Annotated in this window: 206 protein-coding genes, 7 tRNA genes and 2 pseudogenes (2 of these 215 cut by a window edge); 116 read left to right on the top strand and 99 right to left on the bottom strand. The window is 70.3% G+C overall.

The window, feature by feature from the left end; all coding sequences use genetic code 11:
• A protein-coding gene (locus AC3CCI_RS07420; protein WP_488628582.1) for a Gfo/Idh/MocA family protein crosses the window boundary here: on the top strand, positions 1–991 show its 3' portion. It extends 185 nt beyond the left edge of the window; 991 of the gene's 1,176 nt are visible here — the last part of the coding sequence; its start codon lies off the left edge, out of view; it ends in the stop codon at positions 989–991.
• Between the two features lie 154 nt (positions 992–1,145).
• Here the strand turns inward: AC3CCI_RS07420 and AC3CCI_RS07415 are convergent, their stop codons facing one another.
• Positions 1,146–1,526, bottom strand: coding sequence for a hypothetical protein (locus tag AC3CCI_RS07415; RefSeq protein WP_354593928.1), 381 nt, complete (start codon positions 1,524–1,526; stop codon positions 1,146–1,148).
• A 167-nt stretch (positions 1,527–1,693) separates the two neighbouring features.
• Positions 1,694–2,095: a RidA family protein gene (locus tag AC3CCI_RS07410; protein WP_354593929.1), complete on the bottom strand. Its 402-nt coding sequence runs from the start codon at positions 2,093–2,095 to the stop codon at positions 1,694–1,696.
• Positions 2,096–2,180: 85 nt separating this feature from the next.
• On the opposite strand from AC3CCI_RS07410, the gene AC3CCI_RS07405 reads away from it, so the two are divergent.
• Positions 2,181–2,546, top strand: coding sequence for a winged helix-turn-helix transcriptional regulator (locus AC3CCI_RS07405; protein WP_488628581.1), 366 nt, complete (start codon positions 2,181–2,183; stop codon positions 2,544–2,546).
• A gap of 200 nt (positions 2,547–2,746) precedes the next feature.
• Positions 2,747–2,956, top strand: a complete 210-nt coding sequence (locus tag AC3CCI_RS07400; protein ID WP_488628580.1) for a hypothetical protein — start codon at positions 2,747–2,749, stop codon at positions 2,954–2,956.
• On the opposite strand, the gene AC3CCI_RS07395 is transcribed toward AC3CCI_RS07400, so the two are convergent.
• On the bottom strand, positions 2,953–3,141 hold the full coding sequence (locus AC3CCI_RS07395; protein WP_488628579.1) for a hypothetical protein: 189 nt from the start codon (positions 3,139–3,141) through the stop codon (positions 2,953–2,955). The two genes, AC3CCI_RS07400 and AC3CCI_RS07395, sit on opposite strands and share 4 nt — an antisense overlap.
• A gap of 350 nt (positions 3,142–3,491) precedes the next feature.
• Here AC3CCI_RS07395 and AC3CCI_RS07390 point away from each other — a divergent pair, with 350 nt between their 5' ends.
• From AC3CCI_RS07390 to aqpZ, 7 genes are all read left to right on the top strand, one after another.
• Positions 3,492–4,415 (top strand): NmrA family NAD(P)-binding protein, encoded by a 924-nt coding sequence (locus tag AC3CCI_RS07390; RefSeq protein WP_488628578.1) that lies wholly within the window; start codon positions 3,492–3,494, stop codon positions 4,413–4,415.
• A gap of 277 nt (positions 4,416–4,692) precedes the next feature.
• Positions 4,693–5,685, top strand: a complete 993-nt coding sequence (locus AC3CCI_RS07385; RefSeq protein WP_488628577.1) for an AraC family transcriptional regulator — start codon at positions 4,693–4,695, stop codon at positions 5,683–5,685.
• A 99-nt stretch (positions 5,686–5,784) separates the two neighbouring features.
• Entirely contained in the window at positions 5,785–6,270 is a 486-nt protein-coding gene (locus AC3CCI_RS07380; protein ID WP_488628576.1) for a tetratricopeptide repeat protein, read from the top strand.
• A gap of 33 nt (positions 6,271–6,303) precedes the next feature.
• Positions 6,304–7,080, top strand: coding sequence for a hypothetical protein (locus AC3CCI_RS07375; protein WP_488628575.1), 777 nt, complete (start codon positions 6,304–6,306; stop codon positions 7,078–7,080).
• Positions 7,080–8,933, top strand: coding sequence for a cation:proton antiporter (locus AC3CCI_RS07370; RefSeq protein ID WP_488628574.1), 1,854 nt, complete (start codon positions 7,080–7,082; stop codon positions 8,931–8,933). The genes AC3CCI_RS07375 and AC3CCI_RS07370 overlap by 1 nt, the downstream gene beginning before the upstream one ends.
• Positions 8,934–9,704: 771 nt before the next feature.
• Positions 9,705–10,103 (top strand): phage holin family protein, encoded by a 399-nt coding sequence (locus AC3CCI_RS07365; RefSeq protein ID WP_488628573.1) that lies wholly within the window; start codon positions 9,705–9,707, stop codon positions 10,101–10,103.
• A 49-nt stretch (positions 10,104–10,152) separates the two neighbouring features.
• Positions 10,153–10,935: an aquaporin Z gene (gene aqpZ / locus AC3CCI_RS07360; RefSeq protein WP_488628572.1), complete on the top strand. Its 783-nt coding sequence runs from the start codon at positions 10,153–10,155 to the stop codon at positions 10,933–10,935.
• Between the two features lie 123 nt (positions 10,936–11,058).
• On the opposite strand, the gene AC3CCI_RS07355 is transcribed toward aqpZ, so the two are convergent.
• A complete protein-coding gene (locus AC3CCI_RS07355) occupies positions 11,059–11,796 on the bottom strand; it encodes a FadR/GntR family transcriptional regulator (RefSeq protein WP_488628571.1) in 738 nt (245 codons plus the stop codon).
• A 184-nt stretch (positions 11,797–11,980) separates the two neighbouring features.
• Between AC3CCI_RS07355 and AC3CCI_RS07350 the strand changes: the two genes are divergently transcribed.
• From AC3CCI_RS07350 to AC3CCI_RS07325, 6 genes are all read left to right on the top strand, one after another.
• Positions 11,981–13,375 (top strand): MFS transporter, encoded by a 1,395-nt coding sequence (locus AC3CCI_RS07350; protein ID WP_488628570.1) that lies wholly within the window; start codon positions 11,981–11,983, stop codon positions 13,373–13,375.
• Positions 13,376–13,488: 113 nt separating this feature from the next.
• Positions 13,489–15,225, top strand: coding sequence for a dihydroxyacetone kinase family protein (locus AC3CCI_RS07345; RefSeq protein WP_488628569.1), 1,737 nt, complete (start codon positions 13,489–13,491; stop codon positions 15,223–15,225).
• Between the two features lie 35 nt (positions 15,226–15,260).
• Complete coding sequence (locus AC3CCI_RS07340; protein WP_056260280.1) at positions 15,261–15,749, top strand: ribose-5-phosphate isomerase; 489 nt, start codon at positions 15,261–15,263, stop codon at positions 15,747–15,749.
• Positions 15,746–16,624, top strand: coding sequence for a triose-phosphate isomerase family protein (locus AC3CCI_RS07335; protein WP_488628568.1), 879 nt, complete (start codon positions 15,746–15,748; stop codon positions 16,622–16,624). Before AC3CCI_RS07340 ends, AC3CCI_RS07335 begins: the two co-directional genes overlap by 4 nt.
• Positions 16,621–17,430, top strand: a complete 810-nt coding sequence (locus tag AC3CCI_RS07330; protein WP_488628567.1) for a sugar phosphate isomerase/epimerase family protein — start codon at positions 16,621–16,623, stop codon at positions 17,428–17,430. The genes AC3CCI_RS07335 and AC3CCI_RS07330 overlap by 4 nt, the downstream gene beginning before the upstream one ends.
• Positions 17,423–18,343 (top strand): phosphogluconate dehydrogenase C-terminal domain-containing protein, encoded by a 921-nt coding sequence (locus AC3CCI_RS07325; RefSeq protein ID WP_488628566.1) that lies wholly within the window; start codon positions 17,423–17,425, stop codon positions 18,341–18,343. The genes AC3CCI_RS07330 and AC3CCI_RS07325 overlap by 8 nt, the downstream gene beginning before the upstream one ends.
• 113 nt (positions 18,344–18,456) lie before the next feature.
• Here AC3CCI_RS07325 and AC3CCI_RS07320 read toward each other — a convergent pair whose 3' ends face one another.
• Positions 18,457–19,398, bottom strand: coding sequence for an SDR family oxidoreductase (locus tag AC3CCI_RS07320; RefSeq protein ID WP_488628565.1), 942 nt, complete (start codon positions 19,396–19,398; stop codon positions 18,457–18,459).
• Positions 19,399–19,527: 129 nt separating this feature from the next.
• Here AC3CCI_RS07320 and AC3CCI_RS07315 point away from each other — a divergent pair, with 129 nt between their 5' ends.
• On the top strand, positions 19,528–20,364 hold the full coding sequence (locus AC3CCI_RS07315; protein ID WP_488628564.1) for a helix-turn-helix transcriptional regulator: 837 nt from the start codon (positions 19,528–19,530) through the stop codon (positions 20,362–20,364).
• Positions 20,365–20,572: 208 nt separating this feature from the next.
• Here the strand turns inward: AC3CCI_RS07315 and AC3CCI_RS07310 are convergent, their stop codons facing one another.
• Complete coding sequence (locus tag AC3CCI_RS07310) at positions 20,573–20,749, bottom strand: hypothetical protein (RefSeq protein ID WP_488628563.1); 177 nt, start codon at positions 20,747–20,749, stop codon at positions 20,573–20,575.
• A 108-nt stretch (positions 20,750–20,857) separates the two neighbouring features.
• Here AC3CCI_RS07310 and AC3CCI_RS07305 point away from each other — a divergent pair, with 108 nt between their 5' ends.
• Together AC3CCI_RS07305 and AC3CCI_RS07300 are read left to right on the top strand one after the other, a co-directional pair.
• A complete protein-coding gene (locus AC3CCI_RS07305) occupies positions 20,858–21,226 on the top strand; it encodes a hypothetical protein (RefSeq protein WP_488628562.1) in 369 nt (122 codons plus the stop codon).
• A 271-nt stretch (positions 21,227–21,497) separates the two neighbouring features.
• A complete protein-coding gene (locus AC3CCI_RS07300) occupies positions 21,498–21,782 on the top strand; it encodes a hypothetical protein (RefSeq protein WP_488628561.1) in 285 nt (94 codons plus the stop codon).
• A 61-nt stretch (positions 21,783–21,843) separates the two neighbouring features.
• Here AC3CCI_RS07300 and AC3CCI_RS07295 read toward each other — a convergent pair whose 3' ends face one another.
• Entirely contained in the window at positions 21,844–22,899 is a 1,056-nt protein-coding gene (locus tag AC3CCI_RS07295; RefSeq protein ID WP_488628560.1) for a zinc-dependent alcohol dehydrogenase, read from the bottom strand.
• A gap of 52 nt (positions 22,900–22,951) precedes the next feature.
• Positions 22,952–23,188: a hypothetical protein gene (locus tag AC3CCI_RS07290; RefSeq protein WP_488628559.1), complete on the bottom strand. Its 237-nt coding sequence runs from the start codon at positions 23,186–23,188 to the stop codon at positions 22,952–22,954.
• 226 nt (positions 23,189–23,414) lie between these two features.
• Between AC3CCI_RS07290 and AC3CCI_RS07285 the strand changes: the two genes are divergently transcribed.
• Positions 23,415–23,879, top strand: coding sequence for a DUF2087 domain-containing protein (locus AC3CCI_RS07285; protein ID WP_488628558.1), 465 nt, complete (start codon positions 23,415–23,417; stop codon positions 23,877–23,879).
• A gap of 85 nt (positions 23,880–23,964) precedes the next feature.
• Here the strand turns inward: AC3CCI_RS07285 and AC3CCI_RS07280 are convergent, their stop codons facing one another.
• Complete coding sequence (locus tag AC3CCI_RS07280) at positions 23,965–24,819, bottom strand: hypothetical protein (RefSeq protein WP_488628557.1); 855 nt, start codon at positions 24,817–24,819, stop codon at positions 23,965–23,967.
• A gap of 218 nt (positions 24,820–25,037) precedes the next feature.
• Here AC3CCI_RS07280 and AC3CCI_RS07275 point away from each other — a divergent pair, with 218 nt between their 5' ends.
• Positions 25,038–26,960: an Ig-like domain-containing protein gene (locus tag AC3CCI_RS07275; RefSeq protein ID WP_488628669.1), complete on the top strand. Its 1,923-nt coding sequence runs from the start codon at positions 25,038–25,040 to the stop codon at positions 26,958–26,960.
• Between the two features lie 947 nt (positions 26,961–27,907).
• Here the strand turns inward: AC3CCI_RS07275 and AC3CCI_RS07270 are convergent.
• Together AC3CCI_RS07270 and AC3CCI_RS07265 are read right to left on the bottom strand one after the other, a co-directional pair.
• Positions 27,908–28,405 carry a hypothetical protein gene (locus AC3CCI_RS07270; RefSeq protein WP_488628556.1) on the bottom strand — a complete coding sequence of 166 codons (498 nt, stop codon included), beginning with the start codon at positions 28,403–28,405 and terminating at the stop codon, positions 27,908–27,910.
• An 847-nt stretch (positions 28,406–29,252) separates the two neighbouring features.
• The gene (locus tag AC3CCI_RS07265) at positions 29,253–30,230 is read right to left on the bottom strand and encodes a DUF4365 domain-containing protein (RefSeq protein WP_488628555.1); all 978 of its coding nucleotides are present in this window, start codon (positions 30,228–30,230) and stop codon (positions 29,253–29,255) included.
• A gap of 1,231 nt (positions 30,231–31,461) precedes the next feature.
• Between AC3CCI_RS07265 and AC3CCI_RS07260 the strand changes: the two genes are divergently transcribed.
• A complete protein-coding gene (locus AC3CCI_RS07260) occupies positions 31,462–31,767 on the top strand; it encodes a hypothetical protein (protein ID WP_488628713.1) in 306 nt (101 codons plus the stop codon).
• 177 nt (positions 31,768–31,944) lie between these two features.
• Here the strand turns inward: AC3CCI_RS07260 and AC3CCI_RS07255 are convergent.
• Positions 31,945–32,391: pseudogene (locus AC3CCI_RS07255) on the bottom strand (TniQ family protein); the annotation flags it as partial.
• Positions 32,392–32,651: 260 nt separating this feature from the next.
• On the opposite strand from AC3CCI_RS07255, the gene AC3CCI_RS07250 reads away from it, so the two are divergent.
• Positions 32,652–32,951, top strand: a complete 300-nt coding sequence (locus AC3CCI_RS07250; protein ID WP_488628554.1) for a GIY-YIG nuclease family protein — start codon at positions 32,652–32,654, stop codon at positions 32,949–32,951.
• Between the two features lie 655 nt (positions 32,952–33,606).
• Here AC3CCI_RS07250 and AC3CCI_RS07245 read toward each other — a convergent pair.
• The 3 genes from AC3CCI_RS07245 to AC3CCI_RS07235 form a co-directional block, all read right to left on the bottom strand.
• Positions 33,607–33,759 carry a hypothetical protein gene (locus tag AC3CCI_RS07245; protein ID WP_488628553.1) on the bottom strand — a complete coding sequence of 51 codons (153 nt, stop codon included), beginning with the start codon at positions 33,757–33,759 and terminating at the stop codon, positions 33,607–33,609.
• Between the two features lie 19 nt (positions 33,760–33,778).
• Positions 33,779–34,090 carry a hypothetical protein gene (locus AC3CCI_RS07240; protein ID WP_488628552.1) on the bottom strand — a complete coding sequence of 104 codons (312 nt, stop codon included), beginning with the start codon at positions 34,088–34,090 and terminating at the stop codon, positions 33,779–33,781.
• Between the two features lie 75 nt (positions 34,091–34,165).
• Positions 34,166–36,502, bottom strand: coding sequence for an AAA family ATPase (locus tag AC3CCI_RS07235; protein ID WP_488628551.1), 2,337 nt, complete (start codon positions 36,500–36,502; stop codon positions 34,166–34,168).
• Between the two features lie 1,234 nt (positions 36,503–37,736).
• On the opposite strand from AC3CCI_RS07235, the gene AC3CCI_RS07230 reads away from it, so the two are divergent.
• Both AC3CCI_RS07230 and AC3CCI_RS07225 read left to right on the top strand, forming a co-directional pair.
• Positions 37,737–41,066 (top strand): helicase-related protein, encoded by a 3,330-nt coding sequence (locus tag AC3CCI_RS07230; RefSeq protein WP_488628550.1) that lies wholly within the window; start codon positions 37,737–37,739, stop codon positions 41,064–41,066.
• Entirely contained in the window at positions 41,063–43,837 is a 2,775-nt protein-coding gene (locus AC3CCI_RS07225) for a class I SAM-dependent DNA methyltransferase (RefSeq protein WP_488628549.1), read from the top strand. Before AC3CCI_RS07230 ends, AC3CCI_RS07225 begins: the two co-directional genes overlap by 4 nt.
• Positions 43,838–44,479: 642 nt before the next feature.
• Here the strand turns inward: AC3CCI_RS07225 and AC3CCI_RS07220 are convergent.
• Positions 44,480–44,842 (bottom strand): annotated as a pseudogene (locus AC3CCI_RS07220) (DnaB-like helicase C-terminal domain-containing protein); the annotation flags it as partial.
• A 308-nt stretch (positions 44,843–45,150) separates the two neighbouring features.
• Here AC3CCI_RS07220 and AC3CCI_RS07215 point away from each other — a divergent pair.
• From AC3CCI_RS07215 to AC3CCI_RS07195, 5 genes are all read left to right on the top strand, one after another.
• Positions 45,151–45,636 (top strand): hypothetical protein, encoded by a 486-nt coding sequence (locus AC3CCI_RS07215; protein ID WP_354593951.1) that lies wholly within the window; start codon positions 45,151–45,153, stop codon positions 45,634–45,636.
• On the top strand, positions 45,633–46,808 hold the full coding sequence (locus AC3CCI_RS07210; RefSeq protein WP_488628548.1) for a zinc-dependent alcohol dehydrogenase: 1,176 nt from the start codon (positions 45,633–45,635) through the stop codon (positions 46,806–46,808). Before AC3CCI_RS07215 ends, AC3CCI_RS07210 begins: the two co-directional genes overlap by 4 nt.
• A gap of 122 nt (positions 46,809–46,930) precedes the next feature.
• Entirely contained in the window at positions 46,931–48,091 is a 1,161-nt protein-coding gene (locus AC3CCI_RS07205; RefSeq protein WP_488628547.1) for a glutathione-independent formaldehyde dehydrogenase, read from the top strand.
• A gap of 72 nt (positions 48,092–48,163) precedes the next feature.
• The gene (locus AC3CCI_RS07200) at positions 48,164–48,802 is read left to right on the top strand and encodes a DUF1345 domain-containing protein (RefSeq protein ID WP_354593954.1); all 639 of its coding nucleotides are present in this window, start codon (positions 48,164–48,166) and stop codon (positions 48,800–48,802) included.
• A gap of 172 nt (positions 48,803–48,974) precedes the next feature.
• The gene (locus AC3CCI_RS07195; RefSeq protein ID WP_488628546.1) at positions 48,975–49,289 is read left to right on the top strand and encodes a DUF7882 family protein; all 315 of its coding nucleotides are present in this window, start codon (positions 48,975–48,977) and stop codon (positions 49,287–49,289) included.
• Here the strand turns inward: AC3CCI_RS07195 and dnaB are convergent.
• The 12 genes from dnaB to AC3CCI_RS07135 form a co-directional block, all read right to left on the bottom strand.
• The gene (dnaB, locus tag AC3CCI_RS07190) at positions 49,286–50,674 is read right to left on the bottom strand and encodes a replicative DNA helicase (RefSeq protein WP_354593956.1); all 1,389 of its coding nucleotides are present in this window, start codon (positions 50,672–50,674) and stop codon (positions 49,286–49,288) included. The genes AC3CCI_RS07195 and dnaB overlap by 4 nt on opposite strands.
• 1,112 nt (positions 50,675–51,786) lie before the next feature.
• Positions 51,787–52,170 (bottom strand): D-ribose pyranase, encoded by a 384-nt coding sequence (gene rbsD / locus AC3CCI_RS07185; RefSeq protein ID WP_173208412.1) that lies wholly within the window; start codon positions 52,168–52,170, stop codon positions 51,787–51,789.
• The gene (locus AC3CCI_RS07180; RefSeq protein WP_488628545.1) at positions 52,167–53,333 is read right to left on the bottom strand and encodes a ribokinase; all 1,167 of its coding nucleotides are present in this window, start codon (positions 53,331–53,333) and stop codon (positions 52,167–52,169) included. The genes rbsD and AC3CCI_RS07180 overlap by 4 nt, the downstream gene beginning before the upstream one ends.
• Before the next feature lie 137 nt (positions 53,334–53,470).
• Positions 53,471–54,421 carry a substrate-binding domain-containing protein gene (locus AC3CCI_RS07175; RefSeq protein WP_488628544.1) on the bottom strand — a complete coding sequence of 317 codons (951 nt, stop codon included), beginning with the start codon at positions 54,419–54,421 and terminating at the stop codon, positions 53,471–53,473.
• Between the two features lie 226 nt (positions 54,422–54,647).
• Positions 54,648–55,619, bottom strand: a complete 972-nt coding sequence (locus AC3CCI_RS07170; RefSeq protein WP_354593960.1) for an ABC transporter permease — start codon at positions 55,617–55,619, stop codon at positions 54,648–54,650.
• A 31-nt stretch (positions 55,620–55,650) separates the two neighbouring features.
• Positions 55,651–57,168: a sugar ABC transporter ATP-binding protein gene (locus AC3CCI_RS07165; RefSeq protein ID WP_488628543.1), complete on the bottom strand. Its 1,518-nt coding sequence runs from the start codon at positions 57,166–57,168 to the stop codon at positions 55,651–55,653.
• 2 nt (positions 57,169–57,170) lie between these two features.
• Positions 57,171–58,316, bottom strand: coding sequence for a LacI family DNA-binding transcriptional regulator (locus tag AC3CCI_RS07160; protein ID WP_488628542.1), 1,146 nt, complete (start codon positions 58,314–58,316; stop codon positions 57,171–57,173).
• Between the two features lie 694 nt (positions 58,317–59,010).
• Positions 59,011–59,463 carry a 50S ribosomal protein L9 gene (rplI, locus tag AC3CCI_RS07155; RefSeq protein WP_354593963.1) on the bottom strand — a complete coding sequence of 151 codons (453 nt, stop codon included), beginning with the start codon at positions 59,461–59,463 and terminating at the stop codon, positions 59,011–59,013.
• Positions 59,464–59,477: 14 nt separating this feature from the next.
• Positions 59,478–59,738 carry a 30S ribosomal protein S18 gene (rpsR, locus tag AC3CCI_RS07150; RefSeq protein WP_043595327.1) on the bottom strand — a complete coding sequence of 87 codons (261 nt, stop codon included), beginning with the start codon at positions 59,736–59,738 and terminating at the stop codon, positions 59,478–59,480.
• A gap of 51 nt (positions 59,739–59,789) precedes the next feature.
• Positions 59,790–60,362, bottom strand: a complete 573-nt coding sequence (locus AC3CCI_RS07145; protein ID WP_488628541.1) for a single-stranded DNA-binding protein — start codon at positions 60,360–60,362, stop codon at positions 59,790–59,792.
• Positions 60,363–60,366: 4 nt separating this feature from the next.
• Entirely contained in the window at positions 60,367–60,765 is a 399-nt protein-coding gene (gene rpsF, locus AC3CCI_RS07140; protein ID WP_056260245.1) for a 30S ribosomal protein S6, read from the bottom strand.
• A gap of 193 nt (positions 60,766–60,958) precedes the next feature.
• Positions 60,959–62,398 (bottom strand): CCA tRNA nucleotidyltransferase, encoded by a 1,440-nt coding sequence (locus AC3CCI_RS07135; protein ID WP_488628540.1) that lies wholly within the window; start codon positions 62,396–62,398, stop codon positions 60,959–60,961.
• Between the two features lie 251 nt (positions 62,399–62,649).
• Between AC3CCI_RS07135 and AC3CCI_RS07130 the strand changes: the two genes are divergently transcribed.
• The 6 genes from AC3CCI_RS07130 to AC3CCI_RS07105 all read left to right on the top strand — a co-directional run bounded on the left by AC3CCI_RS07130 (position 62,650) and on the right by AC3CCI_RS07105 (position 70,508).
• Positions 62,650–64,899, top strand: a complete 2,250-nt coding sequence (locus AC3CCI_RS07130; RefSeq protein ID WP_488628539.1) for a DUF6049 family protein — start codon at positions 62,650–62,652, stop codon at positions 64,897–64,899.
• Complete coding sequence (gene murJ / locus AC3CCI_RS07125; protein ID WP_354593967.1) at positions 64,896–66,560, top strand: murein biosynthesis integral membrane protein MurJ; 1,665 nt, start codon at positions 64,896–64,898, stop codon at positions 66,558–66,560. Before AC3CCI_RS07130 ends, murJ begins: the two co-directional genes overlap by 4 nt.
• Positions 66,561–66,681: 121 nt before the next feature.
• Positions 66,682–67,674 carry a thioredoxin-disulfide reductase gene (gene trxB / locus AC3CCI_RS07120; protein ID WP_354593968.1) on the top strand — a complete coding sequence of 331 codons (993 nt, stop codon included), beginning with the start codon at positions 66,682–66,684 and terminating at the stop codon, positions 67,672–67,674.
• Between the two features lie 48 nt (positions 67,675–67,722).
• On the top strand, positions 67,723–68,049 hold the full coding sequence (trxA, locus tag AC3CCI_RS07115) for a thioredoxin (RefSeq protein WP_043595317.1): 327 nt from the start codon (positions 67,723–67,725) through the stop codon (positions 68,047–68,049).
• Positions 68,050–68,166: 117 nt separating this feature from the next.
• Positions 68,167–69,471, top strand: coding sequence for an aminotransferase-like domain-containing protein (locus tag AC3CCI_RS07110; protein ID WP_488628538.1), 1,305 nt, complete (start codon positions 68,167–68,169; stop codon positions 69,469–69,471).
• A 74-nt stretch (positions 69,472–69,545) separates the two neighbouring features.
• Positions 69,546–70,508 (top strand): D-alanine--D-alanine ligase family protein, encoded by a 963-nt coding sequence (locus AC3CCI_RS07105; RefSeq protein WP_354593970.1) that lies wholly within the window; start codon positions 69,546–69,548, stop codon positions 70,506–70,508.
• An 811-nt stretch (positions 70,509–71,319) separates the two neighbouring features.
• On the opposite strand, the gene AC3CCI_RS07100 is transcribed toward AC3CCI_RS07105, so the two are convergent.
• The 8 genes from AC3CCI_RS07100 to rpmH all read right to left on the bottom strand — a co-directional run bounded on the left by AC3CCI_RS07100 (position 71,320) and on the right by rpmH (position 76,410).
• A complete protein-coding gene (locus AC3CCI_RS07100; protein ID WP_056260233.1) occupies positions 71,320–72,267 on the bottom strand; it encodes a ParB/RepB/Spo0J family partition protein in 948 nt (315 codons plus the stop codon).
• Positions 72,267–73,190: a ParA family protein gene (locus AC3CCI_RS07095; RefSeq protein ID WP_488628537.1), complete on the bottom strand. Its 924-nt coding sequence runs from the start codon at positions 73,188–73,190 to the stop codon at positions 72,267–72,269. The genes AC3CCI_RS07100 and AC3CCI_RS07095 overlap by 1 nt, the downstream gene beginning before the upstream one ends.
• Positions 73,191–73,407: 217 nt before the next feature.
• Positions 73,408–74,043: a 16S rRNA (guanine(527)-N(7))-methyltransferase RsmG gene (gene rsmG, locus AC3CCI_RS07090; RefSeq protein WP_488628536.1), complete on the bottom strand. Its 636-nt coding sequence runs from the start codon at positions 74,041–74,043 to the stop codon at positions 73,408–73,410.
• Positions 74,044–74,051: 8 nt separating this feature from the next.
• Positions 74,052–74,615: a Jag family protein gene (locus AC3CCI_RS07085; RefSeq protein WP_488628535.1), complete on the bottom strand. Its 564-nt coding sequence runs from the start codon at positions 74,613–74,615 to the stop codon at positions 74,052–74,054.
• Complete coding sequence (gene yidC, locus AC3CCI_RS07080; protein WP_354593975.1) at positions 74,612–75,568, bottom strand: membrane protein insertase YidC; 957 nt, start codon at positions 75,566–75,568, stop codon at positions 74,612–74,614. Before yidC ends, AC3CCI_RS07085 begins: the two co-directional genes overlap by 4 nt.
• A gap of 10 nt (positions 75,569–75,578) precedes the next feature.
• Positions 75,579–75,932: a membrane protein insertion efficiency factor YidD gene (gene yidD, locus AC3CCI_RS07075; RefSeq protein ID WP_354593976.1), complete on the bottom strand. Its 354-nt coding sequence runs from the start codon at positions 75,930–75,932 to the stop codon at positions 75,579–75,581.
• Positions 75,929–76,264, bottom strand: coding sequence for a ribonuclease P protein component (rnpA, locus tag AC3CCI_RS07070; protein WP_354593977.1), 336 nt, complete (start codon positions 76,262–76,264; stop codon positions 75,929–75,931). The genes yidD and rnpA overlap by 4 nt, the downstream gene beginning before the upstream one ends.
• A gap of 8 nt (positions 76,265–76,272) precedes the next feature.
• Positions 76,273–76,410 carry a 50S ribosomal protein L34 gene (gene rpmH, locus AC3CCI_RS07065; protein ID WP_043595303.1) on the bottom strand — a complete coding sequence of 46 codons (138 nt, stop codon included), beginning with the start codon at positions 76,408–76,410 and terminating at the stop codon, positions 76,273–76,275.
• A gap of 396 nt (positions 76,411–76,806) precedes the next feature.
• Between rpmH and dnaA the strand changes: the two genes are divergently transcribed.
• From dnaA to AC3CCI_RS07015, 10 genes are all read left to right on the top strand, one after another.
• Positions 76,807–78,222 carry a chromosomal replication initiator protein DnaA gene (gene dnaA / locus AC3CCI_RS07060; protein ID WP_354593978.1) on the top strand — a complete coding sequence of 472 codons (1,416 nt, stop codon included), beginning with the start codon at positions 76,807–76,809 and terminating at the stop codon, positions 78,220–78,222.
• Between the two features lie 498 nt (positions 78,223–78,720).
• The gene (gene dnaN, locus AC3CCI_RS07055) at positions 78,721–79,869 is read left to right on the top strand and encodes a DNA polymerase III subunit beta (RefSeq protein ID WP_488628534.1); all 1,149 of its coding nucleotides are present in this window, start codon (positions 78,721–78,723) and stop codon (positions 79,867–79,869) included.
• A 60-nt stretch (positions 79,870–79,929) separates the two neighbouring features.
• Complete coding sequence (gene gnd, locus AC3CCI_RS07050; protein WP_488628533.1) at positions 79,930–80,817, top strand: phosphogluconate dehydrogenase (NAD(+)-dependent, decarboxylating); 888 nt, start codon at positions 79,930–79,932, stop codon at positions 80,815–80,817.
• Between the two features lie 17 nt (positions 80,818–80,834).
• Entirely contained in the window at positions 80,835–82,061 is a 1,227-nt protein-coding gene (recF, locus tag AC3CCI_RS07045; RefSeq protein WP_488628532.1) for a DNA replication/repair protein RecF, read from the top strand.
• Entirely contained in the window at positions 82,058–82,603 is a 546-nt protein-coding gene (locus tag AC3CCI_RS07040; protein WP_488628531.1) for a DciA family protein, read from the top strand. The genes recF and AC3CCI_RS07040 overlap by 4 nt, the downstream gene beginning before the upstream one ends.
• Before the next feature lie 166 nt (positions 82,604–82,769).
• Positions 82,770–84,743 carry a DNA topoisomerase (ATP-hydrolyzing) subunit B gene (gene gyrB / locus AC3CCI_RS07035; protein ID WP_354593983.1) on the top strand — a complete coding sequence of 658 codons (1,974 nt, stop codon included), beginning with the start codon at positions 82,770–82,772 and terminating at the stop codon, positions 84,741–84,743.
• A 77-nt stretch (positions 84,744–84,820) separates the two neighbouring features.
• The gene (gene gyrA / locus AC3CCI_RS07030; RefSeq protein WP_488628530.1) at positions 84,821–87,508 is read left to right on the top strand and encodes a DNA gyrase subunit A; all 2,688 of its coding nucleotides are present in this window, start codon (positions 84,821–84,823) and stop codon (positions 87,506–87,508) included.
• A complete protein-coding gene (locus AC3CCI_RS07025) occupies positions 87,501–87,908 on the top strand; it encodes a DUF3566 domain-containing protein (RefSeq protein WP_354593985.1) in 408 nt (135 codons plus the stop codon). The genes gyrA and AC3CCI_RS07025 overlap by 8 nt, the downstream gene beginning before the upstream one ends.
• A 74-nt stretch (positions 87,909–87,982) precedes the next feature.
• Positions 87,983–88,056: transfer RNA gene (locus AC3CCI_RS07020), tRNA-Ile, on the top strand.
• A gap of 83 nt (positions 88,057–88,139) precedes the next feature.
• Positions 88,140–88,212, top strand: a tRNA-Ala gene (locus AC3CCI_RS07015).
• A 281-nt stretch (positions 88,213–88,493) separates the two neighbouring features.
• Here AC3CCI_RS07015 and AC3CCI_RS07010 read toward each other — a convergent pair.
• Positions 88,494–89,030 carry a hypothetical protein gene (locus AC3CCI_RS07010; protein ID WP_488628529.1) on the bottom strand — a complete coding sequence of 179 codons (537 nt, stop codon included), beginning with the start codon at positions 89,028–89,030 and terminating at the stop codon, positions 88,494–88,496.
• A 137-nt stretch (positions 89,031–89,167) separates the two neighbouring features.
• Between AC3CCI_RS07010 and AC3CCI_RS07005 the strand changes: the two genes are divergently transcribed.
• A complete protein-coding gene (locus AC3CCI_RS07005) occupies positions 89,168–89,707 on the top strand; it encodes a peptidylprolyl isomerase (RefSeq protein WP_354593987.1) in 540 nt (179 codons plus the stop codon).
• Positions 89,708–90,559: a rhomboid family intramembrane serine protease gene (locus AC3CCI_RS07000; RefSeq protein ID WP_354593988.1), complete on the top strand. Its 852-nt coding sequence runs from the start codon at positions 89,708–89,710 to the stop codon at positions 90,557–90,559.
• A 163-nt stretch (positions 90,560–90,722) separates the two neighbouring features.
• Here AC3CCI_RS07000 and AC3CCI_RS06995 read toward each other — a convergent pair whose 3' ends face one another.
• Positions 90,723–91,037 (bottom strand): cell division protein CrgA, encoded by a 315-nt coding sequence (locus AC3CCI_RS06995; protein ID WP_354593989.1) that lies wholly within the window; start codon positions 91,035–91,037, stop codon positions 90,723–90,725.
• A 69-nt stretch (positions 91,038–91,106) separates the two neighbouring features.
• On the opposite strand from AC3CCI_RS06995, the gene AC3CCI_RS06990 reads away from it, so the two are divergent.
• The 3 genes from AC3CCI_RS06990 to AC3CCI_RS06980 are packed head-to-tail and all read left to right on the top strand — an operon-like array spanning position 91,107 to position 92,682.
• A complete protein-coding gene (locus AC3CCI_RS06990) occupies positions 91,107–91,883 on the top strand; it encodes a class E sortase (RefSeq protein ID WP_354593990.1) in 777 nt (258 codons plus the stop codon).
• 2 nt (positions 91,884–91,885) lie between these two features.
• A complete protein-coding gene (locus AC3CCI_RS06985; RefSeq protein ID WP_488628528.1) occupies positions 91,886–92,047 on the top strand; it encodes a hypothetical protein in 162 nt (53 codons plus the stop codon).
• A complete protein-coding gene (locus tag AC3CCI_RS06980) occupies positions 92,044–92,682 on the top strand; it encodes an anthranilate synthase component II (protein WP_488628527.1) in 639 nt (212 codons plus the stop codon). Before AC3CCI_RS06985 ends, AC3CCI_RS06980 begins: the two co-directional genes overlap by 4 nt.
• An 18-nt stretch (positions 92,683–92,700) precedes the next feature.
• On the opposite strand, the gene pknB is transcribed toward AC3CCI_RS06980, so the two are convergent.
• The 7 genes from pknB to AC3CCI_RS06945 all read right to left on the bottom strand — a co-directional run bounded on the left by pknB (position 92,701) and on the right by AC3CCI_RS06945 (position 101,743).
• On the bottom strand, positions 92,701–94,407 hold the full coding sequence (gene pknB / locus AC3CCI_RS06975; protein ID WP_488628526.1) for a Stk1 family PASTA domain-containing Ser/Thr kinase: 1,707 nt from the start codon (positions 94,405–94,407) through the stop codon (positions 92,701–92,703).
• 156 nt (positions 94,408–94,563) lie between these two features.
• On the bottom strand, positions 94,564–96,345 hold the full coding sequence (locus tag AC3CCI_RS06970; protein ID WP_354593994.1) for a serine/threonine-protein kinase: 1,782 nt from the start codon (positions 96,343–96,345) through the stop codon (positions 94,564–94,566).
• Positions 96,342–97,817 (bottom strand): peptidoglycan D,D-transpeptidase FtsI family protein, encoded by a 1,476-nt coding sequence (locus AC3CCI_RS06965; protein WP_488628525.1) that lies wholly within the window; start codon positions 97,815–97,817, stop codon positions 96,342–96,344. Before AC3CCI_RS06965 ends, AC3CCI_RS06970 begins: the two co-directional genes overlap by 4 nt.
• On the bottom strand, positions 97,817–99,172 hold the full coding sequence (locus AC3CCI_RS06960) for an FtsW/RodA/SpoVE family cell cycle protein (RefSeq protein ID WP_354594097.1): 1,356 nt from the start codon (positions 99,170–99,172) through the stop codon (positions 97,817–97,819). Before AC3CCI_RS06960 ends, AC3CCI_RS06965 begins: the two co-directional genes overlap by 1 nt.
• An 85-nt stretch (positions 99,173–99,257) precedes the next feature.
• Complete coding sequence (locus AC3CCI_RS06955) at positions 99,258–100,505, bottom strand: PP2C family protein-serine/threonine phosphatase (RefSeq protein ID WP_354593996.1); 1,248 nt, start codon at positions 100,503–100,505, stop codon at positions 99,258–99,260.
• Positions 100,506–100,511: 6 nt separating this feature from the next.
• Positions 100,512–101,033 carry an FHA domain-containing protein FhaB/FipA gene (locus AC3CCI_RS06950; RefSeq protein WP_488628524.1) on the bottom strand — a complete coding sequence of 174 codons (522 nt, stop codon included), beginning with the start codon at positions 101,031–101,033 and terminating at the stop codon, positions 100,512–100,514.
• On the bottom strand, positions 101,030–101,743 hold the full coding sequence (locus AC3CCI_RS06945; protein WP_354593998.1) for an FHA domain-containing protein: 714 nt from the start codon (positions 101,741–101,743) through the stop codon (positions 101,030–101,032). The genes AC3CCI_RS06950 and AC3CCI_RS06945 overlap by 4 nt, the downstream gene beginning before the upstream one ends.
• 108 nt (positions 101,744–101,851) lie before the next feature.
• Here AC3CCI_RS06945 and AC3CCI_RS06940 point away from each other — a divergent pair.
• Positions 101,852–101,935: transfer RNA gene (locus AC3CCI_RS06940), tRNA-Leu, on the top strand.
• A 93-nt stretch (positions 101,936–102,028) separates the two neighbouring features.
• Positions 102,029–102,628: a hypothetical protein gene (locus tag AC3CCI_RS06935; protein WP_488628523.1), complete on the top strand. Its 600-nt coding sequence runs from the start codon at positions 102,029–102,031 to the stop codon at positions 102,626–102,628.
• 20 nt (positions 102,629–102,648) lie between these two features.
• Here the strand turns inward: AC3CCI_RS06935 and AC3CCI_RS06930 are convergent, their stop codons facing one another.
• The 9 genes from AC3CCI_RS06930 to AC3CCI_RS06890 all read right to left on the bottom strand — a co-directional run bounded on the left by AC3CCI_RS06930 (position 102,649) and on the right by AC3CCI_RS06890 (position 109,331).
• Positions 102,649–103,137, bottom strand: a complete 489-nt coding sequence (locus AC3CCI_RS06930; RefSeq protein ID WP_488628522.1) for a hypothetical protein — start codon at positions 103,135–103,137, stop codon at positions 102,649–102,651.
• Between the two features lie 358 nt (positions 103,138–103,495).
• Positions 103,496–103,960: a GAD-like domain-containing protein gene (locus AC3CCI_RS06925; RefSeq protein WP_488628521.1), complete on the bottom strand. Its 465-nt coding sequence runs from the start codon at positions 103,958–103,960 to the stop codon at positions 103,496–103,498.
• Positions 103,961–103,999: 39 nt separating this feature from the next.
• Positions 104,000–104,479, bottom strand: coding sequence for a hypothetical protein (locus tag AC3CCI_RS06920; RefSeq protein WP_488628520.1), 480 nt, complete (start codon positions 104,477–104,479; stop codon positions 104,000–104,002).
• Positions 104,469–106,859 (bottom strand): DNA/RNA non-specific endonuclease, encoded by a 2,391-nt coding sequence (locus AC3CCI_RS06915; RefSeq protein WP_488628519.1) that lies wholly within the window; start codon positions 106,857–106,859, stop codon positions 104,469–104,471. Before AC3CCI_RS06915 ends, AC3CCI_RS06920 begins: the two co-directional genes overlap by 11 nt.
• Positions 106,859–107,215 carry a DUF6507 family protein gene (locus tag AC3CCI_RS06910; protein WP_194595972.1) on the bottom strand — a complete coding sequence of 119 codons (357 nt, stop codon included), beginning with the start codon at positions 107,213–107,215 and terminating at the stop codon, positions 106,859–106,861. Before AC3CCI_RS06910 ends, AC3CCI_RS06915 begins: the two co-directional genes overlap by 1 nt.
• Entirely contained in the window at positions 107,212–107,577 is a 366-nt protein-coding gene (locus tag AC3CCI_RS06905) for a hypothetical protein (protein ID WP_488628518.1), read from the bottom strand. Before AC3CCI_RS06905 ends, AC3CCI_RS06910 begins: the two co-directional genes overlap by 4 nt.
• Complete coding sequence (locus AC3CCI_RS06900) at positions 107,567–108,658, bottom strand: DUF6177 family protein (protein WP_488628517.1); 1,092 nt, start codon at positions 108,656–108,658, stop codon at positions 107,567–107,569. Before AC3CCI_RS06900 ends, AC3CCI_RS06905 begins: the two co-directional genes overlap by 11 nt.
• Before the next feature lie 9 nt (positions 108,659–108,667).
• Positions 108,668–108,976, bottom strand: a complete 309-nt coding sequence (locus tag AC3CCI_RS06895; RefSeq protein ID WP_123519868.1) for a pore-forming ESAT-6 family protein — start codon at positions 108,974–108,976, stop codon at positions 108,668–108,670.
• Between the two features lie 13 nt (positions 108,977–108,989).
• A complete protein-coding gene (locus AC3CCI_RS06890) occupies positions 108,990–109,331 on the bottom strand; it encodes a WXG100 family type VII secretion target (RefSeq protein ID WP_354594006.1) in 342 nt (113 codons plus the stop codon).
• A gap of 272 nt (positions 109,332–109,603) precedes the next feature.
• Here AC3CCI_RS06890 and AC3CCI_RS06885 point away from each other — a divergent pair, with 272 nt between their 5' ends.
• From AC3CCI_RS06885 to AC3CCI_RS06860, 6 genes are read left to right on the top strand one after another with little or no spacing between them, the layout of a single operon-like run.
• On the top strand, positions 109,604–110,611 hold the full coding sequence (locus AC3CCI_RS06885) for an RDD family protein (RefSeq protein WP_488628516.1): 1,008 nt from the start codon (positions 109,604–109,606) through the stop codon (positions 110,609–110,611).
• Positions 110,608–110,937 carry a hypothetical protein gene (locus AC3CCI_RS06880; protein ID WP_354594008.1) on the top strand — a complete coding sequence of 110 codons (330 nt, stop codon included), beginning with the start codon at positions 110,608–110,610 and terminating at the stop codon, positions 110,935–110,937. The genes AC3CCI_RS06885 and AC3CCI_RS06880 overlap by 4 nt, the downstream gene beginning before the upstream one ends.
• Entirely contained in the window at positions 110,934–112,256 is a 1,323-nt protein-coding gene (locus AC3CCI_RS06875) for an EsaB/YukD family protein (protein ID WP_488628515.1), read from the top strand. Before AC3CCI_RS06880 ends, AC3CCI_RS06875 begins: the two co-directional genes overlap by 4 nt.
• Positions 112,253–113,233 carry a P-loop NTPase family protein gene (locus tag AC3CCI_RS06870; RefSeq protein ID WP_354594010.1) on the top strand — a complete coding sequence of 327 codons (981 nt, stop codon included), beginning with the start codon at positions 112,253–112,255 and terminating at the stop codon, positions 113,231–113,233. Before AC3CCI_RS06875 ends, AC3CCI_RS06870 begins: the two co-directional genes overlap by 4 nt.
• The gene (eccCa, locus tag AC3CCI_RS06865) at positions 113,230–117,177 is read left to right on the top strand and encodes a type VII secretion protein EccCa (RefSeq protein WP_488628514.1); all 3,948 of its coding nucleotides are present in this window, start codon (positions 113,230–113,232) and stop codon (positions 117,175–117,177) included. The genes AC3CCI_RS06870 and eccCa overlap by 4 nt, the downstream gene beginning before the upstream one ends.
• The gene (locus AC3CCI_RS06860; protein ID WP_488628513.1) at positions 117,174–117,755 is read left to right on the top strand and encodes a hypothetical protein; all 582 of its coding nucleotides are present in this window, start codon (positions 117,174–117,176) and stop codon (positions 117,753–117,755) included. The genes eccCa and AC3CCI_RS06860 overlap by 4 nt, the downstream gene beginning before the upstream one ends.
• Positions 117,756–117,821: 66 nt before the next feature.
• Here AC3CCI_RS06860 and AC3CCI_RS06855 read toward each other — a convergent pair whose 3' ends face one another.
• Positions 117,822–118,505 (bottom strand): SOS response-associated peptidase, encoded by a 684-nt coding sequence (locus tag AC3CCI_RS06855; protein ID WP_488628512.1) that lies wholly within the window; start codon positions 118,503–118,505, stop codon positions 117,822–117,824.
• Positions 118,506–118,599: 94 nt separating this feature from the next.
• On the opposite strand from AC3CCI_RS06855, the gene AC3CCI_RS06850 reads away from it, so the two are divergent.
• The 3 genes from AC3CCI_RS06850 to crcB are packed head-to-tail and all read left to right on the top strand — an operon-like array spanning position 118,600 to position 119,943.
• Positions 118,600–119,118 (top strand): universal stress protein, encoded by a 519-nt coding sequence (locus AC3CCI_RS06850; protein WP_354594014.1) that lies wholly within the window; start codon positions 118,600–118,602, stop codon positions 119,116–119,118.
• A gap of 13 nt (positions 119,119–119,131) precedes the next feature.
• Positions 119,132–119,569 (top strand): fluoride efflux transporter FluC, encoded by a 438-nt coding sequence (locus AC3CCI_RS06845; RefSeq protein ID WP_354594015.1) that lies wholly within the window; start codon positions 119,132–119,134, stop codon positions 119,567–119,569.
• Positions 119,566–119,943 carry a fluoride efflux transporter CrcB gene (crcB, locus tag AC3CCI_RS06840; RefSeq protein WP_488628511.1) on the top strand — a complete coding sequence of 126 codons (378 nt, stop codon included), beginning with the start codon at positions 119,566–119,568 and terminating at the stop codon, positions 119,941–119,943. The genes AC3CCI_RS06845 and crcB overlap by 4 nt, the downstream gene beginning before the upstream one ends.
• A gap of 136 nt (positions 119,944–120,079) precedes the next feature.
• On the opposite strand, the gene AC3CCI_RS06835 is transcribed toward crcB, so the two are convergent.
• Positions 120,080–120,994: a cation diffusion facilitator family transporter gene (locus AC3CCI_RS06835; RefSeq protein WP_488628510.1), complete on the bottom strand. Its 915-nt coding sequence runs from the start codon at positions 120,992–120,994 to the stop codon at positions 120,080–120,082.
• A 290-nt stretch (positions 120,995–121,284) separates the two neighbouring features.
• Here AC3CCI_RS06835 and AC3CCI_RS06830 point away from each other — a divergent pair, with 290 nt between their 5' ends.
• On the top strand, positions 121,285–122,193 hold the full coding sequence (locus AC3CCI_RS06830; protein ID WP_488628509.1) for an SDR family oxidoreductase: 909 nt from the start codon (positions 121,285–121,287) through the stop codon (positions 122,191–122,193).
• Between the two features lie 102 nt (positions 122,194–122,295).
• On the opposite strand, the gene AC3CCI_RS06825 is transcribed toward AC3CCI_RS06830, so the two are convergent.
• From AC3CCI_RS06825 to nucS, 4 genes are all read right to left on the bottom strand, one after another.
• Positions 122,296–123,597: an MFS transporter gene (locus AC3CCI_RS06825; RefSeq protein WP_354594019.1), complete on the bottom strand. Its 1,302-nt coding sequence runs from the start codon at positions 123,595–123,597 to the stop codon at positions 122,296–122,298.
• Positions 123,594–124,271, bottom strand: a complete 678-nt coding sequence (locus tag AC3CCI_RS06820; protein WP_354594020.1) for an HAD hydrolase-like protein — start codon at positions 124,269–124,271, stop codon at positions 123,594–123,596. The genes AC3CCI_RS06825 and AC3CCI_RS06820 overlap by 4 nt, the downstream gene beginning before the upstream one ends.
• 23 nt (positions 124,272–124,294) lie before the next feature.
• The gene (locus tag AC3CCI_RS06815; RefSeq protein ID WP_488628508.1) at positions 124,295–124,561 is read right to left on the bottom strand and encodes a hypothetical protein; all 267 of its coding nucleotides are present in this window, start codon (positions 124,559–124,561) and stop codon (positions 124,295–124,297) included.
• Positions 124,562–124,641: 80 nt separating this feature from the next.
• On the bottom strand, positions 124,642–125,337 hold the full coding sequence (gene nucS / locus AC3CCI_RS06810; RefSeq protein ID WP_354594022.1) for an endonuclease NucS: 696 nt from the start codon (positions 125,335–125,337) through the stop codon (positions 124,642–124,644).
• Positions 125,338–125,470: 133 nt separating this feature from the next.
• Here nucS and AC3CCI_RS06805 point away from each other — a divergent pair, with 133 nt between their 5' ends.
• Together AC3CCI_RS06805 and AC3CCI_RS06800 are read left to right on the top strand one after the other, a co-directional pair.
• The gene (locus AC3CCI_RS06805) at positions 125,471–126,151 is read left to right on the top strand and encodes a hypothetical protein (RefSeq protein ID WP_354594023.1); all 681 of its coding nucleotides are present in this window, start codon (positions 125,471–125,473) and stop codon (positions 126,149–126,151) included.
• A gap of 80 nt (positions 126,152–126,231) precedes the next feature.
• Entirely contained in the window at positions 126,232–127,308 is a 1,077-nt protein-coding gene (locus AC3CCI_RS06800; protein WP_488628507.1) for a LacI family DNA-binding transcriptional regulator, read from the top strand.
• Between the two features lie 29 nt (positions 127,309–127,337).
• Here the strand turns inward: AC3CCI_RS06800 and AC3CCI_RS06795 are convergent, their stop codons facing one another.
• Positions 127,338–128,702 carry an MATE family efflux transporter gene (locus AC3CCI_RS06795; RefSeq protein WP_488628506.1) on the bottom strand — a complete coding sequence of 455 codons (1,365 nt, stop codon included), beginning with the start codon at positions 128,700–128,702 and terminating at the stop codon, positions 127,338–127,340.
• Positions 128,703–128,704: 2 nt separating this feature from the next.
• Positions 128,705–129,970 carry a uracil-xanthine permease family protein gene (locus AC3CCI_RS06790; protein ID WP_488628505.1) on the bottom strand — a complete coding sequence of 422 codons (1,266 nt, stop codon included), beginning with the start codon at positions 129,968–129,970 and terminating at the stop codon, positions 128,705–128,707.
• Positions 129,971–130,011: 41 nt separating this feature from the next.
• Here AC3CCI_RS06790 and AC3CCI_RS06785 point away from each other — a divergent pair, with 41 nt between their 5' ends.
• Both AC3CCI_RS06785 and AC3CCI_RS06780 read left to right on the top strand, forming a co-directional pair.
• The gene (locus tag AC3CCI_RS06785) at positions 130,012–131,976 is read left to right on the top strand and encodes a M13 family metallopeptidase (RefSeq protein ID WP_488628504.1); all 1,965 of its coding nucleotides are present in this window, start codon (positions 130,012–130,014) and stop codon (positions 131,974–131,976) included.
• On the top strand, positions 131,970–132,887 hold the full coding sequence (locus tag AC3CCI_RS06780; protein WP_354594027.1) for a serine hydrolase: 918 nt from the start codon (positions 131,970–131,972) through the stop codon (positions 132,885–132,887). Before AC3CCI_RS06785 ends, AC3CCI_RS06780 begins: the two co-directional genes overlap by 7 nt.
• A gap of 59 nt (positions 132,888–132,946) precedes the next feature.
• Here the strand turns inward: AC3CCI_RS06780 and AC3CCI_RS06775 are convergent, their stop codons facing one another.
• Positions 132,947–133,354 (bottom strand): NUDIX hydrolase, encoded by a 408-nt coding sequence (locus AC3CCI_RS06775; RefSeq protein WP_488628503.1) that lies wholly within the window; start codon positions 133,352–133,354, stop codon positions 132,947–132,949.
• A gap of 57 nt (positions 133,355–133,411) precedes the next feature.
• Positions 133,412–134,698 (bottom strand): glutamyl-tRNA reductase, encoded by a 1,287-nt coding sequence (locus AC3CCI_RS06770; protein ID WP_354594029.1) that lies wholly within the window; start codon positions 134,696–134,698, stop codon positions 133,412–133,414.
• 150 nt (positions 134,699–134,848) lie between these two features.
• Between AC3CCI_RS06770 and AC3CCI_RS06765 the strand changes: the two genes are divergently transcribed.
• From AC3CCI_RS06765 to hemL, 12 genes are all read left to right on the top strand, one after another.
• A complete protein-coding gene (locus AC3CCI_RS06765; protein WP_354594030.1) occupies positions 134,849–135,862 on the top strand; it encodes an NADP-dependent oxidoreductase in 1,014 nt (337 codons plus the stop codon).
• Positions 135,863–135,929: 67 nt separating this feature from the next.
• Complete coding sequence (gene hemE / locus AC3CCI_RS06760) at positions 135,930–136,997, top strand: uroporphyrinogen decarboxylase (RefSeq protein ID WP_488628502.1); 1,068 nt, start codon at positions 135,930–135,932, stop codon at positions 136,995–136,997.
• Positions 136,994–138,358, top strand: a complete 1,365-nt coding sequence (locus AC3CCI_RS06755; RefSeq protein WP_488628501.1) for a protoporphyrinogen/coproporphyrinogen oxidase — start codon at positions 136,994–136,996, stop codon at positions 138,356–138,358. Before hemE ends, AC3CCI_RS06755 begins: the two co-directional genes overlap by 4 nt.
• Before the next feature lie 116 nt (positions 138,359–138,474).
• A complete protein-coding gene (locus tag AC3CCI_RS06750) occupies positions 138,475–138,723 on the top strand; it encodes a hypothetical protein (RefSeq protein ID WP_488628500.1) in 249 nt (82 codons plus the stop codon).
• Positions 138,720–139,169, top strand: coding sequence for a phage holin family protein (locus tag AC3CCI_RS06745; protein ID WP_354594034.1), 450 nt, complete (start codon positions 138,720–138,722; stop codon positions 139,167–139,169). Before AC3CCI_RS06750 ends, AC3CCI_RS06745 begins: the two co-directional genes overlap by 4 nt.
• A gap of 71 nt (positions 139,170–139,240) precedes the next feature.
• Positions 139,241–139,468, top strand: coding sequence for a DUF3618 domain-containing protein (locus tag AC3CCI_RS06740; protein ID WP_354594035.1), 228 nt, complete (start codon positions 139,241–139,243; stop codon positions 139,466–139,468).
• Between the two features lie 99 nt (positions 139,469–139,567).
• On the top strand, positions 139,568–140,341 hold the full coding sequence (gene hemQ, locus AC3CCI_RS06735; protein ID WP_488628499.1) for a hydrogen peroxide-dependent heme synthase: 774 nt from the start codon (positions 139,568–139,570) through the stop codon (positions 140,339–140,341).
• On the top strand, positions 140,338–141,561 hold the full coding sequence (locus tag AC3CCI_RS06730) for a ferrochelatase (RefSeq protein WP_354594037.1): 1,224 nt from the start codon (positions 140,338–140,340) through the stop codon (positions 141,559–141,561). The genes hemQ and AC3CCI_RS06730 overlap by 4 nt, the downstream gene beginning before the upstream one ends.
• Before the next feature lie 4 nt (positions 141,562–141,565).
• The gene (gene hemC, locus AC3CCI_RS06725; protein WP_488628498.1) at positions 141,566–142,552 is read left to right on the top strand and encodes a hydroxymethylbilane synthase; all 987 of its coding nucleotides are present in this window, start codon (positions 141,566–141,568) and stop codon (positions 142,550–142,552) included.
• Positions 142,549–143,340, top strand: a complete 792-nt coding sequence (locus tag AC3CCI_RS06720; protein WP_354594039.1) for a uroporphyrinogen-III synthase — start codon at positions 142,549–142,551, stop codon at positions 143,338–143,340. The genes hemC and AC3CCI_RS06720 overlap by 4 nt, the downstream gene beginning before the upstream one ends.
• On the top strand, positions 143,340–144,329 hold the full coding sequence (hemB, locus tag AC3CCI_RS06715) for a porphobilinogen synthase (RefSeq protein ID WP_354594040.1): 990 nt from the start codon (positions 143,340–143,342) through the stop codon (positions 144,327–144,329). The genes AC3CCI_RS06720 and hemB overlap by 1 nt, the downstream gene beginning before the upstream one ends.
• Positions 144,329–145,681, top strand: coding sequence for a glutamate-1-semialdehyde 2,1-aminomutase (hemL, locus tag AC3CCI_RS06710; protein WP_488628497.1), 1,353 nt, complete (start codon positions 144,329–144,331; stop codon positions 145,679–145,681). The genes hemB and hemL overlap by 1 nt, the downstream gene beginning before the upstream one ends.
• Positions 145,682–145,810: 129 nt before the next feature.
• Here hemL and AC3CCI_RS06705 read toward each other — a convergent pair whose 3' ends face one another.
• The 6 genes from AC3CCI_RS06705 to AC3CCI_RS06680 all read right to left on the bottom strand — a co-directional run bounded on the left by AC3CCI_RS06705 (position 145,811) and on the right by AC3CCI_RS06680 (position 151,540).
• Entirely contained in the window at positions 145,811–146,497 is a 687-nt protein-coding gene (locus tag AC3CCI_RS06705) for a GntR family transcriptional regulator (protein ID WP_488628496.1), read from the bottom strand.
• Between the two features lie 118 nt (positions 146,498–146,615).
• Positions 146,616–147,320 carry a GntR family transcriptional regulator gene (locus tag AC3CCI_RS06700; RefSeq protein WP_488628495.1) on the bottom strand — a complete coding sequence of 235 codons (705 nt, stop codon included), beginning with the start codon at positions 147,318–147,320 and terminating at the stop codon, positions 146,616–146,618.
• Positions 147,321–147,453: 133 nt separating this feature from the next.
• Positions 147,454–148,425: an MDR family oxidoreductase gene (locus AC3CCI_RS06695; RefSeq protein WP_488628494.1), complete on the bottom strand. Its 972-nt coding sequence runs from the start codon at positions 148,423–148,425 to the stop codon at positions 147,454–147,456.
• Positions 148,426–148,434: 9 nt separating this feature from the next.
• A complete protein-coding gene (locus AC3CCI_RS06690) occupies positions 148,435–149,856 on the bottom strand; it encodes an SPFH domain-containing protein (RefSeq protein WP_354594045.1) in 1,422 nt (473 codons plus the stop codon).
• An 11-nt stretch (positions 149,857–149,867) separates the two neighbouring features.
• Entirely contained in the window at positions 149,868–150,377 is a 510-nt protein-coding gene (locus tag AC3CCI_RS06685) for an NfeD family protein (protein WP_488628493.1), read from the bottom strand.
• 137 nt (positions 150,378–150,514) lie between these two features.
• Complete coding sequence (locus AC3CCI_RS06680) at positions 150,515–151,540, bottom strand: 6-phosphofructokinase (protein ID WP_354594047.1); 1,026 nt, start codon at positions 151,538–151,540, stop codon at positions 150,515–150,517.
• Positions 151,541–151,683: 143 nt separating this feature from the next.
• Here AC3CCI_RS06680 and AC3CCI_RS06675 point away from each other — a divergent pair, with 143 nt between their 5' ends.
• Positions 151,684–152,352, top strand: coding sequence for a hypothetical protein (locus tag AC3CCI_RS06675; RefSeq protein ID WP_488628492.1), 669 nt, complete (start codon positions 151,684–151,686; stop codon positions 152,350–152,352).
• A gap of 129 nt (positions 152,353–152,481) precedes the next feature.
• On the opposite strand, the gene AC3CCI_RS06670 is transcribed toward AC3CCI_RS06675, so the two are convergent.
• Positions 152,482–152,967 (bottom strand): pyridoxamine 5'-phosphate oxidase family protein, encoded by a 486-nt coding sequence (locus AC3CCI_RS06670; RefSeq protein WP_354594049.1) that lies wholly within the window; start codon positions 152,965–152,967, stop codon positions 152,482–152,484.
• A 131-nt stretch (positions 152,968–153,098) separates the two neighbouring features.
• Here AC3CCI_RS06670 and AC3CCI_RS06665 point away from each other — a divergent pair, with 131 nt between their 5' ends.
• Complete coding sequence (locus AC3CCI_RS06665) at positions 153,099–154,547, top strand: GntR family transcriptional regulator (RefSeq protein WP_488628491.1); 1,449 nt, start codon at positions 153,099–153,101, stop codon at positions 154,545–154,547.
• 49 nt (positions 154,548–154,596) lie between these two features.
• Positions 154,597–155,559 (top strand): DNA-3-methyladenine glycosylase family protein, encoded by a 963-nt coding sequence (locus AC3CCI_RS06660; RefSeq protein WP_354594050.1) that lies wholly within the window; start codon positions 154,597–154,599, stop codon positions 155,557–155,559.
• Positions 155,560–155,615: 56 nt separating this feature from the next.
• On the opposite strand, the gene AC3CCI_RS06655 is transcribed toward AC3CCI_RS06660, so the two are convergent.
• Entirely contained in the window at positions 155,616–156,134 is a 519-nt protein-coding gene (locus tag AC3CCI_RS06655) for a MarR family winged helix-turn-helix transcriptional regulator (protein WP_354594051.1), read from the bottom strand.
• A gap of 41 nt (positions 156,135–156,175) precedes the next feature.
• Here AC3CCI_RS06655 and AC3CCI_RS06650 point away from each other — a divergent pair, with 41 nt between their 5' ends.
• Complete coding sequence (locus AC3CCI_RS06650; RefSeq protein WP_488628490.1) at positions 156,176–159,766, top strand: proline dehydrogenase family protein; 3,591 nt, start codon at positions 156,176–156,178, stop codon at positions 159,764–159,766.
• 115 nt (positions 159,767–159,881) lie between these two features.
• Here the strand turns inward: AC3CCI_RS06650 and AC3CCI_RS06645 are convergent, their stop codons facing one another.
• On the bottom strand, positions 159,882–160,319 hold the full coding sequence (locus AC3CCI_RS06645) for an Lrp/AsnC family transcriptional regulator (protein WP_043593232.1): 438 nt from the start codon (positions 160,317–160,319) through the stop codon (positions 159,882–159,884).
• Positions 160,320–160,421: 102 nt separating this feature from the next.
• Here AC3CCI_RS06645 and ddaH point away from each other — a divergent pair, with 102 nt between their 5' ends.
• Positions 160,422–161,300, top strand: coding sequence for a dimethylargininase (gene ddaH / locus AC3CCI_RS06640; RefSeq protein WP_488628489.1), 879 nt, complete (start codon positions 160,422–160,424; stop codon positions 161,298–161,300).
• A gap of 132 nt (positions 161,301–161,432) precedes the next feature.
• On the opposite strand, the gene AC3CCI_RS06635 is transcribed toward ddaH, so the two are convergent.
• The 4 genes from AC3CCI_RS06635 to AC3CCI_RS06620 all read right to left on the bottom strand — a co-directional run bounded on the left by AC3CCI_RS06635 (position 161,433) and on the right by AC3CCI_RS06620 (position 163,417).
• Positions 161,433–162,950 (bottom strand): glycosyltransferase family 39 protein, encoded by a 1,518-nt coding sequence (locus AC3CCI_RS06635; RefSeq protein WP_488628488.1) that lies wholly within the window; start codon positions 162,948–162,950, stop codon positions 161,433–161,435.
• 127 nt (positions 162,951–163,077) lie between these two features.
• Positions 163,078–163,150 (bottom strand) — tRNA-Phe (locus AC3CCI_RS06630).
• A 34-nt stretch (positions 163,151–163,184) separates the two neighbouring features.
• A tRNA-Asp gene (locus tag AC3CCI_RS06625) sits at positions 163,185–163,261 on the bottom strand.
• Positions 163,262–163,341: 80 nt separating this feature from the next.
• A tRNA-Glu gene (locus AC3CCI_RS06620) sits at positions 163,342–163,417 on the bottom strand.
• Between the two features lie 335 nt (positions 163,418–163,752).
• Between AC3CCI_RS06620 and AC3CCI_RS06615 the strand changes: the two genes are divergently transcribed.
• Complete coding sequence (locus AC3CCI_RS06615) at positions 163,753–165,039, top strand: peptidoglycan DD-metalloendopeptidase family protein (protein ID WP_488628487.1); 1,287 nt, start codon at positions 163,753–163,755, stop codon at positions 165,037–165,039.
• 111 nt (positions 165,040–165,150) lie between these two features.
• On the opposite strand, the gene ppa is transcribed toward AC3CCI_RS06615, so the two are convergent.
• Positions 165,151–165,642: an inorganic diphosphatase gene (gene ppa, locus AC3CCI_RS06610; protein WP_488628486.1), complete on the bottom strand. Its 492-nt coding sequence runs from the start codon at positions 165,640–165,642 to the stop codon at positions 165,151–165,153.
• A gap of 70 nt (positions 165,643–165,712) precedes the next feature.
• Between ppa and tilS the strand changes: the two genes are divergently transcribed.
• From tilS to AC3CCI_RS06535, 15 genes are all read left to right on the top strand, one after another.
• A complete protein-coding gene (gene tilS, locus AC3CCI_RS06605; RefSeq protein WP_488628485.1) occupies positions 165,713–166,705 on the top strand; it encodes a tRNA lysidine(34) synthetase TilS in 993 nt (330 codons plus the stop codon).
• A 43-nt stretch (positions 166,706–166,748) separates the two neighbouring features.
• Positions 166,749–167,300 (top strand): hypoxanthine phosphoribosyltransferase, encoded by a 552-nt coding sequence (gene hpt / locus AC3CCI_RS06600; protein ID WP_056260114.1) that lies wholly within the window; start codon positions 166,749–166,751, stop codon positions 167,298–167,300.
• A gap of 124 nt (positions 167,301–167,424) precedes the next feature.
• The gene (gene ftsH / locus AC3CCI_RS06595) at positions 167,425–169,416 is read left to right on the top strand and encodes an ATP-dependent zinc metalloprotease FtsH (RefSeq protein ID WP_354594058.1); all 1,992 of its coding nucleotides are present in this window, start codon (positions 167,425–167,427) and stop codon (positions 169,414–169,416) included.
• Between the two features lie 678 nt (positions 169,417–170,094).
• A complete protein-coding gene (gene folP / locus AC3CCI_RS06590) occupies positions 170,095–170,982 on the top strand; it encodes a dihydropteroate synthase (protein WP_488628668.1) in 888 nt (295 codons plus the stop codon).
• On the top strand, positions 170,979–171,443 hold the full coding sequence (folB, locus tag AC3CCI_RS06585) for a dihydroneopterin aldolase (RefSeq protein WP_488628484.1): 465 nt from the start codon (positions 170,979–170,981) through the stop codon (positions 171,441–171,443). The genes folP and folB overlap by 4 nt, the downstream gene beginning before the upstream one ends.
• Positions 171,440–172,177, top strand: a complete 738-nt coding sequence (gene folK, locus AC3CCI_RS06580; protein ID WP_488628483.1) for a 2-amino-4-hydroxy-6-hydroxymethyldihydropteridine diphosphokinase — start codon at positions 171,440–171,442, stop codon at positions 172,175–172,177. Before folB ends, folK begins: the two co-directional genes overlap by 4 nt.
• The gene (locus AC3CCI_RS06575) at positions 172,174–172,650 is read left to right on the top strand and encodes a DUF3180 domain-containing protein (protein ID WP_354594062.1); all 477 of its coding nucleotides are present in this window, start codon (positions 172,174–172,176) and stop codon (positions 172,648–172,650) included. The genes folK and AC3CCI_RS06575 overlap by 4 nt, the downstream gene beginning before the upstream one ends.
• A 162-nt stretch (positions 172,651–172,812) precedes the next feature.
• Positions 172,813–173,292, top strand: a complete 480-nt coding sequence (locus AC3CCI_RS06570) for a PH domain-containing protein (RefSeq protein ID WP_488628482.1) — start codon at positions 172,813–172,815, stop codon at positions 173,290–173,292.
• Complete coding sequence (locus AC3CCI_RS06565) at positions 173,289–175,169, top strand: PH domain-containing protein (RefSeq protein WP_488628481.1); 1,881 nt, start codon at positions 173,289–173,291, stop codon at positions 175,167–175,169. The genes AC3CCI_RS06570 and AC3CCI_RS06565 overlap by 4 nt, the downstream gene beginning before the upstream one ends.
• Positions 175,166–175,996 carry a Rossmann-like and DUF2520 domain-containing protein gene (locus AC3CCI_RS06560; protein WP_488628480.1) on the top strand — a complete coding sequence of 277 codons (831 nt, stop codon included), beginning with the start codon at positions 175,166–175,168 and terminating at the stop codon, positions 175,994–175,996. The genes AC3CCI_RS06565 and AC3CCI_RS06560 overlap by 4 nt, the downstream gene beginning before the upstream one ends.
• Positions 175,997–176,045: 49 nt before the next feature.
• Positions 176,046–177,566 carry a lysine--tRNA ligase gene (lysS, locus tag AC3CCI_RS06555; protein WP_488628479.1) on the top strand — a complete coding sequence of 507 codons (1,521 nt, stop codon included), beginning with the start codon at positions 176,046–176,048 and terminating at the stop codon, positions 177,564–177,566.
• Between the two features lie 134 nt (positions 177,567–177,700).
• Positions 177,701–177,910, top strand: coding sequence for a hypothetical protein (locus tag AC3CCI_RS06550; RefSeq protein ID WP_354594066.1), 210 nt, complete (start codon positions 177,701–177,703; stop codon positions 177,908–177,910).
• A gap of 370 nt (positions 177,911–178,280) precedes the next feature.
• Positions 178,281–179,303: a sigma-70 family RNA polymerase sigma factor gene (locus AC3CCI_RS06545; protein ID WP_488628478.1), complete on the top strand. Its 1,023-nt coding sequence runs from the start codon at positions 178,281–178,283 to the stop codon at positions 179,301–179,303.
• 289 nt (positions 179,304–179,592) lie between these two features.
• On the top strand, positions 179,593–180,654 hold the full coding sequence (locus AC3CCI_RS06540; RefSeq protein ID WP_488628477.1) for a hypothetical protein: 1,062 nt from the start codon (positions 179,593–179,595) through the stop codon (positions 180,652–180,654).
• A gap of 250 nt (positions 180,655–180,904) precedes the next feature.
• A complete protein-coding gene (locus AC3CCI_RS06535) occupies positions 180,905–181,756 on the top strand; it encodes a serine protein kinase RIO (protein WP_488628476.1) in 852 nt (283 codons plus the stop codon).
• 174 nt (positions 181,757–181,930) lie between these two features.
• Here AC3CCI_RS06535 and AC3CCI_RS06530 read toward each other — a convergent pair whose 3' ends face one another.
• Positions 181,931–182,929: an NAD(+)/NADH kinase gene (locus AC3CCI_RS06530; protein WP_488628475.1), complete on the bottom strand. Its 999-nt coding sequence runs from the start codon at positions 182,927–182,929 to the stop codon at positions 181,931–181,933.
• 195 nt (positions 182,930–183,124) lie between these two features.
• Here AC3CCI_RS06530 and AC3CCI_RS06525 point away from each other — a divergent pair, with 195 nt between their 5' ends.
• On the top strand, positions 183,125–185,614 hold the full coding sequence (locus tag AC3CCI_RS06525; RefSeq protein ID WP_488628474.1) for an ATP-dependent Clp protease ATP-binding subunit: 2,490 nt from the start codon (positions 183,125–183,127) through the stop codon (positions 185,612–185,614).
• 185 nt (positions 185,615–185,799) lie between these two features.
• Entirely contained in the window at positions 185,800–186,441 is a 642-nt protein-coding gene (locus AC3CCI_RS06520) for an amino-acid N-acetyltransferase (protein ID WP_488628473.1), read from the top strand.
• 150 nt (positions 186,442–186,591) lie between these two features.
• Here AC3CCI_RS06520 and AC3CCI_RS06515 read toward each other — a convergent pair whose 3' ends face one another.
• The 4 genes from AC3CCI_RS06515 to AC3CCI_RS06500 all read right to left on the bottom strand — a co-directional run bounded on the left by AC3CCI_RS06515 (position 186,592) and on the right by AC3CCI_RS06500 (position 190,426).
• Positions 186,592–187,062 carry an SseB family protein gene (locus AC3CCI_RS06515; RefSeq protein WP_488628472.1) on the bottom strand — a complete coding sequence of 157 codons (471 nt, stop codon included), beginning with the start codon at positions 187,060–187,062 and terminating at the stop codon, positions 186,592–186,594.
• 14 nt (positions 187,063–187,076) lie between these two features.
• On the bottom strand, positions 187,077–187,769 hold the full coding sequence (locus AC3CCI_RS06510) for a hypothetical protein (protein ID WP_488628471.1): 693 nt from the start codon (positions 187,767–187,769) through the stop codon (positions 187,077–187,079).
• A gap of 392 nt (positions 187,770–188,161) precedes the next feature.
• Entirely contained in the window at positions 188,162–189,526 is a 1,365-nt protein-coding gene (gene radA, locus AC3CCI_RS06505) for a DNA repair protein RadA (RefSeq protein ID WP_354594075.1), read from the bottom strand.
• Positions 189,527–189,535: 9 nt separating this feature from the next.
• Positions 189,536–190,426, bottom strand: coding sequence for an SGNH/GDSL hydrolase family protein (locus tag AC3CCI_RS06500; RefSeq protein ID WP_488628470.1), 891 nt, complete (start codon positions 190,424–190,426; stop codon positions 189,536–189,538).
• 137 nt (positions 190,427–190,563) lie between these two features.
• Between AC3CCI_RS06500 and AC3CCI_RS06495 the strand changes: the two genes are divergently transcribed.
• Positions 190,564–190,654: transfer RNA gene (locus AC3CCI_RS06495), tRNA-Ser, on the top strand.
• 240 nt (positions 190,655–190,894) lie between these two features.
• On the opposite strand, the gene AC3CCI_RS06490 is transcribed toward AC3CCI_RS06495, so the two are convergent.
• Both AC3CCI_RS06490 and AC3CCI_RS06485 read right to left on the bottom strand, forming a co-directional pair.
• Entirely contained in the window at positions 190,895–192,811 is a 1,917-nt protein-coding gene (locus AC3CCI_RS06490; RefSeq protein WP_488628469.1) for a hypothetical protein, read from the bottom strand.
• Complete coding sequence (locus tag AC3CCI_RS06485) at positions 192,808–193,698, bottom strand: site-specific integrase (RefSeq protein WP_488628468.1); 891 nt, start codon at positions 193,696–193,698, stop codon at positions 192,808–192,810. Before AC3CCI_RS06485 ends, AC3CCI_RS06490 begins: the two co-directional genes overlap by 4 nt.
• Positions 193,699–193,935: 237 nt before the next feature.
• Between AC3CCI_RS06485 and AC3CCI_RS06480 the strand changes: the two genes are divergently transcribed.
• The gene (locus tag AC3CCI_RS06480; protein WP_488628467.1) at positions 193,936–194,445 is read left to right on the top strand and encodes a hypothetical protein; all 510 of its coding nucleotides are present in this window, start codon (positions 193,936–193,938) and stop codon (positions 194,443–194,445) included.
• A 698-nt stretch (positions 194,446–195,143) separates the two neighbouring features.
• On the opposite strand, the gene AC3CCI_RS06475 is transcribed toward AC3CCI_RS06480, so the two are convergent.
• A complete protein-coding gene (locus tag AC3CCI_RS06475) occupies positions 195,144–195,671 on the bottom strand; it encodes a hypothetical protein (protein WP_488628466.1) in 528 nt (175 codons plus the stop codon).
• A gap of 126 nt (positions 195,672–195,797) precedes the next feature.
• On the opposite strand from AC3CCI_RS06475, the gene AC3CCI_RS06470 reads away from it, so the two are divergent.
• Positions 195,798–196,238: a DUF488 domain-containing protein gene (locus AC3CCI_RS06470; protein ID WP_488628465.1), complete on the top strand. Its 441-nt coding sequence runs from the start codon at positions 195,798–195,800 to the stop codon at positions 196,236–196,238.
• A gap of 3 nt (positions 196,239–196,241) precedes the next feature.
• On the opposite strand, the gene AC3CCI_RS06465 is transcribed toward AC3CCI_RS06470, so the two are convergent.
• Positions 196,242–197,045: a hypothetical protein gene (locus AC3CCI_RS06465; protein ID WP_488628464.1), complete on the bottom strand. Its 804-nt coding sequence runs from the start codon at positions 197,043–197,045 to the stop codon at positions 196,242–196,244.
• A gap of 1,212 nt (positions 197,046–198,257) precedes the next feature.
• On the opposite strand from AC3CCI_RS06465, the gene AC3CCI_RS06460 reads away from it, so the two are divergent.
• The 3 genes from AC3CCI_RS06460 (at position 198,258) to AC3CCI_RS06450 (ending at position 200,794) form a co-directional block, all read left to right on the top strand.
• Positions 198,258–198,533: a helix-turn-helix domain-containing protein gene (locus tag AC3CCI_RS06460; RefSeq protein ID WP_488628463.1), complete on the top strand. Its 276-nt coding sequence runs from the start codon at positions 198,258–198,260 to the stop codon at positions 198,531–198,533.
• A 738-nt stretch (positions 198,534–199,271) separates the two neighbouring features.
• Positions 199,272–200,003, top strand: coding sequence for a hypothetical protein (locus tag AC3CCI_RS06455; protein WP_488628462.1), 732 nt, complete (start codon positions 199,272–199,274; stop codon positions 200,001–200,003).
• A 74-nt stretch (positions 200,004–200,077) separates the two neighbouring features.
• On the top strand, positions 200,078–200,794 hold the full coding sequence (locus tag AC3CCI_RS06450) for a DUF1889 family protein (RefSeq protein WP_488628461.1): 717 nt from the start codon (positions 200,078–200,080) through the stop codon (positions 200,792–200,794).
• A gap of 423 nt (positions 200,795–201,217) precedes the next feature.
• On the opposite strand, the gene AC3CCI_RS06445 is transcribed toward AC3CCI_RS06450, so the two are convergent.
• Complete coding sequence (locus AC3CCI_RS06445; RefSeq protein WP_488628460.1) at positions 201,218–203,578, bottom strand: ATP-dependent nuclease; 2,361 nt, start codon at positions 203,576–203,578, stop codon at positions 201,218–201,220.
• A gap of 677 nt (positions 203,579–204,255) precedes the next feature.
• Here AC3CCI_RS06445 and AC3CCI_RS06440 point away from each other — a divergent pair.
• Positions 204,256–204,483, top strand: a complete 228-nt coding sequence (locus AC3CCI_RS06440; RefSeq protein ID WP_488628459.1) for a DUF3892 domain-containing protein — start codon at positions 204,256–204,258, stop codon at positions 204,481–204,483.
• Positions 204,484–204,656: 173 nt separating this feature from the next.
• On the opposite strand, the gene AC3CCI_RS06435 is transcribed toward AC3CCI_RS06440, so the two are convergent.
• On the bottom strand, positions 204,657–205,490 hold the full coding sequence (locus tag AC3CCI_RS06435; RefSeq protein ID WP_488628458.1) for a GSU2403 family nucleotidyltransferase fold protein: 834 nt from the start codon (positions 205,488–205,490) through the stop codon (positions 204,657–204,659).
• Between the two features lie 1,411 nt (positions 205,491–206,901).
• On the opposite strand from AC3CCI_RS06435, the gene AC3CCI_RS06430 reads away from it, so the two are divergent.
• Complete coding sequence (locus AC3CCI_RS06430) at positions 206,902–207,993, top strand: hypothetical protein (protein WP_488628457.1); 1,092 nt, start codon at positions 206,902–206,904, stop codon at positions 207,991–207,993.
• 91 nt (positions 207,994–208,084) lie between these two features.
• Positions 208,085–208,543, top strand: coding sequence for a hypothetical protein (locus AC3CCI_RS06425; RefSeq protein ID WP_488628456.1), 459 nt, complete (start codon positions 208,085–208,087; stop codon positions 208,541–208,543).
• Positions 208,544–208,852: 309 nt separating this feature from the next.
• Here AC3CCI_RS06425 and AC3CCI_RS06420 read toward each other — a convergent pair whose 3' ends face one another.
• Complete coding sequence (locus AC3CCI_RS06420; RefSeq protein ID WP_488628455.1) at positions 208,853–209,017, bottom strand: twin-arginine translocation signal domain-containing protein; 165 nt, start codon at positions 209,015–209,017, stop codon at positions 208,853–208,855.
• Positions 209,018–209,214: 197 nt separating this feature from the next.
• Between AC3CCI_RS06420 and AC3CCI_RS06415 the strand changes: the two genes are divergently transcribed.
• Positions 209,215–209,619, top strand: coding sequence for a four-helix bundle copper-binding protein (locus AC3CCI_RS06415; protein WP_488628454.1), 405 nt, complete (start codon positions 209,215–209,217; stop codon positions 209,617–209,619).
• 46 nt (positions 209,620–209,665) lie between these two features.
• Here AC3CCI_RS06415 and AC3CCI_RS06410 read toward each other — a convergent pair whose 3' ends face one another.
• The 5 genes from AC3CCI_RS06410 to AC3CCI_RS06390 form a co-directional block, all read right to left on the bottom strand.
• Positions 209,666–210,250 (bottom strand): DUF1349 domain-containing protein, encoded by a 585-nt coding sequence (locus tag AC3CCI_RS06410; RefSeq protein WP_488628453.1) that lies wholly within the window; start codon positions 210,248–210,250, stop codon positions 209,666–209,668.
• Positions 210,251–210,444: 194 nt separating this feature from the next.
• Complete coding sequence (locus tag AC3CCI_RS06405) at positions 210,445–213,573, bottom strand: glycoside hydrolase family 38 N-terminal domain-containing protein (protein WP_488628452.1); 3,129 nt, start codon at positions 213,571–213,573, stop codon at positions 210,445–210,447.
• A 156-nt stretch (positions 213,574–213,729) separates the two neighbouring features.
• Positions 213,730–214,548 (bottom strand): carbohydrate ABC transporter permease, encoded by an 819-nt coding sequence (locus AC3CCI_RS06400; protein ID WP_488628451.1) that lies wholly within the window; start codon positions 214,546–214,548, stop codon positions 213,730–213,732.
• Between the two features lie 9 nt (positions 214,549–214,557).
• The gene (locus tag AC3CCI_RS06395; RefSeq protein WP_488628450.1) at positions 214,558–215,505 is read right to left on the bottom strand and encodes a carbohydrate ABC transporter permease; all 948 of its coding nucleotides are present in this window, start codon (positions 215,503–215,505) and stop codon (positions 214,558–214,560) included.
• Entirely contained in the window at positions 215,502–216,806 is a 1,305-nt protein-coding gene (locus tag AC3CCI_RS06390; protein WP_488628449.1) for an ABC transporter substrate-binding protein, read from the bottom strand. The genes AC3CCI_RS06395 and AC3CCI_RS06390 overlap by 4 nt, the downstream gene beginning before the upstream one ends.
• 97 nt (positions 216,807–216,903) lie before the next feature.
• Between AC3CCI_RS06390 and AC3CCI_RS06385 the strand changes: the two genes are divergently transcribed.
• Complete coding sequence (locus tag AC3CCI_RS06385) at positions 216,904–217,962, top strand: LacI family DNA-binding transcriptional regulator (protein WP_488628448.1); 1,059 nt, start codon at positions 216,904–216,906, stop codon at positions 217,960–217,962.
• A 110-nt stretch (positions 217,963–218,072) separates the two neighbouring features.
• Positions 218,073–219,848 (top strand): class I mannose-6-phosphate isomerase, encoded by a 1,776-nt coding sequence (locus AC3CCI_RS06380; protein WP_488628447.1) that lies wholly within the window; start codon positions 218,073–218,075, stop codon positions 219,846–219,848.
• A gap of 133 nt (positions 219,849–219,981) precedes the next feature.
• Here the strand turns inward: AC3CCI_RS06380 and AC3CCI_RS06375 are convergent, their stop codons facing one another.
• Both AC3CCI_RS06375 and AC3CCI_RS06370 read right to left on the bottom strand, forming a co-directional pair.
• Positions 219,982–220,902, bottom strand: coding sequence for an ROK family protein (locus AC3CCI_RS06375; RefSeq protein ID WP_488628446.1), 921 nt, complete (start codon positions 220,900–220,902; stop codon positions 219,982–219,984).
• The gene (locus tag AC3CCI_RS06370) at positions 220,899–222,122 is read right to left on the bottom strand and encodes a glycoside hydrolase family 76 protein (protein ID WP_488628445.1); all 1,224 of its coding nucleotides are present in this window, start codon (positions 222,120–222,122) and stop codon (positions 220,899–220,901) included. The genes AC3CCI_RS06375 and AC3CCI_RS06370 overlap by 4 nt, the downstream gene beginning before the upstream one ends.
• 203 nt (positions 222,123–222,325) lie before the next feature.
• On the opposite strand from AC3CCI_RS06370, the gene AC3CCI_RS06365 reads away from it, so the two are divergent.
• The gene (locus AC3CCI_RS06365) at positions 222,326–223,156 is read left to right on the top strand and encodes an oxidoreductase (protein ID WP_488628444.1); all 831 of its coding nucleotides are present in this window, start codon (positions 222,326–222,328) and stop codon (positions 223,154–223,156) included.
• A 329-nt stretch (positions 223,157–223,485) separates the two neighbouring features.
• On the opposite strand, the gene AC3CCI_RS06360 is transcribed toward AC3CCI_RS06365, so the two are convergent.
• Both AC3CCI_RS06360 and AC3CCI_RS06355 read right to left on the bottom strand, forming a co-directional pair.
• Positions 223,486–224,610, bottom strand: a complete 1,125-nt coding sequence (locus AC3CCI_RS06360; protein WP_488628443.1) for an AraC family transcriptional regulator — start codon at positions 224,608–224,610, stop codon at positions 223,486–223,488.
• Between the two features lie 274 nt (positions 224,611–224,884).
• Entirely contained in the window at positions 224,885–225,241 is a 357-nt protein-coding gene (locus AC3CCI_RS06355) for a VOC family protein (RefSeq protein ID WP_488628442.1), read from the bottom strand.
• A 327-nt stretch (positions 225,242–225,568) separates the two neighbouring features.
• On the opposite strand from AC3CCI_RS06355, the gene AC3CCI_RS06350 reads away from it, so the two are divergent.
• A protein-coding gene (locus AC3CCI_RS06350; RefSeq protein ID WP_354594450.1) for an NAD(P)-dependent alcohol dehydrogenase crosses the window boundary here: on the top strand, positions 225,569–226,459 show its 5' portion. Its footprint extends 156 nt past the window's final position; the window shows 891 of its 1,047 coding nt (coding positions 1–891); its start codon is at positions 225,569–225,571; the stop codon falls past the right edge of the window.

Here is a 226,459-nt window from a genome sequence, read left to right as displayed (position 1 = left end):
GACCGCCGCCGACTGGCGTGACGTGCTCGACGACCCCGACGTCGACGTGGTCGACATCTGCTCGCCCGGGTCGACGCACGTCGAGATCGCGGTGGCGGCGCTCGAGGCCGGCAAGCACGTGCTCTGCGAGAAGCCGCTCGCCAACACGGTGGCCGAGGCCGAGCGCATGGCCGAGGCTGCGGCGAGCGCCGCCGAGCGCGGCGTCTTCGCGATGGTCGGCTTCTCGTACCGTCGGGTGCCGGCGGTGACGCTCGCGCGCGACGTCGTGCGGTCGGGGCGCCTCGGCGAGGTGCGCCAGGTGAGGGCGCAGTACCTGCAGGACTGGCTGGTCGACGCCGACGACCCGATGACCTGGCGGCTCGACAAGTCGGTCGCGGGGTCGGGTGCGCTGGGCGACATCGGGGCGCACGCGGTCGACGCGGCGCAGTTCGTGACCGGCCTCGTCGTGACCGAGGTGTCGGGCACGCTGCACACGTTCGTGACCGAGCGGCCGCTGGTCGACGAGTCGGTGGCGACTTCGGGCCTCGGCGGCGTCGCGGGCTCGGAGCGCGGCACCGTGACCGTCGACGACGCCGCCTGGTTCACGGCCCGGATGGACGGAGGCGCGATCGCGTCGGTCGAGGCGTCCCGGTTCGCGACCGGCCGGAAGAACGCCTTCCGGCTCGAGGTCTCTGGCTCGCGCGGAGCCGTGGCGTTCGACCTCGAGCGTCCGAACGAACTAGAGCTGCTCGAGGTCGACGGCCCGGACTCGGGCTTCCGCCGCGTGCTGGTGACCGAGCCCGAGCACCCCTACGTCGGGGCGTGGTGGCCGGCGGGTCACGGCCTCGGCTGGGAGCACGCGTTCACCCACCAGCTGAGCGACCTCGTGGCGGCCCTGGCCGAGGGGCGGCAGCCGACGCCGTCGTTCGCCGAGGGGCTGCAGGTGCAGCGGGTGCTGGACGCGGTCGAGCGGTCGTCCGGGGCCGGGTCGGTCTGGACGCCGGTCGGCTGAGCCGGGTGCGGGTGCGGCGGGTGCGGGTGCGGCGGCGGGTGCAGGTGCGGGGCTAGGCCGCACGCCGCCACGATGTAAACACGCCGCCACGTTTGAACGTGGCGGCGTGTTTAGTTCGTGGCGGAGTGACGCGGGCAGGCGTCCCCGCCGCCGCTCACTCGCGGCGGCGGCTCGCCACGAGCGCGACGACGAGCCCCGAGATGACGGCGGCCCCCACGGCGTTCGTGACGCGGGTGCGGTGGCGGTAGCGGCGGTGGGCGTCGTCGGTGGCCTCACGGGCGGCGGTGGCGACGGTCTCGGCGGCGTCGCGCACGGTCCGTTCGGCGCGGTCGGCGAGGTCCTCGGCCCGGTCGACCAGGTCGTGCGCGGACGAGCCGGCGCGGTCGGTCACGTCGCGCACCGCCGTCTCGGCCCGGTCGGCGAGGTCGCGCAGGGCGCCCCGGGCGTCGGGCGGCAGGACGTCGGCGGTGTCGATCAGCTCGCGGGCCCGGCGTGCGGCACGGGTGACGAAGTCGTCGGGGTCGGTGGTGCTCATGGGGTCGTCTCCGATCGCCCGCGCGCGCCGCGGGTCCCCGCCATCGTGCTCCCCTCGGGGCGTGCCCGGGCACACGACGCCACGAAGTGGGCACCACGCCACCCCTTCGCGGGGTGGCGGCGCCGAGGCCGGACGCGAGGAGGCGCTGGTCACCCACCCGCGCCTCCTCAGTCCACGACCGCGGACGCCTCGACCTCGACCAGCACGCCCGGCTCGAAGAGGATCTCGACGCCGATCAGCGACGCCGGGGGCATCGGCTGCGGCAGTCCGAGCTCGGCGGCGACGGCGTCGACCCCGGCCGTGAAGTCGTCCATCCGGTCGACCGTCCAGCCGACGACGAAGAACCGCAGCCGCGTGACGTCCGCGAAGGTCGCGCCGGCCGCCGCCAGTCCGCGTGCCGTGTTGCGCAGGGCCTGCGACACCTGCCCGGCGAGGTCGGTCGGCAGGCCGTCGTCGTGGTGTCCGACCTGTCCCGCCACCTCGACGTGACGCGACCCGGTCGCGACCGAGACGTGGTGGTACGGGACGGGGGCGAGCATGCCCTCGGGGCTGCTGAGCTGGGTGGTCACGGTGTCCTCTCGCGGCCGCCGCCCTGGCGACCTCGACGACCTGTCTACGGGTCGGACGCAGGGCACCTCAACGAGACTAGGTGGCATGCACGACACCTCCTCCGCCGTGATCACGCCCGAGCACCGCGAGCTGTTGGGGCAGGTGCTCGACCGGTGGTCGCTCCAGGTCGTCGACGAGCTCTGCGAGTCCCCGCGCCGTTTCAACGACCTCCGTCGAGCCGTGCCCGAGGTGACGGCGAAGTCCCTGACGACGACGCTGCGTCGGCTCGAACGCAACGGCATGGTCGAGCGGCGGGTGCTCGGCACCCGCCCGGTCGCGGTCGAGTACCACCTGACCCCGCTCGCCCACTCGGTGCAGGCGTTCGTCGACGACCTCTACCGCTGGTCGGCCGCGAGCCTGCCCGAGGTCACCCGTGCCCGCGACGCGTTCGACGCCCTCGACGACGCCTAGCCGGTCGGCCGGTGCCCGTCGGCCGGTCGGCCCGGCGGCGCGTCGGCCCGTCGGCCCGGTCGGCGCGTCGGTCAGTCAGCCTGTGAGCCCGTCGGCCCCTGAACCCGAGAGCCCGTCGGCCCGGGAGGCGCGGGTCGCGTGCCCGACGGACCGGACGCCTCCTCGGCCCGCACCGTCGTGACGTCCGGCACACTGGGCGTGTGCTCAGCAGCGTCGGTGCCCTCTCGGTGGCGTTCCTCGTGTGGTCGATCGTGGTGCTGGTCGGCACCCGGCGGGGCAGCGGGCACGCGGGCGCCACGGCCCCCGACGTCGCGAAGAAGCGGCGGGACGCCTGGATCGTCGTCGTGCTGTCGACCCTCACGCTCGGGGCGACGTTCGTCGTCGGGACGGTCGTCGTGCCGACGCTCTAGGACCAGCTCAAGGTGACGCTCACCACCACGACGGCCGCACCGATGCTGCTGAGGGCGACGACGCCGAGCCAGCGGCCGCTCATGACGGGTGCTCCACCCTGCCGGCGCAGGCGGAGGGCCAGGGCGAACCCGGCCACGAAGAGCACGGCTCCGACGACGAGCAGGACGACACCGGCGGTTCCCATCCCCCGACCCTAGCGAGGCCCGGGCCCGCCGCGCCCCGCCGCCCCGCCCGGCGAGACCGCCGCAGCACTACGAAGTGGACACGGCACCAGCCCTTGCCATGGTGCGGTGTCCACTTCATGGTGTCGTGCGACCCGCACTCGCCGCACCCGCACCCGCTGCACCCGCACCCGCACCCCTAGCGCCCGCACCCGCCAGCCCCGCCGCACCCCGCCGCGCCGCCGCACCCGCACCCGCACCCCCCAGCCCCGACGCGCCGCCGCACCCGCACCCGCATCCCCGCCGCACCCGCACCGCCGCACCGCAGAACGCGCAGACTGGCCTCCGACCCCCGACGGAACGAGCCCCTCCCATGACCACCACCGTCCTCCTCGCCGGCGCGACCGGCGATCTCGGGCAGCGCATCGCCCGCGACCTGCTGTCCCGCCGCGACGCCCCCGACGACGTGCGCCTGCGCGTCCTGACCCGCCCCGGCAGCACCGGCGCCACCACGCTGTTCGCCGACGACGACCGGGTCGAGGTGACCCGCGCCTCCTACGCTGACGTGCCGGCCCTGACCGAGGCCGCGCGCGGGGCCGACGTCGTCGTGTCGGCCGTGAGCGGCGTCCGTCCGGTGATCGTCGACGCGCAGCGGGCGCTGCTGACGGCGGCGGTCGCGGCGGGCGTGCCGCGGTTCGTGCCGTCGGACTACTCGGCCGACTACCGCAGCATCCCGCCGGGCAGCAACCGCAACTTCGAGCTGCGGCGCGAGTTCGCGGCGTTCCTCGACGCGGCACCGATCCGGGCGACGTCGGTGCTGAACGGCATGTTCACCGACCTGCTGACCGGGGACGCGCCGATGGTGCTCTTCGACCGGAAGCGCGTGCTGTTCTGGTCGTCGGCCGACCAGGTGCTCGACTTCACGACCAAGGACGACGTCGCCCACGTCGTCGCCCGGGTCGCCCTCGACCCCGAGGCGCCGCGCGTGGTCGAGGTCGCCGGCGACCGGGTGACGGCCCGCCAGGTCGCCCGCACGATGAGCGAGCTCACCGGCACCCCGTTCAAGCCACAGTGGGCGGGCACGACCGGCACCCTCGCGGCGATGGCGGCCGTCATGCGCCGCACCTCGAAGGACGACGGCACCTTCCCCGCCTGGCAGGGCATGCAGTACTTCGTCAACATGTTCAGCGGTGACGCGCAGCTGCGGCACGTCGACGGCGCCCGCTACGCACCCGCCCGCTGGACGACCGTGCGCGACGTGCTCGCGACGCGCGTCGGCGCCGCGACCCCGGCCTGACCCGGGGACGAGGAGGCGCGGGTCGGCACCCCGGGACGCCGCCCGCGCCCGCTCGCCCGCGCCTGCCCGCCCACGAGAAAACGGTGGCCCCTCCCCCCGACGGGTGGGGCCACCGTTCGTCGCCGAGATGGTGAGCATCGGCGGACCTCCACGGTGGCAGCGCCCGGCGTCCGCCGCCATCCGCCCGGCGCGGCGTCCCGTCCGATCCGCGCGGCGTCCCGTCCGATCCGCACGGCGAGCGTCGAGCGACGGCCCCGGCGCTCGGTAGTGTCGGCCCATGAGCGAGGACGACCCGGAGGTGTTCGCGGCACATCGCGTGGCGACGTGCCGCGGCGTCGACGACGCGCGGCGGGTGCTGGGCGAGGCCTTCCTGCCGGTGGAGTTCCCGACCGCGAGCGCCTCGGGCCGACTCGGCCTCGAGTTGAACGCCGTGAGCACGGGCCGGGTGACCCTGGGCTACATGCGGTTCGACCGGGCCGTCCGCATCCGGACGTCCGAGCCCGACAACTACCACGTCGACATCCCGACGGCCGGTCGGGCCGTCCTGCGCGCCGCCGGCGGGCGCCGGGTCGACGCGACGCGGCGGTCGGCCGCCGTCTTCATGCCGGGTCGACCGGTCGACCTCGACTGCGGGGACGGCTTCGCGCAGATCGCCCTGATGATCCCCCGCGCCGAGGTGCAGCGGGAGATCGAGAGCCTGCTCGAGTCGACCTCGCTGGCTCCCGTCGAGTTCGACCCCGCGCTCGACCTGACGGCGGGCGGGCAGCTCGTGCTGCAGGCGGTGCGGGTCGTGGACGAGGCGTCCCGGCACGTGGACGGGGTGCTGCAGCACCCGCTGGCCGTGCGGCACCTCGAGCGGTCGCTCGTGCAGGCCCTGCTCTTCTCGCAGGGACACAACCACTCCGAGGCGCTGCGGGCCCCCGTGCCGGCGGCGGGCGCCGGGGCGGTCTCGCAAGCCGTCGACCTGTTGCGCGACGACCCCGCCCGCGACTGGAGCGTCGCCGACCTCGCCGCGGCGACCGCCACGAGCGTCCGCAGCCTGCAAGAAGGGTTCCGGCGATCGCTCGACACGACGCCGACGGCCTACCTGCGCCGGTTGCGGCTCGAGCGGGTGCGTGACGACCTCGTGGCGGCGGCACCGGGCGGGGCGAACGTCACCGCCGTCTCGGCCCGGTGGGGCTTCACCCACCACGGCCGTTTCGCCGCGGCCTACGCGGCGCGGTTCGGCGAGCGCCCGTCCGACACGCTGCGCGCCTCGACCGGCCGCTGACGCGGACCCCGGGAGGCGCGGGTCGAGTCGGCCACGCCGCCCACCTCACCCGGCTCCGGAGTGCGCTCCCGGGCACGGTCTCGGCGCTAGCGTGGCCGGATGAGCACCGATGACTGGGAGGGTCGCGTCGCCGCCCTCTGGGCCGACGAGACCGTCGACGACGAGCAGCGCATCGAGCGCATGGCGGCCCTGGCCGCCGCGGCCCCGCACCCCGCGCTGGGCGCCTTCGAGCTCGGTGGCGCGCACGACTCGGGCGGACGCGAGGCCGAGGCCCACGTCCACTACGCCGCCGCGACCGAGGCGGGCCTCGACGCCGTCGACCCCGACCGTGCCGCGCGCATGGTGGTGCAGCACGCCTCGACCCTGCGCAACCTCGGCCGCGTCGACGAGGCGATCACGATGCTCCGCGACGCCCCCCTGCACCCCGCCACCGGAGCCGCGCCGCAGGTGTTCCTCGCGCTCGCCCTGCACAGCGCGGGCCGCCCCGACGAGGCCCTGCGCGTGGCGATCGAGGCCGTCGAGCCGACCCTGCCCCGGTACCACCGGTCGGTCCGTGCGTACGCGGCGGCTCTCACCGACGGCTGAAACCGGGCGGCCGCGCGTCCCTAGAATCGCATCATGCCCTTCGACCAGTGGTACGACGACGCCACCCGCGAGGCCGCGACCGCCAGGGTGCTGCAGCGCAAGATGACCAACCCGACCGACCGCAACGTCCTGACGGTCGTGGCGGAAGAGTTCAACGTCCCCCGCCAGACCCTCAGCGACTGGGTCGACGAGGCGTCGCCCGAGTCCCCGAAGTCGCAGCGGAAGCCCCGCCCCAAGTTCTCGCAGGTCGTCAAGACCACGAAGGAGGCGCGGGTCGCGTCCCCGACGGACGACGGACCCGCCGAGGCACCTGGGTCCGCCGCACCTCCGGAACCCGCAGGCGAACCGGAACCCGCGACCCGCCCGGAACCCGCGACGCAACCGGAACCCGCGACCGAACCGGAACCCGCGAGCGCATCCGAGCACGACCCTTGGGCGACGTCCGATCCTGCCCCCGAGCCCGAGCCCGAGCCCGATCCGGAGCCGGAGCCGGAGCCGGAGCCCGAGCCGGAGCCGGAGCCGGAGCCCGAGCCCGATCCGGAGCCGGAGCCGGAGCCGGAGCGGGCACCCGAGTCCCAGCCAGCGCCCGAGAGCGAACCCGAGCCGCAGCCCGAGCCCGCGTCCCTTCCCGTGCCCGAAGCCGCCCCCGAGCCCGCACCCGCACCCCCGGCGACCACCGGCACCCGCGCGACCGCGGGCACCCACGTGCCTGCCGGCACCCGCGTCGCCGCCCTCGAGGCCGAGGTCGCCGCCCTCCGCGACGGCAACCGGGCCCTGATCCAGGCGATGCGCGTCCTGCTCGACGTCTGATGGAGATCGCCGAGCTGCTCGTCCTGCTCGTCACCGGCTTGGTGGTGATCGCGGCGGCGACGGTCGTCGGCCCGCGGCTCGGCGTGGCCGCTCCCCTGTTGCTCGTCGCCGTCGGGGTCGCCGCGAGCTTCCTGCCGGTGTTCGCGTCGGTCGAGATCGACCCCGAGCTGATCCTCGCCGGTGTGCTACCGCCGCTGCTCTACTCGTCGGCGGTCTCGATGCCGGCGATGAACTTCCGTCGCGAGTTCGGGGCGATCAGCGGCCTGTCCGTGGTGCTGGTCGTGGCGACCGCGCTGCTGCTCGGCGTGTTCTTCCAGCTCGTCCTGCCCGACCTCGGGTTCGCCTGGGGCGTCGCGCTCGGTGCCGTGATCAGCCCGACCGACGCGGTCGCGACCTCGATCGTGAAACAGACGTCGGTGTCGAAGCGGGTCGTCGCCATGCTCGACGGCGAGAGCCTGCTCAACGACGCGACCGCGCTGGTGCTGTTGCGCACGGCGATCGTGGCGACCGCCGCCTCCTTCTCGTTCTGGGGTGCGCTGGGCACGTTCGCCTACTCGGTCGTCGTGGCGCTCGTGATCGGGCTGGTCGTCGGCGCGGCCAACCTGGCCGTCCGGCGCAGGCTGACCGACTCGACGGTCAACACGGTGATCTCGTTCGCCGTGCCGTTCGTCGCGTCGCTCCCGGCGAGCGCCGTCGGGGCGTCCGGGCTCGTGGCGGCGGTGGTCGCGGGTCTCGTCACGGGCATCCGGGCGCCGCGGGTGCTGTCGCCGCAGAATCGCCTGTCGGACTCGCAGAACTGGCGCACGGTCGAGCTGGTGCTCGAGGGCGCGGTCTTCTTGACGATGGGTCTGCAGATCAAGTCGATCGTCACCGACGTGCAAGAAGACCACGCCGGGGTGCTGCCGGCCCTGCTGGTCGCGGTCGGCGCCCTGGTGCTGACGATCGTCGTGCGGGCCGCGTACGTCGCGCCGCTGCTGCGGGTGCTGTCGGCCCGGGCGCGGCACGCCGAGGCGATGCAGCCGCGGGTGCAGAGCATGCAGCTGCGCATCGAGTCCGAGGGCGCCGGCGGCTCGTTCGCCGAGCTGAACCGGCGGGCGCGCACCGACCCGCGGCAGCTCGAGGTCGAGGCCGATGCCGGTGCGGGTGCCGGTGCGGGCTCAGGTTCCGGCGACACCGCAGGAGGCGCGGTGGGCGAGCCCGCGGACGTCCCGGAGGCCGGTCGGTCACCCCGCGCCCGTTCCCCTCGACGCGGTCGACGTCGCCCCGAGGGCAGGACCCGCACCCCCTCTCAGCGCACCCTCGACCAGTTCACGAGGCGCGTCACGCAGGGGCTGGCGGACATCGAGTACTTCCTGCGGCAGCCGCTCGGCTGGCGGGACGGCACGGCCGTCGTCTGGGCCGGCATGCGCGGCGCCGTGACGGTCGCGGCGGCGCAGACGCTGCCCGAGGACACCCCGCAGCGCCCGGTGCTCGTGCTGATCGCGTTCGCGGTGGCGGCGCTGTCGCTGCTGCTGCAGGGCGGCACGATCGGGCCCCTGTTGAGGCGGCTGTCGCCGCCGGTCGACCAGACCGCGGAGCATGCGCAGAACGAGTCCGAGCGAACGAAGATCTTCGAGCTGATGCGCGAGAGCGCCGACGCGGTGCCCGGCCCCGATCCCCGCACGGCGGACCGCTCGAAGGAGGGCTTCGACGCCTCGATGGCCCACACGCTCGCGATGCTGACGGCCCAGCGCGAGGCCCTGCTCGACGCCCGTGACAACGGCCTGTTCGACGCCGACGTCCTCGCGGACGCCCTCGCGAACCTCGACGCCTCCGAGATCGCCATCGAGCTCCGAGGCCGACTGGCCGACTGACCCCGGCCGACGGCCCGGTGCCTCGCGTGTACGCGAGGAAGCAACACATGTGGCCGGCACCTCGTCCTGGACGCTCAGAGGACCGGGCCCAGCGTCGGTCAGCCGCGCGCGCCTCCCGGGGGAGGCGGTAGCCGTCGCGGTAGACGCCGACGACGTCGAGGGCCACGCCCACGAGGGAGCGGACGGCGGTGCGCCGCTCGGGCGAGCCGTACCAGTTGCGGTGGAGGCGCCGCAGTTCGACGGCTCCGCGCCAGAGCAGTCCTCCGCCGAAGAAGACGGCGGCGAGCCATGCGATGCCGGTCGAGCCGAAGGCGACGACGGCAGCAATGCAGACGGCCACCGTCACCACGATGGTGATCATCAGCGTGCGTGGGGTCGGCAGCTGTCGGCCGTGCTCGCCGGTCCAGTACGACGACAGCAGGTAGAGGGCGTCCTCGCGTGAGCGTCCGCCGTGACGCAGCCGGTCGACGGCGGCATCGGTGCGGGCGAACCGGTCGGGCCCGTCCGCCTGGCGCACCGCGGCGCTGGTCGACGCGACGAGGCCGATCACGGGAACCTCGCGTCGCGCCACCAGGCCATCCTGCCTGACGCCTGACGCCTGACGTTGTCCCCCGCCTGGCCGGTTCGCGAGTGCCCGCCGAACCGAGGCTGGAAGCTCGCTGGAGGTCGATGACGGGTGGGGCGCCGCACGCGTCCGAATGGTGTGTCCGCATCGCGGCACGGCGATCCCCGGCCACCGCCCCGAGTGGCCTCAGCGAGAGAAGGACCACCATGAGCACAGCCGACGAGAAGCAGGGCGAGGCCGGATTCGCCGGTCGGTTCCGCGACCAGCTGGGCACCCGGGCCATCGAGCCCTTCGTGAAGGCCGTCCGTGCCGAGCTGAGTTCCGCCCGCGACGAGATCGCCGGACGGGCGCGCGACGCGCGATCCGGAGTCGTGCTGCTCGCCGTCGGGGCCGTCCTCGCGATCGTGACCGTGATCCTCCTGGCGGGCACCGCCGTCGCCATGCTCGCCCTGGCCGTGCCCCTCTGGGCCGCCGCGCTGATCGTCTTCGCCGTCTTCGCCGTCGTCACCGCGGTGCTCGTCGCCGCGGGCCTGCGGGGCGTCAAGCGCGGCATCCCGCCGGTCCCCGTCGACACGGTGAAGAACCTCACCTCGTCCGACGACTAGCCCGTCTCCCCCGACACCCCCGACACCCACCACACACGAGAGAACCGCCATGCCCCGCACCCCCTCCGCCAGCCGGAACACCAAAGAGCAGCGCACGCAGCACGCCGAGACGTACACGCCACTGGCGCGCTACGCCTCCGAGGCGTTCGGAGCGTTCCTGCTCGTGCTCGGAGGCGTCGGCACGGCCGTGTTCGCCTCGTCCTTCCCCGACGACGGCAACGCGCTCGGCGTGGGCTTCCTCGGCGTGGCCTTCGCGTTCGGGCTGAGCGTGATGGCGGGCATCTACGCCGTCGGCCACATCTCGGGCGGCCACTTCAACCCGGCCGTGACGGTCGGCTTCGCCCTGGCCGGTCGCACGCCGTGGTCGAGCGTGCCCGGTTACGTCGTCGCGCAGCTCGTCGGAGCCGCCGCCGGGTCGAGCGTCGTCGCGCTCGTCGCCGCCGACGGCCCCGCCGGCTACTTCGCGGCGGCCCGCGACTCGGGCTTCGCGTCGAACGGCTTCGGCGCGTCGTCGCCCGGCGGCTTCGGTCTCGGAGCCGTGCTCGTCACCGAGGTCGTGCTGACCGCCGTCTTCGTCGGCGTGATCCTGTCAGTAACCGCCAAGGGTGAGTACAAGGCCCTGGCGCCGCTGGCCATCGGCCTCACGCTGACGCTCATCCACCTGATCAGCATCCCGGTGAGCAACACGTCGGTGAACCCGGCCCGCTCGGTCGCCGCCGCCCTCTACGGCGGCCCCGACGCCCTCGCGCAGCTCTGGGTCTTCGTCGTGGCACCCCTCGTCGGTGCCGCCGTCGCCGGCCTCGCGCACCGCACCCTCCGCCGCCGCGGCTGACCCCGCGGGTCGCACCGCCACCACCACCAGACGCAGGAGGCGCGGGTCACGTGACCCGCGCCTCCTGCGTCCTCGCGTGGTGGTGGTACCGCCGAGCCGCCCACGGCGAACCGTCGACCCGGCCTAGGCGACCGTCGCGCTCCGGACCCGGTCGGCGGCGGTGGCCATGTGGTCGCGCATCGCCGCGAGCGCGGCGTCGGGGTCGCGCGCCTCGATCGCCCGGAAGACGGCCCGGTGCTCCCGGTAGGCGGCCTCGGCCTGGTCCTTCTCGGTCAGCCCTCGTTCGACCCACAGGCGCAGCAGCGACCGGGTGCTCTGCAGCAGGTCCTTGAGCACGACGTTGTCGGCGCTGACGGCGATCTGCAGGTGGAACCGGATGTCGGCCTGGAGGAACGCGTCCAGGTCGCCGAGCGAGTCGGCCATCGCCTCGACGAAGCCGCGCAGCTTCTCGACGTCGGCGTCGGTGGCGCGCTCGGCCGCGTAGGCCGCGGCCTGGATCTCGAGGCCACCGCGCACCTCGATGAGCTCTCGCGTGCGCGCCGCGTTCAGCATGAGGCCCCAGCTGAGCGTCGTCGGCAGCAGCTCCGAGGTCTGGTCGCGCAGGTAGGTGCCCGACCCGGGCCGCACCGTGACGATGCCGAGGATCTCGAGGGCGGCCAGGGCCTCGCGCACGGCCGACCGGCCGACGCCCAGGCGCTCGGCGAGCTGCCGCTCGGGCGGGAGGCGCGACCCCGGGGTCAGTTCGCCGGCGGTCAAGAGGGCCACGAGTTGCTTGACGACCTCGCTCACCGCGGTGCCGCGCGGGACCATCTCGAGCTCGAGATCGAGGCTCGTGGGGTCGCTCTCTGGGTATGCCGGCACGGTGCGAGCTTAGTCAGCGGGGCCCGTGGTCCTGCCGTCGCCGACGAGCTCGCAGTCCATTCGCATCGTCCAATTGGTCAACCGGTTGACAGATATGGACGGAAAAGGCACGATGGTCCCTGCGCGCCACCGGCATCGGTCGAAGGCGTCATCCAACAACGTCGTTAGATCCGAAGGAGTCGATGTGGACACCACAACCCGAACGTCCGCGCCACAGAGCGCGGTCGAGAAGTCCGCGATCAAGAAGGTGGCCGTCCGGCTCGTCCCGTTCGTGGCGTTGATGTTCTTCATCAACTACCTCGACCGCACCGCCATCGGCTTCGCCGCCCCGAACGGCATGGAGTCCGACCTCGCCCTGTCGGCCGCCCAGTTCGGCTTCGCCTCGGGCGTGTTCTTCATCGGCTACATCCTGCTCGAGGTGCCGTCGAACCTCGCCCTGCACAAGTTCGGCGCCCGCAAGTGGCTCGCCCGCATCATGGTGACCTGGGGCATCGTGGCGTTGCTCTTCACCTGGGTGCAGAACTTCGAGCAGCTCGTCGCGCTGCGCTTCCTGCTCGGCGTCATGGAGGCCGGGTTCTTCCCCGGCGCGATCCTCTTCCTGAGCCTGTGGGTGCCGGCCGCCCACCGCAGCAAGATCCTCGCCCTCTTCTACCTGGCCCAGCCCCTCACCACCGTCATCGGCGCCCCGCTCGCCGGCTGGCTGATCAGCCACGACGGCGTCTTCTTCGGCCTCGAGGGCTGGCGCTTCATGTTCACGGGCGTCGCGATCCCCGCGATCGTCGTCGGCATCGTCGCCTGGTTCTACCTGAAGGACAAGCCCGCCGACGCCAAGTGGCTCACGAAGGAGGAGCAGGTCTGGCTCACCCAGGCACTGGTCAAGGAGGCCTCGACCAAGACGGGTGCCGTCTCGACCACCGGCAAGCACCCGGGCCTCGGCGTCGTCTTCAGGAACGGCCGCGTGTGGATGCTCTCCTTCATCTACTTCGGCTTCATCTACGGCCTCTACGCGCTCGCCTTCTTCCTGCCCACCATCATCGGCGGCTTCCAGGAGCAGTTCGGCACCGAGTTCACCGTCACCCAGCGCGGCTTCATCACGGCCATCCCCTACGTCCCCGCCGCCCTCGCGCTGTACTTCTGGTCGCGTGACGCCTCGCGTCGCGGTCTCAAGACCTGGCACATCGTGATCCCCGCCGTCGTCGGCGGTGTGAGCATCCCGCTCGCTCTCTACGCCCAGACCCCCGCCCTCACCATCGCGGTGATCGCCGTCACCGCCATGGCGATCTTCGCGGCCCTGCCCAACTTCTGGACCCTGCCCACGCAGTTCCTGACCGGGGTCGCGGCGGCCGCGGGCATCGCGCTCATCAACACCGTCGGCAACCTCGCCGGCTTCAGCGCGCCGTACATCACGGGCCTCGTCACCGACGTCACCGGCGACTACAAGGCGCCGATGTTCATCGTCGGGTTCTTCATGCTGCTGTCCGCCGTGCTGATGATCGCGCTCAGCCGGATGAAGAAGCCCGAGGGCACCCTCAGCCCCCGCGAGCAGGCCGACCTGGCCGCCACCGCCGGGCTCGACTGACCGACGGTCACACCCCTCACCCCCGCGGGGCCCGGACGAGCACCGACCCGGGCCCCGCCTCCCTTCTCCGCCCCGTCGCGCCGTCGACCGGACCACCGCCTCCTGGAGTTCTCATGACACGCCTCTTCAACGATCCGGGCGACTTCGCCGACGAGATGATCGACGGCTTCGTGGCCGCCAACCAGCGCTGGGTGCGACGGGTCCACGGCGGCGTGGTCCGGGCGACCCGCTCGACTCCCGGCAGCGTCGCGCTCGTCGTCGGCGGCGGCTCCGGTCACTACCCGGCCTTCGGCGGGCTCGTCGGCCAGGGCCTCGCCCACGGTGCCGCCCTCGGCAACCTCTTCGCGTCGCCCTCGTGGCAGCAGGTGCGGTCCGTCGCCAAGTCCGCCCAGAACGGCGGGGGCGTCCTGCTCAGCTACGGCAACTACGCCGGCGACGTCCTGAACTTCGACAAGGCCCAGCAGAAGCTGATCGACGAGGGCGTCGAGACGCGCACGGTCGTCGTCACCGACGACATCTCGAGCGCGTCGATCGCCGAGAAGCACAAGCGTCGCGGCATCGCCGGAGACCTGACCGTCTTCAAGTCGGCCGCGGCCGCCGCCGAAGAGGGCGCGGACCTCGCCGACGTCGTCCGCGTCGCCGTCAAGGCGAACGAACGCACCCGCAGCGTCGGCGTGGCGTTCTCGGGCTGCTCGCTGCCCGGAGCCGACGAACCGCTGTTCACCGTGCCCGAGGGCCGCATGGCCGTCGGCATGGGCATCCACGGCGAACCGGGCATCGGCGAGGCCGACGTCCCCACGGCCGACGGCCTGGCCGAGCTGCTCGTCGAGTCGCTGCTCGCGACCGACGAACTGCCCGACGGCGTCGACGAGGCGAGTGGCGGGCGCGTCGCCGTGCTGCTCAACGGGCTCGGCTCGGTGAAGTACGAAGAACTCTTCGTCGTCTACGCCCGGGTCGACGCGCTGCTGCGCGAGGCGGGCGTCGAGGTGGTCGAGCCCGAGGTCGGCGAGCTCGTCACGAGCTTCGACATGGCCGGCGTCTCGCTGACCCTGTTCTGGCTCGACGACGAACTCGAGCGCCTCTGGGCGGCCCCGGTCGACGCACCCGCCTACAAGAAGGGCTCCGTCGACGCCGCGCTGCGGGCGGACGACGCCGAGCAGGAGGCGCGGGTCGCGATCACGATCCCGCCCGCGACCCCCGCGTCGCAGCAGGCCGCCCACCTGGTGCTGGCCGCCCTCGAGGCGGTTCGCGCCACCGTCGAGGAGAACGTCGACGAGCTCGGACGCATCGACGCCGTCGCCGGGGACGGCGACCACGGCATCGGCATGCAGCGCGGGGTCCACGCGGCCGTCGCCGCGGCTCGCGAGGCCGTGCTCGCCGGCGCGGGGGCGGGCACCGTCCTCGACCTCGCCGGCGACGCCTGGTCCGACCGCGCCGGTGGCACCTCCGGGGCCCTCTGGGGTGCCGCCCTCGCGAGCCTCGGCGCGGCCGTGGGCGACGAGGCGGCCCCCGACCGCGCCTCCGTGGCCCGGGGCGTCTCGGGCGCGACCGAGGCGATCCTCGAGTTCGGCGCCACGGTCGGCGACAAGACCATGGTCGACGTGCTCGTCCCGTTCGACGCGGCGCTCACCGCCGCGATCGACGACGGCGTCGACCTCGCCACGGCCTGGGCCGCGGCGGCCGAGGTCGCCGTGACGGCGGCCGAGGCGACGGCCGACCTGCTGCCCAAGATGGGCCGCGCCCGCCCCCACGCCGAGAAGAGCCTCGGCACGCCCGACGCCGGCGCCACCTCGCTCGGGCTCATCACGCGAGCCGTCGGACGCGTCCTCGCGCCGCAACCCGCCGCGTGACCCCCTCCTCCCCACCCTCCACGAAAGGCACCACCATGGCTGACCAGCTGCGCATCGTCGTCGGATCGGACGACGCCGGGTACGACTACAAAGAGGTCCTCAAGAAGGACCTCGAGGCGAACGACGGGGTCGCGAGCGTCGCCGACGTCGGTGTCGCCGCCGACGGTCACACCGCCTACCCGCACGTCGCCGTCGAGGCGGCCCGCATGGTCGCCGACGGCCGCGCCGACCGGGCGATCCTGATCTGCGGCACCGGGCTCGGCGTCGCCATCGCGGCCAACAAGGTGCCCGGCATCCGGGCGGTGACCGCGCACGACACGTTCTCGGTCGAACGCGCCGTGCTGTCGAACGACGCGCAGGTGCTCTGCATGGGCCAGCGCGTCATCGGCGTCGAGCTCATGCGCCGCCTGGCGAAGGAGTTCCTCACCTACCGCTTCGACACCTCGAGCGCCTCGGCCGAGAAGGTCGCGGCCATCTGCGGCTACGACGGCTCGGGCGAGCCCGTCGGCATCGACGCGGCGTGACCGACGTGGCGACCGCACCCGTCCGGCCCCCCTCGGCCCGCTTCACGATCGGGGTGAGCCTCAAGATGTACTTCTCGCACGCGAGGACCCTCGCGTGGAGCACCGAGGTGGCCGAGATCGCGCGGCGCCACCCCGCGGTGCGGCAGGGCGTGGTCGAGCTGTTCGTCGTGCCGACGTTCCCGTCGCTCGTCCCCGTGCAGGAGGCGCTGGCCGGCACCCCGGTCCGCCTCGGTGCCCAGGACCTCGCGACCCACGACGCCGGAGCCTTCACGGGTGAGGTAAGCGGCGCCGAGCTGGCCGAGATCGGCTGCACCCTCGCCGAGATCGGCCACGCCGAACGGCGCACCCTCTTCCACGAGGACGACGCGGTCGTCGCGGCCAAGACGGCGGCGGCGCTGCGCCACGGCATCACCCCGCTGCTCTGCGTGGGCGAGGCCGACGAGACGTCGCCCGCCGTCGCGGCGCTCGAGGTGACGCAGCAGATCGACCTGGCATTGGCCGCGGCCGACGAGGTCGGGCTGACGGGTGCGCTGCTCGTCGCCTACGAGCCCTTGTGGGCGATCGGTGCCCCGGTCCCGGCGTCCACGGGGCACATCACTGCGGTGGTCGCAGCCGTCGAGGAGCACCTCGCCGGCCTGGCCGGTCGCGCGGGCAGCCGGGTCGTCTACGGCGGCAGCGCCGGGCCGGGGCTGCTGACCGGGCTGGGTGGTCGGGTGCGAGGGTTGTTCCTCGGCCGCTTCGCCCACGACGCCTCCGCGGTGGAGCGCATCCTCGACGAGGCGCTGGCGCTCGACGAGACGATGGCCGACGACGACGCCCCAGACGCGACGGCCACCGCCGACACCGCCGCATCCCGAGACCGGGTGACCTCGTGATCGGCCTCAGCACCTACGCCTACTTCTGGCGGGGCAGCGACCTCGTCCCGGGGCAGATGACGCTCGACGACATGCTGCGCGACACGGCCGCGCAGGGCGTCCGGCTGTTCCAGATCTGCGACCACGAGGCCTTGACCGGCTACACCGACGAGCAGCTCGCCGCGCTGCGGGGCCTGGCCGACGAGCTCGGGCTGACGCTCGAACTCGGCACCCGGGGCACCGGGCCGACCGTCCTGCGGACGTGGCTGCGACTCGCGGTCGCGCTGCGCGCCTCCTTGGTCCGCAGCATGTGGACCGCGGGCGACGACCGGCCCGACGCGGCCGAGACCGAGCACCGGCTGCGCCAGGTGCTGCCCGAGTACGAGGAGGCGGGGGTCACCCTCGCCCTCGAGACGTACGAGCAGGTCGGGTCGACCGAGCTCGTGGCCGTCGTCCGTGCGGTCGGCAGCCCGCGGCTCGGCATCGTGCTCGACCCGGCGAACACCGTGGCCAACCTCGAGCACCCGGCCGACGTGACGGCCCGTTGCCTGCCGTTCGTCGCGAACTGGCACGTGAAGGACTTCGCGTTCTCGCGGAAGGACGGCTGGGTGGGGTTCGCCCTGACCAGCACCCCGCTCGGCGAGGGCCGGCTCGACTACGACGGCATCCGGGCGGCGCTCGACGAGCGCGACGGAGGCGCGACGAGCGTCAACCAGGTCGTCGAGCACTGGCTGCCCTGGCAGGGCGACCCCGAGACCACCACGCGGCTCGAAGCCGAGTGGACGACACGAACCATCTCTGAACTAAGGAGCAAGAACAATGACTGACACCCTCGACACGACCGCCCCCGAGAGCACCGTCACGTATGCCGACGGCCAGGGCTCGTCCGACGTCACCGTCGCCGTCATCGGCGCCGGCGGCAAGATGGGCCAGCGCGTCTCGAACAACCTCGCCAAGAGCGCCTACACGACCCTCTACAGCGAGGCGTCGCCCGCCGGCGTCGAGCTGATCGAGTCGCTCGGCCGCACGGTCACCGCGACCGACGTGGCCGTGGCGGACGCCGACGTGGTCATCCTGGCCGTGCCCGACGTGGTGCTCGGCAAGGTCTCCGAGCAGGTCGTCCCGGCGATGAAGAGCGGCGCCGTCATCCTGACCCTCGACCCGGCGGCCGCCTACGCGGGCCTGCTCGCCGTGCGCGAGGACATCCACTACGCGGTGGCGCACCCCTGCCACCCCAGCGTGTTCCTCGAGCGGACCACGAAAGAGGAGTGGGCCGACACCTTCGGTGGCGTGGCCGCCCCGCAGGAGGTCGTCGCGGCGCTCGAGGGCGTGGCCGAGGACTCGCCCGTCCGCGAGCTGATGACGCAGGTCATCTCGACGATCTACGCACCCGTCATCGCCGTGCACTACGTGACGGTGAAGCAGCTGGCCGTGCTCGAGCCGACGCTGGTCGAGACGATGGCCTGCATGATCGGTGCGTTCTTGAAGGAGGCGCTCGAAGAGACCGTCGACGGCGTCGGGGTGCCCTACGAGGCCGCCCGCGCGATGCTCTACGGCCACACCTGGATCGCGCTGACCAACGGCCTGCGCGGCTCGAACCCGTTCAGCGACGCCTGCCACATCGCGATGGACTACGGCCGCGAGTCGATCGTCAAGGACGACTGGAAGAAGATCTTCGACGACAGCCAGCTCGACTCGGTCATCGCGCGCATGCTCAAGATCGACGCCGTCCGCCGCTAGGCCGAGCCGACGAGAACGCAGGAGGCGCGGGTCGCGTGACCCGCGCCTCCTGCGTTCGTGCGTGGTGGCGGCACCGCCTGGCCGCCCACACCGGCCGCGGACGCGGCGGGCGGTCAGGACGTCGCGAACGTCACCTCGGTGAGCCGCTCGGAGAGCTGCCAGCTGCGGTGGGCCGCGTCCGCGTCGGTGAGGTTGCGGTACAGCTTCTGCGGGGCCGGGCCGCCGCCGAGGTGTCCGGGGCCCGAGGGCCCGTAGAACCCGCCCGACTCGGAGTCGGGCGAGACGGCGGCGTAGAGGGCGGGCAGGGCCGCCGAGTCCGGGGTGCCGGTGACGCCGAGGGCCGACAGCACGCGGATCACGCGGACGCTGACCGTGTCGCCGGTCCGGCCGAGCTCGGGGCGCGCGGCGAGCAGGGCGGTCGGGGCGACCCCCGGGTGGCTGAGGTTGCTGGTGATGCCCCAGCCGAGGGCGCGACTGCGCCGGTCGAGCTCGAGGCCGAAGAGGCCCTGGGCGATCTTCGACTGGCTGTAGGCGCGCATGCCGTCGTAGCTCCGCTCCCAGTTCGGGTCGTCCCAGTTGACCGCGTTCGAGTCGGCGGCGACGCTGATCTGCGAGGTCACGCGGGCGTGGCCGGCCCGCAGCAAGGGCAGCAGCCGTGACACGAGCGCGAAGTGCCCGAGGTGGTTCGTGCCCAGTTGCGACTCGAACCCGTCGGCCGTGGTCTGCCGTTCGGGCGGCGTCATGATGCCCGCGTTGGCGACGAGGTGGTGGATCGGCCGCCCGTCGGCGAGCAGCTCGTCGGCGAGGTCGGCGACCGAGGCCAGCGACGAGAGGTCGAGGTGTCGCGTCGACACCCGGGCGGTCGGCGTCTCGCGCCGGATCGTGGCGAGGGCGGCGTCCCCCTTGACGGCGTTGCGCACCGGCAGCACCACGTCGGCGCCGGCGGCCGCCAGCCGTGCCGCGATGCGCAGGCCGATGCCGTCGCTGCCGCCGGTGACGACGGCGCGCCTCCCGCTCAGGTCGGGAAGCGTGAGGGAGGCGGGTCTGCGAGGCATGGTGGGCTCCTTGTCCTGGGGCGGGTGGTGATGCAGACGACTCTGCGGGTGTCGCGGCGAGACATCCAGGACTCGACGAGTCCTGGATGGCGCCTTCGGCTCCGGCCGAGGAGGCGCTACAACTGACCCATGGACAGAGACGCGTTGGGTGCCTTCCTGCTGCGCCGACGTGGTGCCCTGCAGCCCGAGGACGTCGGGCTGCCCCGGGGTCGCCGGCGTCGGACCAGCGGGCTGCGCCGTGAGGAGGTCGCGGCGCTCAGCCACATGTCGCCCGACTACTACGCGCGGCTCGAGCGGGGCACGGGCCCGCAGCCGTCCGAGCAGATGATCGCCTCGATCGCGCAGGGCCTGCACCTCGCCCTCGGCGAGCGCGACCACCTCTTCCGCCTCGCCGGGCACCAGCCGCCGGTCGGCGCACCGTCGGGTGACCACGTCAGCCCGGGGTTGTCGCGCATCCTCGACCGGCTCGGCGACACCCCGGCCGAGGTCACGAGCGAGCTCGGCGAGACGTTGCGGCAGACGCCGTTGGGGGTGGCGTTGACCGGTGACACGGCCGGTCTGACGGGTCTCGAGCGCAGCATCGGGTACCGGTGGTTCACCGACGTCGCCAGTCGCCGTCTGTACGCGGACGAGGACCACGACTTCTTGTCGCGCCTCTGGGTCTCGGGGTTGCGGGACGTCGCGACGCGTCGAGGCCCGGGGTCGCGGGCGAGTCGCATCGTCGACGAGTTGCTCGAGGTGAGCGAGGAGTTCCGTGCCGTCTGGGAGCTGCACGAGATCGGGTTGCGCCCGAAGGCAACGAAGCACTTCGTGCACCCCGAGCTCGGCGACCTGCACCTGACCTGCCAGACCCTGGTCGACCCCGAGCAGTCGCACTTCCTGCTCGTCTACACGGCGGTGCCGGGCACCGAGAGCCACGAGAAGCTGCAGCTGCTGTCGGTCATCGGTTCGCAACCGATGGGCTGACGCCTCGTCCGGGCGTTCCGGGGCCGGCTTCGACTGGATGCTCGTGGTGCGCTTCCGCGACCCCGCGGCGCGGGACGGCTACCTGCCGCACCCCGCGCACCAGCCGGTCGCGAGCTACCTCGCGACGCGTCCGCGCGGGTCGTCGTCTTCGACGTCGAGGCGTGGGCCCGGCGCAGGAGGCGCGGTTCGGCTCGTCCGCCGGCGCACCTCATGCATGAGCGGTCACGACGGAGAGCAGCCAGAAGCCGTAAACGCCGACCGGGCCGGCGAAGAGGATCGTGACGACGCCACCCACGACGCGCCAGGCCGTCCGCCCGCGGATGATCACGATTCCCGCGCACACCAGGGCGAGCGCCGACCCGAGGCACAACACGACCAGGAACATCGATCCCCCTCCCCCACGACGGCCCCACGGTACCGTGCGCGGGCAGGCGGTCGTCGTCGTCGTCGGCATCGTGGAAGCGCGACCGCCGTTGTCGGGCACACTGTCCCGATGAGGAGACGACGCCCGGCGCCCGTGACCGGTCACGAGGTCGAGCCGCGTGTGCCGCCGCTCTCCGCGTGGCCCGCGGACTGGATCGTCGGCACCGTCGGTTCCGGTCCGTCAGCCGGGGCCCCGATCGCCGCCGTCGTCGAACGCGACGCGAACGGGTCGTACGTGGACTACGTCCTCGACCTCCCCGTCGACCACCTGCTCGACGCGGCCGGCGAACTCGTGATCGACGACTGGGTTTCGGACACCCGCGTGCCCGGCCAGGAAGGCGGTCTGATCGACTTCGTGACGCGCGCCGTCGACGTCCGCTGGTCGACGGAGCCGGGCCTCGTCGACGCCAACGTGCGCGCCCGGAAGAAGAGTCCGTAGGCCCGGCCGTTCGTGCGGCCGACGTCCTGCTCGCGGCAGGAGGCGCGGGTCAGGTGACCAGCGCCTCCTGCGGTTCCCCATTCGCCCGCGACCAGGGCCCCCGGCTCGACGGTACGGTCGGCTCATGAAGGTCCTGGCCGGCATCGTCACCGCGCTGCTCGTGGTGTCGGTGCTGCTGGTCATCGCCGTGAAGTCGGAACCCAAGACGGTCATGACCCTGTCCGGGTAGGACGCGCGCATCCCCTACTGCACCACCTACGACCCGGTGATCGTGGCTGACCTGACGACCGAGACCCCGCCGACCTGTGCACCGCACGGGGTCGAGCTGCTCTTCCCCGACGGAGCCGTCTTCGACCTGCCCGACGAGCCCGGCACCGGGGCCATGTCCTCCGGAGGCCACGACTACACGTACGTCGACGTCGGCGCCTTCGGCATGTACGCCTCGCGGGCCGACCACGCGTGCGAGCACATCGAGCAGTGGGGCACGCCCCAGGCCATCCGCCGCGTCACCGAGGCCTTCGGCGACGACGCGGCCTACGTCCCCGAGCTCCACTGACCCGAGGAGGCGCGGGTCGGCCCCCCGAGACCCGGTCGAGTCGACCGCTGCTGGCAGCCCGTCATCCGTTCGGCGCGACGAGTACCTTCGCGTGCTCGGTCTTCCCGCTGTCCAGCTCCTCGAGCAGCGCCGGCAGCTCGTCGAGCCCGACCGTCCCAGTGATCAGCGGCCCGGCCTCGACCGAGCCGTCGGCGAGCGCCCGCATCGCGCCGACGAAGTCGGAATGCGTGTAGGCGAGGCTGCCGACGACCGTGAGCTCGCGGCTCTGCCAGTCGCCGTACGAGACCTCGGAGGTGGTCATCGGGTAGCCGAGCAGGGCGAGCGTGCCGCCGCGGCGGACGAGCTCGGCGCTCGGCTGGAACAGCGAGGAGGCGCCGGTGCACTCGTAGAGGACGTCCGCGCCGAGTCCGTCGGTCAGTTCGAGAACGCGAGCCGTAAAGGCCTCGCCGGGAGCGTGGACGTCGGTGAAGCCGAGGCGGCGGGCGGTCGCGCGCCGCGCCTCCATGGGTTCGACGACGATGACGGCTCCGGCGCCGGCGTGGCGGGCGTGCTGGGCGGTGAGCAGGCCGATGGGGCCGGCGCCCTGGACCACGACGATGGAGCCGAGGCGCTGGCCGGCGCGGCGGACGGCGTGGAAGGTGACGGCGGTGGGTTCGACGAGGCCGAGTTGCTCGTCGGTGAGGCCGTCGAGGGCGCGCTGGACGCGGCGTTCGTGGACGGTGACGTGCTGGGCGAAGGCTCCGTGGGTGGGGGCGTCGGGCGAGATGCCGTTGGCCTCGGCGAAGGCGGTGTCGCAGTGGTCGGGGTGTCCGGCGCTGCACATGGCGCACGAGCCGCAGGGCGGGCCGACGCTGGCGACGACGCGGTGCCCCACGGCGACGGTCGTGACCCGGCTGCCGGCGGCGACGACGGTGCCGGTCCACTCGTGGCCGAACACGGCGGCGGGGATGAGGCCGCCGGACGCCCACCCGTGGGTGTCCGTGGCGCAGACGCCCGTGTAGCGGATGCGGACGACGACCTGCGACCCGCCCGGGGCCTCGAGGTCGGCCTCGGCGAAGGCGACCGAGCGCTCGGCGTCGACGGTGGCGAAACGGGTGCGGGCGGGGAGGTCGGTCATGCGAACCAGGGTAGACGTGGGCGACAGGTGTCGCTCAGCCTGGGTAGAGGTCTTAACCAGTGTTCTCGCGGCCCTCCGCGCTGCTCCCCGACTCCTCATGCGCCTTGGACTGCGCCTTGTTCGATGGACGCTCGGGCCGTGTCGCCTCGACGATCTGCCCGATCATGAGGGCGATGAAACCGAGACCCCAGAAGACCGACCCGTCGACGTCGACGGCGTAGACGCTCGAGAAGCAGGCAATGACGATGCAGTTGAAGACGACCATCCACTGCAGTTCGTAGCGGGACACGGTCCGCCTCACCCGACCCAGAAGAATTCGTTCGCGAACATCGACGTCTTTCCCCTCCCATCAGAGCCCGCCCAGCGTGAGCCACGGCCACCATATGACAACCCGACATTTCAGTGACAGGCTGGGGGCTACTTGACCGGGGGCGTCGAGGCCACCGTGGGTGCGAAGGGCATGCAACGCCCACGGCCCGGGAGCGCCCGAGGCAAAACGACTGAGAGGATTTGGGATGAACGTGCAGGATGCGCTTCGGCGCGCGAGGCAGGTGGTCGCGGCCACCATCAACCCCAAGATGCTGGCGAGCCCGGAGCGGGCAAAGGCGGCCGCCGACCGAGCGGACGACGCGCCTCAAGCCGTCCCGTGCTTCGACTGGATCTTGCCCGACGGCTCGGTCGACGCCACCGTCCTCGGTCAGACGAAGGAGGCTCTCGAACTGCTCATGACCGACCGGGCGATCCTCCACGTGGGCCGCATCACCGATCTGCCTGCCGAGACGGCCAGCCGCCGCGTCGTGTCGAATGCGATCGCGCAGATCGTCTTCGAGCGGCTGAACTCCCGTCGCCCCATCGACGAGGCGACCCTGAACGCCGCGCTGGCCATGTTCGTCGACGACGTGGCCCTCGTCCGCCGCGACGCCGTCGACTCGGGCTTCGTCACCCGATCGGCAGACGGGCGCTCCTACACGCTGGCCTGAGGGGCGCACAACCAGGGCCGCTCTGGCGCGCCGGGCATAGAAGAAGCCCCTGGCTCTCGCCAGGGGCCTCCGAGTGGTTGCGAGGTTACGGCTGGACGAAGACCTCGTCAGCGAGGATGCCGGGCTGGACGCGGATGAGGGCAGTTTCACCGTCGGGGACGACGAACGCCTGCGAACCCGTGGTCGTGGCCCCAGTGAAGAGCTCTTCGCCGCCGATGCTGTCGGACAGCAAGACGATGTTGTCGTAACTGTTGACGACGTTGCCCGCACTGGTCACGATGTCGACGATCACTTCGCCGGCGTAGCCGGACTCGTCGCCGGTGTAGGTCACCGTGTAGTTGATGATCTCGTAGTGCGATCCGGCCGGGGCCGCCTCGTTGAACTGCTCACCGGCGACAGTCGCGTTGCCGTCGGCCGTGTAGCTGTTGACGACGGCAGTCCAGTCCTCACCCGTGATCGTCGATCCGATCGCGGCCGGGTTGTCACGGGTGCCCACGGTTGCGTCGGCAGGAGCTTCTTCCTCGGCTACCTCTTCAGCGGCAGGAGAAGAGCTGTCCGCGGGCGCGCCGATCGACACGTCGGATCCGCCGAGTGACTCGTCGACCGCGTTGGCCACGACGGAGAAGAAGACGACGACGGCCACGACGGTGCCGACGACCGAGAGAATGATGGCCGCAATTCCCAGGCCTTTTCCGCGTCCCTTCATGAACAGCGACACGAGGCCGAGGATGAAGGCGATCGGCAAGAGGACCCAGCCGACGATGAGAGCGCCAGGAATGCACGCGAAGATGAAGCCGACGACGGCAATGATGAAAGCGACGAGGCCGAGCGTGTTGCGGGGCTTCTTCGCGGTCGGGGCGGATGAGGGAGAGGCCTGGTGCTCGGGTGGCAGAGGCGTTGCGGAGGGCGAACCTGCACCCTGCGGCTGATCGAAAGTCATAAGGAATTATCACTTAAATCCAAGCTTTTCTCATTAGCCGGCATGCCGCCTCTTCGGGGGTTCTTCGACGGAATTCCGGCCAGCCGACCGGGCGACCGTAGAACGCGCCAGACCCGCGTAAAAGCCCACCCACACCGGCCGATGTCGGCACGACCGTCGCGTTGCGTCGTGCTGCGGCGTCCCCCTCACCGATGCGACCCGCGTGCGCTGCGGTGACGATGCGCTACGGCCAGGGCACGCAGCAGCAGCTCGTGTCGTACCAGGCCGGTGGGCGCACGTTCACGGTGCTGCCGAGTGACGACACAGCCGTGAGCGCCGAGGTGCTGCGGGTCGACAACGCGACGGCGACGGGTGACCGCGAGAACATCTGGGTCGCGAACTCTCCCGCCGGCTCGCCGTTCACCGGCGTCTCGGGCGACCCGACCGGCCGGACGATGGCCGACGTGCTGAGCAGCCCGTTCGTCACCGAGGGGTCGGACAACCTGTTCGGCAACACCGGCGGCGTGACGACCAACGACGTCGAGCGGTTCAGCGTGCTGCGCGAGTCGCCGCTGACCGCCTCCGACCCGGCCGGCGTGGCGGTCTCCATCGTCGAGCGTGGCGGCAACGACGCGTTCAAGCTGGCGGCCGTGACGGCGGTCGACGGGGCCGGAGCGCCGGTGGCGTGGGGCCCGATCGTGTCGGTGCCGAGGTCGGCATGGGGTCCGATCCTGACCGGGGTGACGTCGACGGTGTTGCAGCAGCTACCCGGCACGACCGGTTACCGCCCGCTGGACTACACGGCAACGCAGACCATCGCGGGCGTCTCGGTCTCGCTGACCGACCTGGGCTTGCAGCCCGGGCAGCCCCTGTACGGCGTCTCGCTGGTGGGCAACGACGAGACCTTGATGACCGGTCCGTTCACGACGACGACCAACGAGACGACCGACGGAGGCCTCGACCTCATCAGCACCGTCTTCGCGACGGCCGTGCAGCCGGTCGCCACGCCCACCGCCGTGACCGGCACGCAGGGAGCCCCGCAGACCCTCCCGGTCGTCGCCACCGCCGGGGACCCGCTGGTGCCGCTCGACCCCACGGCCACCCGTCTCGAGGCGCCCGAGGGTGCCACCGTGGACGCCGACGGAACGGTCGTGGTGGTGCCCGGTGAGGGGCATTACGAACTCGACCGCGCCTCCGGAACCGTCACCTTCACGCCGGAGCCCGCCTTCACGGGCACGGCGACGCCGGTGCCGTACGTGGTGACCGACGCGGCCGGCGCGACCGCCACCTCGACGCTGACGCCCACGGTGACCGCGGTCGCGACACCCGACACGTCGACCGGTGTGCAGGGGGTGGTCCAGCGTCTCGCAGTGACCGACAACGATGGAGGCGCGGTGTCGGTCGACCCCGCCACCCTCCGTCTCGTAGACCCGAACGGCCAGGACGCCACGACCGTGGTGGTGCCCGGTGAGGGCACCTGGACGGTCGATGGTGGGGAGCTGGTCTTCACGCCCGAGCCCGACTTCGTCGGGACCGCGACGCCGGTGTCGTATCGGGTGGACACCCTGGCCGGTGACGCGGTCGAGTCGACGGCGACGCCGACGGTGACCACGGCTCCCGTCGTGCCGGTCGTGACGGTGCCGGACGTCGTGGTGACGCCGCCTGCGGGTGCGCCGGCGGTCTTCGACCTGCCCGCGGCCGTGCCCGACGTCGTACCCGAGTCGGTGGTGTTGATCCAGCCCAACGAGGCACCCGCCACCGAGGTCACGACCGACGACGGCACATGGCAGGTGCAGCCCACCACCGGCGAGGTCGTCTTCACGCCCTCCCCCACCCTCGTCGGCGACCCCGCCCCCCTCACCTTCGTGGCCGAGCACGCCGACGGCACCGCCGTGACCGGCCGCCTCGTGGTCGACTACGTCGCGGCGGTTACTACGCCGGCACCCGCGGCAGGTGTGGGCGCCGCTGCACCCAGCGGAGCACTGGCGTTCACGGGCTCGGACGCGGGTACGACGTCAGCCGCCGCCCTCATCGGAGCCACCACCCTGCTCGCCGGCCTGGGCCTGACCCTCGCGCGCCGACGCCGCCTGCGCCGAGGACGCGGAGAACGTTTGATCCCGGCTCGTCAGCCGACCTCGGCGTCAAGAGTTCATCGGGCGTGATCCCGCGGACGGCCACCCGTCGATTTCCAGCCTCTCGAGAAGATGGGGCACTAATGACCCTGTGGCCATCACGCGGAAGGTGTGTCGCGGCCCTTTGCTAGTGCGTGTAAGTGGCTCAATGCCTAGGCCTCTAGGGCGGGTGCGTTGCTCGGCATCGGAGGCGAGCTGGAAGGGCCTCAGGTGAGGCATTGTTCTCGGGCTCGGAGGGAGCGCAGTGCGTCTAAGCAATCTTCTCTCTGACCGAGCAAAATCGAGTCGCACTCCAGGAAATGCCCCGGTGAATATAGCTGATGAGTTGGTGATAGGAGCAGAAAGCTAAAAGCACTCAGTCGTTCGCCTAATGGGCTGCGGCCGGATCGCAACCTTAAAGGTCAGCTCGTTGTGAATCGTTGATTCCAGCCGCGTATGAACTAAAAGACGCAGCATCGAGCCGCCCAGCGCGCAAGCGGCTCTTGTGTACGAAAGGGAGCTGAACGCACGCGTTAGCGGAATTGATGCCATTGCGTTCAAGACGGACTAACGAGGCCGCTTTTCCGAACTACCAGACGACTCACGTCCTTTGTTCGCGGCGATGTCGCGCCCGGCATCGCGGGCCAACTTCTCGGCCTGTGACGTCGGGTTGGCTGGAAGCTGGACGTTTGTCTTTTCCGCACTCCGCACGATCGCGTCTGCAGCATTCTGCAGGTTGGGTGGCAGGTCGATTGGCATAAAACCTCCTGGATGTGGTGCATCATTTAGTTCTGATTGCCATCAGAGCGCAAGACTGTTTCGGAAGTTTCCTGGGGGAAACTCAAGCAATCTCTCCAGACAACGTGCAATGTTTGTCAAATCTAACGTCAAGAGAAGCCCGACGCCCCGGAACTGCGCACGGAAGCTTGCGGCGGTCGGGAATCGCGTGCGTCAAATTCACGCCAATTAGCCCCTGCCCTCACTTGAGCCACGCGACTTTAATTATCTCGGATGTACATCTCATAATTCATTATTTGTATCTGCTTCGAATATGCGGAGTGTCGTTTTATAGCTTCGAGCTGAATCGTCATGAGAGGCATGCTTTTAGCTATGGCTTCCAGAGACTCGCCGCGGACTGCCCGTATCTGAGAGTCCAAGTCGGCGCTCACGACATCAAGTCGCGCTTGTTCGGCATGAATTGCCTCGACTCTGAGATTAATCTGAGCGTGCGTCCAACTTCGGAATGGGCGGCTTTGCACTTCTTGTAGGGCCCGCACCGCTGCCTCGTCGATCTCACCTATGGATGGGTTCTCTAGGGTTGCGCGTCCAACTTCCGTTTCTGCGTCTGCCATGGAGATGATCTGGCCTTTTTCTCCCGAGTAGGTCATCAGGATGTGCGGATAGTCCAGCGACTCCTCGGTGGCCACCGTAAACTTGGTCGCCATTCCAGCCCGAACGCGGTCATAGAACTCGGCCAAGGAGTCTGCAGCGATCATGATGGTCCTTTACAGGGTCTGGAAGTCGCATTGTCTCCATAAATGATCCAGGGCGCCACAACTTCGTGGAGTCTCACCTCCCCGTCGCAGACAAAGACTGCCTGAAATTACACGTTCTCCCGTACCTCTTGCAGCTCCCACTTGGGCGTCAAAGCCCCTCCCTCTGGCCCGTCCGGGTGCAGCAGGGCCTAGCCGCTAGCGGACACCCCCGCACCGCTAGGTCAGACCGTTTTAGTCGAGCTGGTGACGCTCACGTGATCGTGGTCGCGACTGCACACCCATGAGTCCGAATGTCGGTCGCGATCCAATCGGCCAGGTATCGGACTCGGGCATTGAACAGCAGCCGGCCTACCGGGTCACTGAGGTCATAGGCCGCTCCCCCGAGGTTGAACACGACGCCGTTCTTTGTCAACTCATCAGAGCGCTGTCGGTCGCATCCCGCAGGGCCAGGTGATCGAGCTTCCGGACGACAAGCAATTCGCCGACAAGGCATGCAACGAAGGCCTCGCGGAGTCCCGGCTATTTCGACAATGAAATGAATGGACTGCCGAGTCACTAATCTGCGGTCCCACCCTGGGGGCGCGACGACCTGCACTTCTCGGAACGGCCCCAGACGATCATTGCAGGCAATTGCAACGCGCCGCCGGACGTGCAGTCAGACGGTGGACCCTTCAGACAAGATGTGAACGCACAAACATTCTGTCGCCGGGAGGCGACTAAGTCAGGGGCAGCCCAGATAAAGCGTCGCCGTAGCGCGCCAGACAAAGTGTCGCTTGGCGAACATCGTCTCCTGACAGATCCCGCCCCGTACATGCCTGTGCCCGCTCGGGCAAGGCGTGGAAGGCGGCTAATCAGCCTGCCGGGGAGTAAGAATCCACCCGTCGGCTTGAGCAAATTCGTGAACGGCGAGGAACCCACGCCCAAGATCATTCAAGACGAGCTCAAGACGCCAGAAATCGACCTCACCCGCTCCATTGCGGTAGGGCCGCAACTCAGCGCCAGCAAACTGAGATGCCCAGTCGTCGTAGGAAAGCGTCTCCCACGTGTCACCTTCACGATCCCAGCTGACACACTCGGACTCCCACGCTTCTCGCTGAGCATCGTCATACGTTTCTTGATGCAGGACGACATCAGCCCAAGGGACAAGGTTGGGCAACACCTCCTGGTAGGGCCGCAGTCCTGGCATGATGAACCAGCTACCAAGATTGACACGATCCTCGCTCGCATCGTCAGTCGATACGATCTGAATATCCCCCCGACCAGATGTTTTATTGATCCACTCCTCCGCCTCCAACAGGACACGTCGACCGCTTTGCAGGAGTTGCATCCAGGGCAAAGCTAGGCGGAGTTGTCGAACCCGAAGCTCGTACGGCCGCCCCGCGGCAATCTTGGACAGGGCCGGGAGCGCGTCCCGGTCGAGGGTTTGGGCTTCGGGGATGAGGAGCTTTCTCCCTCCCTTAGGTCCGATCACGATGGTCGACTCCGTCACTGATTGCCAGTAAGCCCGATCAGTGTCGGGGTCGTAGAGGACGACAAGCACCGGGAGAGAGTGATCCAGCCAGTACTGAAGGTCGTCTGCCTCGAGTGGGAACCACCAACCTCCGGCGGTCGAGTTCGCAAAGTAACTCGGGCCCGACTTGATCTGCGCCGCTATCAGCTTCCCGGTCGCTTCGCCTTTTTCCACCGCTTCAAACTGTGCATCTATGCCGTAGTCGGCTATCGGTTGTTCTCTAAACAACCAGCTGAGATCACGCACGACCTTGATTTGGGTAGCAGCTACCCCGACGAGGTCCCGGACTGCCGTCGCTTTCACCGTCTTTGGCACATCGACGAGAATAAGGCCAACAATTGAGTGCCGGCACTCACGAGCGGCAGGCCAGGTGGCGAGAAGGTCAATGTGACTCGATTGCGGATGCGTGCAAGCGAAGGTCAAGACGACGACCTCGAGGAGGACTGCCTCTCATACTCACCAGGCGGTCCCGCGAAAGCGGTGAGACGATCACATTCCTAGGGGGTCACGCTGCTCAAAAACATGGGCGCCCAGTCGACTGCTTTAGTCTCCCGAGGGTCAGATGGAGGTGCCTCATCGAGCGCCCTAACCACACGTCGCACGGAAACGCCGAGTTCCCGAGCCAACAGGCCATGCGCTACGACACCTTCGCCTAATAACGCGTGCAGCCTCGATATAGCAAGATCCAGAATCTCCGGTCCCGGCCAGGGCAATGCCACCAATGCCCACGGGGACCACGTCACGGGTTCATCGAGCCCCTGGTGCTGCAAATATGCGCGAGCATAAGAATCGAGCGCCGTTTGAAGTTCGATCGTCATGCGCGTGCGGAAGTCCGTGTATTCGGCGGCGGCAGCGCGAGAAGATCGATACTGGGGTTCATCGGGAAATCGAGTTACGTCCAAGGCCGTAAGCCGCTGCCAAAGGTAGCGCCGAGCGTTGCGGTGGCGTCGTGCGGCACCCGGATCTCGGCTCAGGCTCTCGGAGAGAGCCTCCCAGTGAGGCCAGGGCAAAAAATCGTGAGCAGCAAGGCTTTGGCGCCGGAGGTAGTCGATCGGCACGTCAATCTCATCGAGAGTGTGCGCGAGCTCGCATAAACCGCGGATCAGCGACGTTGTCTGCTGGGACGTACCCAGCATGTTGGGTCGAAGCACCCCAGCAAGCGCGTTTTCGGCTTGGGGGTCGCGCTGAATCTTGCCCGTACCGCATGCTCGAAGGGCGAGAGCCAGAGCCGTGGCAAGGGTCGACCCGTCAACGGGCCCCCAACGTCGAAGCGGCTACACCATGCCGGCCACAGCGCGGCGGGAACCGTTGAAAAACGAACGCTAACTCCTCCCGGGATCGGTCGATGGTGGAGCAAAGTTGCAGGGTTATCGGATGTGCAGCCAAGAATGCGTTGGCTGTTCGTGAAGTCCTGATCATGCGCCCTCAAAATTTTGTCCCGGAGTTGAGCCGGCGCCTGAGGCCATCTAATGAGAAGCTCTGATGGACTTCCCGGTCCATACCCTTGCCCGCTTGGCACCGACGCGGGCGCTCGGGTGAATGTCAAGTGCCTTATCAGAGGTCCGGCCCCATCCTCGTCGAGCTGGTCGAGGGCAAAGGCAGCGCCGACGAGACCGGCCATGGCGTACGCGGTTGTGGGGGCGCTGACGCCGACACGTTTCTCTTCGTCGAAGAGGCCTCGAAGCTCGCTGAGTTCGAGCCCGCTGAGAGTGGCCATGAGGTCGAAATTTTGGGCCCCGCGGAGGGCTGTGGAAATGGCTTGCAGTATTCGCAGCAACTGCGCCGCACCATTGCTCTTCACCGCCTGATAGATGGCGCTCTGCGCCCGAAAAGGAGCACCATGAACGTCTAGCGGAACCTGCACGGGCGATTCGCTAAGAGGGGCTCGGCGGAGCGTTTGACGAGTTGCGTCTACTGGCCCTACGTGTGCCCGACATCTCGAAGCATCAAAAATATCAGCGTTTCGACCCCGCATCTCGACTACTTGCTCGTGGCAAGACGAACAGCTCTCGTACAGGATCGTTTTATGCTCCAGACAGGCGAAAGACCACGGACTGCGCCAAACGACCTTGAACACCCCCGGCTGATCACGGAGGCAATCCGCGCAATACCTCGTGCCAGCGTTCCAGGACCAAGTCCCCTGCTTGGAAACGGCAGCGGTTAGCTTTCCATCTCTCTGCCTGCGGAGGGTAAAGAGCCCTCCGTCGAGAGACTCCATCGTCGCCTCTCGAAGCCTTCCTTCGCAGATGCCCGTGGCAGAAGAAATGCTGGCCGCAGTTTGTGGAAGAAGTCTTGTGCCCATCGCCACAATGGCTGAATTAGGCAGGTGGTCCAGTCCGAGTGCACGGAGCAGAGCAGCACGTGAGACGCCAAATACGTCGCTCGCCCACCTGCTGACGGCCGAGTGCAGCCATTCTCCGGGGTGGAGGTCAACGTCCGCGCCAAGTCGCGCCGGCGCTGAACCTGGCCCCGTCATCGTCCGCTCGACCAGGGGTAGGTGCCAGCGTCGAACATAGCCATTCTTTGTGGCCGTTGGCGCTCGACCTCGTACTCGAGATTGACGCTATCTAGGGTCAGACGATCGATGGTTTCTTGACCCGACTCCATGGCTTGAGCTGCGGCAAGGTTAATAAGCAGGACAAGGCAACTTGCCCTTTCGGCAGACACTCGCGTCATTCCCCCTGCCAAGGCGGACCCTCTGACCTGAATCGGCGTCTAAGTGAGAGAGGTAGCCCTATGCCACTGTCTTCGACTGAGCCGCAGACCTATCGCATCTACGCGCTGATCGACCCTGCAACTCGGTTCCCTCACTACGTAGGACAAACAGCCGACTACCTAGGTCGGCGACTTCAGCAACATGTGAAGAAGCACCAGACCACGAAGAAGGGGCTCTGGGTTCGAGCCCTAGTCGATGCTGGCGACTGGCCGGAGATTGTTTTGCTCGAGGAGTTCGTTGGGAATCGACGTCGCGCTTACGAACGCGAGTCGCACTGGATTGAACGCCTGAAAGCGGAAGGGTGCCCTCTGCTCAACTAGGTCATTTAGGCCCAGAGCCAGAGCCAGAGCCAAAGCCAGAGGCAGCGCCACAGGCGTCTCTCTGCCGAGGCCACACCCTAGGAGGGTGACGGGCCCTGCGAGGCGATGAGAGACGATCGGTTTCGGTAGGACAGGTGCTCGAAGGGCATTGAGCGGCGCGCAGCCGACTTCCCGGGAGCGCAGCGGGCCCCCCTCTGTCAAGGTTCGACCATGACTTCGTGGCCCGCTCTGCTTGTCGCTGCCCTGATGTTCGCGATCGGGCTCACCGCGCTACTTACGACCGACGCAGTTCTTCGCGCGTTCGGGGATGACTTCATGACGATCCGTGGTCGACGCGGTGGGGACGCTGTGCGAGGCCCGTTCCGATTCTCTGGATGGTGTGCCCTGGTCGTCGGCGTTGCTGCGGTGGCGGTCTTCTTCTTCACGGGATGAGCGGGCGCCCCTCGGGTGCCTGCGGGGGCGCACGACCCGAGCACTCTCCCCCATTCGAGAACGGTCTGCGCGCGCGAAGAAACTCCCGCCCGACTGGGGGAGAGCCAGAATGTGGGGGCTGCTGCTGCCTAGCGGGTTAGGGACCGCCCGGCAGCTCTTGGCCAGCTCGGGGGGATGCTGACCGGAGCCAAGCTACGCGCGGCCCCTGACGGCTCTCTCGGACTCAGGAGGGAGCGACCGAGGTCACGAGGCGATCCCGAGAGAGCGTGGCGCGCACCTCGTCGATCGCGTCGGACGGCGTCGGGGCATTGACCTCCACGGCCACGGCTTCGGCGCTCGTGTCGCCCTTGGGGCGATGCCTGACGAGCCAGCTCAAACCTTGACGCTACCCGCGGTCACGACGGCCACTCGACCGGCTCGGGGTGCAGGCGGCCCGTCAGGGCCGAAAGCTCAGCCTCGTGCTGGATCATCCACGCGACGGCACTGTTCAGGCTGCCCTCTCGGCGCAGCCAGGGGTGCCCGCCGGCATCGTCTCGGCCATGGGCGTAGCAGTGGTAGACGATGCCACCCAGCTCGTGACGGGAGAGGACGTAGCCGAGGGGCGCGGCACGGTCACGGCGTACTTGCCTGACACCAAATGTTCCCGGGATCGGCGGCACCGCGAACGGATGCGTCGGGATCGGGCGACGGAGAATGTTTGCCGCCACCTCACCCGAACCTTGAACTCCCACCCGCAGAAGATATGCCGAGCCACTGACAAGCTCGAAGCGCCGTGTGCTGCTCTATGGCTCGCCGTGCACGACTTTCAGGGCGCGAAGGGCAAACGCGACCACTTCGTGCGGGTCAGGGCTTTGCCCTGCGTAGTCCGATTGGGTGTCATGGTGGAGACCGGCAGCCCAGTCATTGATGTCACTAATTTCTGGGACAAGGGGTTTTGCGTGCAGCAAGACATCCGGAGCCGTTGACTGGTTGATTTCGACGATCACAGCTCCGAGCGTTTTCTCCGGCACACGTCCCGGGAAACGTCGATGTAGATAACCCTCGACGAGGGGTCGAACAGCGTTTGCCGCCACGATGTGGTCGACCAATGCACCATCCTCACTCTCGCCGGAGACAAACGATCTGAGCCGCCGGTAGTGACGGAAGTACGTGCTCTCGCATTCCCGATCTAGGTCATGAGCCAGGAGCATCGAATCGCTGCTGCTCGGTCGTTTTAGCTGCAACTCCGTCGACGTCCGAAGCGCGTTGTAGTTGTCCTTCTTTTTCTTCGAGAACACCTGCCGGACGTCCCGCAGGTAAGTCGCGTCGTGCGCCATGACAATGACCTGAGCACCCCTAAGGGACATCTCATTCAATGTGTTAGTTGTGTGCCTACGCCTGTGTGCATCGAGACTCGTAACAGGGTCGTCAACGACAACCACGTGCCCTCGAAGGTCACTTTCGCGAAGCACGATTGCGCAGAAAAACGCGAAGGCGAGAGTGCGCTTATCGCCCTCGCTTAGCGCAAGGCGAAATGGCGGAATCCCACTGGACACATCGATTGATGTCCCACGAAGGTTCAGGCCGTAGTTTCCCCGACTTGTTCCTCCCACGAAGGACGAGGTGACTTTCTCGATGGTGAATTGTGCGGCCATTTTGATCAGCTCACCATTGATGACCAGTTCGAACTCAGAAAGAGTCTGGTTCATGGCGGCCTTACTGGCTGCGCGAGCTTTCGTGGCTAGGCCCTCCTGCTTTCTCACCTCTTTTTTCGCCATTGATCGGTCCGCGAGAAGGCGCACGACATCATCGCTCCGCCTGAGACTGGCTAGCCGAGCATAAGCGAGTTCCCGTTCGAGCTGAGGCACGCCTGCCACCGTGAGGGAGCCACGGAACAGGTTGATCTCCTCTCGGACCACTCGAACGGCTGCATTCACGTCTTCAACGACAAGAGGCAACGCATGCGCAAAAACGGTGAGCGTGTCGTCATCGCCGCCCGCATCGAGGGGCTTTTCAAAACTGTCGATTTTGCGCCGAATGAGGTCGTCCACAAGAGCGCCGATACTGGCAAGAGTTCCAGTGACTGCGTCAAGTTCAGGTAGGGCCGAGACGTCAACGTGGCTTGCCCACGCCGCTGCCGCTGCACGGGAGCGCTCATATTCGGCCGTCAGAAACTTGGACCGATTTTCCTGCGCGGAGCTGCCTAGTCGTACTCGCAAGCGGTCGACACGTTCCCGCAGGTCCCCGTATGCGGTGTCGAAGAATTCGGCGTATAGGTCGACCAGCTCAATGCCAACCGTGCTTTGTCCACAAAACGGGCATTCGTTCTCAGGGGCAAGAGTTAAGCCAGCTCGGAGCCACGACTCTGGGCTGAGAGCGTTATGTCCCGCGTCGATGTGAGCCATGTGCTCCGCAACGCGGTGCCTAGCCTCGGCGTGGAGCGCGGACAAGGGCTGACTAAGTGCCTCGGAAAAATCCGTTAGATCGACCTCGGTGTGGGGCAACTCCGAGGGCATCGGCAGGGCCAGGATTTGAGAGACGCTCCGGCCTGCGGTGAGCGCCGCCTCAGCTTTCTCGAGCTGCGTTTGAGCTTCTCCCTCGTCGAGGACTTGGATGTTCTCAAACACCGAGAGCGTTGCGGCTGGATCTATGGCGTGCGCCATAGCGACCACCTCACGGTCAAGCCTCAGCACCTCATCTTTGGCAGCCCCGACAAGTAGCTGGGCAGCCTCTAGTGCCTCCTGCTGCTCGACAGCGGTTTGCCCTATGACAATTCCGAGGAGTCCCTGCCTGTGCGATGGGCTAACTTCCCCTCCTGTATGAACGTTTTGATCTACGAACTGCGTATCGAACACGTGAGTGTGCGGGGCCACACCTGTCCAAGTGCCGTTGTTGAGAACACGCTTTGTTCCGTCTGCCAGCAGCAAGCGGGCGTGCGGATCGCCCGTAGTCCCTAGGGACCGCCGTTCAGTTAGGGCCTGCCCGTCCCCGCTGCCGGCGGCAGCCAGAACGGCAGCCAAGGTTGACTTGCCGCACCCGTTCACCGCATAGATCAGCGAGAGCCCCGCGAGCGGAAATGCGGACCCATCTAGTCCATGAAGTGTGCCGATCCGATCGATGTGCTCGATGGTTTGAATCACGGTTCCCCCTAAACCCCGACGCATCCTCGCGTCCTACCGCAAGTATTGCGCAGAGCCCAGGCACACCTGGTTCTTTACGACCGAGCAGCGTTCCGCGCGATCTAGACGCCTGAACGGAAGGCGTGCTGATGAGGGCCCGTACGCCCGCAGTCACTGAGTCAGGGCTCCGTTGTGTCCGCTAGACGACCGTCTAACGGCGCTCGTCTCGCGGTCTTCTCAAAATCGCAGATCGGGTCAAAACGCGCACAGTCACGCACTCCGCGACTGATCCATTACCTACAGGCTTGTCCCTCGGGCGTCCCTAGCTTTATCTTAGGAGAAAGCTCTTGGTAGTGACGTTCTGACGCGTCGGGTTGTCAGTGACATTGGGTGGCACATGAAACAGCAGCTCGTAGACGTTCCCCCGCAATGACAAACCGGCAAGACATAAACCGGCACCAAGGTGGGTCGACAGCCGCTTCCGCAGACTCACCGCCGTGCCCACGTAATCCGGAACACCAGCGCGCGATCAGAGGTAGATACCCGGCCCATCTGAAAGCTCTAAACCGCAGATCGGCTGCAGGGCGTCACGGTACCGCTTTGAGTCGGCCCCAGTCTTTCCCCGCCGCTCCCGCGCGCACAAAAGCTGGTCCCTAGCTCGCTTTGTCCACAGCATCAGAGATCGCGTCCATCGCGAAGCCATCTTTGGCCGCGTAGACATTCGGATCGCGCGGGTCGTAGCAGTCCGTCATAACCCGACAGTAGTGCGATGTCGTTGCGTCGAGCAGTTCATTCGGGATTAGCCGTCCACATGAGCAGCGGTTCCGACTCACGACAGCGGTCGCATCGGCAGTCACTCCAGCCTTGCTTCTGCCACCGCCCCCAGGCGTCATCCGTGGGCTTAGGTAGATCTCATCACCGCTACTCGATCGTTTCAAGCCCTCACATCAGGCTCGTTCCTACCCTCCTCGGCGGCCACACCTCGTGATCGAACCGAACAGCGTTGCTGACCTCGAACCAAATTATGTACATCGCATCCCGCCCTGGCTGCCGGTGACTAAAGAAGCCAGGGTCAACCCCCAACCGAGCCACCTCGACGCCGCAGTCAAAGTACGAGCCCCATTGCTGGCCCGGAAGGCTTCGAGTCCACTAGTCGGCCCGGAAATTACGCTCCGGGTCACTCGGGAACAGCGGACGTCGACCTTCGACCGGCGGTTTCTCGTACCGCAGCGCTCCCATGCCTAAATTGTTACACGTGCCCTACATCTGGCGTGCCGCCAGCACGATAGCGCGCTCCATCGACCAAGATGTGACAGTGACGCGAATCTTCGACAACATTACGACCGAGACTCAGCTCGGCCCGCATTTGCATCTGACATTCGAAGCATTCGACCGAATGGACGCCGCGGTCGGCTACTTCAATCTGCGGGGCTGGAGCTACTTCGATGGCATCGTCACGAGCAAGGTGACAGACCACGACGGCCCTGTAGCGCGAATCCTGATCGGCATGGTGATGTCCGGCCCCCAGGAAGAGACTCTGGCGGATCTGCAGTCATCGGTCGACGGTGCCGTTTCCCCAGAGGCGGATGGCTCGATCGCTCGGGAGCGCAAAGCGATTCTCCTAGAGCAACTCCGCATGCAGCTCATGCGAGGCCTTCCTACCGCCAGCGATCGACGGACGCTCCGGGCTCTGGCTGAGCACCTTCGGGCAGGGCGAGTCGAAGTGAAGGTCTTCACCCGCAGACCATTGCACGGCAAGACGTACGTTTTCCATCGTCAGGATCTGAACAACCCCATCGTCGGGTTCGTGGGCTCGTCCAACCTGACGGCTCCCGGGTTGAGCCATAACCTCGAGCTCAACGTCGACGTCGTTGACACGACCGCGGCCAAGGATCTCGATCAGTGGTTCACCGACCGCTGGGAAGACAATTTTAGCCGCACCGTCACTCACGAGCTGCTGGAGCTGCTGGAGGAGTCTTGGGCCACGACTCTGCCTCGTAAGCCCTACGAGGTGTTTCTCAAGGTCTGCTACGACATGTCCCGAGACGTGCGGGAGGGGCTCGCTGAGTACTCGGTGCCGGTGGAAATCGACGAGAAATTGCTCGAGTATCAGCAGACGGCCGTCCGCACTCTTGCACGCCGAATCATCACTCGTGGCGGGGCGATGCTCGGCGACGTCGTCGGGCTCGGAAAGACGCTCACGGCGATCGCCGTCGCGCTGTTGCTGCGCGAAGACGGTTACGTCCCGTTGATCATCTGCCCGAAGAACCTGGTCACGATGTGGCGGGAACACCTCGAGGCGTACGACATCCACGGCCGGGTTGTCCCGTACTCGATGGCGCACCGAATCCTGCCCGAGTTGCGCCCCTACCGACTTGTCATCGTCGACGAGTCCCACACCCTCCGCAACGACACGCGCCGCGACTATGTCGCCATCCGCGACTACATCCAAGCCGTCGACGCGAAGGCGCTCCTGCTGACGGCGACCCCGTACAACCTTCGGTTCCGAGACGTGGCCAACCAGCTCGCCCTCTACATCGGCCCCGACGACGACCTCGGGATCTCGCCTACGAACGCGCTCGCACAAGATCCCACCCTCGCGGACAAGGTCGACCAGAAGATCACCACCCTCGATGCCTTCCGACGCTCCGAAGACCCAGACGACTGGAAGCGGCTCATGAGCGAGCACCTGGTCCGCCGCACACGCTCGTTCATCGAAAACGTCTACTCGAAGACGGATGACGAGGGCCGGAAATACCTCGAGTTCTCCGACGGCAACCGCTTCCGGTTCCCCGTCCGCGTGCCAGTCCCCATCAATCATTCGTTCGGCACCGACGACCCCGCGCTGATCATGGCCGATGACGACACCCTGAACACGTTGAGCGGCCTGACCTTGCCCCGCTACCGGCTCGGAAGCTACCTCGCCCGCGGCGTCGATCGCACTGACGACGAGAAGAAATTGGCCGAAGACCTCGCCCGCGGCCGCGGCAACGTAGCCGGCTTCGTCCGCACCACGTTCTATAAGCGACTCTCGTCCTGCGGGCACTCCTACGAGCTCACGCTCAGGCGTCACATCGCCCGAAATCAGCTCTTTATCTACGCCCTCGAACAAAACCTCGACATCCCCACGGGCACGATCGTCGACACCAGCCTGGCCGAAGACGAGGACGTCACAGCGACGGAAGTCGACCCAGCGGAGTACGACGCGGACTCACCGAAAGCCCGTTACGACGCACTCGTATCAGCCGATCCGCGTGGCGTCATCTGGGTGCGGCCGGCGCTTTTCACCAAACGCCTCCTCGACGACCTCCGAAAAGACAGCGGTGAGCTTGTCGCACTGCTGCATTCCTACGGCCCCTGGTCGCCGGCTGTCGATTCAAAGATTCAAGCCCTGATCGAACTCGTCACGCAGCAACACCCGAACGAGAAGATCCTGATCTTCACGGAGTACAAAGACACCGCCAACTACGTCGCCGCGGCACTTGAGGGGGCTGGCGTGACAAACGTCGGCCTCGCAACCGGAGAAACCTCTGATCCCACCGATCTCGCGCACCGGTTCTCCCCCCGGTCCAACGCGCAGCTCGTCGAGACAGATACGACAGCCGAGGCTGAGGAAGAAATCCGCGTCCTCGTCGCCACCGACATTCTTAGCGAGGGCCAGAACCTGCAGGACGCCCACATCGTCGTCAACTACGACCTCCCCTGGGCCATCATCCGATTGATTCAACGCGCCGGCCGCGTAGACCGAATCGGCCAGCAATCCGACCAGGTTCTTATCTACACGCTGTTCCACAAATCCCTCGACACGGCCATCACCCTTCGCGAGCGCATCGCGGACCGCCTCAAGGCGAACGCCGAAGCCTTCGGGTCCGACGAGCAATTCTTCGGCACAGCCGAAGAGGTTAAGGCCATCACCGACCTGTACAACGGCATCCTCGACGACACCGACACCACCGACGAGGTCGACGCATCGAGCCTGGCGTACCAGTACTGGCGTGAGGCTGAGGAGAACAACCCGGATCTCGCCAAGCGAGTCGCGCGGCTCCCAGACCTGATCGACTCCACGCGAGCCCGACGCATCGGAGATCCGGTCCACGGCGGGGTTGCCGCCTACGTCCGCACGGAGGCGGGAGTCGATGGCTACGGCCTTGTCGACAACGACGGCTCCACGCGCCTCCTCACCGGTCACGAGGCCCTGAATGCCTTCCAAGCTGCCCCAGACGACCAGGGGCTGCCATTGATCGAGGACCACGAGGATCTGTTGGCCGCTCTGGTGCGGGGCCCGCTGGCGACTCCAGGGGCGATCGCAGGCCGGCTGCGGGGAGTCCGTCGAACTGTCTGGCGGCGTCTCGGCGACTCAGTCATCAGTCACGGCGAGGCTGCCGATATTGCCCTCGACGCCCTCTACCAGCACCCCCTCACCTTTGAAGCCGAGCGCCGCATCCGTCGTGCCCTCAGCTCAGGGGCCAGCGACGAGGAGCTGTCGGCTCGCCTCGCAGCGCTACACCGTGAAGGCCGCCTCGTCGTCGAAAGCCGAACCGGAAACGACCCGGTGCGAATCGTAAGCAGTATGGGGATCTCATGACCAGTCCGACTTACCTCCTCCAGCTCGTCGATCGAGCTGACTTCCGCACTCTGTTCGTCGAAGAACTCGGCTGGAACAACCCCGACCAACCGGACACCACTGTCCAGGTCGAGGGCGTGAGCTTCACGCTCCACAATGTCGCCAGCTACAAAGGCCTGCGCATCTGGCTCTGCGACGTCCTCCCCCCGCGGCGATCGCAACGAATCATCGACGAGCTGATCGGCCAGACAAGCCATGAGCGGCTCGTCATCTTCGCCGACACAGAGCACCAAGAATGGCGTTGGCCGCGTCGAGCGCAACTCTCAGGAGCGAACGCGAAATTGCTCGTTCACGCCCACACCATTGGCGCTGAAGACGACCACCTCCTCAATCAGCTCGAGACGATCGCCATCGACCTGGAAGACGACATCACCCTCCTCGAACTGCTGACTCGAATGCGCGCCGCGTTCGATGCGGAAGCGGAAGCAGCGTCGGTCCAGGCTGCCCGATTGATGAAAACCCTCTACGCCCAGCTTGACGCGGCCGGCGTGCCCGAGATCGACTCGACACTGCTCCTGGCCCGCCTGCTCTTCCTGCTGTTCGGAGACGACGGTGGAATGTGGCGAGCGGACATGTTCGACAGCTACCTCGGCAACCACACCACCGATCAGGATCTACACCTGCAGCTCCCCGAGCTGTTCGACGTCCTCGACCTACCCACCAGCAAGCGAAGCCTCGACGAAGGCAGCCCCTTGGCCGAATTCGCTTACATCAACGGCGGGCTATACAAGCAACGACTCACGTTGCCGCCGCTGCCGGCAGAATTCCGCGCCACCCTCCTCGAGGCCTGCCGATTTGATTGGGCGAAAATCTCCCCGGCCGTGTTCGGGTCGATGTTCCAGACGGTGAAAGACCGAGACGCCCGCCGGCGTGGCGGCGAGCATTACACGACCGAAGCCAACATCCTCAAAACCATCGGGCCGCTGTTCCTCGACGAATACCGGGATCGCCTGGACGCGGCCTGGAACGACCGTAAGGGGCTGAACAAACTGCACACGGATCTTGGCGCCATGCGGTTCCTCGATCCCGCCTGCGGCTGCGGAAATTTCCTCATCGTCACGTACCGGGAACTACGGGCACTCGAGTTGGAGCTGCTGAAACGGCAGCAGGATCTCGACATCCTTGAGGGGCTCCACACTCCCGCGAGTCGTGGACAGCAAAGCTTCGACGTAACTGGCGACATTCGCGTCACCCTCGACCACTTCTACGGGATCGAGATCGAAGAGTGGCCGGCCCGAATTGCCGAGACCGCCATGCTCCTGGTCGACCACCTCGCCAACGAGCGCATGGCCCAAGACTTTGGTTTCGCACCCGATCGACTCCCGATCTCGATCGCGCCGACGATCGTGCACGGTGATGCGCTCGAGGTCGACTGGTCCGACGTTCTCGAGCCCACGTCTGCCACCTACGTTCTCGGCAACCCGCCCTTCATCGGAATTTCTCTGCGGTCGGCAGCCCAGACCGAACAACTCAAGGCGGTCTGGGGCAAGAGCTACCACGGCACCCTCGACTACGTCAGCGGTTGGCACCGTAAAGCCGTCTCGTACCTGGGCGACACGGGAGGTCGGTTCGCTCTCGTCTCGACCAACTCCATCTGCCAGGGCGAGCAGGTCGCACCGCTCTGGGGGACGCTGCTCGCTGAAGGCTTCGAGATCGACTTCGCCCACCAGACCTTCGCCTGGACCACTGAGGCGACCGGCGGCGCCGTCGTCCACGTCATCATCGTCGGCGCCTCCAAAGGCACCTCAAAACGACCCAAGACGATCTACGAATACGACACTGCCTTCTCCGAGCCCCGACGCCGCGAGGTCACCAACATCACGCCCTACTTGGTCGAGGGACCCTCGATTGTTGTGGTGCCTCGAAGCCACCCTCTCGCGCCAGACATGCCTTCTGTGACCTACGGCAACAAACCCTCCGATGGCGGACACCTCGTCGTCGATCAAAGCGACATTGATGCAGCCCGCGCAGATGCGATTGCGGCGCAGTACCTACGCCCTTACGTGGGTGCCCGCGAGGTGATCCACAACACTCCTCGCTGGTGCCTCTGGCTCCCCGGCGTTTCAGCCGCAGAGGTCTCCGCTAGCCCCTTCCTCCGCGAGCGGGTCGACGCCGTCGAGGAGTTCCGGGCCAGCAGTCATGCGCTGAGCACGCGTGAGTACGGACAGCCGACGCTCTTCCGCCAAATCTCGCAGCCGACAAGCGAATACCTCGCGATCGCGCGTCATGTGAGCGAGTCCCGGCCTTACTTCCCCGCCGGCCACTACACGCCCGATGTCATCGCCAGCGACGCCACGTTTATCGCCGCAGACCCAACGGGAATGGGTTTGGCCGTCATCTCCAGCTCGATGTTCCTGGCCTGGCTCAAAGCCGTCGGGGGTCGAATCAAGTCCGATCTCCGTTTCAGCAAGCTCGGGGTCTGGAATACGTTCCCGCTACGCCATATGACCGACGAGGAACGAGCCTCGCTGATCGAAGCGGGCCAGGCGATCGTCGCTGTACGGGCTCTTCACGCTTCCAGCTCCCTCGCCCACCTATACGACTCGGTCGTCATGCCAAAAGATCTCCGGGACGCTCACATTCGCCTGGATGAGCGGGTGGATGCTCTCTTTGGTATCGACAGTGACGTGACTGAAGAGCAACGTCAAAGTGTCCTGTTCGATCGCTACGCCCAGATGCTTCACGCGAATGAGCTTCCGGCCCCCAGTGCACGACGCCGCAGGCGTGCGTAAGCAGAACTCGTGAACGAGATATCCGATGACCACGTTGGAGAATCGCTGCACCCACTCCTGATCCGCGGCGCGCGGTGGCGACAGGGCGTAGACGACTTCGTGACAAGGATGCCAGTGAATTGCTGATCACCCTGAACCCATGATGGCCGCTGGATGATGTACTTGGCGGCGTCAGGCTCATCGGATGGCGAAGACGCCTTCGTGGAGGGGCGTGTGCCAGGTGGCTCGCTCCCACACACCGTCCGGCTCCGGTGCAGCCTCGCCGGGAGTGGGAGCTTTCTTCGGCTGAAATAGTTCGCGCTCGACACGATCTGCGACCGCGTCTCGCTTCGGGAGTTCACCTTCTGGCGAGCAGGAGGCGAGGTCGAGCCAGCTTGGACCGACCTCGACACAAAGCAGGAGCAACCAACAGCTCTCTTGGGAACCACGCATTCGGCGACAAGTTGAATGCGAAGGCGACGAGTCCCTACCGGCTCTGTGATGAGTCGCGAGGACATCCCGTGAACTGACACCGTGAATATATGAGGCGCCTTGCAGCCGTAGAGCAATTGGCTTGGGCGACCTGATTTGTCGCTCCGGGCATGCGGCGACACTTTATGAGAGCCAGCGACTCTTTGCGTGAGTCGTTCACACAAGAACTGGCTAACTGGGCATGTCGACGAACCGCGAGAACTTGCCGTGGAACGCCACCGTGATGGTGTCGGTCGGGCCGTTGCGGTGCTTGGCGACGATGAAGTCGGCCTCGCCCTGGCGGGGGTTGTCCTTCTCATAGGCTGACTCGCGGTGCAGCAGGATGACCATGTCGGCGTCCTGCTCGAGCGAACCGGACTCCCGCAGGTCGCTGATCGCGGGCTTCTCATCGGCACGCTTCCCGGGACCACGGTTCAGCTGCGACAGCGCGACCACGAGCGTCTGCAACAACAGGAGCACGTGCACCGCCGTCACCACCCGTGCCAGCCCACGCGAGCCCTCCGACACGTCTCGACGACGACCCTCACCGCGCCTCCTCTACTCGCGGGCATCGGCTAGCCGGGCCGATCCCCCGACACACGCCGCGCCTCCTTCCGGCCGCCATCCCACCCACGCAACTCGCGGCCTCGAGGTGCTGTCAAGAGCCAAAAAGTTGTCTCACGCCGGGGTCGGGGGCGTGCGCACACTGGGGGCGAACGGGCGGCAGGGTGGGCAGATCCAGGGCCCTGCCACCCGCTCATCCATCCAGAGAACTGCGCAACCGCGCGAACCGAGGAGGTCGTGATGAGCACCACCGATCAGCAGCGGGGCACCCCCGCTCCCCCGCCGTGGCGGGCCGTCTGATGGCCGGCCGCCTGACCGGTGCCGGGGCCGCCGGCGTCGCCGCCGTGGCCACCGCCGCCGCCGCGGTCGTCGTCGGACGACGACACCACCGTCGGCCCGACGAGGGCGCCGGCTCCCCGCAGGAGTCCCGAGCCCGTTGGCAGGCCGTCACCGTCCTGGCCGACCCCGAGCACGTCTGCGCCGACGGCCACAAACCGCCCTTCCTCGCCGACCTCGGCGACCGCGTCGAGGTCGAGATGCGACCGGCCGCCGGCGACAAGGGCACCGAGCTGCGCGCCCGCCTCCGCGACCCCGCTCCGTCGAAGGACGACGCCGACGAGGCCGCCGAGAGCATCCGCGTCGCACTCCGACGGGCCAAGCAGGTCATCGAGGCCGACGAGGTGCTGCGCGTCGACCCGACACCCCACGGCGAGCGCAAGGCCACCCCCACCGGTGCCCTCGTCGACGAAGCCACCGACCGTGCCGACGAGGAGGGACTGCTGTGAGAGCCCTCACCTGGACCGGCGTCAACGAGACCTCGGTCGAGACCGTGGACGACCCGACGATCCTCAACGACCAGGACGTCATCGTGAAGGTGCACCTCAGCACCACCTGCGGGTCCGACCTGCACCTGCTCGGCGGCTACATCCCCACCATGCGGTCGGGCGACGTCCTGGGCCACGAGTTCATGGGCGAGATCGTCGAGGTCGGGTCTGCCGTCCGCGAGCGCAAGGTGGGCGAGCGCGTCGTGGTCTGCTCGTTCGTCGCCTGCGGCCGCTGCTGGTACTGCACCCACGAGCTGTTCTCGCTGTGCGACAACGGCAACCCCAACCCGGCCATCACCGAGACCCTCTGGGGCTCCCCCATCGGCGGATGCTTCGCGTACAGCCATGCACTGGGCGGCTTCGCCGGCAGCCACGCCGACTACGTCCGGGTGCCCTACGGCGACCACGGCGCCTTCCCCGTCCCCGACGGCGTCTCGGACGAGGCGGCCCTCTTCGCCTCGGACGCCGCCCCCACCGGCTGGACCGGCGCCGACCTCGCCGGCATCACCGCCGGCGACACCGTCGCCGTCTGGGGTGCCGGCGGCGTCGGCCAGATGGCCGCCCGCGCCGCCATGCTGCTCGGTGCCGAGCAGGTCGTCGTCATCGACCAACTGCCCGAGCGGCTCGACCAGGTACGGCAGCACATCGGCGCCGAGACCCTCGACTTCGCACAGGACGACGTCCTCGCCGAACTCAAGGAGCGCACGGGCGGCCGCGGCCCCGACGTCTGCATCGAGGCGGTCGGCATGGAGGCCGACGGCACCGGCGTCCAACACCTCTACGACCAGGTGAAACAGCAGCTGCGACTGCAGACCGACCGGCCCACCGCACTGCGCGAGGCGATCTACGCCTGCCGCAAGGGCGGCAGCGTCTTCACGCTCGGCGTCTTCGCCGGACTCGTCGACAAGTTCCCCCTCGGAGCCGTCATGAACAAGGGCCTCACCCTGCGCGGCGCCCAGCAGCACGGCCACCGCTACATCCCGATGATCCTCGACCGCATCGCGGCCGGCGAGATCAGCACCGAGCACCTCGCCACCCACGTCCTCCCGCTCGAACAGGGGCCCGCGGGCTACGAGATGTTCAAGGCCAAGGACGACGGCTGCGTCCGCGCCGTCTTCCGTCCCGGCACCTGACACCGCGCCTCCGTCACCCCGAGGAGGCGCGCCCCACCCACCCGAGGAGGCGCGCCTCCCCCACCACCCGGCACCGCGCCTCCGTCATCCGTCACCCCACCACCGAAGAAAGGGAAGAGATCATGAGAGCAGTCGTCTACGAGGGCCCGAGGAAGGTCTCGGTCAGCGACGTCCCCGACGCCCGCATCGAGCGGCCCACCGACGTCCTCGTCCGCATCACCAGCACCAACATCTGCGGGTCCGACCTGCACATGTACGAGGGCCGCACCGACTTCGAGACCGGCCGCTGGTTCGGCCACGAGAACCTGGGCCAGGTGATCGAGGTCGGCTCGGCCGTCGACAAGGTGCAGGTAGGCGACTGGGTCGTCCTGCCGTTCAACGTGGCCTGTGGCCACTGCAAGAACTGCGAACGGGGCCTGACCAACTACTGCCTCACCGCGCAGCCCGAGCTCGCCTGGGCCGGAGCCGCCTTCGGGTTCGCCGACATGGGCCCGTGGCCCGGCGGGCAGGCCGAACTGCTGCGCGTGCCCTGGGGCGACTTCAACTGCCTGCGCCTCGGCGAGGACGCCGAAGAACGGCAGACCGACTACGTCATGCTCGCCGACATCTTCCCCACCGGCTACCACGCGACCGAGATGGCCCACGTGAAGCCCGGTGACCAGACCGTCGTCTACGGGGCGGGGCCGGTCGGCGCGATGGCCGCCTACTCGGCGATCATCAAGGGGGCGAGCAAGGTGATGGTCGTCGACCGGCACCCCGACCGGCTCGCCAAGATCGAGGAGATCGGGGCGATCCCCATCGACGACTCGTCCGTCGACCCGGTCGAGGCCGTCCTCGACCTGACCATGGGGCTCGGGGCCGACAACGGCTGCGAGTGCGTCGGCTACCAGGCCCACGACCCCGACGGCGTCGAGCAGCCCAACCTGACCCTGAACCGTCTCGTGCGGTCGGTCCGGTTCACCGGCGACATCGGCGTCGTCGGCGTCTACGTGCCGCAGGACCCGGGCGCGCCCGACGAACTGGCGAAGCAGGGCGTCATCCCGTTCGACTACGGCCAGTTCTGGTTCCGCGGGCAGGCCATGGGCACCGGCCAGTGCCCGGTCAAGAAGTACAACCGGGCCCTGCGCGACCTCATCGCCGGCGGCAAGGCGAAGCCGTCGTGGATCGTCAGCCACGAGCTGTCGCTCGAGGAGGCCCCGCAGGCCTACGAGCACTTCGACGCCCGCGACGACGGCTGGACGAAGGTCGTGCTGCACCCCGACGCCGTGCCGTCGGCCGGCTGATCCGACCGAACCCACCCGGACCGGACCCGAACCGGCCCGGCCCGGCCCCGCGACCGAGAACCGAGGACCCCGATGGACGACCGCATCCTGTCCCCCCGACGGACGGGACTCTACGTCGCCATCGGGGTCGCCGTCGGCGTGGCCGTCGCCCTCGCCGGTGCACCGACCCTGGGGCCCCTCGCGGCCTGGTGCACGGCCGGCCTCATCGCCCTCGTGCACGTGTGGCGGGCCTGCTGGCCCCAGGACCCGGCAGGCACCGAGCGCCTGGCGAACGAGGAGTCCAGCTCACGCCTCACCGACGACGCCCTCGTCGTGGCGTGCCTCGCGAGCGTCGCGGCCATGCTGACGGCGCTCGTCCAGGCACGCGACGCCAGCGACCCCGTGTCGGTCGCCACCGTCGTGCTGGGCATCCTCGCCACCATGGTCGCCTGGGCCCTCGTCAACACGGTCTACGCCTTGAAGTACGCCCGCATCTACTACGTCGACCACGACCGCGGCGGCTTCGACGTCAAGCAGGAGGCGCCTCCCACCTACAGCGACTTCGCCTACCTGGCCTTCACCATCGGCATGTCGTACTCCGCACCGGACGTCGAACCCGACGACACCCGCACCCGACGCACCGCGCTCCCCCACGCGCTGCTGTCGTACCTCTTCGGCACCGTCCTGATCGCCACCACCCTGAACCTGGTGACGAACCTGGCGCAGAGCTGACCACACGCCGATGAGCACCGACGTCGAGGCACGTGACGGCGCCCACCCGGCGGCTCTTGTGGCCGTCCCGTGATGTGGCTACCGTCGGAGGACCCGGCTCGGCTGGTGCAGGGCCCGGGCCGCGACGCCTGGCCGCTGGGGCCTCGCGTCGCCCACTCTCAGGGGTGACACCATGGGCAGACTCACGTACGACCAGGTGGCGTCGGTGGAGTTCGACGACCGACTGCTGCTGCACTTCCAGATCGTCATCGGCATGAAGTTGCGACGGCAGGAGTCGTTCTACTTCTCGTGGCGCGACGAACAGACGGTGGGCAAGGGCAGGCAGACCATCTGGTTGCATCCGGCCGTGCTGCTGCTGTTCAAGTACTACGGCTCGCGGACCCCCCAGGTGAACCCCGCGTGGATCCACGCCCTCGAACTCGCGGCGAACACGAGCTCGGGGCTGCAGTGCGTACCCGAACCCGACGCCCGCGAGGCGGTTCGCTAGCTCGGCATGTCCACGAACCGGGAGAACATGCCGTGGAACGCCACCGTGATGGTGTCGGTGGGGCCGTTGCGGTGCTTGGCGACGATGAAGTCGGCCTCGCCCTGGCGGGGGTTGTCCTTCTCGTAGGCGGACTCGCGGTGCAGCAGGATGACCATGTCGGCGTCCTGCTCGAGCGAACCGGACTCTCGCAGGTCGCTGATCGCGGGCTTCTTGTCGGCACGCTGCTCAGGGCCACGGTTCAGCTGCGACAGCGCGATCACCGGCACCTGCAGCTCTTTCGCCATCAGCTTCAGCGCACGCGAGAACTCCGACACCTCTTGCTGACGGCTCTCGACCCGCTTGCCCGACGTCATCAGCTGCAGGTAGTCGATCACCACGAGCTTCAGGTTGTGCTGCTGCTTCAGCCGGCGGCACTTCGCCCGGATCTCGACCAGCGTCATGTTCGGCGAGTCGTCGATGAACAACGGAGCGTCGTTGATTCGCCCCCGCACCTGCGCGATGTTCGTCCAGTCGCGCGCGTCGACCGTGCCCTTGCGCATGTTCTGCAGCGGCACGCTCGACTCGGCCGACATGAGCCGCATCGCGATCTCGCTGCGCCCCATCTCGAGCGAGAAGAACACCGACGCCTGCCCGTGCTTGATCGACGCCGCCCGCGCCAGGTCGAGCGCCAACGTCGACTTACCCAGGGCCGGTCGCGCCGCCACGATGATCAGCTGACCCGGGTGGAACCCGTTCGTCAGGGCGTCGAGCTGCGCGAACCCCGTCGGCACACCCGTCATCTGACCGTCACGACCCTTGGCCGCCTCGATCTCGTCGATCGCGACCGTCACCGCCTCGTTCAGCGGCACGTAGTCCTCGGTCTGCACTCCCCCGGCCACGTTGTAGACCTCGGCCTGCGCGTTGTTGACCAGGTCGACGACCTCGCCCTCGCTCGCGTACCCCATCTGCACGATGCGCGTGCCGGCCTCGACCAGACGGCGCAGCACCGCCTTCTCGGCGACGATCGACGCGTAGTACCCCGCGTTCGCCGCAGTCGGCACGACGCCGGTGAGGGTGTGGAGGTACTCCGCGCCTCCTGCTCGCGACAGATCGCCGGACTTCATCAACTCGTCGCTGACCGTGATGACGTCGGTGGGCTCGCCGTGCGAGTACAGCCCCAGGATGGCGTCGTAGATGACCTCGTGCTTGGGCACGTAGAAGTCCATGCCGCGCACCGTCTCGATGACGTCCGCCACGGCGTCCTTGCTCAGGAGCATGCCGCCGATGGTGCTCTGCTCGGCCAGCAGGTCGTGCGGCGGGACGCGGTCCATGCCGACGGGGCCCCCACGGTCGCGTCCGCGGTCGTCCGACGCGTCGGGAGCGAGACCGAGATGGGCGATCGACATGGGTCCTCCAGAGAGAATCGGGTGGGTGCGGGGCAGCACCGAAGACGCTCAGGGCAGTTGTACGACAGACCCCCGACATCCCCCTGCCGAACCGCCGTGACCCACCCCTGACGAGCGCGGGTACACCTTATGGACACCGAGTTCTCCACAGCAAATGCACCTGTGGATAACTCTGGGGAGAACCGGTGAGAAACGCCGGGCGGCCCTGGGGAGAACTGTGGATCACGCTGTGGACAACGAGATACTTCAGTTGGTTTACCTCCCTCTGACCTGGGTTTTTCGTATTCCACACCTGTGTGGAAAAGATTGTCTAAACCGGGGGTTGAGACATCCGATTTGACATCTGCCTGTGCACAAAGAACTTGACAAGGAGGCGCGGCGACCGGTAGCGACACATCTCGCGTTCAGCTTCCGGTAACCCCCGAAGGCGGGCCCTGCGAAGCCCCTGGTCAGGGCCGCATCCGCCCTCCCGCACCGTGCCGCCTGCCCTCCGCCTGCCACCCCGCGCCTCCCGCACCGCGCCTCCCGCACCGCGCCTCCCGCACCGCGCCTCCCGCACCGCGCCTCCCGCACCGCGCCTCCCGCACCGCGCCTCCCGCCCCCGCCTGCCCGCCCCCCTGCTCGTCCCGGCCCACCTCCGCACGACGAAGAACCCGGTTTCGAACGATGAACCCGGTTGCTTCCGGGTTCATGGTTCGAAACCAGGTTCATGGTGGTCGAGGGCGGCCGGGCCGGGGGAGGGACGGCGGGGCGGAACGGCCAAGAACCCCGTTCGCGAAGGTGAACCCCGGTTGATCGGGGTTCTCCTTCGCGAACGGGGTTCGAGGGGTGACGCCGGACCGGCGGGAGGCCCGGCACCGCGCCTCCTGCCCGCGCCTCCCAGCCCGCCTGCCCGCCCCGGCCCGTCCCCGCACGACGAAGAACCGGGTTTCGAACGATGAACCCGGATGCTTCTGGGTTCGTCGTTCGAAACCGGGTTCATGGGTGGGCCAGGGCGGCCGGGCCGGGGGAGGGACGGTGGGGCGGAACAAGGAAGAACCCCGTTCACGAAGATGAACCCCGATTGATCGGGGTTCACCTTCGTGAACGGGGTTCGAGGGGGAGCAGGTGCCTCAGAACGGGACGCCGCAGCGCAGGACGACGTTGGCGTACGGGGTCGCCTCGCCCGTCCGGACGAGGAGGCGCGCCCCACCCGACAGCCGCTTCAGCTCGTCGTGCGAGACGTAGGCCACGTCGTCGAAGCGGGACGTGATCCAGTCGCCGGCGGGGGAGTCGTGACTCTCGTCCGCGGCCGTGCAGGCCTCGAACACCACGTCTGTCGTCAGCGCGTCCAGCACGTCGGCGAAGGCGGGCAGGCCGTGGACGACGGCGAGATCGACCACGGGGACTCCGGCCGGCAGGGGCAGGCCGCAGTCGGCGACGACGACGAGGTCTCCGTGGCCGAGGCCGCTCACCGCGTGGTTCAGCTGGGCGTTCAGCAGGCCGCCGCGCTTCACGACGTCACCCCGGCAGTCGAAGCGACATCCGCCGACCCCTCAGTCGAAGCAGCGTCCGCCGCAGAACCCGCCGTAGCGGCCGAAGCGATCGGACCGGCAGCACCGGCAGAACCGGCAGAACCGGCAGAACGATCGGCGGACGACGAAGACGAAGCCGCATCGGCCGCAGCAGGCAACTCGTCGTCCAGCGTCGGGTACGACGCCTGCGTGCCGACGCCGGTCACCGAGTACGCCCCGACGCGCACGGCGTCCTGGGCGGCCTCGAGCAGCGACGAACCCGCGGCCAGCCCGGCGGCGAGGGCGCCGACGAAGGCGTCTCCCGCTCCGGAGGAGTCGACGGCCGCCACGCGAGGCGACGCGACCGCCACCGTGCCGGAGGCGTCCGAGACGATCGCCCCGGCGGCACCGCGGGTCATGACGACCGAAGTGACCCCCTGGGCGCGCAGGGAGGCGACGACCGACTCGTCGTCGACCCGCGCCTCCTCGTCCGGACCGGCGGCCGACGCGGCGGGCGCACCCGAGCCAGAGGCCGACGCGTCCGAGCCGGAAGCCGAACCCGTGGCAGCCGAGTCCGTGGCAGCCGAGTCCGAAGAACCGGCAGCACCCCACGCGGCCAGCAGCAGCCGGCCCTCGTGCTCGTTGACGACCAGCGGATCCGCGGCCTTGACCACGTCCGCCGGCACGTCGATCACCGGGGCGAGGTTGAACACCACGCGCCCGCCGGCGTGCTGCACGGCGGCGGCGATGCCGTCCACGGGGATCTCTCCCTGCAGGACGACCACCGCCGCGTCGGCCAGCACACCCGCGTGCCCGTCGACGAGCGAGGCGCCGACGGCACCGTTCGCCCCGGGGACGACGACGATGGTGTTCTCGCTGTCGCCTCCGACGCTGACGACGGCCAGCCCCGTGGGCCCGGGCACGGTGTCGACGCCGCTGACGTCGACGCCGCTCGAGCGGAGGTAGGGCAAGGCGTCGTCGGCGCGTCCGTCGTCGCCGACCGCACCGATCATCACGGTGCGGGCACCGCGACGGGCGGCGGCGACGGCCTGGTTCGCACCCTTGCCGCCGGGGGAGAGGGTCATCGACGAGCCGATCAGGGTCTCTCCGGGCAGGGGCAGGCGGTCGACGGTCACGACCTGGTCGACGTTGATCGACCCGACCACGACGACCGTGCCGCCGGCACCACTCGAGCCAGCCGTGCCAGCCGCGCCGCCCGTGCCAGCCGCGCCGGCCGGAACCGAAGCCTCCGCGCCGACCGCACCCGCGCCTCCTACGCCCGCTGCGTCCGTACTAGAACCACTCATTCGAGGAAGTCACCCACGTTCTCCTTCGTGACGGTGATGACCTCGACGGCCTGGTCCGAGGGGCCCTCGTCGCCGCTGCCGCCGTCGATCGCCTTGACCGCCTGGTCGACCGCGAGGGCGCCGAGCTCGGCGGGCTGCTGCGCGATCGTGCTCGAGAGCGTACCGGCCTCGATGGCCTTGAGGCCGTCCTCGGTGCCGTCGAAGGCCGCGACCTTGACGTCGGTGCCGGCGCGCGAGCCGAGCGCCTGGATCGCGCCGAGGCCCATCTCGTCGTTCTCGGCGAAGACGCCGACCGCGTTCGGGTGCGCCTGCAGCAGGTTGGTCGTCACGTCGAGCGCGGTGGCGCGGTCGAAGTTGGCGGTCTGCTGCGCGACGACGGTGATGTCGGGGTAGGCCGCGATGCCCTTGGTGAAGCCCTCGCCGCGGTCGCGGCTGGCCGAGGTGCCCGCGACGCCCTGCAGCACGATGACCTCGCCCTTCTCGCCGATCGCCTCGGCGAGGGCCTTGGCGGCCTGCTCGCCGCCGGCGACGTTGTCGCTCGCGACGAACGAGGCGACGTCGGCACCGTTGACGGCACGGTCGACGGCCACGATCGGCACGTCGGCGTCGTTGAGCGCCTTGGCGGCGGGGCCGGCGGCGTCGCTGTCGACGGCGTTCAAGATGACCGCGTCGGCCGTCGAGGCGGCCGTGGCGAGCTGGTTGGCCTGGGTGGCCGAGTCGTTCTGGGCGTCGACGATCTCGAGGTCGACGTTCTTCTTCTTCGCCTCGGCGGTCGCGCCGTCACGCAGCTCGACGAAGAACGGGTTGTTCAGGGTGCTGAGCGACAGGACCACCGTGGGGCGGTCCGCCTCTCCGGCGGGGGTGCGGTTGCAGCCGGCGGTGCCGGTCGCGACCAGGGCGGCGATCGCCGTGACGGTGGCGGCCTTGCGGAACGAGGTCAACTTCATCGTGTGTCCTTCGGGGGTTGGGGTGGTGAGGGGGGAAAGGGGAGAGATCAGGAGGCGCGGGTCGGCTGGCGAGGACCCGGGCCGGCATCCGCGGCGACGGCCGCAGGGCCGGGCCCCGCAGCTGCCGCCGCTCCGCTGAGGCGCGACGCCGCGCGTCCGGCTCGCACCGCGCCTCCTCGGCTGTCGGTGCGACCCGCGCGGCCGCGCCCTCGACGGGGCCCGGCGGTCAGCTGCTGCGGGTCTTGCGTCGCAGCACGTCGACGCCCACGGCCAGGGCGATGACGAGGCCGATGACGACCTGCTGCCAGAACGACGTGACGTTCAGCAGGTTGAGGCCGTTGCGGATGACCACGAGCACCAGGGCGCCGATGATGGTGCCCGAGATGCGGCCGACGCCGCCGGCCAGGCTCGCACCGCCGATGACGACTGCGGCGATGGCGTCGAGCTCGTAGCCCGAGGCCGCCTGCGGCTGGGCCGAGTCGAGGCGACCGGCGAGCAGCAGGCCGGCCAGGGCCGCGAACAGCCCGGCCAGGCCGAAGACGGTGACGACGATCCGCTTGACCGGCAGGCCCGAGAGGCGCGCGGCCTCGGCGTTGCCGCCGACCGCGTACATCGAGCGTCCGATGACGGTGCGGTTGAGGATGAACGACGCGACGATCGCGGCCAGGACGAGCACGATGATCGGCACGGGCACCGGCCCGATGTTGCCGCCCAGGAACGACACGGCCGGGGGAGTCGCGATCGGGCGGCCGTCCGAGACGACCAGGGTGAGGCCGCGCGCGACGCTCAGCATGGCGAGCGTCGCGATGAACGAGGGCAGCTTGCCGTACGCGCTGGCGAAGCCGTTGACCAGGCCGGCCACGAGGCCGGTGCCGAGGCCGAGCGCGAGCGCCAGGCCGCCGGGCAGCCCCGCCGAGGCGAAGAACCAGCCCGAGACCATCGCCGACAGCGCGGCGACCGAACCGACCGAGAGGTCGATGCCGCCCGCGACGATGACGAAGGTCATGCCGAACGCCAGGACGGCGACGGTCGACACCTGGATGCCGATGTTCAGCAGGTTGCGGCCGGTCAGGAAGTCCGGCGTCGCGATGAAGAGGGCCAGGCAGAGCACGACGAGCCCGACGAGGGCCCCGTTCGCGGCCAGGAACGTCTTGATGTCGAAGGAGCGTCGCTGCGCCTTCACGGTGGTGGTGGTCATGGGGTGTCTTCCTCGGTCCGTGCTTCTCGGGTCAGTTCGTCTCGGAGACGTCGCGCGCCGCGAGCGTCATCAGCGTGTCCTGGGTGGCGTCGGCCGCGGCGACCTCGCCGGCGACGACTCCGTCGCGCATCACGAGGATGCGGTCGCTCATGCCCATCACCTCGGGCAGTTCGCTGCTGACCATCACGACCGCGCCTCCGGCGTCGGTGATGCGGTTCACCAGCTCGTAGATCTCGACCTTCGCGCCGACGTCGACGCCGCGGGTGGGCTCGTCGAGCAGCAGCACCGTCGAGCCGGCGATGATCCAGCGACCGAACACGGCCTTCTGCTGGTTGCCGCCCGACAGCGAGCCGATCTCCTGGTCGATGTCGCGCATGCGTATCCGCAGGGTCGAGGCGACCTCGTCGGCCTTCGCGCGCTGCCCGGCGAAGTCGACCAGGCCGGCCTTCGAGCTGCTGGCGAGGGTGGCGTAGCCGAGGTTGTCGTTCACCGAGGCGCCCAGCACGAGCCCCTGCGCCTTGCGGTCCTCGGGCACGTGGCCGACGCCCGCGGCGATGGCCCCGGCGACGTCGCCCTTCTTCAGGCGCCTGCCCCGCACGCTCACGGACCCCGAGTCGTACTTGTCGACCCCGGCGATGGCCCGCACGACCTCGGTGCGACCGGCGCCGACGAGCCCGGCGATGCCGAGCACCTCGCCCGCCCGCACGTCGAACGAGACGTCGCGGAAGACCGACCCGGTCAGGCCACGCACCTCGAGCACGACGGGGGAGTCGCCCTGGCTGCCGGGCGTCCGCGGGTACTGCTGCTCGATGTCGCGGCCGACCATCAGGCGCACCAGTTCGTCTTCGTCGGTCGACGCGGGCAGCTCGGCGACGAACGCGCCGTCGCGCAGCACGGCCACGGTGTCGCCGATCTCGGCGATCTCGTCGAGGTGGTGGCTGATGAACAGCATGCCGACGCCGCGGGCCCGCAGCTGCTCGACGACCCGGAAGAGGATCTCGGTCTCGTGGCGGGTCAGCGCCGCGGTCGGCTCGTCGAGGATGAGGATGCGCGCGTCGATGCTCAGCGCCTTCGCGATCTCGACCAGCTGCTGGCGGGCGATGCCGAGCTCGCCGACCTTCTGGTCGACGTCGACGTCGAGCCCGATCAGGTCGAGCGCGGCGCGGGCGCGCTTCTTCAGCTCGCGCCGGTCGACGAGGCCGAACCGGGTCGGGAACCGCCCCATCATGACGTTCTCGGCGACGCTGAGCGACGCGACGAGGTTCAGCTCCTGGTGGATCGTCGCGATGCCGAGCTTCTCGGCGGCGTGCGTGTTCGGCAGGTGGACGGCCTCGCCGTCGACCAGCACTCGGCCGGCGTCGGGCTGGTACACGCCCGACATCATCTTGATGAGGGTGGACTTGCCGGCGCCGTTCTCACCGAGCAGCACCTGCACCTTGCCGGGCCGGACGTGCACGGTGACGTCGTCGATGACCCGCACGGGGCCGAACGACTTGCTGACGTTCTCGAGCGTGAGCAGGGGGCGATCGTCGTCGATCGAAGGGGGCATGGTCAGTTCCTGCCGAGGGGTCGGGGTGTGGTGGTGCCGGTCGGGCCGGTCGGGCCGGTGGGGGACGAGGAGGCGCGGGTCGCGGGGGTCTCGCGCGTCGCGGAGGTGACCGTCGCAGAACCGCCCGTCGCGCCTCCTGCGCTTCCGCGGGAGGCGCGGGTCGTCGACTCGCGCACGATCAGTTCGCTGGGCAGCACGACCGAGTCGGGGGTGGACCCGTCGATGACCTCGTGCAGCAGCTGGACGGCGATGCGGCCCATCTCCTCGACGCTGTGCGCGATGACGGTCAGCGCGGGGTCGAGCAGCGAGAACCACTCGATGTCGTCGAAGGCGATCACCGAGACGTCGGTGCCCATGCGCATGCCGAGGCGGTTGAGCATGGCGATGGCCCCGACGGCCATCAGGCTGTCGGCGGCGAGGATCGCGGTCGGCGGCTCGTCGAGCTCGAACAGCGCGTGCACGGCGGCCGACCCGCTGGCCGACTGGAAGTCGCCGACGTAGACCAGGTCGGGGTCGGTGCTGAGGCCCAGCTCGGCGGCTGCGGCGGTCCACGCCTCGAGCCGCTCGCGACCGGTCGACACGCTCTGCGGCCCGGCGACGTAGCCCACGCGCTCGTGGCCGAGATCGACCAGGTGCTGGACGGCGGCGCGGATGCCCGGGGTGCTGTCGGTCGTCACGCTCGGCACGTCGACGCCCGGGATCGTCCGGTCGACGAACACGGTCGGCACCTCGCGGGCGAGCAGCGAGTCGATGCTCGCCGAGTCGGTGCCCTGCGGGGCGACGATGACGCCGTCGACGCGGCGCGAGATGAGGGTGTCGAGGTAGCGGTCCTGCTGCGCGCGGTTCTCGTTGGCGTTGCCGAGCAGGGTGACGTAGCCGAGCTCGAGCAGCGACTGCTCGATGGTGTGCGCGAGGTCGGCGAAGAACGGGTTGCGGACGTCCGAGACGAGCAGCCCGACCGTGTCGGACCGCGTCGAGCGCAACGCCCTGGCCTGGGCGTTCGGACGAAAGTCGAGCTCGCGCGCGGCCTGCTCGACCTGCGAGCGGGCCTCGGGCGACGTCGCGGGGTTGCCCGACAGGACGCGGGACGCCGTCGCGGCCGAGACGCCGGCGCGCTGCGCCACGTCCCTGATCGTCACGGTGTTCATCGGTCTCTACCTCGTCGTAGTGGTGCGGGTGCCCTGCGGGCCCCGCCACCGGTGCCTCGTCGTGGAATCGATTCCATGGAACCGATTCCACGACAGTAGACGAGCGACCCCGCCCTGTCAACGCGAGACCCGCCCTGTCGACGCGAGCCTCGCCCTGTCAACGCGAGACCTGCCCTGTCGACGCGAGACCTGCCCTGTCGACGCGAGACCCCGCCCTGTCAACGCGAGACCTCGCACCGTCCACGCGAGACCCCGCCCTGTCAACGCAAGACCCCGGGGAGGCGCAGTGCCCGCCCCAGCCGCGCCGCGCCTCCTCGTCCCCCCACCCCGCGCCTCCTCGTCCCCCGCCCCCCGGTGTCACGCCAGTCGCCCCTGCCCCGTGTCTTCCTCTGCCGAAGAACCCGGTTGCGAACGTTGAACCCGGTTGCGAACGGGTTCATCGTTCGAAACCGGGTTCATCGCGACCCGGTGTCGCCCCGAGGAGGCGCGGTGCCCGGCACGCCACGAGAGGAGAACCCCGTTCACGAAGACGAACCCCGAGAAAACGGGGTTCACCTTCGTGAACGGGGTTCGTTGCGAGCCGAGCCCAGCACCTCGCCCCCGGCACGCAGAAGAGCGGCGGCCCCCGAGGGGGACCGCCGCTCTCGCGTACAGCAGGTGCCTGAGCACCCGGGGCGCCGGAGCACCCGGGGTACTACTTGGCCGAGACGACCGTCAGCGTGATCGTCGCGATGACGTCCTCGCGCAGGCGGAGGGTGGCTTCGTGCTCACCCGTCACCTTGATGGCCGAGGGGATCTCGACCTTGCGCTTGTCGATCGTCGCGACGCCCTGGGCGGTCACGGCGTCGGCGACGTCGGCCGGACGGACCGAGCCGAACAGGCGGCCGTCGGCACCGGTCTTCACCGTGAGGCGGATCTTCTGGGCCTCGAGACGCTGCTTGAGGTCGTGGGCCTCTTCGATCGTCTTGAGCTCGCGGGTCTCGCGGGCCGTGCGGATCTGCGCGACCTGCTTCTCGCCACCGCGGCTCCACGCCACGGCGAAGCCCTGGGGCACCAGGTAGTTGCGGGCGTAGCCGTTCTTGACGTCGACGACGTCACCGGCGGAACCGAGGCCGGAGACCTCGTGGGTCAGGATTACCTTCGACATGGTGGTCCTTCCGATCAGCGGCCGGAGCCGGCGTAGGGGAGGAGCGCCATCTCACGGGCGTTCTTCACGGCACGGGCGATGAGGCGCTGCTCCTGGACGGAGACGCCGGTGATGCGACGGGCGCGGATCTTTCCACGCTCCGAGATGAACTTGCGCAGGGTCGCGACGTCTTTGTAGTCGATGACACCGACGCGGATCGACTTCGCGGGAGCGGCGTTCTTGCCGCCCTTGCCGCGGAGGGGCTTGCGGCGGTCGCCGCTGCTCTTTCCAGCCATTGGTTTCTACTTTCGATGAATGAAGAAGTACTTGAAGGGGAACGGCGACGCTTAGAAGGGCGTCTCGTCGTTGTAGGTGCCGTTGCCACCGGGGGTGTTCCACACGTCGCCGCCCGAGGTGTTGCCACCCTGGCCGCCGGCGGGCTGACCCCACGGTTCTTGCGCCTGACCGCCGCCGACCTGGGCCGGCTGGCCACCACGGCCACCACCACCGGCGCCGCCCCCGAAGGAGCCGCCACCGGCAGCGCCGTCGCGGGACGAGGAGGCGCGGGTCACCTGGGCGGTCGCGTACCGCAGCGAGGGGCCGATCTCGTCGATCTCGAGCTCCATGCTGGTGCGCTTCTCGCCCTCTTTGGTCTCGTACGAGCGCTGCTTGAGCCGGCCCTGAGCGATGACCCGGCTGCCCTTGGTGAGGCTGCTGGCCACGTGCTCGCCGAACTCGCGCCAGACGCTGGCACGGAGGAAGAGCGCCTCGCCGTCCTTCCACTCGTTCGACGCGCGGTCGAACGTGCGGGGGGTCGACGCGATGGTGAAGTTCGCGACCGCGAGCCCGTTCTGCGTGTAGCGCAGCTCGGGGTCACTGGTGAGGTTGCCCACCACTGTGATGACGGTCTCGCCTGCCATCGGACTACTCGGCAGCCTTCTCGGCGGCGGGAGCAGCCGGGGCGGCGGCGGCGTTGGCGGCCTTGCGGGCGGCCTTCTCGTCGCTGACCTTCTTGGCGGCGGCGACCATGGCGATCGCCTCTTCGGCGCGCAGGACCTTGGTGCGCAGCACGGCCTCGGAGAGACCCAGCTGGCGGTCGAGCTCGACCGTGGCGGCCGGGTTCGAGGTCAGGTTGACGACGGCGTAGATGCCCTCGGTCTTCTTGTTGATCTCGTAGGCCAGACGGCGGCGTCCCCAGATGTCGACGTTGTCGACGGTGCCACCGTCGTTGCGGATGACGTTGAGGAACTTGTCCAAGCTCGGGGCGACGGTGCGCTCATCGATCTCGGGGTCCAGGATGACCATCAGTTCGTACTGGTGCATGACTAACCCACCTCCTTCGGACTTGACGGTCACAGACGGTCTGTGACAGGAGGGTGTTCATGACGTTGCGTCGGCCGAGAGGCAGACGCAACCTTCCCAGCGTAGCCGAGCGCGCCTCCTGAATCAATGCCGCGCCCTCGGCCGCAGGGCCGGGCACCGCCAAGGAGGCGCGGGTCGACACCCGCAGGACCGGTTACGCCCCCGCGCCCTCGCGTGCGGCCCACCAGGCGAGCAGGCGCTCGGTGACGACCTCGGCCCCCAGCGGCCCCTCCTCGGTGCGGAGCTCGAGCAGGAAGCGGTAGGCCTCGCCGACCTCGCGGCTCGGGCCGATGCCGAGCACCCGCTGGATCTCGACGCCGTCGAGGTCGGGTCGCAGCGAGTCGATCTCCTCGCGCTCGCGCAGCTCGGCGATGCGCTCCTCGAGGTCGTCGTAGGCGAAGCCGAGCCGGTCGGCCTTGCGCCGGTTGCGGGTCGTGACGTCGGCGCGGGTCAGCATGTGCAACCGCTCGAGCTGGTCACCGGCGTCGCGGACGTACCGCCGCACGGCCGAGTCGGTCCAGGCGCCCTCGGTGTAGCCGAAGAACCGGAGGTGCAGCTCGATCAGGCGCGAGACGGCGGCGATGGTGTCGTTGTCGAAGCGCAGCGCCTTCAGTCGCTTCTTCGCGAGCTTCGCACCGACGACGTCGTGGTGGTGGAAGGTGACCACCCCGCCCGGCTCGAGGCGGCGGGTGGCGGGCTTGCCGCAGTCGTGCAGCAGGGCCGCGAGGCGCAGCGTGAGGTCGGGGGCCTCGCCCGGGTGCCGCTCGCGCTCGTAGCCGATGGCCTGGTCGAGCACGGTGAGGCTGTGCTCGTACACGTCCTTGTGGTGGTGGTGCTCGTCGATCTCGAGGCGCATGGCGGCGAGCTCGGGCATGACGTGGTCGGCCAGTCGGGTGTCGACCAGCAGCCGGACACCGTCTCGGGGGGTTTCGGTCTTGAGCAGTTTCGACAGCTCGTCGGCGACGCGCTCGACCGAGACGATCGACAGGGTGTCGGCGCGGGCGGTCATCGCCTCGCGCACCTCGTCCGACACGGTGAAGCCGAGCTGGGCCGTGAAGCGGGCGGCCCGCATCATGCGCAGCGGGTCGTCGCGGAACGAGTCGACGGCCGTGCCCGGGGTGGCGAGCCGGGCCTGCAGCAGGTCCTCGACGCCGCCGGACGGGTCGACCAGGACGCGCTCGGGCAGCCGCAGCGCCATCGAGTTGACGGTGAAGTCGCGTCGGACGAGGTCGCCCTCGAGCGTGTCGCCGAACTCGACGACGGGCTTGCGGGTCTCGCCGTCGTAGACGTCGCTGCGGTAGGTCGTGATCTCGACGGTCTCGCCGTCGACGCGGGCGGCGATGGTGCCGAACGCCCGGCCGACGTCCCAGTGCGCCTCGGCCAGCGGCGCGACGATCGCGAGGATCCGGTCGGGGTCGGCGTCGGTGGTGAAGTCGAGGTCGTTGACCGGCCGACCGACGAAGGCGTCGCGCACCGGGCCGCCGACGAGGGCCAGCTCGTGACCGGCCGCGGCGAACGCGGCGGCGAGCTTCTCGATGCGGGGGGTGGCGGCCAGATCGTCCAGTCGCTCAAGGGCCCGTGCGACGCTGTCCATGACGGACAACCTTGCCACAGCCGAGGAGGCGCGGGCTGAGCCCCGGCGCACCGCGCGGTCGGTCGCGCCCCACCTCGCCGCACCTCCCTGCCCGCTTCGCGATGCCTCACTCCCCGCCTCACGGTGCCTCACTCCCCGCCTCGCGATGCCTCACTCCCCGCCTCGCAGGCGCTTCGCCGCTGCTTCCCGGTCCGCGTTGCCTAGACTCGGCATGCTCGAACGGCCCCTGCTGCCGTCGACACCTGACGCCCATGAGACTCTTCTTCGCCGTGATCGCCGCCCTGCTGGCGGTGTTCGTCGTGTCGGCGGGGTTGCCCGCGACGACGGCCCGGGCCGCGTCCGCACCGGCCGGCGACGGGGTCACGATGACCGTCGAACCGGCCTCGGACGGCGTGCTGCGACCCGACGACGACCTCACCCTCGGGGTCACGGTCTCGAACGGCGGCGATTCCGACCTCGCGGCGAGCACGGCCCGCATCTACCTGGACCGTGAGCCGTTCACCACCCGTTCCAAGCTGGCCTCGTGGCTCGATCCCGACGACGTCTCGGGCGACGACTACCTCGGGCGCCAGATAGCGCAGGTCGACGTGCCGGCGGTCGCGGCCGGGACGTCCGTCGCGCTCGACACGGTCGTCGTGCCCGCCTCCGGCCTCGGCCTCGCGGGCCGCACCTTCGGGGCCCGAGCCCTCGGGGCCCGCGTGCTCGACGCGTCCGGCGGCCAGGTGGCGCAGACCCGCAGCAGCGTGGTCTGGTACCCGGCCGACAGTTTCCAGCCGACCCGCGTCGCGGTCGCCGTGCCGATCACGACGCCCGAGAGCGAGACCGGCGTCCTCGACGCCTCGGCCCTCGCCGCCTACACCTCCGAGGGCGGGGTGCTGCGTCGCGAGCTCGATGCCGTGACGGGCACGGGAGCGACCCTCGGCGTCGACCCGATGATCGTCGCGTCGATCCGCCTGCTCGGCACCGAGGCGCCGCAGTCGGCCCTCGACTGGCTCGCCGAGCTGCAGGCCCTGCCGAACGACACCTTCCCCCTGGCGTACGCCGACGCCGACGTCGCCGGGCTGCGCCAGGCCGGCGCCTCGACCGTGCCCACCGTGACCTCGCTCGACACGCTCGTCGACCCCGACCGCTTCGAGGGCCTGGTGGCCCCGACCGAGACCCCCACCGACGCGCCGAGCGCCGAGACGCCCGCCGCGGCCGACGGCTCGGGCACGGGCGTCGCCGGAGCCGACCCGTCCGCCCTGCCGAGCGACGGGTCGACCGACGCGCCGACCGACGAGCCGACCCCGTCCGAGACACCCGCCGACGGCGTGACCCTGCCGACCACCGAGCAGTTGCTGGACTTCCCGTGGACCCAGCAGGGCGTCGTCTGGCCCCGCCAGTCGTCCGTCGTGGGGGCCGACCTCACGGCCTTCGCCGCGGGGTCGTACACGTCGACCATCCTCTCGAGCGACAACGTCGACGTCGAGGGCGACTCGACCGAGAACGCCGCGGTGACGGTCGACGGCGTCCCGGCCGTCGTCTCGGACGAACCCCTGTCGACCCTGCTCACCCAGGCGGCCGAGGCGACGACCCTCGCCGAGTGGCAGGCGACGATGGCGCAGCTGTCCGCGACGATCGCGACCGTCGCCTACGAACGCCCGAGCGACGCCCGCACCCTGCTGACGACGCTCGGGCGCGAGTGGCCGTCGACCGGTCAGTTCCTCACCCGCACGCTGCAGGCCGTCGACAACCTGCCGTGGGTGAGCGGAGCCACGCTGACCGACGCGTTGTCGAGCACGCCGTCGACGGCGACGGTCGTCGACAGCCCCGAGAGCGACGCCCGCCTGGCCCAGCTGCGCGACCTCGTGTCCGCCGACCAGAAGGTCGTCGACTTCGCGACCGCCCTCGCCCAGCCGCAGCTGGTCACCGAGACCGCCCGCCTGCGCACCATGGCCCTCGCCTCGCACGCCTGGCGCGACAACGTCGACGGCTTCCCCGCCGAGGTGGCCTCCGCCGTGGCCGAGGCGACCGCGACCTCCGGTCTCGTGGCGGTCGTCCAGGGGTCGCCCATCTCGATCCTCGGCGACCGGTCGGCGCTGCCGCTCTACCTCGAGAACCGGACCGACTCGGTCGCGACGGTGATGCTCGAGCTGACGCCCTCGAACTCGATCCTCTCGATCGAGCGCAGCCCGATCGAGGTGACGATCCAGCCCCAGTCGCAGACCCGCGTCAGCGTGCCGGTCCAGTCGGTGGCCAACGGCACCGTCTCGGTGCAGCTGCAGCTCGTCAGCCTGTCGGGCATCGCCATCGCGACGCCCGTCGAGGTCCCGCTGTCGGTCCAGGCCGGGTGGGAGACCGCCATCACCTGGATCTTCGGCGTCGCCTTCGCCGCCCTGTTCGTCGGCGGCCTCTACCGCACCTTCCGCAAGCGCCGCTGGGCGCGCGACGAGGCCCGGTCCTCCGACGACGGCCCGACACCCGATGCGGCCACCGCGCCGCCCGTCCAGGAGTCCATGTGAGCAACCAGGGCGGTCTCGGTCGCGCCAGCATCCTCCTCGCGTCCGGGACGATGGTCTCGCGCGTCCTCGGGTTCGTGAAGGCGGCCGTGCTGGCCGCGGCGATCGGGCAGTCGGCGAGCCGCGCGGCGGACTCGTTCGCCCTGGCGAACCAGCTGCCGAACAACATCTACGCCCTCATCGCGGGCGGTCTGCTCAGTGCGGTGCTCGTGCCGCAGATCGTCCGGGCGGCGACCTCGGACGACGGCGGGCAACGGTTCGTCAACAAGATCGTCACCCTCGGCACGATCGTCTTCGCGGTCGTCGGCCTCGTCGGCACGCTGCTCGCCCCCGTGCTCGTCCGGCTCTACGCGCAGCAGAGCACCGACGGCGGGGCGGGGTTCACCTCCGACCAGCTCGCCCTCGCCACGGCGTTCGCGTACTGGTGCCTGCCCCAGATCTTCTTCTACGCGATGTACTCGCTGCTGAGCGAGGTGCTCAACGCCCGACAGGTCTTCGGGCCCTTCACCTGGGCCCCCGTGCTCAACAACGTCGTCGCCATCGTCGGCCTGGTCGTGTTCATGGTCCTGTTCGGCGGGGCCGTCGAGAACTCCGCGGTCGCGGTCTGGACGCCCGACCGGATCTTCGTCATCGCGGCCACGGCGACCCTCGGCGTCCTCGCCCAGGCCGCCTTCCTGCTGCTCTTCTGGCGGCGGGCCGGACTCGGCTTCCGGCCCGACTTCCGCTGGCGGGGCGTCGGCCTCGGCGCCACCGGGAAGGCCGCGGGCTGGCTCTTCGGCATGGTCCTCGTGACCCAGCTGGCGGGCCTCGTCCAGAGCCGTGTCGCGACCCTCGGCAGCGAGGTGGGTGCCTCGAACGCCGTGCTCGCCAACGCCTGGCTGCTCTTCATGCTGCCCCACGGCATCATCGCCGTCTCGATCGGCACCGCCTACTTCACGCGCATGAGCGGGCACGCCTCACGCGGAGACCTCACGGCCGTGCGGGTCGACATGTCGCAGTCGCTGCGGGCCATCGGCATGTTCATGGTGTTCGCGGCCGTCGCCATGTGCGTCGTCGCCTACCCGTTCGCCCGGTTCTTCGAGGTCGACTTCGCCGGCTCGACCCGCACGGCCCAGGTGATCCTCGGCTACATGCCCGGCCTCGTGCTGTTCAGCGTGCTCTTCATCGTGCAGCGGGTCTTCTACTCGATGCACGACCAGCGCACCCCGTTCTTCCTGCAGCTCGTCCAGTCGATCGTCTTCGTCGCCGGCGTCGGTCTCTCCGCCGTCGTCGTGGCCCCCCAGAGCATCGCCGTCGCCATCGCCGTCACGACGTCGATCGCCGGCTCGACCCAGGCGGTCGTCGCCCTCGTCGTCGTCAAGAGGCGCCTCGGCGGCATCGACGGCCGTTGGGTGCTGCGGCGCTACGTGCAGTTCTCGGTCTTCTCGCTCGTCGCGGGCGTCGTCGGCCTGGTCGTCGTCGCCTCCATGGGTGGTTTCGTCCCCTACGGATTCGCACAGGCGGGCCGGGTGCAGGGCATCGTCACGGTCGTCGTGGCCGGTGTGGTGATGGCCGTCGTGTACCTGGCCCTGCTCTGGGTCACGCGCATCCCCGAACTGCGCGCGCTGACCACCCCGGTCACCACCCGTCTCGCGCCCGCACTGTCCCGCCTGCGCCGACGCTGACCGCCCGGGAATGCCCCGTCGGTAGGATGCGTTCCACCAGACGATCGAGGGATCCGACCGCGCGGGCCACCACCCGCCCGTCGTCTTCCCGCTCGTGAAGTCCATCCCCAGGAAGGTGCCCATGCGCCAGGTCATCATCATCGGCTCCGGCCCCGCCGGCTACACGGCCGGCATCTACGCCGCCCGCGCCGGTCTCCGCCCCCTCATCGTCGCGAGCTCGGTCGAGGCCGGCGGCGAGCTCATGAAGACCACCGAGGTCGAGAACTTCCCCGGGTTCCCCGACGGCATCCAGGGCCCCGAGCTCATGTTCAAGATGCAGGAGCAGGCCGAGAAGTTCGGCGCCGAGGTGCTGCTGGACGACGTCACCGCGGTCGACCTGACCGGCGACGTGAAGAAGGTCACGCTGGGCGACGGCACCGTCGAAGAGAGCCTGACGGTGATCTTCGCCACGGGCAGCGCCTACCGCAAGCTCGGCCTCGCCGACGAAGAGCGCCTGAGCGGCCGCGGCGTCAGCTGGTGTGCCACGTGCGACGGCTTCTTCTTCAAGGAGAAGGCGATCGCCGTCGTCGGCGGCGGCGACTCGGCGATGGAAGAGGCGACCTTCCTGACCCGCTTCGCGTCGAAGGTCTACGTGATTCACCGCTCGAGCAGCCTGCGCGCGTCCAAGATCATGCAGGACCGGGCGCACGCGAACGACAAGATCGAGTTCCTGTTCGACAAGCAGGTCACGGCGATCCTCGGTGGCGAGAAGGCCACCGGCGTCACCCTGACCGACACGGTCGACGGCAGCACGAGCGACCTCGACCTCGACGGCCTCTTCATCGCCATCGGCAACGACCCCCGCGTGCACCTCGTGCACGGCCAGGTCGACCTGACCTCCGAGGGCACCATCGCCGTGCAGGGCCGCAGTTCGAAGACCAACCTGACCGGCGTCTTCGCCGCGGGCGACGTCATCGACGCGACCTACCGACAGGCCGCCACGGCCGCGGCGTCCGGCACCGTCGCGGCGCTCGACGTCGAGCACTACCTGGCCTCGCTCGACCAGACCTTTCTAGCCGAGCAGACCATCGGGTCGGCCGAGGGCGTCGAGACGTCCGAGTCCGTGGTCGCCTGACCCGCGCCTCCCGAAGCCAACCCAGATCACCCTGACGAAAGGAACACCATGAGCAGCGCCAAAGCAGTGACCGACGCGTCCTTCGAGGCCGACGTCCTCAACTCCGACAAGACGATCCTCGTCGACTTCTGGGCCGAGTGGTGCGGCCCGTGCCGCGCCGTCTCGCCCATCCTCGACCAGATCGCCGCCGAGCACGGCGACAAGATCGAGATCGTCAAGCTCAACGTCGACGACAACCCGCAGACCGCCATGAAGTACCAGATCACCTCGATCCCGGCCATGAAGGTCTACCGCGGCGGCGAGGTCGTCAAGACCGTCATCGGCGCCAAGCCCAAGCCGGCCCTCGAGGCCGACCTGGCGGAGTTCATCGCGTAGTCGACGCCGACACCACGACGAGGGCCCGCCCAGCACACGCTGGGCGGGCCCTCGTCGTCCCCGGCCCGGACGGGCTTAGTCTTGACCGCAGCACCCTCTGACAGAACAGGGACACCGATGAGCGACAAGGGCACCAACCTCGACCCGTGGTACGACTCGTACGCCGACCGCACGGCCGGCCTGAGCGCCTCCGAGGTCCGAGCCCTCTTCGCCGTGGCCTCGCGCCCCGAGGTCGTGTCCCTGGCCGGCGGCATGCCCTACGTCTCGGCGCTGCCCCGCGAGCTCGTCACCGGCGCGATCGACCGCGTCATGGCCGACGGGGGAGCCATGGCCATGCAGTACGGCAGCGGTCAGGGCACCCCGGCCATCCGTGAGCACATCATGCAGATCATGGCCATGGAGGGCATCCGTGGCAGCGCGGACGACGTCGTCGTGACGACCGGCTCGCAGCAGGCCCTCGACCTGGTCACCCGCCTGTTCGTGAACCCCGGCGACGTCGTGCTGGCCGAGTCGCCGAGCTACGTCGGGGCCCTCGGGGTGTTCAAGGCCTACCAGGCCGACGTCGTCCACGTCGCGATGGACGAGCACGGCCTCGTGCCCGAGGCGCTGCGTGAGGCCGTCGCGGGCGTCACGGCCCGCGGCGGACGCATCAAGTTCCTCTACACGATCCCGAACTTCCACAACCCGGCCGGCGTCACGCTCACCTGGGCCCGCCGGGTCGAGATCCTCGAGATCTGCCGCTCGGCCGGCATCCTCGTCCTCGAGGACAACCCCTACGGCCTGCTCTACTTCGACCAGCCCGCACCCCAGGCGATGCGCTCGATCGACGACGAGGGCGTCATCTACCTCGGCTCGTTCTCGAAGACGCTCGCGCCCGGATTCCGGGTGGGGTGGGCGCTGGCCCCGCACGCGATCCGCGAGAAGCTCATCCTGGCCAACGAGTCGGCCACGCTGTCACCCAACTCGTTCGGGCAGTTCGTCATCACCGAGTACCTCGACCAGGCCGACTGGCGCGGACAGATCGAGACCTTCCGAGGGCTCTACCGCGAACGACGCGACGCGATGATCTCGGCCCTCGGCGAGTACCTGCCCTCGCTCAGCTGGAACGTCCCCGACGGTGGCTTCTTCGTCTGGGTGGGACTGCCCCCCGAGCTGGACTCGAAGGCGATGCTGCCCCGGGCCGTCAAAGAGCTCGTCGCCTACACGCCCGGCACCGCCTTCTTCGCCGACGGCCAGGGGCGACAGAACATCCGACTCTCGTTCTGCTACCCGACACCCGAGTCGATCCGCACCGGAGTCGCGCGGCTCGCGGCCGTCGTCAACGGCGAGCTCGACCTGCTGCGGACGTTCTCGGCCGCCGGCCTGTCGAACCCGGCCGCCCGTCCGCAGAGCGTCGTCGTCCCGCCCCCGAACACCAACTGACCAGCACTTTAGACACATCGAGGTCGGCCAGTGGCAGCACACACGCGCACCGCGGCACCCGAGGAGGGCCCACCATGGCATCGAGCCCGTTGCACAGCGTCACCGTCCTAGCCGGCGGCATCTCGCACGAGCGTGACGTGTCCCTGCGATCCGGGAGGCGCGTGGTCGACAGTCTCGCGACCCACGGCATCGAGGTGGAGCTCCGCGATCCCGACGCGACGTTGCTCGGACACCTGACCACGTCCCGGCCCGACGTCGTCTGGCCCGCCCTGCACGGCGCCAGCGGTGAGGACGGTGCCCTGCGAGGACTGCTCGAGGCGCTCGACGTCCCGTTCGTCGGCAGCACGGCAGCCGCGGCCCGACTGGCCTGGGACAAGCCGACGGCCAAGGAGCTCGCCCGACGCGTGGGCGTGTCCACGCCGCGCGGCATCACCTTGTCGCACGACGCGTTCCGTGAATTAGGAGCCGCCGGCGTGCTGGCGGCCATCGCCGACGAGCACCCCGTGCCCGTGGTCGTGAAGCCTGCGCGAGGGGGGTCGGCTCAGGGTGTCACGGTCGTCGACGACGTGTCGGCACTGCCTCGCGCCATGGTCGACGCCTACACGTACTGCGACGACGTCATCGTCGAACAGAAGATCACCGGCACCGAGATCGCCGTCGGCGTGATCGACACGGGAGACGGACCCCTCGCCCTGCCCGCCGTCGAGATCGTCCCTCGACAGGGGTTCTACGGTTTCGAGGCACGGTACAACGCTGGCGAGACCACGTTCTACACACCCGCGCGCCTCGAGCCGTCGGCCGCCGAAGCCGCCGCCCGAGCTGCCGTCGCCGTCCACGAGGCCCTCGGACTGCGACACCTGTCGCGGGTCGACCTCATCGTCGACGCCGCCGGGACGCCGTGGTTCCTCGAGGTCAACGTGTTGCCTGGACTGACCGAGACGTCCCTCGTCCCCATGGCCCTGGAGTCCGCAGGCTACGAGCTCGGCATGTTCTACGCCGCCCTCGCCGAGAAGGCCGTCACCGACCACCAGCGTTGAGCTGACGCTCCGAGGACGTTTCACGTGAAACGTCATCAGTCTCGTGACTTCTTAGAGAACATGTGACGTCGTTCCGCACCGGTCGACGGGCGCTCCACGTTCGTGTGCAGTGACGAGTGATCGATTCGGGATCAAGCGAACGGGCTGGTCGGATGCCGTAGCCAAAGCCACGGCAGCCATGACGAAGGCCCGGCGCCCCGGCTACGGCCTCCGGAGCGAGCCTCGGCGGACTCGCTCCGGTCGATCCGAGGTGCCGGGCCGGGGCCTTCCGATGGAAGCACGTGCCACCCCTGCCGGCGAACACAGACTCGACGATGAGCGAAATCAAGCCCGGGTGGGCCCTGATCAGCTTCTTCCAGGTACCGCCCGCATCGGCGGCGGACCGCCACGACAGGAGCGGGAGCGGGAATGAGGCTGCGACCAGTGACGGGGAGCGGGAGTGCAAGCATGAGCGCGAGCGGGAGCGTTCAGCGCCTGACCCCGCGCATCATGCACCTCGAGCCACGCGCCTGACATGTGCCGCCTGGCGCCAGGCGCCCAGCCCACAGCACACCCGCCCAGCACCCAGCACACACACGCAGCGCCCAGCACACCTACGCAGCACACAGCAGGAGGAGTGCGACCTCAGTCGGTCATGCGGCCGGCAAAATTTGAGTCGACGTCGACGTCGACGTCAGGACAACACGCGGCCGGTTTCACGTGAAACGTACCTCTCCAGGACCGTCAGGGGAGGCGAAAGTCGTTGATCGTGCTCTTCACCCAGGGCTCGATACGGGGTTTCACGTGAAACAACGAGATCGCTGCCGACTGATCAGCCCTCTTGTTCGTGACCGAGCTGACCCAGGATGCGGTTCAAGTCCTGCATCGAGGCGAAGTCGATGGTGATCGAGCCCTTGCGAGCACCCAGCGACACCTTGACCCGCGTCTCGAACCGATCACCGAGGCTCTCGGCGACTTCATCGAGGTGAGCCTGGTGCTTGCCCGGTGTCGCCGTCCGCGTCGACTTGGGCTTGGCGCTACCGCCTGCAGCGATGGCTTCCGCGGCCCGGACGCTCAGGTCTTCGTTGACGATGCGGTCGGCCAGCCGCGCCATGAGCACCGGGTCTCCCGTGCTCAAGATGGCGCGAGCATGGCCTGCCGTCAGCACGCCGGACGCGACACGGCGCTGGACGGCGGCAGGTAGACGGAGCAGCCGTAGCGTGTTCGTGATCTGCGGCCGGCTGCGACCGATGCGCGTGGCCAGCTCGTCCTGCGTGATGCCGAAGTCGGCGAGAAGTTGCTGATAGGCGGATGCTTCTTCGAGCGGGTTGAGCTCGGCTCGATGCAGGTTCTCGAGGAGGGCATCGCGCAGCATCGCGTCGTCTGCGGTGTCCTTGACGATCGCGGGGATGGTCGCGAGACCGAGTTCTTTCGTCGCGCGCAGTCGGCGCTCACCCATGACCAGCTCGTACTGGGCAGCACCTTTGCCGGCTTTCTTCACGGGCCGGACGACGATCGGCTGCAGGACGCCCACTTCGCGGATCGACGTCACCAGTTCGGCGAGCTCTTCGGCCCGGAACTCCGCCCGAGGCTGTTGGGCGTTCGGCGTGATGTCGAGGGGATTGAGGTTCGCCAGCCGGGCACCGGGCACGGCGATGAGCTCGTCCGCCGTCTGCTGCGCGGTGGGGAAGAACACGTCGACCGGACGGTCCTGGCTCTCGTCCGAGACGGGAATGAGGGCTCCGATGCCGCGGCCGAGACCGGTTCTCTTGGTTGCCATTACTGGGGTGCTCCTCGACGTGCTAGTTCGGCGGCCGCCTCGAGGTACGAGATGGACCCGGGGGAGTTGGTGTCGTAACTGATGACGGTCTGCCCGTAACCCGGCGCTTCGCTGATCCGAACGGACCGTGGGATGAGGGTGTTGAGGGCCTCATCAGGGAAATGCTCGCGGACGTCGGCCACGACCTGTTGAGCCAGGTTCGTCCGACCGTCGTACATGGTCAACAGGATGCTCGACACCTTGAGCCGCGGGTTCAGGTGCTTCTCGATCAGTTGGATGTTGCGCAGCAGTTGGCTGAGCCCCTCGAGGGCGTAGTACTCGCACTGGATGGGGATCAACACCTCGCTGGCGGCGACGAAGGCGTTGATGGTCAGCAGACCCAACGACGGTGGGCAGTCGATGAAGACGTAGTCGAAGCGCTCACCAGCCTTCTCGGTCTCGGTCAGGTACTCGGAGAGTGCACGGCTCAGGCGCTGCTCACGGGCCACCAAGGAGACGAGCTCGATCTCGGCCCCGGCCAGGTGGATGGTGGCGGGGATGCAGAAGAGGGTGTCGAACTCCGGACTCTTCTGCACCACGTCGGCGACCGCACCGTCGTTGACCACGACGTCGTAGACGCTCGGCGTCTCGGCTCGGTGCTCGACGCCCAACGCGGTCGATGCGTTGCCCTGGGGATCGAGATCGATGACGAGGACCTTGGCCCCGCTGCGGGCGAGGGCGGCCGACAGGTTCACGGTGGTGGTGGTCTTGCCGACCCCGCCCTTCTGGTTCGACACGGTGATGACACGGGTCTCGGCCGGAGCCGGCAGGGGTTCGCGTGAGAGAGCCTGCTTCCGGCGGTTGAGGTCGGCGAGCTCTCGGGCCAGGGGAGTGCTTCTGTCGTCGTCAGCCGAGGAACTCACTGAGGGTCTCCGTATCGCCATGTTTCACGTGAAACGACCAACCCGGAGGAGTGACCACATCGGCCGGATGTCGGCACGGTGGTCGTCGGGGATCGAAGGCCGAGTCTATCGTGAGCACCCGACAAAGACAGCCGACACGGCCGGGCACAGCCCGCCGCCGCCACCCCTCTCGGAGTCGGCACGCGGACGTCTCCAGCGTGAGAATACCTGGCCAAACGGCCTTTACACGGGTCGCGGACTAGTCGAGCTTGGCGATGAAGACGCGTGTCGTCTCGTCCACGAGCCCCACACCCAGTTCACGAGCCTCGACGTCGATGAGGTGGTGTCGCGCGATGACCTTGCGGGCAGCGGCGATCTCGTCGTCGACCCGGGCACCCTTCATCAGCAGCAACTGTCCGCCGGTCTTGACCAGGGGTGCCGTGAGAGGGATCAGCTTCGACAGGGCGGACACGGCTCGCGCCGTCGCCTGATCCAGCCACCCGTCCAACTGCACCTCTTCGGCGCGGGCCCGGACGACCTCGACGTTGTCGAGACCCATCCGCTCGGCCTCGGCCGTCAGCCAGTCGACCCGTCGTTCCATCGGTTCGATGAGCACCAGCGTCGCGTCGGGTCGAGCCGCGGCGAGGACGAGGCCGGGCAGGCCGGCACCCGACCCGATGTCTCCGACCCGGCCGGCGACGAGCAGAGGAGCCAACAGGCCGCAGTTGACGATGTGGCGCGTCCAGAGGCGAGGAAGTTCGAGCGGCCCGATGAGGCCCAACTCCTCACCGTGCTGAGCGAGGTCGGAGACGTAGCGTCGGACCACGTCGATCCGATCTCCGAAGATCTCGGTGGCGACGGCCGGCTCGGCCTCGAGGGTCGACGTGTCGGTCATGCGACGGCTCAGGGACGCGTGATGACGGTGTGCCGGTCGCGGCCTTCGCCCTCGGACTCCGAGGTGAAGCCACGGGCGGCGACGATGTCGTGGACGAGCTTGCGCTCGTAGGACGACATCGGGGGCAGGGAGGCCGACGTCGCACCGTCCTCGAGCTTGGTGACCGCGTGGTCGACCAGGCGCTCGAGCTCGGTCTCACGGGTCGCACGCGACCCACCGATGTCGAGGATGAGGCGGGAGAACTCGCCCGTCTTCGTCTGCACGGCGATGCGGGTGAGCTCTTGGAGGGCGTTGACGGTGTCGGGCTTGGACAGCACGCGGAGCTTCTGCTCTCCGCTCGAGTCGACCGAGATGTACGAGCGGCCCCCGCGCACCTCGATGTCGATGTCGCCGTCGAAGTCGCAGATGTCGAGCAGCTCTTCGATGTAGTCGGCCGCGATGTCGCCCTCGTCGAGGACGTCCGACGGGCCGTCGGAGTCGACCCGCGCCTCCTGCGTGTCGGTCGAGGCGGCGTCGTCGCCGTTCTCGGCGGCGGGCTCGACGATGTCGGTCGTGGAGTCGTCAGGGGTCATTTCTTGGGGCCGTTCTGCTTCTTGGCGCGGTTCTTGCCGACGGGCTGCGTCCGCTGGGTCGTCTTGGGCACGGCGGGTGCCGACTCGATCTCGGTCACGGTGATCGTGGGCAGGCCCTTGCGCTGCTGCCTCTTCGCGAGGCGCTCCTCACGGGCGAGGGCCGCCTCGCTGCCGGGGGTGGGCATGTTCCGGATGACCAGGAACTGCTGCACCATCGTCCAGATGTTCGAGGTGAGCCAGTAGAACATGACGCCGAGGGGGAACGAGAGGCCCGAGAAGACGAAGACGAGGGGGAGGAAGTACAGGAGCATGCGCTGCTGCTTGAACATGGGGCTCGCCTTGGTCTCGGGCGACATGTTCTTCGAGACGATCTGCAGCTGGGTGATGAACTGCGAGGCGGTCATGATGACCACCATCGCGCCGGCCATCAGACGGACCTCCCACGTGGTGGCCCCGAGGAAGGTCTCTTTCAGGGGGGCGCCGAAGAGCGCCGACTCGCCGAACGAGTTCGAGAGGGCCGCGTTCAGCAGGCCGATGCCCACCTTCTCTTGCTGGGCGTTGTGCAGCACCGTGTAGAGGCTGAAGAAGATCGGCATCTGGATCAGCAGGGGCAGGCACGAGCTGAGCGGGTTGGTGCCCGTGTCCTTGTAGAGCGCCATGGTCTCGCGCGACATCGCCTCGCGGCTGAACTGGTCGCGCTTGCCCTTGTACTTGTCCTGGATCTTCTTGAGCCGGGGCGCGATCTCCATCATGCGACGCTGGCTCTTGATCTGCCGCACGAAGATGGGGATGAGGCAGGCCCGCACCACGAGGACGAGTCCGACGATCGAGAGCACCCAGGTGCTGCCGGCCGCGGTGTCCATGCCGAACGCCGTGAGGACGTTGTGGAAGCCGACGAGGATCGCCTCGACGACCCATCTTAGGGGCCAGAGGATGGTGCCGATGAAGTCCATGGTGTTCGGGTCAGCCCTTTCCGTGGCTCTGTGCGACGATCCGGCCGGATCCGACGAGGTCGGCGGTGGATCGCGGTGTCACGAAGCCGGACTTCGTGACGCGGTACTTCTGTGTACGGGGCTCGGGGACGTCGTCGACGCCCCCCGCTGCCCAGGGGTGGCACCGGGCGATGCGCCAGCTGCCCATCGCCACGCCGCGCACGACGCCGTGCAGCTGGATGGCCTCGAGGGCGTACCTCGAACACGACGGGTAGTAGCGGCAGACGTCGCCGTAGATCGGGGAGACGACCGCGCGGTAGACGCGGAGGACGAGCACGCACGCGTTGCGGGGCAGCAACCCCACGAACTGCGCCGCTCTCGTCATGCCCTCACGCCCCTGCCGACCACCTCGGAGATGTCCGTGAGCAGGGTAGACCACGCAACGTCGGGGCTGCCTGGCAAGGCCCTGATCACGACGTCGACCCCCGGGGGGAGCGTCGGCAGCAGCTCGTGGCAGACGCCCTTGAGTCGGCGGCGGACCGTGTTGCGCACGACCGCGTTGCCGACGGTCTTGGCCACGATGAAGCCGAACCGGATCAGGTCGTCGTCACGACGACGCACGTAGACGACCGAGTGCGCCGTGCCCGACTTGCGGCCACGGCGCACGGTGTTTCGGTAGTCGTCTGCGCGGACGATCCGGTTGGCCCCGGCCAACACGGGGGTGGCTACGCCGAGAGCTCGGTGCGGCCCTTGCCACGGCGGGCCGCGAGGATGGCACGGCCGGCGCGGGTGCGCATGCGGGCACGGAAGCCGTGCTTCTTGGCACGACGGCGGTTGTTCGGCTGGAACGTTCTCTTGCTCATGGGGGTCCTCCAGGAAAGCGGACCAGGCCTGTTGCCACGATCCGAGAAGTCTTGTACAGCCAACGCGGCTGAAATCAACTGATTAAAAGTACGCGTGATCGGAGCCCTGGTCAAACGGCAGCCTCGGAGGCACTTGTCCACACTGTTGAAAACTCCTGTTGCGGAGTCCACACCCTGGCGAACTAAGGTGGGTACTTCTCGCGGTGCATCCGCGTGACGACGGGGAAGACGCAGCACTCCCGGCCCGAACGGCGCCAACCGATCGGTGGAGAAAGCTGTGGACAACTCCTCCCGCACTCGTACCCTTCGAACACCAGCGGCTGAACGCGACCCGCACGCGGCACGCGGGGGCACTCGGACCAGTCCGACGCCCGCACCGCGAGAAAGAGACTCCCAGTGGCGCACACCGTCGACCCGGTCCAGGACCTGTGGCGTTCCGTCCTCGCGACGCTGACGACGGACGACCGCATCACGCCTCAGCTGCACGGCTTCATCAGCCTGGTCGAACCGAAGGGCGTCCTCGGCGGGACCCTCTACCTCGAGGTGCCCAACGACCTGACGCGCGGCATGCTCGAGCAGCGGATCCGTGAGCCCCTGCTCGAGTCGATCGCAGGGCTCGGCGACACGTCGGTCTCGAGCTTCGCCATCACCGTCAACCCCGACATCACCCCCGACACCCTCACCCAGCAGGTCGAGCAGTCCGAGCCGGTCCACTACATCGAGGCTCCCTTCGTCCCGGCCCCGGTCGAGTCGACCGCCGGCGGCAAGCGCAACGACTCGCGCCTGAACCCGAAGTACAGCTTCGACAACTTCGTCATCGGTGCCTCGAACCGCTTCGCCCACGCGGCCGCGGTCGCGGTGGCCGAGGCCCCTGCCAAGGCGTACAACCCGCTCTTCGTCTACGGCGAGTCGGGGCTCGGCAAGACCCACCTGCTGCACGCCATCGGCCACTACGCCGAGACGATGTACCCGGGCATCCGCGTCCGCTACGTCAGCAGCGAGGAGTTCACGAACGACTTCATCAACTCGATCGCGAACAACCGCTCCAGCCTCTTCCAGCAGAGGTACCGCGAGATCGACATCCTGCTGATCGACGACATCCAGTTCCTCCAGGGCAAGGACAGCACCCAGGAGGCCTTCTTCCACACCTTCAACACCCTGCACGACCACGACAAGCAGCTCGTCATCACCAGCGACCTGCCCCCGAAGCACCTCACGGGCTTCGAGGACCGCATGCGGTCGCGCTTCGAGTGGGGCCTCATCACCGACGTGCAGGCTCCCGACCTCGAGACGCGCATCGCCATCCTGCGCAAGAAGGCGCAGAGCGAGAAGCTGCAGATCCGCGACGAGGTCCTCGAGTTCATCGCCACGAAGGTGTCGAGCAACATCCGCGAGCTCGAGGGCACCCTGATCAGGGTGACGGCCTTCGCGAGCCTCAACCGGACGGCCGTCGACCTCGCCCTCGTCCAGACCGTGCTGAAGGACCTCATCACGCTCGACGAGGACAACATCATCGCGCCGGTGGACATCATCAACCACACGGCGGACTACTTCAAGCTCACGGTCGACGACCTCTACGGGTCGTCCCGCTCGCAGGCGATCGCCACGGCCCGTCAGATCGCCATGTACCTCTGCCGAGAGCTCACCAGCCTCTCGCTACCCAAGATCGGCCAGCTCTTCGGCAACCGGGACCACACGACGGTCATGTACGCGAACAAGAAGATCAGCGAACTCATGAAGGAGCGTCGCTCGATCTACAACCAGGTGACCGAGCTGACCAGCCGCATCAAGCAGGACACCCGCTACAAGTGAGCGAACGACGGGCCAGGTCGGCCCGTCCGCCACGACACCGCCGTCCGGGCGCCGACCACGTCTCGGCGCCCGTTCGTCGTCCTCGAGGGTGCCTCGCGCCTCCTGGAGGGCCTGGGGGAGGCGCGTTCCACACAGTGTGGATAACTTGTGGAAACTCGTGGATAACCGCCTCGACGCTGTTCAGGGATCCGTCGCGCCTGTGGGATCCCGCTCGAGGCGAGGTCGGGAGCCCGACGGTTCTTGTCATTCGGTTCCACACGCCGTCCACAAGTCACACGCGTGTAGTTCGCCCGAGCCACGGGGTTTTAAACAGGTTATCCACACTGTGCACAACGGTTAAGACTGTTAATCCTGGTTACAAGAAATTGATCGAGGGACAACCTTGTGGATCGTCCGAGGCCCTCGGGCCCCGGCTTCGCCCTCCCGGAAGGGCGGAGGCCGATGCTGTGCCAGTATTGAGCGGCCGTCCACGAGTGCGAAGTCGATAGGGGTCCCCGCGTGAAGTTCCAGGTCAACCGTGACGTCTTCAGCGATGCGGTCTCCTTCGCCGTCAAGCTGCTGCCGCAACGCACCACCCTGCCGATCCTGAGCGGCGTGCTCATCGAGGCGGACGCCGACGGCCTCACGCTCTCGTCCTTCGACTACGAGGTCTCGGCCCAGACCAGCATCCCGGCCGAGATCGACGAACCGGGCACCATCCTCGTGTCGGGGCGCCTCCTGGCCGACATCGCCAGCCGCCTGCCGAACGCACCCGTCACCTTCTCGACGGACGAGAACCGCATCGCCGTCAGTTGCGGATCCGCGAACTTCTCGCTGCTGAGCATGCCGGTCGAGGAGTACCCCACGCTGCCCACGGTCGGCGACCGCTCGGGCGTCGTCCCCGGCGACTCGTTCGCCCTCGCCGTCTCGCAGGTGGCCGTCGCCGCCTCGCGCGACGACGTCACCCCGGTGATCACCGGCGTGCAGCTCGAGGTCACCGAGAACGCCCTCTCGCTGGTGGCCACCGACCGCTACCGGGTCGCCGTCCGCGGCATCGAGTTCGACCCGGGCACCGTCGCGAGCACGACCACCACGACGGCCCTCGTCCCGGCCCGCACCCTGCAAGAGGTCGGCAAGACCTTCGGCAACGCCGGCACCGTCGCCGTCTCGATCACCGGATCCGACGACCGCGAGCTGATCGCGTTCCAGGCCGACAACAAGACCGTCACCTCGTTGCTCATCAAGGGCAACTTCCCCCCGGTGAGGCGTCTCTTCCCCGACACCGTCGAGAACTACGCCGTGATCAACACGGCCGAGCTCGTCGAGTCGGTCCGCCGCGTCTCGCTCGTGCTCGAGCGCGAGGCGGCCCTCAGGTTCACGTTCACGATCGACGGCCTCACCCTCGAGGCCATCGGAAGCGAACAAGCGCAGGCGTCAGAGTCGATCGATGCGTTGTTGACGGGCGAGGACACGGTGGTCTCGTTGAAGCCGCAGTTCCTCCTCGACGGACTCGGAGCGGTTCATTCCGAGTTCGTCCGCATCTCCTTCACCAAGACGGAGAACCCGAACAAGCCCGGTCCCGTGCTGATCACCAGTCAGTCGTCCAAGGACCAGGCCGGGGCTGACAGCTACAAGTACCTGCTGCAGCCCAACCTCCTCCTGCGCTAAGAGCGCTCTGCACGCAACGGTGCCGCCCTCGGGCCCCACCGCCACGAACAAAGGATCCTCATGCACATCGGCCTCGTCGGTCTCGGCAAAATGGGCAACAACATGCGCGCCCGCCTGCGCGACAGCGGCATCGAGGTGACCGGTTACGACGCCAACCCCGCCGTCTCCGACGTCGCCAGCCTCGCCGAGCTCGCCAGCACCTTGCCCGCCCCCCGCATCGTCTGGGTGATGGTGCCCGCGGGCGACATCACCGCCGGCGTCATCGAAGAGCTCTCGAAGGAGCTCTCCGAGGGCGACCTCGTCATCGACGGCGGCAACTCGAAGTTCACCAGCGACTTCGCCAACGAGAAGCTGCTCGGCGGCAAGGGCATCAAGTACGTCGACGCCGGCGTCTCGGGCGGCGTCTGGGGCAAGGACAACGGTTACGGCCTCATGGTCGGCGGTTCGGCCGAGAACGTCTCCATGGCACAGCCGGTCTTCGACGCGCTCCGCCCCGAGGGCCCCCGCGAAGAGGGCTTCGTCCACGCGGGCGACACCGGCGCCGGCCACTACGCCAAGATGGTCCACAACGGCATCGAGTACGCGATCATGCAGGCCTACGGCGAGGGCTACGAGCTGCTCGAGGCCCGCAGCGACCTCATCAAGGACGTCACGGGCACCTTCAAGGCCTGGCAGCGCGGCACCGTCGTGCGCTCGTGGCTGCTCGAGCTCATGGTGCTGGCCCTCGAGGCCGACCCCAAGCTGGCCGAGATCTCGGGCTACGTCGAGGACAGCGGCGAGGGCCGCTGGACGCTCGAAGAGGCGATCAACCACGCCGTCCCGATGCCGGCGATCAGCGCGTCGATCTTCGCGCGGTTCGTCTCGCGCCAGGGCGAGGGGTCGCCGACCATGAAGGCCGTCGCCGCCCTCCGCAACCAGTTCGGCGGCCACGCCGTCAAGAAGGCCTAGCGCCTCCACCGGCCCGCGTGCGAGTACTGCATCTCAGCCTGACCGACTTCCGCAACTACACGTCTGCCGAAGTCAGCCTCGCGCGCGGGCCGAACCTCTTCGTCGGCAGCAACGGCCAGGGCAAGACCAACCTGGTCGAGTCCCTCGGGTACCTCTCGAGCCTCGGCTCCCACCGGGTCTCGTCGGACGCGGCCCTGATCCGTCAGGGCCGCGACTCGGCGGTCGTCCGGGCACGGTTGCTCGCCGACGACCGCGAGCTGCTCGCCGAGGTGCAGATCAACCGGTCGTCGCCGAACCGCGCACAGGTCAACCGGGGGGCGATCAAGCCCCGCGAGCTGCCTCGCTACTTCACGAGCGTCCTGTTCGCCCCCGAGGACCTCGCGCTCGTCCGGGGTGAACCGTCCGGCCGACGGAGGTTCCTCGACGAACTGCTGGTGGCCCGCTCGCCCCGCTTCGCGGGCGTCCAGACGGACTACGAGCGGGTGCTCAAGCAGCGCAACACGCTCTTGAAGTCGGCCCGCGCCTCCGGGGTCAAGGCCGCCCAGCTCGGCACCCTCGACATCTGGGACGAGCGCCTCGTCGCCCTCGGCAGCGAGCTCGTCGTCGCCCGCGACCGGCTCACCGCCGACCTCGCACCCGAGGTCGCCCGGGCCTACGCGGCGGTGGCCGGGGCGGACCACGCCGCGCGGCTGTCGACGGTGCTGAGCATCCGGGGTGCGACCCCCGACGACGAGACCACGGCGGCCGAGGGGCCGACCGAGTCCATCCCCGCCGAGGACGTGCCCGAGGTGTTCCGCCAGGCCCTCGCCCGCGTCCGACCGACCGAGCTCGACCGTGGGCTGACCCTCGTCGGTCCGCACCGCGACGACCTCTTCCTCTCGCTCAACGGCCTGCCGGCCCGCGGGTACGCCAGCCACGGCGAGTCGTGGTCGTTCGCCCTCGCCCTCAAGCTGGCCTCCGCCGCGGTCGTCCGGGTCGACTCGCCGACGGGCGACCCGGTCATCGTCCTCGACGACGTCTTCGCCGAACTCGACGGATCCCGCCGCGAACGCCTCGCGGACGCCGTGGCCGACTACGAGCAGGTGCTCATCACGGCCGCGGTCGAGGGCGACGTGCCCCCTCGTCTCAAGGCCCACACCGTCCGCATCGCCCGGGGCACGATCGTCGACGAGGCGGGCGCCGCCGGCGCCGCGGCCGGTGACGGCGAGCCGCCGACCGGGGCCGACACCGAGGAGGCGCGGTGAGCGTCGACGACGCACCGCAGCCTCCGGCGTCCACGCCACCCGCGCCCGAGGCGCAGCCCGACAGCGAGGCCCAGCGGGTCTACCTGAGGTTCCGGCGCGTGTTCGGCGATCCCACCTCGCGCTCGCGCGACGCCCGGAAGCGCAAGTCGATCAAGCTCGGCTCGCCGAGCCAGCCCTTCGGCACGGGGCGTGAGCCGCGCGGCATCGCCGACGTGCTCTCGGCCGTCACCACCGAGCTGGGCTGGAACAGCCCGCTGGCCCAGTCCGAGCTGATGACCGCCTGGCCCGACATGGTCGGCGCCGAGCTGGCCGCGCACTCGGATCCGGTGTCGATCGACGACGGCACGTTGACCGTTCAGTGCGACTCGACGGCCTGGGCGACGCAGCTTCGACTGATGCGCACGCAGGTCACCACGACGATCGTGCGGAGGTACCCCGACGCGGGCATCCAGTCGGTGCGATTCTTGGCACCCAACGCCCCGACCTGGAAACGCGGCCCCAGATCGGTTCCAGGGCGGGGCCCTCGCGATACTTACGGTTGACCGGGGTGAATCGTCCAAGTGCGGTGGGAAAATCCGTCTGAGGGCGGATTTCGCCCCGTGACGGACGGGCCTGCGGTAGACTCGGAAGGTCGTCCGAAGGCCGCTGAGAGAGCGGTCGCGACCGGTCGGCGCACACTCGTCCCGTCCGGCAGGAGCCCCCACGCACATGTCAGCTGATCCCACCGACGCCCAGCCCGACGACACCTACGGCGCCAGTGCGATCCAGGTCCTCGAGGGTCTCGAGGCCGTCCGCAAGCGTCCCGGCATGTACATCGGCTCCACCGGCCCCCGTGGCCTCCACCACCTCGTCTACGAGATCGTCGACAACTCGGTCGACGAGGCACTCGCCGGCCACTGCGACCACATCGAGATCACGATGCGCGAGGACGGCGGCGTGCGCGTCGTCGACAACGGCCGGGGCATCCCCGTCGACGTGCACCCGATCGAGGGCCGGTCGACCGTCGAGGTCGTCCTGACCGTCCTGCACGCCGGTGGCAAGTTCGGCGGCGGCGGCTACGCCGTGTCGGGTGGTCTGCACGGCGTCGGCAGCTCGGTGGTCAACGCGCTCTCGAGCGAGCTCGACGTCGAGGTCCGCCGACAGGGCGCCGTGTACCGCCAGAGCTTCACGGACGGCGTGCCGGTGGCACCGCTGGCCAAGGGCGAGGACGACGACACCACGGGCACGACGATCACCTTCTGGCCCAACGCCGAGATCTTCGAGACCGTCGAGTTCGACTACGAGACGCTCCGCACCCGCTTCCAGCAGATGGCGTTCCTCAACAAGGGCCTGCGCATCGAGCTCAGCGACGAGCGCGTGCAAGAGGACGACGCCGAGCCCCGCCACGACGTCTTCCACTACGAGAAGGGCCTCGTCGACTACGTCGAGTACCTCAACACGACCAAGAAGGTCGAGACGGTCCACGACGACATCATCGCCTTCGAGCAGGAAGACACCGAGAAGAAGATCTCGCTCGAGGTCGCCATGCAGTGGAACACCTCGTACCAAGAGAGCGTGCACACCTACGCGAACACGATCAACACGCACGAGGGCGGCACCCACGAAGAGGGCTTCCGTGCCGCGCTCACCACGCTGATCAACCGCTACGCGCGCGAGAAGAACCTGCTGAAGGAGAAGGACGACAACCTCTCGGGCGACGACGTCCGCGAGGGCCTGACCGCCGTCATCTCGATCAAGCTCGGCGAGCCGCAGTTCGAGGGTCAGACCAAGACCAAGCTCGGCAACACCGAGGCCAAGTCGTTCGTGCAGAAGGTCGCCGGCTCGCAGCTCAACGACTGGTTCGACCGCAACCCGAAGCAGGCCGCCGAGATCGTCCGCAAGGGCATCCTGGCCTCGCAGGCCCGCCTGGCCGCCCGCAAGGCGCGCGAGCAGACCCGCCGCAAGGGCGTGCTCGAGTCGAACGGCATGCCCGGCAAGCTCAAGGACTGCCAGAGCAAGGACCCCTCGCGCAGCGAGATCTTCATCGTCGAGGGCGACTCGGCCGGTGGTTCGGCCGTCCAGGGCCGCAACCCCGAGACGCAGGCGATCCTGCCGTTGCGGGGCAAGATCCTCAACGTCGAGAAGGCCCGCCTCGACCGCGCCCTCGGCAACAACGAGGTGCAGGCCATGATCAAGGCCTTCGGCGCCGACATCGGAGAAGACTTCGACCCCGACAAGGCGAGGTACCACAAGATCGTCCTGATGGCCGACGCCGACGTCGACGGCCAGCACATCACCACGCTGCTGCTGACCCTGCTGTTCCGGTACATGCGTCCGCTGATCGACCTCGGCTACGTCTACCTCGCCCAGCCGCCGCTCTACAAGCTCAAGTGGAGCAACGCCGCCCACGAGTACGTCTACAGCGACGCCGAGCGCGACGCGGTGCTCGTCTCGGGTCGTGCGGCCGGCAAGCGCATCCCGAAGGAGAACGCGATCCAGCGCTACAAGGGCCTCGGCGAGATGGATTACAAAGAGCTGTGGGAGACCACCATGGACCCCGACACCCGCACGCTGCTGCAGGTGACCCTCGAGGACGCCGTGGCCGCCGACACCATCTTCGACACGCTGATGGGCGAGAACGTCGAGTCGCGCCGCAACTTCATCCAGCAGAACGCGAAAGACGTCCGCTTCCTCGACATCTGATGCGCGCCTCCGGCTGATCCGGAGCACGCCCGCGCCCCGACGAGCACCACGGGGCAGACCACGACAAACGGAGAATCATGGCCGACGAGCCGACAGACACCCCCGAGGGCACCGACGCCGAGGGGGCCCAGACCTTCGCCGCGGCGCCGAAGCGCGACAGCATCGAGCAGGTCGACCTGCAGCTCGAGATGCAGCGGTCGTACCTCGACTACGCGATGAGCGTCATCGTCGGGCGGGCCCTGCCCGAGGTGCGCGACGGCCTCAAGCCCGTGCACCGCCGCGTGATCTACGCCATGTACGACGGCGGCTACCGCCCCGACCGTGCGTTCTCGAAGTGCTCGCGCGTCGTCGGCGACGTCATGGGGCAGTTCCACCCGCACGGTGACACGGCGATCTACGACGCCCTCGTCCGGCTCGTCCAGCCGTGGAGCCTCCGCTACCCGCTCGCGCTCGGTCAGGGCAACTTCGGCTCGCCCGGCAACGACGGCGCCGCCGCCCCCCGGTACACCGAGACGAAGATGGCCCCGCTCGCGCTCGAGATGGTGCGCGACATCGACGAGGACACCGTCGACTTCCAGGACAACTACGACGGTCGCACGCGCGAACCCGCCATCCTGCCCAGCCGGTTCCCGAACCTGCTCGTCAACGGTTCGGTCGGCATCGCCGTGGGCATGGCGACGAACATCCCCCCGCACAACCTCCGCGAGGTGGCCTCGGGAGCCCAGTGGTACCTCGAGAACCCCACGGCCACCCGCGAAGAGCTGCTCGAGGCGCTCATGCAGCGCGTCAAGGGCCCGGACTTCCCGACCGGCGCGCAGATCCTCGGTGTGCGGGGCATCCAGGACGCCTACCGCACCGGTCGTGGCTCGATCACCATGCGTGCGGTCGTGGCCGTCGAAGAGATCCAGGGCCGCACCTGCCTCGTCGTGACCGAGCTGCCGTACCAGGTCAACCCCGACAACCTCGCGATCAAGATCGCCGAGCTCGTGAAGGACGGACGCATCGGCGGCATCGCCGACATCCGTGACGAGACCTCGGGCCGCACCGGTCAGCGGCTCGTCATCGTGCTCAAGCGCGACGCCGTCGCGAAGGTCGTGCTCAACAACCTCTACAAGCACACCAGCCTGCAGGAGAACTTCGGCGCGAACATGCTCGCCATCGTCGACGGCGTGCCGCGCACCCTCGCCCTCGACGGCTTCATCTCGGCCTGGGTCGACCACCAGATCGACGTCATCGTCCGACGCACGCGGTTCCGCCTGAAGAAGGCCGAAGCCGACGCGCACATCCTGCGCGGCTACCTCAAGGCGCTCGACGCCCTCGACGAGGTCATCGCGCTCATCCGACGGTCGCCGACCGTCGAGGAGGCGCGCGCGGGCCTCATGGACCTGCTCGACGTCGACGAGATCCAGGCCTCGGCCATCCTCAACCTGCAGCTGCGTCGCCTGGCCGCCCTCGAGCGCCAGAAGATCCAGGACGACGCCGACAAGCTCGAGCGCGAGATCGCCGACTACCAGGACATCCTCGCCAAGCCCGAGCGGCAGCGCACCATCGTCAGCGACGAGCTCGCCGAGATCACCGACAAGTTCGGCGACGACCGTCGCACCGAGATCATGTTCGGCTTCGACGGTGACATGAGCGTCGAGGACCTCATCCCCGAAGAAGAGATGGTCGTCACCATCACGCGCGGCGGGTACGTCAAGCGCACGCGGAGCGACAACTACCGCAGCCAGCACCGCGGGGGCAAGGGCGTCCGCGGAGCCCAGCTGCGCGCGGACGACGTCGTCGACCACTTCTTCGTCACGACGACGCACCACTGGCTGTTGTTCCTCACGAACAAGGGTCGCGTCTACCGCGCCAAGACGTACGAGCTGCAAGAGGCCGGTCGCGACGCCAAGGGGCAGCACGTCGCCAACCTGCTCGCCCTGCAGCCCGACGAGCAGATCTCGCAGGTGCTCGACATCCGCGACTACGAGGTCGCCGACTACCTGGTGCTCGCCACCCGCGACGGCCTGATCAAGAAGACGGCGCTCACCGAGTACGACACGAACCGCACCGGCGGCATCATCGCCATCAACCTGCGTGACGACGACGAGCTCGTCTCGGCCCTGCTCGTCGACGAGCACGACGACCTGCTGCTCGTCTCGCGACACGGCATGTCCCTGCGCTTCACGGCCACGAACGACTCGCTGCGTCCCATGGGGCGGTCGACCTCCGGCGTCAAGGGCATGACCTTCCGCGACGACGACACGCTGCTCAGCGCCTCCGTCGTCGGAGAAGAGGGCTACGTGTTCGTCGTCACCGAGGGCGGCTACGCCAAGCGCACGGCCGCCGACCAGTACCGCGTCCAGAACCGCGGCGGCCTCGGCATCAAGGTCGCGAAGCTCGCGGAGGCGCGGGGCGACCTCGCCGGCGCCCTGATCGTCGGCGAGGACGACGAGGTGCTCGTGGTCCTGTCCGGAGGCAAGGTGGTCCGGTCGGCCGTCTCCGAGGTGCCCGCCAAGGGCCGCGACACGATGGGCGTCGTCTTCGCCCGCTTCGCGAGCGACGACCGCATCATCGCCGTGGCCCGCAACAGCGAACGCAACCTCGCGGCCGAGGTCGACGAGAGTGCGGACGCCGTGGCCGAGGCCCTAGTGTCTGTCGAGGCCGTCGAGTCCGACGACGCCGACAACGAGATCCCCACGACCGACGTCACGTCGGTCGACGCCGAGTCGACCGACGACGAGGCCACCGGAACCGCCGGAGAGGAAACGAACAATGAGTAGTGTCGCCGAGAGACTGCAGAAGAAGGCGAAACGACCGTCCGGCACCAAGCAGGTCCGCCTGAAGCTCGTCTACATCGACTTCTGGTCGGTCGTGAAGCTGGCCTTCCTGATCTCGGTCGCGATCGGCATCATCACCGTCGTCGCCACCTTCCTCATCTGGGCCATCCTGAACCAGACCGGCATCTTCGACGACCTCGACGCCCTGCTCCGCGACATCCTCGGCGACTCGAACTTCTCCATCCAGGACACGTTCAACGTCGGCCAGATCATGCTCTTCTCGATCGTCGTCGCCATCCTCAACGTCGTCGTCGGCACGGTCCTCGGGGCCATCATCGCCGTCCTCTACAACCTGAGCGTCCGCATCACCGGCGGCCTGCTCGTCGGTTTCACCAACAACTGATCCATCCGCTCGAGCCGGCGCGACCCGCCGATTCGAGTTCGCCGTCGTGGTGCTGTAGGCTTTACGACGGTCCGGGGGCTATAGCTCAGGCGGTTAGAGCGCTTCGCTGATAACGAAGAGGTCATAGGTTCAAGTCCTATTAGCCCCACGCAGTACCGGTCCCGTCTTCACCTCGGCTCGTGCCGACGGCGAGGGCCGGATCGTGCTCGTTCCCCCGGCGACCGGGGGGTCGGGGCCTTAGCTCAGTTGGTAGAGCGCCTGCTTTGCAAGCAGGATGTCGGGAGTTCGATTCTCCCAGGCTCCACTCGATCGCATCGCCCCTGTTCGCTGACTTCGTCAGCTTGCGGGGGCGATTCTCGTTCTGTGCCCGTTCTGCGCCGCCGCCCCTGCGGCGCAGGGGCGGCGTGCTGGTCTGGGGGCCCTCCGGGCCCGTGTCGGCTTCGCCGACGGGTGTGCGACGCTCGGTCGAGGTCGAGGTCGAGGTCGAGGTCGAGGTCGGGGTCGACGGGCGCGTCGGTCGGGGGGTCGGGGACGACGAAGGGCCCGCCTCGGGTGGAGGCGGGCCCTGCGAACGGGTGCGGGTGACTAGGCCTTGGTGTCGGCGTCGTCGTCGGCGACCCAGAGCTCGTCGTCGGCACGGAGCGTCTGCACGGCCGCGAAGACGAGGGCGCCGAGGGCGACGACGCCCACGCCGATCAGCAGGATGCCACCCACGCCGGGGCCCGACTTCTGCTGGTGGGGGACGTACTTCGACGCGGCCTTCCTGCCCTGCTTCTTCGCGTTCTTGACGGCCTTCTTGACCCGGGGGTCGTTCGCGAGGTCGAGGTTGCCGAGCGCCGACGAGAACGCGGGGTAGACGTCGTGCTTCAGGCGGTCCTGCGCGACCGAGGCGTAGTGCGAACCCGTCGACAGCCCCTGTGAGACCACGGGTCGGACGTTCGAGTCCACCGCGCTCTTGATCTGGGGGACGACCTTCTTGTTGGCGATCTTCACGGCGTCGTCGCGGTAACCGCCGATCACCTTGCCCGCGTGGTCGATCACGCCGCGCTGCTCACCCCACACCGCCGCAGCGTGCTTCTTGAACTTCTTGAGTTCTTTCTTCTGCTTGCGTGACAGGGCCATGAACGTTCCTCCAACGAGTAGGCAGTGGAGCCAGAGTTGCTGGCCCGTCCCAGTGTGGCACGGAGCTTCCTGACAGGTCACGGCACGGTACCTGGGGAGTCGCTGGCGCGTCGAGGTCGCTGTGGAAGAATGACGACATGTCATCGCACACCGCTGTCGCCACCCTCACGACCAACCACGGCACCATCAAGGTGAACCTCTTCGGCGACCACGCCCCGAAGACCGTCGCCAACTTCGTCGGCCTCGCCACCGGCACCAAAGAGTGGACCCACCCCGCCACGGGCAAGGTCAGCACCGACAAGCTGTACGACGGTGTCGTCTTCCACCGCATCATCAAGGACTTCATGCTGCAGGGCGGCGACCCGCTCGGCCAGGGCGTCGGCGGCCCCGGTTACCAGTTCGACGACGAGATCCACCCCGAGTTGAACTTCAACGCCCCCTACATCTTCGCCATGGCCAACGCCGGCACGCGTGGCGGCAAGGGCACCAACGGTTCGCAGTTCTTCATCACGACGGTCCCCACCCCGTGGCTGCAGGGCAAGCACACCATCTTCGGCGAGGTCGCCGACGACGAGTCGAAGAAGGTCGTCGACGCGATCGAGGCCGTCAAGACCGACGCACGCGACAAGCCGATCGACGACGTGGTGCTCGAGAGCGTCACCATCGACGAGGTCTAGGTGACCGATCCGCACGATCGGGCGAACTACTGCTACCGGCACCCCGACCGGCAGAGCTTCGTGCTCTGCCAGCGGTGCGGTCGCACCATCTGCGGTGAGTGCCAGACGCCCGCCGCCGTGGGCGTCCACTGCCCGGAGTGCGTGAAGGAGGCGCGGGGCAACGCACCGCGCCTCCGACCGCAGGTGGTCACCCGCGTCCGCAGCGCCTCCCGACGTGGTTCGCCGGTCGTCACGTACGGCATCATCGGCGTGACGGTCGCGGTCTTCCTGTTGCAACTGGTGACGGGCGGAGCAGGCAACGGGCTCGTGACGCAGAGCCTGGCGTTCTACGCCCCGCTCGAGATCAGCCAGCCGTGGCGGGCCGTCACGACGATGTTCGTCCACGGCAGCTTTTTCCACATCCTGTTCAACATGTACTCGCTGTACATCTTCGGGGCCGAGCTCGAACGGCAGCTCGGACGTGGACGCTTCGCGGCTCTCTACTTCGTCTCGGGCATCGGCGGTTCGGCCGCCGTGGCCCTGCTGGCACCGGGCAGCCTCGTCGTGGGCGCGTCGGGCGCCATCTTCGGCCTCATGGCCGCGTTCTTCGTCATCGCCCGCAGCCTCGGCGGCCGCAGCATCCAGTTGCTGGTGCTCGTGGGCATCAACCTGGCGATCGGCTTCATCATCCCGGGCATCGCGTGGCAGGCGCACCTCGGCGGCATCGTCGTCGGCGGGGCCATCGCGTTCTTGTTCTCGAAGACGCGTCACCGGTCCAAGCACGCCGTCCAGATCGCGGTGCTCGTCGCCATCGGGGTCGTCGTGGTCGCGGCGCTGCTGGCCAGATCAGCTCAACTGGTCGGACTGCTCTGACGCCGTCCGTTCCGAGGACGACGAGAGGCGGCTCCCCATCGGGGAGCCGCCTCTTCTCGTCGGCCGACGACATCTCTGGGCGCCTGACTTATCCACAGACAAGTTATCCACAGGGTTTCCCACAATGGGGATAGTTACAGGCGTGTAAGTTCGAAGGTGCGTTCTAGCGCCAGCGCGTGGTCATCAGGAAGCCGATGAACATGATGCCGAAGCCGACCGCGATGTTCCACGAACCGAGCGACGCCACGGGCAACGTGCTCTGGCTGACGTAGAAGACCACGATCCAGGCGAGCCCGACCAGCATGAAGCCGAACATGACAGGCTTGAACCACACGGGGTTCGGCGCGTCCTCTGCGGTGCGGGCGGGCTTCGTGCTGGAGTTCGTGTCTTTGGCCATGGCGCACAGTGTACCGTGGGCCGCTTTTCGGGCCTGGGAGGCCCGTGGCGTCGAGTCACCACCCGGCGGAGTTCTCCACATCCTCTCCACATGTCCTCCACAGAGGCGGGCACCGTCTCGGGGGGACGGGAGCCCATCTAGGATCGAGTCATGACCGACCACGGGGGCGACGCCCCGCGCGCACGACGCACGAGTCGGCGGCCACGACCCCGCGCCTCCTTCGTCAGCGTCCTCGGCGAGCTCTTGATCACGGCCGGCGTGCTCGTGCTGCTCTTCATCGGGTGGCAGCAGTGGTTCAACGACCTCGTCGTGGCCGACGAGTACAAGGGAGACGCGGCCCAGCTCAGCCAGCAGTTCGCGCAGTCCGCGACCGAGGCACCGGCCCCGGACGCCGAGGGGTCGTACGGCGAACCGCCCGCGGGGACGCCTCCGGCCGAGGCCGAGAAGTTCGCGAACTTCTACGTGCCGCGGTTCGGCGCCGACTACGCCGTGCCGATCGCGGGGGGCACGAGCACCGTGCGCACCCTGAACAAGATCGGCATCGGCCACTACGACGAGACCCAGATGCCCGGGCAGGTCGGCAACTTCGGCATCGCCGCGCACCGCACGACCTACGGCGCACCCTTCAACAAGATCGCCGACCTCCGAGAGGGCGACAAGATGTACGTCCAGACGCAGGACGGGTGGTTCACCTACTCGTTCCGCAACCTGCAGTACGTGCCGGCGACCCAGGTCTCGGTGCTCCAGCCCGTGCCCGACGCCCCTGACGTCTCGGCGGCCTCCGGTGACCGACTCATCACCCTGACGAGCTGCAACCCCATGTTCACCGCTCAAGAACGCATCGTCGCGTACGGCGTGTTCGACTCGTGGCAACCGCTGACGGCCGGCGCCCCCGCCGAGCTCGCGGCCGCCGGGATCGGAGGCTGACGATGTACTCCGCCCTGTGGCGTCTGCTGCCCGGCCCCTGGTGGGTGCGGCTGCTGCTCGTGATCGTCCTCGTGGCGGCGGCGCTGTTCGCCCTCGTCGAGTGGGTCTTCCCGTACGTGAACGAACTCCTGCCCGCACCCGACGTCACCGTGGAGCAACCATGACGCGCATCCTCGTCCTCGACAACTACGACAGCTTCGTCTACACCCTGAACGGCTACCTCCAGCAGCTGGGGGCCGAGACCGACGTCGTCCGCAACGACGCGTTCGACGCGGCCGAGACCGCCGACCGCATCGCCGAGTACGACGGCGTGCTGTTGTCACCCGGGCCGGGCACGCCCGCGGCGGCCGGCGTCTCGATCGACGTCGTGCACGCGGCAGTGGCGGCGGACAAGCCGCTGTTGGGCGTCTGCCTCGGCCACCAGGCCATCGCCGAGGCCCTGGGGGCCACGGTCACGCACGCCGACGAGCTGATGCACGGCAAGACGTCGAAGGTCGAGCACGACGACAGCGCGTTCTACGACCGCGTGCCGAAGCCCTTCACCGCCACGCGCTACCACTCGCTGGCCGTCGTGGACGAGACCGTCCCCGAGACGCTCGAGGTCACCTCACGGACCGTGGGCGGGGTCATCATGGGCCTGCGACACCGGTCCTCGCCGCTCTACGGCGTGCAGTTCCACCCCGAGTCCGTGCTCACCCAGGGCGGCTACCAGATGATCGGCAACTGGCTGACGGTGGCCGGACTGCCGGACGCCGCCGAGACGGCCACGGGGCTCGACCCGCTGGTCGACCTCGGCTGATCTCGGAGGCCGGCCGGCTCAGCCGGTGCAGATGCGGAGGGTGATCGCGGAACCCTGCGCGACGTCGCCGGGCGGGACGCTCATGCCCGACACGGTCTCGCCCGTGCACCCGGGGTCGGACTGAGGGGTGACCACCAGGCCCAGCTCGTCCTGGAGGGTCGTGATCGCCTCTTGGGACGGCTGGCGCGTGACGTCGGGCAGTTGCACGAGGCCGTTCGAGACGACGAGGTCGACGCTCGAGCCGAGGGCCACCTGGGCGGCCGCCGCGGGGTCGCTCGACAGGACGGACCCCTCGGGCACCGTGGGCGAGTAGTCGGTCTGCTGACGGCCGCGCTCGAGACCGGCGTCGGTGATCGCCTGCCATGCGGCGTCGACCGTCTGGTCGGTGACGTCGGGCATCGAGGTGAGCTCGGGCCCCGACGACACCGTCACCGTGACGGCGAACTGCTTGGGCACCGACGTGCCGGGCTGCGGGTCGGTCGAGATGATGTCGCCCGCGTCGACGGTCTGACTGGTGGCCTCGGCCCGGACGGCCGTCAGGCCGAGATCGTCGAGACGGGCCGACCCCGTCTCGAAGCTGACCCCGACGAGGTCGGGGATGCGGGACGACTGCGCGTTGTCGACCGTCGGCGGGGTGAGGTTGACGACCCAGAACACGACGGCCACGATGACGAAGGTGACGAGGACGATGCCCGCCCAGATCCACGCCACCGGGGGTCGCGTCTGGGTGCGCTGCGGTCGCCCGGTGTCGTCGGACTGGAGCTCTTTCAGCGCGGCCTCACTGCCGGCGCTGGCGTGCGGGTTGACCCCGAAGAGCGTGGAGCCGGCGTCGACGGCGTGCGGTCGCCGTGCCGGCGCGCGCCCTGCGGCCGCGGCCTCGAGGTCGTCACGGAACTCGGCCGCCGTCTGGAAGCGGTCGAAGCGGTCTTTGGTGAGGGCGTGCAGCACGACGGCGTCGAGTGCCGGGCTGACGGCACGTCGGACGGTGCTCGGCGGGACCGGGGGCTCGCTGACGTGACGGTAGGCGACCGCGACGGCGGAATCGCCCGTGAAGGGCGGCTCGCCCGTCAGCAACTCGAACAGCATGACGCCGGTCGAGTAGAGGTCGGTGCGGGCGTCGACCGTCTCGCCCCGGGCCTGCTCGGGGCTGAAGTACTGCGCGGTGCCGAGGATCGCCGTGGTCTGTGCGACCGTGGCGGCCGAGTCGCTGATGGCTCGGGCGATGCCGAAGTCCATGACCTTGACCTGGCCGGAGTTGGTCAGCATGACGTTGCCGGGCTTGATGTCGCGGTGGACCACGCCGGCCCGGTGCGAGTACTCGAGCGCGGTGAGCACGCCCGCGGTGATGCGGACGGCCTCGTCGGGCTCGAGCGGGCCCTCGGCGACGATGTCCTTGAGGAGGCGGCCCTCGACGTACTCCATGACGATGAAGGGCACGACCACGTCGAGGCCCCGGCTGTCGCGGACGACCTCTTCGCCGGCGTCGAAGACGCGGACGATGGTCGGGTGCGCCATGCGGGCCGCGGCCTGGGCCTCTTGCCGGAAGCGCGACCGGAAGGCCGGATCGGTCGCGAGGCTGGGCTTCATCAGCTTGACGGCGATCTTGCGACCGAGTCGGGCGTCGGTGCCGACGTGGACGTCGGCCATGCCACCGCGGCCGATCAGGTCACCGATCTGGTACCGGTTGGCGAGGAGATGGATGCTCTCTCTCACACCTTCAGCCACGCCTGTTCTCCCAACGACCCACCCCTGTCTGGCGACACGGTCGGAGCAAGTGTACCGGGGCGGACTCCCCCGGACTGGGTACGGGCCTCGGTCGCGGGGATGATTGTCAGTGCATCGTGACCCCGGCCGGACGAGCGTCCGGGGTCACGATCTGGTTCACTGCTGCGGGTCGTCGGTGGGGTCGGGAGCCGGGGTCTCGGTCGCCGGCGGGGCGGTGACCGTGACGGTCACGCCGGGCGAGGGCTCGGAGGCGATCTGGCCGCAGTTCGCCACGTAGCTGACCGTGAGGTTGCCGGCCGTCGAGGCCGTGACCGTCAGCGACGTCGCGTTGGCACCGAGACCGCCGGCCGCCTGGCCCGAGGTGTCGGAACCGCCGGTGATCGTGTACGAGTAACCCGTCAGCGAGTAGCCGGTGGGGCACCCCGTGTAGGCGGGCCAGCTGATCACCGCGCTGTCGCCGGCCTCGATCTCGCCCGGGCTCGCCGTCGGCGTCGACGGCTGGGCCGGCGTCGGGGCGGCCCGGTAGATGTAGATCGTGACCGAAGAGCCCTTCTCGAGGACTCCCGTGGGGTCGATGCTCGCGACGGTGCCGACCTGGTCGGGGCTCGGCGCGCTCGACCCGGCGTCCGCCGAGTCGACCTGCAGGTCGAGCTCCTCGAGGGCCGCCCGGGCGGCGGCCTCGGTCAGGCCCACGTAGTCGCCCGACGAGACGGTGACCGTCGAGGGCGTGGGCGTCGGCGTCGTCGAGGTGCGGCTGGGTGACGGCGCCGCGCTGGACGTCGTCGGCACCGGAGCCGGGTCGTCGGTGTCGCCCTGGGCGAACACGATGCCGACCACGAGGGCGACGACCGCCAGCACGGCGAGGACGATGAGCGGCCAGAACCAGGGGCTGCGCTTCTTCTTCTCGTCGAGGTCGTCGTCGTCGCGCAGGGCGTCGGGGTCGGCCGAGCCCGCGACGTAGCCCGCGGCCGCCCCGCCCGCGGCGCTCTGTGCCCTCGTCGCGAGGGGGTCGAAGAGCTGCGTCGTGGCGTCCTGGGCGTTGAAGGCCTGGGTGGGGGCGTCGACGGGCGTGTTCGCCGCGGCACCGATCGCCGGCACGGCGACGGTCGCCGCGGCGACGTCGCCGCGACGCAACGCGCGAGCCGCCTGCGCGAGGGCCGACGCGGTGGCCGGACGCTCGCCGGGCTTCTTGGCGATGCACGACAGGACGAGACGGCGCACGGGCTCGGACACCGTCGAGGGGAGGTCCGGCGGCTGCTCGTTGATCTGGGCCATGGCGATGGCGACCTGCGACTCGCCCGTGAAGGGGCGGCGCCCGGCCAGCGCCTCGTAGGCGACGATGCCCAACGAGTAGATGTCCGTGCTCGGCGACGCCGGGTGGCCGCTGGCCTGTTCGGGCGACAGGTACTGGACGGTGCCCATGACCTGGCCCGTGGCCGTCAACGGCACCTGGTCGGCGATGCGTGCGATGCCGAAGTCGGTGATCTTCACGCGGCCGTCGGGGGTGACGAGCAGGTTGCCGGGCTTGATGTCACGGTGGACGAGCCCCGCGGCGTGGGCGGCCTGCAGGGCGGACGCCGTCTGCGCGACGATGTCGAGCACCTTGTCGGTGGGCAGGACGCGATCGCGCTCGAGGACGGTCGACATGGCCTCGCCGGGGACGAGCTCCATCACGAGGTAGGCGCTGCCCTCTTCTTCGCCGTAGTCGAAGACGTTGGCGATGCCCTCGTGGTTGACGAGCGCGGCGTGGCGCGCCTCGGCACGGAATCGCTCGAGGAACCCGGGGTCTCCGAGGTACTCGTCCTTGAGGATCTTGATGGCGACCGTGCGGCCGATGACGAGGTCGGTGGCTTCCCACACCTCGCCCATGCCGCCGATGGCGACTCGGGTCGACAGCTGGTAACGCCCACCGAAGGTGACTCCGCCGGATGGTCTCATTTGTTCAGCACCGCCTCTAGTACTTTCTTCGCGATCGGTGACGCGACACTGTTGCCGAATGCGGACTGCCCTCGACCGCCGCCGTTCTCGACGACGACGGCGACCGCGACCTCGGGGTCCGCCGCGGGTGCGAACCCGGTGAACCAGAGGGTGTACGGATCGCCGGGGCCGTTCTCGGCCGTCCCTGTCTTGCCGGCGACGTCGACGCCGTCAATTCTTGCATTGCTCGCCGCACCGTTCGCGACGTCCTGCACCATCATGTCGGTCATCGTGGCCGCAGTCTGGGAGCTGATGGGCTTGCCGTACTCGGACGGGGAGAAGTCCTCGACCGGGCTCAGGTCGGGGTTGAGGACGCTCTCGATCAACGTGGGGTTCATCTCGGTGCCGCCGTTGGCGATGGCCGCGGAGACCATGGCCATCTGCAGGGGGGTCACCCGGTCGGAGCCCTGTCCGAACGACTGCAGCATGAGGGTGGCGTCGTTGATCGCCTGCCCCTTCGAGTCCTCGATCGGGAACTGGCTCGGCGTGACGGCCTGGGGGATGCCGATCGAGTCGTCGCCGAAGCCGAACTTCTCGGCCTGCGCTTGCAGGGCCTCGGCCCCGAGGGCCTGACCGAGCTGTGCCATGGGGATGTTGCACGACAGTCGCAGCGCCGTGGCGATGGTCGCCGTCTCGCCGCCACCGCAGCTTCCGCCCTCGGCGTTGTTGATGTCGGTCGTCGTGCCGGGCAGCGTCAGCGTCGACGGGTTGGGGAACTCGCTGTCGGGCGTGTAGTCGCCGCTCTCGAGCGCCGCGGCCGTCGTGATCAGCTTGAACGTCGAACCGGGTGCGTAGAGGTCGCCCTGGATGGCCCGGTTCTGCAGCGGTGCCGAGGGGTCGGCGATCAGGGAGTCGTAGGCGTCGGTGACGGTCTGGCGGTCGTGGCTGGCGAGCGGGTTCGGGTCGTAGCTGGGCTTCGACACCATCGCGAGGATCTTGCCGGTCTGAGGATCCATCGCGACGACCGCACCCGAGTTCGAGCCGAGGGCGTCGTAGGCGGCCTGTTGCACCGTGGGGTCGAGCGTCAGGTTGACCGTGGCGCCCTCGGGGTCCTGACCGGTCAGGAGCGAGTTCACCTGATCGAAGAACTGCGAGTTCGCGTTGCCCGTGAGGTAACGGTTCATCGCGTCCTCGATGCCGCGTGAACCCTGACCCAGCGTGTAGTAGCCGGTGACGGGCGCGTAGAGGTCGGGCTGCGAGTAGGTGCGCTGGAACTCGTACTGGTCGTCGACCGGGGTGGACTGCGCGACGGCCTGCCCGCCGACCAGGATGGGGCCGCGCTGTGCCGAGTAGCTCTCGAGCAGGGCGCGGGAGTTGCGGGAGTCGGCGTTGAGGGCGTCCGCCTGGAACGCCGTGATGTACGTCGTCGAGAGGAAGAGCGCGACGAACATGGCGAGCACCACGTAGCTCACGCGTCGGAGTTCTTTGTTCATCAGCCGATCACCAGCCTCGGTTGGTCGCGGACGGAGTCGGACAGTCGCAGCAACAGGGCCACGATGATCCAGTTGGCCACGAGCGAGGAGCCGCCCGCGGCGAGGAAGGGGGCCGTCAGGCCGGTGAGCGGGATGACGCGCGTCACGCCGCCCATGACCACGAAGACCTGGAGGGCCACGACGAAGGCGACGCCGACGCCGAGCATGCGGCCGAAGTCGTCCTGCCCCACGAAGCCGATGCGGAAGCCGCGCGAGACCAGCAGCAGGTAGAGGGCGAGGATCGCGAAGAGGCCGGCGAGGCCGAGTTCTTCACCGAGCGACGCGAAGATGTAGTCGCTCTCGGCGAGGGGCGTCGTCTCGGGCCGGCCCTGGCCGAGACCGGTGCCGATCAGGCCGCCGTTGGCCAGGCCGAAGAGGCCCTGCACGAGTTGGAACGACCCGCCGACGGCGTCGTACTCGGACTGGGCGAACGGGTTCAGCCAGGCCGCGAAGCGCCCCTGCACGTAGCCGAGGAACGTGCTCGCGACGAGTGCGCCACCGACGAAGAGGCCGAGGCCGAGGATGATCCAGCTGGCGCGCCCGGTGCCGACGTAGATCATGACGAGGAACAGCCCGAAGTACAGCAGCGAGGTGCCGAGGTCGCGCTGGAAGATCAGCACGCCCATGGCCACGAGCCAGACGATCAGGATCGGCCCGAGGTCGCGCGGCCGGGGGAACCGCATGCCGAGGATCTTCGGCCCCATGAGCGACAGGTTGTCGCGGGCGGTGACCAGGTAGCCGGCGAAGAAGATCGCCAACGTGATCTTGGCGATCTCGCCCGGCTGGAACGAGAACGGGCCGATGTCGATCCACACGCGGGCGTTGAGGCCCTCGCGGCCGATGCCGGGCAGCAACGGCAGCAGCAACAGGACGATCGAGACGAACATGGCGATGTAGCGGTACCGCGAGAGCACGCGGTAGTTGCGGATGACCAGCAGCACGCCGAGGGCGATGACCATGGCGAGGACGGTCCAGACCATCTGCTTGATGCCGAGCGCCGCCCAGCCCTCGCGTCCCTCGGCCAGGTCGAGGCGGTAGATCATCGAGATGCCGATGCCGTTGAGGGTCACGGCGATCGGCATGACGAACGGGTCGGCCTCTCGGGCCACGACCCGCAGCACCACGTGGAAGATCAGGGCGAGCCCGAGCACCATCGACCCGGCGATCAGCACGGTGGGGTCGACCTCGCCGGTCGCACCGAGCTGGACCAACACCATCGCCCCGGCCGCGACGCCGCAGGCGATCAGCAGCATGAGCAGCTCGAGGTTGCGGAGCCGCGCGGGTTCGCGCAGGCGCAACGAGATCGCCTGCGTCATGTTCGTGGGACGCGAGGCCTTCGCGGACGACCCGCGCGCGCCTCCGGGGCGTCCGATGACCTCGGTGGCGTCGCCGCCCGGTGCGTCAGGGGTTGCTGGCATCGGCCAACCTCTCGACGATCGCCCGGGCGTCCGCGAGGGAGCCGGCGTTGATGGTGTCCCCGACGGTGGTCTGCGTGTAGTTCGGCAGGTCGTCGACCCGGACGTCGGTCGTCTCGTAGACGCTCGACAGGCTGATCGGCCCGAGGCTCTGTTGCACGCCCTTGTAGATGACGACGGTGCCGCGCTCCTCGCCCACGTAGTAGTGGTCTTGGGTCCACTGGTAGGTGAGCAGCAGGCCCGCCACGAGCGCGGCGACCGCCACGACCAGGGCGGTCAGCCAGGTGATGCGGCGGCGCCGGCGACGTCGTTTGTCTTCGGCGATGAGCTCGGCGAGGTACTCGTCGCTCTCGGGCTCGAAGTGGCTGTCCTCCGGCGTCGTGGCGACCTTGAGCGGGTGCAGCAGGATCGTCGGCAGGCGCAGCTGCTTGCGTCCCGCGTCGCTGTCGAAGCTGAGGGGCGCGGCGGCCGAACCGACCGTGACGGGTTCGTCGAGGGCCGAGTCGCCCGACTCGTCGACGTCGACGATGACGACGGTGACGTTGTCGGGGGCGCCGTGGTCGAGGGTCTCTTTCACGAGGCGCTTGGCGGTCTGCTCGGCGTCGAGGCCCATGGCCAGCGCCTTCTTGATGCGCTCTTCGGCGAGGTAGCTGCTGAGGCCGTCCGAGCAGATCAACCAGCGGTCGCCGGGTTGCGTGCCCAGGGTCGCCGTGTCGATCTCGGGCGCGGCGTCGACGTCGCCGAGCACGCGCATCAGCACGCTGCGTCTCGGGTGCACCGCGGCCTCTTCGGGCGTGATGCGGCCGCTGTCGACCAGACGCTGCACGAACGTGTGGTCGGCGGTGATCTGGCTGAGTTCGCCCTCGCGGAACAGGTAGATGCGCGAGTCGCCGATGTGGGCGACCGCCATGCTGTCGCCGACGCGCAGCATCGCGCTGACGGTCGTGCCCATGCCGGTGAGCTCCTGGTGCTCGAACACCGTCTCGGCCAACAGCTGGTTCGCCGCGATCAGCGACGACTGCAGCGCGAACTCGGCGTCGCCGGGTGAGGTGTAGACGCGGTCCGTCTCGCGGATCCGCCGGATCGCGATGGCCGACGCCACGTCGCCGCCCGCGTGCCCGCCCATGCCGTCGGCCACGACGAACAGTTGCGTGCCGGCGTACCCGCTGTCTTGGTTGTTGGAGCGGATCTTGCCCACGTTGGACAGGGCGGCACTCTTGGCGTGAGTCGTCATGAGTGCCTACCGTCGGAGCTCGAAGCTCGTCTGCCCGATCGTCACGGTCGTGCCCGTGGGCACGGGGGTGGGGACCGACACGCGCTCACCGGCGAGGAACGTGCCGTTGGTGGAGTCGAGGTCTTGCACGACCCAGCGGCCGTTCCAGAGCATGAGGCGCGCGTGGTGGGTCGAGGTGTAGTCGTCGCGGATCACGAGGTTGCTCTCTTGCGACCGGCCGATGGTGAGCGGCCCGTCGCCGAGCGGCATCTCGAGTCCGGCCTTGGCGCCCTTCGTGATGACGAGGCGCGTCGCCCGGCCGTCACCCTGCGGTGTCGGCGCCGGTGCGACGGGCGCCGGGCGGGGAGAGGGAGCAGGAGGCGCGGTGGCGGTCGAACTCGCCCCGCCGGGTGTGGCGTCGGCGGGCATCTTGCGCGCCCGCTGCCCGAAGAGGTCGCTTCGCAGCGCGAACACGATCACGAAGACGAACAGCCACAGGACGGCCAGGAAGCCGAAGTGGAGCACCAGCAGGGTGAGGGCTGAGGTCATCGTCGGCCACCCGTCGGGTCGGGCCCGTCGAAGGGGTCGGGCGTCGAGGACTGGGGGAGCACGCGGAACACGATACGCGTCCGGCCGATCTGGATCACCGAATCGGGCTGCAGCGGCGCCTTCGTCAGAGGGTTGCCGTTGAGCTTCGACCCGTTGGTCGAGCCGAGGTCGCGCACCTGTGCCCGCGAGCCGTCCCACAGGATCTCGACGTGCTGACGGGACGTGCCGGTGTCTTGCACGGTGATGTCGGCGTCGCTGCCCCGGCCGATGATGGTGCGGGCACCGCTGAGCTCGCGGCGCCTGCCGTCGATCTCGACGAACGGCTTCCACTGCACCTCGCCACGCAGGTTGCGCGAGTCGACCGACATGATGCCGACGCTGAGCGAGTCGTCCTCCCGGAGGCGGATGCCGAGCGGGCCGGCGAACTGGTACCCCTGCGCCGTGGCGTGCCGCTGGGTGAGCTGCGTCAGCTCGTCGATCAGGGCCGGACCGATGCCGGACATCTTCTCGTAGTCGATCGGGGCGAGGCGCACCTGGAGCTCGTTGGGCACGAGGATGCGGTCACGCGAGACGACCGCCGCCTTGGTGTCGAGCTCGCGACGCAGCGCGTTCGTGATCTCGAGTGGTTGCACGCCCGAACGGAACGTCTTGGCGAAGGCGCCGTTGACGGCGCGCTCCAGCCCGCGTTCGAAGTTGTCGAGCAGTCCCATGGGTCTCCAGGTTCGGGGTCTCTGGTCGCCCGATCTTAGCCCGAACGAGTGAAAGGTACTCACCGGTGCTCTTCCGGCCGTCCGACGCGTGCTAAAGTCTACGAGTTCGCGCGAGTGGCGGAATTGGCAGACGCGCTGGCTTCAGGTGCCAGTGCTCGAAAGGGCGTGGGGGTTCAAGTCCCCCCTCGCGCACGAACGTGAAGGCTCACCTCCGGGTGGGCCTTCTCTCTTTCTCGGGCCCGTCTCCGGGCCTGCTCACCGGCCCGCAGGTGCTTGGCTGGTGCCATGAGCCAGCAGAGCGGGGTCGTGTTCGCGTTCGACGAGGTGCTCTTCGACGAGTTGCCGAAGAACCCGTGGGTGCCCCGCAACCAGGGCATCGTCGTCGACTCCGACCGCCGCGTGGTGGGTCGCCGCGACGGCGTCGTGGTCAGCGTCACCGACCTGCCCCCGGTGTACGCGCACGCCGACATCGGGCCGAGGGTCAGCAGCATGCAGTCCTTCGTCACCGTCGGCGACCACGTCTCGTGGATCGTCCGGACGATCGAGGGCACGCGGTTCACCTCGGCCGCCGACGACCTCGACGAGGAGGCGCGGTTCGAGATCGCGACGGACGCCACGCTCCACGGGTTCCTCGACGACCTCGAGTGCATGGTCATCGCCGACCTGTCGGACATGCGATTCGGACAGGACCGCGAACTGACGCGCTGCCGCCTCGAGCCGACCCGCGCCTCCGGAGGGCCGGTCGCCTGGGCTCTCGTCGTCGAGGGCACGGGGCACCGGATCGAGTCGGACACGGTCGAGGCCGCCGAGTTCGTCGGCCGGCAGCTCAACGACATCGCGATCGACGGCGACCCGCTCGCCCTCGAGGCCGTGCTGCCGCTCTGAGGCGTCTCGGCCCGCAGGCCTCATCGTCCTCGGTCGTCACCGTGTTCGCGGCCGACCAGGTCGTGGCGGGTCGGTGCACCGGCGAGGATGGCGGCCAGCCAATCGGGGGTGTTCTCGGGGGTGCGGGGGAACTCGTCGAAGTCGGCTCGGTACGCCTCGGCGGCGAAGTGGCCCAGTTCGGGTTCGTTGTCGTAGTCGAATCGCGTGCTGAGTTTCCCTTCGGCCGTGACCGTGAACCAGGCGGTGAACCATGTTCCTGCCCCCGGCCTGTACATGGCCTCTCTGAGTTCACGAGCACGGAGGTTGGAGTCTCTCTTGCCCATGACGGAGTCGTCCGTCCCGTCCGGGCGGTAGAGGCGCTTCTTTCCGGAGGAGACACCACCGGCGATGCTGATCTCGGCCTCGATGCGATCGAAACCCGGGGCGATCTCGCCATGGAGGGCCAGCCCGACCTCTCTCAGTGCAGAGCGCTCTTGCTCGAGCCCGGGCGGGTTCTCTTGCTGTGTCACGACTCGGGTGCTCCCTTCGACTCGTGTGCCCGACCGCCGCCGACGACAGGCATGCCGTGGGGCTCCGAGTCGCGAGCGGACGGCACGGGCCCGAGCACTCCTGAGTCCGCCAATTCTCTCGAGGTCGTGAGGCACGCCTCGAGGTGGGCATCGGGCGATGTGCCACCTCCGACGAGGATCAGGGTCCCGCCCGTCGTCGACTGCTCGGTCGCGACCGACAGCCCCACCTCACGTGCACGTGGATGCGAGCATGCGGCGTCTGTGCGGCTGGCGTGAGTCACGGGAGCGGGCCCGCGACGGAGGAGATCAGGAGGACGTGCTCGCGCATGTCGACGACCCCGAGGGACGCAGCAGATCGTCAGCCTCCGAGGGCGAGCAGCGGGCTGAAACCGAAGCATTCGTCGGCGCGGGGTACCCCGAGACGCTCCCGCGCCTCCGGGAAAGGGCTCCAGTCGAAGTAGTCGGGGTCGGCCAGGAACGACTCGTAGCCGAGGATGACGAGGAGCGTCGAGAGCCTGTTGGCGATGATCCGGCTCGTGCCCTGTCGGAATTCGAGGAGGTGCGCTCGGCCGTCGAGCCAGACGACCAGGTCTCCGAGGGCGGACGACATCAGGGGCATGGCCGCCGCGAATCGAGGTGCGACCTCGGCGAGGACGTCCTGCCACGCGGTGGGGTCGACGATGCGCAGGTACCCGTCAGCCGTCGCGCCCAGCCCGTGGTCACGCCACAGGGCCACGACGTCGTCGGGCAGACGCTCGACAGCGGCGTCGAGGCTGGCGGAGGACAGTGGAGGTCCGGGCATCAACGGCGACGGCTGCGTCACGCGACTCCACCCTTGTTGCTCGAGTCCATGTCACGCCTCTCAGACGGGACCCTCGTCACGGCCGACGAGGTCGTGCCGGGTGGGCGCACCCGCGAGGATCGCGGCGAGCCACTCGGGCGTGTTCTCGGCCGTCCGGGGAAAATGCTCGAAGTCGGCACGATAGGCCTCGGCCGCGAAGTGACCGATCTCCGGCTCGTGGTCATAGTCGTATCTCGCGCTGAACTTGCCGGTGTCGGTGACGGTGAAGACAGCCGTGAACCATGTTCCTGCTCCAGCCTTGTGCATCATCTTCCTGAGGTCCCGTGCTGTCTCGAAGGTCGTCTCGTCAGGCAGTGCGTAGCCTTCGCTTCCGTCGGGACGAAGCAGGACGGTCTCGCCTGCCATGACTCCGCCCGCCATGCTGGTCTTCATGACGATGCGGTCGAACCCTTGGGGAAGCAGACCGAAGAGTTGGACTCCGATCTGCCGCAGGATCGCTCGCTCGCCCTCGAGGCCATCGGCCTTGTCGTCATCGGACATTCGAGTAGAACTCCTGTCTGGGAATCGATCCCTCGGCATGGAACACGGCTTGGAAGCTGGCGGGAACGGTATTCGTCCCGGAGTACCGGGGTCTGACGCTGAGCGTGATGACCGCGCGATCGGAGGCACCGGCGAGCTGACGGATGTCCCTCTCGAGGTTACCGAAGGAATGCCCGGCTCCGCGGTTCACCTCCTGCAGCATCGGCACGATGTTGATCTTCTCGCCGCCGCCGCTGAACACGTTGGCCAGGAGGTGGCCCCCCTCGTACCCGACACCGCCCTCCTTGCCGATGCGCTTCTGCACCGACTCGGACCGGTCGGCATCGCCGAGCTGAAGATCGTCGAACTCGGCGAGCACCGTGCGGCTGGCGTGGTCGGTGACGTAGACGTGCTTTCCACCGACGACGTAAGTAGTGTCCGCGGCGGGCTTCATGAGGTCGTAGTTCAGGTTGCCCTTGCCGCCGTACTCGGTCTCGACGTGGACGATGCGACCTGTCGCGTCGGTCGAGAACACGCCCCGGCCGGGCACCGTGTACGCCGTGTCCGGGGCGAGGACCTGACCGTGGGCGAACGGCTTCTGCTTCGTCGGCAGGTCGGAGCCGGAGACCGTGACGTGGTGCTCGACGGTCGGCGTGGGGTGCGGCGTCGGACCGGTTCCCGGGGTGTCCGTTCGCGGACCGGGCGTCTCGTCCGGGCCGAACAGGTCGAGGTCGTCGACATCGGCACCGCGGCCACCGTCTGCTGGCCGGTCCGGGATGGCGTCGCCACCGTCGACAGGGCCGTCCGCGCGACTTGCGTCGCTCGACCCGGCACCGTCGGCTCGCCCGGCATCGGCCGCCCCTCCGCCGTCGCCACGTTCGAGCAGCGTCGTGCCGCCCGATCCGGGGTCGGCGGCGCGGGCGGCACCGGCGGCCGGGTCGGAGCCGGTGCCACCACCCGCGTGGGCGGACGCGTCGGCGTGCGTGGGGGACGCGGCCCGCGCCTCCTCGGCTGCTCGACCGAGGTCGCCGTGGTCGGCGAAGTCCTCGAGCTTCGACAGGGACCCGAAGTCGACCTTCTCGCCGGCCTTGAGGGCGCCGGTCAGGCCGGAGAACTCGACCTCGGTCATGCGGTCGAGGGCGGCCATCGTGTCGGTCAGGCCGTCGAGGTCGTCGAGCTTCGACAGGCCGCTGCCGTGCTCGCCGAACTCGGCGACGAGGTCCTCGACCCGCGCCAGGCCCTTCGGCAGGTGCGACGCGTCCTCCGCCACCTCGGCCAGCCGGCCGGTCAGCGTCGCCGCCCGGGCCGCGCCCGACCCGACCTTGAGGCCCGCTCCGACCTGGCCCGCGCCCGGGATGAAGAACGAGGCGACGTTCGCCACGGCGAAGGTGCCCGCGGCGACCGGGTCCTCCTCCCACTGCTCTGGCGTGCCGACGATGCCGCCGACCAGGCCGTCCATCGTCTGCTTGTAGTTGTCGCGGAGGCCGCGCAACGACTCGGGCACGGCCGAGTCGGGCAGGTTCGCGAGGGCGGGCGCCGCCGGGAAGGCCACCGTGATCGCGAGGGCGCCGAGACCGGTCAGCATGCCGGTCCAGGCCTCACCGGCGAACGACCAGTCGTGCTTCCAGCCGTTCGCGGCGTCGAAGCCGACGAGCGATACCGTGCCCTCGACGAAGCTGGTGCCGAACTCGACCAGTCCGTCGCCGACCGACTCCTGGCAGGACCGTTCGCCCTTGCCCTGGGCGCCCCACGGATTGTCCTCCGCGGCGTCGAGCTGCTCACCCGTGACGGCGGTCTGGGGAGCCACGCAGAGGTCGTCGCGGAGGGCGTTGACGCCGTTCTCGAACTCGACCCGGGCGGCGTCGATCTTCGCGATCTCGGCGTTGTACTGCGACTGCAGCTCGTTGTTGCGCTCGACCGACGGCGTGTGCTCGTTCCACGGGATGGTCGTCTCGCCCTGGCCCTCGAGCACGACCGGGACCCCGCCGTTCATCTGGCTGGCCTGGAAGAGCGGGTTGTCGGGGTCGTAGAAGTCGAGCGTGACGCCGCCGGCGACCGAGGCGCGGAAGGCGTTCGCCTCGGTGACGAGCTCCTTGATGCGCGCCACGGGTGCCGTGACCGCCTCGGCCAGCGTGTCGAGCAGGTCGGCCACGGTCGAGAGCTTGCCCGCAACGACCTCGGCGTCGGTGCGCACCGGGTCCATCGAGGCGAACAGCTGCGGCCCCTCGGGCGCGGTGTACGACGCGGACAGTCCCGACCAGTCCGTCACCACCGCCTCGGCGTTCGTCGTGACCGCGGTCGACGTCGACTTGTAGCTCGCCGCCGACGACGCGATCGACTCGGGCACGATGTCGAGCCCGTAGAACTCGGACGGGTCGATCAGCGACCCCTTCGTCGCCATCAGCGGCCCCCCTCGAAGAAGCTCAGGTCGCCCGACCCGGCGGCCTGGATCGCGGCGGACTGCGTCTGCGCCGCCATCTCCTCGTCGCCGTTCACGTAGGCCAGGGTCGCGTCGCCGGCCCCGGTCGCGCAGGCGAGGATGCGCGCGTTGATGCCCTGCACGCGAGACGCCTCGGACGAGATCAGGTCGACGACGGCCACGGCCGACGACACGAGGATGTCGCTGCCGACCCCGGCGTTCAGCTCGCCCTGGGCGGTGTCGACGCCCGTGAAGGTCGCCGCGAACGTCTCGGCCGAGGCCTGCACCTTCGTCAGGACGCTCACCACGCCGTCGGTCTGGATGCTCCACGAGCTCATCGGTCGTCTCCTGTCGTCACGAGGGTGCCCTGCACGTCGTCGGCCAGGCGTCGGGCCAGCGCCTGGGTGAGCGGCCCGCCGAAGGGGCCGTAGGCCTCGGTCCACCACCGGTCGGTGGCGGGGCCGTCGGAGGACGCCGGGTCGGCGACCGGCAGGCCGAGGCCGCGCCGCGCCTCCCAGGGGTCCTCGAGCTGCGTGCTGCGCAGCACGGCGAGCACCAGCCCCTCGGTCGACGCGATCTGGATGCCGCCGCCCTGCCAGAGGCGCCCGGCACCGAGGCCGCCGTCGACCGCCGCGGCCGCGGTCACGACCTCGACGGCCGTCACGGGCTCGGGCGACAGGATCACGAACTCACGGGGCACGGCGCACCCCCGGAGGGACGAGCGCGTCGGCGACGACGCCCGGGCCGATCGCGTCGAGGGCCGCCGCGAAGCGCTGCCACCGGGTCGCGTCGGCGCCGAACGGCACCACGAGCGAGGGGGTGCGGGCGTTGCCCGTCGTGGTCCCGCCGTGCTCGGCGGCGAACGACTCCGCGTCGAGGCCCAGGCTCCGCACGGCCCGGGCGCCGACCACCGCGGCGAGGGGCTGCGGCGTCGTCGGCCGGTAGGGCGTGATGGTCGCGTCGGCCGCGCCGCGCAGGCTCCACGCCGTCGCCAGCAGCACCTGCTGCCTCTCGGACAGGCTGCGCAGGGCCGAGGAGGCGCGGGTCGCGTCGTCGACGCCGGTCGCCTCGGGCAGCGCGAACAGCAGCCGCGTCTCCTCGGTCAGGCCGGTCTCGCTGCGCGCGATGCGGATCGTGCCGGTCCAGACCGTGCCGTCGGGTGCGGAGCCCGCGACGTGCACCCGGGAGTCCCGCGGCATGCGGGCCCGGGCCAGGGCCGTGAGGCGACCGCGGTCCCAGACGGTGGCGGGGGGTTCGGAGGTGCCCCACACGGTGGGCGCGACGCCCGCGACCGCGGTGACCAGCGCCTCCGTCGTCGAGCCGGTCAGGGCTTCGGCTCGCGCGGCGTGGTGCACCGCCACCGAGAACTGCAGCCACGGGCGCATCGCCTCGTCCGACGGCTGTGGCAGCGTCGCGAGCTCGGCCTCGGGGGCCGTGACCACGGCGGCGCGCCCGACGGGGTCGGACAGCGGGTCGAGCAGCGCCTCGTCGTACGAGGCGACACGGGCGCCACCGACGGCGTGACGGAGCCCGCCCTCGGCGTCCCTCACCAGCCAGGCACCGGCCAGCAGGCGCAGTGCCTGGTACAGGGCCCAGCTGAGGCGGGCGTCGTCGTGGGTCACCACGACCACCCGCACGCCGGCCCGCGTGGCGTCGGCGAGCAGCGCCTGTCGCCCCGAGGTCAGCCCGACGACGGGGGCCGTGCTGATCGTCGCGATCCAGCCCGGCCCGCTCGCGTCGGCGAGCGGGTGCGGCAGGGTCGTCGCCCGTGAGTCGCTCACGGGCACGGCCTAGATGCCGTCGACGGCGGCCTTGGCCCGCTGCATGGCGGTCTGGGCCGACTCGTCGTTCGACGCGAGCGACTGGCGCAGGGTGTTGATGATGGTGCGCACCTCGGTGGCGACGCGGTTCCAGCGCTGCTCCTTGCCCGCGTACTCCTCGCTGGAGCCGTCGGCCTGGTAGTCCGCCATGGCGGTCTTCACGTCGGCGTCGCGTTGGGTGATGAGTGCCTCGAGGCGGCTGGCGACGGCGTTGAAGTTGTCCTGGGCGTTGCCCGAGGCTCCGAGGTCGAAGTCGCGGCGGTCGGTTGCGTTGGCCATGGTCGTTCCCCTCTTATGCGCGCGAGCCGCCGAAGCGGGCGCTCTCGAATCCGGCACCGGACTGGGCCGCGGTGGTCTCGTCGGCGATCTGCTGCTCGCCCTCGACGAAGGCACGGTTCTGGCCGGTGATGCCGGTCAGCACCGACGACAGGGCCGCGTTCAGCTCGACCGAGATGCCGTCGACCTCGCCCTTGAAGCGGTCGAAGGCGGCGCGGCCCGCACCGTTGAAGCGGCCTTCGAGCGGCTCGGCCGCGTCGGCGAGCTGGCGGACGAGCGCACCGAGGTCGTCGCCGGCCCCGCTCGTCTTCTGGCTCAACTGCGTGAGGGTCTCGCTCCCCATGGCGAACTTCATCATGTCGTTCTCCCCTTGCTTCGAACTGATGGCGACCCGTCACGGGTCGACTCATGAGGAAATCACGATTTCGTCTCGATCGCCACCCGCGGGAGGGGTACACATCGGGGGACCGGGGCGGGGGACGGGTGGTCGTGGGCCCCGGAACGGGTGTCCCACCGGGGGACGCGGGGTCGGCTAGCCTGGGGCCGATCGTGCGCTCCGGGGACGCGGGCGATCGCTCCCCGTCGGTCTCGACGACCTGGTCCGGCACCCCGCAGGCGAGAGGCGGAACCGTGGGCGCACTGGTGGGCGCGCGAAGCTGCGGGCGCTGCGGCCAGCCTCTCGGCGCGGGTGCGACCTGGTGCTTCTGGTGCGGCGTCCGGATCGTCTCGGCGGCCGCCGGCAGCGCCATCGGCACCTACTCGGGGCTGCTCGCGGGCGTGCAGACGGCCACACCGTCGAGGCGGCGCGGTGCGGCCGTGATCGACTGGGGCGTGCCCCTCGTGCTGTTCGGTGTCCTCGTCGTCGGGGTGGCCACGGGGTCCTCCGCCGTGACGCCCGGCGACGTCGTCGTCCCCGTCGCCGTCGAGGTCGCGGTCGTGGTCGTCGCCCTGGCCTTCGTGGTGTCCGACGTCGTGCTCTACGTGCGCGGCGGTCGCTCGATCGGCCGGTTGCTGCTCTCGTTGCGCACCGTGGACGACCTGACCGGGCGCCCGCCGGCCGTGCTGAGGGTCGACCGGCGTGGGCGCTTCAGCGTGCGCCGGCAGGCCGTGACGGTCGACCTGCGGCGTGGCCGGGACCCCATGACGTCGTCGCCCCCGCTCGTGCAGCGGCCGGCCCTGCCCGCCGCGGCCTCGGCTCCGCTGCCGCCCCACCCGGCCGACCCGCTCGAGGGTCGCGGGCGGCCCGACGAGAACACCTTCGGACGCACGGGCCAGGGCCGCCCGTCGGCCGCCGCCCCGTCGATCGTCCTCGAGCTCGACAGCGGCGAACGCCTCGACCTCGAGACGACGCTGCTGATCGGTCGCGCGCCGGTCAACCGCGAGGGCGAGGAGCACCCCGTCTTCGCCTGGGCCGACCTCGCGCGCAGCCTGACGAAGACCCACGCCCTGTTCGCGTGGGAGGGCGCCGTGCTCTGGGTCACCGACCTCGGCTCGACCAACGGGTCGTCGCTCGTCGCGCCGGACGGCACCCGTCAGCCGCTCGTCGCGGGCCTGCGCGGCCCGGCGGCCCCGGGCTACGTGGTCGAGCTCGGCGAACGCCGGCTCACCGTGCAGCCGTCGGGGGTGGTGGACTCGTGAGCGGCGATCGCGACGTCGTCCTGCTCGAGACCGTCAAGACGCACCGGTCGCGACTGGTCTCGGCGCTGCTCTTCGGCGAGCTCGACGAACGCCGTCTGGTCGACGACAACGTCCGCCGCCTGGTCGTGGGCCTGGTCATCGCGGCGGTCGCCTGCGCGGGCTGCGCCGGCACGTCGTTCGTGCTCTCGGTGCTCGCCGACCAACGGACGAACCAGTCGCAGACGACCGGAGGGTCGGGAGGCGCGGTGCCGGTCACCGTCTCGCCCTCACCGTCCCCCGCGTCGACCGACGTCCCCGACCCCACCCCCACCAGGGAGCCCCGATGACCGACTACACCCGGCTGACCATCGTCGGCACGGCACGCAAGGCCGAGCTGGTCGTGCCCGCCGACGAGCCGATCGGTGGACTGATCCCTCGCCTCATGGAGCTGCTCGACGAGCGCCCCGGCGCCGTCTCGCGGCCCCTGACGCTCGTCCGCTCGACCGGGGAGCAGCTCGACACCTCGCTGTCCGTCGCCGAGCAGCGCGTCGTCGACGGCGAGCTGCTGCGCCTGCTCCGCGAGGACGCGGCACCCCCGCCGCCCGAGGTCGCGGACGTCACGGACGTGCTGGCCGAGTCGTTGGCCGGCCGGCCGGGACTCTGGACGCGCCGCTCGCGCACCGCGACGGCGGCCGTCGCCGTCGGGCTGCTCTCGCTGGTGCTCTCGGTGGTGCTGACCCGGACGCCCGACGTCGACCCTGCGAGCACCATCGCGGTCGGCTACGCGCTCGCGGTCGTGGTGGCCCTCGTGTCGGGTCGCTTCGGCGGTCGATGGCTCGCGGTCGCCGCCACCGCGGTCGCGCTCGGGTGCGCCGCACCCCTCGCGGTCGTGCTCGGGGCGGCGACGGCACCCGCCCTCCCCCCGGTCGACGTCGCCCTCGGGGTGCTCGTGCTCGCCTGGGTCGCCCTGGCACTGGGTGCCGGCGCCGGCCTCGGGTCGCGGTCGGCCTGGTGGGGAGGCGTCCTCGGCGTCGTCCTCTCCGCGGTGCCGATCGTCCTGCGAACGCTCGGCGTCCCGGACGCGGGCGCGGTCGGCGTGGGCGCGGTGCTGGCCGTCGTCGTCTGCGGTCTGCTGCCCTGGTACGCGATGAGCGCCTCCGGGTTGACCGGTCTCGACGACCAGGTGGTGGACGGTCGCCGCGGCCGCCGCGACGACGTGCTGGTCACGGTCGGCGACGCCTACCGCACCCTGACCTGGGCGACCTACGCCGTCGCGGGCCCGGTCGCCGTCACGGCCGTGTCGTCGGTCGGGTCGGCCGACCCGTGGCAGGTCGGCCTCGGCGTCGCCGCGGTGCTCGTCGTCGCCGCCCGCACCCGGGCGCTGCCGATCGCCGCGCAGGGCTGGGGGCTCTGGGCCGCCGCCCTGGTCGGCCTGCTCGGCGGTCTGCTCGTCCAGCCGCTCGCCCCCTCGTGGCTCGTGGTCGTCGTGCTCGCGGCCGGGGTCGTCGTCGCCGTCGTGGCCGGCGGCGTCGACCCGGTGGCACACCAGCGCGCCTCGCTGCGTCGCGTCGGCAACCTGGTCGAGGCGCTGGGCGTCGTCGCCCTGCTGCCCGTCCTGCTCGGGGTGTTCGGGGTCTACGCCGACCTGCTGGGGGCGTTCTCGTGAGCGCCTTCGAGGCCTTCGTCCGGTCGGCACCGCTCGCCCTGCTCGGCAGCGTCAGCGCCCGCGTCCACGAGGTGACGGCGGTCGACGAGATCGTCCGTCGTCCGTTGCCGGTGTCGCGCCGCATCGGGTTCGTGCAGGCGCGGGGCGGCGCCGGGGCCAGCTCGACCGCGGGCTACGTCGCCGCCCTGCTCGCCCGTCGCCGTCCGGGGCTGGTCCTCGGCGTGGACGCGTCGCGCGGCCCCCGGGGCATGTTGTGGCAGGCCGGCGCCCCGGTGGGGTCGGCTGCCGCTCCGAGCTCGCGGCGTCGCACGGCCCGCCGGTCGGTCGACGCGGTCGACGGCCTGCCGCGGACGCCCTCCGGCCTGTACGCGCTGTCGCTCGACCCCCGGGGCGAGTCGCGGGCGGTGGCCGCCGCGGCCGGGTGGTTCGACGAGGTGACCCCGATCAGCCGGTTCTTCGACCTCGTCGTCACGGACTGGGGGGTCCGCGACTGGCGCGCCGACCTCACCGACGTGGTCTCGGCCAGCCGGACGGTGTGCATCGTGGCGCGCGCCGACCGCCACGCGGCGGAGGAAGCCGCCGCCCTCGTGCCGGCCGTCAAGGACCACCCCGACCGACCCGACGTGGTCATCGCCCTCGTCGACGTCGGCGACGCCGGTCGGGCGGCGCCCGTCACGGTCGGCGACGACCCCACGGTGCCCGTCGTGCGCGTGCCCTACGACGCGGCCCGCTCGGGCGGACGACCGGTGTCGAGCGCCGCCCTGGGCACGCGCACCCGCATCGCCTACGGCCGACTCGCGGCGGCCCTGCTGCCCCTCGACGGCCCGCAGGCCCCGCAGGCGCGAGGGACGACCCGGCCCGCGGACGACCCGGGGCCGACCCGCCCACCGGCGGACGACCGGCCGTCGGAACGCCGACGGGCACGTGATCGTGACGCCCGGCCGGGCGTCGTCGACGACCAGGAGGCCGGCCGATGACCGTCAAGCTCGTCCACCGCCCGACCCGGATCACGCGACCGGTGCAGCCCGCCGAGCACGAGGACGTCACGCCCCCGCCGCAGCTGGCCGACAGCAAGGTGGGCGGCGTGCCCGTGCAGGCCCTGCTGCCCGTCGTGGGCGCCCTCTCGAGCGTCGTGATGATCGTCGTCTACCGCGGCAGCTCGAACCCGCTGTTCCTGCTGGTCGGCGCCGTGCTCCTGATCGTCGCCCTCGTCGGCGGCCTCGCCGTCACCCTGAGCCAACGGGGCAACGCGGCCCGCCAGCGTCGGTTGCAGCGCGAACGCTACCTCGACTTCCTCGAGCGGCTGCGGTCGCGCATGCGCACCAGGGCCCGGTCGGTCCGGGCGACGGCGGCCGTGCTCGACCCCGAGCCGGCGGCCCTGCTCGAACTCGTGCGCGACCCCGCCCGCCTCTGGGAGCGCCGGCGACACCACGACGACTTCCTCTCGGTGCGGATCGGCGAGGGCGACCTGACCTGGTTCCCGATGTCGGTGCCCGACGACCCGAACCCCGTGCAGCCGTTCGACCCGATCATGGCCAGCGAGGCCCGATCCGTCGTCGAGCACCTCTCGACCGTGCGCGGCATGCCCATCACGGTCGACCTCGACCGGGCCGGGTCGGTCGCCGTGCTCGGCGACCGCGAGGGCGCCCTGCGGGTCGCGCGCTCGATGATCCTGCAGCTCGCCGCCCTGCACTCGCCCGACGACGTGCACCTGGCCGCGGCGTTCCCCGAGGCGGCCGCCGCCGACTGGCGCGGCTTCGACCTCGTGCCGCACGCGGTCGACGACTCGTTGTACGACGGACCGGTGCCGGCACGTCGGGTCGCGACCAGCGCCTCCTCGTTGCTCTCGGTGATCGGCGGCGAGCTGGGCGACCGCGCCCAGGAGGCGGCCACCACGAAACGCTCGATCGGCACCACCGCGCGGACCGCGGGCTCACGGCTCGTCGTCTTCGTCGACGACTGGGGGCACGTCGCCTCGAGCATCCCCGTGCCCGACGCCGACCTCTCGCCGACCGACCTGGGCGTGACGACCGTCCACCTGCTGAGCGACCGGCTGCACGAGCCGTCGGACGTCACCCTGCGCATCACCGTCGAGGGCGACCAGGCGGTCGTGACCGACGCCCGGGTCGAGGACGACGGGCAGGTCCGCGTGCAGACGGCGACCGTCGACGCCACGACCCCGCAGCTGTTCGAGGCCGTCGCCCGCACCCTCACCCCGCTGCGCCTCAGCCTCAGCCGCCAGGACGAGGTCGACTCGGCCCAGGCCGTCGAGATCACCGACCTGCTCGGCATCGACGACGTGACGACGCTGACGCCCGCGACGGCGTGGACGCCGCGCTCGCCGCGGGACTTCCTGCGCGTGCCGATCGGCCTCGACGACTTCGGCGCGCCGGTGCTGCTCGACCTCAAGGAGTCCGCCCAGCTCGGCATGGGCCCGCACGGCATCTGCATCGGCGCGACCGGTTCCGGCAAGAGCGAGCTGCTGCGCACGCTCGTGCTCGGCCTCGCCCTGTCGCATTCGCCCGACGACCTCAGCATGGTCCTGGTCGACTACAAAGGAGGCGCGGCGTTCGCCCCGTTCGCGGGGCTGCCCCACGTCGCCGGGCTGATCGACAACCTGGCCGACGACGCGCAGCTCACCGAGCGCGCGCGCGTCAGCATCCAGGGCGAGGTCGTGCGGCGACAGGAGCAGCTGCGCGACGCGGGCGGGGCCTCGTCGATCAGCCACTACCGCGAGATGCGCGTCGGCCGCCCCGAGCTGCCGCCGATGCCGCACCTCTTCGTCGTCATCGACGAGTTCGGCGAACTGCTCACGGCCGAACCCGAGTTCGTCGACCTGCTGCTCACCATCGGACGCATCGGGCGGTCGATCGGCGTGCACCTGCTGCTGTCGAGCCAGCGCATCGAGGCGGGCAAGCTGCGCGGCCTCGACACCTACCTCTCGTACCGGATCGGCCTGCGCACCTTCTCGGAGGCCGAGAGCTCGATCGTGCTCGACCGGCCGGACGCGTTCCACCTGCCGGCCGTGCCCGGCTTCGGCTTCTTGAAGGTCGACACCTCGGTGTACCGGCGGTTCCGCGCGGGCTACGTCTCGGGCCCGCTGCCGACCGAGGCGGCCCGCGCGCTCGCCGGCGACGACGCCCGCCCGACCGCCCTTCTGCTGCCGACCTACAACGGCATCGCCGGGGGCGACGACGAGGCCGGCGAGGAAGAGCTCTCGCGTCCCGACGTCGGTCGCGCCGTGATCGACGAGGCCGTCGACCGGCTCATGGGCGGCGGCGGCGACGTCGACCCCGTCTGGCTGCCGCCCCTGCCCGACCGGCTGGCGCTCTCGCGGGTCGTCGGCGCGGACCGGGCGGGCGGGCTGCGCGTGCCGATGGGGCTGCTCGACGACCCGGCGCGCCAGCGACAGGCCCCCTGGTCGCTCGACCTGGGCCGGGCCGGCGGCCACGTCGCCGTCATCGGGGCGCCGCAGACCGGGCGCAGCACGTTCTTGCGCACGCTCGTCGCGTCCCTCGCCCTGACGCACACGCCCCGCCAGGTGAGCATCTACGGCATGGACCTCACGGGCGGCGGACTCGGTCGCATCGAGGGGTTCCCGCACGTCGGTGGCGTCGCGACGCGGGCGAGCAAGGACCGCCTCCTCCGGTTGCTCGAGGAGCTCGCCGCCATGCTGACGACCCGCGAGCGGGTGTTCCGCGACCACGGCATCGACTCGCTCGCCATGCTGCGTCGGCTGCACGAGGCGGGGGAGGTGCCCGAGCTGATCTCGGCCGACGTCGTTCTGGTCGTCGACGGCACGGGTCAGCTGCGCGGGGACTTCACCGAGCTCGAGACGGCCTTCGGCGACCTGCTGCAGCGGGGCGGCAGCTACGGGCTGCACGTCGTGCTCGGCATGACGCGCTGGAACGAGCTGCGGATGGCGCAGCAGCCGCTCGTCGGCACCCGCGTCGAGCTGCACCTGAACGACCCGGCGGACTCGGTCATCGGTCGGAAGCTCGCCCAGACCATCCGGGCCGACCAGCCCGGCCGGGCGCTGACCGACGAGGACCTGTTCGCCCAGGTGGCGTTGCCGGTGCTCGACGACACGGACGACGACGAGGTCGGCGACGCCCTCGAGGCACTCGCCCGACGGTCGGCGGCGAGCTGGAACGGCCCGGCGGCCGCGCCGATCAGGCTGCTGCCCACCGAGCTCTCGCCGGACGAGCTGCCCGACGCCCTGGACGAGCCCGAGGCGATCCCGTTCGGCCTGCGCCAGGACACGATGCAGCCGGTCGCCCTCGACCCGGGGACCGACCAGCACCTGCTCGTCTTCGGCGACTCGAAGGCCGGCAAGTCGACCCTGCTGCGGGGGCTGGTCCGCGGCTTCGTCGACCGGGCGACCCCGGACGAGCTCGTCGTGGCCCTCATGGACCTCCGGGGCGACCTCGTCGCCGAGGTGCCGGACGACTACCTCGGCGGTCACGCCTCGACCAGCACGGACGCCCGCGCCCTCGCCGTGGCCGTCGCGGACGAGCTCGCGAAGCGCCAGGCCGGCGATCGCGACGCGGGCCCCCGCATCGTGGTGGTCGTCGACGACTACGACATCGTCGCCTCGGGAGGCACGGAACCGCTCAAGCCGCTGCTGCCCTTCCTGCCCTCGGCCCGCGACCTCCGGCTGCACGTTCTCGTCAGCCGGCCGGTCGCCGGCTCCGCCCGGGCCCTCTACGACCCCGCGTTGCAGACGCTCCGCGACACGGGCGGGTCGTCGTTCGTGATGTCGGGCGAGCGCAGCGAAGGACCGATCGTGCCGCAGGTCTACGCCGAGCAGATGACGGCCGGTCGGGGCCGCCTCGTCCGACGGGGCCAGGCGCCCCGCATCGTCCAGGTCGCCCGGTTCGAGGCCGACCCGCGAGCCGGTGCCGACGGGGGACGCCCGTGACGGGCCGGACCGTCGTCGTGGCGGGCGTCGCCGGCGGCGTCGGGACGACCACGGTCACGGCGTTGCTCTTCACCCAGCTCTCCGGCGCGTCCGTGCCGCGGCTCGTCGACCACTCCGGCGGCGACCTCGGGTCGCGGCTGACCGGGGGCGACGACGCGTCGAGCGTCGACCGCGACCTCACCCTGCACGACCTCGGGGCGCACGCCGACGGAGCCCTGCTCGACCTGCTCGACGACCCGAGCGTGTTCGGGGTCGTCGTGGCGCCCACGACCCCGGTCGGCTTCGCCGACGCGCAGCAGGTGCTCGCCCGCATCCGAGGGCGACACGGGGTCGGCGGCCTGCGCCGGGTGATGCTCGTGGTCGTCGGCGTCTTCGGCGAACACCGCACGGCGCGGGCGAGCGAGGCGCTGCAGAACGAGTTCGGCCGTCGGTCGCTCGTCGTGGTGCCGCGCGACCCCGCACTGGCGGCCGGCGGCCGCGTCCCCCTCAACCGGCTGACCCGCGAGTCCCGACGGGCCCAGACCGAACTCGCGTCGTACCTCCGCGAACGCCTGGCGAGCCACCGCGACGCACGCTGACGCGGCGGGCGTGCCGGGCCGCGCTCGCGTCGGGGACGCGACCCGCGCCTCCCCGTCCGGCGGGCGTCAGCCCAGGGGCTCGATCAGGTGCGGGCCGTTGTTGCGGACGCTGTTCGCGTCGCGGCTCACCTGGTGTTGCACGAGGTCGTGCGCGACCTCGAACGAGTCCCGGTCGAGCAGCGCCAGCAGCTCGTCGGCGTCGAGGCCGTCACCGAGCCAGTCGTCGTACGAGTCGGGGGTCAGGCAGGCCGGCATGCGGTCGTGCACCTCGCCCGGCGCCACGTGGGCGTCGCGCGTGATGATCGTGGTCGACAGCACCCAGCGCTCGGGGTCGTCCTCGGCCTTCGTCGGGTCGGGCCAGGCGCCCACGAGGCCGGCCATGGCGAGGCCGGCGCCGGGTCGGTGCACGTAGTGCGGCTGCTTGCCGGTCTCGGTGACGACCCACTCGTAGTAGCCCTGGGCGGGCACGATGCAGCGGCTGGTCGCGAAGGCCCGGCGGAACATGCCGTTCGTCGCGACGGTCTCGATGCGGGCGTTGATCGGTTGCGGCCGCTTCTTCAGGTCGGGGTACCACGACGGCACGAAGCCCCAGCGCGCGCCGGGCAGCCGGCGTTCGCCGTGGCGCTCGCGGACGACCGGCACGACCGTCGTCGGGGCGACGTTGAAGTCGTCGGGCAGCGGCCCGAGGCCGTCGAGCAGGCTCGGCAGCAGATCGGACGTGGCCCGGGCAACGACGTAGCGACCGCACATGCCGACAGTCTGCTCTTCCGCGCGGGGGTGCGGCGGTGGTTCACTGTGGCCGTGTCGCCGCGCGTGGTGGCGGCGCGGTGAGAGGGTGGTGACCATGTCCGACGAACACAGCGCGAGCCACGGCTTCGTCGTCGCGGGTGTCGTGCCGAACTCGGGCGAGGCCGTCGGGGCGACGGCCGCCGACCTCGCCGCCCGCTTCGGCACCGGTCTGCTCTGCGTGACGGTCGAGCCCGACCGGCTCGCCTTCGCCGAGGGCATCGACGGCACCGTCCTGTCGTACCCCCTCGATCCCGACGACTACGACGAGACCCTCGCCTTCGACCCCGACCTGGAGGCGCGGCTGCGGTCGACCGCCTCGGCTCGCGGCGTCGAGCTGCGCACCGCGGTCGTCGCGGGCGAGCCGGCCCGGTGCCTGTCGCAGCTCGCCGAGCAGGTCGACGCCCCCCTGATCGTCGTGGGCAGCCGGGAGGCCGGCCTGCGGGGCAGCGTCCGCGAGTTCTTCGCCGGGTCCGTCGCCCTGCACCTCAGCCACCGTCAGCGGCGTCCCGTCGTCGTCGTGCCGCTCGCCCCCGTGCCGCGCAGCCAGACGCTGCCGTGGGAGGACGAACTGTGACGCGAGCGAGACGGTGACGGGGGCTGCGCGCCCGCGTGCCCCGCACCTCCGTCCGTCCCTGATCGCCCTCGTCGCGCTGGGCGGTGCGCTGGGCACGGCCGCCCGCGTGGGCGTCACGCTCGTCGTGCCGTCGTGGGGGGCCTTCGACACCGCGATCTTCGCGATCAACGTCGTCGGTGCCTTCGTGCTCGGCCTGCTGCTCGAGCGCCTGCTGCGCGCCGGTCCCGACGAGGGCGCTCGCCGGCGGGCCCGGCTGTTCGTCGGCACGGGGGTGCTCGGCGGGTTCACCACGTACAGCTCGCTCGCCACCGAGACCGCCTCGTTGGCCGGGGCCGGCGGGGGCGACCTCGCGGTCGCCGTCCTCTACGGGCTGCTCAGCCTCGTGGTCGGGGTGCTCGCCGCCGCCCTCGGCATCCGCGTCGGCGCCCGCCTCGCCGGACGCGCCTCGTGAGCCCGCTGCTCGTCGTCGCGGTCGCGGCGGCCGGCGGGGTCGGTGCCGCCCTGCGGTTCGTCGTCGACGGTCTCGTCAAGGACCGTCTCGGCTCGTCCCACCCCTTGGGGACGACGGTCGTCAACGTCTCGGGCTCGTTCGCGTTGGGGCTGCTGACGGGGCTCGCCCTGCAGGGGGTGGTCGGACCCGAGTGGAAGGCCGTCCTCGGCACGGGGCTGCTCGGCGGGTACACGACGTTCAGCACCGCCAGCGTCGAGACCGTGCGGCTGCTGGCCGCGGGGCGCCGCGGGGCCGCGGTCGCGAACGGCCTGGGCATGCTCGTCGTCTGCGTCGCGGTCGCCTCCCTCGGCCTCTGGCTGGGCTCGCGAGCCTGAGCGGCCCCCGACCGGACCCGCCCCGTGCCCCCGCCCTGGCTTCCACCGCATCGAGGGGGCCGAACTCGTCCTTCCGCGACGGGGGAAGGACGATGTCTGCCCACTCGACCCGCGCCTCCCCGGGGGAGGGCGGGCGTCAGGCGTGCGTCTCGCGTTCGTGCCCGGCGTGGTCGGCCGGCTCGAGCTGGAACGTCGCGTGCTCGACCGAGAAGTGGGCGGCGAGGCAGCGGTCGAGGGCGTCGAGCGTCTCGTCGACCTTCATGTCGCAGAACACCTCGCGTTCGACGACGACGTGCGCCGAGAACACGGTCGCCCCGCTGGTGATCTGCCAGGCGTGCACGTCGTGCGCCGAGACGACCCCCGGGGTGTCGCCGATGTGCGTGCGGACGGACTCGAGGTCGATGTCGCCGGGCGCCGAGCCGAACAGCACGCGGATCGCCTCGCGCAGCAGCGACCACGCGCGCGGCACGATCATCGCGGCGATGATCAGCGAGCCGACCGAGTCGGCCTGGGTGAAGCCCGTGGTCAGCACGACGACGGCCGCGACCACGACGGCCGCCGAGCCGAGGAGGTCGCCGAGCACCTCGAGGTACGCGCCGCGCATGTTGATCGAGTGCGTCGCCCCGCCGCGCAGCACGAGCAGCGCGGCGACGTTGGTCGCGCCGCCGACCAGGCCCACGACCAGCATGGGCAGGCCGAGCACCTCGTGCCCGCCGACCGCGACCAGGCGGGACACCGCCGCGACGGCGACCGACAGCGAGACGGCGAGCAGCACGAGCCCGTTGACGAAGGCGGCGAACACCTCGGCGCGCCGGTAACCGTAGGTCTGGCGACCGCTCGCCGGCCGGGCCGCGACGATGGTCGCCACCAGGGCGATGACCAGCCCGGCGAGGTCGGACAGCATGTGCCCCGAGTCGGCCAGCAGCGCGAGCGAGCCCGAGAGCCAGGCCCCGACCAGCTGGGCGACGAGGCCGAGGGCGACGATCGCGATCGCGAGGCGCAGGCGTCGCCCGTCGGCGGCGACGTGTCCGTGACCGTGGTCGTGTCCCATGGGCGCCTCTCGTCGGTGACGGATCGGTGGTCGGTCGGGGGTCGGCCGGACGACGGCCGGGGTGTCGTCCGAGGTCGGGGCTCGGCCCGTCGGGGTGCCGGGCCGGCGTCGAATCTACCGTCGTCCACCGACCTCCGCCGTCGATCCGGCCAGTCGATAACGAGTCTCGATCCCTGCGACGGCACCGATCCGGCGCGTCCGCACCGCACTCGGCCGCCCCGGCTCCCGGACGAGGAGGCGCGGGTCGACCCCGCCTGGGAGCCCGCGCCCCCTGCATGGTTCAGTGAGGCATGACCGACTCGACCGAGACCTCGTCCGCCCGCGTGGAGGACCCCGTCCGCGCCTCCTCGTCGCTCGTCGCCGTGACCGGCGCGACGGGTGCCGTCGGCGGGATCGTGGCCGCGCACCTGTCCGAGCGGGGCGTGCCGCTGCGACTCGTCGTGCGCGACGCCTCGCGGGCACCGCGTCTCGACGGGGCCGAGGCCGAGGTCGCCGTCGCGACCTACGGCGACCGGGCGGCGTCGGTCGAGGCCCTGCGCGGCGTCGAGACGCTCTTCATGGTGTCGGCCGCCGAGGCGCCCGACCGGGTCGACCAGCACCGTGCGTTCGTCGACGCCGCCGTCGAGGCGGGCGTGCGGCACGTGGTCTACACGTCGTTCGCCGGGGCGTCGGCCGACTCGGTGTTCACGCTGGGGCGCGACCACTTCGCGACCGAGCAGCACATCCGCGCCTCGGGCCTCGGCTTCACCTTCCTGCGCGACAACTTCTACCTCGACTTCGTCCCGCTGTTCGCCGACGAGCAGGGCGTCATCCGTGGCCCGGCCGGGGACGGACGGGTCGCGGCCGTGGCCCGGGCCGACGTCGCGGCCGTCGCGGCGGTGGTGCTGCTCGACCACGAGTCGCACGCGGGCGCGACCTACGACCTGACGGGGTCCGAGGCGTTCACGCTGACCGAGGCCGCGGCCCGGCTGACGGCGCTCGGCGGACGCTCGTTCACCTTCGTCGACGAGACCGTCGACGAGGCCTACGAGTCGCGCCGCGTCCACGATCCCGAGCCGTTCCAGGCCGAAGCCTGGGTCAGCACCTACACGTCGATGGCCTCGGGCGAGGTCGCGACGGTGACGAGCGCCGTGCGCGACCTCACCGGCCGCGACCCGCTGACGCTCGAGGTGCTGTTCGCCGGGGGAGTGCAGGCCTGAGGGTGCCCGCACGGCCGGGGCGGCCGGTGCGCACCGGCCGGGACGGCCCCGCCCGCCGGCCGGGCCGTCGCGCGGCCCGTCGCGTGGCCCGTCGCTCAGGGGTCAGGGCACGCGCCGCGACGACAGGACGCCGCTGACCCCGAGCACGACGACGGCCGCGGCCACGCCGATCATCGGGATCTGCCAGTTGCCGCTGGCGTCGTGCAGCCCGCCGATCGCGAGCGGGCCGAGGGCCGCGATCGCGTACCCGCCGCCCTGCACCAGGGCCGACAGGCGTCGTGCCTCGACGTCGGTGGACGCCATGCGCACGATGACGATGAAGATGATCGTGATGCCGCCGCCCTGGGCCGCCCCGCCGAAGACCGACCACAGCAGCCAGTGCTCGGGGGCGAAGAGCAGGCCCAGCGGCATCGCGGACCAGAACACGGCGATCAGCCCGATGACCACGGCCGGCCGCACGCGCAGCGCCAGGAACGGCACGCCGAGCGCGCCGACGACCGCCAGGATCTGGAAGACCGACGAGCTCGCACCCGCGGCCTCGCGGGTCAGCCCGACCTCGTCGCGCAGCAGCGTGGGCATCCATGCCGTCAGCCCGTAGTAGCCGAAGGCCTGACCGGCGAACGCGAGCGTCAGGCCCCACGTCGTCGCGCGGCGCAGCAGCGGGGTGGCCGTGCGACGGCGTGCGCGGGCGTCGGCTGCGGCCTCGTCGGGCTCGACGACGTCGATGCCGCCGGTGAAGACGTCGGTCGCCGAGGAGGCGCGGTGCCGGTCGTCGACGTCGGCCTGCGACCCCGGCACCACGGCCACGCTGCCGCCGAGCACCGCGACGCGGGGCCCGACCGCGACGGACCAGACCACGGCGGCGAGGACGGCCAGGAGCCCCCAGGTGACGAGCGCGAGCGGCCAGCCCACGACCGAGGCGATCGGTGCCGTGGCGAGCGAGGTGATCATCGACCCGACGTTGAGGGCCGAGGTGTAGATGCCGGTGACGAAGCCGGCGCGCTCGGGGCTGAAGTCGCGACGGATGACGACGGGCAGCACCACGTTGCCGATCGTGATGGCGACGCCGATCACGACCGTGCCGACGTAGAGCCAGACCGTGCCGCCGGCCGTCCGCAGCAGGGTGCCGAGCAGCACGCCGGCGAGGCCCAGGGTGACGGCCCGCTCGGCGCCGATGCGGCCGATCAGGGCCGAGGCGAAGGGGCTCGCCACGGCGAAGCAGAGGACCGGGATGCTCGTGAGCAGCCCGGCCACGACGGCGGTGAGCCCGAGGTCGGCGCTCATCTGGTCGAGCACGGGGGCCGGGGCCACGATGGGCCCGCGCATGTTGAGGGCGATGAGGACGATCGAGAGGGTGAGCAGCCAGGCGGCCGGCGACCGGACGACGGCCGCGGCGCGGGTCACGCGGCGCCGCGCAGCAGCGTGACGCCGAGCAGCTCGGCCAGGTGGTCGACGTCGGTCGCGACCGCGATCGCCCCGACGTGCTCGTCGGGCTCGCCGTAACCCCAGCCGACGATGATCGTGGGCACGCCGTGGACCGCGGCGCCCTCGACGTCGTGGTGGCGGTCGCCGATGAGCACGGGCCGCGAGACGTCGGCGCCTCGCGCTCGCAGTCTCGTCAGGGCCTCGGCGACGACGTCCGCCTTGGTGTTGCGCACCTCGTCGTCGGAGGCGCCGGTGATGACGTCGAGGTAGCGGTCGAGGCCGTGGGCCCGGAGGATCGCCGTCGCCGGCGTCTCGGGCTTCGAGGTCGCGGTCGAGGTCGGGAGGCCGGCCGCGTGGACGGCCGCCATGAGGTCGGGGACCCCCGGGAAGACCTCGCCCTCGAGGGCGCCGTTGGCCAGGTAGTGCGAGCGGTAGAGGCGCATCGCCTCGACCAGGCGGTCGCCGTCGAGCCCGAGCCGCACCTCGAAGCTCTGGGGCAGGGGCGGGCCGACCCAGGCCATGAGCTCGTCGGGTGAGGGGACCGGGAGGCCGAGCCGGCCGATGGTGTGCGCGAGGCTGGCGGTGATCGCCGGCGCCGAGTCGGCGATGGTGCCGTCGAGGTCGTAGAGGACGGCCGTGTAGGGGAGAGTCATCGCCCTCAGCTTACGGAACGGTGTCAGCAGGTGATCGTCCGGAGCGGCCACGTCGCGACGACTCCCACGGCCTCGCGGGTCGGCGTCCGGCGGATCGGGGCCTCGCGCGTCGGGGCCTGCCGGGCGACGGCGCCGCGGGCGACGGCATCGCTGGCCACGGCGCCGCGGGTCGACGGCGGTGCCATGGTCTCGAACGACCACATCGGGTCGTCGAGCCCTCGGGTCAGGGACTCGAAGACCGGCGTCGCCTCGCGCTGGGCGGAGAGGGTGTCGAAGATGGGTGAGGTCACGGGTTGCTCCTGCGGTCGTTTCGTCGTAGGAGAAATATAACCCTGACATGTGAGTGTCACAAGGGTTTTGCGGGGCCGATTCAGAACAGTCGCGAGTGCGAGTCGTCCAGCCCGCGCATGGCGTCGTAGTCGAGCAAGAGGGTGCGGATGCCCCGGTCGTGCGCCAGGGTCCGCGCCTGCGGCTTGATCTCCTGCGCGGCGAACACGCCGGTCACCGGCGCGAGGTGCGGGTCGCGGTTCATCAGCTCGAGGTAACGCGTGAGCTGCTCGACGCCGTCGATGTCGCCCCGTCGCTTCAGCTCGACCGCCACCGCCGCGCCCTTCGCGTCGCGGGCGAGGATGTCGACCGGACCGATGGCGGTCATGAACTCCCGTCGGACCAGCGTGTGGCCCTCGCCCAGCAGGTCGATCTGCTCGGCGAGCAGCTTCTGCAGGTCGGCCTCGACGCCGTCCTTGGTCAGGCCCGGGTCGACGCCCATCTCGTGCGACGAGTCGTGCAGCACCTCGTGGATCGACACCGCGAGGATGTCGGCGGTCTTGGCCTGGGTGACCTTCCACAGCTCGACGACGCCGGCGGCGCGCTGGTCGTCGTCGGGTTCGACCGAGCGGATCGTGCACGGCGGGCTCATCCAGTTGAGGGGCTTGTAGCTGCCCCCGTCGGAGTGCACCAGGAGGCTGCCGTCGCTCTTGATCATCAGGAGGCGCGTGGCCAGCGGGAGGTGGGCGGAGAGTCGACCGGCGTAGTCGACCGAGCAGCGGGCTATGACGAGGCGCACCCGACGATCCTACGCGGCGGCCCGGTCCGGGACGGTCGTCCGATCCGGTGCTTGACGAACATGCAAATGTGAAATACGTTCATTCCAGATGGTCGGCAGGACGACCTTCCCCCCCACTCGACCCGGAGGAACCATGAGCACCCCGATGCACTCCACCGCGACCCGCACGACCGTCGCCCCCGTCACCCACGACGCCGCCGAGCTCGTGCTCGTCGACATCGCCCGCGGCCGGTACGCCCCCGGCGACACCCTCGACCTCGCCACGATCGTCCGCGAACACGGCGTCACCCCCGGCGACGTGCAGCTCGCCCTCTACGAGCTCCGGCGGATGCGCGTGGTCGTCCGCGCCCCGTTCAGCCACGCCCACGTCGTCGTCTGGCACCGGCGGTTCAACGAGGTGCTGCTCGACGACCTCGTCCGCATGATCGCGATCGCGGCGACGCGGGCGCCGTCGTTCGAGCAGCTCGACGAGCCGGAGCACCGGACGCCCGCCTGCGTCGCCCACGGCCTGGAGCTCGAGCCCGACGTCGCGCACTTCCTCGACCTGGCCCGCTCGATCGTGCAGGTGCTGTCGCCGTCGGCCCGCCAGCACGTCCTCGACGACGTGCTGCTGCCGCTCGAGATCCTCTGCAGCACGAGCGCCGTCGTCGCCCACGGCATGACCCCCGCCCTCGGGGCGACGGTGCGCGGGGCGATCGTCGACCTGATGGAGGTCGCGGCTCACTACGGCGACTGGGCCCAGGTGCCGGCGCTCGCGGCGGACTACGTCACGGCGCTGGGCCTCGACGAACCGCGCGTCGCCCAGCACGACTGAGGCGCCCGGCACGACCGAGGCGCCCTCGCACGACCGAGGCGCCCCGGCCCCCCGGGCGTCGTCGGCTAGGCTGCGGCACCATGAGCCGGGCAGCGGGCGACGACGCCAGACCGACCCTCGCGTCGGTGGCGCGAGCCGCCGGCGTCAGCGCGAGCACCGCCTCCTTGGCCTTCAGCGGCACCGGCCCCGTGTCGGCCGAGACCCGCGCGCGGGTGCTCGCCGCGGCCGACGCCCTCGGCTACGCCGGCCCCGACCCCCGGGCGAGGTCGCTGCGGCGGGGTCGGTCCGGCATCGTCGGCGCCGTCCTCGAGGCCAGCCTCAGCACCGCGTTCCGCGACCCGATCAACGTCGCGATGCTCGACGGCATCGCCGACGTCACCGGGCCGGCCGACGCCTCGCTGCTGCTGCTCACCGAGACCGCGGGCGAGCGCTCGCGGCTCCTCGACGCCCCCGTCGACGCCGTCGTGCTCTTCGGCTGCAGCACCCGCCTCGACGAGTCGGTGTCGATCATGCGTCGCCGGGGCATCCCCGTCGTGTCGATCGAGGCCCCGCCGACCGAGGGCGTGCTCGACATCGCCGAGGACAACGTCGGCTCCTCCCGCCTGCTGGCGCAGCACCTGCACGACCTCGGCCATCGACGCGTCGCGGTCGTCGCCCTCGAGCTCGGCCCCGGTCGGTCGACCGGCGGCGGGGACGACGTGCTGACCGACGGACGCGTGGCCCGGGGCACGTCGTGGCCGACCCTCGAACGACTGCGCGGCACCCGTGAGGTCTTCCCCGGCGTGGGAGGACTGGCCACTCGCGGCAGCTGGACGAGCGAGGGGCACCGGGCGGGCCTGCGCCTGCTCGACGTGCCCGAGGCCGAGCGGCCCACGGCGATCGTCGCCCAGAGCGACCTGCTCGCCTCCGGCGTCATCGCCGCGGCCGACGAGCTGGGACTCTCGGTGCCGGGCGACCTCAGCGTCGTGGGCTACGACGGCGTGCGGCTCGACGACCCGCGGGCGGCCGACCTCACCACGGTCGTGCAGCCCGCCGTCGAGAAGGGTCGCGCGGCCGGTCGCGCGGTGCTCGCGCTGCTGGCCGGCGAGCAGGCCTCGGGCACGACCTTCACGAGCGTGTTCCGGCCCGGGTCGACCACGGCTCCGCCCCGCCGCTGACGCCCGTCCGCCGCGTCACGGGGTCCGGGTCAGCTCCCTCCGACGACCATCCACCGGTCCGACCGGGCCCGCAGGCCGAGCGTCACGGCGCGGATGCCGACGTACCCGAGGCCGAAGGCCAGCCACAAGGCGACCGTGCCCTGTGCGCCCGGCTCGACCCGCGCCTCCAGCGGGATCAGGATCGCGAGGTACACGACCGTGTTGAGCACGCCGGCCAGGGCCAGGTACCGGGCGTCGCCCGCACCGAGCAGCACCCCGTCGAGGACGAAGACGAAGCCGGCCAGCGGGATGCCGACGGCCATCGCGAGCACGACCCGGGGCAGGAGGTCGCGGACCGCGTCGTCGCCGCTGAAGACGGGGGCGAGCAGGGGCGAGACCGCCGCCAGCAGCACGCCGAGCAGCAGGCCGCCGCCGACGCCGAACAGCATGAGCCGCCGGGTGATCGCCCGCACCGCGTCGCGGTCGCCCCGGCCGAGCGAGTGGCCGACGAGCGCCTGACCGGCCACGGCCAGCGCGTCGAGGGCGAACGCCAGCGTGCTGAACAGCGTCAGCGCCACCTGGATCGTGGCGAGCCCCGTCACCCCCGAGGAGGCGGCGGCCCAGACGGTCGCGATCATCGCGACCCGGAGCGACGCGTTGCGCACGAGCAGCCACGCCCCCGAGCGGGCCGTGCGCCCGACGCCGGCCAGGCCCGGGCGCAGCGGAGCACCCACGGCCCGTGCGGCCCGGACCGCGATCACGACGTAGACGGCCGCCATGCCCCACTGGGCCACGACGGTGCCGACGGCCGAACCGGCGATGCCCCACCCGAAGACGTAGAGGAAGACCGCGTTGAGGCCCGCGTTCGCCGCGAAGCCGAGGGTGGCGACGACCAGGGGCGTCCTGGTGTCCTGCAGTCCGCGCAGCAGCCCCGTCGCGGCGATGACCAGCAGCATGCCCGGCAGGCCGACCATCGACACGGTCAGGTAGGTCGAGGCGGCGTCGACGACCGCGGGGTCGGTGCCGAAGAGCCCGACGAGGGGACGCGCGACGAGGGCGCCGACGCCCGCCAGGACGACGCCGACCAGCAGCGCGAACCACAGGCCGTCGACGCCCGCCCGGATCGCCCCGGGTCGGTCGCCCGCCCCGAGCCGCCGGGCCACGGTCGGCGTCGTCGCGTACGCCAGGAAGATCAGCAGGCCGAGGGCGGTCTGCAGCACGACGCTCGCGATGCCGAGGCCGGCCAGCGGCACCGTGCCGAGGTGCCCGACCATCGCCGTGTCGGTCAGCAGGAACAGCGGTTCGGCGACCAGGGCGCCGAGCGCCGGCCCCGCGAGGTCGACGATGCGGCGGTCCCAGGGCGAACGGAGGCGCGAGGTCGTCGTCGGGGTCGGCTCGCCGGGGGTGCCTGCCACCGTCAGTCGGTGCCCCGGGCCCGGCCCACGGCCGACATGAGGTGGTAGACGACGATGGCCGCGACGGTGCCGAGGATGATGCCACCGAACGTCGCGCCACCGAGGGCGAGGGTGAAGTCGGCGATGCCCATGATGAGGGCGATGCCGGCGGTCAGCTGGTTCTTCGGGCGGCTGAAGTCGACCTTGTTCTCGACCCAGATGCGGATGCCGATGACGCCGATCAGGCCGTAGAGCGCCGTCGTGACGCCGCCCAGCACGCCGGGCGGGATCGTGAAGATGACGGCACCGATCTTCGGCGACAGGCCGAGCAGGATCGCCACGATGCCGGCGACCCAGTACGCGGCGGTCGAGAAGACGCGGGTGGCGCTCATCACGCCGATGTTCTCGCCGTAGGTGGTCGTCGCCGAGCCGCCGCCGAGGCCGGCCAGCACCGTGCTGAGGCCGTCGGCGAAGAGGGCGCGGCCGGTGAGCGGGTCGAGGTCGCGCCCGGTCAGCTGACCGACGCCCTTGACGTGTCCGACGTTCTCGGCGATGAGGGCGAGCACGACCGGCAGGAAGCCCAGGTAGACGGGCAGCGCACCCGGGTCGAAGGCGGGGGCCGTGAAGGTGGGCAGGCCCACCCAGGCGGCGTCGCCCACCGCGCCGAAGTCGACCTCGCCGAGCAGCAGCGCGGCGACGTAGCCGACCACGACGCCCACGAAGATCGACAGGCGGCCGAGGAGGCCCCGGAAGAGCACGGCGCTGAGCACGACGGCGGCGAGCGTGATGACCGCGGTGAGCGGTGCCTCGGCGAAGTTGTCGCGGGCGGCCGGGGCCAGGTTGAAGCCGATCAGCGCGACGATGGCGCCGCTGACGACCGGCGGCAGCAGCGCGTCGATCCACCGGGTCCCCGCCAGGTTGACGACCACGCCGACGATCGCGAGCAGCACGCCGACCACGACGATGCCGCTGAGCGCCAGGGGCATGCCGCCGACGTCCTGCGCCGCCGCGATCGGCGCGAGGAACGCGAACGACGAGCCGAGGTAGCTCGGCAGGCGGTTCCCGGTGACGATCAGGAAGAGCAGGGTGCCGATGCCCGAGAAGAGCAGCGTCGTGCTCGGCGGGAACCCCGTGATGATCGGCACGAGGAAGGTCGCGCCGAACATCGCGACGACGTGCTGGCCGCCGAGCCCGATGGTGCGCGGCCAGGTGAGTCGTTCTTCGGGGGCGACGATCTCGGTTGCGTCGACCGTTCGTCCGTCGCCGTGCAGCGACCAGGGGAGTGCCATGCCCAGAACTGTAGCGGCGGGGCCGCCGTAGGCTGGCGGGCATGACGAGCGACGCACTGAGCAGCGGAATCCAGACCGACGAACTCGACCCGGCGGTCCGCCCGCAGGACGACCTCTTCCGGCACGTCAACGGGAAGTGGATCGACCGCACCGAGATCCCCGAGGACAAGGCGCGCTACGGCTCCTTCTACCTGTTGGCCGAGGAGGCCGAGAAGGCCGTCCACGAGATCGTCGTCGAGTCGCAGTCGGCCGAGCCCGGCACCGAGGCCCGCAAGATCGGCGACCTCTTCACCAGCTTCACCGACGAGGAGCGCGTCGAGGCGCTCGGCGCCGCACCCCTCGAGCCACTGCTGGCCGAGGTCGACGAGGTGACCGACGTGGCCTCCTTCACGCGCCTCCTCGGCTCCTACGAGAAGCAGGGCGTGCCGAGCGTCGTGCAGCTCTTCGTCGACAACGACCCCGGCGACCCCGAGCGCTACGTCGTGTTCGCCGAGCAGGGCGGCCTCGGGCTGCCCGACGAGTCGTACTACCGCGAGGAGAAGTTCGAGTCGGTGCGCACGGCGTACCGCGCGTTCGTCGAGCAGATGCTCGACCTGGCCGGGCTCGACGAGCCGGGCGCACGGGCCGACCGCGTGGTCGCCCTCGAGACCGACCTCGCCTCGCACCACTGGAGCAACGTCGCCACGCGCGACAGCGACAAGACGTACAACCTGATGCCGTGGGGCGAGTTCGACGCGCTCGCCGAGGGCGTCGACCTGACGGTCTGGCGCGACGCCGTCGGCGGGCCGGCCGGCGTCTTCGACGAACTCGTCGTGCGCGAGCCCTCGTTCGTGACCGGCCTGGCCACGCTGCTGACCGACGACCGCCTCGACGACTGGCGCGACTGGCTGCGCTGGCAGATCGTGCGCTCGACGGCGGCCTACCTGTCGACGCCGTTCGTCCAGGCCAACTTCGGCTTCTACGGCCGCACCCTGACCGGCACCCCCGTGCAGCGGGCCCGCTGGAAGCGCGGCGTCTCGCTCGTCGAGGGCGCGCTCGGCGAGGCCGTCGGCCGCATCTACGTCGAGCGGCACTTCGCGCCCGCGGCCAAGACCGCGATGGACGTGCTCGTCGCCCACCTCGTCGAGGCGTACCGGCAGAGCATCTCGGGGCTCGCCTGGATGACCGACGAGACCCGCGCGCGCGCCCTCGACAAGCTCGACAAGTTCACGCCCAAGATCGGGTTCCCCTCGACATGGCGCGACTACTCGGCGCTCGAGATCGACCCGACCGACCTCGTCGGCAACGTGCGGGCCACCGCGGCGTTCGGCTTCGACCGCGAACTGGGCAAGATCGGCAAGCCCCTCGACCGCGACGAGTGGTTCATGACGCCGCAGACCATCAACGCGTACTACAACCCCGGCATGAACGAGATCGTGTTCCCCGCGGCGATCCTGCAGTTCCCGTTCTTCGACGAGACCCGCGACGCCGCCGCGAACTACGGGGCGATCGGAGCGGTCATCGGCCACGAGATCGGCCACGGCTTCGACGACCAGGGCTCGAAGTACGACGGCGACGGCAAGCTGACCGACTGGTGGACCCCCGCCGACCGCGAGGCCTTCGAGAAGCTGACCTCGTCGCTCATCGCGCAGTACGACGCGCTCGCCCCGAAGCAGGTGCCCGACCACCACGTCAACGGAGCCCTGACGATCGGCGAGAACATCGGCGACCTGGGTGGACTCTCGATCGCCTGGAAGGCCTACCTGATCTCGCTCGACGGCAGCGAGCCGCCCGTGATCGACGGCCTGACCGGCGCCGAGCGGTTCTTCCTCAGCTGGGCCCAGGCCTGGCAGATCACGCTGCGCGACGAAGAGGCCGTCCGGCTGATCTCGATCGACCCGCACTCGCCGAACGAGTTCCGGTGCAACCAGATCGTCCGCAACATCGACGAGTTCTACGACACCTTCGGCGTGACCGAGACCGACGCCCTCTGGCTGCCGGCCGAGGAGCGCGTCACGATTTGGTAGACCCGGGGCCCGGCCGCCGAGCCCGACGCGGGGGCGACGACGGCGCCGACCACGAACCGCGTCACGGCGGCGGTCGGGCGCTCGAGTCGTTCGCCTCGTCGTTCGCGGCGCTGGGCGACCTGGCGCTCGCGGGCGGGCAGGTCTCGGCGTCGGTCGCCGACCTCGACTCGGGCGACGACCTGCTGAGCGTCGACGAGCACCTGGCGTTGCCGGTGGGCCAGCTCGGCGCCGTGCTGCTGCTCATCGAGGTGTCGGCCCGCATCGAGGACGGCACGCTGCGTCCGCTCGACGAGCTCGAGCGCCCCGGAGCGCCCGGCGACCAGGGGCCGGGAGGCGTCTGGCCCTACCTGCGTCGCACGCGCCTGCCGATCACCGACGCGGCCACCCTGGTGGGCGCGTTCCGCGACGCGGCAGCCGTCGACGCGCTGATCGGCCTGGTGGGGCTCGCCGCCGTCCGCGCCCGGGGCGAGTCGCTCGGCCTGACGAAGACGGCCCTGCTCGACGTGACGCGGTCGACGCGCGGCCCGGACGACGCACCCGCCCTGGCCGTCGGCACCGCCCATGAGCTCGCCGGGCTGACGGTGGCGCTGGCCCGCGGCGAGGTCGTCGACCGGGCCGTGTCGAACCGCGTGCTGGGCTGGCTGTCGCTCGGCGCCGACACGTCCCTGGTCGCGGCACCGTTCGGCCTCGACCCGCTGGGGCACCGGCGGCTCGACCACGACCTGCAGATCGTCCACGCGACCGGCGGAGACGCGGGCGTGCGGGCCGAGCTGGGCGTGCTGCGCGGGCCCCGGCGCAGCGTCGCCTACTGCGTCGTCGTGACGTTCGACGACCTCACCCTCGCCCACCGCCTCCGGGCCCTCGAGGCGCTGCGCGCGGTGGGGACCGACGCACTCGAGTACGTGCACTGAGCGAACGGGGCGGTGACCGGCCCGCCGCCGGGCCCGGCCTCGTCCGTGACCGGCCCGGGTCAGTCGATCAGGTCGAGCCGTCGCAGGCGTCCGAGCGTGGCGACGCCCGCCGGCGGGCAGCGGTCGGCGTCCGCCGACGTCACCCAGTGCACCGCCCCCACCTCGGCCGCGGGTGCCGGTTCGGGGCTCGTCGACGCGAGCTCGGCGGCGAACACCGTCATCGCCACCTGCCGCCCCTCGGGTTCGCCGTGCGCCTGCGTCACGACCGTGAACAGCTCGGCCACGGTCGCGGGGTCCAGTTCGACCCCCACCTCCTCGCGCGATTCGCGGACGAGGGCCTCGGCGGCCGTCTCGCCCGCCTCGAGCTTGCCGCCGGGCAGGTACAGCACGTCACGGTCGCGCGCGGTGACCATCAGCATCCGTCGGTCACGGACGAGGGCGAGGGCGCTGACGACGATGGTGTCCATCAGGCCATCCTCGGGCACGGCGGCGTCGGGTGCGCGGCACCGACGAGCGGCGGTCGGTCAGCCCGCCGAGGCCCGACGCTCGTCGTCGACCGCCCGCAGTGACGGGGACGAGGAGGCGCGGCGCCCGTCGGTCACGCCGAACAGCGCCTCGAGACCGTCGCGGAACTCGTCGCCACGACCCTCGCGGGCCAGCTCGCGCGCCCGGACGGACGGGGTGTGCAGCAGGACGCCGGCGAGGTGACGCAGCGCCGACTCGGTGCGCTCGGACGAGTCGCCGCGCGACCGGGCTCGTTCGATCTCGGCGTCGAGCAGGTCGAAGACGTGCTTGCGCAGGGCGACGACCGAGGGGGTGAGGGACTGCTCGGCGGCGACGGCCTGGAACTCGGCGGCCGCCGACGAGACGAGTGCGCGCGCGTCGTCGGCCGCGCTGAGCTGGGGCAGCGGGGCGTGCAGGCTGATGGTCTCGAGGTCGAGCAGCTCGACGCCCTCGACGCCCGCGACGAGCGGGTCGACGTTGCGGGGCAGACCGAGGTCGATGACGAGGCGGCGACCGCCGGGCCGCACGACGTCGCGGGTGACGACCGGCTCGGTGGTCGAGGTGCAGGTGATCAGCACGTCGCTCCAGGCGACGGCGGTCGCGAGGTCGTCGTAGGGCGTCGCGGCGTGCTTGAGGCCGAACCACTCGGCCCGACCCGAGCCCGAGTAGACCGCGAGCTGGTCGGCACCCCGGTCGCGGAGGGCCGCGACGGTGGTGGCCGCGTACTGGCCGGTGCCCACGATGAGCACGCGCGCCTCGGACCAGTCGGTCACGCGCGACGACGCCAACTCGAGGGCGAGGCGCACGAGCGACCGACCCGCGCCTCCGACGTTCGTCTGGTTCTTGATGCCGCGCGAGGTCTGCGACGCCTTCTGGAAGAGCCGCTCGAGGTCGCGCGAGGTGGTGCCGTCGTGGCGGGCGCGCTCGAGCGACCGTCGCACCTGGCCCGAGATCTCGTCCTCGCCGACGACGACCGACTCGAGGCCCGAGCTGACGGCGAACAGGTGCTCGACGACCTCGTCGCCGGTGATGACACGGACGCTGTCGCGCAGGTCGTCGGGTTCGACGCCGCTGGCGGTGCTCATCGTCTCGATGGTCGCCTCGACGGCGAGGGCGCTGCCCGCGGTGAGGGGCTCGTCGACGTCGAGGTAGGCCTCGAAGCGGTTGCAGGTCGCGAGCACGACCGCGCCGCTGACGAAGTCGCTGCCGTCGACCAGGGTGCCCGCCGCCGAGGGTGCGCCGATGCTCAGCCTCTCGAGGAGGTCGAAGCTGGCGTTCTGGTGGGACGCCGTGAGGCAGATGAGCACTGAGTGATCCTAACTCTGATCGGCGTTTTCGGCTGGGCGTTGACTCGACGTCGAGTGGCCGGGAATGCCCCAGGACGGTTGCAGCTTGCAACACGGGTGTCCGGCCTCGCATTCCGACCGGTCCCACCCCGCACCGACCAAGGAGACACCATGACCTCGACCACCAGCATCCAGTGGCAGCTCGTCGCCCGCCCGCACGGCGAGCCCACCCCCGACGACGTCGCCCGCGTCGAGGTGACGCTGCCCGACCTCGCCGACGGCGAGGTGCGCGTGCAGAACGAGTTCCTCTCGGTCGACCCCTACATGCGCGGTCGCATGAACGACGTGAAGTCGTACGTCCCGCCGTTCGCCCTCGGCGAGACCATGACCGGCGGCGCCGTCGGACGCGTCGTCGAGTCGCGTTCGGACGACCTGCCGGTCGGCACCGTCGTGCTCCACGAGCAGGGCTGGCGTGACGTCGCCCAGGGAGGCGCGGCCGCGTTCCGTGCCGTGCAGCCCGTCGACGGCGTGCCCCTGTCGGCGTACCTGGGCGTGCTCGGCCTCACCGGGCTCACGGCGTACGTCGGCCTCACCGAGATCGCCGGCATCCGCGAGGGCGACGTCGTCTTCGTCTCGGGCGCCGCCGGGGCCGTCGGCACGATGGTCGGCCAGATCGCCCGGCTCAAGGGCGCCTCACGCGTCGTCGGCAGCGCCGGCTCGGCCGAGAAGGTCGACCTCCTCACCTCGAAGTACGGCTTCGACGCGGCCTTCAACTACCGCGACGGCGACGTCACCGAGCTGCTCGCCGAGGCCGCTCCCGACGGCATCGACCTCTACTTCGACAACGTCGGCGGCGACCACCTCTCGGCCGCACTCGCCTCGTTCCGCACCGGCGGTCGCGCCGCGCTCTGCGGCTCGATCGCGAACTACAACGCGACCGGCGCCCCGGTCGGCATCACCGGCATGACCAACATGGTCACCCGCGGCCTCACCATGAAGGGCTTCACCCTGGGCGACTACCGCCACCTCGCGCCGGCGTTCCAGGCCGAGATGGGCCCGTGGCTCGCCGCGGGCGACGTCGTGTACGACGAGACCGTCGTCGAGGGCGTCGACTCGACGTTCGACGCCTTCACCGGGCTGATGCGCGGTGACAACGTCGGGAAGATGGTCGTCGCGGTCTCCTGACCCGCGCCTCCTCGGCCGACGTGCCTCCTCGACCCGACGCCCAGCGGGCGATGGGAGAATCGACCTCGTGACCCAGAACCCCGCCCTGCCCGAGCAGCACCCCCTGGCCACCGGCCTCACGACGCGGTCGCCGCTGGTCCGTGCACTGAGGGGCGACCGGCCCGAGACGCTGCCGGTGTGGTTCATGCGGCAGGCCGGTCGCTCGCTGCCCGAGTACCGCGAGCTGCGCGTCGGCACCAAGATGCTCGACGCCTGCCTCACCCCCGACCTGGCGAGCGAGATCACGATGCAGCCGGTGCGCCGCCACGGCGTGGACGCCGGCATCTTCTTCAGCGACATCGTCGTGCCGGTCAAGCTGGCCGGCGTCGCGGTCGACATCGTGCCCGGTCGCGGGCCGGTGCTCGAGACGCCGATCCGCACGGCGGCCGACGTCGCGGCCCTGCGGCCGATCGACGAGGAGGCGCTGGCCCCGATCGCGGCGGGCGTCGCCCAGACCGTCGCGCAGCTCGGCGGCACGCCGCTGATCGGGTTCGCCGGTGCCCCCTTCACCCTCGCCGCGTACCTCGTCGAGGGTGGCCCGTCGAAGGACCACATCCGCGCCCGTGCCCTGATGCACTCCGACCCCGAGACCTGGGACGCCCTGCTCACCTGGGCCGCCGACGTGACGGGTGCGTTCCTGCGGACCCAGGTGCTCGCGGGTGCCAGTGCCGCCCAGCTGTTCGACTCGTGGGTCGGCTCGCTGTCGCTGGCCGACTACACCGAGCACGTCGCGCGCCACTCGGCCCGTGCCCTGTCGCACGTGGCCGACCTCGACGTGCCGCGCATCCACTTCGGCGTCGGCAGCGGCGAGGTGCTCGCCGCCATGCGCGACGTCGGCACCGACGCCGTGGGGGTCGACTGGCGCATCCCGCTCGACGAGGCCTCGCGCCGGCTCGGCGGGGCCACGCCCGTGCAGGGCAACGTCGACCCGGCGCTGCTCCAGGCGCCCTGGCCCGTGCTCGAGGCCCACGTGCGCGACGTCGCCCGGCGCGGCCGATCGGCCCCCGCGCACGTGCTCAACCTCGGCCACGGCGTCAGCCCCGAGACCGACCCCGACGTGCTGACCCGCATCGTCGAGCTCGCCCACACGCTGTGACCCCGCCCGTCGCCACCCCGGGCGGCGCCGTCGACGTCGCCGTGGTCGGCGGCGGCATGGGTGGCATCGTGCTGGCCCGCGACCTCGCCGCCGCCGGCCTCGGCGTCGTCCTGTTCGAGGCGTCCGACCGACTCGGCGGCGAGGTCTCGCGCCACGTCGTCGCCGGCATCGCCCTCGACGCCGGGGCCGAGAGCTTCGCGACGCGCGGCGGCACGGTCGCCGGCTTCGCGACCGAGCTCGGCCTGGGCGACGACATCGTCCTGCCCGACCCGCGCGGCGCCTGGCTGCACGAGGCCGACGGCCGGTCGTTCCCCATCCCGCGCACGGGGCTGCTCGGCATCCCCGGCGACCCCGCCGCGGCCGACGTGCGGGCCGTGGTCGGCGAGGCCGGCGTGCGGCGCGCGCTCGCCGATGCCGACCTGCCCGCCGCCGTCGGGTCCGACGAAACCACCCTGGGCGGTCTCGTCCGCGCCCGCATGGGCGAGGCCGTCGTCGACCGGCTCGTCAGCCCGATCGTCTCGGGGGTCCACTCGCTGCACCCCGACCTGCTCGCCGCCGACCGCGTGGCCCCGGGGTTGCGCGCGGCCCTGCAGCGCGAGGGCAGCCTCGCCGCCGCCGTGCTCGGCCTGCGGGCGCTCGCCCCGGCCGGCTCCGCCGTGGCCGGCATCCGGGGCGGCCTGGCCCGGCTGGTCGACCCGATCGTCGCCGACCTCGGACGGCTCGGCGTCGACGTCCGCCTCGGCACCCGCGTCCGGTCGATCGACGAGACGCACGTCGAGACCGCGAGGGGTGAGCACGTCAGGGCGAGACAGGTCGTGCTGGCCGTGGGGGACCACGACGCGGTGGCCCTGACGACCCGCGCCTCCTCGGTGCCTCCCGGGGCGATCACGCTCGCGACCCTGGTCGTCGAGCGCCCCGAGCTCGACGCGGCGCCCCGCGGCACGGGGGTGCTCGTCGCACCGGGCTCGACCGGCCTGCGCGCCAAGGCCCTCACCCACGCCACCGTCAAGTGGAGCTGGCTCGCCGACCTGGCCGAGGGGCGGCACGTGCTGCGGCTGAGCTTCGACTCGCCCGTCGTCGACCGCGGCACCTCCGACGCCGAGGTGCGCGACGCCGCGCTCGCGGACGCCTCCACCCTGCTCGGCGTCGACCTCGCCGAGCGCCACCTGGTCGGCTTCGGCCGTGCCACCTGGGACGCCCCGCGCCGGGCCGAGGCGGCGGCCGTCGTCGAGCCCGTGATCGAGGTCGTCCAGGCAGGAGGCGCGGTGGCGGGCCGTGGGCTCGCCGCGATCGTCGCCCACTCGCGTCGTCAGGCCGCCACCCTCGTGGCGGCGCTCTCGTCGCCCCCGCCGCGCGACTGAGCGCACGGGGTCGGCCGGGTTCGGTCCGGCGCGGGCGTCGGGCAGCCCGCTCGGGCTACATTGGACGGACGTGTGCGGCACATGCCGTCGCGCGTACGACCACGAATGGAGTCCCCGTGCGAGGCAAACTGATCTTCGTCGCCGGAGCCGCTGTCGGATTCGTGCTCGGCGCCCGCGCCGGCCACGACCGGTACGAGCAGATCACCGAGAGGGCGTCCAAGGTCTGGAACAGCCGGGCCGTCCAGCGCCAGGTCGCCAAGGGGCAGGACTTCGCCGGTGCGAAGACGGCCGACGGCGTCGACGCCGTCGTCACGGGCATCACCCGCGGCATCTCCCGGCTCTTCGGCGGCGGTCGCACGAAGTGACCGACTCGACGCGCAGCGACGAGGTGCGGCACAAGACGAGACCGCGGTCGCTCTTCGCCCTCGTGCAAGACATCCCGACGCTGGTCACCGACCTCGTCAAGGGCGAGCTCGCCCTCCTCAAATACGAGGTCATCGGCACGCTCAAGGCGTTCGGCATCGGTGCGGGCTTCCTCGTCGGGGCGCTCGTCTTCGTCTTCGCGATGCTCGGCGTGCTGTTGACCGGCATCGTCCTGCTGCTCGCCATCTGGCTGCCCGGCTGGGCCTCGGCGCTGATCGTCGCCGGCGTGCTGCTGCTGGTCGCCGCCCTGCTCGGGTTCCTCGGGTACAAGGCGATCAAGAAGGGGCTGCCCGCCGTCCCCGAGAAGACCATCGCCAGCCTCAAGGCCGACCTCAAGGCCGTCAAGGGCGTGGGGTCGATCCCCGGCGCCCGTCTCGACGAGCGCTGACGCGCCTCCTCGACGACCGCCCACGCGCCTCCTCGACCCTCCCGACTCCCCCCGTTCCCGACAGGAGCCCCATGAGCGACAGCAGCGACATCCAGGCACACATCGACCGCACGCGCGCCGAGCTCGCGGCGACCCTCAACGAGCTCGAGGACAAGCTGAACGTGCCCAAGCAGCTCGGCATCGCCGGGCACCGGGCCAAGTCGTCGTTCGAGCGCGACAAGGCCCCGTGGCTCGCCGCGGCCGGGGCGGGTGCGCTGGCCGTGGCCGGCGTCGTCGTCGCGGTGGTCAAGCGACGCTGACCGGCTGCTCGGCTCGTCCCCAGCCCGGGCCCCGGCCCGTTCGCTCGACCGGGAGCAACCTGGTTGGGCTCCCAGCGTGCCGAGAGGGAGAATGACTGCATGAGTTCCAGCGCCGACGCGGCAGCGCCCGTCCTGCCGACGTCAGAACGACCCGAAGCACCCGCACGGCCCGACACCGGCGACGCCCCGACGGACGCACCGGCCCCGGCCGAGCGACTGGGTTACACCCTGTGGGCCGTGTTGCGTCGCGACCCCCAGAACCCCTACGCCCCCGAGCTCGACGACGTGCCGCAGCTCGACGCGGTCGTCGACGCCCTCGCCGGGCTCGGCGTCACCGTCCGGGGCTTCTACGACGTCAGCGCGTTGCGTGCCGACGCCGACATCATGATCTGGTTGCACGGCGAGGTGCCCGAGGCCGTCCAGTCGGCCTACCGGCAGCTGCTGCGCACCGACGTGCTCGGCGCCCTCCTGCCCACGTGGAACGCCATGGGCATGCACCGCGAGGCCGAGTTCTCCCGCAACCACAGCCCGGCCTTCATGCGCGGCAAGGCACCCGAGGCGTGGCTCACGGTGTACCCGTTCGTCCGCAGCTACGAGTGGTACCTGCTGCCCGAGGCCGAGCGGCGCCAGATGCTCGCCGAGCACGGCAAGCAGGGCTCCGAGCACCGCGCGGTGCTGACCAACACGGTCGCCAGCTTCTCGCTCGGCGACTACGAGTGGATCCTCGCTCTCGAGGCCCCCGAGCTCGTCCAGCTGGTCGACCTCATGCGCGACCTGCGCTACACCGAGGCCCGCCGCCACGTCCGCGAAGAGATCCCGTTCTTCACGGGCCGACGCATCCCCACCACCGACATCATCGAGGTCTTGTCGTGACCGACACCAGCCACATCACCAACGGGCAGCTCGTCCGCAACGCCACGCCGGCCGCGGCCGCGGGCCCCGAGCACGTCTCCGAGCCGACCGACTACGACGCCATCCTGCTGGCCGGCTTCGGCGGGCCCGAGGGGCAGGACGACGTCATCCCGTTCCTGCGCAACGTCACGCGCGGCCGGGGCATCCCCGAAGAGCGACTCGAAGAGGTCGCCACCCACTACCGCCACTTCGGCGGCGTCAGCCCGATCAACGAGCACAACCGCGAACTCAAGGCCGCCCTCGAGGCCGAGCTCGCGAGCCGCGGCATCGACCTGCCCGTGATCTGGGGCAACCGCAACTGGCAGCCGTACATGGCCGACGCCGTGCGCGAGGCCGACGCGCGCGGGTTCCGCAAGCTGATCGCCGTCGCGACCAGCGCCTACTCGTCGTACAGCTCGTGCCGTCAGTACCGTGAGGACTTCGCGATGGCACTCGACGCCACGGGCCTCGAGGGCACGATGCAGATCGACAAGGTGCGCCAGTTCTTCGACCACCCCGGGTTCGTGCAGCCCTTCGTCGACGGCGTCCGCGACGCCCTCGTGAAGGCCCGCGCCGAGAACGAGGGCCTCGACCTGTCGACCGAGGTGCAGGTGCTGTTCGCGACGCACTCGATCCCGTCCACCGACGCGGCCAAGAGCGGCCCCGAGTCGCGCGGCTTCGACGCCGACGGCGCGTACGCCGCGCAGCACAAGGCGGTCGCCGAGGTCGTCATGGCCGCGGCCGAGGCCGCCCTCGACCTCGACGTGCCCGAGGGCGGGGGCACGACCGTGCCCTGGCAGCTCGTCTACCAGTCCCGCAGCGGCCCGCCGTCGATGCCCTGGCTCGAACCCGACATCAACGACGCCATCGACGACCTGGCCGGCGGGCCCACCCGGGCCGTCGTCATCGTGCCGCTCGGCTTCGTCAGCGACCACATGGAGGTCATGTGGGACCTGGACAACGAGGCGATGGAGACCAGCGAGAAGAACGGCTTCTGGGCGACGCGCACCCCCACGCCGGGCATCGACCCGACCTACGTCGCCGGGCTCGTCGACCTCGTGCTCGAACGCCGTGACGGGGTCCCGGTCGAGGACCGACCGCACGTGACCGACCTGGGCCCCTGGTACGACGTGTGCCGGCCCGGCTGCTGCGAGAACGTGCGACTCGGTTTCAAGCCCGCCCTCTCCGGTCTGGCTCCCTGACCCCGTGGCGACCATCCGCATCGGCACCCGGGGCAGCGCGCTGGCCGTCGCCCAGTCGTCGACCGTGGCCGACCGCATCGCGGCCGCGACGGGCCGCGACGTCGAGCTCGTCCGCATCAAGACCGAGGGTGACCGGTCGCAGGGTTCGGGCGAGTCGCTCGCCTCGCTCGGCGGCACCGGGGTCTTCGCCAGCGCCCTGCGCGAGGCGCTGCTGGCCGACGAGTGCGACGCGCTCGTCCACTCGCTGAAAGACCTGCCCACCGCCACCCACCCCGGTCTCGTCATCGGAGCGACGCCCGCTCGCGCGGACGCCCGCGACGCCCTGTGCGCGCGCGACGGCCTCACCCTCGAGGGCCTGCCCGAGGGCGCCCGGGTCGGCACCGGCTCGCCCCGTCGGGCCGCACAGCTGCGGTCGAGGCGCCCCGACCTCGAGGTGGTCGACATCCGGGGCAACGTCGACACGCGCCTCGGACGGGTCGGCGACGACCTCGACGCCGTGCTCCTGAGTGCCGCCGGTCTCGGCCGGCTCGGCCGTCTCGACGCGGCCACCGAACTGTTGGGGCTCGGCTTCTGGCCCAGTGCCCCCGGTCAGGGTTCGCTGGCCGTCGAGGTCCGCGAGGGCGACCCGAACGAGTCGCTCGCCCTGGGGCTCGCCGCCGTCGAGGACGAAGAGACCCGCCTCGTCGTCACGGCCGAGCGTGCCGTGCTGGCCGGCCTCGAGGCCGGTTGTGCCGCGCCCGTCGGGGCCAGCGCGGTGGTCGACGCCGGTCTGCTGCTGCTCAGCGCGACGGTCTACAGCCCCGACGGCAGCAGGCGGCTCAGCTCGTCGCACGCCGTCTCGCTCGACGACGGCCCGCTCGTCGCCCGCCTGGCCGACGTCCACGAGGTCGCCGGCCGCGTGGTCGACGAGCTGGTCGACTCGGGCGCCGCCGAGTTCGCCCCCCTCGGTGGCGGACCGTCCGGCGGTGACCCCCTGGGCAGCGCCTCGTGACGGCCGACAAGCCCCTGAAGGGCGTCCGCGTGCTCGTGCCGCGCGGCGGCAAGTGGGGCGACGGAGTGGCGGCCTCCCTGCGATCGCGTGGGGCCGCACCGGTCATCGCCCCGCTCATCAACTTCGCGCCGGCAGAGACCCCCGAGCTGCTGGCCGCGGCCCTCGCCCGTCTCGAGGCCGGCGTCTACGAATGGCTCGTCGTCACCAGCGCCACGACCGTCGACGTGTTGGTGGGCAACGGCATCCGGCCGCCGGCGTCCACCCGGGTCGCCGCCGTGGGCGAGACCACGGCGTCGGCCCTGGGCCTCGCGGGCATCCGCGTCGACTTCGTGCCCGAGGGTGACAACTCGGCCCGCGGACTGGTGAAAGAATGGCCCGCCGACGAGGTCACCGGTCGCGTGCTCGTGCCCCAGTCCGACCTGGCCGAGCCGACGCTCGTCGCCGGGCTGTCGGCCCGCGGGTTCGACGCCGAGTTCGTGTCCGCGTACCGCACCGTCGGCGTGCCCGTGTCGGCCGAGGTGCGCGACGGCGTCGCCGACGGCTCGATCGGCGTGCTGCTCGTCACCTCGGGCAGCGTGGCCCGCCAGATCGCGGCCCAGCTCGCCCCCCTGCCGCCCGCCACCCTCGTCGCGTGCATCGGCCCGCGCACCGCCTTCGACGCCCGTGCCGCGGGACTGCCCGTGCACCTGATCGCCGAGACCCGATCGGCGGCCGCCCTCGTCGAGGCCGTGGTCGACCACGCCCTCGACGGCCCGGCCGCCGGAACACCCCCGACCGAGAAGGACTGATGTCCGATTTCCCCCGCGTGCGGCCCCGCCGCCTGCGTGCCACCCCTGCCCTGCGCCGCCTGACCGCGGAGACCCGCCTCCACCCCGCCGACCTCGTGCTGCCGATGTTCGTCCGCGAGGGAATCGACGAGCCCGCCCCGATCTCGTCCATGCCGGGCGTGTTCCACCACAGCCTGTCGAGCCTGCCCCGGGCTATCGAGCAGGCGGCCGAGGCCGGCGTCGGCGGCGTCATGCTCTTCGGCGTGCCGCTCGAGAAGGACGCCGTCGGATCGGGCGCGACCGACCCCGAGGGCATCCTCAACGTGGCGACCCGCGTGGCGGTCGACGCCGCCCAGGGCGCCCTCGTCGTGCAGACCGACCTCTGCCTCGACGAGTTCACCGACCACGGCCACTGCGGCGTCCTCGCCGCGGACGGCTCGGTCGACAACGACGCCACCCTCGTGCGCTACGACGAGATGGCCGTCGTGCAGGCCGAGGCCGGCTCGCAGCTGATCGGCATGAGCGGCATGATGGACGGCCAGATCGGCTCGGCCCGTGACGCCCTCGACGAGGCCGGCTTCGGCGGCACGGCACTGCTCGCCTACGCGGCGAAGTACGCGTCCGCCTTCTACGGCCCCTTCCGCGAAGCCGTGCAGTCCACGCTCGTCGGCGACCGCCGCACGTACCAGATGGACGCCGCGAACGGGCGTGAGGGGCTCCGCGAGGTCGACCTCGACATCGCCGAGGGCGCCGACGTCGTCATGGTCAAGCCGGCCATGAGCTACCTCGACGTCCTCGCCGAGACGGCGGCCACGAGCACCGTGCCGGTCTGGGCGTACCAGATCAGCGGCGAGTACGCGATGATCCACGCGGCCGCCGCGAACGGCTGGATCGACCTCGACGCCGCCTCGTACGAGAGCGTGCTGTCGATCAAGCGGGCCGGGGCCGACGCGATCCTGACGTACTGGGCCACCGAACTGGCCACGCGCCTCCAGAAGGAGCGGTTCTGATGACCGAGACGACCCGCCAGAGCAACGACACCTACTTCGCCCGCGCCAAGCGGTCGATCCCCGGGGGCGTCAACTCGCCCGTCCGCGCGTACGGCTCGGTCGGCGGCACGCCGCGGTTCCTCGTCGGTGCCCGGGGGGCCTACGTCACCGACGCCGAGGGGCGCGAGTACGTCGACCTGGTGGCGTCGTGGGGCCCGGCCATCCTCGGCCACACGCACCCCGAGGTGCTCGAGGCGGTGCAGCAGGCCGCCGCGCGTGGCCTGTCGTTCGGGGCGTCGACCCCGGCCGAGACCGAGCTCGCCGAACTCGTGCGCGAACGCGTCGCCGTCGGCGACCAGCGACCGATCGGCAAGCTGCGCATGGTCTCGACCGGCACCGAGGCGACCATGACGGCCATCCGCCTCGCCCGCGGCTACACCGGCCGTGACCTGCTCGTGAAGTTCGCCGGCCACTACCACGGCCACTCCGACTCGCTGCTGGCCGAGGCCGGCTCGGGGGTCGCGACCCTGTCGATGCCGGGCTCCGCCGGCATCACGGCCGAGACCGCGGCCCAGACCCTGGTGCTGCCGTACAACGACCTCGCCGCCGTCCGTGCGGCCTTCGCCGAGCACGGCCCGCGGATCGCCGCCGTCATTGTCGAGGCGGCCGCCGCCAACATGGGCGTGCTCGCGCCGCAGCGCGGCTTCAACCGCAGCCTCTCCGAGATCACGCGACGCAACGGCTCGCTGTTGATCGTCGACGAGGTGCTCACCGGCTTCCGCGTCGGGCGGGCGGGGTGGTGGGGTCTCGAGGCCTCGCAGGTCGTGCCCGACGGCGCCGGCTGGGAGCCCGACCTCATCACGTTCGGCAAGGTCGTCGGCGGGGGCCTGCCGCTCGCGGCCCTCGGGGGTCGGGCCGACGTCATGGACTTCCTCGCGCCCCTCGGCCCGGTGTACCAGGCGGGCACGCTGAGCGGCAACCCGGTCGCCGTGGCCGCCGGCATCGCCACGCTGCGGCTGGCGACCCCCGAGGTCTACGCGCACCTCGACGCGGTGTCGGACACCCTCTCGCGTGCGGTCTCCGAGGCCCTGTCGGCCGAGGGCGTCGCCCACAGCGTCCAGCGCGCCGGTTCGCTCTTCTCGTTCGCCTTCACCGAGACCCCGCCCGCGAACTACGACGACGTGCGCGCACAGCAGGCCTGGCGGTACCCGCCGTTCTTCCACGCCATGCTCGACGCGGGGGTCAACCTGCCGCCCTCGGTCTTCGAGGCCTGGTTCGTGACGGCCGCGCACGACGACGAGGCGGTGTCGCGCATCGTCGACGCCCTGCCGGCCGCGGCTCGGGCGGCGGCTCGCGCGGTCGTCCCCGGCTGAACCGGGTCCGTCCCGGGCTCGACCGGGCACCGGCCCGCCACGACGAACGACGCCGCCGCCCACGAGGGCGGCGGCGTCGTTCCGTGTCGGACCACCGTGGCGGGTCGGCGGTCGCCGGCCCCGAGGGCGTCAGGCCGGGAAGGTCCCCTGCTCGCGCAGTCCGTCGAGCAGCTGCGTGGCGTAGTCCTGCGTCTCGGCTCCGACGAGCACGGTCGCCGCGGCCTCGCCGTCCTTCGCGTCGATCGCGGCGACGAGCGAGTCGGTGAACGCGACGGCGTTCGCGACCGAGAACGCCGGGCCGGAGAGGCGCAGGATGAGGGCCGTGCGGGCACCCACCGTCTCTTCCATGCGGGTGAGCGAGGGGCTCGCGGCGTACTGCACGAGACCGTCGATCAGGCGCTTGAACTCGAAGGCGTGGTCGGACTTCTTCGCCTTGAGGGCCGACGTCACCGACTTGGCCAGCGCTCGGAACTCCTTGCGCTGGGCGTCGTCCATCGTGACGGCGGCACGACGGGCGGCGAGGCTCCAGACGCCGAGCGCGGCGTTCAGCGTGTCGTCGACCTCGGTCATCGTCGGCTGCACGACCCGGGTGTAGCGGTTCGCCTCGATGTCGACCAGGCCGAAGTCGCTGAGCTTGGCGATGGCCTCGCGGACCGGGGTCCGCGAGACGCCGAGCCAGCTGACCAGCTCGTCGTCGTTGAGTCGCTCGCCCAGTTCGAGCGTGCCGTCGCCGATGGCGGCCAGCAGCTTGTCGAAGACGACGTCGCGCAGCAGTCGGCGGGGTGCCGGGGTGGTCTCGGGGGTGGGGATGGGCATCGTGCTCCCTCTCGGTGGTCGGGTGTCGATCGTGGTCGTCGTCGGTGCGGGCGCTCGGCTCGGGGCCGGCAGGGTCGGGGCCGCTCGGGTCGGGGCCGCTCGGTCGGGGCCGTTCGGGTCAGGGGCGTCGGGACTCGACCGGGTAGAGGCCCGATGCCTCGACGTCGCTGAAGAACTCGGTCCAGTTCTCGGGCTGGGTGCGGACGAGGCGTCCCACCTCGGCGGCGTCACGGTCGGCGAAGGCCTGGCGCAGGGCCCGGCTGAAGGTCAGCGCCGCGTCCCAGGGGAAGAACCCGGCGGCGAAGGCGCGGCGCACCAGCAGCAGCAGCCGGGGCCCGCTGGCCAGCGACAGCCGCGCCAACGACGGGCTGCCCGCAGCCTTGAGCAGCAGCTCGTTCATGGAGTCGAGCGCGACGGCGTCTTCGGGCTCGCGCTTCTCGAAGGCGGCGATCCGGGCGTCGAGCACCCCGAGGACGGTCTCGAGCTGCTGGTCCGTCAGGGCGAGGGTGGCTCGTTCGGCCGACAGGGCCCAGACCTGGTAACCGATCTCGACGGTGTCGACGAACTCGGCCATGGTCGGGGCCACGATGCGCGTGTAACGGTTGGCCTCGATGTCGACGATGGCCTGGTCGGCCAGCTTGGCGATGGCCTCGCGCACGGGGGTGCGAGAGACGCCCAACCAGGCCACCAGCTCGTCGTCGTTCAGCCGTTCGCCCAGTTCGACCGTGCCGTCCATGATCGCGACGAACAGCTTGTCGTAGACGACGTCGCGCAACAGGCGGCGAGGGGCGGGAGGCGCGTCGGAGGTCTGGGGGATGGGCATCGGGGGCTCCTGGGCTCGGGCGTCGACGGCTCCCTAAGCCGTCAGGAGGTGCATGTCGCACCTTCCATGCACGACAATCTATCGCGTATCCGGTACTTCAGGCGAGAGGTCCCGGTGGGTTCGGAGCAACGGGTCAGGCCCCGACCCGGACCACCGTGCGCCCGCGGGTCTCGCCCGCCAGCACCCGTCGACCGGCGTCGACGACGTCGGCCAGGTCGACCTCGGCGGTCGCCGAGTCGAGCAGGTCGAGGTCGAGGTCGGTGGCGAGACGGTGCCACGCGGTGCGCCGGAGGGCAGGAGGCGCGTCCACCGAGTTCACGCCGGCCAGCGTCACGCCGCGCAGGATGAACGGCAGCACCGTCGTCGGCAGGTCGGAGCCCTGGGCCAGGCCGCAGGCGGTGACGACGCCGCCCCACGAGGTCTGCGCGAGCAGGCTGGCCAGGGTGCTGCTGCCGACGCTGTCGATCGCCCCGGCCCATCGGGCGCGCTGCAGGGGACGCCCCTCGGCCGCCAGCTCGGCACGATCGACGACCGACGTGGCGCCGAGCGACCGGAGGTAGTCGGACTCGGTTTCGAGACGCCCCGTCGAGGCCGTCACCGAGTAGCCCAGCCGGGCGAGGAGCATGACGGCCACCGAGCCGACGCCGCCCGCGGCCCCTGTCACGACGATCTCGCCGTCGCCCGGTGCCACGTCGCGTTCGAGTCGCAGCACGCTGAGCATCGCCGTGAAGCCCGCCGTGCCGACGGCTGCCGCCCGTCGCGGCGAGACGGCCTCGGGCAGGGCCACGAGGGCGTCGCCGGGCACGACGACGCGCTCGGCGTACCCGCCGGGTCGGGTCTCGCCGAGCCCCGCCCCGTTGACGACGACCAGGTCGCCCGCGTCGACCGCCACGCCGTGGCCCGAGACGACGCGTCCCACGACGTCGATGCCCGGGACGAGGGGATCGATCCTGGCCACCCCGAGGTCGCCCCGCAGGGCGAGACCGTCCTTGTAGTTCACCCCCGACCAGAGGACCTCGACGAGGACCTCGCCGTCGTGGGGCTCGGGCTCTGGGCGGTCGAGCAGGGCCGGGGCCCGGCCCTGCTCGACGACGACGGCACGCATGGCTGGAGGCTACGCGCCGTCGGTCGTGCGGGGTCGCGAGGCCGCGGCGCCGTCGGCGGACCCGGTGCGGGCCCCGAGGAACCCGCCGAGCGCGCTGACCAGGTCGAGGCCCGTCGTGGCCTTGACCACGTCTTGCAGCTGGGTCATGTTGTTCGCCACCGACTTCGTCAACTCGTTCGCACCGTCGGTCGAGACGACCGTGAGCGCGTCGATGTTGCCCATCGGCGCCGCCATCTCGCGAGCGATCTCGGGCAGGCGCGAGATGACCTGCGAGGCGAGGGCCGCCTGACCGAACTTGCCCTGGGCCTCGGCCAGGGCGTCGACCGCCTCGGCCTCGGCCAGACCCTTGGCCTTGATGGCGGCCGCCTCGGCGCGTCCGGCCGCCTCGACCGCCGCCGCCTCGTTCTCGGCCGCGTTGCGGGCGGCGTCGGCGAGTTGGGTGCGACGGAAGGCCTCGGCCTCGACGGCGGCGTTCGCGGCGTCGCGCTCGGCCTCGGCGTTCTGCACCGACGCGTAGGCCGCGGCCTCGGCCGGCTGACGGACCTCGATGTTGAGCCGTTCTTGGTTGACCTTGGCCTGCTCGGCGACGGCGATGCTCTCTTGCTCGGCGACCAGCTTGTCCTGCATGGCCCGGGCGAGCTCGCCGGCGGCCGCGGCCTCGGCCTGGGCCCGGTCGGTCTCGGCCTTGATCTGCGCCTGCCGCACGTCGAGCTGCAGCTGGCGCTCGGCCGTCTGCTGGGTGTTGCCGATGCGGGCCAGGGCGGCGATGCGCTCGGCCTCGGCCTCGGCGACGTCGGCGTTCTGCTTCGCCACGGCGGCCTCGGCCCGACCGCGGTCGGCGAGGTAGGTGCTGCCGGGCGTCTCGATCTCGCGGATGTTCATGGTCTCGATCTGGAGGCCGAGCTCGGCGAGTTCGCCCTTCGTCTCGTTGACCGCGTCGGCGGCGAGCCGGGAGAAGTTCTTCACCAGGTCGTCGACCGGTTGCCCGCCGATCAGGCCGCGGATCGACCCCTCGAGCGACTGCTGCACGATGACGGGCAGCTGCTGCTGCTGCAGCAGGTAGCGCTGTGCCGCGCGACGGACGCCGTCCTCGGTGCCCGTGACCTTGAAGTTCACGGTGGCCTTGACCGCGGTGCGGATGTAGTTCGCGTCGATGGCCTGCACCTCGACCGGGGTCTGGTACTGCTCGAGCGACAGCTTGAACCCCTCTTGGAAGATCGGCCAGACGAAGGTGCGGCCGCCGATGATGACCTTCTGGGGGCTCGAGATGCCCCCGCCCTCGGAACGCTCGGCACCCCGGCCGACCACGATGAGCGCCTCGTTCGGCGGGACGCGTCGGACCCGGCTGGCGACGAACGACAGCAGGGCGAGCGCGATGACGACGGCGACGACGACGGCGACGACGCTGACGTTGGAGGAGATGAAGTCCACGGGGCTTCCTTTCAGTTGGTCTGGGGATCACGGGACGCGGAGGCGTCGCCGGCGTCGAGGGCCTCGACCTGCACGCGCGGGCCGTTCTCGGCCACGACGCGGACCCGCACGCCCCGCTCGATGCGCGCGGCGCTCGTGGCCAGTCGGCGCTCGAGCTCGCGGACGTCGTCGAGGCGCACCTCGCCGCCGCCGGGGCCGGTGGCCTCGGTCGTGACGCCGACGAACCCGACCGGCGACCAGTGCCCGCCGCTCTCTCGACGGGTCACCCGGCGGACGACGAGCTGGATCAGCACGAGGGCCACGAGGGCCGTGCCGACGGCGACGGCGTACGTCCACCCCGGGGCGAGGTCGGTCTGCGACGTGACGACCCCTGCGAGCCCGAAGATGGCCAGGGCCGCGCCCAGGGCGACGCCCGACACGAGCCCGTCACCGACGTCGAACACGTCGAGCAGGTCGCCCACGACGATGCTGACGAGCAGGAGCAGGAGCCCGATCGCCCCCACCACGATGAACGTGATCATGCGTCGAGACTGTCAGAGTCCGGCTGGGCGCACATCGGCTGCGCGACGGACCCGGGACGACCAGCGGTCGTCGGCGCCTGGGGACGAGTCGTCGGCGGGCGGGAGCCGGCTCCGGACCCGCCCGCCCGCAGCCAGCCTCACCCGAAGAGGATCGCGGCCTCGTCGTAGCGGTGCTGGGGCACGACCTTGAGGCTGTCGAGCGCCTCCTCGAACGACACGTGCACGATCTCGGTGCCGCGCAGGGCCACCATGCGACCCCAGCGCCCCTCGACGACCGAGTCGCTCGCGGCCATGCCGAGGCGCGTCGCGAGCACGCGGTCGTACGACGTGGGCGTGCCGCCGCGCTGGATGTGGCCGAGCGTCGTGGCGCGGGTCTCGATGCCCGTGCGCTCCTCGATGACGGGGGCGAGGCGCTCGCCGATGCCGCCGAGGCGGGGGCGCCCGAAGGCGTCCAGGCCGCGCTCCGAGTGCACGTCGCTCTCGTGGTCGGGCACGAATCCCTCGGCCACGACGACGAGCGGCGCACGCCCGCGGTCGTAGGCCGACTGCACCCACTCGACGATCTGGTCCATGCTCGTCGCCTGCTCGGGGATGAGGATCGCGTGCGCACCCGCGGCCATCCCCGAGTGCAGGGCGATCCAGCCCACGTGCCGCCCCATGACCTCGGCGACCATGCACCGGCTGTGCGAGTCGCCGGTCGTCCTGAGGCGGTCCATCGCGTCGGTCGCGATCTGCACCGCGGTGTCGAAGCCGAAGGTGTAGTCCGTCGCGCCGAGGTCGTTGTCGACGGTCTTGGGCACGCCGACGATCTTGAGGCCGGCGTCGGTCAGGCGCTTGGCGGCGGCCAGCGTGCCCTCGCCACCGATGGCGACCATGGCGTCGATGCCGAAGCGCTCCATGTTCTCGGCGATGCGGTCCACGCCGCCGTCGCCCTCGAACGGGTTGGTCCGGCTCGTCCCGAGGATGGTGCCGCCCTGCTTGGCGATGCCCTGGATCTCCTTCCGGGTGAGCGGCATGACGTCGCCGTCGACGACGCCGCGCCAACCGTCGCGGAACCCGACGAACTCCTGCCCGTGGATCTGCGTGCCCTTGAGCACGGCTCCGCGGATGACCGCGTTGAGACCGGGGCAGTCGCCGCCGCTGGTGAGGATTCCGATTCGCATCGAGGGGCTCCATCGCATCGAAGGGCCCGTTCGACGGGCCGAGGTCGAGACCCATCATGGACCACCGGGAGGCGCGGCACCCGTCCACGACGCCGGTCGCCTCCCGGCCGGGGCGCGCAGGCGGTCGTACTACCCTCGCCTGCATGAGCAACGAGCAGTCGGGGCGCCCGCCGTCGCCGTGGGCACGCTTCGCCCGGCCCACGCCCGGCGAGCCCGAGCGCGGCGAGTTCCCGTTCGGCCCGCCCCGGCCGGTGCACCCCGAGGCGACCGCGGCCGACCACGGCTGGCCGCTCGACGCCCCCGTCGCCCCGCAGCCGCCCGACGCGCGGCAGCCGTTCCCCGCCCAGCCCGTCGCGCAGCCCACGGGTCAGCCCGCCTGGGGGGCCGACGGCCGCCAGGTGTGGGCCCCGGCGACCGACCCCGCTCCGGCAGGCGAGGTCGCGCCCGAGGCGCGCCCCGAGAACGCCGGTCTCGGCTCGTACTTCTTCCCCGCCGACGACGACTGGTCGTCGTCCCCGCCCCGATCCGACGACGAGGGGCGTGGCCTGGCCGTCGCCGCGGTCGTCTTCGGCGTCTTCTTCGCACCGCTCGGTCTGGTCTTCGGCATCGTGGCCGCGCGCCGGGCCCGGGCCGCCGGCCGCCCGGCCACGTTGGCCCTCGTCGGCGTCGCCGTCGCCTCGGTCGTCATCGTGCTGAGCGTCGTGTGGGCGGTGGCGGCTCTCGACCACTACTCACAGCTCGCGACCGCGTGCGCGCAGCTCGGTCCGGGCGACTACGTCAACGACGAGGGGCAGACCGTCACCTGCGGCTGAGCCCGGCGGGCGACGCGAGGGCCGGGCGCGGCCGCGGGGCGCAGGGCACGGGACGACGAGCAGCCGGGACGCGAGCGCGGGAGGGCGCGGGCGCGGGCCGTCCTCGACGACCCGCGCGCGCCTCCTCGGTCAGAGCTGGACGGTGCCGGTGTCGGCGACGTTCCCCGGGTGCCCGCCGGTCACGGCGGCCTTGGCGTACTTGAAGAGGGTGACGGCCTTGGGCTCGTTGCTGACCCAGTACTCGGCCGTGTCGACGTCGACCTCGAGCAGGGCGACGGTGGGGTCCTGGCGACCTCCGTCGAACCAGGCCTCGGCGCCGGTGTTCCACAACTCGTCGATCAGGGCGTCGTCCTTGACGATCGACGCCGTCCCCGCCAGCGAGAGGTAGCCCTTGCCGGTCTCGACGGCGACGTTGACCTGGGGGTGCGCCTTGACGTCGTCGACCTTCGGCGACGGGTCGCGCGTGAAGAAGTACACCTTGCCGTCGAAGTCGCGGTCCACCAGGGCGAGCGGACGGCTCACGAGGTGGCCGTGGCTGCTCTGGGTGGTGAGGATGCCGATGCGGCCCGCGTCGAGGACCTCGCCGATCTTGCTGCTGTCGTTGGTCTCAGTCATGCCGCGGACCCTACGCCCGGGGCGTGCCCGTGGTCACGGACCGCCCCGCGCAGGCGTCCCGGAAGGTGTCCGATGAGGCATGTATGCCCTATGCTTTCATGCGACATGTGACACGCCGACGAGAGGCCGAGATGCCCGTCCCCATCACCGCCGAGTGCGCCATCCCCCGCCGCCTGCACAAGGACGCCGTCTTCGACCACCTCGTGGCGGCCGTCCTCGACGGTTCGCTCGCACCGGGCGAGCGCCTCCGCGACGCCGAGCTCGAGCGGTGGCTGGGCGTCTCGCGGACCCCCATCCGCGTGGCGCTCGCGAGGCTCACCGGCCTGGGGCTCGTCGAGACCGTCTCGACCCGCGAGACCCGGGTGGTGCCACGGCGGGCCGAGGTGGCCGCCGACGAGTCAGCGACGGCGTGCGTCCTGGCGGGCCTGGCCGTCACCGACGCCTTCGCCGCCTCGGGTCCGGACGCCCGGGCCGTCCTGGCCGACGGCCTCGGCGGGCTGCTCGACGGCCCGGGTCGAGCACGACGACCGACGGCGGGCCGAGGGGGCGGTGCGGCAGCCGCCGCGCTCGTGGGCGACGCCCTGGCGGTGGCGTCGCGCCTGACCGACGTCCCCGGGGCGAACGCGCTGCTCCGGCGGCGGCTCGCGACGACGGGGCTCGTCCTGCGGCACCACCTCCCCGCCCTCGACGACGAGGCGGGACGCGCCGTGGTCGAGGCCGTCGGCGACCTGCGCGCGGTCCTCGCGGGCCCGCCGACGTCCGACGCCCCGCCGTCGTCCGACGCCCCAGCGCCGCGTCACGCCCCGCGGACGTCCGACCCCGCATCGGGCCCCGGCGACGCCACCGGAGCCGCCGTCGTCGCCCTGCTCGGCGGACTCGCGACCCGCCTGACCGCCCTGGCTGGCCCCGTCCCCGTCGCGCCCGTGCCGACGTCGCACCCCGTCATCGGGCCGGGCCGCCGCACCTTGAGCGCCGGCGTCCACGCGGTGCTCTCGCGAGCCGTGCTCGACGGGGTGCTCGCCCCGGGCGAGCGCCTGGTCGACGACGAGCTCATCGCCTGGATGGGCGTCTCGCGGACGCCCATCCGCGCCGCCCTCGAACGCCTCGGCGACGGCGGACTGGTCCTGCTCGCGGCGAACCGGTACACGCGGGTGGCCGCGCCCTGCGCCGACGACCTCGACGACGCCCGCTCGCTCTACGCCCACGTGCTGGCCTGGTCGATCGACCGGTCGGCGGCGGACGGCGGCCCCGACCCCGACGAGGTCGACCGCGTGCTGGCGAGGGTGCGACCGCTGGCCCGCCGCGCCGAGGGCCGACCGCTGACCTCGGTCACGCTGCGTCCCGCGTCGACCGTCCTGCGCCTCCTGTCGGCGGTGCCGGCGTCGGGTGCCTCGGCGCGGACGCTCGACGACGTCGAGCCGCGGCTCGGCCATGCGATCGTCAGCCTGGGCCTCGAGCTGCCCGTGGGGGCGTGGCAGGCCTTCGAGACGAGGGTCCGCACGGGGCTGGCCCGCTCCGACGGCACCCGCGGCGGGGCCGTCCGCGCGCTGCTCGGCTCGCTGGCACCCCCGGCGGCGTGACGCCGACGACCGGGCGCCGGGTGTCGGCCGCCCGGGTTAGCATCACGGCGTGCCCTCGCCCGTCTCCGCCCCCGTCACCGACGCCCGTCCGGCGCGGCGCGTCGACGACGTCTACCGGCCCGAGGCTCCCGTCGACGTCCGTGCCGCGCTCCGGCCGCTGGGTCGGGGCAGCGGCGACCCGACGTTCCGCGTCGACGGCGACCGCGTGTGGCGGGCGTTGCGGACGCCCGAGGGGGTCGCGAGCCTCGTCGTGTCGGCGAGCCGCGCCTCCTCGTCCGTGGCGATCAGCGCGTGGGGGCCGGGTGCCGCGTGGGCCGTCCGGCACGCCCCCGAGATGCTCGGGCGGGGCGACGACTGGTCCGACCTCGACGTCTCGGGCAACGCGTTCCTGTCGGCGGCGCGACACCGCTCGCCCGGCCTCCGCCTCACCCGGACGAACCAGGTGCTGCAGATGCTCGTCCCCGCGGTCCTCGAACAGAAGGTCACCAGCGTCGAGGCCTGGCGCGCGTGGCGCCACCTCGTCCGTCGTCACGGCGAACCGGCCCCAGGCCCGGTGCCCGAGGGGCTCGTGGCGCCCCCGGACGCCGAGGGCTGGAGGCGCGTGCCCAGTTGGGAGTGGCACCGAGCGGGGGTGGGCCCCCAGCGGTCCGCCACCGTCATGCGGGTCTGCGCGGTCGCCCCGGCCCTCGAGCGCACCCTCGCCCTCGGTCGCGGGGGCGACGAGGTCTCCCGCCGCCTCCGGTCGATCCCCGGGGTCGGCGTGTGGACGGCGGCCGAGACGACGCAACGCGCCCACGGCGACCCCGACAGCCCGAGCGTCGGCGACTACCACCTGCCCGCGCTCGTGGGGTGGGCGTTGATCGGCCGCCCGGTCGACGACGACGGCATGCTCGAGCTGCTCGAGCCGTGGCGCGGTCAGCGCGAGCGGGTCATGCGGCTCATCACCGGCAGCGGCTTCTCGAAGCCGCGCTTCGGGCCGCGCATGACCATCCAGGACCACCGCTTCCACTGAGGGGCGCGCGGCCGACACCTCGTGGGTCGGAGCCGGTCAGAGCCGGTCGGTGCCGGTCAGACCGCGGTGTGGGCGCGACCGGCAGGGTCGGCGGTGTCGCTCGGGCCCACGACCCCGTCGGGGGACGCGTCGCCGCCGATCGCGTCGAGCACCCGGTGCGAGAACGCACGCACCACGTCGTCGTCGCCGGCCAGGACGTCGGTGAAGTAGCGCTTGATGGCGGCCGTGTGGCCACGGGTCGCCGCGAGCATGGCCCGGCGGCCGTCGGGGGTGAGCTCGACCCACGTGCCGCGGGCGTCCGACGAGCACTCGGTCCGTCGCACGAGGCCCCGGCGCTCCATGCGGGTCACCTGGTGGCTGACCCGGCTCTTCTCCCAGCCGATCTGCTCGGCGATGTCACGGACGCGAGAGCGTCGACCGCTGCTGCGACCCAGCCCGACGAGGATCTCGTACTCGGGTGCCGAGACCCCCGAGTCGCTCTGCAGGCGCAGCTCGAGCGCGCGGTCGAGGCGTCGTCTCATCAGGTAGAAGGAGTCCCAGACGACCCACTCCTCGTCGGTGAGTTCGTCGGCCATTCGCCCAGTGTAGGGACGGAGGCGCGGCTTATCCTCGACCCATGTCCGATGTGCACGCCGCCGCCGTCACGCAGCAGACCATCGAGACAGCCCGCCGGTGGTGGGACGCGGCCCACGCCGTCCCGGTGCAGGGCTCGGCCGCCCGGCTGACCGAGGTGCTGCGCGACCCCCGGGGCCTCGACTTCGCCCGGGGGTTCGCCGACCGCGTGGTCCGTCCCGAGGACGACCGCGTCGCCGCCGCCGCACTCGACGGGCTCAGCCGCAGCACGCCCGCCCTGCTGCCCTGGCACCTGCGGGCGGCGATCTCGTTCGGCGGAGGGTTCGGCCCGCTCGCGCCGCGGCCGATCATGCCGGTCGCGCGCCGGACGCTCCGCCACATGGTCGGCCACCTGCTCGTCGACGCCGCGCCCGAGAAGCTCGGGCAGGCCCTGGACGCGCTGCGACGCGACGGCATCCGGCTCGACGTCACGGCCTGGGGGCCGACGGTGTCGGGCCCGGCCGAGGCCGACCGGCGCCTCGCCGCCACCACCGCCCTCGTCGGCCGGCCCGACGTCGAGCGCGTCACGACGACCGTGCGCGAGCTCGTGGGCCCCACGTCGCCCTGGGCGTTCGACGAGACGAGCGACCTGGCGGTCTCGAGGCTCGGCCCCCTCGTCGAACTCGCCGCGACCTCGGGCACGCTCCTCACGCTCGGCGTCGACCGCCACGCCGACGTCGACCTGACCATCGACGTCTTCACGCGCCTCCTCGACCGCCCCGACCTCGAGGCCGTCACCGCGGGCATCGTGGTGCAGTCGTACGTCCCCGAGGCGATGGACTCGTTGCAGCTGCTGACCGACTGGGCCAGGGCGCGGGTCGAGCGTGGCGGGGCCCCGATCACGGTGCGACTCGTGAAGGGCGGATCACGGCTCGACGAGATCGTCGACGCCCGTCTGAACGACTGGCCCGTCGTCACGTTCGACGCCAAGCACGAGACCGACGCGAGCCACCTCCGACTGCTCGACTTCGCCCTCCGACCCGAGAACGCGGCCGTCGTGCGCGTCGGCCTCGCCGGGCACGACGTCTTCGACGTGGCCCACGCGGTCACGGTCGCCCGGCGACACGGCACCGAGCACCAGCTCGACGTCGAGCTGTGGTCCGGGCTGACACCCGGCCTGGCCGAGGTGCTGCGGTCCGAGCTGCCCGGGCTCGTCCTGCAGGTGCCGGTCATCGACCCCGACCGGTTCGACTCCGCCGTGCGGCACCTCGTCGGCAGGCTCGACGCGCTCGCCGACCCCGGCGGCTTCCTCTCGAGCACCCTCGACGTCGACCACGAGGCGGCCTTCGCGCGAGAGGCCCGACGGCACGAGCGGGCCCTCGGGGCGGTCGACGAGCTGCCGACCGCGCCCCGTCGTCGCCGTGACCGCTCCGGCCCGCTCGACGAGGGCGCCGACCACGTCCTCGACTTCGTGGCCGAGGCCGACACCGACCCCTCGCTCGACGGCAACCGGAGGTGGGCCCGGGGCGTCCTCGGGCGTGCCCGCCGGTCCACCGCCGGCGTCGAGACCGCCGACGCGGCGCCCGCCCTCGAGGCCGACGCCGTTCACGCCCTGACGACCCGCGCCTCCCGGGCGGGCGAGGCCTGGGGGCGGCAAGAGCCGGCCACGCGGGCCGAACTGCTCGACCTCGCGGGCCGCGAGCTCGCGCTCCGACGGTCCCGGCTGATCGAGGTGTCGATCAGCGAGTCGGGCGCGACCCTGTCCGAGGCCGACCACGAGGTCGGTGCCGCCGTCGACGCCGCACACCGGCTCGCCGGCCTGACGCGCGACCTCGCGTCGATCGTCACCGCCGAGCACCGTCCGCCGCGCCTGACGGTCGTCCTGCCCGACCTCGTCACCCCCGTGGCCAGCACCGTCGAGGCGACGCTCGCCGCCTTCGGGGCGGGCAGCGCGGTGGTCGTGCGACTGCCGCGCGCCCGCCGGCGGACGGTCGCCGTGGTCGCCGAGGCGCTCTGGGCCGTCGGCGTGCCCGACTCGTTGCTGGCCCTCGCCGAGGCCGACGACGGCGACGACGACCACGCGCTGCTCGCGCACCCGTCCGTCGACCGGGTCGTGGGGCACTCGACGGTCGACGCCGTCGTCGCGCTCCGTGAGGTGCGCCCCGAACTCGACCTGGCCGTGCGGACGACGGGGGTCACGTCCCTGGTCGTCACCCCCGCCGCCGACCTCGAGCGGGCCGCCGCCGACGTGGTCACGAGCGTCGTCGACCACGCCGGTCGCGGGCAGGGGGCGCTCGACCTGGTCATCGCCGTCGGTTCGGTCGGTCACGGCCCGACGTTCCGGCGCCTGCTGCGCGAGGCGTTCGAGGCGGTCGTCGTCGGCCCGGCCGACGTCGTCACGACCACGGTGGGCCCGCTCGGAGCCACGCCCACGGGCACCGACCTCGACGCGCTGACCGTGCTCGGCGTCGGCGAGTCGTGGCTGATCGAGCCCCGGCCGCTCGACGAGGTCGGGGCCCTGTGCTCGCCGGGGGTGCGCGACGGGGTCGACCCCCGGGGTGCCTTCGCGTCGGTGCCGCACGGCGTCCCCGTCGTGGGTCTCGTCGTGGTCGAGACGCTGGCCGAGGCCGTCGCCCTGCAGAACGCCGAGGGCGGGGGCGACGTGGCGGGGCTGCACACCCTCGACGTCGGCGAGGTCGACGAGTGGCTGCACACCGTGCGCGCCGGCGACCTGGTCGTCGGCCGGCCGACCACCGGGGCCCGGGTGCGTCGCCGCCCGACCGGCGGGTGGGGCCGACGCGCCCTGGGTCGCGGTCTCAAACCGGTCGGCCCGCACGCCCTGGTCGGTCAGGGCTCGTGGCACCACCTGCCGCACGAGCCCCGTCCCTCGCTCCGGCTGCACGACGTCTCCGAGGGCGTGACCCGGCTGGTCGACGCCGCCCGCCCGACCCTGTCGTTCGAGCAGTTCGACTCGCTCCGCACGGCCGTCGAGAGCGACCAGCGCGCCTGGCAGGCCGAGTTCGGCCTGGCCCGTGACGTGTCGGGTCTCGTCGTCGAGCGCAACGTCCTCCGGTACCGCCCGCACCCGGTCACCGTGCGTCTCTCGGCCGGTGCCGACCCGGCCGGGCTGATCCGGCTCGTGGCCGCCGGGGCACGCGCGGGGGCGACCCTGACGATCAGTTCGGCCGTGCCGTTGCCGGCCGGGCTCGTGCACCTGTGGCGCGCCTCCTCGTCCCCGGTCCGGGTGCGCGACGTCGTGGTCGAGAGCGACGCGGCGTTCGTCGCCCGGGCCGCGGCGGGAGCCCTGCAGGGCGACGCGACCGATGCGGCCGGCCCCGACGTCCTCGACCTGCTGGCCGAGGCCGCCGGCGGTGAGCCCGCGTCCCCCGAGAAGGCGCGGGTCGACGACTCGACGCCCGTCCCGTCGCCCGAGGCGGTGCGGGCCTACCGCGGGTTGCGCATCCGCCTGGTCGGCGGTGACCCGGCGGCCCTGGCGCGGGCGGTGCAGGGCAGCCCCGACGTGACGGTCGTGTCGGGCGAGGTGACCGAAGAGGGCCGGATCGAGTTGCTGACGTTCGTCCGCGAGCAGTCCGTCTCGATCACGGCGCACCGCTACGGCCGCCTCGAGCCCGCACTGGCCGACCTCCGCCTCTGAGCCGTGACCTCCGACGACGGTCGGTGCGCGGTCGTGGACGCCGTCGGCCGTCGGCGTCCGGCGGCAGCCCTTGGGGCCGCCGGAAACCGGTGACAGCCGAGGGCAGCCGCCGCCGTCAGGCCGAGCGGCGGCTGATCAGCTTCGACAGGACGATCGCACTGCGGGTGTGGTCGACGTTGGGGGCGTTGCGGACGCGTTCGAGGGCCTCTTCGAGCGAGGGGATGTCGCGGCTGCGCATGTGGACGATCGCGTCGGCGCTGCCGGTGACCGTGCCGGCGTCGACGACCTCGGGCACCGTGCCGAGGATGCGCTGCAGTTCTTGGGGCGAGACCGTGCCCCGGCAGAAGAGCTCGACGTAGGCCTCGGTGCCGAGCCCGTCGACGGCCGGGTCGACCTGGACGGTGAAGCCCTTGATGACCCCGTCGGCCACGAGGCGGTCGACGCGACGCTTCACGGCCGAGGCGCTCAGGCCGACCGAGGCGCCGATGTCGCCGTACCCGGCACGGGCGTTCTGGCGCAGGAGGTCGATGATGCCGTAGTCGAGGTTGTCCACATGAGGACGATACGCCAGAAAACTGCACGAAAGCTCAGAAATACGCAAGAAAAGTGCGTCGGAGCCCGGCACCGTGCGCGCCGGCGATGTGACACTGTTCCGGTGAGCCTGACGATCGAACCCACCGACCTGCCCGACGCGACCGCCCGACGGGACGCCGCCCGCGTGGCGAGCCACCGAACGGTCTTGATGTGCCGGCCCGAGCACTTCACCGTCAGCTACAAGATCAACCCGTGGATGGACCCCGCCAAGCCTACCGACACGGCGACGGCCCTGGCGCAGTGGCAGACGCTCTACGACACCTACGTCGGACTGGGCTTCGACGTCGAGCTCATCGAACCCGAACCGGGCCTGCCCGACATGGTCTACTCGGCCAACGGCGGCTTCGTGCTCGACGGCATCGCCTACGGGGCACGCTTCACCTTCCCCGAGCGTCAGGCCGAGGGCCCCGCCTACATGCGGTGGTTCGCGTCGGCCGGGTTCGAGGTGGCCGAGCCCGCCGAGACCAACGAGGGCGAGGGGGACTTCCTGCTCGTCGGCAACGTGATCCTCGCCGGCACCGGGTTCCGCAGCGACTCCAGCTCGCACGACGAGATCGGCCGCGTCTACGGTCGCGAGGTCGTCAGCCTCACCCTCGTGAACCCGAGCTTCTACCACCTCGACACCGCCATCGCCGTGCTCGACCCCGAGCCCGTCGACGGTCGACACACCATCGCCTACCTCGAGAGCGCCTTCGACGACGCCTCGCTCGCGATCCTGCGCACGCGGTTCCCCGACGCCATCCTGGTCAGCGAGGAGGACGCCGCCATCCTGGGCCTCAACTCGTACTCGGACGGCCTCAACGTCGTGATCGCCGCCCGCGCGAAGGGCTTCGAGCGCCAGTTGCGCGAGCGCGGCTACAACCCGATCGGCGTCGACCTCTCCGAGCTGCTGCTCGGCGGCGGTGGCGTCAAGTGCTGCACGCTCGAGCTGCGGCGCTGACGACCGGCTGAGCGACCCGGCCGGGCCGGGCGACCAGGCCGGGCGACCGGCTGAGCGACCCGGCCGGGCAGGGCGACCGGGTCGGACGACCGGGTCGGCCCCCGGCGTCGCCGCCCCGCGCTCGGCAGGACGTCAGGCCGACGGGCGGACGAACAGGTAGACGACGCTGCGCCCCGTGCGGTGCTCCTGCCGGATCTCGTAGCCCTGGTCGCGGAGCTGCCGCAGGTCGGCCTCGCTGAGCACGTCGACCGACAGGCGCGCGATCCACAGCCGGTCCACCGACGACAGGCGGTCGGCGAGCTCGGCGGCGTCGTCCTCGTCGTCGAGGCGCAGGGTGACGTCCGAGTACGACCCCGAGGGCAGCCCCGAGCGGACGAAGGCGACGTCGTCGAGGTCGGCGAACCGGCCGGGGTAGGCGTAGACCGCCTGGCGGGGTCGGGTCGAGACCGTGCCGCTCGCGTCCAGCAGGAACGCGTCACCCGGCCGGGCCTGGCTCTCGATGTAGCTCGACAGCTGTGACAGGTCGCTGCCCCCGCCCTTGCCGGTCGGCAGGCGCTGCAGCACGTACGTCGGCGCGGAGGCCACGACCAGCAGGGCGACGAGGGCGATGCTGATCCACCGGCGGCGGAACCCCGTGACGGCGACGGCCAGCAGCAGGCACATGCCCGGTGCCGAGAACGTCACGAGCCGCGAGGTGAACACGGGCGAGAGGGCCAGCCCCAGGGCGAGCAGCACGCCGGTGGGCAGGGCCACCCAGAGCGCGCCGAGCAGGACGACGCTGCCGGGCGTCCGCGACCGGTCGCGCAGTCGCGTCCCGAGCAGGATCAGCAGCACCCCCGAGAGCACGGCGAACGCGAGCCCCGTGACGAACCAGGGTTCGACGAGCACCGTGAACCACGTGATGTCGGCCCCGGTCGACGGGTCCGCCACCCCGAGGAGGCGCGAGCGCTCGGCGAGGACCGTCCCGATGACCGGGGCGGTCGCGAACAACGCGGCCCCGGTCGAGACCGACCAACCGAGGAGGCGGTGGCGGGCTCCGCGACGCCGGCGCTGTGCCGGCGCCAGCAGCAGGAACACCCCGTGGACGGCGATGATCAGGCCGAGCGGCACGAAGGTGGCGATCGACCCGGCGAGGACGGCGCCGTAGCCGATCCACCAGCGTCGTCTGTGGCGTCGCGACGCGACGAGCAGCAGGACGGTCACCCAGACGGCCAGCGCGGCCGAGAGGGCGTAGGGCCTGGCCTCGGCGGCCTCGAGCGTGAAGCGTGGCAGCACCGCGAAGACCGCCGCGGCGATCAGGGCCGTGCGACGGGTCGTCAGCATCCGCGTCAGGACGAGCACACCGGCCGTGCCGGCCCCGGCGAAGACGGCCGAGGGCAACCTCGTGACCAGCTCGGCCTCGCCGAAGGCACCCACCCAGAAGTGCATGAACAGGTAGTAGACGGTGTGGACGGCGTCGCGCTGGTCGACGAAGGCCAACAGCTGACCGAGGGGGAGCCGGGCGACCTGGAGCGTCGTCGCCTCGTCGCTCCAGTACGAGGGCACCCAGCTGGCCGCCGCGCCGAGCAGCAGCGCGGCCAGGCCGGCCACGAGCGGGTCGAGCCAGCGGCTGCGCGGAGGGACGACCGCCGGGTCGTGACCGATGCTCACGCGACCGCCCCGCGGTGGACCAGGACGGCTGCCCCGCCGGACGAGCCGAGCCCGCCGGACGAGCCGAGCCCGGTGAACGAGCCGAGCCCGTTAAACGAGTCAGGCCCCGCCTGAGCGGGGCCTTCTGTGGCTGGACACGGCATCGATCCGTGGACCTTTCGATTTTCAGTCGAACGCTCTACCAACTGAGCTACCCAGCCGTGAGGGCTTAGCCCCCAGGCGATGAACTCGCCTTGGCGACCCTGACCGGACTTGAACCGGCGACCTCCGCCGTGACAGGGCGGCGCGCTAACCAACTGCGCTACAGGGCCAAACTTGTTGCTGTGAGACAGCGTACTCGATGTTCTCTTGTGGTTGGTGCAGGTGGTGCTGGTGACACGGTGCTCGGAGCTGGTGACCCCAACGGGATTCGAACCCGTGCTGCCGCCGTGAAAGGGCGGTGTCCTAGGCCACTAAACGATGGGGCCGTGTCCGAGGACGTCATAGCAACCGATCACAGAGCATACGGATGATCGGGGCCAAAAGCAAAACGGGGCGACACCGGGTCGGTGACCGCGCCTCCTCGTCCCCCGTTCTGGTGACACGACTCGCCCGCCACTCCGTGGCGATTGCCCGGCGACGGTCTGCCCGGCGACTAGTTTCAAGCTGTTCTCGAGAGTTCGGGCCCACCCTCCGGGTCGGCCCGCCCGTGCACGCCGACCCACCGGTGCTGTACGGGACCGCCCGCCCGGGTTAGCGTGTGACCACACGGCGACCCCGGCTCGACGGACTCGACGCCGTCACGACGAATCGGACCCATTCGATGACCACCACCCGCCGACCCGGCCGAGCCCGCCTGGCGAGCCTCACGTCGGGCCCGCTCGCGCCGTCCTCGCGACTGGCCCGGGTGGTCGTCTCGATCGCCGCCGCGTCGCTGCTGCTCACCGCCGGAGTCGTCGGACTGCCCGCGTCGTCGGCCGTCGCCGCGAGCTACCCGTCGTGGGAGGACGTCCAGAAGGCCCGGGGCGACGAGGCCGCGAAGCAGGCCGAGATCACCAACCTCGAGGGCATCCTCACGCAGATGCAGTCCGACCTCGACGCCAAGAACGCCGAGGCCGAGAAGCGCGGTGACGAGCTGCAGAAGGCCCAGTCCGCGTACGACGACGCCCAGTACAAGACCGCACAGCTGCAGTCGCAGGCCGACGCCGCCGACACGGTGGCCGCCGCCAGCGAGGAGCGTGCCGGCCAGCTGGCCGCCCAGCTCGGTCGTTCGGGCGGCACGAACGGCGTCAGCGGCAGCCTGATCGCCGACCCGGGCGAGGCGGGGCAGCTGCTCTACAAGCTCGGCGCGATGAGCAAGCTCACCGAGCAGGCCGACGGCATCTACGCCCAGGCCACCCAGGACCGCAACACGGCGCAGGGCCTGTCGGACCAGGCGGCCGTGGCCGAGGCGGCCCTCGCCGTGCTCGCCGACGAGGCCCAGCAGGCCCTGGCCGACGCCAACGACGCCGCCCAGGCCGCGAGCGACGCCCTCGCCGCGCAGCAGGAGAACCAGGCGCGGCTGCAGGCCCAGCTCGAGACCCTCAAGACGAACGTCGACCACACCGAGGCCGAGTACCAGAAGGGCGTCGAGGAGTCGCGCGCGGCCGCCGCGGCCGCCGCGGCGGCGACCAACGGCACGGCCCTCGGCGTCGTCTCGCCCCAGGGCTGGACGCGCCCCGCCGGCGGCAACATCTCGAGCGGCTTCGGCATGCGCGTCAACCCCGTGACGCACGCCTACATCCTGCACGCCGGCACCGACCTCGCCGCGGGCTGCAACACCCCCATCTACGCGGCCACCGCAGGCGTGGTGACCTACGCCGGCTGGTACGGCGGCTACGGCAACTTCGTGCTGATCGACCACGGCAACGGCATCACCACCGGGTACGGCCACCAGCCGAACGGCGGCATCATGGTGAGCGTCGGCCAGGCCGTCGGCACCGGTCAGCAGATCGGCCACGTCGGGTCGACCGGCAACTCGACCGGCTGCCACCTGCACTTCGAGACCCGCGTCGGCGGCGTCGCGCAGAACCCGCAGCCGTTCATGGCCGACCGGGGCATCAAGCTCTAGTCACGACGCCCGGGCCGCGACGCCGGACCCGGCCGCCCGAGCCCGGTCGCCCGCACGACGAAGGGCCCGACACCACGTGGTGTCGGGCCCTTCGCGGCGCGGGTGCGAGGGTCAGTGCCCCTCGTCGGCGAGCTTCTTGACGCCCGCCTCGACGATGGCCTCGGCCTCGGCGGCGTCGCCCCAGCCCTCGGTCTTGACCCACTTGCCGGGTTCGAGGTCCTTGTAGTGCTCGAAGAAGTGCTCGATCTCCTTGCGGAGGTGCTCGGGCACGTCGGTGACGTCCTGGACGTGCTCCCAGCGCGGGTCCTTGGCGGGGACGGCGATGACCTTGGCGTCGCTGCCGCCGTCGTCGGTCATGTTGAAGACGCCGACCGGGCGCACCTTGACGCCCACGCCCGGGAACAGCGGGTGGTCGAGCAGCACGAGCACGTCGACGGGGTCGCCGTCGAGGCCCAGCGTGTTCTCGAAGAAGCCGTAGTCGGTCGGGTAGACGAACCCGGTGAACAGGACGCGGTCGAGGTAGACGCGACCGGTCTCGTGGTCGACCTCGTACTTGTTGCGGCTGCCTTTGGGGATCTCGATCACGGCGTCGTACGCGGCCATGGGTGTGCTCCTTGCGATGCGTCGTTGGGGGTCCGACCCGACGGGTCGGCGGTGTCGCTAACGTTACAAGATGCCCGACAGACCCCGCCTGACCCCCGCGACGGCCGACGTCCGACGTGCCACGCGCGCCTCCTTGTCCGGTCACGACGAGGGCGATCTCGTGCTCGTGGCGCTCAGCGGCGGCCCGGACTCGCTGGCGCTGGCGGCGGGCGTCGCGTTCGAGGCGCCCCGCGCCGGGCTCCGCGCCGGGGCGGTGGTCGTCGACCACGACCTGCAGGGCGACTCGCGCACGGTCGCGGCCCGTGCGGCAGAGCAGGCCCGGGGCCTCGGGCTCGACCCCGTCGTCGTCGTGCGGGTGTCGGTCGGCACCGAGGGCGGCCCCGAGGCCGCCGCCCGCACGGCCCGGTACGCCGCCCTGGCCTCGACCGCCGCCGAGCACGGCGCCCGCACCGTGCTGCTCGGCCACACCCGTGACGACCAGGCCGAGACGGTGCTGCTCGGCCTCACCCGCGGCAGCGGCGCGACGAGCCTGAGCGGCATGGAGGCGCGCTCGGGCCTCTACGCCCGCCCCCTGCTGGCCGTCGGTCGCTCGACCACGGCGGCGGCGTGCTCCGACGCCGGGCTCGAGGCCTGGCTCGATCCGCACAACGACGACCCGACCTTCACCCGGGTGCGGCTGCGGCGGACCGTCCTGCCGATGCTCGAGCGCGAGCTCGGGCCGGGCATCACCGAGGCGCTCGCCCGGACGGCCGACGCGCTCCGTGAGGACTCCGCGGCCCTCGACCACTTCGCCGACGAACTGGCCGAAGAGCTGGCCGACCACGCCGAGGCCGGCATCTCGCTCGACGTCCGGGGACTCGCCGCGAACCCGGCGGCCCTCCGCCAGCGGCTCATCCGGCTCGCGGTGCAGGGCGAGTTCGGCGTCTCGCTCTCGCGGGCCCAGACCCTCGAGGTCGCCCGGCTCGTCACCGACTGGCACGGCCAGGGGGCCGTGTCGCTGCCGGGCATTACAGTTGTACGCACCGGAGGCGCGCTGCACTTCTCGGCGACCGCCGCCTCCTGAGATCCCCCTCGGCACCCCACGACACCAGGAGCACGACACCACCATGGAACTCAGCGACATCGAGGCCGACCTGACCAGCGTGCTCTACACCGAAGAGCAGATCCACGCCAAGATCGCCGAGGTCGCCCGGCAGGTCGAGGCCGACTACGCGGGTCGCGAGCCGCTGCTGGTGGGCGTGCTCAAGGGGGCCGTCATGGTCATGGCCGACTTCTCGCGCGAGCTCAAGCTGGCGGCGTCCATGGACTGGATGGCCGTCTCGTCGTACGGCTCGGGCACCAAGTCGTCGGGCGTCGTGCGCATCCTCAAAGACCTCGACAGCGACCTGCACGGCCGCGACGTCATCATCGTCGAGGACATCATCGACTCGGGCCTGACCCTGTCGTGGCTGCTCGAGAACCTGCAGAAGCGCGGCGCGGCCTCGGTCGAGATCTTCGCGCTCTTCCGCAAGCCGGCCGCCGCCAAGGTCGCCGTCGACGTCCGGTACGTCGGCTTCGAGATCCCCAACGACTTCGTCATCGGCTACGGCCTCGACTACGACGAGAAGTACCGCAACCTGCGCGGCGTCGGGGTGCTCGCGCCCCACGTCTACAGCTAGCGGGCGACCCCCTGCGGGGCGGATCAAGCCCTCGGCGAACACCCATCCGGTGCATAGCAGCTCCGATGTACCCTTTTGCTCACGTTCTTCCTGCAGAAAGGTGTCGGGCGTCGCCCGTACTGACATGGACTTCAAGAAACTCTTCCGCGGTCCGATCATCTACATCGTGATCGCGGTCATCGGCATCGGCATCGGGTGGAGCCTGATCAGCGGTGCCGGCACGACCCAGATCTCGACCCAGAAGGGCCTCGAGGCGATCCAGGGCGACCAGGTCAAGTCGGCGACGATCTTCAGCAACGAGCAGCGCGTCGACCTCGTCCTGAAGGACGGAGACAAGGCCGAGCAGTTCTACTACGCGACGCCGCGTGGCTCCGAGGTCGTCGACGCGATCAACGACGCGAACCTCGAGAACTTCGACGACACCGTCACGCAGACCAGCTGGTTCATGTCGCTGCTCGGCATCCTGCTGCCCTTCCTGATCATCGGCGTCATCTTCTGGTTCTTGCTCTCGTCCATGCAGGGCGGCGGCAGCAAGGTCATGCAGTTCGGCAAGTCGAAGGCCAAGCTCGCGTCGAAGGAGACGCCGCAGGTCATGTTCACCGACGTCGCGGGCGCCGACGAGGCCATCGAAGAGCTCGAAGAGATCAAGGAGTTCTTGAAGGAGCCCGCCAAGTTCCAGGCCGTCGGGGCCCGCATCCCCAAGGGCGTGCTGCTCTACGGCCCTCCCGGCACCGGCAAGACCCTGCTCGCCCGCGCCGTCGCCGGCGAGGCCGGGGTGCCGTTCTTCTCGATCTCGGGGTCGGACTTCGTCGAGATGTTCGTCGGCGTCGGCGCCAGCCGCGTCCGTGACCTGTTCGAGCAGGCCAAGCAGAACAGCCCGGCCATCATCTTCGTCGACGAGATCGACGCCGTCGGCCGCCACCGCGGTGCCGGCATCGGCGGCGGCAACGACGAGCGCGAGCAGACCCTCAACCAGTTGCTGGTCGAGATGGACGGCTTCGACGTCAAGACCAACGTCATCCTGATCGCGGCGACCAACCGCCCCGACGTGCTCGACCCGGCGCTGCTGCGTCCCGGACGCTTCGACCGTCAGATCGGCGTCGACGCCCCGGGCCTCGACGGCCGCAAGCAGATCCTCGAGGTGCACGGCAAGGGCAAGCCCCTCGCCGCCTCGGTGAACCTCGAGGTGCTGGCCCGCAAGACGCCCGGGTTCACCGGCGCCGACCTGGCCAACGTCCTCAACGAGGCCGCCCTGCTGACCGCCCGGTCGAACGCCCAGCTGATCGACAACCGCGCCCTCGACGAGGCGGTCGACCGCGTCATGGCCGGCCCCCAGCGCCGCAGCCGCATCATGAACGACCACGAGAAGCTCATCACGGCGTACCACGAGGGCGGCCACGCCCTGGCGGCGGCGGCGATGCGCCACACCGACCCGGTGACCAAGATCACGATCCTGCCCCGCGGCCGTGCCCTCGGCTACACGATGGTCCTGCCCCTCGAGGACAAGTACTCGGTCACCCGCAACGAGCTGCTCGACCAGCTGACCTACGCCATGGGCGGCCGGGTCGCCGAAGAGCTCGTCTTCCACGACCCGACCACGGGTGCCTCGAACGACATCGAGAAGGCCACGGCGACGGCCCGCAAGATGGTCACCGAGTACGGCATGAGCAACAAGGTCGGTTCGGTCAAGCTCGGGCAGGCCTCGGGCGAGATGATGATGGGCCGCGACGGCAGCTCGCGCGACTACTCCGAGAACATCGCCGAGACCGTCGACGCCGAGGTGCGCGTGCTGCTCGAGCAGGCGCACGACGAGGCGTGGGAGGTCATCAACGACAACCGCGACGTGCTCGACTTCCTCGCCCGTGAGCTGCTCGAGAAAGAGACGCTCGACCACGACGAACTGGCCGAGATCTTCAAGGACGTCAAGAAGCTGCCCGAACGCCCGCAGTGGCTGTCGAGCGACAAGCGTCCCGTGTCGGACCGCCCGGCGATCCCCATGCCGACGAAGTCGCCCGTCGACGCCGAGGCCGTCGACGGGGGCGTCGACTCCGAGCCGACCACCAAGCCGGCCCGCACGCGTCCGCCCCGCACGACGCCCGGCATCGCCACGGCCTGACGCACGATCGGCCCGACCGGCTGCGCCACGGCGCAGCCGGTCGCTAGCCTGGGGGCTCGTCCCGAGCACCGAACGGAGGTACCGCACGTGACCGACCAGTCCGGCGGCACCCCCGCCGCACCGCCCGACGCACCGCTGAGGCGGCCCCGGGGTCGCGAGCGTTACCCCGCCGACGTGGTGGTCGACGCACCGGCCTCGTCGACTCGTGCCGCCGCCGACGAGGCGGCCGAAGGTCTCGTCACCCAGGGGCGACTCGTCCTCGCCCTGGGCGAGACCGCGGCCGTCCGCCCGCCGGCCCAGTTGCCGCCCGTGACGCACACGCCCGCGACGACGCCCGCATCCGGTCTGCCGGCCGGGACGCCCGGGGCGGGCTCGTCACGTCCGGCCGCGGCCGACCCGACCCCGCCCGTGACCGACCCACCCGTGGCGGCCGACCCGCCCGTGGCGACGGACCCACCCGCCGCTGCCGCTCCCGTGCCCGAGGCCCGATCGGGTCGTCGGCTGGTGGCCGGCGGCCGGTTCGAGGGGCCGCTGCTCGAGCGGTCGTTCGACGAGGTCGTCCCCGCGGTCGAGGCCCGGGTGCGACCCGATCGGCAGCGCGACGCGTCGCACGCGGCACCGGTGGTGCGCGACCGGGACGCGACCGGCCCCGGGTCGCACGCCGCGCCTCCTGCGTCCGTGCTCCGGCGCCCGCGCGACCGCGCGGTCCGACGTAGGCCGGGCCCCCTCGTCCTGGGCGTGCTCAACGTGACGCCCGACTCGTTCAGCGACGGCGGCCGTCACCTCGACGTCGACGCCGCCCTGACCCACGCGCGGACGCTCCTCGCCCAGGGCGCCGACGTCGTCGACGTCGGCGGCGAGTCGACCCGCCCCGGTGCCGCCCGCGTCGAGCCGGCGGACGAGTTGCGACGGGTGCTGCCGGTCGTCCGCCAGCTCGCGTCCGAGGGCGTGCGCGTCAGCATCGACACGATGAACGCGTCGACCGCGGCCGCCGCGATCGAGGCCGGTGCCGAGATCGTCAACGACGTGTCGGGCGGACTCGCCGACGTCGACATGGCACGGGTGGTCGCCGCGAGCGGTCGCACCTTCGTGGCCATGCACTGGCGTGGGCGCCTCGACGACTCGGGTCACGGGTCCGCCGCCGCGTCGCGCGACTACGACGGCGACGTCGTCGGCACCGTCGTCGACGAACTCGCCGCCCGCGTGGACGACCTCGTCGCCCAGGGCGTCGACCCCACGTCGATCGTGCTCGACCCGGGCCTCGGGTTCTCGAAGGTCGGCGCGCAGAACTGGCAGCTCCTCGCGCACCTCGACGTGCTCGGTCGGCTCGGGCTGCCCGTGCTGGTGGCCGCGTCGCGCAAGCGCTTCCTGGCCGACCTCGTCCCCGAGGGGGCGCCGGCGACCGACCGCGACCCCGCGACCGCCGTCGTCAGCGTGCTCGCCGCCCAGGCCGACGTCTGGGGCGTGCGCGTCCACGACGTCGCCGGCACCCGGGCCGCCCTCGACGTGCTGCAGGCCTGGACCGAGGGTGCCGCCGCACCCCGCCGACCGGCGAGGCACGCGTGACCGGCATCGCGACCGGCCCGGACGGCCTGCCCGACGCCTCGGCCGAGCGCGACGGCGGCCCCGGTGCGACGGGTGGCCCCATGGCCCTCCGCGCCCGCGGCCTCGACGTCCTGCGCCTCGAGGGCGTGCGGGCCACGGGGCACCACGGCGTCTTCGACCACGAGCGCCGCGACGGGCAGGAGTTCGTCGTCGACGTCGTCGTGCACCTCGACACGACCTCCGCGGCCTCCGGCGACGACCTCGGCGAGACCGTCCACTACGGGGTCTTGGCCGAAGAACTCGTCACCGCCGTCGAGCGCGACCCCGTCGACCTGATCGAGACCCTCGCCGAGCGGCTCGCCGCCGTCGTGCTGGCCCACCGGGCGGCCGTCGCGGCCGAGGTCACCGTGCACAAGCCGGGTGCCCCGATCACCGTGCCGTTCGGCGACGTGTCGATCACGATCAGCCGGGAGCGCGCGTGACCGGCCCGCGCCCGTCCGGTCGGGGCGTGCCCGAGCAGGTCGGCACCGACCAGGGCGCGACCGGGCAGGGTCCCACCGTGCAGGGAGCGACCGGGCAGGAGTCGACCGCGCCGGGTCCGACCGCGCCGCGCGTCCGGCGGGCGGTCATCGCCCTCGGCTCGAACCTCGGCGACCGCGACACCCTGCTGCGGCAGGCCGTGCGGGCCGTCGACGCGACCCCGGGCGTGACGGTCGTCGCGGCCTCGGCCCCGGTGTCGTCGACGGCCGTCACGCTCGACGGCCGGGACCCGACCAAGCCCACCTACCTCAACGCCGTGCTGCTGGCCGACGTCACGCTCGGCGACGACGCCCTGCTCGACGCCCTGCAGGCGATCGAGGCGGCGCACGGTCGCACCCGCGACGTGCGCTGGGGCGACCGGACGCTCGACCTCGACGTCGTGGCCCTCGACGACGAGACCGTCGCGACCGAGCGCCTCACGGTGCCGCACCCCCGCGCCGCCGAGCGCGCGTTCGTGCTCGAGCCCTGGTTGCAGCTGGACCCGGAGGCGCGGCTCGCCGGCGCAGGACGCGTCGCCGACCTCGCGTCCCTCCTCACCGAGCACAGCCGTCCCGTGCCGGGGGCGACCTCCCTGCTCGACCCCGCCGACCCCGCCGACCCCGCCGACCCCGCCGACCCCGCCGACCCCGACGCCAGCCCCGGCCCGACACCCGCCACCAGCCCAGGAGCCCCGTGAAGCACACCCGCCCCTCGACCCTGGTCGGCCTGGTCATCGTGGCCGTGGCGGCCGGGTTCGTCCTCGACTCGGTGCTCGTGGCCATGCGGCAGCCGTCGATCGTCCTGCCCGCGGCCACCGGCCTCGTGCTGCTCGGCATCGGCGCGGTGGTGGTCTCGATGGCCGTCCCGGTGCGCCGGGTCGCCCAGGGCTCGAGCAAGGAGCGCGTCGACCCCTACTACGCCACGCGCGTGCTGCTGCTGGCGAAGGCGAGCAGCCTGGCCGGCGCCCTGTTCGGCGGCTTCGCCGGGGGAGTGCTGCTGTTCGTCCTGTCGCGGGGCGTGGGGCTCGCTGTAGGCTCCCTCGTGCCCACGATCGTGGCCGTCGTCGGCGGCGCGGGGCTGCTCGCGGCCGGCATCGTCGCCGAGCGCATGTGCACCGTCCCGCCCGCCGACGACGAGCGCGGCTCGGGCTCGGGCACCCAGGCGGTCTGACCGGGCGCGGCTCCACCCGCACGACGGCCACCCGCACGACGGCCGCCACACGACCGGGCCGCCGAACGACAGGGCCGCCGAACGACACAGCTGCCGCACGACACAGCCGCCCGACGACAGAGCCGCCGCACCACCGCGACGCCGACCGGAAGAGACGCCGACATGGACCGACTCGACATCCCCGACGCCCAGTGGACCCGCGTCTCGCCGAAGTACGTCTGGCCCGAGCTGATCGGCTACCTCGTCACCGGTCTGATCGTGGCCGCCGCGACGGCCCCGCTGTGGTTGCTCGGCCAGTGGTGGACCTACGCGATCACCGCGGTCGTCGTGGTGATCACGATCGTCGTCGCCGCCCTCACGCCCCGCCGCGTGCGGGCGATCGGCTACCAGCTGCGTGAGGACGACCTGCTGCTGCGCAAGGGCATCCTCTTCCTGCGGGTCGTGGCCGTGCCCTACGGCCGCATGCAACTGATCGACATCAACCGCGGGCCCGTCGTCCGGGCGCTCGGCCTCAGCGACCTCAAGTTCGTCACCGCGGCCGCGGCGTCGGCCGTGACCATCCCCGGCGTGCCCGCCGAAGACGCCGAGCGGCTGCGCGACCGCCTCGTCGAGCTGGCCGAGTCGCGTCGGGCCGGCCTGTGAGCGACCCCCGCACCGAGGCGGACGGGGGCGGGGCCCGACCCGCGCCTCCCGAGGTCGCCGCCCTGACCGACGGCGAGTGGCACCGCCTGCACCCGGCCACCCCGCTGCTCAAGGGCGGCATCGCCCTCGTCGCCGTGCTGGTGATCCTGTTCAACAACGCGCGCGAGTACGTCGTCGAGCTGTTCGTGCCGGGCGGCCGGCGCGGCGACGAGGGCGACCCGTTCGGCTACGTCGTCGAGCAGGGCTGGCTGGGCTGGCTGCTGCTCGCCGCGTTCGCCGTGATCGCCGTCTTCGTCGGCGGGGCCTGGCTGTCGTGGCGCATGAACACCTTCCGGGTCGGCGACGACGTCGTCGAGGTGCGCAGCGGCATCGTGTTCCGCACGAACCGCCGGGCGCGGCTCGACCGCATCCAGGGCATCAACATCCAGCGCCCGCTGCTCGCCCGGGTCTTCGGCGCCGCCAAGCTCGAGGTGAACCAGGCCGGGCAGGACGCCAACGTGAACCTCGCCTACCTCCGTTCGGCCTCGGCCGACGACCTGCGCCGCGAGATCCTGCGGAGGGCGGGAGGCGCGCAGCAGCAGCACGCGCCGGTCGCGGCCGAGGGCGCCACCGCGGACGGCACGAGCGGCACGACGGCCGCGTCCGCCCTCGACGGCCCCCCGACCCCGGGTCGACCCGACGCGCGGGCCCCGCACCGCCCGGGCTTCGGCGGTCTCGTCGAGCAGCGCGCGAACGAGTTCCTCGCGCCCGAGCTCGACCCCGACGAGGCGCCGCCGCAGTCGGTCGTCGAGCTGTCCCCGGGGCGCCTGATCGGCTCGACCGTCCTGAGCGGCTACACGCTGTTCCTCGTGGCCGTCGTGGTCGCGATCGCGGTCAGCGTGATCACCACGGGCGAGTGGTTCCTGCTCTTCGTGCTGCTGCCGGCGGTGCTCGGCTCGGGCGGGTTCTACGTCAACCGCATCACGAAGTCGCTGCGGTACACGATCGCGGGCACGCGCGACGGCGTCCGCATCGGCTACGGGCTGTTCTCGACCTCGAACGAGACGCTGCCGCCCGGACGCATCCACTCGGTCAAGGTCAGCCAGCCGCTGCTCTGGCGCCCGTTCGGCTGGTGGGACGTCAAGATCAACCGCGCCTCGCGCTCGAGCACCAAGGGCGCCGCCGGGCAGGAGAACACGACCATCCTGCCGGTCGGCGACGAAGAGGACGTCCGCCGCGTTCTCGAGCTCGTCCTGCCCGAGCTGGTCGGCGTGGCCGCCGTGGGAGTCGCCGCCGAGGAGGCGCGGGCCGGCTCGACCGCGCCGGCGGACGCCCCCGAGACGGTCGCCTCCGAGACGGCCCCGACCCCGGTGCCGGACGCCGCCGCGCACGCCCCGGTGCCGGGCGCCGCCGTGCACGCCTCGACGCCGCACGCCTCCGCGACGGACGCGGCCGCGCCTCCTGCCGTCCGCGACGCCGTCGAGGCGACGACGGAGCACACCCTCTCGCTGGTCGAGGGGGGCCTCCGCTCGAGCGGCACCGACGGCGGCTTCACGGTCTCGCCGCGACGGGCCGCCGTGCTGCGCTGGTTCTCGTGGCGTCGCAACGGGTTTCGGTCGGCACCGGGCGCCCTGCTGCTGCGCAAGGGCGCGATCTGGCGGCAGCTCGTCATCGTGCCGCTGCCGCGCGTGCAGAGCGTCGGGCTCGTGCAGGGCCCGCTGCGTCGTCGGCTGCGGCTGGCGACCGTGCACCTGCACACCGTCCAGGGGCCCATCGTGGCCGAGATCAGTGCGCTCGACCAGGACGACGCCCTCGGCTTCTTCACCACCGCCAGCCGCGAGGCGGTCGTCGCCGCCCGCGCCGACCGCACCCACCGCTGGAGCGAGGAGACCCCGTGACCGACCCCCGCCGCGACGACCCCCGGCGCGACGACCCGCGCGACAGCGACCCCCGCTCGGCCCCGCGGGGCGACCGACGCAGCGGCCGCCTGGGCGTCGGCATCGTCGGAGCCGGTCGGGTCGGCCCGGTGCTCGGTGCCGCGCTCGCCGCCGCCGGGCACGCGATCGTCGGCATCTCGGCCGTGTCCGAGCGCAGCCGCGACCGGGCCGAGGCGATCCTGCCGGGCGTGCCCGTGCTGACCGTCCCCGAGATCGTCGAGCGGTCCGAGCTCGTGCTGCTCGCGGTGCCCGACGACCAGCTCGCCGACCTCGTGCAGGGCCTGGCCGCGACGGGCACCTGGCAGCCGGGCCAGCTCGTCGTGCACACCTCGCCCCGTCACGGGCTCGAGGTGCTGCGGCCCGCGCTCGCCGCGGGGGCGATCCCGCTCGCGATCCACCCGGCCCTCGCCTTCACCGGCACGACCATCGACCTCGTGCGGTTGCGCGACGCCTGGTGCGCCGTCACCGCCCCGACCCCCGTGCAGCCGATCGGGCAGGCGCTCGTCGTCGAGATGGGCGCCGAGCCCGTCGTCGTCGCCGAGGCCGACCGGGAGCGCTACGCCGAGGCGATCGCGACCGCCACCGAGTTCTCGGCCGCGATCGTCCAGCAGTCGGTCGGACTACTGACCGAGCTGGGACTGCCCGAGCCCGGTCGCCTGCTCGCCCCGCTGATGCGATCGGCCATGGACGCCGCCCTCGGCGAGGCCGGTGGCTCGGCCGGTCCCGGTACCATCGACATGGCCTCGTTCGACGACGGCCCCACCGCGTTCGGTGACCCGCGCGCCTGACCCGGCCCGCGCCTCCCGCCCCCTCCACCACCCCAGGAGCACCTGACACATGACCGCCGCGCCCGATCCGACCACCACCCCCGACGACGAGGCCGCCACCGCCGCCCGCGAGGCGTCGGAGCAGAAGCAGGTGCGGCTCGACAAGCGCACCCGTCTGCTCGAGGCCGGCGTCGAGGCGTACCCGGTCGGCGTGCCGATCACCGACACGATCGGCGCCGTCCGCGCCCGGCACGCCGAGCTCGAGACCGACAGCCGCTCGGGCGACGTCGTCGGGCTCGCCGGCCGCGTCGTGCACGCCCGCAACACGGGCAAGCTCTGCTTCGCCGCGCTCCAGGCGGGCGACGGCAGCCGCATCCAGGCCATGGTCTCGCTCGCCGAGGTGGGCGAGCAGCGCCTCGCCGACTGGAAGGAGCTGGTCGACCTGGGCGACCACGTCTTCGTGAAGGGCGAGGTCGTCTCGTCGCGTCGCGGCGAGCTGTCGATCATGGTGTCGGAGTGGTCGATCGCGGCCAAGGCCATCCTGCCGTTGCCGAACCTGCACTCCGAGCTGAGCGAAGAGACGCGCGTGCGCCAGCGCTACCTCGACCTCATCGTGCGCGACCAGGCCCGCGCCACCGTGCGCGCCCGGGCGGCGGCGGTCTCGTCGCTGCGGCGCACCTTCGACTCGTACGAGTACCTCGAGGTCGAGACGCCCATGCTCCAGACGATGCACGGCGGTGCCGCGGCGAGGCCGTTCCAGACGCACAGCAACGCCTTCGACACCGAGCTGTACCTGCGCATCGCGCCCGAGCTGTTCCTCAAGCGTGCCGTCGTGGGCGGCATCGACCGCGTCTTCGAGATCAACCGCAACTTCCGCAACGAGGGCGCCGACTCGACGCACTCGCCCGAGTTCGCGATGGTCGAGGCGTACCAGGCGTACGGCGACTACGACCAGATGGCCCGCCTGACGCAAGAGCTCGTGCAGAACGCCGCGACGGCGGTCGCCGGGTCGCACCTCGTCACCCTGGCCGACGGCACCGAGTACGACCTCGGCGGCGAGTGGGCGCGCGTGCCGATGTACGAGTCGCTCAGCGAGGCCGCGGGCGTCGAGGTCACGCCGTCGAGCACCGTGGCCGACCTGCAGGCGCTGGCCGCCACGGTCGACCTCGTCGTGCCGCACGAGACCCACGGCAAGCTCGTCGAAGAGCTCTGGGAGCACTTCGTCAAGCCGTCGCTGGACCGCCCGACCTTCGTCGTGGACTTCCCCGTCGACACGAGCCCGCTCGTCCGCCAGCACCGGTCGAAGCCCGGCGTCGTCGAGAAGTGGGACCTCTACGTCCGCGGCTTCGAGCTCGCCACGGCGTACTCCGAGCTGGTCGACCCGGTCATCCAGCGCGAGCGCTTCGTCGAGCAGGCCGCCCTGTCGGCCCGCGGCGACGCCGAGGCCATGCGCCTCGACGACGACTTCCTCACCGCCCTCGAGCACGGCATGCCGCCGAGCGGCGGCATGGGCATGGGCATCGACCGCCTGCTGATGGCGATCACCGGCCTCGGCATCCGCGAGACGATCCTCTTCCCGCTCGTCAAGTAGTCCTTCGCGGTCGTCCCTCACGGGCGACCGCCCGAGGGCAGGAGGCGCGGTGCCGGTCGGGCACCGCGCCTCCGTCGTCTCGGCGTCGAGAGGTGCCCGTGGTGTTCCCCAGCCGGGCGACGTACCCTGGTCGGGTGCCTGAGTCCCTCGCCGGAGCCATCGTCTTCTCCGTGACGCCCACCATCGTCGTGGGCCTCATCTTCTGGTTCATCGTCCGGGCACTGCTGCGCTCCGACCGCACCGAGCGTGCCGTCTACGCCAAGGTCGAGGCCGAGGAGCGCGCCAAGGCCGAGGCCGACGAGCGCGACGAGTCGCGTCGCGCCGCCGACCGCAGCGCGGTCTAGCCCCCGACTCCTCGCCGGGGCGCGTCGCTGACGCGAGCTCCGTCGCGTGACGGCACCGCGCCTCCCGGGCTCGCGGTGCCGTCGTGCGGACCCCGGCAGATCTGGCGCCGACTTTCCGGTGAGCAACCTGAGAATGTGTACCCCCGGCGTGATAGCGGCCACCTACACCCGAATCGAGCTGCTGTCAAAGGACCTTCGCCCCCGTACCCCGTTGCTGTCGAAACCCTGGACGTGCGCTCCGAGATGCATCGCGAGAGGCTGTCCCGGCTTCTGGCGGGACGGTGCCACCCGCCAGACTTTGAGTACGCCGAAGAGCTTCACGAACTAATCGACGCGACATCAGGTCAGTACTTCGAGCAGGGAGAGAACGATGACGACCACTTCCGTCACCACGCGCAACACCACCACGGCCACCGACGACACCGAGGTCGAGGTCCTGTCACAGGTCCGCGGGGCCTCCACCGACCAGGTAGGCGACTACCTCCGCCACATCGGTCGCATGCCGCTGCTCGACGCAGCGGAAGAGACCGAGATCGCCCGCCGCATCGAGGTCGGCCTCTTCGCCGGCGAGAAGCTCAAAGAGCTGCAGGCGGCCGACGCGGTCAAGAAGAACCGCACCAAGGCCCACGCCGAGACGATGCGCGACCTGCGCTGGCTGCAGCACGACGGCGAGCGTGCGAAGGACCGCATGATCACCGCGAACCTCCGCCTCGTCGTCAGCATCGCCAAGCGCTACACGCAGCGCGGCCTGCCCTTCATGGACGTCATCCAAGAGGGCAACCTCGGCCTCGTCCGCGCCGTCGAGAAGTTCGACTACACGCAGGGCTACAAGTTCTCGACCTACGCCACCTGGTGGATCCGCCAGGCGATCGCCCGCGGCCTGGCCGACAAGGCCCGTGCCATCCGCATCCCGGTGCACACGGTCGAGCGCATCAACCGCATCTCGCGGGCCGAGCGCGACCTCACCGTCGACCTGGGCCGTGCGCCCACGGTCGAGGAGGTCGCCGAAGAGGTCGCCATGGAGGTCGCCGACCTCGTCGAGCTCAAGTCGCGCTCGCACGAGCCGGTGTCGATCCACACCGTCGTCGGCGACGCGGAGGACAGCGAGCTGGGCGACTTCATCGAGGACGAGGAGACCCCCTCGCCCACGCAGGCCACCGAGAGCTCGCTGCTCAACCGTGACATGCACGCCCTCGTGGCGACGCTGCCCGACGACGAGGCCCGCGTGATCCGCATGCGCTTCGGCCTCGACGACGACCAGCCGATGACCCTCGACGAGATCTCGAAGCGCGTCCACTCGTCGCGCCAGGCCGTCTCGCGCGTCGAGAGCCGTGCGCGCCTCCGCATGTTCGCGAAGGCCGTCAGCCAGGACCTCCAGCTCTACCTGCAGTAGGCCTCGGTCGGCGTCCGTCGCCGAAGCAGGACCACGTCAGGGCCGCCGCCCGGGATCACCCGGGTGGCGGCCCTTCGTCGTGCCCGCGCTCGTGCCCGGGCTCGTCTCGTCCTGGTCCGTCGAGTGGTCCCGAATCGTCCTTCCCGGCGCCACGAAGGACGATTCGGGACCACTCGACCTCGCGGTCGCAGGCTGGACGACTCGTCCACATCGTGCGAGGCGGTGCGGTCGTGCACAGGCGACTTCGAGAGGGGAGGCGCGGGCCGGTGGCCGCCGCCAAGGTCGGGTCATGCCCCGGATCGCCGTCGCCCGCCACCTCGAGCAACCCTTCTCCGTCGCGCAGGGCAGGGCCGCGGGTCTCGGGCCCGAGAGGATGCGGGGGCCGGACCTCGTTCGACCCCACCACGGGGTGAGGGCCGCCGCGGACGGGGACCGGGTCGGCACCGTCCGTGACAGGGCCCGGCGCCTCATGCCGGTCATGGTCGACGGGTGGTACTTCTCCCACGTCACGGCCCTGGCGCTCTGGGGGCTGCCCGTCCCAGGCCGGGTGGACCGGGGTCGCGAACCGCTGCACGTCAGCAGCGTGACGGGTCGCAGCGTTCGTCGCCCCGGCGTCGTCGGCCATCGTGCTGCTCCGGTGCCGCTGCGTCTCGTCGACGGGCTCCCGGTCGCCGAGCCGATCTCGGCTTGGGTGCGTTCGGGCCAGCTCATGGGCCTCGACGACCTCGTCCGGACCGGTGATGCCCTGGCGGGATCGTGGTCGCCCCTGCCCGAGGCGCGACGCCGACGACTCGACGACCTCGACCGAGCGATCCTCGAGGCCGGACGAGCTCGGGGCATCACGAGCGTGCGAGAAGCTCGAGCGCTGATCCGACCCGGGGTCGAGTCGCCGAAGGAGACCGAGCTCCGCCTCCTCTTGATCCGGGCGGGGCTTCCGGAACCCGAGATCAACACCCGGACGCACGACGACCGGGGACGCTACCTCGGCAAACCCGACCTCCGGTACGCCTGGTGCAAGCTCGCCATCGAGTACGAGGGCGACGAACACCGGCGTGACCCCTGGCGGTTCCGCCAGGACATCTTGCGCCGTGAAAGGTTCGCCGATGCCGGTTGGCGCACGGTCCGGTGCACGGACGACGACCTGCGCGGGCGTCGGGCCGACGAACTCGTCGACCGTGTCCGCTGTCATGACACGCGTCACGAGCCGGGCGTCTCGCTCTGCGGCGGTCGAGTGGTCCCGAATCGTCCTTCGGAGCCGCCCGAACGACGATTCGGGACCACTCGAGCGACATCGACGAGCGACATCGACGAGCGACTACTGGCCGTCGACAGGGGAGGCGCGGGGCGGTAGCGTGGGCGGACCCGGGCACCAGGTGGCCGGGTCACGAGGAGCACGGGCCGCGGGCGACACGTCGCGCGGGCCGCACGAGAGGGGTGATGAGCATGACTGCCGTCGACGCACGCCACGCGTACCCCTCTCACCCCGAGACCCTCCGCCCGTAGTCGGCACCGCCTCGTCGCGGCCCCGTCACCGGAAGGCGACGGCGCGCGCACCCGCGTGCCCCGGCCGGGCAGGTCTCCCGCTTCCCCTGGAGCACAGCTTGACCTTCTCCGACGACTTCGTCGTACCCACCTTCTCCACCGTCGACCCCGACGTCGACGCCGACCAGCGCTGGTCCACCTGGCCGGCCGCCACCCCCACCGAACGAGGGCCCCGACCCTGGCCCGCGTGGGTCGTCACCTCCGCCGCCGCGATCGACACCGAGCTCGGCGTCGTCAAGACCGGCAAGGAGGCCGACGTCCACCTGATCGACCGAGCCGTGCCGGCCCACGTCGTGCTGGGCCCCGGGGACGGTGCCCGCGCCTCCTCGCTCGCCGCGAAGCGGTACCGGGGCGCCGAGCAGAGCGACTTCCACCGCTCGTCCGAGTACCGCGAGGGCCGACGCGTCCGCAACACCCGCGACGGCCGGGCGATGGCCCGCGGCTCGCGGCACGGCCGACGCGTGCAGGCCGGGCTCTGGGCCGCGGCCGAGTTCGACGCGCTGTGCCGCCTGCACTCCCTCGGCGTCGCGGTGCCGTACCCGGTGCAGATCAGCGGCACCGAGATCCTCATGGAGTTCGTCGGCCACGGCGGCGAGGCCGCCCCGCGGCTCGCGCAGGTCGGGGCGGACGGGGCCGAGCTGTGGCCGCTGTTCGAGCAGGTGCACGAGATCGTGCTCGGGTTCGCCCGGGCCGGCTTCGCGCACGGCGACCTCTCGCCGTACAACCTGCTCGTCCACGACGGCCGCGTCGTCGCCATCGACGTGCCCCAGCTCGTCGACGTCGCCAGCAACCCCAACGGAGTCGACCTGCTCGAGCGCGACTGCCGGAACGTCTGCGCCTGGTTCGCCCGACGCGGGTTCGTCCGCGACCCCGAGCAGGTGTTCGCCGAGGCGCTGGGCGAGGTGTTCTAGCCGCGGACCGTCGGGGCCGCCGGGGCTGCCGGGGCCGCCGGGGCCGGCAGGCCCGGCGGGGCTCGCACGACGGCGGCAGACCCTGGGAGGCGCGGTGCGCGAGCATCGCGCACCGCGCCTCCTACGGGCGGGCGGCGGGGGGCCGGGCCGGGCCGGGGTCTGCGTGCGGGCGCGTCAGCGCAGGGGACTGATGCCGGTGACGGAGGTGTCGTCGTCGTGCACGACCCCGGCGATGCCGCCCGCGCGTTCGGCGCGCTCGCGGAAGCGGGCCCGGACGTCGGTCGGCACGAGCTCGAGGAGTTGGTCCTCGCGCAGCGGCAGGTCGAGCAGGCTGAGCTTGAGGCGGCCCTTGCGGCCGTGCCGGTCGGCGTCGAGGCGGATGACCTGGCCCGCGTCGCGCCGCAGCACGAGCGTGATCAGGCAGCCCTCGCTGACGTCGGCGACGACGCGGCCGTCGACCTCGAGGGCCGCCGAGTGCGTGCCCCCGCCGATCTCGAAGCGCAGCCGCTCGCGCGGGCCGAGCACCACCGAGCGGTCGATGCCGGACATCGGCGCCACCGGCGTGACGACGACGGCCGCGATGGCGGGCGACAGGATGGGCCCGCCCGCGGCGTAGTTGTAGGCCGTCGACCCGGCGGGCGTCGCCGCGACGATCGCGTCGGCCTTGTAGTAGCCGTAGGGCGTCTCGTCGAGCACCAGGTCGGCCGTGACGACGCCCTCGCCCGGGCGACGGGCGACCGAGGCGTCGTTGAAGGCGAGGTAGGTGTTCTCGAAGCCGGTCGCGGTGTGCGTGACCTCGAGGGCGTGGTGCGGTTCGAGCGAGAACTGCTTGTCGCCGATGCGGTCGAGGGCCTCGGGCAGGTCGCGCGGCTCGACCTCGACCAGGAAGCCCACGTTGCCGTAGTTGACGCCGAGCACGGGCACGGGGCGCTCGGCCACGAGGCGCATGGCCCCGAGCATCGTGCCGTCGCCGCCCAACGCGACGACGACCGAGACGCGGTCGCGGAACGCCTGCTCGTCGACCAGCTCGACGCCCTCGCCCACGCGCGCGGCGTCCGGGGTCATCGCGAGCAGGTGCGCCTGCGACCGGGTCGTCCAGTCGCGGATGATGGCGACGCTGTCGAGCACCGACTTGGTGGGGTGCGGAACGAGACCGACCGTGAACTTGCCCATGTGCGCGAGGCTAGCCGCCGCCCCTGTCAGCGTGCCCCGTCAGCCCGCCTGCGCACTGCTCTATGCCCCCAGCGAACAGGGGCAGATTAAGCCGCGGGCCCTGGTTACTCTCTCTGTAAACAGGTGCCGTACCCTGCGGGCGCCAGATGCACATTCGGTGGCGACAACCACCCCGCCACCTAGGGAGCAAAGAAGATGTTCGAGAGATTCACCGACCGTGCCCGTCGCGTCGTCGTCCTCGCCCAAGAAGAGGCGAAGATGCTCAACCACAACTACATCGGCACCGAGCACATCCTGCTCGGCCTCATCCACGAGGGCGAAGGCGTCGCCGCCAAGGCCCTCGAGTCGCTGGGCATCTCGCTCGACGCGGTGCGCGAGCAGGTGCAAGACATCATCGGCCAGGGCCAGCAGCAGCCGACCGGCCACATCCCCTTCACGCCCCGGGCGAAGAAGGTCCTCGAGCTGAGCCTCCGCGAGGCGCTGCAGCTCGGCCACAACTACATCGGCACCGAGCACATCCTGCTCGGCCTCATCCGCGAGGGTGAGGGTGTCGCCGCCCAGGTGCTCGTGAAGCTCGGCGCAGACCTCAACCGGGTCCGCCAGCAGGTCATCCAGCTCCTCTCCGGCTACCAGGGGAAAGAGGCGGTGGCCGTGGGCGGCGAACAGACCCAGGGCGCGCAGGGCGGCAGCCAGGTGCTCGACCAGTTCGGTCGCAACCTGACGCAGGCCGCGCGCGACAACAAGCTCGACCCGGTCATCGGGCGCGAGAAAGAGATGGAGCGGGTCATGCAGATCCTCTCCCGTCGCTCGAAGAACAACCCCGTGCTGATCGGCGAGCCCGGCGTCGGCAAGACCGCCGTCGTCGAGGGCCTGGCGCAGGCGATCGTCAAGGGCGAGGTGCCCGAGACGCTGAAGGACAAGCAGCTCTACTCGCTCGACCTCGGTTCGCTCATCGCCGGCAGCCGCTACCGCGGTGACTTCGAGGAGCGCCTGAAGAAGGTCACCAAAGAGATCCGCACGCGCGGCGACATCATCGTCTTCATCGACGAGATCCACACCCTCGTGGGTGCGGGTGCCGCCGAGGGCGCGATCGACGCCGCGTCGATCCTCAAGCCGCTGCTCGCCCGTGGTGAGCTGCAGACGATCGGTGCGACCACGCTCGACGAGTACCGCAAGCACTTCGAGAAGGACGCCGCCCTCGAGCGTCGCTTCCAGCCCGTCCAGGTCAACGAGCCCTCGCTGCCGCACGCGATCAACATCCTCAAGGGGCTGCGCGACAAGTACGAGGCTTTCCACAAGGTGTCCATCACCGACGGCGCCATCGTCGCGGCGGCGAACCTCGCCGACCGCTACGTCAGCGACCGCTTCCTGCCCGACAAGGCCATCGACCTGATCGACGAGGCCGGCGCCCGCCTGCGCCTGTCGATCCTGTCCGCGCCGCCCGAGCTGCGCGAGTTCGACGAGCGCATCGCCGGCGTCCGCGGCCAGAAAGAGGGCGCGATCGAAGACCAGGACTTCGAGAAGGCCGCCTCGCTCCGCGACGAGGAGAAGAAGCTGCTCGGTGAGCGCCTCCGTCTCGAGAAGCAGTGGCGTTCGGGCGAGGCCGGTGCCGGTGGCACGGTCGACGAGGGCATCATCGCCGAGGTGCTGGCTCAGGCCACGGGCATCCCGGTCTTCAAGCTCACCGAAGAAGAGACCTCGCGCCTCGTCTTCATGGAGAAGGCGCTGCACCAGCGCGTCATCGGTCAGGAGCAGGCCATCGCGGCCCTCTCGAAGACCATCCGTCGCACGCGTGCCGGCCTGAAGGACCCCAAGCGTCCCTCTGGTTCGTTCATCTTCGCCGGGCCCACGGGCGTCGGCAAGACCGAGCTGGCCAAGGCGCTCGCCGAGTTCCTGTTCGACGACGAGGGTGCGCTGATCTCGCTCGACATGTCCGAGTACGGCGAGAAGCACACCGTCTCGCGGCTGTTCGGTGCCCCTCCCGGGTTCGTCGGCTTCGAAGAGGGCGGCCAGCTGACCGAGAAGGTCCGCCGCAAGCCGTTCTCGGTGGTGCTGTTCGACGAGATCGAGAAGGCCCACCCCGACATCTTCAACTCGCTGTTGCAGGTGCTCGAAGAAGGTCGTCTCACCGACGGTCAGGGTCGAGTCGTCGACTTCAAGAACACGGTCATCATCATGACGACCAACCTCGGCACGAAAGACATCACGGGTGGTCCCGTGGGCTTCCAGATCGAGGGCGACACGGCCACCTCGTACGATCGCATGCGTTCGAAGGTCACCGAAGAGCTCAAGAAGCACTTCAAGCCCGAGTTCTTGAACCGCGTCGACGAGACGATCGTGTTCCCGCAGCTCAACCAAGAAGAGCTGCTGCAGATCGTCGACCTGTTCATCAAGCGCCTGTCCGACCGTCTGCTCGACCGCGACATGACGGCCGTGCTCTCGCAGTCCGCGAAGGAGCGCCTCATCGAGATCGGGTTCGACCCGTCGCTCGGTGCCCGCCCGCTGCGTCGTGCGATCCAGCAGCAGGTCGAGGACCGCCTGTCCGAGCGCATCCTGCAGGGTGAGCTCAACGCGGGCGACCACGTCCAGGTCGACTTCGTCGACGGTGAGTTCACGTTCGCCACCTCGCGTCAGCCGGGTCGCGAAGAGGTGCTCGTGGGCGACGCTCCCGAGCTCGAGAGCTGAGGCACCAGCACCACGGCGACACCGAACGACAGCAACACCGAAGGAGGCGCGGGTCGCCTTCGACGCCCGGGGCGGTCCCTCAGCAGAGGGGCCGCCCTTCGGCGTACCCGGGGCCGGGTCGCCACCGCGTCGCTAGGCTGGGCGGCGACCCGCGCCTCCTCGGGTCGTGTGCTTGAGGGAGCCTGATGTCTGACGCCGCCGACGCGACGACCGGTGCCGATGCGACGGGCGGTCTCGGCCGACCGGGCCGCGTCGACCCGCAGGGCGCCGCCGACCGGCAGGGTGCCGCCGACCGGCACGGCGCCGCCGACCGGCACGGCATCACGGTGCGTGACGCCGTCGTGAGCGACGTGCCGCACATCCAGCGGCTCTGCGAGCCGTTCGTGCAGAAGCGCATCCTGCTGGGCAAGGACCTCGTGACGCTGTACGGCGACGTGCAGGAGTTCCAGATCGCGGTCGGGCCCGACGGGGTGCCGATCGGCTGCGGCGCGCTGCACGTCATGTGGGACGACCTCGCCGAGGTGCGCACGCTCGCCCTCGACCCGGCGTGGATCCGCAAGGGGGTCGGTCACCGCCTGCTCGAGTCGCTCGAGGGGGCGGCTCGCCGGCTCGAGATCGGCCGGCTGTTCTGCCTGACCTTCGAGGTCGACTTCTTCGAGAAGCACGGGTACCTCAACGTCGGCGACGAGGGGCTCGTGCCCCCGGACGTCTACGGCGAGCTGGTCCGCTCGACCGACGAGGGCGTCGCGGAGTTCCTCGACCTGGCGCGCGTCAAGCCGAACACGCTCGGCAACTCGCGCATGCTCAAGGCGCTGCCCGCCCTGTAGTCGTTCCGGCTGGGCTCAGGCCCGCCATCGGGCCCGACCACGGGCTCACTCACGTCCGCTCGCGGCCGGTCGAGTGGTCTTGAATCGTTCTTCGCCACGCTGGGAGGGACGCTTCGGGACCACTGGACCCGCGCCTCCTCGGGGTGCTGGCTAGCCGAGGGCCTTGAGGAGGTCGTCGGGGTTGGCGGCCATGGTGTGCGGGCCGGCGATGTCGAAGAAGACCTGCTCGATGACGTCGAGGTGGGCCTCGAGGAACGCCCGCAGGGACAGGGCGTCGTAGAGCATGACCTGGCGGTTGGGGTCGTCGGGGACCATCGCGGCGTAGGTCTCGTCCGACGAGAAGAGCAGCAGGATGCGCTTGTCGGTGTTCTCGCGGCCGAAGACGCGCACCTGGTCGCCTTCGTCGGGCAGGGCGCCGTCGTCGGGGCCACCGGTCGAGGGGGCGTCGGTCGGGTCGGTCGGCAGCACGAGCTTCGGCACCACGACGACGTCGTGACGGAGGGCGAAGGCGACGGCGGCGGCGTCCTGCGCGGCGAGGGCGTGCTCGAGCGACTCGGACCGGAAGGTGCCGTTGCGGTCGGCCGGGTCGACGGGGTCGGAGGAGGGGGTGGCTGCGTTCACGGGGTGGGTCACTGTCAGTTCAGGATCATCTGGGCGGTGTCGGCGGAGGTGATGTCGCCGACCGAGACGGAGAGCCGGTAGGTGGCGCCGCCCGCGGTGACGGGGGTGCGCGAGGTCGACTCGCAGGTCTCGGCGGACGAGCGGGTGCGGTCCCAGGCGATGGCGGGGGTGCTGAGGGTCTGGCCGGCGGTGAGCGTGACGACCTGGTTGGTGCCGTTGACCTGGCAGTCCTTCGACGACCAGTACTGCTCTTCGCCGCTCGAGACGACGAGCGTCTGCTGCGCCGAACCCAGGTCGATCGAGCAGTCGGAGCGGCCCGAGTTGGTGATCGTCATCGAGATCTGCGGCAGCTCGGTGGCGGCGTAGGTCGTCTTGTCGGTGACCGGCTTGAGGTCGATGTCGCGGGTCGAGCAGGTCGGGGCGTCGGAGGCGGCGGCCGCGGCATCGTCGGTCGCGTCGTCGGACGGGTCGGTGGTGGCGTCGGCCGCGGGGGCGGTCTCGCTGGGCGCGGGCGAGGGGGTGGCCGCGTCGCCTGCGGGTGCGGAGGTCGTCGCGGCGGCACCGGGTTCTGCCGAGCCCGATCCGGGGCGGACGACGATCAACACGATGATGACCACGACCGCGATCAGACCGAGCGCGAGCACCGCGCGACGACGCCAGTAGACCGAGGGCGGTTGCGGCCCGACCGGGTTCTTGAACGTCGACATGGGCACAGGTTAAGGGCCGGTCAGGGGGTTGGCCGGGACCACCGCGGCGTGTGGGCTGAGAATCCGCGTGGAGCGGGGTGCACGTGCCCGCGAGGTCGCCGACCCGGGCGTACCCCGGTGGGTGGGGACGGGTGGGGCCGGGTTGGGGTCGGCCCGGCGGTGCGGGGTGTGGCGGCCGAGTGGGCCGGAGGTGCGCTTCACGTCCGCGGGAGGAGCATCTTCTGCCCGCTCGCGCTCGGGTCTCGTGCCGGGGGCCACCCGGGTTCCGGAGGCGCGGGTCGAGTGGTCCCGATTCGTCGCTCGGGTGCGTCGGAAGGACGATCAGGGACCATTCGACGGGCCGTGCTCGAGCTGGCGGGTGTCGGAGCTCAGGAGGCGCGGGTCGCCTCGGCCTAGAAGGCCCGGTCGAGCTCGCGGTCGCGTTCGGAGCCCGCGGCGCTGAACGCCCGGCGGAGCGCTTCGCGCAGGTTGCCCGCCTCGGCGTCGACGAGCTGGGTGAAGCCGAGGCGTCGGGCTTCGGAGGCGCGTTGCTTTGGGGAGGAGACGGGTCGGATCTCGCCGGCGAGGCTGATCTCGCCGACGGCGGCCATGGTCTGGGGAAAGGGCTTCTCGCGGCTGGCGCTGGCGAGGGCGAGCGCGATGGCGAGGTCGGCGCCGGGTTCGGTGATCTTGATGCCGCCGACGGTGCTGACGTAGACGTCGGCGTCGCCGAGGCGGATGCCGGCGCGGCGTTCGAGCACGGCGAGCAGCATGGCGACGCGCGAGGAGTCGACGCCGTTGACGACGCGGCGGGGTTGGGGTGTCGAGCTGGCGACGATGAGCGCCTGGACCTCGACGGGCAGGGCTCGGCGGCCTTCCATCGCGACGGTGATGCAGGTGCCGCTGACGGGGGTGCCGTTGCGTGACATGAAGAGGCCGCTGGGGTCGGCGACCTCGGCGATGCCGTCGCCGGTCATCTCGAAGCAGCCGACCTCGTCGGTGGGGCCGAAGCGGTTCTTGTGGGCGCGGATGAAGCGGAGCGCGGTCTGGCGGTCGCCCTCGAACTGGCAGACGACGTCGACGAGGTGTTCGAGCAGGCGGGGCCCGGCGATGGTGCCGTCTTTGGTGACGTGGCCGACGAGCAGCACGGGCAGGTTGCGGTCCTTGCTGACGCGGATGAGGGTCGAGGCGACCTCGCGCACCTGGGAGGTGCCGCCGGCGATGCCGTCGATGGTCGAGGACGAGACGGTCTGCACCGAGTCGACGATGACGAGTTGGGGGTCGACCTGGTCGATCTGGCCGAGGATGACCGAGAGGTCGACCTCGGCGGCGAGGAAGAGGTTGTCGTGCATGGCTCCGGTGCGTTGGGCGCGAAGGCGGACCTGCGAGGCGCTCTCTTCGGCGGTGACGTAGAGGACGCGGGCGCCGGTGGCCGCGGCGCGTGAGGCGACCTCGAGCAGCAGGGTGGACTTGCCGACGCCGGGTTCGCCGCTGAGCAGGATGGCCGCGCCGGGGACGATGCCGCCGCCGAGCACGCGGTCGAACTCGGCGATGCCGCTCGGCCAGTAGGCGACGCTGTTGGCCTCGACCTGGGTGATGGGTCGGGCGACGCGGTCGCCCTCCACGCGAACCGATGCCGTGCCCCGGGCGCTGACGAGGGCCGAGGTGACGTCGACCACGGTGCCCCACTGCTGGCACTCGCCGCAGCGGCCGGCCCACTTGAGCGACGTCCACCCGCACTCGGTGCAGCGGAACGGGGGAGTGGTGGGGCGGGCCATGTGGTCAGCCTAGGAGGCGCCTCCGACATCCGACGGGGCGCCTGTCGGGGACGTGGCCGCGCCTCCTGCGGTGCCCGTCGCGGACGCGGCGGCGGTGTGCGCGGCGACGGCTTCGGCCTCGCGGGCTTCGTGGGCTGAGGCGGCATCGTCGGCGGCGATGCGGGCGAGGCGGGCGGCGACGGCGGGTTCGAAGGCGGAGGCCCAGACGCGGTAGCCGCGGTCGTTGGGGTGGAAGAGGTCGCCGGCCGAGTTGCGGTAGGTGCGGAAGAAGCCCTGCTTGCGAGTGGTCTCGTAGAGCGGGGCCACGGTGAGGCCGAACTCGCCGGCGACGCGGCGGACGATGGCGTTGGCCTCGACGAGCTTCTTCTCGCGGTCGGGTATCCACATGGCGGGCAGGTCGCCGACGATGGCGTGCGAGGGCAGGGCGCCGTAGATGACGCGGAGGTTCTTCTCGAACGACTCCGGGTTGAACTGGATGATGTCGTTGGCGCCGATGGCCACGGTGACGACATCGGGTTCGTACTTCTCGAACTTCGGCAGCTGGTCTTTACGGCAGAGCCAGGTGGTCGAGCCGCTGACGCTGAGGTTGACGACGCGAAGCGACGTGTGGCTCTGGCGGCGCATGAAGGCGGAGAGCCGGCCGACGTAGCTGCGGGCCGGGCTCGAGGCACCGATGCCCTGCGCAGCGGAGTCGCCCATCGCGACGTAGAGCAGCTTGCCCTTGCGGTCGAAGCGGTCGCGCCACCAGGCGGAGTGGACGGGCAGCAGGGCGTTCAGGTCGGCGGCGGCCGCGTTGCGGCGCTGCATGAAGCGGGTGACGCCGGCGCCGGCGGCGGCCGTGGTGGCGAGGGTGACGCCGACGCCCGAGACGAAGGCGAGGACGGTGTGGCGTGAGGGCATGGGCCGAGGTTACGCCGGGCTCCGATGCCCGTTCCGGGCGTGCGTGCACCCTGTGCACAACCCCGAGGAGGCGCGCGCCTGTGTGCGACGCATCGCCCGGTTTCGTCCCTGCCGCCGGATGTACTAAACTCGTTCTCGGTACCGTGTCCGAGCGGCCGAAGGATCATGTCTCGAAAACATGTGTGGGGGTTAACTCCACCGTGGGTTCAAATCCCACCGGTACCGCCAGAGGGCTGTTTACGGAACTGGCGAAATCCGTTTGCGTAACTAGCCTCTAAGAGAAAGCCCCCGGATCTCCGGGGGCTTTTCTCGTCTCTGGGGGCTGATCTTGCCACTTCGACACCTGCGCCCCTGGGCCCGTGAGCTGTGAACGTTCGCTCCCGAGCTCGAACTGACGAAAGCCGCGCCTTTCGGGCGCGGCAGATTGTCCGGTCTTGCTGGGTGAAGTGTCAGAAGGCGGCGGACTCGCTAAGTCCGAAGCGCGGGAGCGGGTTCCTCCGGGGGCAGGTCTTCCTCGAAGACGGCGTCGACCCGGTCGTACCAGCGTCTGTAGTTCGTGAGGTTGTTCCGGTCGCGGCTGCGCTGGATCGGCGGCGTCTTGGGCTGCGCCTTCCGGCGGGTGTTCATGAACTTCGCGATGCGCCGCAGGTTGGTGGTGACCATCATGATCGTGAAGATGTAGGACTGAGCGGCGAGACCGCGAACGCGTCGGCCGGCGGATTCGTCCATGCGCTCGGGTCCGGTCTTGAGGTAGGCGTTGATGCTCTCGATGCTGTTGCGGTCGTGCTCGTAGATCTCGTGCCACTCACGGCTGCCGTAGTGCAGTGCCTGCTCAGTCTCGATGCCGTCTTCACGGGCGAACTTGACGGACGTCTGGGTGCAGATCTTGTCGGGCACGGCCGGAAGGTTCCGCTTCAAGACGACGGGGCGCGGCTTGTCGGGGGCTTTGTTGTGGAGCTCCTTGAGGGGGCACTCGACGGTGGCGTTCGGGCCGACGGCCGGGCACATCATGGGGACATTGCCGTCTGTGTCAGGCTTCTCTTTCCGGCGGAGCTTGTAGTGGACTCGTTCGTCGATGCGCTTGTAGTAGGTCTCGGGGTCGATGTTGTTCGCGGCGGACTTTGGCGCCTCGACATCGACGGTCGCCTGGATGAGGTTCTTGGGCATGGCGGGGCAGTAGTGCGCGCCTTCGACCTGGATGGCGCCGGCGGTCTGACCCTTGATACCGCGCTGTTTGGTGTTGTAGTCGACGACGAGCGGGATGCCACGCTCCTTCATGGGGAGGTGGAAGTTCTCCTTCTTCATGCCGCCGTTGTACCCGCGGTCAGCGGTCAGACGCGTGATCTTGTGGCCGCGCTCGAGGACGGAGTCGACGGCTGAGATGGTGTGTTCGGAGACCTCGGCACCGATGCGGCCGAGTCCGCCAGCGATGATTAGTTGCGGGTGCTCGGCAGGCCGGGAGGGGTCCTCAATGGCCTGCATCATGATGTTGCCCATGTACGACAGAGGCCAGCCGCGGAACGACCCGCTCTTACCGTCGGTCGCCGTGGTGTGGTCCTTGTTCGGCGCTGACTTGTCCGCCGGGTAGGGGATCGCGTCGATCTCGAGCATGTGCCGCGGCATCTCCTCCCGCGTCTTCGGGTTGAAGCGCGGCATCTCCTCGCGGGTCTTCTTGTTTCGTCCCCAGGGCTTCCGCTGACTTGGTGCCCGAATGGACGTCTGGTCGATCGACAGGGCGCCCTGCCACTTCGTCCTGAGCTCCTCCGGCTGCTCGTTGAGGGTCATCTCGAGCATCGTGTTCGTGAAGCGCTTGTTGCGCTCCTTCTTCAGCCGCACCATGTTCTGGTCACGGAGCGAGAACTGACGGTTCCGCTCGGCAAGAGTCATCAGCTGACGCTTCTCGACGGGCCAGGCATCGATGGTGTCGATCAAGCGGTGTAGAGCACGCCAGACACGGAAGTACCAGTTGTAGGCATCCCTGTCGTCATCGTCGGTGGGCTCCAGGTGGCTGATGCCGAGGGTGTCACGGCCGCGGTGATCCAGGCGCCGCCAGAAGAGGTCTCGGAGGTTGGTGACGAGGAGGGGACTCTCCTCGCGCATGAGCAGCATCGAGGCGATAAGGATCATGCGGTCGTCCAGCATCGGCGGCCGGCCACCGGGTGCGCGCCCGTAGCTGTCTTCCTGTCGCCACTGTTCGATGAGGGGAACGATGCCTGCGGCGTCGACGCGGCGGGCGTACTGGGCGACCATGCTCGAGGTGAACATCGTCATCCGGCCTGACGATGCCCGGATCTCGTCCTCGGAGAAGCCGCCAAGATCGAACATGACGTCGTCGCCGACCTCGGTTGCCTCGAGGTCATCGTGGTTCTCCACCGCCCCGGTCATCGGGTCACGACCGTGAGGCGCATCGCTGCGAACAGCTCGTCCTGGGGCATAACAGTGCTGTGGCCCATGTAGCGCACAAGCGAGGAGGGGTTCTTGTAGCCAGCGATGTGGACAAGGGTGGCGAGGGGGAGAGCGTCGAGCATCTGGATGACCCACGTCACGCGCAGCCGCTCCGCGCCGATGAACACCTTCCCGGAGCTGCTGCCCGTGCGGCGGCGGCCGAAGTGGGACACCACGTTTCGACGGCGCTCGAACGTCTCGCCGCCGATGACGTACTCGTCGTCCCTGACGTCCTCAAGAGCCTTGTCGACACTCGTCGTCCAGTCCGGGTGGACGGGAACACTCCGTGGGTAGTCACCCTGCACGGCCACCACGTACCCATCAGTGGTGAGGGTGACATCAGCGGCTCGGAGCCCGGCCAGTTCGGCTGCTCGGAGTCCTGCTCCCGCGCAGAAGCCGAGCATGGCGTAGCCGTAACGTCGCTTGGTGGGGTCCGCTTGCGACGCCACCCAGGAGGACACGTTGATGAGGCCGTCGTGGTCGTACGGCTGGATGTCGTCGACGTGAACTTTGAGGCGGTGAACGCGACCGTCCTCGCCAATGGCGTCCGCGATCTTCAGCAGCCGGGCCTCCATCAGCTGCCGGGTCTTGGGCGACGTATAGGTCTCGGTGGCGGAGCGGTGCATAAGAGCGGGAAGGAACATGTCCTCCCGGTCGAGAGTGAGCCCGGCGGCAGTGAGGGCCCAGTCGACGTGGCGGGCAAGGAAACTGCAGACGTCAGTGGCGTACTTCGGGGTCGGCGGGTGCAGTTCTGTGACGAGCTCGAGCACGAAGTCGCGGATGGGCGCCCAGCGGGCCGGCGCGAGCTGCGGGCGGTACTTGTCCATCGCGTCGCGCACCTCCTCGGCAAGTTGGTCATTGTTATGACCAGAGTGTGCTAGAGGGAGGGCTGCAGGGGAAGATGTGGGGGCGGATTGGCTCACGTGATTAGGGCATGCGGCAACTCTCGAAGACTCAGCCAGTGTTCGTGCAGACCGAAGGGCGTCAAATCACGAGGTCCTAGCTGAATCTTTGGGACGCCCCTCGCTCGGGGTGCCGATCTGGCGCAGCCCTAGGCTTGAATCATGCTCACTCTTGTCTCTGTCCTAACCTGTCTGCGACCCGCGAGCAGGCAACCGACCGGGGCGGATCACGAACTCCTCTTGGCCGAACGCGAACACGACATGCTCGAGACGCGATCCGAAGAACTCGACAAAGTAGTGAGTGCCTCCCTTGTCGTGTGTGCACTCGTTGTCGCGGCCGACGCGACAATACTTGCCTCCTTCGGGGTCACGGAAGCGCCCGCGCTGGTGTGGTCACTGATGCTGGCAAGCGTCGCAGTCATCGCTACTTTCGTCGCAGCGTTCGTCCGAACTCGCCAAGATGAGACCGTCGCCCCGATCTTCGACCCGGAGAATCATGCCCGTGGGCAAGGTGGCTCGCCTCGCGATCTTCTCCTTGAGCGGCTTCGCGGACGAGCGAATGCACTGAGGAACCAAATCCCGCGACGGCGTGGCTGGCTCTACGTGTCGTATGCAGCTGTTCTCTTGGCCCTCCTGGGGCTGGTCGGGGGAGTTGCGCTCTCGTTGCTGTAGCTGGAGAAGGCACTCCTTTACGGATGTGGCGTCCTGAGGGCCATGCGCATCTGGATGGGCATCCGCCGGTGGTCATCGCCGGGGTGCCGCGCATGGAATTGCCATGACCACACCTCCAGCAGAAGGGAAGGGAGTTCACGTGGCCGAGGCAGCATCCCGCGTCTTCATCCAGGACGTCATGGGAGCGTCCAAGCCAGAGGCCCTTGCTGACTTGATGGGGCCCGCGCTCGGGGACTCTTCTGCTTCCTCTCGAACTCTTCTGGGGGTCAAACGACAGCAGCAACCTCGGTGATCTCGATCGCACAGCCGAGCTCTATCAAGCAGTCACACGGTTGGGAACGCCGGCAGAGCAGGCGGAGCATCTCAACGCCGCCCTGCTCAGGTGGCTCTGGAAAGGCATGATGCTCCCGAAGAGTAATCGCGACCTTTGGGAGGCTGCCTTCCCTGAACTTCGAGCAACTAGTGGCACCACCCGAGATCGAAGTCATGTGACGCTGGCGCTGCTGCTGGCCCACCCTGAATTGCCCTATGAGGCTCCCGTCTCCTTCCCACTGTTCCCGACGAGACGACGATCGTGCACGTCGCAGGACACCAGCGATGAGCCGCCGCGTCGTGACGGTGCCGGCCTCGCAGCCAGCTGGTCGAAGGCTTGCCTCGGGCGGTGCCGCCCTGGTCGCAACGCACGTCGATCACGAGGCCTAAGTCCGGCTGTCGTGGACATCCCCATCGCCTTGGGGCAAAGGTGCGTCGATGACGGTCAGCTCCGAGCGGAGCGGTAAGCGCCGCGAGACCGCGGGTGTCACGGTGGGTAGCTGTCCGAGCCACTCAGCGCCAAGGGCGGCAGCATCGAGTCGCAGGGATTCGCGTCTGATGGCACCATCTCGCCCTTGTGTGGGAATGGCCTCGAAGGTGAAAGCGCCAATGGTCACGCACGTTTGGAGGTAGCGAATGTAGGTGCCGCGGGCGAGTTCGCGGACGCTCGTCGGGGTGGAGTCGGTTGCCGTCTCGGTGATCTCGAACGTGTGGGGGTCTAGGGCTACGACTGCTCGGTGGCCGTCCAACTCGAGGCTGAGGCCATGGACTGTCTCTTGCGACGCTGCGGTCCACACAGAACCTGCGGTTGCTTCCCCATCTAGAAGCGTGCTGAGGTCCAGCCGGTCTCGGTGGATGTTCAGCAGGCTGAAGCGGGGCGGCGGAACCTGGACGGCGTCGGTGGGCTCAGTCATGGTCATTACATTTACCACTTGATGCCTTGTGCCGCTAGGGCTTGCGACACTGGAGTAGCAGCAGAAGACGTGGTTCGACGAAGCTCGGGGCTGGAGTGCCACGGCGTGCATGCTTGACTGGAGGGCATGACCACAACCTCGGGCGCCCTGCTCGGTGTCGGCTATGAAGGCCTCGACATCGACGCATTCATCAGCAGGCTGCGTCTTCGCGGTGTCCAGGTGGTCGTTGACGTTCGCCTCAACCCGCTGTCTCGCAAGCGTGGTTTCTCGAAAGTCGCGCTGGCTTCCGCGCTGGCAGTGGCTGGGATCGAGTACCAACACCTGAGGGCGCTTGGTAATCCAAAGGACAACCGTGCGGGATTCGCACTCGAAGGTGAGGCTGGTCAGCTGAGCCGGGCGCGGTACTCCGTGGAGTTGAAGTCCGACTCCGCCCGGGCTGCCCTGGTTGAGCTTTCATCCCTCGCCGAAGACCGCAAGGTCGCTGTCATGTGCTTCGAGGCGGATGAGTCCACGTGCCACCGAGCGATCGTTCTGGCGGCCGTTGAGCAGCTTCGTCAGCCCGCGTAGCGGCTAGAAGAGCGTGCTCGAGTAGTCCGATCCAGCCGGAACGGTGAAGACCCCGAGGGCGGAGAAGCTCCGCCGCTTTATCGGGTCCGCGATGTTGCCCACAAAGAGAGATGTCCTCTTGTCCGGCCCAAACTTCTCGTCTCGGAACTTCGTGGTGATTCGGACTTTCAGTTCATCGAGAGGCAGATGTCTGCCTCGGTATTGCAGGGCCGACATCTCGAAATCGAGGATGCTCTGGCGGTGCCCGCCACAGTCCTCACTCATACAGAGGTACTTGTAGTAAACCCGCAGGCGGGGCGCTTCCAGGGCTGGCAGCGGCTTAGCGTCAGGGTCGTCGAACAGCGTGGGTTCGAGAGACGCGGCTATGGATGCTTGCTGGGCGGGGGTCCACCCTGGATGGTCCGTGATCTCAAAGCGCTGCAACTCCCGCACCCGAACGAGGCCAAGAGACTGAGCATTCATGTTGGCGTGTACACCTGCGACGAGCTCACACATGGTCTGGGTCTGCAGGGGCTCGAGAACGGCTGCTCTTGCCGGCACTTTGAGGGCGGCCTCATCGATGGTCAAGCTGCCCCACACGGGGCGCCGGCTTTCCGATCGTGAGTCGTGCTGAGCCGGATTGACGTCGAGCTCGACGACTTGGTACTTCGAGAACTGTTCCTCAGTCGAGAGATGCCGAAAGGCCACAGGGTAGAGACGGACCCACTCGTGTGGCTCCCGATCAACGCGGACCCCTGCCACGCACACCGTGTCGCCGTACGATTTCGACGGCTCGGGAGCAGCCTTCACCGTGATCAGTACCTTCATCCGTTCGCGCATACGCTCCCCCAAGCCCTACCGTGCTCACGCATCTGCGCGTGATGCCTCCAAGTCTATGCAGGGTGTAAAGATCCCACCGATTGGCTTGCAATGCCGATCACCTAGATGCCGAGGGGGCATGCGGCGACCGGAGCGACACGCGTGCTGCTGCACCCGAAGCGGGCGCGATGCCTTGCAAGACCCTGTCAAGCGCGCCGGCGGATTCCAGACCCGCCGCGGGGAGCAGCGCCACTAGCGGGGTCCCTGCCACGAGGTGCTCTGTCAGCCATGTTGCCCTCATGCGCCTGGCCTGAAGAGGCACGGATCGGACCGGCGTTCGAGAGGCGAAGTCCGTGACGAGGTTCACGTTGCCGCCGCGCTGCCCAGACCGGAACGCCCAGCCGGTCGGGCCTACGAACCGCATCCGCTCGAGCAGGAGGTCTTCCCATTGTTGGAGAACCGGGACGTCCCTCGCACCGTCCACCCGTCACACCAACCAGCACCCCTTCCGCGTCCTCCGTGATGTCTTCGACGCGGAGCCGGATGATTTCCTGCCCGGTGAGGCCTGCTCCGAGCCCCAGGGCCAGAAGGGCGGCGGCACTGGTCCGCCTTTCTAATTGGTGCTGCGCTACCGCCCAGCTGCGAAGTGAGGCGACGTCCGCGGGGGAATATGGCCGCGATGCCTCTGCCTTCCCCAGAGCGCGAAACCGTCCGGCAGCATCGTCGCCGAGAAGGGCCTCAGACAGGCGGCGCAGGCGTGCACGGATCGTGTTCCGTCCAGCGTGGCTGTAAGTCGCAAGCTCAGCTCGAGTGAACCGCTCAATGACGCCTGGGTCGAAGACGACATCGTCTTCGAGGGGGAGGCCTGCGGTGCCCCACGCGAACAAGGCCAGGCGGGAAGCTGCCGGGTAGAGCTGCTTTTCGGAGTAGGCGGTGAGGGGAGCGGTTCGTTGGACGACCCGGCGAACGAAGTCCTCAATGGCGTTCCAGTGCTCGGCCGGCATTTTTGGCGTGTAGTCGTAGTGCGGCGCTGGAGGGTCGATGGGGATGCCAGCTAGGTCGCGAAGTGCTGCCAGCTGCTGCTCGCGGCTCTTGCCGCTGGGTGTGTCCGTCACTGTGTCTCCCTCCGCTACCTCGATCCTATGGTCATTTCAATGACCAATCTGTGTTAGGGTGGCTTGGGGAAGCGTGGGGGTGCTGCAGGACGCCTAGCCTTGACGCATGGGACGAAGCGTGCGGGCAAAGCCGGTCGCGCTTGCGCCCTCCCCTTGGCCAGAGGTGCCATCGGGCGACCCGGTGGGCGAAGTCGCCCGGCGCTTCGCCGTGAACGTGCGCCGCGAAGTGGGCACGCGCAGTATTCGCTCAGTCGCTGAGGCTTCCGGTATTACTCACACGACCCTCCTGAGCGTTCTCGCCGGCCAGGTGTGGCCCGACCTCGAGACCATCGCCAAGCTCGAACGCGGCCTAAACGCACGCCTCTGGCCGCAGCAAGTGTGACTCTTTGCCTCATGTGCTTCGGTGCGCGCCGCCAGAGGCGCAGTCGACCGGGGTGCGATGCAAGCGCGAAGGTCCGCCTGCCCTAAGTGAGAGTCCTGGGCTCACCAGCTCAGCGGGTATACCCAATCGCTCCTTGGCTTGCTCACTGGTCATTAGTACTACCGCTCTGGCTCCGGCGATGTGAGGATGGACCAATAGGGAAGGGAACAGAGTGCCGCACAAGGATCTGCGAGAGGGTCAGCTGCTGATTGAGGGCCTTGATCGGGCTCCTGGTTGGCTGCCAGTGTGGTCCGCTGAGAGCAGTCGTCACGCAAGCGAGTGGCACTTCTTAAGCGCAGACCTGGGGATGAAAAACGGCCGTCCTTTCGGCACCGTTCGCTTCGAACGCCTCGATACCAGCCACCGGGTTGGTCTCAGCGTCAGTTGGGATCACGTCTACGACCAGCTACGGTGCTTCGTCTTTGAGGGAGAATGCGACGCCGCCGACCGCGAACGTCTCGAGCGAGACGTTCGACATCGCGTAGGAACCTGGATGGCGATCATCTCGGAAATCGGTTCCTATGTCGCATCAAGTCCGGCGACCCAAGCGGCCATTTTCGAGGCCGCGCACCTTGCGCCCGAGCGCTCTGCTCAGGGCCAAAGCTGACGCTGACAGCGCTACATATAGCGATCCGTCTGCCTCCTAGACAGGCTGCGCCGCCAATTTCCGGCGTCACCCGTCGTCTGTACATTTCGTCCATGACCAGCTCCTCGACAGCTCACGAAGGCGAACAACAGGACCCTCAGATTTCCCCAGTGAGGGTGTCCAGGTCCCGCCTTAGCCGTCGCTTCACCGCGATCACGGATGTCCTGCCCGCGGCCTTCGGGCTGGGCGGGCTCGTCTACCTAGTTCTCGCGCCGGCGGCCAGTACGTCGACCGGCGGCAAAATTGCTCTCGGCATTTGGACCGGGTTGTGGGGCCTTGCAGTCCTGCCGGGGGTATCGCTGCTTGCCTCCGTGCCACCGCGGAAAAGGCTCCGAGAAGCTAGCGCGTTGTTTGACCGGGCGGTGGTCTTCGGCAAGTTCTTGTGGTCCGCAGTGGTCTTTATTGGTTCCCTCGCTATCGCAACTTCAGTGGGAATCGGGGCGTCCGCGACAGCGGATGCGCAGGGATCCGCTGCGGCCATGGACGCATTGTTCGGTGGGGAAGCTCAAGCGCTGATCTTCCGCGTTCTTGGCGTGGTCACCTCGCTGGCCGCGGGCCATATGGTCGCCATGTGGCTCGTCGACCTTGGCGCGGTTGTGCGGGCAGGAGAGGCGGACAACTTCGTCCTGCGGCTCGAGCGTCGGTGGACCGGACATGTTCGGCAAACTGAACGCGCTGCTGGTCTTCGCCGGGGCGCCAGGGAAGCCCTCGAAGCGGGAGCCAAGATTGGTTTACCGATCCTGGCTATAACCATCCTCGTGGCCTACTGGGGCAACCTCACCTAGGCCCCCATCTTCTCAGCGTCTCCATGAGGGGGCGGCCTGGTGGCGTTGTCGCTGGTTGCTGAGAGGCTCTCGCCATGATGTTTGAAGCTGATCGTTTGAACGTGCCTAGGGCGTACCTGCCACTCAGCGGTGACAACGCTGCCGACCTGTCGATCGCGCTGACATGGCTGGCAGGAACGGGACTCGCCACCGGGCAGGGGATCGGCGTGCAAATTCCTTCCCGCAACGCCATCCGAGAGAATCCGGCACTTCGAGACTTGGATCGCCGCGGCCTCGCCGCCTTCGCAACCTGGCGGCACAGCAGTGCAAACAAGAGCGTGACGGGGCCGCAGCTGTCGTTCTTTCCCGACCTCGAGATGCTCCTGGCCCTCGAGGATCGCAAAACAACGGCGCTCGTCGTCCTTGGCGTCCACGACTCGCACCGTGCATGGGTGAGCGCATACGATGTGCCCTCCCTAGGCGTCAGCTCCGTCGGTGAAGTACCGGCGCCAGACCCAATTCTCATGGCTGCTTTGGCAACCTTCACGAACTCCGTTAACTCGAATACCGGTATCACTGACCCCCGAGACAAGTCCCGGGTAGTGGACGGGCTGCAGAAGCTCAAGCGCGCCGGCGTCCCCTTCACGCAGGAACAGCTTGTGGCTGGAGCGCTTCGCCATAACTGGCGTGGGTCTGCAGCTTTCGCCCTCGGAACCGTCGGAGCCGAGATCCTGGCAGGCAAGCAGAAACGGGTTCGCGAGACCTACCGCGACAACATTGTCGACCTGTGGCGAGAAGAAGTAGGCACCTGAGATGGAGGTCCGCTTCCTCGTGTGATCCCCGTCCTCGGGCAAAACCACCGCACACTTGAGCCGGGCAGCTTCATCAAGCGCGAGGCGAGAGCTCTCGCTCATTGGCGGGACGGCACGCGATCGTGTGCCTCGGCGGCGGCAACAAGTTCCTCTCGACTGGCCCCTAAGCCCGCTCGAACGGCGAGACCGTGCCAGAGGGTCTGGATCGAACCGTCTATCGCCGCTGGTTGCAAGGCCGCGGGGGCATCACCCAACCTTGGATCCCGCTCGGTGCACTCTTTAAGTGACGGGGCTTGGCCTCACGGCATCGCCGGTGATTGTGCACCTACCCCGGCACGGTGAACGAAGAGGACGCGGCCGCTGGCCCACGAAGAAACAGGTGGCCGAGGTGGACCCCGAACTGCGCCGGTTCCAAGCCATGACTTATTCGTCGTCAGCTGCCAATTCGGGAGCAACGGTACGGCTGCTCACATCCGGAGATACATTCCGTTCTGGCTCTCGTATCCACTTCACACCGAGGAGTGCATCGCGGAATGCGTCAAAGCCCTTTAGAGGGCCCGTGAGCGAGTTTTCAAGATCGTTGGATCGAAGAATTTTGTTCAGATCGATTCGGATGTGGTCGGCCTCTGCGGATTCGTCGAGGAGCTGCTCTAGCTCGCGAATGAAGGACCGCGCCCGTCGGCGCGTCACGCCATCTTGGTGCTCCTGCAGGAACGTCCCAATGCTTCGCTCGAGCCTGCTGGCACCCCTCCGCGAGACCTCTTCCGTGTTCGCGTCATCGAGCAGATCGGCAATGTGTCTGAGCAATGTGAAGAAGTTACGCCGCATATTGGCGGCGCTCTCGCTCGTATCGTGTGAGGCGACCGAAAGCAGTTCACGCGAGAAAGCGACCTTGTCAAGATTGGCGTCGTATAGAGCGGTGTATGCCTCCGACAGGGCCGGCCACATCGACTTCGTGGCCTTGACCTGCTTGCCAATCGCTGCCGTGTCCAGGTCAGCAATCGTCGATCCGTCAGAAAAGGTTCGTGCCACCTGCTGCGCTGCGGCGACGGCCAACGAAAGCGGAATCAGATCCTCAGGCTCTTCAACGACCACCCCGGGCTCCAAAACCAGCGAGCCCGCTGCGAGGGCCCAGTCGCTGACGACAACAACGAACCTCTGGCCGATCACATGACGCTTTCCAGCCTTAAGAGCTCGCAATGTGCGCGCACCACCCTGGCCCTGCTTGTCTCCGTCAAAGAGAGCGACGGCGGGGGGCAGGGTGCCTCCACGACCGCGGGCCAAATAGACCATGTAGGGGATTGAATCCGCACCATTGGCAGGAACAACGGTCACCTCATTGAGATCCAAGGTGGGCTGAGCATGCCGAGTGAGGTCAGCCACCATGCCCGTCAGGAGAACCTGATCGGCGATGCCCTCGACGAAGAGATTGCGGCCACCGATGAAAGCGGTCTCAGCAGTGGACACACCAAGTGAGGTGCGAAGAGGCTCGTAGTGGTTCTGCGTCGCGTCTCGTACGACTCGGGTGCCCTCGTCCTCTTTCCCTTTGTCGAGGACTCGAATGCGTTGCCCGGCATTTCGGTCGATCAGGAACGGAGAGTGCGTCACATAGACGACCTGGCGTTCGATGCCACCTGCTTCCGGACGGGCATATTCCTGGAGCACCCGCAGCAGATCCTGCTGTCCTCGGCTAGAGAGGAAAGCATCGGGCTCGTCCAGGAGCATGATCTCGTCCGGGCGGGCCTTAGGTTTGTGAGCTTCGAGCTGGACGAAATAGCTCAAGAAGTACTGCAGACCCTGGCTTCGCTCGGCAAATGAGTAGGAAGACTTCGTGCGGTCCCGAATCACCAGTGCGAGTTCTTGCTCGCGCGCCTTGACTTGGATGTCGAAGTTCGAATCCTGCGTCCACCAGCGCCGGAAGTTGAGGTGCTCATCGATAGCCGTATTCATCGCCCCGATGATGCCTTCGATCTCACCCTCGTGTTCATCGTCTATGGCCGTCTGAAGGCGTAGAAAACTGGACGGAGAAATCTTGGCGATATCGATCAGGAGCTTGCGTCCTAGCTCAAATTCCTCCCTCCGCCTCAATTCGGATTCAGAGGCGCCCTCTCCCGCCCATGTCTTCAACAAAGCGGGGAGGCCCATGACTGCCTTATCTGGCGATTCTCCATCGCTTTCATCGACCAGAGCCATCAACTCGCGACGCCGACGACGCTGATCCATCTTCTTCCGAGGCGTGCCAGCCAGGGCAAGGATTGGCATCGTGTCGGGCATGCGGAGATGAGTTTGGAGCTTGAAAACCTGCGGCAACACTTCTGTGAGGGCCGCCACATCGAGACCTATCCGTTCTCCTCGGAAGACGGCAAATGCCGTATCTAGGCCAGGTCGAATGACTGTGAATGATTCGCCCGACACCAGCGCAGGAATGAAGCCTTGAACAAGTGCCACATCGGCGTCGGACTCGGGTGTCCACCGCGCTCCGTATTCAGGAGCACGTTCCTCGCCCTGCTGGACTGAATAAAAATGGCTGTAGCGGCAGAAGTCAGAAGGGCTGATGTTTTTCCCAGTGACTGCGCTTTCGGCCGCATTGAGCATCTGCGTCTTGCCGGCCTCATTGCTTCCAATCACGGCCGTGACCTCTGGGTCGATCAGGACCTCGACGAACGGGAACCAACCCTCGGCGGTGTCTTCCCATGCCTCGAACTCATTCGTCGAGCGCCACTTGCGTTCAAAGTCGTAGTTAAACGATCGATAGAACCGAACCAGAACTGCCGAAAGCCTCATGCGTGGTGATGCTATGCGACAGGGACGACATTTGCAGGCGAACCTCGGTCGTGAGACGGGTGTTCCGCGGCGAACTATTTTTAGCGGCGCCTGAATGCTGCGGTGGGGCGACGAGTCCCCGACGATGAGAAAGACGCCTTGGCTGAAGATGCCTGATCGTGGTGGTGAAGGCGTGATCCGACGGGTCGGTCGGAGTCCCAGTGCCATAGGCCTCATCCAGGGCCCGGCCCCTTGGCTTCGGGCGACGTCCTCGCAATGTCAGGGTGATAAGACGGCGCAGGGAAAAGACAGCTAATACCTGTCGGCCATTCGTGGCCGCTGGCGCTCTCGGCCAGCCCCCTGGCGAGGCACCAGCCCCCGTTGCGGCTCGCAGGGCCACGCGTGGGCCCTTCCACCGAGGCGCCGCTCGCCCGTCGCTTTTGGCGTGTGTATGAGTCGACCACTGCCGCTTGACGGGCCTGGAGTGATAGCCCGTCAAGATAGCCAGGCTCCGTGCGCGGCGGCTGCCACGGCCCGAGGGGGGACTCGAAGTTCTCGCTGCTAAGCCGGTGATGCATTCTCAGTGGCTAGCGCCGCGATCGGTATGGAGTGAAACTCACTCATCGGATGTGGCCACCCGCGTCGGTCCAAGGAAGAAGAGAAGGGGCGCAGCCATGGCTGATGCTTAGATTAGGAACGTGACCAAGGACAGAGACGGCGACATCACTCATGTAGGTGTTAGGGGCCGATGGGCTTGGCCTGTCTCCGACGCAGTGTCGTCCATCGAGTCGCGGAGCAACAGCCTCTACGTTCTGTGTCCTCAGCGTGCGGAGGTGTTCGTCGCCCAGACAGGTGGACGCAAGTTCCTGAAAACGACTGCCGACACTTCGCTGAGGACCAACCTCGACAACTTGCCGCCACTGTAACTTGCAAGGTTGCGTGCAAGAGGTCAGAGACCCCTCGCTCGCAACCGTGCTGTACGGCTCTAGGGCCTTCCGCTGCAGTATCGGCTCAGGCTGGACGGTGTTTTTGACCGGCGCACCGTCACCTGTATCGGCGAGGTCTCAGCGCGGAGGGCGACGCTCACGATTGTGTCTTGTCACAACTTATTCACCGCATCCAAAAGGTCCCGTGCGAGTAGAGCAACTGACGCGCTGACCTCGGGCGGATCTCCGATGCCCTCTTCGGCCCTGCCCGCCATCACTGCACCAATCGAATCGCGACCGCTGGCAAACATCGTCTCCAAATAAGCGAGAGCCTCTAAAGTAGGTCCGCTACTCGAATGATCTGCCTTCAACGCCCGGAAAGTGGCTGCTAGCTCCTCTGTTGATTTAGCTCGCAGGATGCGATAAAGATCGTGCGCGTCTTTGTCGACAAGCCTGTCTGGAGTGGCCTGACGCTCACCAAGTTTGTGAAGCTTCGCGACCATGAGAGCAGCAGGTCCCGCCACCTTGGCCTCGTAAGTGCGTTGATCACCATCGCTAAGCGCGGCGATCTCTATCACACTGTTGTCGACGAGTGCAGCTTCAAGGCCTCGGGCCCGACGCATCGCTGATTTGCCGTGAGGAGGCAGGCGGGCTGCGCGCCGTCCCCCGATTCCTGCGAAGTCCTCCGGGACCATAAGGTCGACCGGCACACCCTGCGGATTCATCCAAGCCCCAGGCTGGTTAGACGACGGATCCGCATAGAAGCCCGCAACCGTCATGGCCTCTTCGACTAATGGACTAATCCCAAGGCTCCTGGGATCTAATGCAAGATCGCTGTCTTTCGTCGCTTCCGCCAATGCCACGTCTGCACTTCCCGTGTGCAGGTACACGGCTTGGGCGCCGACCACAATTACAGACTCTCGATGCTCGCTAAGTGCTTCTAGGGCGTCGAGAAGAGCAGACCTCGCCTCGACCAGAAGGTTGTCACCTCCGCCAGGCTGGTTCATTTTTTTCCATCCATTTCAGTAACTCGAGGCCTTCAGATGGGTTACGTCCTGGGCCCGTTAGTAGGTCTACTACGACCTGCGAAGGCGCGGCAATTCTCAATCCGCTCCTGGGCGACTCTGTTGCTCTTTCGAAGACCACCTTGGATTCTGGCTCGGCAAGGATAACGTTGGCGCTACCGTCGGCTGGCCTGAGCCCCCAAGCGTCGACGGCTCGAGAGATGCTCTCGACGTACACCAGGGCTGCTCTTGGCGGTGCGTAAGGCTCCCACTCCGCCGCCGCCATTGATCCAGTAACTGTCCACGAGAAGTCGGTCCTGGCCGCCGCAGACTTTGCCCAATTCGAAATGCCGCGAGGATCCAGGTATCCCTTTGTCGTGTTGCTCCGCATAAAGCCGTAATCGCGACTCCATGCCTCAATCAAAGCCGGCCACTGGTGCGCCTCATAACGACCAGAGTCCGTCTTTGTGACCAGGCCCTCTTCCTGCAGGTACTCAAGGACTCGGTACGTCGCTCCCGTTGATGCGCCAGACTCTGCAACCAGATCGCGTACCGTCCACAAACGGTTGAAATCGATGAGCGCTCGGACGACCCGCGACGCAGGGTTCCCTTTGAGGGTTCCGCGAGGTCTGCCCTGATGATTTCGCCATGGGTCGCGGTCCAGGCCCTTGTCCGAGATGTAGACGGCAGGCTGGGTGACAAGCAACCGAACGTTCCCTGTGGCATCTAGGTATGAGCCGCCTTGGGCCGTAATCGCGTCTCGAACTGAAGGCGACAGGTACCGGCTAACCAGAAGCGGATAGGTGCTTTCTCGTCGTGTGTACTCGTTGAGGCGCTCCATTATGAGCGGAATATCTCTGCGCTCGACTAACCGTTTAGCTTCAACAGCCATGACAGCGTGAGACCCATCGGGCGCGACGAGGCGAACGCGGGCGTCCGGTTCCCGGCTGGCTAGAGCAGGTTCCCGCGTGACGGCCCAGGTACTTGGAAGTCGCTTGCGCAATGAATCAAAACACAGCTCGAGAAGATCGTTGGTCGATTCGGGAGCGATAGCTTGAAAGTCCATGTTCGCACTATGCCTTTGTTCGGTCGTCAGCCGAACGGCTGACTTTCCAAATCAGCTTACGTGATTTTCGGAAAATCGGCTGTTCGGCTGCCAGCTGAACGACCGATTTAAGGCCGTCTAACACGCGGACGTTTATTTTCCGCTTCACTAATGCATCAGGAAGGGCGGATCGAGCGGTTTCCGGCCGCGGCTTCTGCCCGCCCGGGGCAAGGGCCAGTCGTTGCCCCCTGCTCACTCCTGAGGCATACAAGTGCTTGCGGGCCAGCACGTACTGGGGCAGGGGCACGTGCCGAGGAGAGCGTGCCGCGTCGCGCCCGTGCCGCCTCGCCGGGTCCCTAAAGTGGCGTCATGACCTGGACCGCGTCGCCCCGAGTGGCCACTGCTTCAGATGAACCTGTAGTCATCGCCTGCGATGAATCCGGGTCGGAGGGGGAGAACCTGATGCGCGCGCAACATCCTGTCTTTGTCCACGCCAGCGTGGACCTGTCTGTCGATGATGCGCAAGCGTTCATGGACGAGTTGCGGTCGGTCACGGGTTCACGCGCTGAGGAGCTGAAGTCGCCGGTGGTCATGCAACCGGCTCATCGCGCTCTATTGCTTGATCTCTTGGGAGCCCTCCATGGGCGCGGAAACATCAACCTCGTCGACAAGTCGTACTTCGTTTGCGCCAAACTCATCGCTTTGCTCGTGGAAGAGCAAGCGCACACTCGCGGCGTAGACCTAGCGGGAAGCGGACTCGCGCGCCAGTACGCCTCCACCCTCCACGACATTGCCCCCGTCGAACTTGGAGCGGAGCTATGGCGCGATGTGCTGACCACGTACAACGACTTCATCCGTTCGTATCTGAGGGCTCGAAGTGTTCCCCCCACCTCAGAGGCTTTCTTCGCGGCCCTTGCACAGGCTCGCGAGAAAGCTGCCTCCCAACCGCTCGCGCTGCTTCTTGAGGCGATCTGGGAGGCCCGGCACTTCGCGGCGGAGTACGACGGGCCCAGAGCTCACGAAATGCGTGAGATGGATCCCATGGCCAGCACCTTGAACAGCGTCTCGATGGCGTGGCGCCTCCGACTGGGCGACGTTCCGATGGAGTTCCTTGCCGATCAATACTCCACACTGACGGAGGACATGTGCGACCTGATCGTGAGAGCTGCCCAAGCGGAGCTCAAAATTGCCGATGTCGCCCTGCCTCGAGCGAACCTCAGAGCCATTCGCCTCGTGGACTCTCGAGTCGATGCGCGAGTGCAAGTGGCCGACATCCTCGGTGGTGTCGGACGTGAGATCGCTCGTCTCGCGGAGGCCGGCACCTTCGACGACGACCTCCAAAGAGTGACCAGCGAGATGCTGGACTTCAACGGCATGTGGTCCGAAGGTTCCCCGCTCGACGTCCTCTATGAGCGTCGTCCGCCGCAGTACATCCAGGCCTACCTCGACACCTTGCGCTGACGGGCGACAGGCATGTTGCAGTCGTGGCCGTCACCACCTCAGAGCTACGACGTTCCACGGACTGGGCTCCTTGCTGGAGTGCCGTCTTCCCGTGCATCTTGCCTTGAACTCACCAAATGACTACCTAGCTCTGCCGGCGTTCGTCATTTCAATTATCGCTGCGGCTTTCGGCCTTGGCGCACTTGGCTGGAATGTATGGGCATGGCGGCAGTCCGGGGCGCGGGTGACGCTTGAAGTTTTCGCGGCCCATAGCGCCGACGTCCAGTGGATCACTGTGATCGTCCGCAATCTGGGTCGCTCTGCCATCACCGTCAATGAAGTCGTGCTGTTCGAGGACGGCAACCCTGCATCGCCCGAATCGACTCAAACACTCCTGGGTACCGAGGAAGGGGACGAGCGCGTGCCACACCGCCTAGAGCCCCAGTCAAGCCTGGAATTTGAGGAGCAGTACAAGCACCCTGATCCGATGCATGGTCATGATCGCTACTGGGTGTCCCTGCGCCTGGCGAACGGTGATGAGGTGAACAGTAGGTGGGTCCGCAATATGTAGTCGAGGCGTCTAGATCAGGCCCACCGTGCCGACAATTTAGGAACTAACTGTCCCCGTCCTTATCCCGCCAAAGCAAAAGGCTCAGGCAAGCAAGGAGCTCGACTCGAGCTAGAGGATTTTTCGACGCCACCGGGAGGATGGACCAGAACAAGGTCCGCATCAAAGCCTGTGTTTCTGCAGTAAACCGAGTTTCGCAAGCAGCCCGCCAGAGCGAAAGCCCTGAGAACCCTGTCTTCGCAGGGGGCTCGGGGCTTTTCTCATTCTTCGCAGATCTCTTCGGCACCCAACGCAGCAGCGCGCCTTCGGTTCTCAGAGGACGGCGTAGGCGATGGTGGCGGCCGCGACGGCGCCGGCCGCGCAGAACGTCACGAGCGTGCGACGAGACAGGGAGCGCTCCGCGCGGATGTCCCTCACCGCGAGCACGATCGCCACGACGGCGATGACGACCATCACGCCGACTCCGAGGAGGATCACGACTCGCATCATCACTCGTCGACCGTAGCGGAGGGCCCGAGGCGTCGCTCGGACACGTCCCGTCCTCGCGGGTATCAGGCGGCTCGGTCGCTGCGCTCTTGGCCGCAAAACGTGGGGCCGCGACCCCCTCCACCCCGGCGGGGCCATCATGGGCGGCGAACCACCGCCCCCACCCGACACCGCGCAGGAGGACCGCCATGACCACCACGACCGCCATGCTCGACAGCAACCCCAAGGAGTTCGGCGCCCTCGACCGCGGCGCCCTCGCCACCGCCATCGACGCCGCCTCCGAGTGTGCTCGTACCTGCGCGGCCTGCGCCGACGCCTGCCTCTCCGAGGACATGGTCGCCGAGCTGACCGACTGCATCCGCACCGACCTGAACTGCTCCGACGTGTGCGCGACCACCGCCTCCGTCCTCTCGCGCGCCACCCCGGCGACCGCGGACGTCACCCGCGCCGTCGTCGAGGCCTGCCTCGTCGCGTGCCGCTCGTGCGCCGACGAGTGCGCCCAGCACGCCGACATGCACGAGCACTGCCGCATCTGTGCCGACGCCTGCCGCCGCTGCATCGACGCCTGCACCGCCCTGCTCGAGACCCTCTGACGCGAGGTAGGACGCTTAGATCGTCGGCGAGGCGAGGCGTGGGCGGTCAGTCCTCGGGGTGCAGGCTCGCGTCCGCCTCGGTCGAGCGCCACGCGGTGAAGTGGACGGTGAGGTCGGCGCGCGAGGGGGCGCAGCAGAAGGGGCCGGCGCTGACGTCGGCGTCCGGGGCGAGCGGGGCGACCCGGACGAGGCGCCAGGGCTCGTCGTCGACCCGCGCCCGGACGGTGAGCGCGTCGCCCGAGCGGCTGGCGCGGATCGTCACGGTGCGACCGGCCCAGTCCACGGGGGAGAGCGACCAGTCGGACTGACCACGCGTCACCACGGCTCCGAGGCTCTGCTCGCCGTCGCTCAGCTCGACCCCGGCCTTGACCCACGTCTCGGGGTCGACCGAGACGAAGACTCCGGCCTGGTCGAACTGCGCCGAGAAGTCGAGGACGAACGAGACCTCCATCGCGGTGCCCTGCGGGAGGGGCGCGACCAGGGCGTGCTCGGTGTCGTGCACGAAGCCGTACGACGTGATGCGCCAGGCGTCGCTGCCCTCCGCCGCCGTCACCCGCAGGCCGTCGTCGGCGACGGCGACCGCGGTCGGCTCGGTGGTCCAGGTGCCGGTGGTCCAGGGGATGTCGGTCATGCCACCATCCTGCCGCGTCCGAGGAGGCGCGGTGCCGGTCGGACCCGCACCGCGCCTCCTGCGGTGAAAGCGGCACCGCCGCACCGTCGACTGGACATGGCACCGCCGAATTCGACGGTGCGACGTCCACTCGGCGGTGCGACGCGAGACCCGCCCGCGCCCCGCCCCGCGCCCCGCCCTGCGCGCGCCCGGCCTCAGCCCCGCCGCACCCGCACGCCGACCGACTCGTACGGCCGCAGCTCGACCGCGACCGTGGACCCCCGCAGCTCGAGCGGCCCGGTCCTGTCACCGAGGAAGGTCGTGCGCTCGACCGACGCCACGTCGACGCCGAAGCCCAGCGTGACCGTCGTGGCCACGTCGGCGACCGACTGCAGCTGCACCAGCGACGACGCCTCGTCGTCCGACACCACCGCGACCAGCCGCACCCGGTCGTCGTCGAGCGTCAGCAGCTCGACCGAGGCGCGCTCGTCGACCCCCGACCGGCCGGCCGGCACCGACGTCAGCGGCCGCACCAGGTCGGCCGTCGTCGCCAGGGCGACCGCCTCGACGGCCTGGCCCGGCCGGGCCCGCACGCCGACGGCGTACTCGAAGGTCGCGTCGAAGCCCTGCTCGATCGGGAAGTTCGTGTCCCACACGTTGTTGTGCACCCACGAGTACACCGTCGCCGCACCCACCGGGCTCGTGCTCGCCGGGAACGGCGCGTACGGCAGGCTGATCGTGCCCGGCATGACCAGCGGTGCGTCCTTCGTGACCCAGGCCACCGCCTCCGGACCGTCCTCGACCGTCACCCAGTGGCGGATCGCCCGCATGTGCTGCGACGCCCCGGGCACGTGCGACAGCCCGGTGCCCGTCACCCCGCCCGACACCTCGTACCGCACCGACGGCTCGGCGGCCGCGAACGGGAACGCGAAGAACGCGGACTCCTTCGTGCGGGTGACCGGCTTCGTCAGCCGGTTCGCGATCAGGAGGCGCGGCTCGCCGTGGCGCAGACGGAGCGTCACGCGGACCTCGTCCACGCCCGCCGCCGCGAACGACCAGACCAGCCGCTCCTCGACCGCGTCGGTCACCCGCTCGACCAACACGGCCGGCCCGCCCGTGGAGCGCGACGCGAGCAGCTCGAGCCGGTCCGAGCTCCACAGCTTGTTCGCCAGGTGGTTCACGCCCGCCCCCGACGAGCCGTACTCTTCGTAGACGTACGCGTTGAAGCCGGTCGGGGCACCCGCGTCGACGAGCTCGCGCCCGGTGGCGAGCTCGACCAGCGAGCTGATCGCCGACGTCCGGGGGTCGACCCGCACCCGCAGGTACTCGTTCTCGAGCGTGAAGAGCTCGGCGGCCGACGTCGTCAGGGCGGGGTGCACGACCGGCTCGTCCGGCGCCGCGTCCGCCGCCACGACGTCGACGCGGACGAACCCCCACGCCGGCACGTCGCGCACCTGCGCCGTCACCCACCGGCCGGACTCGCGGTGCAGGACGTTCGACTGCGCGTCCTCGACGTGGGGCAGGTCGTCACCGCTGCGACCGTCGCGCAGGGCGATCGCGTCGGCCAGCGGCACCGTCGACTCCTTCAGCAGGAACCGCACGGCACCCCTCCTCGTCGCCCCCGACGCGTTCGCCACGACGATGCTCGTCAGCGCGCCGTCGGCGGCCCGGACCGCCCCGGCCAGGTAGACGAGCGCGTGTTCCTCGAGGTCGCGGCCGCGCTGGTGGGCCGCGATGCCGTGGCCGACCTTCCACTGCCATTGGCGCTCGCCGGAGTCGTAGCCCTCGTCACCGTGGGTCCACGAGTTGCTCGCCCCCCAGGTGTGCTCGTTGAACATCGAGATCGCGTCGTAGACCCGGTCGGCGTCCGCCGTCTCGGTCGGCACGGCCGACCCGCCGAGCCACGCGGCCGCCTGCGAGAACGAGCGCGCGTCGCTGACCGACGCCTGCGCCTCCCGGGTCAGGGCCAGCGGCACCGCACCCGACCCGACGCCCTCGACCCACCAGTCGCCCCAGTCGCCCTCGACCGTCACGAGGTCGTCGCCGTGCCGGGCCTCGGCCTCGGCGAAGAAGTCCTCGTTCGTCGAGACCCGCAGCTGCGGCGACGTCCAGGTCTCGTTCCAGCGACGGACGGTCTCGGCCAGGTGCAGGCGGGCCGGGCCGTTGTCGCCCATGAAGCCCTGCGTGCGCAGGTGCAGGACGTCCCACGGGTAGCCGGGCCGCCCCTCCGCCTCCTCGCCGTGCGCCCCGAACACCCCGGGAGGGAACGGGTAGCCGCGCGTGGCGAGGGCGGTGAGGTAGGCCGGCAGGTACGTCTCGGCGACCTCGTAGTCCTCGGTGAGGCCGACCATCGGGCCCTCCATGTAGGCGAGGCCGTGCGGGCTGTCGGTCATCCAGACGATCACCGACCCGCCGGCGGGCGTCCGCCAGCGGAACATCCGCGGCAGGTCGAGCGCGCCGTTCGTGTGCGGCATCGACCGGCCGGCCCAGTTGTGTGCGACCGCCAGGTACTTGACGCCCACCTCTTGCAGCGCGTCGGGCAGGCCGGCGACCTGCCCGGGCACGTCGGTCTGCATCGCCGTCGTGAAGTCGATGCCGTGCTCGTCGCGGATGCGCCGCGCCTCGCGCAGCAGCTGGTGCAACTCTTCGGTCGAGCAGGTGTCGGTGTGCAGGTTGTAGGGCAGCGCGCTCAGGCCGACCCGCCCCTCCTTGACCAGGCGCACGAACTCGGCGACGGTGGCCGCGGGGCGGTGGCGCTCCCAGTCGGCGAAGGCCCAGAGGGCCTCGACGTTCCAGCGGAACCGGGCGGCGTCGGGCCAGTCGTCGGTCGCCGCGGCGAGCTCGACGACCGAGTCGAGGTACGACCGCTGCGACGAGATGACGTTCGTCTGGGGGTCCGTGTAGCCGAAGTCGAAGTGCGAGTGGTGGACGACGTGCACGTGCCAGTCGCGCTGCGGCTCGAGCGTGACGTCGATCGCCTCGGCGGCCGGGTCCGACCCGAGGCCGGGCAGGTGCAGCCGCACCTCGGTCGGTGCGTCGACCTCGCGGACCAGGAGGCGCACCGACAGCTCGTCGGGAGCCACCGGCCGGGCGAGCACCAGCTCGGCCCCGTCCGCCCCCGTGATGGAGACGCGGTCGAGTGCGGCCAGGTCGGACTCGTCGTCGACGAGGAGGCGCAGGGCCTGCGTGGCGACGCCGTCGACCGTGGTCTTCAGCGGTTCGGGCAGCACGCGGACGCGCACCCCGCCGACGGTGGCCGTCACGGCGGTGGCCCGGTCGAGCAGGCCGGCACGGGCCTCGAGGTGGGACCAGGGCTGGGCGGAGACGAGGGCGGCTTCGGTCATCGGGGTGGTTCTCCAGACGGTGGTGCGGGGGCGAGCGGTGAGGTGGTCGGAGCAGGGGAGGTTTGGTGCGAGAGGCGCGGTGCCGGTCGCGCGGTGCCGTGCGGGAGGCGCGGTGCGGGAGGCGCGGTGCCGGTCCCGCGGACGACGGTGCGCGGGTCAGGCCGTCGGGTTCAGCCCCCGCGCGAAGAAGCGCTGGAACGAGAAGAACACGATGATCGTCGGCAGCGAGGCGACCAGGGCGCCGGCGAGGGCCACCGGCGGGCCGTACGTCGAGTAGTTGCCGGTGAGGTCGGCGAGGGTCGCCATGACGGGGCGGATGTTCGAGCTCGACGACAGGGTCAGGCCGAAGAGCAGGTCGTTCCAGATCCAGGTGAACTGGAACACGAAGGCCGCCATCAGCGCGCTCGTCGACAGGGGCAGGTGCACCTGGAAGAACATGCGCGCCCAGCCGGCGCCGTCGAGCGACGCCGCCTCGCGGACCTCGGACGGCAGGCCCGTCATGTGGCCCCGCACGACGAAGAACGCGAACGGGATCGTCAGGGCGACGTAGACGAGCAGCATGCCGTACTGCGTGTCGAACAGCGACGCCGCGGCGTAGCCGGTGAACAGCGGCGACAGGAACGCCTGCAGCGGCAGGATCGTGCCGACGTAGATCACCCAGAACCACAGCGTCGGCCGCTTGAGCGGCATGATCGTCACCGCGAACGAGGCCAGCGAGGCGATGAACACGGCGGCCCCGGCCCCGACGACCGAGTACAGCAGGCTGTTGAGCATGCCCTGGCCGACGTTCGCGTTCTCGAACGCCGTGCGGATGTTGGTGAACAGCGAGAACGAGGTCGGCCACCACGAGGGCGTGCCCGAGTACTCGCTGCTCAGCGTGAAGGCGTTCACGACGAGCAGCCACGAGGGGATCAGCCAGATCAGGGAGGTGACGGCGAGCACGAGGCCGAGCAGGCGGCGGGAGGTCTTGGTCATCGGGGGCTCCTAGCTCTGGGCCGGCCGGAGCTGGCGGCGCAGGTACGCGTACGACGCGGCGACGACGACGACCGTCAGGAAGACCGCGACCGCGGCACCCGAGCCGTAGCGCGACAGGGTGAAGGTCTCGCGGTACATGGTCAGTGCGAGCGTCTCGGACGCCGTGCCCGGCCCGCCGTTCGTCAGCAGCAGCACCTGGTCGAAGACCTTGAGGCTGCCGACGATCGAGATGCCGACGACGACGATCGTCATGGGTCGCAGCTGGGGGAAGGTCACGGCCCAGAACAGCCGCCACCCCGAGGCACCGTCGAGCTGGGCGGCCTCGAGCGTGCTCGGCGGGATCGACTGCAGCCCGACGAGGAAGAGGATGACGCACGCGCCGGTCGCCTGCCACGTCGTCGCGACGATCATCATCACCGTGTTGAGCGGCCACTGCAGCAGCCACTGCGAGATCAGCGGGTCGAGCCCGAGGAGGCGCAACAACGTGTCGAGGCCGCCGTCGGTCGAGAGCATGAAGGTCCACACCACCGCGGTGGCCGAGCCCGAGATCGCGTACGGCAGGATGACGGCGAACCGGGCGAGGGCGCCGAGCTTCAGCTTCCACGTGCCGACCGCGATCGCGAGGCCGAGGCCGACGGGCAGCACCAGGGTGCCGACGACCCAGAAGAACGTGTTCAGCACCGACTGGCCGAAGGCCGGGTCGGTGAACATGGCCGTGTAGTTGTCGAGCCCGACCCAGCTGCGGGTGAAGCCGTTGTCGTCGAAGAAGCTGCGGTAGATCGTGAACGCGAAGGGCACGACGAGCAGCAGCACCACGAGCGCCACGGCCGGCGCGAGGAACGCGGCACCGGCGAGCGGTGCGCGGCCTGGTCGGTGCCGAGCGACGACGGAGGCGCGGGTCGGGTCGTCCGCCGGCGCGACGGCCTCTTGCGGGACGGGCGGTTGCGTGAGCGTCATGCGGCGTCCCAGATCTTCCACTCGGTGCGGGCACGCGCCTCCATCGACCGGAGGGTCGACTCGCCGTGGGCCTTCGTCGGGGTGACCATGAACGACCCCAGGTCTTGCACGTTGCCCTCGACCAGTGGCGTGGGCGACGCCTCCCAGTAGCGGATCAGCTCGGTCGGCTTGCTCGCGGCGATGTCGGCGGCCAGGTCTTTCACGAGGTCGGACTTCGGCAGGGCCGCGGGGTTGGGGCTGGTGTCGCCGAGGAACCCCACCCACGCCTCTTGCACGTCGGTGGCGAGCCAGTTGCGGGCCACGTCGACGGCGGCGCCGCGTCGGTGGGCCTTGACCGGAACCGACAGCGAGCCGCTCTCGACGAGGACGGCCGGGGCCGTGGAGGAGGCGCGGGGTGGCACCCGGAAGAACCCGATGTCGTCGTCGGTGAGGCCCGCGGCCAGCAGGGTGTTGGCGAACCAGGTGCCGTAGAGCATCATGCCGAAGCGGCCCTCGGACACCAGGCCCGGCAGGTCGTTGGACGTGACGTCGGGGGCCGAGAAGAACCCGTCGGCGTACATGCCCGACCAGACGTCCATGGCCTCGCGGGCCGGGTCGTCGACGTAGCTCGCCTTGTCCGTCGTGACGGCGGCGTAGTAGTCGGGGTCGATCGAGGCCAGCAGCTGCATGAACCAGATCTCGGACTCCCACGTCGTCGCGCCCGGGGCCAGGAACGGCGTGATGCCCGCGTCCTTCAGCGTCTGCGCGGCGCCCATCAGGCCGTCGAAGGTGGTGGGGACCCCGATGCCGTTCTCGGCGAAGGCGCGCTTGCTGTAGAAGACGGCGTAGTAGCTCTTGTAGAGCGGCACGCCGTAGGCCTTGCCCTCGTAGCTGAACGACTCGCGCTGGGCCGGGTCGACCCAGCCGCGCCCGATCGCGTCGTCCCACACCTCGTTGAGGTCGGTGAGGATGTCGGCCCGGGCGATGTCTTGCAGGCGGTAGCCGTTCGTCCACTTGATGAGGTCGGTGGTGCTGTTCGTCTGCGCGGTCATGCGGATGATCTGGTTGTAGTTGGCGACGCTGGCGATCGAGCGCGACGTGATGCGGTAGCCGATGCGCGCCTCGAGGACGGCGGACGCGGCGTCGTAGCCGGGGCCCCAGGTGGGGTTGTCGCTGTTCAGGGTGACGGTGCCGGGGGCGGACGGCCGCGTGTCGGTGCCGCGGGCGCAGGCGGCCAGGGTCGCGGTCAGCAGCCCCACGCCACCGAGCGCGAGCGCCGTGCGACGGGTCATGGCCGGACCGCCGGGGATCGGGTGGGGCATGGTCGTTTCCGTTCGTCGTTGAATTGATAACGTTACCAACACCGTGCCACAGTCCTCGGGGTTTGACAAGCGCGGACAGGCCTGTATATCTGGGGGGATGGCGCCCGCGGCAGATCACCCGTCGCCCGCCACCGGCCCGACGGGCACGGGCAGGGGGGCAGCCGTCACGGTCAAGGACATCGCCCGGGTCGCCGGGGTCAGCCCGATGACCGTCTCGCGGGTGCTGTCCGGTGGCAAGAACGTCCGCCCCGCCCTCCGCGAGCACGTCGAGCGCGTCGTGGCCGAGGTGGGCTACCACCGCAACGAGAACGCCCGCAGCCTGCGCCCCGGCCACCGCTCGGGGCTCGTCGGCGTCCTCATCACGAACATCGCGAACCCGTACTACGCCGGCGTGGTCCAGGGCGTCGAGCAGGTCGTCGCCGCGACGGGTCGCCGCATCCTCGTCGGCACGACCAATGAGGACGCCGACCTCGAGCGGCAGCTGCTCTCGGACTTCCTCGGCCGGCAGGTCGAGGGGCTCGTGGTCGTCCCGGTCGGCGGGGACGCCGAGCGGTTCCTGCCCGAACGGCTGGCCGGCGTCCCGCTCGTCCTCGCGTCGCGGACCGTCGACGGGGTCCGGGCCGACGCCGTCCTGATCGACGACGTCGAGGGGGCCCGGCGGGCGGTCACCCAGATGCTCGACGAGGGGCACCGTCGCATCGCGTTCCTCGGCAACAAAGAGACGGTGTCGACGGGGCGCCGACGCCTCGCCGGCTTCCGCTCGGCCCTCGAGCAGCACGGGCTCGCGGTCGACGACGACCTCGTCGTGTTCGGCCTGCAGGAGGCCGCCGCCTCGGAGGCGGCGACGCACGACCTGCTCGCCACCGACGATCCGCCCACGGCGATCTTCGCGGCGAACAACCGGATCAGCGTCGGCGTGCTGCGGGCCCTCGCGCGGCGGGCGGCCCGGACGCCGTCCCTCGCCGTGCCGCGCCTGTTCGCGTTCGACTCGTTCGACTTCGCCGACATGGCCCCGGTCCCGTTGTCGGTCATCGACCACGACCCCGTCGAACTGGGGCGCGTGTCGGCCCGGATGCTGCTGGCGCGACTCGAGGGGTCGACCGAGGCCGCGCCTCCTCGGCTCGTCGAGCTGCCCGTGCACATCGTCCACCACTGACGCACGCCGTCGCCGGCCCCGCTGGCCGCGGAAGTCGTCGGCGTCTCGTCGTTGCCTGACCCTGTGCCGTCCGTTAGGGTTGGTAACGTTATCAACGAAAGCAGGCGACCATGAGCACCTCCGTCCCCTCCGGCGTCGTCCCCGGCGCCTACGACAAGGCCCCCGTCATCGAGCTGCCCGACGGCCACCGGGCCTGGTCGGGCGGCGACGCCTGGCGCCACCTCGCCGACCTGCTCGAGCCGGGCGTCGTGCTGGCCGTCGACGCCTACCCCGGGACGGACCTCGAGGCGCTGTGTCGCGAACTGCAGGCGGCCGCCCCCCGCGCCTCCCTGATCGACGTCGAACAGGCCGCGGCACGCACCACCGACGAGATCGACGCGCTGATCGCCCGCGACCTCACCGACGACCGCGTCTTCGGGGTGCTCAGCCACCACACGCTCGACGAGTTCTACGACGCGGGTCGCCTCGCCGAGGTCGCCGACCGGGTGCGGCGTGCCGACGGGCCCGTGGTGCTCTTCGGCTGGGGCGCCACGCTCGTGCCGGTCGAGGTCGACTTCGTCGTGCTGGCCGACCTCGCGCGGTGGGAGATCCAGCGGCGCCAGCGTGCCGGGGCACCGAACTGGCGGGCCGACAACGGCGACGAGGACCAACTGCGCAAGGTCAAGCGGGGCTACTTCGTCGAGTGGCGGACGGCCGACCGCCACAAGCGCGCGCTCTTCGACCGGATCGACTACGTGCTCGACGCGAACGACTCGATGCCCGCGGCCAAGCTCGTCGAGGCCCGGACCTTCTTCGCCGGCCTCGAGATCGCCTCGCGGCGACCGTTCCGCGTCGTGCCGTTCTTCGACCCCGGGGTCTGGGGCGGGCAGTGGATGAAGACGGTCCTCGGCGTCGGCGACGAGAGCAACTACGCCTGGTGCTTCGACTGCGTGCCCGAGGAGAACAGCCTGCTGCTCTCGGTCGACGGGACGGTCGTCGAGGTGCCCGCCCTCGACCTGGTCTTCCGGCACCCCCGCGAGCTGCTGGGCGAGCGCACCCACGCGCGGTTCGGGGCCGAGTTCCCGATCCGCTTCGACTTCCTCGACACGATGGACGGCGGCAACCTGTCGCTGCAGGTGCACCCGCTGACCGGCTACATGCAGGACGTGTTCGGCATGCCCTACACGCAGGACGAGAGCTACTACCTGCTCGACGCGTCGGACGACGCGGTCGTCTACCTGGGCCTGCGCGAGGGCGTCGACCGGAACGAGATGGAGGAGGCGCTGCGGACGGCGGCGGCCGGTGGCGCGACGTTCGAGGCCGAGCGCTTCGTCGCGGCGTTCCCGGCCGCGAAGCACGACCACTTCCTCATCCCGGCGGGCACCGTGCACTGCTCGGGCGCGGACTCGATGGTGCTCGAGATCTCGGCGACGCCCTACATCTTCACCTTCAAGATGTGGGACTGGGGGCGGGTGGGCCTCGACGGCGTCCCGCGTCCGGTGCACCTCGACCACGCGCTCGCCAACGTGCAGTGGGACCGCGACGCCCGCTTCGCCCGCGACGAGCTCGTCGACCAGGTGACCGAGGTCGCCCGCGGCGACGGCTGGGTCGAGGAGCGCACCGGCCTGCACGAGCTCGAGTTCATCGAGGTACGGCGGCACTGGTTCGACGACGTCGTGCCCCACGACACCCGGGGCACGGTGAACGTGCTCAACCTGGTCGAGGGCGCCGAGGCCGTCGTCGAGAGCCCGACCGGGGCGTTCGAGCCCTTCGTGGTGCACTACGCCGAGACGTTCATCGTGCCGGCGGCCGTCGGGCCGTACACGGTCCGACCGCACGGGCGGGGCGTCGGGCAGCGGCTCGGGACGGTCAAGGCGTCGGTGCGGGGCACGGCCCGCGACGACTGAGCGGTCGCGTGGGGCCCACCTGGTCGGATCGGCGGGGTCGGCCGGCCGGGCCGACCCCGCGTGGGTCAGCCCGCCGGGCCGGTCCGGCTGCGCGAGCCTGCCGGGCCGGCCCGGATGAGCCGGCCCGCTGAAGTCAGCCCTGCTCGGCCCACCGGGCGGCGCCGAGCAGGGGGGCGTGGTCGCCGAGCGTCCCGGGGACGACGACGAGGCCCGGGGTCGACCCGGGGCCGCCCTGCCCGAGGCTCGCCGCGAGGGGCGCGCCGACCACGTCCCAGGAGCGCGAGACGCCGCCGCCCACGACGACGGCCTCTGCCCCGAACGCGTCGACGCACGGGCGCAGGGCGTCGCCCAGTGCCGTGAAGGTCGCCGTCACGATCTCACTCGCCGTGGGGTCGCCGGTGCGGGCGAGGGCGCAGATCTTCTCGACGGTGAGGTCGTCGCCGGTCCTTCGCCGGTACCCGGAACGGAGCGCGGGGGTGGAGACCGTCTCCTCGAGGGGGCGGCCCTCGACGGTGAGCGTGTGGACGTTCCCGTCCGACGGCACCCCGGGCCCGTCGGACACGGGGTGGCCGTCCACGAGGAAGGCCGAGCCGACCCCCGTCCCGAGCGTCAGGCAGATCATGCGGCTCGCGCCGACCCCGGCGCCGGACGACCACTCGCCGACGGCGTACGCGACGGCGTCGTTCACGAACCGGACCGACGCGGGCTCGGTGCCCAGCGCCTCCTCGAAGCGGGCGCGCAGGTCGACGCGGGCAAGCGCGGCGAACTTGTCGACGCCCGCGAAGCTGCCGCTGCCGGCCTCGTAGTCGAAGGGGCCGGGCAGGGCGACGGCCCACCGGGTGGGCGCGGGGCGGCCGGCCGCGAGGGAGGCGCGCGCGGCGTCCGAGGCGGGCGCGGTCAGCCGGGCGAGCAGGTCGTCGCGGGGCGCGTGGGGGTCGAGGGTCGTCCGGTGTTCGTGGCCGAGGCGACCGTCGGTGACGATGCCGGCCGTGACGTGGCCCCCGCCGACGTCCACGACGCCGACGGGGGCCACGACCCGGGACTCGACGGTCAACTGATCTGGCCCAGGCGGTCGGACGACCAGCCGAGCGCCGCGACGATCTGCACCATGGCCGACTGGTCGAGGGTGGCCGCGGGGCGCTCGGGCAGGTAGTCGCCGCCACCGCTCGGCTGGAAGTGGAACAGGCCGGTGGCGGGGTCGCGGTTGTCGCGCCAGGTCGCGTCGGCGTACTGCTCGATCGTGGCGCGGTAGGCGGGGTCGTGCTGCACGGAGTCGAGCAGGAGGAGGTCCTTGAAGTAGAACGAGTTGAAGATGGCGGGCTGCTGCTGCAGTCGGCCCTCGGCGCCCCAGTAGGCGAGCGAGCCGCGGGCGTCGTCGGTGGCCTTGGTGAGCCAGGTCGGGTCGTCCGTGGCACGGTACAGGATCGTCGCCGTGGCGATCATCGCCCCCGAGTTGTACGTCCAGAGCGTCGGGTCGACCGTGCCGTCGTGGTGTCGGCTGTTCTGGTAGAGCCCGGCGGACTGCTTCAGGCACGACTCGTTCCAGTCGTAGGCCTTCGTGCTGAAGCGCAGGTAGGCGTTCTCGCCCGTCTCCTCGTAGAGGTGCGCCGCGAGCTGGGCGGCGAGGCCCGTGACGTTCGCCCCGCGCGTGGTGTTGTCGGCGGTGTCGATCCAGTCGACGCCACCGGGGCAGGCGAGCGCCGCGTCGGTGTTCCAGCCCCGCGAGGCGATGGTGAACGCGGTGCGGGCCCGGTCGAGGTACTGCGCGTCGCCGGTGGCGTGGTACTGGCTGATGAACGACAGGCCCACGACGCCGTTGTCGTCGTAGTAGACGTCGCCGCCGGTGCCGAGCGGGGCGGGCAGGTACGACTCGTACCCGGGGCGACCGCCGGGGGCGACCGCGTAGTAGTTCTCGAGGCCGGCCACCCGCGCGCGGGCCGAGTTGGCGTAGGCCGGCCCGACGCCCGGCAGGCCCTGCAGGTCGAGGGCGGCCTGGGTCGCCTCGCGGTACTCCCAGAGGAACGAGTACGGGTTGCCCTCGGCCGTGTTCGTGTTCTCGCGGTACAAGCCGTGGCCCGCGGCGCCCGTGTAGAGGTTGTCCTGCAGGGCGTCGTACGAGGCCGACGCCCGCGCCTGCCAGACCGGATCGGGGGCGGCCGAGGCGGCGTCGGCCTCGGCGGGGTGGCCGGCGACGGTGAGGCCGGTGACGAGCGTGAGGGCGATGAGGGCTCCGAGAGCACCTCGTCGCGTGGGTGAGTGCAGTGTGGACACCATTGACTGACCTGCCTTCGAGGGATGGTTGGTATCGTTACCATACGCAGGCTCGCCCGTGATGTCCAGGGCGTCCACGGCATCCGCGTGGGGGCATCGCGGGTGCGGGGACGGGCGGGGCTGACGGGCACCGCGCCTCCTTGGTTGTCTGGGGGCTGCGGCACGCGTGAGCGACGGTGCCCCGACCGAACGAGAGAAGAGACCACATGTCGACCTGGTTGATCACCGGATGCTCCACGGGGCTGGGGCGCGCCTTCGCCGAGGAGGCGCTGGCCCGCGGGCACGACGTCGTCGTCACCGCGCGCGACGCCTCCGCCGTGCAGGACGTCGTCGACGCGCACCCCGACCACGCGCTCGCGGTCGCCCTCGACGTGACCGACGGCGACCAGGTGACGGCCGCGGTCGCCGCCGCCACCGACCGCTTCGGCGGCGTGGACGTGCTCGTCAACAACGCCGGCTACGGCTACCGCTCGGCCGTCGAGGAGGGCGACGACGCCGACGTCGCCCGCCTGTTCGACACGCACTTCCACGGCAGCGTCCGCACGATCAAGGCCGTGCTGCCGGGCATGCGCGCCCGTCGCAGCGGCACGATCGTCAACCTGTCGTCGATCGGCGCCCGCCGCACCGGCCCCGGCTCGGGCTACTACGGCGCCGTCAAGGCCGCGATCGAGCAGATGACGATGGCCCTGCGCACCGAGCTCGCGCCCCTGGGCATCACGGCGACCGTCGTCGAGCCGGGCTCGTTCCGCACGGACTTCTCGGGCCGGTCGCTGACGCAGTCGGCCACGCCCATCGACGACTACGCCGAGACGGCCGGCAGGCGCCGCATCGAGGCCGACACCTCGGACGGCACCCAGCCCGGCGACCCGGCGGCCGGCGCGCGCCTGCTCGTCGACGCGGTCGAGTCGGGCTCGTCGCCCTATCTGCTGCTGCTCGGCTCGGACGCCGTCGAGATCGTCACGGGCGCGCTCGACGACCTGCGGGGCGACGTCGATGCGTGGGCGGAGCGCAGCCGGGCCACCGACTTCGACGCCTGAGGGGCGCGGCGGGCGCGCGGGCTGCGGTCGTGTCGCACCGCCGGGTGGACGTCGCACCGCGGAATGCGGCAGTGCGACGTCCACATGACGGTGCGCTGGCGACGCGACCACCCCCGGGAGGCGCGGTGCCGGTCGGCCCGGCACCGCGCCTCCTCGGGGTCCGGCGTCGGCCACCGGGGCACTCGCAGGGCGGTGCCGGTGTCGCACCGCCGAGTGGACGTCGCACCGCGTGATGCGGCGGTGCGACGTCCACGTGGCGGTGCGGTGGCGGTGCGCCGTCGAGGTGGCGGTGCGACATCGGCGGGGAGTGTGCTGCGGCCGCGGGGCGATCAGCGGGCGAGGGTGTCGCGGGGGTACTCGCCGAAGCGGGCGACGTAGGCGGCCGAGAAGCGGCCGAGGTGGACGAAGCCCCAGCGGGTGGCGACCTCGGAGACGAGCGTGGTGCGCGGGTCGCCGTGCAGCAGGTCGAGCCGCACCCGGTCGAGGCGGACCCCGCGCACGAAGCGGGTGGGGCTGGCGCCGAGGTGCTCCTGCATCTGCTGCTGCAGGGTGCGCGGGTGCATGTCGACCGCGGCGGCGATGTCGCTCGAGCTGATCGCCCGGTCGACGTACGCGTGCACGTACTCGGCGGCGAGCCGGAGCCGACGCGTGCGCTCGGTCCGCAGCTCGGCGGGCACGGCGACCGGCCGCCACGGGAAGAGGTCGAGCAGCGCCTCGGCCAGGGCCGTCTGCGCGAGGAGGCGGTCGGGCGCGCTGGTCTCGGGTGAGACGACGACCGGAGTCACGTCGGCCAGGACTCCGCGCCAGGCGGCGAGGGCGTCGTCGCTCGGGACGGCGGCGTGGTCGAAGTCGACGCGCTGGGGCGGACCGCCGTGGCGGGTGGCCGCGACGTCCTCGAGGAACCCCGCGTCGAGCTGCACGATGCTGTGCCGGTGCGGGGTCATCGCGAACGAGTACGAGGTCTCGGTCGGCGTGAGGAAGGGCCTGCCGCCGACGCTCGCGAGGTGCCCCTTCGGGTAGTCGATCGTCACCGAGCCGACGGGGAACCGCGAGACGACGTAGTCCCGCGACCAGGGGATGACGCCCTGCAGGTGCCCGGTGAAGGTGCCGGTCTGCAGGCTCAGCCGTCGGTCGCCCGCGGTCGCGAAGCGGAACGAGAACGGCTCCGCGCCCGGGCGTGCCCGGAACCGTCGGCCGCCGAGCGCCGCCTCGAGCTTCGCCCGGGACTCGTCGACGTCGGTGCCCGACCAGGCGTCACGGTGGAACCGGTCGATCGGCGGCGGCGGCAGCAGCGGAGGCGCGGTGGGGGAGGCTGCGTCGCCCGCGACGCCTGCATCGCGTGCGTCACCTGCGTCGCCCGCGGGGGCCGCGGCGGCGGCCGCGTCCGGGGTCGCCGGGGCGAGGCCCCGCGGGGTGCGGGTGTCGGTGTCGCCGTCGATCTCGGTGCTGGTCATGGTGGTCTCCCGTCCTCCTCGCGTCCGGCGCGGCACGCTGGTGAGACGAGGCCACTCTTTCAGGACGAGGCGGGGTCGCCGTTCGTCACAGATGCGCAGGACGCGAGGTCGGTCACCACCCTGCCCGACCGGCGGCCCGAAGTCCCGACCCCAGTCCACGTGACGGCCGACCGGGGGCGTACCCCGCGCCGTGACGCGACCACACGGGCGCTACCACGCAGGGGAGGCGCGGTGCCGGTCGGACCGGCACCGCGCCTCCTCGGGGCCCGCGACGTCAGTCGGTCGGGGGCGTGTAGAACTGCAGGTCGTTGCCCTCGGAGTCCTTGAAGGGCAGGATGCGGCCCCACGGGTGCTCGCTGATCGTGCCGGTCACGTCGGCGCCGCGCGACTGCAGGTCGGCCAGCGCGTCCTCGAGGGTGCCGTCGGGCTGGAACGTGATGACCGCCCCGCTCTCGCTCGACGCCGAGGCCTCCTCGCGACCGTTGAGGCCGATCATCAGGCCGTTCGCGTCGATCTCGGTCCAGTCGTCGCTCTCGTTCTTCACCGTGAGGCCGAGCGCGTCACGGTAGAACGCCGTCGCCCGCCCCATGTCGGTCACGGGCACCCACACTGTTGCCACTCCGCTTGCCATGTCGACTCCTTCGTCCGGCACCGGACCACCCGGTGCTGCGTCTCCGTCCGTGCTACGCCGTGGTCCGTGCCGGCCGGCCCGCTAGTCAGGGCACTTTCCCATGCGAAGGCGTGTCCCACGATCGACGACGGCCGACGCGACCGCCCGCGGGAGGCGCGGTGCCGGCCCGACTCGCACCGCGCCTCCCGCAGGTCCTCGCCCGCGGGTCCCGTCGGGGTCACCCGCGATCGGGCCGGGAGCGTAGCGTCGGGACGTGGGCGACGGTCGTCGAGCACCTCGTTCCGACCCGCCCCCGCCCCCGAACCGAACACACCCCTCAGGAGACCCATGCGCACCGTCAACGCCTACGCGGCACCGTCCGCCACCGAGCCCCTCGTCAAGACGACCGTCGAGCGCCGCGACGTCGGCCCCAAGGACGTCATGATCGACATCGCCTACGCCGGCATCTGCCACAGCGACATCCACACCGTCCGCGGCGAGTGGGGCGAGATCCAGTACCCGCAGGTCGTCGGTCACGAGATCGTCGGCACGGTCGCCGAGGTGGGCTCCGAGGTGACCAAGCACAAGGTCGGCGACCGCGTCGGCGTCGGCTGCATGGTCAACTCGTGCGGCGAGTGCGAGTACTGCAAGCGCGGCGACGAGCAGTACTGCGCCAAGGGCAACACCGGCACCTACACGAGCGTCGATCCGATCGACGGCACGATCACGCAGGGCGGCTACTCGCAGGCCGTCGTCGTGACCGAGGACTTCGTGCTGCGCGTCCCCGAGTCGCTCGACTACGACAAGGTCGCCCCGCTGCTCTGCGCCGGCATCACCCTGTACTCGCCGCTGCACCACTGGGGCGTCACCGAGGGCACCAAGGTCGCGATCGTCGGCATGGGCGGACTCGGCCACATGGGCGTCAAGATCGCCGCGGCCCTCGGCGCCGACGTCACCGTGCTGTCGCAGACCACCTCGAAGAAGGAGGACTCGCTGCGCTTCGGCGCCAAGGCGCACTACGCGACGAGCGACGAGCAGACCTTCACCGACCTGGCGAACTCGTTCGACCTGATCGTCAACACCGTCTCGGCGAAGGTCGACATGGGCGCCTACCTCGGCCTGCTCGCCGTCGACGGCACGCTCGTCAACGTCGGTGCCCCCTCCGAGCCGCTCGAGGTGCCCGCGTTCGCGCTTATCCCGGCCCGTCGCAGCTGGGCCGGCTCGGCCATCGGCGGCATC

This window comes from Frigoribacterium sp. CF331, assembly GCF_057787905.1.
Note: the sequence above shows the minus strand (reverse complement) of the source record. Positions and strands in the feature narration are given on the sequence as shown.

What these genes read in the sequence shown, in the direction of transcription:
- AC3CCI_RS07415 (WP_354593928.1), bottom strand. Translation starts at nt 1,526, where the DNA reads ATGAGCACCACCGACCCCGACGACTTCGTCACCCGTGCCGCACGCCGG.
- AC3CCI_RS07405 (WP_488628581.1), top strand. Translation starts at nt 2,181, where the DNA reads ATGCACGACACCTCCTCCGCCGTGATCACGCCCGAGCACCGCGAGCTG.
- AC3CCI_RS07395 (WP_488628579.1), bottom strand. Translation starts at nt 3,141, where the DNA reads ATGGGAACCGCCGGTGTCGTCCTGCTCGTCGTCGGAGCCGTGCTCTTC.
- AC3CCI_RS07390 (WP_488628578.1), top strand. Translation starts at nt 3,492, where the DNA reads ATGACCACCACCGTCCTCCTCGCCGGCGCGACCGGCGATCTCGGGCAG.
- AC3CCI_RS07385 (WP_488628577.1), top strand. Translation starts at nt 4,693, where the DNA reads ATGAGCGAGGACGACCCGGAGGTGTTCGCGGCACATCGCGTGGCGACG.
- AC3CCI_RS07380 (WP_488628576.1), top strand. Translation starts at nt 5,785, where the DNA reads ATGAGCACCGATGACTGGGAGGGTCGCGTCGCCGCCCTCTGGGCCGAC.
- AC3CCI_RS07375 (WP_488628575.1), top strand. Translation starts at nt 6,304, where the DNA reads ATGCCCTTCGACCAGTGGTACGACGACGCCACCCGCGAGGCCGCGACC.
- AC3CCI_RS07370 (WP_488628574.1), top strand. Translation starts at nt 7,080, where the DNA reads ATGGAGATCGCCGAGCTGCTCGTCCTGCTCGTCACCGGCTTGGTGGTG.
- AC3CCI_RS07365 (WP_488628573.1), top strand. Translation starts at nt 9,705, where the DNA reads ATGAGCACAGCCGACGAGAAGCAGGGCGAGGCCGGATTCGCCGGTCGG.
- aqpZ (WP_488628572.1), top strand. Translation starts at nt 10,153, where the DNA reads ATGCCCCGCACCCCCTCCGCCAGCCGGAACACCAAAGAGCAGCGCACG.
- AC3CCI_RS07345 (WP_488628569.1), top strand. Translation starts at nt 13,489, where the DNA reads ATGACACGCCTCTTCAACGATCCGGGCGACTTCGCCGACGAGATGATC.
- AC3CCI_RS07340 (WP_056260280.1), top strand. Translation starts at nt 15,261, where the DNA reads ATGGCTGACCAGCTGCGCATCGTCGTCGGATCGGACGACGCCGGGTAC.
- AC3CCI_RS07325 (WP_488628566.1), top strand. Translation starts at nt 17,423, where the DNA reads ATGACTGACACCCTCGACACGACCGCCCCCGAGAGCACCGTCACGTAT.
- AC3CCI_RS07320 (WP_488628565.1), bottom strand. Translation starts at nt 19,398, where the DNA reads ATGCCTCGCAGACCCGCCTCCCTCACGCTTCCCGACCTGAGCGGGAGG.
- AC3CCI_RS07315 (WP_488628564.1), top strand. Translation starts at nt 19,528, where the DNA reads ATGGACAGAGACGCGTTGGGTGCCTTCCTGCTGCGCCGACGTGGTGCC.
- AC3CCI_RS07310 (WP_488628563.1), bottom strand. Translation starts at nt 20,749, where the DNA reads ATGTTCCTGGTCGTGTTGTGCCTCGGGTCGGCGCTCGCCCTGGTGTGC.
- AC3CCI_RS07305 (WP_488628562.1), top strand. Translation starts at nt 20,858, where the DNA reads ATGAGGAGACGACGCCCGGCGCCCGTGACCGGTCACGAGGTCGAGCCG.
- AC3CCI_RS07295 (WP_488628560.1), bottom strand. Translation starts at nt 22,899, where the DNA reads ATGACCGACCTCCCCGCCCGCACCCGTTTCGCCACCGTCGACGCCGAG.
- AC3CCI_RS07285 (WP_488628558.1), top strand. Translation starts at nt 23,415, where the DNA reads ATGAACGTGCAGGATGCGCTTCGGCGCGCGAGGCAGGTGGTCGCGGCC.
- AC3CCI_RS07280 (WP_488628557.1), bottom strand. Translation starts at nt 24,819, where the DNA reads ATGACTTTCGATCAGCCGCAGGGTGCAGGTTCGCCCTCCGCAACGCCT.
- AC3CCI_RS07275 (WP_488628669.1), top strand. Translation starts at nt 25,038, where the DNA reads ATGCGCTACGGCCAGGGCACGCAGCAGCAGCTCGTGTCGTACCAGGCC.
- AC3CCI_RS07270 (WP_488628556.1), bottom strand. Translation starts at nt 28,405, where the DNA reads ATGATCGCTGCAGACTCCTTGGCCGAGTTCTATGACCGCGTTCGGGCT.
- AC3CCI_RS07250 (WP_488628554.1), top strand. Translation starts at nt 32,652, where the DNA reads ATGCCACTGTCTTCGACTGAGCCGCAGACCTATCGCATCTACGCGCTG.
- AC3CCI_RS07225 (WP_488628549.1), top strand. Translation starts at nt 41,063, where the DNA reads ATGACCAGTCCGACTTACCTCCTCCAGCTCGTCGATCGAGCTGACTTC.
- AC3CCI_RS07215 (WP_354593951.1), top strand. Translation starts at nt 45,151, where the DNA reads ATGGCCGGCCGCCTGACCGGTGCCGGGGCCGCCGGCGTCGCCGCCGTG.
- AC3CCI_RS07205 (WP_488628547.1), top strand. Translation starts at nt 46,931, where the DNA reads ATGAGAGCAGTCGTCTACGAGGGCCCGAGGAAGGTCTCGGTCAGCGAC.
- AC3CCI_RS07200 (WP_354593954.1), top strand. Translation starts at nt 48,164, where the DNA reads ATGGACGACCGCATCCTGTCCCCCCGACGGACGGGACTCTACGTCGCC.
- AC3CCI_RS07195 (WP_488628546.1), top strand. Translation starts at nt 48,975, where the DNA reads ATGGGCAGACTCACGTACGACCAGGTGGCGTCGGTGGAGTTCGACGAC.
- dnaB (WP_354593956.1), bottom strand. Translation starts at nt 50,674, where the DNA reads ATGTCGATCGCCCATCTCGGTCTCGCTCCCGACGCGTCGGACGACCGC.
- AC3CCI_RS07175 (WP_488628544.1), bottom strand. Translation starts at nt 54,421, where the DNA reads ATGAAGTTGACCTCGTTCCGCAAGGCCGCCACCGTCACGGCGATCGCC.
- AC3CCI_RS07170 (WP_354593960.1), bottom strand. Translation starts at nt 55,619, where the DNA reads ATGACCACCACCACCGTGAAGGCGCAGCGACGCTCCTTCGACATCAAG.
- AC3CCI_RS07165 (WP_488628543.1), bottom strand. Translation starts at nt 57,168, where the DNA reads ATGCCCCCTTCGATCGACGACGATCGCCCCCTGCTCACGCTCGAGAAC.
- AC3CCI_RS07160 (WP_488628542.1), bottom strand. Translation starts at nt 58,316, where the DNA reads ATGAACACCGTGACGATCAGGGACGTGGCGCAGCGCGCCGGCGTCTCG.
- rplI (WP_354593963.1), bottom strand. Translation starts at nt 59,463, where the DNA reads ATGTCGAAGGTAATCCTGACCCACGAGGTCTCCGGCCTCGGTTCCGCC.
- rpsR (WP_043595327.1), bottom strand. Translation starts at nt 59,738, where the DNA reads ATGGCTGGAAAGAGCAGCGGCGACCGCCGCAAGCCCCTCCGCGGCAAG.
- AC3CCI_RS07145 (WP_488628541.1), bottom strand. Translation starts at nt 60,362, where the DNA reads ATGGCAGGCGAGACCGTCATCACAGTGGTGGGCAACCTCACCAGTGAC.
- rpsF (WP_056260245.1), bottom strand. Translation starts at nt 60,765, where the DNA reads ATGCACCAGTACGAACTGATGGTCATCCTGGACCCCGAGATCGATGAG.
- AC3CCI_RS07135 (WP_488628540.1), bottom strand. Translation starts at nt 62,398, where the DNA reads ATGGACAGCGTCGCACGGGCCCTTGAGCGACTGGACGATCTGGCCGCC.
- AC3CCI_RS07130 (WP_488628539.1), top strand. Translation starts at nt 62,650, where the DNA reads ATGAGACTCTTCTTCGCCGTGATCGCCGCCCTGCTGGCGGTGTTCGTC.
- trxB (WP_354593968.1), top strand. Translation starts at nt 66,682, where the DNA reads ATGCGCCAGGTCATCATCATCGGCTCCGGCCCCGCCGGCTACACGGCC.
- trxA (WP_043595317.1), top strand. Translation starts at nt 67,723, where the DNA reads ATGAGCAGCGCCAAAGCAGTGACCGACGCGTCCTTCGAGGCCGACGTC.
- AC3CCI_RS07110 (WP_488628538.1), top strand. Translation starts at nt 68,167, where the DNA reads ATGAGCGACAAGGGCACCAACCTCGACCCGTGGTACGACTCGTACGCC.
- AC3CCI_RS07105 (WP_354593970.1), top strand. Translation starts at nt 69,546, where the DNA reads ATGGCATCGAGCCCGTTGCACAGCGTCACCGTCCTAGCCGGCGGCATC.
- AC3CCI_RS07100 (WP_056260233.1), bottom strand. Translation starts at nt 72,267, where the DNA reads ATGGCAACCAAGAGAACCGGTCTCGGCCGCGGCATCGGAGCCCTCATT.
- AC3CCI_RS07095 (WP_488628537.1), bottom strand. Translation starts at nt 73,190, where the DNA reads ATGGCGATACGGAGACCCTCAGTGAGTTCCTCGGCTGACGACGACAGA.
- rsmG (WP_488628536.1), bottom strand. Translation starts at nt 74,043, where the DNA reads ATGACCGACACGTCGACCCTCGAGGCCGAGCCGGCCGTCGCCACCGAG.
- AC3CCI_RS07085 (WP_488628535.1), bottom strand. Translation starts at nt 74,615, where the DNA reads ATGACCCCTGACGACTCCACGACCGACATCGTCGAGCCCGCCGCCGAG.
- yidC (WP_354593975.1), bottom strand. Translation starts at nt 75,568, where the DNA reads ATGGACTTCATCGGCACCATCCTCTGGCCCCTAAGATGGGTCGTCGAG.
- yidD (WP_354593976.1), bottom strand. Translation starts at nt 75,932, where the DNA reads ATGACGAGAGCGGCGCAGTTCGTGGGGTTGCTGCCCCGCAACGCGTGC.
- rpmH (WP_043595303.1), bottom strand. Translation starts at nt 76,410, where the DNA reads ATGAGCAAGAGAACGTTCCAGCCGAACAACCGCCGTCGTGCCAAGAAG.
- gnd (WP_488628533.1), top strand. Translation starts at nt 79,930, where the DNA reads ATGCACATCGGCCTCGTCGGTCTCGGCAAAATGGGCAACAACATGCGC.
- gyrB (WP_354593983.1), top strand. Translation starts at nt 82,770, where the DNA reads ATGTCAGCTGATCCCACCGACGCCCAGCCCGACGACACCTACGGCGCC.
- gyrA (WP_488628530.1), top strand. Translation starts at nt 84,821, where the DNA reads ATGGCCGACGAGCCGACAGACACCCCCGAGGGCACCGACGCCGAGGGG.
- AC3CCI_RS07025 (WP_354593985.1), top strand. Translation starts at nt 87,501, where the DNA reads ATGAGTAGTGTCGCCGAGAGACTGCAGAAGAAGGCGAAACGACCGTCC.
- AC3CCI_RS07010 (WP_488628529.1), bottom strand. Translation starts at nt 89,030, where the DNA reads ATGGCCCTGTCACGCAAGCAGAAGAAAGAACTCAAGAAGTTCAAGAAG.
- AC3CCI_RS07005 (WP_354593987.1), top strand. Translation starts at nt 89,168, where the DNA reads ATGTCATCGCACACCGCTGTCGCCACCCTCACGACCAACCACGGCACC.
- AC3CCI_RS06995 (WP_354593989.1), bottom strand. Translation starts at nt 91,037, where the DNA reads ATGTGGAGAACTCCGCCGGGTGGTGACTCGACGCCACGGGCCTCCCAG.
- AC3CCI_RS06990 (WP_354593990.1), top strand. Translation starts at nt 91,107, where the DNA reads ATGACCGACCACGGGGGCGACGCCCCGCGCGCACGACGCACGAGTCGG.
- AC3CCI_RS06985 (WP_488628528.1), top strand. Translation starts at nt 91,886, where the DNA reads ATGTACTCCGCCCTGTGGCGTCTGCTGCCCGGCCCCTGGTGGGTGCGG.
- AC3CCI_RS06980 (WP_488628527.1), top strand. Translation starts at nt 92,044, where the DNA reads ATGACGCGCATCCTCGTCCTCGACAACTACGACAGCTTCGTCTACACC.
- AC3CCI_RS06970 (WP_354593994.1), bottom strand. Translation starts at nt 96,345, where the DNA reads ATGAGACCATCCGGCGGAGTCACCTTCGGTGGGCGTTACCAGCTGTCG.
- AC3CCI_RS06965 (WP_488628525.1), bottom strand. Translation starts at nt 97,817, where the DNA reads ATGAACAAAGAACTCCGACGCGTGAGCTACGTGGTGCTCGCCATGTTC.
- AC3CCI_RS06960 (WP_354594097.1), bottom strand. Translation starts at nt 99,172, where the DNA reads ATGACGCAGGCGATCTCGTTGCGCCTGCGCGAACCCGCGCGGCTCCGC.
- AC3CCI_RS06955 (WP_354593996.1), bottom strand. Translation starts at nt 100,505, where the DNA reads ATGACGACTCACGCCAAGAGTGCCGCCCTGTCCAACGTGGGCAAGATC.
- AC3CCI_RS06950 (WP_488628524.1), bottom strand. Translation starts at nt 101,033, where the DNA reads ATGACCTCAGCCCTCACCCTGCTGGTGCTCCACTTCGGCTTCCTGGCC.
- AC3CCI_RS06945 (WP_354593998.1), bottom strand. Translation starts at nt 101,743, where the DNA reads ATGGGACTGCTCGACAACTTCGAACGCGGGCTGGAGCGCGCCGTCAAC.
- AC3CCI_RS06935 (WP_488628523.1), top strand. Translation starts at nt 102,029, where the DNA reads ATGAGCCAGCAGAGCGGGGTCGTGTTCGCGTTCGACGAGGTGCTCTTC.
- AC3CCI_RS06920 (WP_488628520.1), bottom strand. Translation starts at nt 104,479, where the DNA reads ATGTCCGATGACGACAAGGCCGATGGCCTCGAGGGCGAGCGAGCGATC.
- AC3CCI_RS06915 (WP_488628519.1), bottom strand. Translation starts at nt 106,859, where the DNA reads ATGGCGACGAAGGGGTCGCTGATCGACCCGTCCGAGTTCTACGGGCTC.
- AC3CCI_RS06910 (WP_194595972.1), bottom strand. Translation starts at nt 107,215, where the DNA reads ATGAGCTCGTGGAGCATCCAGACCGACGGCGTGGTGAGCGTCCTGACG.
- AC3CCI_RS06895 (WP_123519868.1), bottom strand. Translation starts at nt 108,976, where the DNA reads ATGGCCAACGCAACCGACCGCCGCGACTTCGACCTCGGAGCCTCGGGC.
- AC3CCI_RS06890 (WP_354594006.1), bottom strand. Translation starts at nt 109,331, where the DNA reads ATGATGAAGTTCGCCATGGGGAGCGAGACCCTCACGCAGTTGAGCCAG.
- AC3CCI_RS06875 (WP_488628515.1), top strand. Translation starts at nt 110,934, where the DNA reads ATGACCGACTACACCCGGCTGACCATCGTCGGCACGGCACGCAAGGCC.
- eccCa (WP_488628514.1), top strand. Translation starts at nt 113,230, where the DNA reads ATGACCGTCAAGCTCGTCCACCGCCCGACCCGGATCACGCGACCGGTG.
- AC3CCI_RS06855 (WP_488628512.1), bottom strand. Translation starts at nt 118,505, where the DNA reads ATGTGCGGTCGCTACGTCGTTGCCCGGGCCACGTCCGATCTGCTGCCG.
- AC3CCI_RS06850 (WP_354594014.1), top strand. Translation starts at nt 118,600, where the DNA reads ATGTCCGACGAACACAGCGCGAGCCACGGCTTCGTCGTCGCGGGTGTC.
- AC3CCI_RS06835 (WP_488628510.1), bottom strand. Translation starts at nt 120,994, where the DNA reads ATGGGACACGACCACGGTCACGGACACGTCGCCGCCGACGGGCGACGC.
- AC3CCI_RS06830 (WP_488628509.1), top strand. Translation starts at nt 121,285, where the DNA reads ATGACCGACTCGACCGAGACCTCGTCCGCCCGCGTGGAGGACCCCGTC.
- AC3CCI_RS06820 (WP_354594020.1), bottom strand. Translation starts at nt 124,271, where the DNA reads ATGACTCTCCCCTACACGGCCGTCCTCTACGACCTCGACGGCACCATC.
- AC3CCI_RS06805 (WP_354594023.1), top strand. Translation starts at nt 125,471, where the DNA reads ATGAGCACCCCGATGCACTCCACCGCGACCCGCACGACCGTCGCCCCC.
- AC3CCI_RS06800 (WP_488628507.1), top strand. Translation starts at nt 126,232, where the DNA reads ATGAGCCGGGCAGCGGGCGACGACGCCAGACCGACCCTCGCGTCGGTG.
- AC3CCI_RS06790 (WP_488628505.1), bottom strand. Translation starts at nt 129,970, where the DNA reads ATGGCACTCCCCTGGTCGCTGCACGGCGACGGACGAACGGTCGACGCA.
- AC3CCI_RS06785 (WP_488628504.1), top strand. Translation starts at nt 130,012, where the DNA reads ATGACGAGCGACGCACTGAGCAGCGGAATCCAGACCGACGAACTCGAC.
- AC3CCI_RS06775 (WP_488628503.1), bottom strand. Translation starts at nt 133,354, where the DNA reads ATGGACACCATCGTCGTCAGCGCCCTCGCCCTCGTCCGTGACCGACGG.
- AC3CCI_RS06765 (WP_354594030.1), top strand. Translation starts at nt 134,849, where the DNA reads ATGACCTCGACCACCAGCATCCAGTGGCAGCTCGTCGCCCGCCCGCAC.
- AC3CCI_RS06740 (WP_354594035.1), top strand. Translation starts at nt 139,241, where the DNA reads ATGAGCGACAGCAGCGACATCCAGGCACACATCGACCGCACGCGCGCC.
- hemQ (WP_488628499.1), top strand. Translation starts at nt 139,568, where the DNA reads ATGAGTTCCAGCGCCGACGCGGCAGCGCCCGTCCTGCCGACGTCAGAA.
- hemB (WP_354594040.1), top strand. Translation starts at nt 143,340, where the DNA reads ATGTCCGATTTCCCCCGCGTGCGGCCCCGCCGCCTGCGTGCCACCCCT.
- hemL (WP_488628497.1), top strand. Translation starts at nt 144,329, where the DNA reads ATGACCGAGACGACCCGCCAGAGCAACGACACCTACTTCGCCCGCGCC.
- AC3CCI_RS06705 (WP_488628496.1), bottom strand. Translation starts at nt 146,497, where the DNA reads ATGCCCATCCCCACCCCCGAGACCACCCCGGCACCCCGCCGACTGCTG.
- AC3CCI_RS06700 (WP_488628495.1), bottom strand. Translation starts at nt 147,320, where the DNA reads ATGCCCATCCCCCAGACCTCCGACGCGCCTCCCGCCCCTCGCCGCCTG.
- AC3CCI_RS06695 (WP_488628494.1), bottom strand. Translation starts at nt 148,425, where the DNA reads ATGCGTGCCGTCGTCGTCGAGCAGGGCCGGGCCCCGGCCCTGCTCGAC.
- AC3CCI_RS06685 (WP_488628493.1), bottom strand. Translation starts at nt 150,377, where the DNA reads ATGATCACGTTCATCGTGGTGGGGGCGATCGGGCTCCTGCTCCTGCTC.
- AC3CCI_RS06680 (WP_354594047.1), bottom strand. Translation starts at nt 151,540, where the DNA reads ATGCGAATCGGAATCCTCACCAGCGGCGGCGACTGCCCCGGTCTCAAC.
- AC3CCI_RS06675 (WP_488628492.1), top strand. Translation starts at nt 151,684, where the DNA reads ATGAGCAACGAGCAGTCGGGGCGCCCGCCGTCGCCGTGGGCACGCTTC.
- AC3CCI_RS06670 (WP_354594049.1), bottom strand. Translation starts at nt 152,967, where the DNA reads ATGACTGAGACCAACGACAGCAGCAAGATCGGCGAGGTCCTCGACGCG.
- AC3CCI_RS06665 (WP_488628491.1), top strand. Translation starts at nt 153,099, where the DNA reads ATGCCCGTCCCCATCACCGCCGAGTGCGCCATCCCCCGCCGCCTGCAC.
- AC3CCI_RS06655 (WP_354594051.1), bottom strand. Translation starts at nt 156,134, where the DNA reads ATGGCCGACGAACTCACCGACGAGGAGTGGGTCGTCTGGGACTCCTTC.
- AC3CCI_RS06650 (WP_488628490.1), top strand. Translation starts at nt 156,176, where the DNA reads ATGTCCGATGTGCACGCCGCCGCCGTCACGCAGCAGACCATCGAGACA.
- AC3CCI_RS06615 (WP_488628487.1), top strand. Translation starts at nt 163,753, where the DNA reads ATGACCACCACCCGCCGACCCGGCCGAGCCCGCCTGGCGAGCCTCACG.
- ppa (WP_488628486.1), bottom strand. Translation starts at nt 165,642, where the DNA reads ATGGCCGCGTACGACGCCGTGATCGAGATCCCCAAAGGCAGCCGCAAC.
- tilS (WP_488628485.1), top strand. Translation starts at nt 165,713, where the DNA reads ATGCCCGACAGACCCCGCCTGACCCCCGCGACGGCCGACGTCCGACGT.
- hpt (WP_056260114.1), top strand. Translation starts at nt 166,749, where the DNA reads ATGGAACTCAGCGACATCGAGGCCGACCTGACCAGCGTGCTCTACACC.
- ftsH (WP_354594058.1), top strand. Translation starts at nt 167,425, where the DNA reads ATGGACTTCAAGAAACTCTTCCGCGGTCCGATCATCTACATCGTGATC.
- AC3CCI_RS06570 (WP_488628482.1), top strand. Translation starts at nt 172,813, where the DNA reads ATGGACCGACTCGACATCCCCGACGCCCAGTGGACCCGCGTCTCGCCG.
- lysS (WP_488628479.1), top strand. Translation starts at nt 176,046, where the DNA reads ATGACCGCCGCGCCCGATCCGACCACCACCCCCGACGACGAGGCCGCC.
- AC3CCI_RS06545 (WP_488628478.1), top strand. Translation starts at nt 178,281, where the DNA reads ATGACGACCACTTCCGTCACCACGCGCAACACCACCACGGCCACCGAC.
- AC3CCI_RS06540 (WP_488628477.1), top strand. Translation starts at nt 179,593, where the DNA reads ATGCCCCGGATCGCCGTCGCCCGCCACCTCGAGCAACCCTTCTCCGTC.
- AC3CCI_RS06530 (WP_488628475.1), bottom strand. Translation starts at nt 182,929, where the DNA reads ATGGGCAAGTTCACGGTCGGTCTCGTTCCGCACCCCACCAAGTCGGTG.
- AC3CCI_RS06525 (WP_488628474.1), top strand. Translation starts at nt 183,125, where the DNA reads ATGTTCGAGAGATTCACCGACCGTGCCCGTCGCGTCGTCGTCCTCGCC.
- AC3CCI_RS06520 (WP_488628473.1), top strand. Translation starts at nt 185,800, where the DNA reads ATGTCTGACGCCGCCGACGCGACGACCGGTGCCGATGCGACGGGCGGT.
- AC3CCI_RS06510 (WP_488628471.1), bottom strand. Translation starts at nt 187,769, where the DNA reads ATGTCGACGTTCAAGAACCCGGTCGGGCCGCAACCGCCCTCGGTCTAC.
- radA (WP_354594075.1), bottom strand. Translation starts at nt 189,526, where the DNA reads ATGGCCCGCCCCACCACTCCCCCGTTCCGCTGCACCGAGTGCGGGTGG.
- AC3CCI_RS06500 (WP_488628470.1), bottom strand. Translation starts at nt 190,426, where the DNA reads ATGCCCTCACGCCACACCGTCCTCGCCTTCGTCTCGGGCGTCGGCGTC.
- AC3CCI_RS06490 (WP_488628469.1), bottom strand. Translation starts at nt 192,811, where the DNA reads ATGACCGGGGCGGTGGAGAACCACGATGACCTCGAGGCAACCGAGGTC.
- AC3CCI_RS06485 (WP_488628468.1), bottom strand. Translation starts at nt 193,698, where the DNA reads ATGGACAAGTACCGCCCGCAGCTCGCGCCGGCCCGCTGGGCGCCCATC.
- AC3CCI_RS06480 (WP_488628467.1), top strand. Translation starts at nt 193,936, where the DNA reads ATGCTCACTCTTGTCTCTGTCCTAACCTGTCTGCGACCCGCGAGCAGG.
- AC3CCI_RS06475 (WP_488628466.1), bottom strand. Translation starts at nt 195,671, where the DNA reads ATGACTGAGCCCACCGACGCCGTCCAGGTTCCGCCGCCCCGCTTCAGC.
- AC3CCI_RS06470 (WP_488628465.1), top strand. Translation starts at nt 195,798, where the DNA reads ATGACCACAACCTCGGGCGCCCTGCTCGGTGTCGGCTATGAAGGCCTC.
- AC3CCI_RS06465 (WP_488628464.1), bottom strand. Translation starts at nt 197,045, where the DNA reads ATGAAGGTACTGATCACGGTGAAGGCTGCTCCCGAGCCGTCGAAATCG.
- AC3CCI_RS06460 (WP_488628463.1), top strand. Translation starts at nt 198,258, where the DNA reads ATGGGACGAAGCGTGCGGGCAAAGCCGGTCGCGCTTGCGCCCTCCCCT.
- AC3CCI_RS06455 (WP_488628462.1), top strand. Translation starts at nt 199,272, where the DNA reads ATGACCAGCTCCTCGACAGCTCACGAAGGCGAACAACAGGACCCTCAG.
- AC3CCI_RS06450 (WP_488628461.1), top strand. Translation starts at nt 200,078, where the DNA reads ATGATGTTTGAAGCTGATCGTTTGAACGTGCCTAGGGCGTACCTGCCA.
- AC3CCI_RS06445 (WP_488628460.1), bottom strand. Translation starts at nt 203,578, where the DNA reads ATGAGGCTTTCGGCAGTTCTGGTTCGGTTCTATCGATCGTTTAACTAC.
- AC3CCI_RS06435 (WP_488628458.1), bottom strand. Translation starts at nt 205,490, where the DNA reads ATGAACCAGCCTGGCGGAGGTGACAACCTTCTGGTCGAGGCGAGGTCT.
- AC3CCI_RS06430 (WP_488628457.1), top strand. Translation starts at nt 206,902, where the DNA reads ATGACCTGGACCGCGTCGCCCCGAGTGGCCACTGCTTCAGATGAACCT.
- AC3CCI_RS06415 (WP_488628454.1), top strand. Translation starts at nt 209,215, where the DNA reads ATGACCACCACGACCGCCATGCTCGACAGCAACCCCAAGGAGTTCGGC.
- AC3CCI_RS06410 (WP_488628453.1), bottom strand. Translation starts at nt 210,250, where the DNA reads ATGACCGACATCCCCTGGACCACCGGCACCTGGACCACCGAGCCGACC.
- AC3CCI_RS06405 (WP_488628452.1), bottom strand. Translation starts at nt 213,573, where the DNA reads ATGACCGAAGCCGCCCTCGTCTCCGCCCAGCCCTGGTCCCACCTCGAG.
- AC3CCI_RS06400 (WP_488628451.1), bottom strand. Translation starts at nt 214,548, where the DNA reads ATGACCAAGACCTCCCGCCGCCTGCTCGGCCTCGTGCTCGCCGTCACC.
- AC3CCI_RS06395 (WP_488628450.1), bottom strand. Translation starts at nt 215,505, where the DNA reads ATGACGCTCACGCAACCGCCCGTCCCGCAAGAGGCCGTCGCGCCGGCG.
- AC3CCI_RS06390 (WP_488628449.1), bottom strand. Translation starts at nt 216,806, where the DNA reads ATGCCCCACCCGATCCCCGGCGGTCCGGCCATGACCCGTCGCACGGCG.
- AC3CCI_RS06385 (WP_488628448.1), top strand. Translation starts at nt 216,904, where the DNA reads ATGGCGCCCGCGGCAGATCACCCGTCGCCCGCCACCGGCCCGACGGGC.
- AC3CCI_RS06380 (WP_488628447.1), top strand. Translation starts at nt 218,073, where the DNA reads ATGAGCACCTCCGTCCCCTCCGGCGTCGTCCCCGGCGCCTACGACAAG.
- AC3CCI_RS06370 (WP_488628445.1), bottom strand. Translation starts at nt 222,122, where the DNA reads ATGGTGTCCACACTGCACTCACCCACGCGACGAGGTGCTCTCGGAGCC.
- AC3CCI_RS06365 (WP_488628444.1), top strand. Translation starts at nt 222,326, where the DNA reads ATGTCGACCTGGTTGATCACCGGATGCTCCACGGGGCTGGGGCGCGCC.
- AC3CCI_RS06360 (WP_488628443.1), bottom strand. Translation starts at nt 224,610, where the DNA reads ATGACCAGCACCGAGATCGACGGCGACACCGACACCCGCACCCCGCGG.
- AC3CCI_RS06355 (WP_488628442.1), bottom strand. Translation starts at nt 225,241, where the DNA reads ATGGCAAGCGGAGTGGCAACAGTGTGGGTGCCCGTGACCGACATGGGG.